Below are 230,686 nucleotides of genomic sequence, written 5' to 3'. Positions count from 1 at the left end.
GCCAAACCTGCAGCTATGCCGATATTGCCAGAGAAATAGCTAACCCAAAAGCCGTGCGGGCCGTCGGCGCCGCCAATGGTAAAAACCCGATAGCCATAGTGGTGCCCTGCCACCGGGTAATTGGTAGCAATGGCACCCTTACCGGCTATGCCGGTGGTCTGGATAATAAAGCCTGGCTGTTAGCACATGAACGAAAAGTTAAGCGACAAGATTGCGCAGAAAAGTGAATAGGCGCCGATAAAAAAGCCGGGCGAAGCCCGGCAAACCTGCAAGCAAAAGTGTTAAGACGCCGCGGCTATCTCAGCAACGCCTTGTCAGCCTGTTGTTAGAACTGGTAAGAGACACCAAAACGAAACTCGTTTTTAGTATCGCCGCTGTTCAGCGCCAAATTACCACGAATGGCCCAGTCCGGGCTTAAGAAATAAGCAATACCGCCAGCCAGGCTACCATGATCGTCATACACAGTGTGATAAGTTGCTTCGCTGTATAACTCAACCTGTGGGGTTAACGGATGACGAACACCCACACCGGCATAAGCGCCTGTTTCATCAGCATCGCCTGACCAGTTTTCAATACCACCTAACAGATAAGTCTGAGTTTTAGGTGAAAAATCCAGAGTGGTACCCATAATGTAATTTAAACCGGCTTTCAGCTGGTTCGCATCGAACGGACCATTTGATAAACGGGCATAGCTGGCGTCCGCTACCCAGTTGCGATTCAGACGGAAAGAACCTTCAATATAAGGGCCATCGCCCGCGGCATCAGTATAGCCGGCACCGACATAATCCCATACCGGGTTCGCCTTACAATTTGCGCTTAACGCCATTGTCACCAGAGCAGCTGCTACTAAAACTTTTTTCATGTTAATACTCCATTACGTTTTCAGGTCAAACTGTTAGTGTTGCATTGGGCAGTAGCCTACCTTTTCAGACTTAACAGTTGCTGAACTTCCACCAGTTTTTCGTAATCATTCAGCTTTTTCGAACGAATAGTCGCCAAAAATGGCATTTTATATTCTGATTAGTTGCGCTCTAATGGCAGCAGTATCGAAAAGCCATGCAATTCGGTGTCTGGCAGGAGCAAACCATGAGCAATCGCAGTTTACAGCAGATCATTCTCGCTATGTCGGTATCAGATGGTGCCGGTGTAAAAATTAAACGCAGTCTGGGGCTGAATGCCCAATTACGGTTTGACCCATTTTTAATGCTCGACTGCTTTGGCTCTGAACAGGCAGATGATTATATTAAAGGCTTTCCACCGCATCCGCATCGCGGCTTTGAAACCGTTACCTATATGCTGGATGGCCATATGCTGCATGAAGACCACCTGGGCAATAAAGGCCATTTAAAAAGTGGTGGCGTGCAGTGGATGACTGCTGGGCGCGGCATTATTCACTCAGAAATGCCCCAGCAGGAACAGGGGCTGATGCGTGGATTTCAGTTATGGCTTAACTTACCGGCAGCAGAGAAAATGAAAGCGGCCGCCTATGTTGATATCAGCCCAGAGCAGATACCACAGCGGGACGTCGCGCCTGGGGTCTGTGTTAAAGTGATCGCCGGTACTTTTGAATATGCCAACTCAATGGTTACCGGACCAATTAATGGCTTAAGCACTGAACCCGTATTCTACGATATCCGGATGAAAGCCGGCACTGAGCTGACAGTACCGTTGCCAGCAGCCCATCATGCGCTGCTTTATCCGTTTGCTGGCAGTGTTGCCGTGAAACATGCCGCCAGCCTGCAGCAATTAAAAGAGCATCATGCCGGCTTACTGAATCAGGGTGACAATGTGGTTCTGGTTGCCAGCACAGATGTCAGTTTAATTTTGCTGGCAGGAAAACCAATCGCCGAACCTGTCGTTCAGTACGGCCCTTTTGTTATGAACAGCAGTGCTGAAATTGAACAGGCAATTCGCGACTACCAGCAAGGCAAGCTTACTGCTGGCGGACCGGCGACAGAAATTAAGCTGCCTACCTCAGCGTAATCTTTGTCAGTCTCAGCATAATCTTTGCCGCTCTGAACTTTATTTACAGAGGATTTTCCGGCGCAGGGCCTTTATACTAGCATTTTTAGTACAGAGGCCCTGTTATGAAACTATTTGGTATTATCGGCGCAATGGAACCTGAAGTTGCGTTGCTCAAACAGCAGCTCAGTGCAAGCAGCACCGAACAAATTGGCAATTATCAGTTTGTTCGTGGTCAACTGGCCGGCAACGAAGTTGTTATTGTCCAGTCAGGTATTGGCAAAGTTGCCGCCGCAGTTGCCACGACCTTACTGATTGATCACTTTAAACCCGATTGCATTATTAATACCGGTTCCGCCGGAGGCTTTGATCCTGAACTGAACGTGGGCGATATCGCCATTGGTACTGAAGTTCGCCATCATGACGTTGACGTTACTGCTTTCGGCTACGAATATGGCCAGGTGCCGCAGATGCCTGCAGCTTTTACTGCCCATCCGGCTCTGGTCAGTGCCGCTGAAAAAACTATAGCCAGCCTCGGTTTTTGTAAAACCAAAGGCGGCCTGATTACCACCGGTGACAGTTTTATGTGTGACCCAGAGCGCATTGCACAAACCCGGGCCCGTTTTCCCACTATGCTGGCGGTTGAAATGGAAGGCGCTGCCATTGCCCAGGTGTGTCATATGCTCAGCACACCCTTTGTGGTGATCCGAAGTTTAAGTGATATTGCCGGTAAAGAGTCACCGGTGTCATTTGACGCCTATCTTGAAGTCGCTTCAAAAAACAGTTCGGCGATGGTGGTGGCCTTGCTAGGCCAGCTTAGCACTGTTAACTTATAATTATTCACTGACTTAACGTTGTGATGTCGACATAATGCAATGGCTTAACGCCCTCCCCCCCTTGCTGGTAATCGCCTTGCTGGCATTGCTGGCCAGCAGGTGGTTCACGCTACCCGGGACCAGGGTGCCTTTCACCGGCCTGGCAGTCATACTGCAGCGACTGGCGAAGAAAGTGCACCCTGATATTAACCGCAGTGCCTTTCAACAGCAGTTATCCGGCTCCCTGGCATTGCTGTTAATACTTGCACTAGGTATAGCGCTGACTTATGGTTTTTATCTGGTGTCAGAGTTGCCACTGGTGCTCGATGCACTGATTTTATATTTTTGCCTCGGTAACAGAGCTACTCTGAAAAACGCAGCCGCGGTTGCCGAAAGTATTAACCGGCAACAATTAACCCTGGCCAGAGACAGGGCTAAACCGCTGTTACTGCGTGACCGGCAAAATTTGTCGGCAATGGGTTTAAGCAAAGCCTGTATTGAAAGTGTATTGCAACATAACGCCGCTAACCTGATAGCAGTGATCTTCTGGTTCTTAATCGGCGGTGGTTTAATGACTCTGGCTTATACTCTGCTGCAAGTTGCCGCCCGCCAATGGAACAGTAAACTGCCTTACTACCGTCACTTTGGCCGCACTGCCGCACGCTGGTATCAGGTAGCGGTTGCCCCGGGGCTGATTATTTCGGCAATATTACTGGCGGTGCAAACGGGGCTTATCGCCGCCTGGCGCAATTATCGCAACGCCGGGTCACTTTTTCTGAATATGCCCAGCCGTCTGCTGCTTGCCACAGGTGCCAGTGCTCTTAAGTGCAAACTTGGTGGTCCGGCTTTTTATGCTGGCTCTAAAACAGCTCGCCAGCGATTGGGTAGCGGCACTGAACCCGGCGCCAATGATATTCTACGGTCAATATTACTGGTAAACGCCCAGCACACGGCACTAATTATGTTATTTTGCAGTGTGTTAGCCTGCTATGTTGCCAGCATTATTTTATTGGCCTGAGCTGTTTAAGTTATATACGCGGCACTGGGCACTGAACACTAGACAATACTGGTATAGTCAGTATATGGTCTGTCGCAGCAAGATGGCTGTAGCACTAATAACGATATAAAGCTGCCGGAGTGGGAAATTACGTGATATTCAGAGTTGATCTTTTGGCTGAGCAAAGCAGGTTCTTGTGCAGAACCATGCTGTTAGGCCTGTTGTTGATCGTATCTGCTTCAACTGTGGCGCAAAAACCACTGTTGCAACCGCTAACACCGGATCAGGGCTTGTCGCAGGGTACCGTCCGTGATTTGATGATCGACAGCAATGGTTTTTTATGGGTAGCTACTGAAGGTGGTCTCAATCGCTTTGATGCAAACAAAGTAACCCATATGCATGCCGCTGAGCACAATTCTAACGATGTTGCATTCAGCCAGATAATAGAAGATAGACAGGGCCGGATCTGGGCCGCAGCAGAAAGTATCGGTTTATATCTGTACGACAAAGACCGCGGTGTTTTTGATTTATTTATCACTATCCCAACTGACAATGAGCAACCACAATATCAGCATCTTATTGATGTTATTGATCAGGATAAAGATCACCTGCTGTATATTGTGGATGATAAAGTACACCGTCTAAATAAAAATACCGCCAACAGCACCCTGTTATACAGCTTAACTGAAGACAATATTGAGAATGGCTGGTTAAGAACGCTTTTTTTATATAACGATCAATTATTTATTGGCTCTTTTAATGGTCTTATCCAGTATGACTTGGCCACTGACAGCCACCATTATATACCCTATTTAGACAACAAAACGGCCACTGACGACCAGCAACAGGTAAAACACCTCAGTATCGCTGCCGGCCGCTTATATATAGGCACTGTTGAAGGTCTGTACAGTGTAAGTCTGAACGACCTGGAAGCTGCAAAACCAGGTAGCGAACTGGCAAACCAGCCTTTGCATGCCAGACACCACATTGCCGATTATAATATCTGGCAGATGCACTGGCTGGGCGATACCGCGCTGGTTGCCACTGAGCAGGGTCTATTTAAGTTCTCCAGCGATGACAATACCCTGCAATTTTTGCTGCGCTTCAGCGACAGTGATCTCGGCGTGTATGACAACAATATTGTGGAATTAGTGGCCGATAACTTTGGCGGCTATTGGTTAGCATCGCGGGATGATGGCGTTTTTTACTGGCATCCCCGTTCTCTGGCATTTGAACATATCAGTCGCCAAACCACCCTGGGTAAAAGCCTTAGCAACGATAAAATATATCAGCTGGCAGCGGATACGAATGACAATTTATGGATTGGTACCAGTAATGGTTTAAATAAAGTAAATGTTGCGACCGGTGTAACTCAGTCTTATTTTGTGTCTGATGATCTGAAAGCCACCTGGCATTCGGGTACTATTGTTCAGGTGATGTTAGATCCTAACGATGCCGGACTATTATGGTTTGTCTCGTCTGATGGCCTGAATTTGTTCGATATTGAAACGGGTAAAAAACTACCACTGCCGGTTGCAGATGAACAACAACGTTCCCTGCTTGGCAGCTCCAGCTATTATTACTACGCCACCAGGCAACCAGAAAACAGTCAGTTTTATTTTAGTCATGATGCCAAAGTTTACCGTTATACTCCTGCCACAGGATTAATAAAAGAACTTGAAGTATTTCAACAGCTTCCTATGCATTACTACGGAGGCATTGTCGGTGAGATGCCCGGCAATCCCGAGCAGCTGTTAGTCACCACATCTGATCAGCTATGGTTATATGATAGCCAGCTTAATACACTGACACAATTGTATCTGGCAAGTCCGTATCAACCCGAATTGCAGCGCTATGCTGATCAAATGGTGTCAGACGACTACGGGATTTTATGGCTGGGCATCAATAGTATTGGTTTGCTGGGTTTTGACAGAGATACCCTGGAACTAAAGCACCATTTCAGCACTGCCAACAAATTAATAGCTCAGCAGATTTATGCCCTGCAAAAGGATGATGCCGGCGATATCTGGTTTTCCTCGCATAGCGGACTGAGCAAGTTGCAACCGGACACCCTGCAGATAGAACACTTCAGTAAAGCCGATGGTTTAAGAGTGCATGAATATAATGGCACTGCGTCTGCCGTATTAGCCGATGGCCGGCTGGCTTTTGGTAGTATGCGCGGAATTACCCTGGTAGACCCGGCAAAACTGGCCAGCCTGGAACCGCGTCCTGAGGTAAATATTACTGATATCAGTGTACTTAGCGGTAACTTTCAAGCCCGCAGTGGTTTACTGAACAACAACGTTTTTCAGCTGGACCATGCAGACGTGGGTATCCAGCTGCAGTTCAGTGCAATGCATTTTAGGGACAACCATAAAATGCGCTATCGCTTTTGGCTGGAAGGGCGTAACACTTTGCATTACCCGGAACAACAAGCAAATAGCGTGGTATTTCCGACCCTTCGTAGCGGCAACTACCGCTTTAACGTGGTCGCCATTGCGCCTCATACCGGCCTTGAAAGTGAAGTCAGTTCAGTAGCCCTGAAAATTGCCCCGGCACCCTGGCGTTCCACCTGGGCCATGGTATTTTATGCGGTTATTGCCCTTGCTTTACTGTACCACTTTTACCGGCTGCGCCGGGAACAACAGCAGATAATCAGTGAAGCCCATCAGGAAGTAGCGATCAGCGAACAGCGCTTAAAGCAGGCATTGGCTTCAGTAGACAGCGGTGCCTTCGAGTGGCGGGCCGATAAAAACAGCTTATATGGCTCCAGAATGCAGTTGATGCTGGGCTACGGCGAGCTGATGAACAATATCACCTTGCAGCAGCACCTTTCGCTGATCCATCCGGAAGACAGAGAGAATTATCAGCAGCAATGGCAACGCTTTTTACAACAGCCTGACAGCAGTTTTGATATTACCTACCGCTTAAAACATAAAGGCGGCCATTGGCTGTGGTTCCGCGATCAGGGCCGGGCAACGGAACTGGGACAAAACCAGCAAGTTGAGCTGGTTACCGGTACTTATAGCAATATTACTGAAACCAGGGCCAATATGGAGAAGGCCAAACTATTTGGTGAAGCCTTCCAACAAACACGTGACTGGGTAGTCATTTTGGATAACAAACAGCGGGTTATTGCTGCCAATCAGTCATTTTCAACAGCGTTTGGCAGTGTGGAGCAATATCTGGATAATCCGCGCACCCACCATCTTGGGATCAGTCTGGTACGGCGGCGCTTTTACACTAAGTTACTACATGAATTAAAGGCCGGCGCGCACTGGCAGGGCGAAGAGCAGGTTATCACACCAGACGGCAGAGAACGCCCTACCCTGATTAATATCAGCGCCATTGGTGAGCAACAGCAGGTTGCTTTCTATGTTCTGGTATTTACTGACATTACCGCCCAGAAAATGGCGGAAGAAGAACTGCGCTATCTGGCCAATTATGATTCATTAACCGGCCTGCCAAACCGGGCACTACTGATGGACCGTATTCTGCATGCGATGGAGCAATCCCGGCGCGAGAAAAAATCACTGGCGCTGTGTTTTATTGATCTGGATAAATTTAAGCAGGTGAATGACTCGCTGGGCCATGATATTGGTGATTTGCTGTTAAAAGAGGTAGCCCGCCGGCTGGGCTTATCGTTGCGCGAACGTGATACGGTTGCCCGGTTGGGCGGCGATGAATTCGTGGTGTTACTGGAAGGATACCGGCGTGGCGAGAATGTCAGCATGGTAGCCCGTAAAATGTTGTCGGTAGTCAGTGAACCCATGCAACTGGGCCCTCACACCGTTGGTGTATCACCCAGTATTGGTATTGCACTGTACCCGGATGATGCACTTACCGCTCAGGAACTGCTGAAGCATGCCGACGTCGCGATGTATCACGCTAAAGAAGCCGGGCGCAATAATTTCCAGTTTTTCACCAATGAAATGAATGAAAAAGCCCATATGCAACTGGCCAGGGAAACCCGGCTGCGTAAAGCACATCAAAACAATGAATTCTTCAATGTCTATCAGCCAATTGTTGATAGCGCTAAACAGGAAATGGTGGGGGCTGAAGTCCTGATGCGCTGGCAAAGTACTGACGGTATTGTATCCCCGGTTGAATTTATTCCACTGGCTGAAGAATTACGGCTGATCGTCAGCATGACCCAGCAATTACTGGAGCGGGCGCTGGCTGATTTAAGCCAGTGGCGCCAAAATGGTATTGATATTTATCTGTCGGTAAATTTAGCGACCCAACATCTTGAGCAAACCAATCTGGCAAGCCATACCGCATCGCTATTAAACAAATATAATCTGCCCGCCAGTTGCTTGCGGTTTGAGGTAACCGAAAGTGCGCTGATGAACGATCAGCAAAGTGCAATTGAAACTATGCTGGCCCTCAGTGCCTTGGGCGTTCAACTGGCGCTGGATGATTTCGGCACCGGTTACTCGTCACTGAAATACTTAAAACAGTTACCCATTGATGCCATTAAAATTGATCGCAGCTTTGTCAGTGATATCGGCATCGATAAAAGCGATGAAACCATTATTGACGCTATGTTAAGCATGGCCAGCAGCCTTGGCATATACTGTATTGCCGAAGGTGTTGAAACCACGGAGCAGTTGGCCTTTTTCACTGATCGCCATTGCACCTTAATCCAGGGATATTTTTACTCTAAACCTCTGATTGCAGAACAGATACCGCTTTTCTGGCAGCAGGTAAAATCAACAGACATTAATTGCTAAGCGGCAGCCGGTGCTGCCATTGCGACAAAATTGGCAATACAAGTCGTTTTGCATCGCCGGCGCCTGTTATACTGCGCAGCCAACGTTATCCCTGCCAGGAACCCTATGCAACCTCACCTGCTAAAAGGCGCATTACTGCTATTGCTGGCGGAAGCCTGCTTTGCCGGTATTGGCGCTGTGGTGAAATACAGTAGTGACATGGCAAGCGAAGTACAAATTGTGTTCTTCCGCAACCTGTTTGCCTTACTGTTGATGCTGCCCTTTTTATACCGTCATGGCTTTGCCATGTTAAAAACTAAGCGTTGGCATTTGCATTTAAGCCGGGCCTTAACCGGTCTGATCTCAATGTACTGCTTCTTTTACGTGTTATCGCAGTTGCCTCTCGCCCAGGCCATGATGGTGATAATGTTATCACCGTTTATTGTACCCATTCTGGCCCGTTTCTGGCTGAATGAACGCCCCAGCCGGCTGACCCGTTTTGGTATTGCACTGGGTTTTATCGGTGTGATGCTGGCATTGCCCAGCCCTGATCCAAGCCTTAATCTGGTGTTGTTACTGGCATTGTTTTCGGCATTTTTAGTTGCGATAACCAAAACCACCATCAGAGCGATGGCCAGCACCGAATCAGCGGTTCGAATTGTATTTTATTTTTCGCTGCTTACCGCCTTACTCTCCGCGATACCGGTGCCATTTTACTGGCAACCGCTGGCTGGCGAAGTATGGCTGGCCTTTGCTGCAATGGGCATTCTGGCCGCTATTGGTCAGCTGGCCATGACCCGGGCTTTTGCTGTCGCCCCGGCCAGCGATATTGGGATGTGGACTTACAGCAGTGTGCTTTTTGCCGGCGCTTTTGGTTATTTCTTCTGGCAGGAGCCGGTAACCTTAAGCTGGCTGGCAGGGGTTATCGTTATTTTTTATGCCGGCTATGTTACTACGCGTCAACGGCTTTTTTAATTCCGCGGGGTTAGGTGGCAAAAAGCTTTTACCAACGACGCTGGCACTGTGGCGTTGAACAGGCTAAAATACGCTCCCTTTTTCAAACGCGACAACACAGGTAACGACCAACAATGGGCAAAAAGCTGCACATTAAAACCTGGGGCTGCCAGATGAATGAGTATGACTCGTCAAAAATGGCAGATCTGCTGGATGCAACACACGGCTATACTCTGACCGAGGAAGCGGAAGAGGCAGATGTGATTCTGCTGAATACCTGCTCGATCCGGGAAAAAGCGCAGGAGAAAGTGTTTCACCAACTTGGTCGCTGGCGTCCGCTAAAAGAAAAGAACCCGGATTTAATCATTGGCGTCGGTGGTTGTGTGGCTTCTCAGGAAGGCAAGGCCATTCGTGAACGGGCACCTTTTGTCGATATCGTATTCGGCCCGCAAACCTTGCACCGGTTACCGGAAATGATTAACTCAGTGCGCGGTTCACACTCGCCGGTAGTTGATGTGTCGTTTCCGGAAATTGAGAAGTTTGATCGTCTGCCTGAGCCCAAAGCCGAAGGCCCAACCGCTTTCGTATCTATTATGGAAGGCTGCTCTAAATACTGTACTTTCTGTGTTGTACCTTACACCCGGGGCGAGGAAGTCAGCCGGCCTCTGGACGATGTGCTGTTTGAAGTCGCGCAGCTGGCTGCACAGGGTGTGCGGGAAGTAAACCTGCTCGGTCAGAACGTCAACGGTTACCGGGGCGAAACCCATGATGGCAATATTTGCCATTTTTCTGAGTTGTTGCGCTTAGTGGCAGCAATAGATGGCATCGACCGTATCCGTTATACCACGTCGCACCCTATTGAATTCAGCGACGACATTATTGAAGTGTATCGTGACGTACCCGAACTGGTTGATCATCTGCATCTGCCGGTCCAGTCTGGCTCTGATCGTATTCTGAATCTGATGAAACGTGGCCACACTGCTCTTGAATACAAAGCGCAAATTCGCAAACTGAAAAAGATCCGGCCAAATTTAAGTATGTCATCAGATTTTATCATCGGTTTCCCGGGTGAGGATGATGCCGATTTTCAGGCAACGATGGACCTTATTCAGGCCATTGATTTTGATATGAGTTTCAGCTTTATTTACAGTGCCCGCCCAGGCACCCCGGCCGCCGATTTACCTGACGATGTCAGTGACGACACCAAAAAACAGCGGCTGTATATTCTGCAAGACAGAATTAACCAGCAAGCCCTGAAAATTGCCCGCAATATGCTGGGTACTGAACAACGCATTCTGGTTGAAGGCCCATCAAAAAAGAATATTATGGAACTGACCGGCCGCACCGAAAACAACCGGGTGGTCAATTTTGAAGGCTCACCAGAGATGATTGGCCAGTTTGTTGACGTTAAAATTACTGACGTGTTCAGTAACTCATTGCGCGGCGATTTAATTCGCACTGAAGCAGAAATGGGACTGCGCCGTGACGTGGCACCGGCCCAGATTTTAGCAAGACAACCCAAAGTTGATCCTCTGGGTGTCACTACCTTTACGCCCTGAGCTGGCCCGAACCGCGAGTACACTATTGAACACTGAAAACCTGAATGTAGCAGAGCTGGTACTGGAACCGGCCGACAATAACAGACTTAACCTGCTTTGCGGCCCCTATGATGATAATTTAAAGCACATTGAACGTCGCTTGCTGGTTGATATCAGCTATCGTGATAACTGCTTTAAAGTCGCCGGCCCTGACGTTAACGTGTCAGCGGCCAGTGATATTCTGCTTCAGTTATTTCAGCTTACCGCCGGTGGACGTCAGCACGCTGCGGCGATAAGCCCGGAGCAGGTGCATCTTACTATCAGTGAAAATTTTGATATTCAGTATCAGAGTGACAATGGCAACCGGACCGATTTCAGTCTTAAAACGAAAAAAGGCTTAATTAAAGCCCGTAACCCGAATCAGGCCAGTTACGTTGCCAATGTGCTTAACCATGATGTTTGTTTTGGTATTGGCCCGGCCGGTACCGGTAAAACTTATCTGGCTGTGGCCTGCGCCGTTGACGCGCTGGAAAGTGGCCAGGTTAAACGGATAGTGCTGACCCGCCCGGCAGTGGAAGCAGGCGAAAAACTGGGCTTTTTACCCGGTGATTTAGCCCAGAAAGTCGACCCTTACCTGCGGCCGTTATACGACGCCTTGTTTGAAATGCTCGGCTTTGAAAAAGTGGAAAAGTATCTGGAGCGTGGCGTTATTGAAATTGCGCCCCTGGCCTATATGCGCGGTCGGACGCTGAATGATGCCTTTATTATTCTCGATGAAAGCCAGAACACGACCACTGAGCAAATGAAAATGTTCTTAACCCGGATTGGTTTCAGCGCCAAAGCGGTTATTACCGGTGATATTACCCAGGTTGACCTGCCCCGGGGCCAGTATTCGGGGTTAAAGCATGCTATTGATGTGCTTAGCGATGTCAATGAAATCAGCTTTAATTTCTTTAACGCCAAAGATGTGGTCCGCCACCCGATAGTGCAGCGTATTGTCCAGGCATATGAAGCGCATGAAGCTGAGAAGTTGCAGGGCAAAACCGAATAATGAGCATAACGCTTGATTTACAGTTAGCGAGTTCAGAGCCCGGCATCCCAGGACAGGCCGATTTTCAGCGTTGGCTTAATGCGGCAATTTCACCATTTCAGGCCGAAGCAGAAGTCACGGTCCGGGTTGTCGACACTCCGGAAAGCCAGCAGCTTAATTTGCAGTACCGTGGTAAAGACAAACCGACCAATGTACTAAGTTTCCCCTTTCAGGCCCCACCCGGTATTAACTTACCCTTGCTGGGCGATTTAGTAATTTGTGCCGGGGTGGTACACACAGAAGCAGCCGGGCAACAGAAGTTGCCAAATGATCATTGGGCACATATGGTGGTACACGGTTGCTTGCATTTATTGGGTTTTGACCATATAAATGACGACGATGCTGAAGTAATGGAAGCTGAAGAAATTCAGATCCTTGCCAGTCTTGGCGTCAAAAACCCCTATTTATTGGATGATATTTAGGTTTCTTTTTACTAACGGAGCATAAGTTCACGAATGAGTGACGACAACCCCCACTCTAGCCGCGGTTCTGCCGGCAAAACCTGGTTAGAGCGTATCGCCAGTATTTTCAGTGCAGAACCACAGGACATCTCAGACCTGGAAGATATCATAAGCGAAGCGGCCAGCCGCGAACTTATCGACAGTGATACCAAAAGTATGCTTCAGGGCGTACTGGATGTATCTAAAATGCGGGCACGCGATATTATGGTGCCGCGCTCGCAAATGGCAACCATCGACATCGAACAGCCGGTCAGCGCGTTTTTACCTATTTTGCTGGAAAATAATCACAGCCGTTATCCGGTCGTCAATGAAGACAAAGACCATGTTGAAGGGATTTTGCTGGTAAAGGACTTACTGCAGTATGCGTTAGACCCCAACCAGACCGACTGGCATATCCGTGAATTTCTGCGCCCGGCGGTGATCATTCCTGAGAGTAAACGGGTTGATGCGCTATTAAAAGAATTTCGTCAGAAACGCTATCATATGGCCATTGTGGTTGACGAGTATGGTGGGGTTTCCGGCCTGGTAACCATTGAAGATATTCTGGAACAAATCGTCGGTGAAATTGAAGATGAGCACGATGATGAAGAAGACAACGATATTAAGAAAATGGCGTCGCGGGTTTTTCAGGTCAGCGCCCTGACCCCACTTGATGAGTTTAATGAGAGTTTTAATACCACTTTTGACGAAGAAGATGCCGATACCATTGGTGGCATAGTGCTGCATGCTTTTGGCCATATGCCAGAGCGCGGCGAAAGTATTCAGCTTGGTGATCTGACATTCAAAGTTAGTAAGGCAAACAGCCGTCGTTTGCTGCAATTGCAGGTAATTAAAGCCAAGGAAAGTGTCATGACAGAGGACGCCGGATCATAGCAACCGTTACTGCAAAAACAGCCTTTATGGCGCTGGCGCTGGCTGGTGCTGGCGCGTTAAATACGCTGGCATTTGCGCCCTATACCCTGTGGTGGTTGCCTTTTTTCAGCCTGGCGTTGCTGGTTCTGGTCATCAGTCATGTTAACCACTGGCGTCAGGCACTGCTGGCCGGCTTGTGTTATGGCGCAGGCTGGTTTGGTGTTGGCATCAGCTGGGTACATGTCAGCATTGATCAGTTTGGCGGGCTGCCGCTTGTTGCCAGTATTGGCCTGATGGCTTTGTTGGTTGCTTATCTTTCATTATTTCCGGCAATGGCTGCTGTGTTAAGTTACTGGCTAACCAAAAAAGCACGCCACAGCGGAATATTCAGCCTGCTTATTTTTGGCGCCAGCTGGACTGCTGCTGAATGGATACGCAGCTTTTTGCTAACGGGTTTTCCGTGGTTATCACTCGGATACAGCCAGACTTCTGCCGGCCTGGCCGCGTATGCGCCGCTTATCGGTGAAACCGGCATTACCTTTATGCTGGCAGTTATCGCGGCGGCGCTGGCCCGGCTATACCAACCCGTTCCTGTGGTAGTGAGAGTGCTGCCGGCTGTGTTGTCGGCATTAGTTATTTTAACCGCCCCACTGCTGGACAATATTAAAGGCTGGCAGTACAGCGACCACAGTGTCAGGCTGGTTATGGTGCAGGGCAATATTAAACAGGAGCTGCGCTGGCAGCCCGAGCAGGAATGGCCCACCATGCTCAAATACCTTGATTTAACCCGGCCACATTTCAGCAACGCCGACATTGTTATCTGGCCTGAGGCCGCAATTCCGCAACTGGAACCGTTGGCAGAAGCCTTCCTCGATAACCTGAATAAGGCCGCGTTTTATAACGATGCAGCGTTAATAACCGGTATTCTTGATTACCAGCGGCAAACTGAACAAGCCTGGAATAACTTAATTGTCCTTGGTAAAGATACCGCCACAGCCAGTGACGGCAACTATTTTTATGGCCATGCCAACCGGTTTAGCAAGCATCATTTACTGCCGATAGGCGAATTTGTGCCGTTTGAAAACTGGCTGCGGGCGCTGGCACCCATTTTTGACTTACCGATGAGCTCATTTAGTCGGGGTAGCTACGTTCAAGCCAATTTGCTGGCTAATGACTACCATCTGCTAAGCGCCATTTGCTTTGAAATTGCCTTTCCCAGGCAAATACGCGCTAATTTCACCGCCGACACCGATTTTATTCTGACCGTAAGTAATGATGCCTGGTTTGGCGACAGTATTGGCCCGCATCAGCATTTGCAAATAGCCAGAATGCGCGCTAAAGAATTTGGCAAACCTGTACTGCGCGCCACTAATAACGGCATAACCGCAACCATTAATCCAGATGGCTCTGTCCGTCAGCGTCTGCCTCAGTTTCAGGAAGCGGTGTTACTCGACAACGTGCCGCTGAGCTCTGGTAGTACAATGTATGCCCGGTTTGGCGATTGGCCCCTTGCTATCTGCTGCCTGCTGCTGCTTGCACTGGCTGCGTTAAGACGGCACAACTGAATTCTTTGCTTTACGCAGCGACTGCGGATCCTCTAAACTGATTACTTGTTGTTCAATTTCCGGCACAGAAGCAAAACGATGAAAGTTTTCCTCAGGTTAGCGATGTTCGCCTTGCTGTTCGGCAGTGCCATGTTTGGCAGTCGTGCTGAGTCTGACTTCACCATTATTTATGCTGCTGAGATGGCAGAAGCTAATCATCCGCAGGCCAATTATGCCCACCTTGCCAGTTTACTGACCAAGCACCGATCTGCCGGGCGTCCGGTTTTTTTTCTGTTTGGTGGCGGCAGTATTGGCCCCAGCCCACTGGGCTTTTTTGACCGCGGTGCCCACATTATCGACATACTGAATACCTTAGACCCGGATGCAATGGCCGTATCGCACCGTGATTTTGCCTATTTCTCTGAAGAATTGTCACAGCGGGCTTATGAAGCGGCCTTTCCACTGGTGCTAAGTAACCTGTACGACCCGATCACCGAAGGCAACCTTGACGGGCTGGTAGACAGTATCCTGGTGCAGCAGGGCGAGATTAAGCTGGGCGTTATTGCCGTTGTTGCGCCCTATGTGATTCAGCAATATTCGCTGGAGCGTTTACAGGTTACCCCAGCCGAGCAGGCTATTTCAGTACAGGCCACTAAACTTCGAGCAGAAGGTGCGAACCTGCTGGTTTTACTCCATACTACCGAGCTGGATTTTTTGCCAGAACTGCTGGCCAACGGCACAATAGAACTGGCATTTCGCAACAACTATGATGGCCAGCAATTACTGCCGGACCAGCCCAATATTATCTTGCAGCAACAGCTTAATCAGGCACTAGTTGTAACTGCAGAGCTGACCGATCAGCAACAGCTGGACAACCTGCAAACCCGCTACATCGCCCTGCAGACGCAACCCGCTGAGCCTCAGGTAGCCGAACAAATTCAAAACCACAGCCAGCGCCTGCAACTACTGTTAGAAGAGCCACTTGGCCGCAGTACCTTCAGTTTTACCACTTTGCGCGATGAAGTACGCAATCGTGAGAACGCTTTCGCCAATTTTGTGGCAGATACTCTGAAAAACTATACCGGAGCCGAGCTGGCGTTTGTTAACAGCGGTACTATCCGGGGCGTTAAGGATTATCCTGCAGGCACCATGCTGACCCGCGGCGATATTCTGGCAGAGTTGCCGTTTCGCAACACGCCCGTGTTACTGGAACTTAGCGGCCAGGATCTTATCAGCGTATTTGAACATGGTTTAACAGGTTTGGACAACCAGCGGGGGTTTTTCCTGCACAGCTCAGGCGTTACCCTTTATTTTGACAGTAGTGCACCGGCGGGCAAGCGGATAAAAAAATTACTGGTAAATGGCGAACCGGTTGTCGCCAGCCAAATATATAAAGTTGCTACGCTACAGTACCTGGCTGAAGGAGGTGACGGCTTCAACCTTCTTAGTAGACGAAGCAAACTAAGTTTTTTTAATCCGGATGACCGTAACATTGCCGACATTATTGCTGCTGCCATTAAAAAACAGCAAAACATTAAACTGGTGACAGATGGCAGATTGCAGGATATCAGTCAGCAGGGACAACCATGAACTTTTTCAGTAAACGCTACTACTCGAGTGCCCGGCTGTTATTTGCGTCTTTACTGTTAATTTTACTGCTATTTATTTTGCTCAGTTTACTGTTTTATCATCGCCTGCAGCAAGCCCAGCAAATTGTCAGCAATGTCGCTGAGCAAGCAGTGCCGGCAGTACTTGAAGCCAGCCAGGTGCATGACAAAGTAAAAGAGCTGAACCTGCAATCAGAATTATTGCGCGATGCCATCAGTCAGGCCGCCCGGGCCAGAGCATCGCAACAGATCAGCCAGATTATTGTCCAGATTAGCAGCCTTGATCATCAGCAGTATGTGCAACATCAGTACCAGCAACAACGTCTCAGGCTGATTGCTGACGAAGCCCGCAGCCTGGATATGCTGATAGCAGAGCGCCTGGTGTTGCAACAGCAAAGCCGACAATGGCTGGAGCGGCTCAGCCAGCTGCAACAGCAAAGTCAGCAATTTAATACCAGCAATACCAGTCAGCCGTGGTTACTGCACTATTCCGGCTTATTGCAGAATGTTACCGCGTTGTACAACATCGATCGACTGTATAACCTGCGCCAGAGTGGTGTTGAACTTGAAAAACTGCTGAGCACAAACAAGCAACTGCTAAACCAGCTATCGCAAGCTGAGCGGCAAGCTGCAGCAGCGCTTTTTGAGCAACTGCATGCAGCACTGTTATCCGAACAGGGTATTTTTTCGCTGCGCGAAGCGGAGCTCAGTAATATCGCCAGGGCAACCGGTAAAGCGAACTTTCTGCGCAGCCTGGTAACAGATTACGCCAGTGAAACTGAGCTTAATGCCTATCAGTCTGCGGCATCACTAATGCAGCTTAGCCAGCAATCATCAATAGCGTTGCAACGGCAAAACCAGTTTAGTTTTGGCCTGGCATTGGCAGCAATATTATTGTTACTGGCCATCATGTTTTATACCCAAAAACGGGTTATTAAACGATTAAAGCTGCTGAATAAAAAAGTCCTGGCTGGCAGCGGCTTCGAAGATGATGACATCTTGTTTGCCAGCAATGATGAAATTGCCGATATCGCCCGCTCTTTTACCGAGTACCGCAAAACGGTTGCCGCTCAGCAAACGGCACTGGAACGTCAGTCATTAACCGATGGTCTGACCGGCATTGCCAACCGTCGCCATTTTGACAGCCAGTTAAACAGCGCTGTCGCCATGGCCAAACGTATGCAACAGCCTTTGGCCGTGCTCCTGCTGGATGTTGATCATTTTAAAGCCTACAACGACAGCTATGGCCACCTTGCCGGCGATGATACCTTAAAAGCGATAGCCAAAACGCTGGCCGATACGTTGCAACGACAAATTGACCTGGTAGCCCGGTATGGCGGTGAAGAATTTGCCTGCATTTTACCCAATACCAGCCCGGAGCAGGCAAAGATTATGGCCGAGCAATTGCGACTCGATGTATTGGCGTTGATGTTACCGCACCATGCCAGCCCGACAGCTGGCTTTATCACCATCAGTCTGGGCATTTCCTGCCTGTTGCCAGGCCAGGATATCAGCGACAAAGTATTACTTAACCAGGCCGACAAAGCACTTTATCAGGCGAAAAGTCAGGGCAGAAACTGCTGTGTTATGGTGTAATTAGAGCCTTTGTCTGAAAATAAGCATCAGCGAATAATCTTCACGCCAATTTCCAGCTCAACCGGTTGCTGCAATTTCTGTTCAATCCGCTGCTTTACCCGGTCCATCGTTGCGTTATCTACCGCACTGCCAGATACCAGCGTTACACTTATTCGCAGCGGCGTTCCGGGCCGTACCGAGACATCGCGTAATTTTACTTCATCGAGCATAATGCCATCGAGCTGCTGCACTATCCGGTGCTCAGCTACCATATGACTGAAGCTGATTGCCAGTGGAATGCACAATATCGCAGCCAGAATAAGTGTTAATGCCAAACCGCGCTTAGCGCGATGAAACGGGCTGTAGCCCAGAAACATAAAGGTAACAACCGCCGCCAGCACAATGCCGACCAGGTTAGTTAAAAACAATAAAAACGCACCCCAGAATACCGCTAAATCCAGCCAGCCCAAGCCAATACCGGCTACAGCAAGCGGCGGTACCAGGGCCACCGCAATGGCTACTCCGGCTAAACTTTTTGCCACTTCTGCCCTGGCATGGGCGTAGGCCCCGGCAATACCGGAAATAACCGCAACCCCCAAATCCAGTAAGGTTGGGCTGATCCTCGCGGCAATTTCACTGTTAATCGTGGTCAGCGGAATAAACCAGGTAGCTACCATGGCACAACCCATTGCCAGGCCTGTGCCTACCGCAATGCTGCGGCTGCTAACCAGCATAAGGCCTGCATCCTGGCGCAGTGTGCCCAGCGCCATTGAGATAATCGGCCCCATTAATGGCGCCAGAATCATTGCGCCGATAATCACCGGGGTGGAATTGGCAAACAAGCCAAATACCGCTAATAACGTGGCAAGAACCATCAGTGTTAAGTAAGACGGCGATGCTTTTGCGCTCTCGCGCAGTGACATAAACAACTCTTTAAATTCGTCTGTTGCCGCATGATGGATCCACGGTAGCGGATAGGTTACCAGCTCGGTTTTGGCTTTACCCGCTGGCAGCGCCCTGGTTCGTACGGCCTCTTTACTCTCTGTTTCAGCCTCTTCCAGGCCCAGATAGCGGCCCGGCGCAAGTTGTATAACCCTCGGCTCCACTTGTAACTGTAACGTATTGCTTTTTTCAATCAGGCCATCATGGGTGTAGCTTATCTGTTTGGGGCTACTGATGCTGAGGCTGCGGCTTTTAATATGGCCGACAAAAGACGGGCTGTTGTGATTCCAGTAATCACGTAAAAATAAAGATGCGAATAGAAACCGTAGCATTTCAAAAACACTGCGCGGTGCCAGTACCAGTGCATGCAACATGCCGTCATTAACGCTGGAGTCGGCGACCAGCCGGCGGGACAGCACCGAACTGCGGCCATGTTCAACCACCACAATGCCAAGTGCCGCAGTATCGACTATTTTTTCTTTGTAAGTGGTAATTTTAAAAGCATTAAAGGTAACATCACCAATACCTTTAACCAGCCGGAAAAACCGTTTAATTCGATGGGTTAACGGTTCTGCCAGGGCTTCACCCGGGGTTAAGGTCAGTACGTCACCCACCACCACTGAGTTAAAAACCGGTACCGTATTACACAGCAGCAGGTCTGCCTCAATGGCACTGTTAAGCAGGGCATCGGACATGGCATCTTCCATTTTACCGGCAATACCAAAGCCATAGCGGGCATGTTTCATTTCAGGGTGCGGCAATAATGCCAGGGTATAAGGCTGGCTGCGAATTTGTAAAACCAGCTCGCGCAAATGCTCATCGCTTAAGTAACAGATCAGCCTGCTACCGGGGTTTAGCGTTAATGGCAGTTCCGGATCAAACACTTGCTCTTTGTAAGCAACGGCGCCTGCAGCCAGACGATCATTAAGTAAGGGCACCACCTGCTGCTGTACCCTGGTTGCATCCAAATCGGCGTACAGTAAAACAACAGGCTCAGCTGTCAGTACATTGCTATTCATCCAGACTTCCGTTAACCAGTTCCGCAATTTCTGCCAGACGTTGCATAGCACGGCCATTTACCGATTTTTTCGGATACTGGCCGCGCCGGTTCATTTCACCGGCATCTTCTCCGGTAAGCAGGCTAAGCGCTTCATCCACGGTTTTTACCACATAAATATGAAACTTTTGTTCTGCCACCGCCGCGATAACCTCAGCACGCAGTACCAGATTAAGCTGATTGCTGGCCGGAATAATCACACCCTGCTCGCCGGTCAGGCCACGCGACTGACACAAGCGGAAAAAACCTTCTATTTTTTCATTTACGCCGCCGATAGCCTGCACCTGGCCATGCTGGTTAATTGAGCCGGTAACAGCCAGGCTTTGCTTGATCGGGATATCGGTAATGGCTGAAATCAGGGCACACACCTCTGCCAGAGAAGCACTGTCGCCGTCAATATGACCATAAGACTGTTCCATGGCGATATTGGCACACAAGGTCAGCGGAAACTGGCGGGCATACTTTGCGCCCAGGTAACCGGTAAGCAGTAATACCCCTTTAGAGTGAATGGCTTTGCCGAGCTCCACTTCACGTTCAATATCTATAACGCCACTGGAGCCAGCAAACACAGTGGCACTAACCCGGGCCGGGGTACCAAAGGCGGTATCGCCAATTTCCAGCACCGTCAGGCCGTTTATTTTGCCGATCGCCAGGCCTTCGGTATCAATTAAAATCTGCCCTTCCTGAATATCTTCCAGAAAACCTTCGCTGATCCGGCCGGTGCGATGCTGCTTACCCTGCAATGCCTGCTGCACATGGCTTTCGTTTAAACAATCACTGTCATTCTGGGCCGCGTAGTAACACGCCTCGCGCACCAGTTCCAGTACATCAGCAAAACGGGCAGACAGCTTGCGCTGGTGTTCTGCCTGGCGAAAACTAAACTGCAATAACTGACGCAGGCCACACCGGGTTAACTGGTTAATATTCAGCTGCTGCATTTGCAGTTGAATTTGCCGTGACATATAACTCAGGGTTTGCTCGTTGTATGGCAGGTAATGTTCAAAATCGGCCAGCACCCGGAACAGTTCATTAAATTCTTCGTCTACTTCCTGCACCAGATAATACAAATCGCGCGAGCCCAGCAGCACCACTTTGACATTAAGCGGAATCGCCCGTGGGGTAATAATGGTTGAATTGGTTACTGCATGCTCGCTTAGGGTGTCAATGACCACTTCACCGCTTTTTAATGCCAGTTTCAGGGCATCCCATACCGAAGCCTGTGATAGCAGACGATCGGCATCCAGAATTAAATAGCCGCCGTTGGCTTTATGCAGCGCCCCGGGGCGGATCATCCGGTAGTTGGTATAAAGCGCGCCACTGGACGAGTTATACTCTACCCGGCCAAATAAGTTGCCGTAACTGGGGTTAGGCTCAAAAATAATGGGCGCGCCCGACATCGTTTCGTGATGCACCAGCACATTTGGCACAAATTCTTCGACAAAAATCTCACGGCTATCAATTTCTTCCTGCTTTTCGCTGTCTGACTCATCCGGTAATAGCTCCAGCACCGCTTTTACCAGGTGTGGCCGCATTTCTTTCAGATATTTCAGCACCCCAAGTTCAGTGCTGTAATCATGCTCCATTTCTTTGAGCATCGGCTTAATGGCCTGCTCTATCGTCTCTTTGCGCAGGGTCCGCAGGTTCTCTGACAATTCGCGTTTCCAGCGTGGCAACTCAAGCAAGGCATCGTTTAACACGGTTTCCAGCTCTGACACCAGCGAGTAAAAATACTGGCGTTGCTCGTCTGTCATTTTGCTGAATTCACTGTCGTCCAGCGGCTTACCGTCAATAATGGGCGAAAAGCTGACGGCGCCATTATCCTCATATAACACCACTTTTTTTTCCAGGGCGGTTTTTTCAACCCGCTCTATCGCCTGCTCATATTTGTCATCAAACTGGCGGGCAATGGCTTTTTTCTTGCGCTGATACCCCGGGTTATCAAACGCTGCCGGAAACGTATCCAGTAATTCATCGATTAACGCTTCCAGTTTTTTTACCAGCAAGCGGCCATCGCCGGGCAGCAAACGCAGGGTATTGGGCACCCGTTCGTCTTCAAAATTATTTAAATAGCACCATTCCATCGGTGTGGCCTTTTCGGCCGCAGCATGTTGCAGAATATCCTGCACCAGAGTAAAGCGGCCTAATGCCGGCTCGCCCATTACATACAGGTTGTAGCCCGGCATATCCATACCAATGGCGAAAGCCAGCGCCGATTTGGCCCGGTCCTGGCCTATAAAGCCAGGAACCAGCTCTGCGGTGGTCAGTGCCTGTTCAATCTGAGCGTCAGCTAATATCGGGCCAAGGTGCGCAGGTTCAAGTGCTGCTGGCAAACGGCTGTGGGTCATATTATCCCTTAATTAAAACAACAGTATTAAAGCAAGAGTTACGCAAGCGCTTATGCCGACATACTACCAAAAAGCCGGCAAGCTGTGCTGGCAATTTTGCTTTTTTAAAAAGCCGGTTAAAGATCCTGCCACCGGCGCCGATACAAGCTTAGCAACAGATATCAAACTAAGCCGGGGTTAATATGAACGAACGAAATTGTCTGCAGAAAATTCGCAATCTTGGTGTTCGTTTGCAGGAGCTGGAGTTGGTGCAACTGGAACCGGGCAAATCATACGCTGCTACCGCACTGAATTTCCTGTTCGCAGACCATGGTGCGAAGCGCCCGGCAGGTGCGCCGTTGGATCATACCTTACGGGCACTGGGCGAAGCGATAGTAGCGAATCGTAAGGTACGTTTCAGCACGCTGGACCCGGACAGTGTTATTGACTTTTTCTGTCGTTTTTACCGGGTACATTGAAATAAGCAAATTTTTGAAATACCTTTGCTATTGGGCAGGTCTTATAACTGACTCTGACAACCAAAAAGGTAACTCGCAATGAAAACACTGAATAAAACCCAACTTTCTTTTGCCCTTGGCGCGCTGGCTTTAGGCTCAGTCGCCTCTGGTGCAGCCCAGGCCGATACTAATCCCTTTGCCGCTGCTGAACTTAGCATGGCTTACCAGTTGGCTGCCACTGAAGGCAAATGTGGCGAAGGCAAATGCGGTGCTGATAAAGCGAAAGATAAAGCCAAAGACAAAGCCAAAGAAATGAAATGCGGTGAAGGCAAGTGCGGCGCCGACAAAGCCAAAGCCAAGGCAGAAGATAAAGCGAAAGAAATGAAGTGTGGTGAAGGCAAATGTGGTGCCGACAAAGCCGCCAAAATGAAAGACGATGCCAAAGCCAAAGCGGAAGAAAAAAGTAAAGAAATGAAATGTGGCGAAGGCAAGTGTGGAGCAGCTTAAGCTGTGACAAGCCAACGTCTGTTAACCGGCGCGGGCCTTGGCCTGCGCCGGGAAATGCTGTCTGAAGTACTGGCCGCTGATAACCAGGCAATTGATTTTTTTGAAGTTGCCCCGGAAAACTGGCTGCCTTACGGTGGCAAACTGGCCAGCCAGTTTAAGGCACTGACAGAACGTTATGCCTTTGCCTGTCATGGCTTGTCACTGTCCATTGGCAGCCCCGACCCGCTAGATATCGACTTCGTTAAACAATTAAAAGCATTTTTCAAAACTCACAACATAGCCTTGTACAGTGAACATTTAAGCTACTGCTCGGCTGGTGGCCATTTGTACGATTTAATGCCTATTCCGTTTACCGAAGAAGCGGTAAAGCATGTGGCCGCGCGGGTACGAACAGTGCAGGATATTCTGGAGCAACCGCTGGTGCTGGAAAATGTGTCGTATTACGCTGCACCCGGCCAGCAAATGACAGAGCTGGAGTTTATTTGTGAAGTGCTGAAGCAGGCAGACTGCCAGTTGCTGCTGGACGTTAACAATATTTATGTTAACTCAGTAAATCATGGTTATGACGCCGAAGCATTTTTGCAGGCACTGCCGACAGAGCGGGTTGCCTATTATCATGTCGCTGGCCATTATCAGCAGGCCGCCGATTTACTGATTGACACTCATGGTGCCGATATCCCCGATCCGGTTTGGCAGTTATTGCAACAGGCGTATCAGGAACATGGGGTGAAACCGACCTTATACGAGCGTGATTTTAATATTCCGGCACTAAGCAGCCTGCACCATGAGCTGGCAACGATCAGAACGTTGCAACAACAAGCGCTTAACAGCAGTGCCCGGCAGAAGTTTGCAGTATGAGCACTGTTAAGCAGCAACCAGCCATGGTCGATTTTAAACAACTGCAGCAGCAGTTCGCCGCTTATATTCGCGCCCCGCACACTACTGCGCCGCCTGCAGGGATAGAGCAGCGCCGGTTGCAGGTGTATAGCGAGCTGTTTTTTAATAATGTTAAAGGTTTTCTCGATACCGCCTTTCCGGTATTAAAAACTCTGTACAGTGAGCCGGACTGGACTGGGCTGGCCCGGCAGTTTTTCAGTAACTATGCCTGCCACAGCCCCTATTTTCTGCTTATCGCCGAACAATTTGTCAGCTTTTTGCAGGATTACCAGCCAACTGCTGCCGACCCACCATTTCTGGCCGAACTGGCCCATTATGAATGGGCCGAGTTGTATATTGCTACCGTAAGCAGTGAGCAGCAGTTACCGGCACTAGATCAGGCAGAACTTAACGGTGATGCGCTAGACAATACCCGCCTGCAATTGTCTGAGCTGGCCATGCTGTGTGCTTACCAGTGGCCGGTACAGCAAATATGTGTTGATTTTCAGCCTACCGAACCAGCGCAACCGGTGTTTTTTCTGCTTTATCGCAATAAGCAGGACGAAGTAAAGTTTGTCCAGCTTAGTCAGGCAACCTTATTACTGCTGAATCATTTAGCTGAGCAGCCCGGTCTGACCTTTGGCCAGCTGATCAGCGCTATCAGCCCGCAATTACCCGGTTTAACCGCGCAGCAACTGCAACAGGGCGCCCTGCCCTTAATCCGGGATTTAGCCGGCAAAGGTGCCATTTGCCGCTACTTAGTATAAAAATGCAAATTGGTAGCCAAACCCTGAAATAGTAAAACCGTTGCCGCGGTCCTATAAGATAAGATTTTATATTCACCTGACCGGGCAATATTATGTTTAAAAACCTGCATCGCTATTATCAGCGCGTTAAATGCAAGCTAACCGCTATCAGTGGCCTGGCGCCTTTATTACTGCGGCTTATTCTCTCGCCGGTGCTTATTCAGGCCGGCTGGAATAAACTGAATCATTTTAATGACACTGTGGCCTGGTTTGGTAACAGCGACTGGGGGCTGGGTTTACCTTTGCCCTGGCTGCTGGCCAGTCTGGCCATAGCCGCAGAACTACTTGGGGGCATTCTGCTGCTACTGGGCCTGCTAACCCGGTTGGTTAGTATTCCGTTGATGATAACCATGCTGGTTGCCATTTTCGCTGTGCACCTGCCCTATGGCTGGCCTGCCATAGCCGATACCAGCAGCTGGCTGGCCGACGGTACTATTTTACTGAATGAACGGGTAATGGATAGCAGCGACAAGATTGACGCTGCCCGCAGCCTGTTGCAGCAACACGGCAATTACGACTGGCTGACCGCCAGCGGCAAACTGGTCATTCTGAACAACGGCATTGAGTTTGCGGCAATGTACTTTGCCATGCTGTTAAGCCTGTTGTTCACAGGGGGCGGCCGGTACGTCAGTATCGATTACTGGCTAACGCGCAGCACTGAGCGCTCAGCACCAGAGGTGCTGCAATGAACTTAGTCTGTTGCCGGGTAAATGACTGCTTTACAGGGGCTGGCTATGTCAATTAGGCTGACAGCTCTTTCATCTGATGTTAAGTCTTCTGTTATGGCGCCATCAAGACATAGCCTGTTTAGTTTGCCGGCCTCGTTATTTAAGCGTAAAGCGCAAAGTAACAGCCAGCGGTATGAGCAATTAGTGCGGCTTTACCATGCAGATATATACCGCTATGCGTTTTGGTTATGCCGGGATCAGCATATTGCCGAAGACATTGTCCAGGATACGTTTTTACGGGCCTGGAAAGCGCTGGATTCGTTACTGGACGACAACGCCGCCAAAAGCTGGCTTATTACTATTTTACGCCGGGAAAATGCCCGCCGGTTTGAGCGCAAACAACTGGACTACAGCGATGTAGAGCAGGAATTGCTGACCGATGATATTAACCCGGGGCTGGAGCAGCAATATGACAATGCCCTGCTGCAGCAACAGCTGCTGTTACTGCCACCAGAATACAGCGAACCATTGCTGTTGCAGGCGCTGGCCGGTTTTAACAGTGAAGAAATTGGTCAGCTGCTGAGTTTAAATGTCAATACGGTAAACACCCGGTTATTCCGGGCCCGGCACTTACTGAAGCAGCGCCTGCTCTCGCAACAAAAAGCGCAACAAAATGTGCAGCAAAGTGCGCAACAGAATACGCAGCAAAAGGGGTAATAAAATGACTGAGTTAACCCTGAAACAAGCCCTGATAGCCGATCCACGGGCGCAAAGTGCTGAACTGGCCAGTGCCGTGGCAGCAGACCCTGAATTGCAACAGCTGCAACGCCAGCTATTGCTCGATCAGGCCAGGCTAAAGCAGGCTTTCGAGTTTACGGTACCGGCTTCGCTGGAAATTAACCTGCTGCGCCAGCAAATGCTGCAAAGTCAGCAAACCCAGAAAAGGCGCTTTAGCGCGGCCATTGCCCTGGCAGCGTCGGTAGCTTTTGTCGCCGGCCTTACCCTGAACTGGTTTAATTATGGCTTTCCAGAAATGACCTTAGGCCAGCATGCGCTGGCTCATGTTTATCATGAACAGCCTTACATGGCGCAAATGCAAACGCCGCAGCCACTAAGCCAGGTAAACGCCAAACTGGCCAGTTTTGGCGCGGAACTTACCGACTGGCAATACAATATTGTGTACGCTAACTTTTGCGACTTTCGCGGTACCCGCTCACTGCATCTGGTAATGCAAACCGAGCACGGCCTTGCCACGGTGTTTTTTATTCCGGATGAAAACAGCCTGAAATTTGAACATCATTTTTCAGACGAGCTTTATCGTGGCCGCGGTCTGGCGTTAAAAAATGCTGATTTAGTGGTGGTAAGCGAAAATGATGATGACTTACAGCAACTACCGGCTAAACTAAAGCAGCAAATTAAATTTATCTGACCGACGACATACAAACCGTCAGTCGCAGGGACGCAACATGACAGAAAAAAATCAGGCCGAATGGCTGTTAGTTCAGCAAAGCTACGATAAACAAGAGCAACAGGCGCTGTGGCTGAAAGTTGTTACCATTCTGGTGTGGTTGTGGCTGCTGAAAAACGCCGCCGCCATTGAACTGCAACTGGGCATTATCGGGCTATTCTGGCTGCATGAGGCCATGCTAAAAACCTTTCAGCAACGCGCCGCCGACCGTTTGCTACAACTGGAGCAGGCCATTTTACAGGCGCAGGATATTGGTTGTCAGTGGCACAGCCAATGGCAGTATCAGCGCCAGGGCCCGTTCCAGCTAATCCTGAGCTATGCCAAACAAGCACTAAAACCCACCGTCGCTGTCACCTATCTGGCATTAATCGCCGCCAGCCTGCTAAGGCTGTGGTTGTAGCAGCAAAGCTCGCGCTGATTACTATTTCTGGTTAGTACCAAATTGCGGACATTCCTTTCGGTATCTCACTTGGGATTTAAGTGGTGTATTTATATCCAGCTTGCTGCTAAAAACGCCCCGTGCTTGTTAGACGGGTTGACCCGTATTTGTAGCAATCATAAATATCAGTTGTACCTATAAGTTATTGTAAGTTTTAAAAAAACGATGTAGTGTTCTGTACATTAAATTTACAAAGACGGAAAAGTCCGTGTTTAAGTGCGGGTCGACCCGCCCAATAAGCGTTAGGCCGTAAGAGGATATTCTTTAACAATGAAGTTAGCCCAAGTTTTTGCAATTCCACTATTAGTACTTAGCTCTGTAGCTTGCTCTGACTCGCGTAAACCTACAGACGAGTTTTTTGCTGCAAATTTTTCTGTCTCATCATGTATTAGATATGCTGGAAACGAAAAAGGTATTGAATCTCTAATGAAGCAACAGGGTGTTGCGTTGCTGACTGATGATAAAGCGCTGCATTTCCTGGGAAGTAATACAGGGAAAGCATGGTCGTTTACTTCGCCAAATGGGCAATTTGCACTTACTTATTTAAATTCTGGTCTTTGTACCGTATTTGTCCGCCGTGTCAATACACACAAATATGTTGAAGAAGTAAGCAATAGTTTTTCACGCATTAGTAAGAAAACTGGCTGGTCTTTCACACCAAGTATTGTTCCCGATTTCGCAGGGGAAACTGAACTTGAGACATTTAGACTCGAAGCCAAAACTACAACCGGTCAAACTGTCGAAATCATAATCAGTGCTACTGAAAACACGGCCGGTAGTTATCAGGTCGCTCTGAGTACGCAGGTCATTTAAGCTGTGTGGCCTAACAAACGCAATCAAAACGGGCTTTCGCCCTCGACTCGCTACGCTCGCGTTTGTTGCGGGCGTTAGCTTTCATGGAGGATCTGTGTACAAATTTGGCATCGTAGTATTTATGATTGCTGCATCGGTGGTGCTTATCGGGGGTATATTTCAAAGACATGCAATTGCCTGCGATATGCTGCCGCTAATGAATTACCAGCGGCTCAATAGTGAGGTATTTCTTGCGGGTGACTTTGCTGAACCGCAAGCCCAAATCATAAGCGAACTTATTGATTCGGCGTCAGAACGAATTAGTCATGTTTATGATAAACCGATATCTAAACCGAGATTTGTCATTACTGCTGACATTCAAGGTGCTGCAAATTGGGGGGCAAATGAGACGGCCTCGATGCATCGAATGCCCTGGCGAGCTTGTATAATAATTGGCCCTAAAGGTCAGAACGTTGATGTGATCGCCCATGAGTGGCTCCATGCTGAAATCCAGCATCGAGTTGGTTTCTTTCGTTTCCTAAAGGAAATTCCTGTTTGGTTTGATGAAGGCGCCGCACTTACACTTGATTACAGAAATCCGTTTTTACCTGAAAATATTAACCTGCCTGCTGAAGATGTTACTTCGGTAAAAGACCTGAAAAGCGGCAAAAGTTTTTTTTCGAATAACATAAGGCAAAACTATCAGGCATCACGAATTGCCGTAGAACCTTTGATACGCCCGAAACAGTTTTTCAATGACCTTGAGAAGATTGCTTCTGGTGAGTCATTTGAAAATGTATTTTTAAAAGCTAACAAGTCAATACAGCCGACCGCTAACGCGTCGCCTGATTGAAGCGTTAGCAGGTGTTCGGGTTTTAACGGTTTCAGTCAGCAGTTTTATTCCGGCATTGCTCGAGTTTGGCTTTTCAAGCGGCACTGGCAAATAGTCAAAGCTCGCCCGTTTGTGGGTTTGTTGCAAACGGTGGTGGTGGTAGCGTTGTTCTTCTTGGCTTCGCTCAAGAGTTTTACAGGTTCCGGTTGGCTCGCTGTGTCGCAGCTGGCTGGTTAGTTTTTAAATTTGCAAATTGGTGTACTTGTTCAGCTTCGCCAGTGCGGCAGTGCCGCGCGGGTTGTCATTCAAGCTGCTAACAAGGCGCATCACTCGCGGCCTGTGGCCGCTGGGACGCCAACCGCTGCGCGGTCGTCGCCCGTGTGCTTAGCGTTAGCAGGTGTTCGGGGTTTTAACGGTTTTCGTCAGTAGTTTTGTTCGGGCTTTGCTCGCGTTTAGTTTATTTAGCGGCAGCGCCAAACGGTTAAGTCCGCCAGTTTGTGGGTTTGCTGCAAACAGTAGTGGCGGTAGCGTTGTTCTTCTTGGCTTCGCTCAGTAGTTTTACAGGTTCCGGTTGGCTCGCTGTATCGCACTTGGCCGGTTTAGTTTTTAATAACAGCAGCCTGCCGTTGTTCAGGTTTGCCAGTGCGGCAAGCCGCGCAAGTTTTGTGTAGGCTGCTAACAAACAAAGGCAGCCGACGCGTACCGCGCAGCTGCTTTGGGCGTTAAATGCCTGGCTTCGTCGCTTTTGGGTTTGGTGTTTGGCCGCAGTTTGGCAGTTTCAGGCAGAACACAGCCGCCAGTCAGTCAGCGGTTTTGGCAGGCATCTCGGTGTTCAGGTTGCAGGGCAATCCGGCGCGTTCATAGGAGTTTTCTACTCATGCAGTGTTCTGGTTCCTAGCGCCATGGACGAGGCTGGTGCAACGTATCAGGAGTGGCATTCAGCTTGGGTGCCACAATAAAGTGCCGGGTAACCGGCATCTAACAATTCGCATCAGTACGCGGCCGGTGGCCGCCGGACGCCCTTTACGTGGCTCCTTCGTCGCCACTCCAAGGTCGCCGCTGTGCTCCGCGTTAGGCATGCCCTTGAGTGGAGAATTCTTTGAAAGATAAATTACAGGTTTCAAACTATTGCGCATGTTTTATTGATTTGCTCGGACAAAAAAATGTGTTGTCTGGGCAAAGTCTTATGCCTCAGTTTATTACAGATAAAGAAAAAAGTGATTTCCTTAACGTCATTAGACAATCCGTTGGTGCCATCGAACGATTGCAAAAGCAAGCTCAAAGTTTTAGACAAGGAAAAAATAATACATTCTCAATAAGAGACCAATTAAACGAAAAAGAAAAAGAGCTATATGACGAGATGAAAAAAACTGTTGCAAAACAACAACGGTGGTCTGATGGCTTAGTTTATTACAGCTCACTTGATACTGAGTTTAATAAGTGTCCAATGAGTGCAGTTATGGAAATATTCATGCTAGCAGGTACTCTCTGCTTTTTGGGGCTTGCAAATGAACAACCTATCCGTGGAGCAATAGAAACAGCTTGGGGTGTTGAACTGCACGAAAATGAGTTATACGGGGCTGTTGTTGCCAATAGTTATGTCCTAGAAAGCCAAGTCGCACAATACCCAAGGATCGTTGTTGGTGAAAAAACCATTGACTATCTCAATGCCTATATAGAAACCCCCGTTGATACTAGTGATAAATTAGCCCTTTATAATCGTAACTGTGCTCAACTGTGTCTTAACATGACTGCCATAGATCAAGATGGTTTCCACGTGATTGATTATTTGGGTAATGAATTTACTCGAAGTGTCACTAATTCGGGCAGTAAAGGTTTGTTTAAATTGGCTTATAAGTTTATTTGCGAGCAGTATGAGTTACATAAAGAAAAAAGAAATACCAAATTGGCATTAAGATACACATGGCTTCGAGGTTATTTTCACCAAAATAAGGAAAGGCATACCTAACAAACGCCCAAAACATCGCGGCCTGCGGCCGCTGGACTCGCAACAAGTTGCTCGCCGTTTAGGCGAGCGTTAGCGTTAAAAATGCCCACCTTAGTGAAGGTTAGCATTCTCAAATTTTAGGAAGAACAGTGAAGAAATTAGTTTATGGATTACTGCTACTCATCATCGGAAGCCACTGGAATAGCTGGGCTGCCACTAGCCTGCCTGTATTGCAAGAGCAGATGATTGATAGTGCTGTACTTGGCGAAAAGCGTAACATGGTGATTTACCTGCCCGCTAGCTATCAAAATAGTCAGGACCGTTACCCAGTACTATACCTGACCGATGGCGATATTCAGGGGCCACATACCGCTGGCACAATAGATTATTTATCAAAATTCGAGCAGATGCCGCCGATGATTGTTGTCGGTATTGTTAACCCGCCTGAAACACGTGCCAGAGACCTGACTCTAACCCCTTCAGAGAAGCAAAACCCTAATCAACTGGAAAATGCAGATAGATTTCTAGCTTTTGTCGAGAAAGAAGTTATCCCTTTTGTGAAACAGAATTACCGTACTTTGGACTATCAAATGCTGTCAGGCACGTCACATGGTGGTCAGTTTGCTATTAATGCATTGGTGAAACGACCTGGCTTGTTTAATGATGTTATCGCCATCAGCCCATCTTTATATTGGAATAACCAGCAATTGTTGGCGTTGGCTGAGCAGGCTTTAAAAAGCGAACAGTTACAAGGGCGCTTGTATGTGTCGATAGCTAATGAAGAACCAACCATGACAGAGCCGTATCAACGGTTTGTTGATTTGCTAGCTCGTTATCCATCTAATAATTTGGCTGTCGCGTCCGAGACTTTTAGCAATGAAACTCACAATACAACTGTACTACAAGGGCAATATGCCGGGTTAAAGTATTTATTTTCCGAATGGCCTATTCCTGAAGGTGAGCCTAAAACTTTGGCTGATTTGCAGGCAAAATTCGACAGTCGCTCGAAGCTACTCAAAACAGACATCATGATCCCGCAAGATAAAGCCAACGGTTACGCTGGGTGGCTGCAATATTTAAACCGGCAAGATGATGCGTTGGCGTTACTGAAGTGGAGTCGGGCAAATTATCCTCAATCTTTGAATGCTCATACAGCCTTAATTAAAGCTTACTTACATTTCAAAATGCCAGAAGATGCCGAAGCTGCACTTAAAGATGCATTGAAAACATTAAGTGAGCTTAGCCCTGAACAAAAAGCACAGCTTGAGGCTTTGTTTGCTTAGTGTGTACTCTCGACTTCAGATGCGCTAACGAACGCCTTAAACATCGCGGCATGCAGCCTCTGGGCTGGCAACAAGTTGGGAGCCGTATAAACGGGTGTTAAGTTTTCAAGGAATTGATGATTTGGAATCTCCTTACACAGCATTAATGAGTGGTTTAGCTATATTTTCTGATTTCTTATTTCCAGTACTGATGGTTGTAGGTTTATTTCTGCTGTTATGGGAGTCTGTGCAGTATAAAAAAAGAATTCGGTACCTGGAGATCACGTTAGGTGCACTCTCTAAGCTTAATGGTATTCAGTTAAATGACCCTACTCTTGTTCCCCCTGAAGTGCGTAAGGCGCTGGATGAAGGTCATAGATTAAAAGCGATTAGGCTTTATCGAAAAATCACAGGTGCAAATTTAAAAGAAGCAAGCGAGGCCGTGGATGTATTGCTCAAGAAAAAATAACAATACGTCTATGGGCTCCCCCCTCTATTGCATATGTTCTTTAGAACCGCTTGTTGAAGTTACCGCGACATAAACACTTACAATCGGAAATAACACTAATTTAACCTAACGTGATAAAACTTCCCGCTATCACTAACTCGGGATTGTCATCATGGCTAAACATTCACCAACTAACACAGTCAAACCGCGTGCTGGCATGGCCTGGTTTTCTGGCGCTATTAAATCAATATTGCTGGCGGTAGCAGTTTCACCAGTTATTAGCCAGGCTATTGTTATTCGTCACGATGTGGCGGATGAAAAATATCATGCCACGGCAGATGATTTTCCACCACTGGCCACCCTGTATAACATTGGTGTACATGGCACTTTAGTGCATCCGGAGTGGGTGCTTACTGCCGCGCATGCGGTGTTTTGTATGAACCCGGGGCAGCAGATTAAAGTGGGCGATGAGGTTGTTACGGTGTCTGGCCGGTTTAGCCACCCCGACTATCGGTTGGGGGATAAGCATGACATAGCGCTGATCAAATTAGCCCGCCCGGTTATCAGCACCAAACCAGCTGAGCTATATGGCGAGAGTGACGAAACGAATAAAGTGGTGTGGTTTATTGGTGTGGGCGGTACTGGCACTGGTAAACAGGGGCAGACCATTAGCTACAAAGAAAACAACGGTAAATTAAGAAAAGCGCAGAATAAAATTATTAACGTGACGGACTCCGACATCGTTTTTAAATTTGAGCAGGGCGATAAAGGCGAAGCGTTAGAAGGGGTGTCTGGTAACGGCGATAGCGGTGGGCCGGCTTATATCAAACTGCAAGACAAATACCACTTGCTAGGTGTCAGTTCACGCACCGATTCCTGGTTCTATGATGTTGGCGAGTATGGCGTTACAGAGCTGTATACGCGGGTGTCGTCTTATCGAAATTGGCTACAGCAAGTAATTAGTGCCAAAGATGATGCCGCCAGAGTGGGCTTAAGCACCCAAGATCCATTTTTGCAGGATAATATGCCAGCAGACAATATGGATAAGCTGTGTGCCTCGTTAGCGGTACCGAATTACCAGGGTCAGTAATTATCAGGATCAGAACAAAGTTAATTTGTCAGACTGCTTTTCTCTCAAAGCAGTCTTTGAACCAATTTTATCAACCTGGCCCATAGCGCAATACCAATATAAGCCAACAACAGGGCCTGCGTTGATTAGCTAATTGGTCACCCGCTTTTTATGCTCTGACCGGGTGTTCACCCGGCTCAACTGCCGCCACAGATATAAGCCATACCAGGCGTTAAACCAGAAGCCGCAATACACTATGGCGGTGACATACAACTCGCGGGAAATATACAGCGGAATGGCGATGGTATTAACCAGCAACCAGAACCACCAGGTTTCCAGTTTGCGGTTCATCAGTAAAAACTGGGCAATCAGACTAAACATTAAAATTGACGAGTCAACATAGGGCGCATAGGCATTGGTCAGGTTGTGCAGCAAATAACCGTGCGCTGCGGTAACCAGCAAGGCAATACCGGTAAACAGCAATAAGTGGCCTATCCGGCTTTTGCTGACGTGCTTAACGCCGTGCTGGCGGCCCCACTGGTACCAGCCGATAAAATTGGTGGCAATAAAAAACAGCATCAGCATGCTTTCGGCATACAGCTGCACCTGATAAAACAACGCCGCAAATAAGCCACAACCAATAATACCCAGCCACCAGGTATGAATGCTGTTACGCGCAGCCAGAAACACCGCCAGCAAATAAAAGCCATTAGCGGCATATTCCAGCGCGGCTAAGGTAAATAAGGGGCTGATTAATTCAGATAATGCCATACCACTCCCTGGCGCGGATAGGGCTGCACCACCAAATGACAGTGCAGCTTGCTTCAGACAACCGGGTTACTTAGCTAACCCACCCAGACATAAATACTTGATATCCAGATAATCATCCAGGCCATATTTTGAACCTTCCCGGCCATAACCGGACTGTTTAACCCCGCCAAATGGCGCACTTGGGTTAGATACCATACCCTCGTTTACGCCGACCATACCATAGTGCAGAGCCTCGGCAACCCGCCAGCAGCGGCCAATATCCCGGCTATAAAAATAGGCTGCCAACCCTGATTCGGTGGCATTAGCCAGCGCTATCGCTTCAGCCTCATCATCGAAACTTTGCACCGCGGCTACCGGGCCAAATATTTCTTCTTGCGCCACTGCCATATTATTATTAACACCGGTTAGCAGCGTTGGTAAATAAAACAGGCTGTCTGCTGCCTGGCGTTTACCGCCACAATGTACCTTAGCGCCGCTTTCAGTTGCTTGCTTAAGCAACTCGTCAACTTTGTCGCAGGCATCGTTATTTATCAGCGGGCCAATGTCTACGTTTTCATCAGTGCCGTTACCCAGTTTCAATTTGCCAATAGCCTGCTGCAGTTTGTCGGTAAAGGCTTGCTGCACACTTTTTTGCACCAAAACCCGGTTAGTACAAACGCAGGTTTGGCCGGCATTGCGAAACTTTGATGCCATCAGGCCGTCAATGGCTGCATCTAAGTCAGCATCGTCAAATACAATAAAGGGGGCATTGCCGCCAAGCTCTAGCGATACCCGTTTAACTGTGCCGGCGCACTGTTTGGCCAGCTGTTTACCGACGTTGGTAGAGCCGGTAAAACTGAATTTGGCCACCCGCTTATCCTGGGTTAATACATTACCAATGGCTTTGGCATCGGTGCCGGTAACCACATTAAACACCCCGGCCGGAATACCGGCGCGCTGCGCTAACTCTGCCATTGCTAATGCCGACAGCGGCGTTAACTGCGCGGGTTTAACCACAAAGGTACAACCGGCTGCCAGGGCGGCTGCCGCTTTACGGGCAATCATGGCATTAGGAAAATTCCACGGTGTAACAGCGGCAACCACACCCACCGGCTGTTTAATAACAATGATCCGCTGATCACCTGATTTGGCAGGAATAGTGTCGCCATATACCCGCTTCGCTTCTTCAGCAAACCATTGCAGGTAAGAGGCACCATAGGCTATTTCGCCTTTGGCTTCAGCCAGCGGTTTGCCCTGCTCCAGCGTTAACAGTAAGCCTAAATCGTCCTGATGCTCTAACAGCAATTGCTGCCAGCGCTGCAGCAAATCTGCGCGCTCTGCCGCAGGCCGGGCAGCCCAGGCGGGGAAAGCATTATCAGCAGCCGCAAGCGCCTTTTCAGCATCAGCGGCACTGGCATCTGCAACCTGCGCAATAACATCGCCAGTTGCCGGATTAATAACATCAAAACAAGTGTCGGCGTTATGCCACTCGCCCTGCCAGTACGACGCATTTTTCAATAAACGCTGATCTTGAAGTTTAGTCATTGCATCTCCTCTTTTGCATTGCCCACTCAGCCAGCTAAAACGCTGGCTAAGTGAGCAGACTTTCAGGCTGTGCGGCTAAGCTTAGCAGCCCTGAGATAGCATGCAGATGTAAATCTCTTTAGCTGGCCATACCAAATTCAGCGAAACTGCCGGCATTTAACCATAAATGCACCGCAATACTGGCAATGTAGCCCAGGAAAATCACTGGCGTCCATTTCAGGTGGCCGGCAAAAGTATAATAACCTCGTGCCTGGCCCATTAGGGCCACACCAGCCGCCGAGCCAATAGAGAGCAAGCTACCGCCCACCCCGGCTGTCAGGGTGATCAATAACCAGTGACCATGTGACATCTCCGGCATCATGGTAAGCACTGCAAACATCACAGGAATATTATCAATTACCGCTGAAATAAGCCCCAGCGCAATATTGGCGTAGGTGGCATCCCATTGGGTGTACAGCACGTTCGACATTAGTTCCAGATAGCCCATAAAACCCAGGCCGCCGACACACATCACGACACCGTAAAAAAACAGTAAGGTATCCCACTCTGCCCGTGCTACCCGATTAAACACATCGAATGGCACAATCTGCCCCAATGATTTGATCCGCTCCTGATCGCCGGCCCGCTCAGCCATAGCGCGCTTGCGTGCCAGTGAACCGGGTAAAGTCACCCGCAAGAAAAACCCAAAAAACTGCAGATAACCTAAACCTGTCATCATGCCTAATACCGGTGGTAAGTGCAGTATAGAGTGAAAAGCAACGGCTGTAGCAATAGTTAACAGGAACAAACACAAAATCCTGATGGCACCGCGTTTTAATTCAACGTCCTCAAACACCGCCGAGGGTTTACGTTTTTCAACAAAGAAACTCATAATAATGGCGGGGATCAGGTAGTTAGCCACTGATGGTAAAAACAGGGCCAGAAACTCCATAAAGCGCAATACACCAGCTTGCCATACCATTAACGTGGTGATATCACCAAAGGGGCTGAAGGCACCACCCGCGTTGGCCGCGACCACAATATTAATGCAGCACAGGTTGATAAATTTCTTATCACCCTCAGCCACTTTCATCACAACAGCACACATTAACAAAGCAGTTGTCAGGTTGTCGGCAATAGGCGAGATGAAAAATGACAAAATACCAGTGATCCAAAACAACGACTGGTAGCTAAAGCCCTTTCGGATCATCCAGCTGCGTAACGCATCAAACACCCGCCGCTCTTCCAAGGCGTTGATATAGGTCATCGCGACTAACAAAAACAGCATCAGCTCAGCAAACTCGAGCAAAGTATGGCGGAACGCATCCTCGGTAACCGTTGGCATATCAGCCTGAATATAGCGCCAGCCAATCAGTGCCCAGATAATACCCGCCGCCACCAGTACCGGCTTTGATTTACGCAAATGAATTTTTTCTTCCAGCATTACCAATAGGTAGGCAATGATAAAAACAAATAAGGCGATATAACCCGTTGTCGAAGCAGTTAACACCAGAGGACCGCTGGCAGCAAATACAGCAGGTGAACACAGTAACGCGAGCAAACTACACAGAATGATGCTGAACTTAAACATGATTGGTTACTTCAGATTTAAACAACATTGATATTACGATAAAACAGACGACCCGGCAGGGAGCCGGGCTGCCTGTTTTATCAGCGAAGGATTAACAAAGAGCATTTCGCTTTGCTAATCATGGCAGTAGTAGTACTGCCCACAATAAACTGACGGATACGAGAGTGACCATAAGCCCCCATAACCATCAGATCGATATGATGCTCCTGCTGGTACTGATTTAACACTTCGTCCGGCTCGCCGCCAACAATAGCCACCCGGGTATCAAAACCGGCGTTGCGCAAAATAACGGCCGCAGTTTCCATTTGCTGCTGCGCAGCTTCAATATTGGCACCGGCCATTACCAGATGCACCGGTAAACCTTTGCCCAGCGGGCTGGCGGCCAGCATTTCAAGCCCTTTTAAAGCGGTTGCGCTGCCATCATAAGCCAACATTATCCGTTGCGGCTCTTTGTAACTTTGCTGGGTTAATAAAATAGGTTTATGTAAGCTGCGGATCACCCGCTCAACATGCAGCCCCAGATGGCCATGGGCATCAGCACTGCTAAAGCCCCGTTTGCCCAGCACCAGTAAGCGGGTTTCTTCTTCCAGTTCAACCAGGGTTTCAACCAGAGAGCCATGGCGCAACCGTTCATCAACGCCCGGTACGCCGGCTTGGCCGGCCCGGTTTTTGGCGGCATCCAGCATAACCCGGCCGCGCTCCATTGCCAGCTTACCGTGTTTTTCATCCAGCTCGGCTAACTGCTGCAGTAGCACTTCCTGTGACCCCAGGCCAATGCTGCCGCTTAAATCCGGGGTATGGGTATGCTGGGCTTTATCCAGCACATGAATAACGGCCATTGGCACCGATAAACGTTTTGCAGCCCAGACCGCATAATCACAAACCGCTTCGGCATAAGGCGAGGCGTCAATACACGCCATTACTTTTTTAGTCATTGTTGTTTCTCCTGTTGCCTTTAATCAATGGCCCATCAGCTTGGCTACCGCATCAGGCTGATTGTGAACAGCGAACTTATCAACCAGGGTGGCGCTGGCTTCATTTAAGCCAATCAGTTCTACGGCAGTGCCCTCACGGCGGAATTTCAGCACCACTTTATCCAGGGAACTCACTGCCGTAATATCCCAGAAGTGGGCCCGGCTTAAATCAATGCTGACTTTTTCTACCGCTTCTTTAAAATCAAAGCCAGCGATAAACTGCTCGGCAGAGGTAAAAAACACCTGACCGACAACCTGGTAATCACGCTGATGGCCATCGGAAGTGAGCTTTGAGCCAATATACAGAATCTGGCCCACCTTGTTGGCAAAAAACAGTGCGCTTAGTAACACGCCCACCAGTACACCGTATGCCAGGTTGTGGGTAGCGACCACCACGATGACCGTCATGATCATTACCACCGAAGAGCTTTTCGGGTTTTTGCGTAAATCTTTTACTGACGACCAGCTAAAGGTGCCGATAGATACCATAATCATAATGGCAACCAGCGCCGCCATTGGAATCAACCCCACCCACTTATCTAAAAACACTACCATTATCAGCAGTAAAATGCCGGCTAACAGCGTAGATAAGCGGGTGCGGCCACCGGATTTCACGTTAATAATTGACTGGCCAATCATCGCGCAGCCTGCCATACCGCCAATTAAACCTGAGCCTATATTCGCGACACCCTGGCCCACACATTCACGGTTTTTATCACTGCTGGTATCGGTTAAATCATCAACAATGGTCGCCGTCATCAGTGATTCCAGAATACCTACCACCGCCAGTGCCAGTGAATACGGGAAAATAATCTGCAGGGTTTCCAGCGTCAGAGGTACTTCCGGCCACAGGAATATCGGCAGACTATCCGGCAGTTCGCCGATATCGGCCACAGTGCGGATATCCAGGCCGAAATACAGCGACAGCGCAGTAAGTACGATGATACAAATTAATGGAGAGGGTATGGTTTTGGTCACATAGGGAAACAGATAAATAATCGCCAGCCCCAGCGCTGTCATACCGTATACCATGGTGGTACCGTAAGTGCCGCTGAGCTCGGGTAACTGTGCCATAAAAATCAGAATGGCCAGCGCATTAACAAAGCCGGTAACCACCGAGCGTGAGACAAAGCGCATTAAGTCGCCCAGCTTAAAAATACCGAACACAATCTGAATCACACCACAAAGCAAGGTGGCCGCCAGCAGGTATTCCAGACCATGGTTTTTTACCAGGGTGATCATCAGCAGCGCCATAGCACCGGTAGCAGCGGAGATCATCGCTGGCCGGGCCCCGGCAAAGGCAATAATTAAACAAATAGCAAAAGAGGCATATAAACCGACCTTAGGATCAACCCCGGCAATAATGGAGAAAGCAATCGCTTCCGGAATAAGGGCGAGCGCGACGACAATAGCAGACAGAACATCTCCTCTGATATTGGAGAACCAGTTCTGCTTGAGGGAATTAATCATTTACATGTCCAACAGGTTATTTGCTGAAATACAGCACAGCTGCTGCATTTCCTTTTTACTCAATGCTTTTTGGGCAGCATTTATTGCTAAACGCTTATTGCTCAATAATTGAACACTGTGAAAAAATAAGCGCGTATTATAGGGGTTTAAACGCGCTAAAACCAGTAAAAACAGCGACAAGATGGCTTGCAGAGTCATAACAGGTCAAAATCATTACTTTGTTATCACCGCCGCCTTTAACAGATTAGATCAGACAGGCAACCCTTCCCGGTAAAACTGAACCCCGCCACAATGGCTGCAGGCTAATAAGTCAGCTGGATGGGTGTAATCGATATGCTGATAACAGTTGCTGCACCGGTAACGGCCCATACCTACCATTTCGCCCTGATAGTAAACGCCCTGATGTTTAAAATCCTGAGTCAGCTCCTGCCACTCCAGCTGGGTTTTATCGGTGATATTGCTAAGCTCCTGCCACAACGCTTCAGGCCACAGCGATGGCGCAGTTTGTTCAGCAGGCGGGTTTTGCTCCGTGGTCTCGTCATACTCATGCCATTGCCGCTTTAATGTTTCAATAAACAGCCGGGTCTCGTATGCGCTAAGATCTTTACCGGCCTTAACATAAGCTTTTAAGGTATCGGAAAATTTAAGTAACGGGTTGTCCTGATTATCCGGATTTTGCTGCATGTCACGGTTAAATCCGGCCAGCCAGCGCTGATACTTTTTATAAAAATCACTCATATTGCCTCCTTGTTGGTTTTTCCAGTATAGACAACACGCTTGCTTATTGTTGTCAAAACCGTGCTGCGGTATGCTATAGCCACTTTTCCCGGCCATGCCGGCCCTGCCAGAACTTTATCGTGGATGATGTAAATGCAACAACAATATGACCCGCAGCAAATTGAAACCGCTTTGCAACAACAATGGGAAGCCGACAACGCCTTTAAGGTGACGGAAGATCCCAGCAAAGAAAAGTTTTATTGCCTGTCAATGTTCCCCTACCCAAGCGGACGTTTGCACATGGGTCATGTGCGTAACTATACCATTGGCGATGTGGTAAGCCGTTTTCAACGGATGCAGGGTAAAAATGTTATGCAGCCAATGGGCTGGGATGCGTTTGGTTTACCGGCAGAAAACGCGGCGATTAACCATAAAACCGCGCCAGCCAAATGGACTTACGAAAATATCGATTACATGAAAAACCAGCTGAAACGGCTGGGCTTTGGTTATGACTGGAGCCGCGAAGTCGCAACCTGCAAACCCGACTATTATCGCTGGGAGCAGTGGTTTTTTACCAAGCTGTATGAGAAAGGCCTGGTTTATAAAAAAATGGCAACCGTTAACTGGGACCCGGTTGATCAGTGTGTGCTGGCTAATGAACAGGTAATTGATGGCCGCGGCTGGCGCTCCGGTGCGGTGGTTGAGCAGCGTGAGCTGGCCCAGTGGTTTATTAAAATTACCGCCTATGCTGAGGAACTACTGGCTGATTTAGAGCAGCTGACAGAATGGCCTGAACAGGTACGAACCATGCAGAAAAACTGGATTGGCCGCTCTGAAGGCGTCAATATCCGGTTTGATATTGCCGGTAAAGACACTGAAGTTGAAGTGTACACCACCCGGCCGGATACGTTGTATGGTGTAACCTATCTGGCCGTGGCGGCGCAGCATCCGCTGGCCCGCGAAGCGGCGGCAACCAATCCCGAGCTGGCGGCGTTTATTGACGACTGCAAAGGTGGCAAGCTGGCTGAAGCCGAGCTGGCAACCATGGAGAAAAAAGGCTGTGCTACCGGCATTTTTGCGGTTCACCCGTTAACCGGTGAACAACTGCCGGTATGGGTAGCCAATTTTGTGCTGATGGATTACGGCTCTGGCGCTGTGATGGCTGTACCAGGCCACGACCAACGCGATTATGAATTTGCCAGCAAATATGGTTTGACCATTAAACAGGTTGTTGCCGCCAGCAGTGGCGACCCCGCTGATTTAAGCCAGGCGGCCTATACTGAAAAAGGCACCCTGATTAACTCGGCAGAATTTGATGGCCTGGAATTCAGCGAAGCCTTTAAAGCAATAGCTGCCAAGCTGGCCAGTATCGGTAAAGGCGAGGTGAAAGTGAATTACCGGCTGCGTGACTGGGGCGTATCACGTCAGCGCTACTGGGGTACCCCTATTCCGATGTTAAATCTGGCTGATGGCTCTGTGGTACCGGTGCCGGCAGATCAACTACCGGTGCGGTTACCGGAAGATGTCGTCATGGACGGTGTCACCTCACCGATTAAAGCAGATGCCAACTGGGCTAAAACCGAATACAACGGCGCGCCGGCATTTCATGAAACCGACACCTTTGATACCTTTATGGAGTCGAGCTGGTACTATGCCCGCTATTGCAGCCCGGATCATGACCAGGCGATGCTGGACCCGGCTAAAGCCAATTACTGGCTGCCGGTAGACCAGTATATTGGTGGTATTGAGCATGCCATTTTGCACCTGCTTTACGCCCGCTTCTTCCATAAATTGCTGCGTGATGTTGGCCTGGTACAGTGCGATGAACCTTTTAAACGCTTATTGTGTCAGGGCATGGTACTGGCTGAAACGTTCTATCGCGAAACTGAAAATGGCGGTAAACAATGGTTATCACCGCAGGATGTAACAGTAGAACGCGACGAAAAAGGCCGGATCATTCAGGCCGTACTGCAGACTGATGGCTTGCCGGTGCAATCTGCCGGTATGAGCAAGATGTCCAAGTCAAAAAACAATGGTATCGACCCGCAGCAGGTTATAAACCAGTACGGTGCCGATACAGTGCGTTTGTTTATGATGTTTACTGCCCCACCGGAGCAAACCCTGGAATGGTCAGACTCAGCCGTGGAAGGAGCACACCGTTTTATTAAACGGGTTTACACCCTGGTGCATGACGTGCAGGCTGCCGGCACGCCTGAGCCGTTGCAGCTGAGTGCTTTAAACAACGAGCAGAAAGCATTACGGCGCGAGCTGCATAAAACCATCTTTAAAGTCAGTGATGATATCGGCCGGCGCTATACCTTTAATACCGCTATTGCCGCCATTATGGAGCTGAGCAATAAACTGCAGCGGGCCAGCCTGGCCAGTGGGCAGGATAAGGCCGTTATGCATGAAGCCGTGCTGGCCATGTTACAGCTGCTAAACCCGATCACCCCGCATGTGGCACAGTATTTATGGCAGCAAATGGGCCAGAGTCAGGGTATTGAGCAAACGCCATGGCCGGTGGTTGACCAACAGGCGATGGTTGAAGACGAAAAACTGGTGGTGGTGCAAATAAATGGCAAAGTGCGGGCTAAGGTGACGGTAAGTGCCGACGCCACAGAGCAACAGGTGCTTGAAGAGGCTAAACAGGATGATAACGTCCAGCGCTATCTGGACGGCGTTACCGTTCGTAAAGTGATTTACGTGCCGGGTAAACTGCTGAACCTGGTGGTTGGCTAAGATGCTGAAAATGGCGATAGCAGCAGTGCTGACGCTGACGCTGAGCAGCTGCGGTTTTCATTTGCGGGGCAACCTGCCACTTAGCCAGTTCCCGGCTGTTTATGTGCAAAGCGAAGCACACTCTGAATTGGCTAAGCTGCTAAACGCGCGGTTACAACAGAACAGCGTTCGCTTACTCGGTAGCATGCAGACAGACGCTCCGACCATTCAACTGCTCAGTGACACACTGGAGCGCCGGACCCTGTCGTTGTTTCCCAGCGGTCAGGTTGCCGAGTACGAACTGATCTATAAAGTCAGTTACAATTTAATTATGCCAGGCGCTGAGCCGGCTTTTAATCAGTTTGAACTGTACCGTGATTATCAGGACGACCCGAATCAGGCTCTGGCAAAAGCGCGCGAGCTGGACTTATTGCTCAGTGAGTTGCGCCAGCAGGCCGCGAATCGGATCATCCGGCAGCTGGCCCGGTTAGGCTGATGCAAAAGCTGTACGCTAACCAGCTGGTTACCCAGCTTCAGCAAGGGTTAGCGGCATGCTATCTGGTTTTTGGTGACGAGCCGCTACAAAAGCTCGAAGCCATTGATGCCATACGCCAGGCAGCAAAAACCCAGGGCTTTGCCGAACGGCTGAGCTTTACCGTAGATAACCAGTTTGACTGGAGCCAGTTGCATAACGAACTGGGTGCCATGTCACTGTTTGCTGACAAACGGCTGATAGAGCTGGAACTGGGGCAGAAGCTGCCAGCCAATGCCAGTGAACAACTAAAACAGTTAGCTAATACGCTGTCACCCGACATCGTGCTGGTGTTGCATGGCCAGCGCAGTTTTGCTGAGGTCAGTAAGCTGGCGTGGTTTAAACAACTGCAACAGCATGCAATACAGGTAGCCATTTATCCGCTGGACGATCGTCAGGCCTACCAGTGGCTGCAACAACGCGCCCGCCAGCTGAACTTACAACTTACGGCCGATGCCTTTAACCTGTTGCAACACCACAGCGCCGGCAACCTGCTCGCTGCCCGGCAGGAACTGGAGAAACTGGCCCTGACCCATCCTGAACAACGGATCGATGCCGATATGCTGGCAGACTTTTTAGCTGATCACTCCAGCTTTACTGTATTTCAGCTAGGTGATGCCATTCTGGCAGGCGAAAGCCAGCAGGCATTACACCGGCTTCAGCGCTTATTAGAGCAGGATCTGGAGCCGGCAATAATCATCTGGCAACTGCAGCGGGATTTACAACAGTTGCAGCAGCTGCAACATGACCAGTTACAGGGTATTGCGCTTAGCCAGACCTATAAACAACTGGCTATCTGGCCCAAACGCCAGCCGCTGTATCAGCAGGCACTACAGCGTTTATCGTTAAGTTACCTGAATTATTTATTGCAGGAACTGGCCGCATTTGACCGGTTGTATAAAGCGGGCCAACTGGCCGATGTTACCACGGCGCTTGGCCATCTGGTTTGCTTATTTATCAAACCGGTACCTCGTGCCTTTAGTTTACAACAACATCATGACGACTAACCAAACGAAATCAGCTGCTGTTATTGGCATTTTAGGCGGTACTTTCGACCCTGTTCATCAGGGCCATCTGGCCTGTGGCCGCTATGTCATTGAGCATTGTGGCTTAGATCAATTGCAATTAATGCCCTGTCATTTGCCGCCTCATCGGGCAAGCCCCGGTGTCAGTGCCAGACAACGGGCAACTATGGTTGAACTGGCCATTGCTGATGAACCTGACATGCAATTACAACCACTGGAACTAAACCGCGACAGCCCCTCATACACTGCTGACAGCCTGGCAATGTTAAAGCAACAGATGCCCACCGCTACGCTGGCTTTTGTCATTGGTATGGACTCACTATGTTATTTTAAGCAATGGTACAACTGGCAACACATCCTGCAGCTGGGCCACCTGATTGTCTGTCAGCGCCCGGGCTACAGTAATCAGAATGGCGATGCGCCTGCACTGCTGGCAGAGTTTGGTGCTACAACAGCCGCATTGCGGCAATCTGATCATGGCTGTATTGTCGAGCTGGATAATCCTGAATTTGCCATCAGTGCCACAGCGATTCGGGCCGCACTTGCCCGTAAGCAGCAAAATATCCCTGAAGTTTCTTTGCAAGTACTGAACTATATTCAGCAACATCAACTCTACCAGAGCGAAGCGCTATAACAGTGGCAAAACTGTGTTAAAATAGCCGCTTTTAGTCAGCATTGAGGAAAATAGGTGCAAACGAACGAACTGGTTGCCTTTGTCACAGACAAAATTGATGATTTGAAAGGCCGGGATATCGTCACTTTAGATGTCCGGGGCAAATCAAGCGTAACTGAATTTATGGTGATCTGCTCAGGTACATCGACCCGTCATGCCAAATCTGTTGCCGGCTACCTGGCTGCAGCGTGCAAAAAAGCCGGTGTTCAGCCACTGGGTATTGAGGGCGAAAGCAGCGGTGAGTGGGTATTGCTCGATTTAGATTCTGTTGTTGTCCATGTGATGCTGGAAGAAACACGCGACTTTTATCAGCTGGAAAAACTCTGGAGTGCCTGAGCCGGTATGAAGCTAAGCCTGATCGCCGTTGGCACAAAGATGCCTGACTGGGTGCAAACCGGTTTTAACGAGTACGCCAGACGTTTTGGCCGCGATATGCCGTTGGAGCTGATAGAGATCCCGGCCGGCAAACGCGGCAAAAATGCCGACATAAAGCGGATCCTGGAGCTTGAAGGCGAAAAAATGCTGGCGGCTGTCAGCAAAGGCAGCCGGATTGTTACCCTGGAAGTGACCGGTGACAACTGGAGTAGCCCGCAACTGGCGCAGCGGCTGGAACAGTGGCAGCAGGATGGCCGTGATGTTGCACTATTAGTGGGTGGGCCGGAAGGCCTGTCACCGGCCTGCATTGCTGCCAGTGAAGCCAAGTGGTCATTGTCCGCGCTTACCCTGCCCCATCCTATGGTGCGGGTGGTCCTGGCAGAAGCACTCTACCGGGCCTGGAGTATCAGTACTAACCATCCTTATCACCGCGAGTAGTTATGCTTAAAAAACGCGTTGCTATGCAGGACATTGCCGCCGAAACCCGTCTGTTTAACAGCAGAGCGGCGATAGCGATGCTGATAGTTTGCTGCTTGTTCAGCGTGATTTTAGTTAATATGTATAACCTGCAGGTGCGCTCTTATCAGGATTATCAAATCCGCTCTGAAGGTAACCGGATAAAAGTATTACCGCTGGCACCTAACCGCGGTTTAATTAGCGATCGCAATGGTATTTTACTGGCAGAAAACCGGCCGGTGTTTTCCCTGGAACTGGTACCTGAACAAATTGATGATATCGACGCCACCCTCGCCCGCCTCGCGGCACTGATTGAAATATCTGAAGAGCAGCAACAGGATTTTCTGCAACAAGTCAGGCAGCAACGAAGGTTTAATTCTATTGCGCTAAAAGAGCGGTTAGACGAACAGGAAGTGGCCATTATTTCCGTTAACCTGCACCGTTTCCCTGGTGTAACAGTAGAAGCCAGACTTAGCCGTCATTATCCTTTCGGTGATTTATTTACCCATGCCCTGGGCTACATTGGTAAAATTAATACCAACGATCTGCAACGCCTTGAAGAGCAAGGTGTGCTGGCAAACTACGCTGCCAGCCGGGAAATAGGTAAGCTGGGGCTGGAACGGTACTACGAGGAACAACTGCACGGCACCATGGGCTTTCAGGAAGTAGAAGTGAATAACCGCGGCAGGATTATCCGGGTATTGCGCTCTGTACCTGCCCGCTCTGGCAAAAATATTCGCTTAAGCCTGGATGTTGGCCTGCAACTTACTGCTCAGCAAACACTTAACGAAAATCGCGGTGCTATTGTTGCGATGGATCCACGCGATGGTGCCGTGCTGGCATTTTACTCTAACCCCAGTTACGACCCGAATTTGTTTGTGCACGGCATAAGTAGCACCGCCTACAACGCACTGCTCCATTCACCCGACCGGCCGCTGATAAACCGCGCTACGCAAGGCATTTACCCGCCGGCGTCAACGATTAAGCCCCACCTGGCGCTATTAGCGCTGGAAACCGATACCGTGCAACCGGATACCAAAATTTGGGATCCGGGCTTCTTTACTCTGCCAAATAGTGATCACCGGTTTCGTGACTGGAAAAGGGGCGGCCATGGTTGGGTTGATGTATACAGCGCGGTGGCCCAAAGCTGCGATATTTACTTTTATGACCTTGGCATAAAACTGGGTATCGACCGGATTTCCGATTACATGCGCCAGTTTGGGTTTGGTGAGCGCACTGGTATCGACATTCATGAGGAAGCCAGCGCCAATATGCCGTCGCGCGGCTGGAAGCGGGCCCGCTTTAACCAACCCTGGTATCCGGGTGATACGGTGCCGCTAAGCATCGGCCAGAGCTTCTGGACAGCAACACCATTGCAACTGGCAGTATCTACCGCGGTCATTGTGAACAAGGGGATGATGCCTACACCGCATATGGCCGCGGAACTTCATTCAGCAGACAGCAATGAGTTAGTCGACCCGGGCCTGCGGCCTGGTGTGAATGTGATTGATGAACGAAACTGGGACATTATTGCCGATACCATGGTAAGAACGGTGGTCACAGGTACGGCCCGCAACGCATTTAGCAATACCACCTACACCTCAGGCGGTAAAACCGGTACCGCTCAGATTGTCGCCATTGCTCAGGATGCCAAATATGATGCCGATGCGCTGGACGAGCGGCTGCGTGACAACGCCATGTTTATTGGCTATGCGCCGGCAGTAAACCCTACCGTGGTGTTTGCGGTAGCGGTTGAGAATACCGGTGGTGGCAGCAGTGTCGGCGCACCTGTTGGCCGGCAGTTTTTGGATTACTACTTTTCTGCCGGAGTCAATAGCAATGAATAGCACTATGGTTGACCCGGCACAGCGCAGTGGCAAATTTGCCGCCTTTCATATTGACCTGCCATTGCTGCTTGGCCTGCTGGCATTGCTGACGTTTGGACTGGTAATTTTATACAGTGCTACCGGCCAGAGTGAAGCGATGATGAAAGCGCAGGTCATCCGGCTGGGTGTTGCGTTAGCCGTTATGGTTGGGGTCGCCCAACTTGACCCGCAAACCATCAGACGTTGGGCTATTGCCTTGTTTAGCGTTGGCCTGCTGATGCTGGTTGCCGTATTATTGTTTGGCTATGTTGGCAAAGGTGCCCAGCGCTGGCTTGATTTAGGCTTTATGAAGTTTCAACCTTCAGAAATTATGAAACTGGCTGTACCAATGGCGGTTGCCTGGTTTATTGCGTCTCATAATTTACCGCCGCGTTTATGGCATTTATTTATTGGCTTTATGATGTGTGCTATTCCAACTCTGCTGATTGCTAAGCAACCCGATTTGGGCACGTCGCTGTTAATTGCCATGTCAGGTGTGTTTGTATTGTTTATGGCTGGCATGAGTTGGCGGCTGATAAGTTTTATTGCCGTGCTGGTATCAGCGTTTGCCCCGGTAATGTGGTATTTTTTAATGCACGATTATCAGCGACAACGGGTGCTGACTTTTCTGAACCCGGAAACCGATCCGCTGGGTTCGGGTTATCATATTATTCAATCGAAAATTGCCATAGGTTCCGGCGGGGTTAACGGCAAAGGCTGGTTACAGGGCACCCAATCACAGCTGGAGTTTTTACCAGAGCGCCACACCGACTTTATTTTCTCGGTTTTAAGTGAAGAGTTTGGCCTGATTGGTGTCATTTTTCTGTTGGCTATTTATTTGTTTATCATTGGCCGTGGTTTAATTATTGCCAGTAAGGCGCAGGATAATTTCAGTAAACTGGTCGCAGCCAGTTTCACCCTGACTTTTTTTGTTTATGTGTTCGTCAATATCGGGATGGTTTCCGGGCTATTACCGGTAGTAGGCGTGCCGCTGCCTCTGGTCAGTTATGGCGGCACTTCGATGGTAACCCTGATGGCTGCATTTGGGGTGTTGATGTCGGTTAGTACTCATAAGCGGATGTTAGCAAATGTTTAGACTTTATTGTTTTACAACACTAGCAACCATGCTGTTGCTACTGACAGCTTGCAGTTCAGCACCAACACAGGTATCGCCCAATGCCGGCCGTTATCAGCAACAGCAGGACAGTAAACCGGCGCGGCTACCTACCTTACTGGAAATGACAGATCCGGCGCCGAAGGCTGAACCACTTAGCCGGGGCGGCAACCGGCCGTATCAGGTTTTTGGCCAGCACTATACGCCGATAGCGGATGCTACCGTATTTACCGAAACTGGCATTGCTTCCTGGTATGGCAGTAAATTTCACGGCCATCTGACCTCCAATGGCGAAACATACAATATGTTTGCCATGACCGCGGCCCACAAAACCCTGCCGCTGCCATCTTATGTTAAAGTAACCAACCTGGATAATGGTCAGAGTGCTATTGTCCGGGTAAATGACCGTGGGCCTTTTCACCGCGATCGGATAATTGATTTATCTTATTCTGCAGCCAGTAAAATAGGGATGTTGCAGCGGGGTACAGCCAGAGTTCAGTTAGAACTAATAAAATCTCCGGCCATGCTGGCGCAGGATTTAGTGAATACTAAACAACAATGTTATATTCAGATTTTTGCCAGTACCGATAACGATAAACTTAACCAGTTAAGTACTGAAGTTACTAAAAAACTTGCAGTACCCACCCAAATTCAGGCGGCAGATGGAATTTTCCGGCTGCTGGTGGGTCCGAGTAAAGACAAACGGCAAGCCCGTGACTGGTTGGCGAAATTAAAAGCTAACCAATACCCTGGCGCCTATTTTTTCGATAGCACCGTATGCAGTTAAACAAAGGATGCAGTTAAATAAAAAATGCAGTTAACAGTATGCAGTGACATTTTACTTTCACCATTTCAAATAATAAAAGAACGGGTCTCATGAATAGTTACAGACGCATCGTTACCTCCGGCCTTGTTGCCATCAGTAGTTTTTGTTTTGCCAGTTTCACCCAGGCTCAGGTTGTGATCCCTCAGGCTCCCACTGTTGCCGCTAAAGGCCACATCTTAATCGACTTTGATACCGGCAAGGTGTTGTCTGAAGAAAACGCCGATATGTCATTGTCGCCAGCCAGTCTGACCAAAATGATGACCAGCTATGTTATTGGTACTGAGTTGAAGAACGGCAATATTAGCCTGGATGATAAAGTTACCATCAGCGAAAAGGCCTGGGCAAAGAATTTCCCGGGCTCGTCCCTGATGTTTATCGAAGTGGGCACTCAGGTATCAGTGGCTGATTTAAACAAAGGCATTATCATTCAGTCCGGTAATGATGCCTGTGTGGCAATGGCCGAGCACATTGCCGGTAGCGAGAGCGCCTTTGTCGATTTAATGAATGCCCATGCCCAGCGCCTTGGTATGGACAATACCCGCTTTGGTAATAGCCATGGCTTGCCGGTAGCCGAGCAATATACTACCCCCAGGGATATGGCTAAGTTGTCAGTGGCCATGATCAGAGATGTGCCGGAAGAATATGCCATTTATGCCGAAAAAGAGTTCACCTACAATAATATCCGGCAGTACAATCGTAATTCACTGTTATGGGACCGCAGTCTGGATGTTGACGGTATTAAAACCGGCCACACCAGCGAAGCAGGCTATAGCCTGATCACCTCTGCCACCCGCGATGGCATGCGCCTGGTATCAGTGGTGATGGGGGCCGAGAGTGAGCGGGCCCGCGCCAACGAAAACAAAAAACTATTGAGCTATGGTTTCAGGTTTTTTGAAACCTTTTCACCCTACCAGAGCGGTGAAGAGTTTGCCGAGCAACGTGTCTGGCAGGGCGACAAAGAACAAATTAAACTGGGCCTGCTGCAAAGCACCCCAATCACCATTGCCCGCGGGCAGCGACGCAACCTGAAAGCAGAAGTCAGCTTGAATGAGGAACTGATCGCCCCCATAAACAAAGGCCAGGTTGTTGGTACCATCTACCTGAAACTGGAAGGTGAAGATATTGCAGAGTATCCGCTGGTTGCCCTGGAAGAAGTTGGCCGTGGTGGCTTTTTCAGCCGGATGATTGATTACGTAAAAATGCAGTTTAACTAAACCGCGTGCTGCCTGTCAGACAAGTCCCGGCACCTGCCGGGATTTTTTGTTACAATAACGGGCAGATATTCGGCACTAAACAGTAGCAGTAAAACAACAGCGACAATGAGAGTATAAGTATGGCGAACGAAGTAAAAGACACCAAATTTGATCAGTACCTGGAGTTTCCGTGCCAGTTTAACTTTAAAGTGCTGGGCCTGGCTGAACCTGAACTGGTTGATGAAGTGATGAGCGTTATTTGTCGCCATACCGACGCGACAGATTACAGCCCTAGCGTTAAACCAAGCGCCAAAGGCAACTATCATTCAGTATCGGTAAAAGTAACGGTAACCAGTAAGGATCATATTGAACTGCTGTATACAGAGCTTGGCAAAATTGAACGTGTTCGCTACGTACTTTAATTTGCTGAACTCGCATTAGCGGCACAAATCGCTATAATGCAGCCAGTTTTAGAGCGGAGAAAGCCGTGACTCTCAGCCAGCAACTTGTTATCCGTGATTTAGGCAGCCAGGACTATACCCAGGTATGGCAGGCTATGCAACGCTTTACTGATGAGCGGGATGAACACACAGCCGACGAGCTATGGTTGCTGGAACACCCTGCGGTGTTTACCCAGGGCCAGGCAGGTAAGGCAGAACACCTGCTATTACCGGGCGATATACCGGTGGTAAAAGTGGACCGTGGCGGTCAGGTAACGTATCACGGCCCCGGTCAGCTGGTGGTGTATGTGCTTCTGGATATTAAACGCCGCAAACTGGGTGTGCGCGAACTGGTTAGTTTACTGGAGCAGGCGTTAATTGACCTGCTTGCACAACATGGCACAACGGCTAATGCCAGACCCGATGCGCCAGGCGTTTATATCGACGGTAAGAAAGTTGCTTCGCTGGGTTTAAGGGTTCGCAAAGGCTGTACCTTCCATGGTCTGGCGTTAAATGTCGATATGGATCTGAGCCCTTTTAACCGGATAAACCCCTGTGGTTACGCCGGAATGCAGATGATCCAGAGCAAAGATTATGGTGGCCCCCTGACAATAGGCCAGGCGAAAACCGAGATAAGTAACATTTTTCAGCGGCTTCTGGCCGTATCAGAACTGAGTTTTAAAACAGGGTTAGAGTGGTAAAATGACGAAAACAGCGCGTATGGAACCCGGTGTTAAATTACGTGACGCTGACAAAATGGCATTAATTCCGGTTAAGGTACTACCAACCGAACCTGATGAAATGCTGCGTAAGCCGTCGTGGTTAAAAATTAAATTACCAAAAACTACCGAGCGGATCGATCAGATTAAAGGGGCTATGCGTAAACATGGCCTGCATTCGGTGTGCGAAGAAGCCGCCTGCCCTAACCTGCCGGAATGTTTTAATCACGGCACCGCAACCTTTATGATCCTTGGTGCTATTTGTACCCGGCGTTGTCCGTTTTGTGATGTTGCCCACGGCCGGCCATTGCCACCCAGCGCTGAAGAACCGGAAAAGCTGGCGTTAACCATTCGTGATATGAAATTGAAGTACGTTGTCATTACCTCAGTTGACCGCGACGACTTACGCGACGGCGGTGCCCAGCATTTTGCTGACTGTATTACTGCGATTCGCAAATACAGCCCGGAGATTAAAATTGAAGTGCTGGTACCGGATTTCCGGGGCCGGATGGATGTGGCACTGGAAATTCTGAGCAAAAGCCCACCGGATGTATTTAACCACAATCTGGAAACCGCACCGCGGCTTTATAAACTGGCGCGGCCGGGTGCCGATTACAAATGGTCACTGACTTTATTAAAACGTTTTAAAGAAGCGCATCCACAGGTGTCTACCAAATCCGGCTTAATGGTTGGCCTGGGTGAAACTACCGAAGAGCTGCTGCAGGTCTTGCAAGACTTACGCGATCATGATGTCGATATGCTGACCGTAGGCCAGTATTTGCAACCGAGCAAGCACCACCTGCCGGTAAAACGCTATATGCCGCCAGCCGAATTTGATGAAATAAAACACTTTGCCAATAGCATCGGCTTTAAACACGCCGCCTGCGGCCCCTTTGTGCGCTCGTCATATCATGCCGATCGCCAGGCGGCTGGTGAAGAAGTTAGCTGACTGCTGTATTTTAATATAAAAAAGGCTGCAATATTGCAGCCTTTTTACTTATAAAATCAGATACTTAATTTTTCGCTTTGAAACGGCGCATTAATAGCAATAAGCCACCTGCAAATAATGCTATACCAGCAGGCTCAGGAACTGCTGTTGCCGCAAGTTCAAAGTTATAGGTTATCGCAGGGCCACTGCCAATTTGCAGGGTAAGGTTATCACCAAATGCAAGGTAGTCTGTGGTTGCGCCACTGCCTGCCCCCATGCTTACCGCAGAGATATAGGCACCGTCAGAATACAAACTTTGCCAGTCAGTCAATGTCCGGTTGTATATCTCTGTTACCCCAACCCCAGACACCCACTGATAAAAATTATCAGTGAAGGCTGTCTGATACCAGGTATCTTTGCTGATATTGCCGTAAACGTCATTGTAAGCACCTTCCCAGATCAGTTCACTGCGCTGACTACCATCCCAAATATGCAAACGAAGCGCCGGAGTATAGTCCGGGTGATAATTGTTGCTACTGGCTGAAGAAATTGCCCACTCAAAACTGAAATCCAGCAGCTCATCCAGTAAGCCAATATTACTTAACGGGTCGAATGGATTACCCAGGCCAAAAAAGCGGGTTCTGTCGCCTTGCAACTGCACTGAGCCATTACCGCTGCGTGGCGCAGTATCAGTGATTGCGCTGTTGGCATCACCAGCCCACATGACATTGTCCGGGGTAACTTCCATTATTGTTGCTTGCGCTGAAAACGCAGCGCTGGCTATCAGAATTAATCCTACGGTTTTAGTCTGCTTTTTGATTGATTCTTTTATTTGCTTTAGCATGTTAAGTCCTTACTTTTTTATCATCACTAATGTGTTAGCAAAATAGGGACCAACTTTAATAAACATTAATATATGTTATTTACCAATAACTTAATAAGATGATGCTCTTTTAGGTTAGAGAATTTATTTCTATTGTAAAAATAACTGACAATTTTTCACTGCGGTGACATCGATGATTCGCTGCTATTTACCGTTAAAGCAGCTACACTAGCATCAACTATTGTATGGGGGTTCTATGGAACAGCGACGGTTTAGCCGGGTCAATTTTCAGGGTAAAGCTCATTTAGAAACCACCGACTACAGCTACCCTACTGATGTGCTTGATTTATCCTTAAAAGGTGCCTTAGTTAGCCTACCAGCAAGCTGGAGCCCTGCCACGCATGGACCACTGACATTACGGGTGCATTTAAGCGACTACCCGCTGGATTTCAGTATGCAGGTCAGCATTGCCCATCAGCATGATGATATGCTTGGACTGCACTGTGTCAAAATTGATCTGGAAAGTGCTGGCCACTTAAAACGGCTAATTGAGCTTAATCTGGGCGACAACCAGCTTTTAAGCCGGGAGTTGTCAGAATTGTCAGCCAACGAGTAGCTTAAACATTGTTAAAGGTATTGCAGCGCATTGACCGCATCATGATAACCATAATCTGCGGCAAGCTGCATCAGCGTTTGCCATTGCTGCCAGGCCTGCTGCTGTCGGGCCAGATAAGCAAAATAGTACTGCACTGGCATTATAGTTTCAGGCCTGGCCAAAGCACGAACCATTAGCTGTTGGTACAACTCAGGCATTGCTGTCTGGTATAGCTCCATCGGATTGACCCTGGCCACAACCCGGTACGCTTGCCGTCCCGCGGCCTGACAGGTTGTTACCGCATTAAGTTTCAGTTTACCTGTCGTGTTTGCTGGCAACCAGTGCCGGTGCCAGGCGGCTATTGTTTCTGCGCTGTTATCAAATATCAAATTAGCGACAAAAGTACCGGGGCGGCACAAAGTTTCAGCAGCCTGTTTGCTTAGCGGGTACTCATCAATAAAACCCAGCACATGCATAAACTCATGCTGCAGCAACGCCAGGCTGGCAGTATCGGGTAGTTGCACAATCCCGTTGTTGTAGCTGGCCAGCCCCTCGCCGGCAATAATTAACAACTGACTAAAGGCTCCGCCAAGTACTTCGTCGGTTAACGAGGCGTAATTGCAGTTTATCCGCAGTGCCGGCTGCTCTGAACAGTTCAGTTCAATGGCATTTACCGTAATCAGATTATTAAAACACACCGGCAGCTGACTCAGAAACGTATCGGCCGACCAGGCGGCCCGTAAATGCTGCCAGCGTACTATCCCTGCCTGCTGGCTGGCAACAGGTTGAATTGTCAGGTTACAGCCTGCAGCCGCCTGATAGCCGCTATTGGTAACAACTGAAGTTGCTGGTTGCCATAAACCCAGAGCAGCGCGTTGGCTGCTAGTGACAAGCGACGGCTCAATCTGGTTATTATCTGTGGCTTGTTGCAGCCACTTGGCCGTAGCTAACCGGCCATCCAGTCGCTGCTGCAGCTGCAGGGCATGATCGAGTGCTTCAGCATCGCCCAGCGTTGCTGCCTGGCGGAACCAGCGTAAGGCGTCAGACAGTTCATTATTTGCCAGGCGCTGCCGGGCGAGCTGCAACGCAGCGGTTGATTCTGTGTCAGCACGTTGCATAAGTTGTTGCTGACCTTCTTGCGAAGTTTGCGGCGTGCAGCCCAACAGCAATAATGCAAAAAAGCCAGCAAGCTGGCTTTTTACCGGCAAAACATCTTTAAGCCTAATGAAACTCATCCGTCTCTCCGGCTAATGTTTCACCTCTTAGCCTGGCGATCTCCAGCCTGGCATAGCGGTGTTCAACAAATTCATAGACATTTGTTGCCAGAACTTTTTTATAATAATTAATAGCCTTTTCAGGTCTTTGCTTGGCTTCATGCCACTTAGCCAGGTAAAAATAAACCTCACATAAACGCTCAGCTAACAGCCGCTGACTGCTTAAACCATCAAGTACAGAGTTAAGCAGTTGCTGTTCAGATATATCACCATGATAAAACCGTGGGATATTGGTGGCCCAGTCATCTGCATCCAGGGTGGCAAGATTGGCGGATAACCGGCTATTAGCGTCAGCTTCCGATATATCCGACTCTGCCAGATATAACCAGACTACCCGGTAAGGATCGGCTGGTCGCAATTCCAGAAACCTGACAAAATCCGGCACCGCTAAGTCAGCCCGGCCAGCATAATACAAGGCGATGCCGCGGTTAAGGTAGGCGTACTCGTAATCAGGGGCAAGTTCCAACGCAGAATCGAAAGCTTCATATGCCTGATCAAAACTGCCATTGAGCGTGTAGTGAATACCAACAAAATTGTAGGCATCGGCCATATCAGGTTTTAAGCGAAGTGCCCGCATAAAATCAAGCCGGGCCAGCGAACGTAAGCCTGCACTGTCGTACATCACTCCGCGATCGTAATATAAACGCGCTGACTGCTCTTCAGTCAACTCAGCACGTTGTAGAATTTCTGTTAAGCGGGCAATGGCCAGCTCAGTACGATAAGGTACCGCCAGCGGCTCTGGCGTTAGCCAGGCCGCAGACGATGACGGTTGGCTGGAAGCACAACCGTTTAAGGTCAGCAGCGCCAGTAACAGCGCTACTATACCTGTTTTAACGCTAACCATTTTAAGCGTCTTGCTCTGCATTAGCTGCAGTTTCGGCTGGCTTGGTATTCGCTTCTTTAATACTTAAGCGAACCCGGCCCTGCTTGTCCACTTCCAGTACCTTAACAGCCACTTTCTGACCTAACTGTAAGTGTTCAGACACATTGTTAACCCGCTCATCAGAAATTTGCGAAATATGCACTAAGCCGTCTTTACCTGGTAAAACATTTACAAAGGCACCGAAGTCCACAATTCGTACTACTTCGCCCTGATAGATGGCACCTACTTCGATATCAGCGGTAATAGCATTAATCTTATCAATAGCAATTTGCGCTGCTTTGGCGGTGGTTGCAGCAATTTTGATACTGCCATCATCTTCCAGCTCGATTGTGGTACCAGATTCTTCAGTGATCTGACGAATAACCGCACCACCTTTACCGATAACTTCGCGGATTTTCTCCGGGTTTATCTTCATGGTGTAAATGCGCGGTGCATATTCAGACATTTCTTCACGGTGGCCGCTGATAGCCTGATCCATTACGTTCAGAATGTGCAAACGGGCCGCTTTGGCCTGCTTTAACGCAATTTGCATAATTTCTTTGGTAATACCGTCAATTTTGATATCCATTTGCAGCGCAGTAATACCCTCAGTAGTACCAGCAACTTTAAAATCCATATCACCTAAGTGATCTTCATCACCCAGGATGTCTGACAATACAACAAAGTCATCACCTTCTTTTACCAGACCCATGGCAATACCAGCCACAGACGCCTTAATAGGCACGCCGGCATCCATCAGCGCTAATGACGAACCACAAACAGAAGCCATTGAGCTGGAACCGTTAGATTCGGTTATTTCAGATACGATCCGCACGGTGTATGGGAATTCTTCGAAATCCGGCATCACGGCTAAAACACCACGCTTCGCTAAGCGACCATGACCAATTTCACGGCGTTTAGGCGAGCCAACCATCCCGGTTTCACCTACAGAGTAGGGAGGGAAGTTATAGTGCAACATAAAGGTATCTGTTTTCTGACTTAATAAGTCATCGATATTCTGGGCATCACGGGCGGTACCTAAGGTACAGGTAACCAGCGCCTGGGTTTCACCACGGGTAAACAATGACGAACCATGGGTACGTGGCAGTACGCCAGTCATAACGCTCAAACCACGAATCATTTCCGGATCACGGCCATCAATCCGCGGCTCACCTTTGGTGATCCGGCTACGCACGACTTTACTTTCCAGGTCATGGAAAATATCACCGAATTCGTTTTTGTCCAGCTCTTCGCCCTCGGCCAACTCCTCTGTCAACTTAGCATGCAGAGCTGATTTAATTTCGGCAATTCGCTCATAGCGTTTCGCTTTTTCAGTGATCTGATACGCAGCACCGATATCAGCAGTAGCTAGTTCAGCAACCTTAGCAATCAAAGGCAAATTCTTTGCCGGCGCCTGCCAGTTCCAGGCTGGCTTAGCGCCTTCAGCTGCCAATTCATTGATCGCGTTAATAGCCGTTTGCATTTGCTCATGGCCATACATTACGGCACCCAGCATCACGTCTTCAGATAAAATGTTAGCTTCAGATTCCACCATCAGTACTGCATTGTGCGTACCTGCAACCACTAAATCCAGTTTCGAGCTTTTCAGCTCTTCTTCTGATGGGTTAAGTACATACTGGTTGTTGATATAACCAACCCGGGCAGCACCAATAGGGCCTGCAAATGGAATACCTGATAAAGCCAAGGCCGCTGACGTACCAATTAATGCAACGATGTCCGGCTGAATTTCCGGCTGTACTGATACCACAGTGGCAATAACCTGCACTTCGTTGTTGAACCCTTCCGGGAATAACGGACGGATAGGACGGTCTATCAGACGGCTGGTCAGGGTTTCACCCTCACTTGGCCGGCCTTCGCGTTTAAAGAAACCGCCCGGGATCCGGCCAGCTGCATACATTTTTTCCTGGTAGTTAACAGTTAACGGGAAGAAATCCTGACCAGGCTTAGGTTCTTTTTTACCAACAACCGTTACTAAAACTGAAGTATCTCCCAGGCTGGCCAGCACTGCGGCATCTGCCTGACGGGCAATAACGCCGGTTTCTAATGTTAGGGTATGTTGGCCAAACTGAAATGATTTTACGATGGGAGTCACGTGTGTATTTCCTTTATCTTAATCGCCGAATTGCGATGTTTTTCTCTGTGTTTTCTACCTGCACAGTATACTCTGTAACCTGTTACAAAAGATAGTTCAGTAAAAATCGTGTTGAAAATAAATCCCATAAAAAAAGAGGCCCGAAAGCCTCTTTTTTACAACGTTATCGCCAAGCGATTAACGACGTAAACCTAAACGACCAATCAGGGTAGTGTAACGGGCCTGATCTTTGCCTTTTAAGTAATCTAACAGCTTACGACGCTGGCTAACCATCCGTAACAAACCACGACGAGAGTGGAAGTCGTGTTTGTGCTCAGCAAAATGGCCTTGCAGGTGAGTGATTGACGCAGTTAACAGGGCAACCTGTACTTCTGGTGAACCGGTATCGCCTTCTTTAACAGCATAGTCAGCAACAATTTTTGCTTTATCAGCAGCGCTTAATGACATATTTAACTCCAATGTGAGTGAACTAAAATAAGGGAATCGCCGATCACTCATCCAGCAGACCCCAGAAAACCGGGCGTATGATAGCACTTTGCTATCTTTTTACAAGGCGTTTATCTCAGGCACGGCCTGCGGCAGGACACTGGTATTTAGCAAGCGGCGGGAACTTAACACCCCCTGCTCCACCTGACCAATACCAAAGAAAATATTTGCCGGCCCCAGCAACCTGACCGCCGCAATATCATCCGTTTCTACCTTGCAACTTTGGCCATGTTGTAACTGATGCTGTTGCTCAATGCCAAGCTTAATAGCCGGCATGCTGACAATCCCCGCATCCAGTGGCAGCAGCAACGCATCCAAAGCTGTAAAGTCGCCAGCGCTATGACATGGCTGCTCTAAGGCATCTAACTGAGCAGGCTTAACCATTTGCTCTGCAGTAAATGGCCCTACCTGGGTTCGGTGCAGTTTGCTGACATGGCCACCACAGCCAAGCAACTCACCGAGGTCATCAATTAAGGTGCGGATGTATGTCCCTTTTGAGCAATGGACAATAAAGTCGGCAACGTTGCCATCCCGTTTAAGCAGCTCAAACCGAAAAATACTGATTGGCCTGGCTTCGCGCTCAATAGTGATGCCCTGGCGGGCATATTTATAAAGTGGCTGGCCCTGATGTTTTAACGCTGAAAACATCGTCGGTACTTGCAGGATGTCTCCGCGTAAGGTTGTTAACGCCTGCTCTAACTCCGCGTCAGAAAAACGGACAGGCCGCTCACTGATAACCTCGCCTTCGGCGTCACTGGTGCTGGTTCGTATTCCAAAACAGGCTGTGACCAGATAGGTTTTATCTGTATCAAGTAGAAACTGACTGAACTTAGTTGCCTCACCAAAGCAAATTGGCAATAAACCGGAAGCCATTGGATCAAGCGCACCGGTATGACCAGCTTTTTGAGCCTGATACAACCAGCGTACCCGCTGCAAAATGCCATTACTGCTGACTTCAAGCGGTTTATCCAGTAACAGAATGCCATTAACTGCTCTGGCATTTTTGCGAGCCATTAGTCCTCAGCTCCGTCATTATCTGTCGGCTCGAGTCCGGCATCTTTACGTTTACGCTCATCTTCCTGACGCACTGAAGTTACCAGACTTGCCATCCGGATCCCTTCATTAAGTGACTGGTCAAACGCAAAACGAATATGCGGCACAATCCGGGTCTGAATACGCTTGCCTATTAAACTGCGTACAAAGCCTGACGCATCGTTCAGGATCTTAAGATTGTCTTCAACCTTGCTGTCGTCCATACCCAGAAAGGTAACAAACACTTTGGCATGTGACAGATCGCGTGATACTTCAACATCAGACACGGTGATCATGGAGTGCAGCCGTGGATCTTTAATTTCACGCTGCAAAATTACCGCCATTTCCTTTTTAATATGTTGCGACAACCGGTCAACGCGGGAGAATTCTTTTGCCATTATTGTCTAATCCAATTTTTGAGGCCAGGGAGAACACAACAGGGGCACTAATGGCCCCTGTATTATGTGTTTTGGCCAGCGGTACTTTATAAAGTACGTTCAACCTGAATGGTTTCAAATACTTCGATCTGATCGCCTTCACGAACATCATTGTAGTTCTTCACGCCGATACCACATTCGAAGCCATTTCTGACTTCGTTAACATCGTCTTTAAAGCGACGCAGTGATTCCAGTTCGCCCTCGAAAATAACCACATTGTCACGCAGAACCCGAATTGGCGCGTTACGCTTAATCACACCCTCAGTAACCATACAACCAGCTATAGCACCAAATTTCGGCGAGCGGAACACGTCACGCACCTGTGCCAGACCAATAATTTGCTGTTTAAACTCAGGTGCCAGCATACCAGTCATGGCCGCTCTTACTTCATCTAACAGCTCATAAATGATGCTGTAATAACGTAAATCCAGACCCTCATCTTCAATCATCTTACGGGCTGAGGCATCTGCACGTACGTTAAAGCCTATAATGATTGCTTGTGATGCAGCTGCCAGAGTAACGTCAGTTTCAGTAATACCACCAACACCACTACCGATGATTTTGATTTTCACTTCATCAGTAGACAGTTTAGCCAGTGATTCAGAAATTGCCTGAACTGAACCCTGAACATCACCTTTTAATACCAGGTTAAGTTCAGACACATCGCCTTCTTCCATATTGGCAAACATGTTTTCCAGCTTGGCTTTCTGCTGACGCGCCAGTTTAACATCACGGAATTTACCCTGACGGTATAACGCAACTTCACGTGCTTTACGCTCATCTTTTACCACGGTAACTTCGTCACCGGCTTGTGGCACACCTGATAAGCCCAGGATCTCTACCGGAATAGACGGCCCGGCAACTTTAATTTCACGGCCATTTTCGTCACGCATTGCCCGAACCCGGCCATACTCAAAGCCACAAAGAACGATATCACCCTGGTTCAGCGTACCTTCCTGAACCAGGATAGAGGCAACCGGACCACGTCCTTTATCAAGCCGCGATTCAATAACAGCACCACGTGCCAAACCATTCTTAACGGCTTTTAATTCCAGCAGTTCGGCCTGGTTCAGGATAGCTTCAAGCAGGTCATCAATACCCTGGCCTGATTTTGCCGATACCTGAACAAACTGGGTATCGCCGCCCCAGTCTTCAGAAATAACGTCAAACTGCGATAACTCATTACGCACCCGATCCGGATCCGCTTCTGGCTTATCAATTTTGTTTACCGCAACCACCAAAGGTACGCCAGCTGCTTTTGCATGCTGAATGGCTTCTTTGGTTTGTGGCATAACACCATCATCCGCAGCAACCACCAGAATAACGATATCGGTAGCTTTCGCACCACGTGCCCGCATTGAAGTAAAGGCGGCGTGGCCTGGGGTATCCAGGAACGTCACCATGCCGCGGTCAGTCTCAACATGGTAAGCACCAATGTGCTGGGTAATACCACCGGCTTCGCCAGCAGCAACCTTGGCTTTACGGATATAATCCAGTAATGAGGTTTTACCATGGTCGACGTGGCCCATAACGGTTACTACCGGCGCCCGCGGCTCCAGCTCACCTTCACCGGCACGATCAGACATTACCGCTTCTTCTAATTCATTTTCTTTAGTAAGGGTAAACTTGTGGCCCATTTCCTCACAGACAATGGCCGCAGTTTCCTGATCAATTACCTGATTAATGGTTGCCATCGCACCCATTTTCATCATGGTTTTAATAACTTCAGACGCTTTTACCGCCATTTTCGCTGCAAGTTCGGCAACGGTAATGGTTTCACCAATTTTAACTTCCCGCTCTACCGGTTGGGCTGGTTTATTAAAACCGTGCTGCATACTGGTTGGGGTTTTCTTCTTCTTGGTATGACGGTTAGCGCGATTAAACGCTTCCTTGTCATTACCATCATCTTTCTTTTTACCTTTGGCTGGTGGCGCTTTTTTGCCTACACCACGACGACCGGCGCGCTCTTCTTTGGCGTCCACCTCATCTTCAGCCTGCTTGGCAAATTCGTTACTGGTCAGGTGATAGTCGTCTTTTTCGGTTGACTTGGCTTTCTCCTCCTGAGCCCAGCGCTCACTATTCTCTTCTGCCAGTTTACGGGCTGCTTCAGCCTGCTTTTTCGCTTCTTCTTCCAGCTTGCGTAAAGCTTCAGCTTCCTGCTGCTGACGAATATGTTCCGCTTCACGCTTAGCTTCTTCTTTAGCCGCGCGGCGGGCCGCTTCTTCAGGATCATCTTTTAGCAGCTGCGCCTGTTTAGCTTCTTCACGTTTCTTTGCTTCAGCTGCTTTACGTTCGGCTTCTTCTTTCGCTTTTGCCGCAGCAATTTCACGCGCTTTCTGCTCAGCTTCCTGCTTAGCGCGGTTTGCTTCAGCGTTGGCTTTTTCTTCCGCTAAACGGGCTTCTTCCTGTGCTTTAAGCGTTGCCTCATCGACAACCGGTTTTTTGATGTAAGTTTTCTGTTTGCGCACTTCTACCTGAATTTCACGGTTACGGCCAGCGCCGCCAGCAACACTCAGGGTCGTTTTCTCTTTGCGCTTCAGCGTAAGTTTTGATGGTTCTGATGAATTACCGCCATGCTGCTTGCTTAAATGCAATAGCAAAGTTTTCTTTTCGTCTTCAGATACCTGCTGCCCTGCAGCTTTGGTAATACCTGCATCAGCAAATTGTTGTACTAACCGATCAACAGTTGTACCGACATCACTGGCCAGCTTCTCTATGGTGACTTCTGCCATTTGTGTTGTTACCTCCGTTGACTACTCAGTTACTTTCACTAAACCAAACAATATTTCGCGCCGCCATAATCAGCTCTGCGGCTTTTTGCTCAGTTACATCTGCTATATCTAATAAATCGTCGACACCTAACTCAGCCAGATCATCCAGGGTGGTCACACCTTTGCTGGCAATGACATAAGCGGTGTGAGTATCTAAACCGTCCAGCGCTAACAGCGCTTCAGTTGGTTTGGCGTCTTCAAGCGATTCCTCGCTGGCCAACGCACGGGTGGTTAGTACGGCTTTCGCCCGACTACGCAATTCTTCAACGATTTCTTCATCAAAACCATCAATAGACAATAATTCGCTGATTGGCACGTAAGCCACTTCTTCCAGAGTCGAGAAGCCTTCTTCTACCAACACGTCGGCAAAGTCTTCATCGATTTCCAGCGCATCCATAAAGGCCTGGCGAACTTTTTCAGTTTCTTCCTGATGCTTTTTCTTCATATCTGAAACTGACATCACATTCAGTTCCCAACCGGTTAACTGACTGGCTAAACGCACGTTCTGACCGTTACGGCCAATTGCCATTGCCAGGTTAGAATCTTCAACTGCGATATCCATAGAGTGAGCATCTTCATCAACGATAATGGAGGCAACCTCTGCCGGGGCCATGGCATTAATGACAAACTGAGCGTCATTATCGTCATACAGCACAATATCAACCCGCTCACCGGCCAGTTCGTTAGATACGCCCTGCACCCGTGAACCACGCATACCAACGCAGGCACCAACCGGGTCAATCCGGCGGTCATTGCTCTTTACTGCAATTTTAGCGCGTGACCCTGGGTCACGGGCAGCGCCACGAAGTTCAATCATCTCTTCGCCAATTTCCGGCACTTCTATCCGGAATAATTCCAGCAACATTTCTGGCCGGGCCCGGCTCAAAAACAACTGAGCACCTCGCGCCTCTGGTTTTACATCAAACAACAGGGTACGAATACGATCGCCTGGCCGGTATGTTTCGCGCGGCAACATTTCTTCCCGGGGTAACATGGCTTCAGCGTTGTTGCCTAAGTCAACAATAATACTATCGCGGTTGACCTTTTTAACGATACCGGTTACCAGTTCACCCACCTGGTCAATATAAGCTTCTACAACCTGAGAGCGCTCGGCTTCACGTACTTTCTGGACAATAACCTGTTTGGCCATCTGGGTAGTGATCCGGTCAAACTCGATAGAGTCAATTTGCTCTTCGTAAAAATCGCCAATTTGCACTTCAGGTGCATCGAATTGCGCAGCTGACAGGGTAATTTCGCGGGTAGGATGTTCCTGCACCGCATCATCCGCAACAACTTCCCAACGACGGAATGTCTCATAGGAACCGGTTTTGCGGTCAATATTCACCCGCACTTCAATATCGCCTTCATTTTTCTTTTTAGTGGCTGCAGCTAATGCAAACTCCAATGCCTGGAAAATCTTTTCCCGTGGTACTGACTTTTCATTCGATACTGCATCGACAACCAATAATATTTCTTTTGCCATTGTATCTGCCTCGTTCTGACGCGACCCGAATACCTTAAAAAACCGGTACTACGTTTGCTTTGTCTATATTATCCATCAGCAAACGATAGGGTTTGCCATCGACTTCCATAACCAACATGTCAGCGTCTATTGCCTGCAACATGCCTTTGAATTTTCTTCTGTTATCTTGTGCTATTGTCAGCTTAACTTCAATTTGCTGGCCGACTGCCTGTGCAAAATGGGCCTCGGTAAACAGCGGCCGGGCCAAACCCGGTGATGACACTTCTAAGGTATATTCGGTGGGAATAGGATCTTCTACGTCCATGATTGCGCTGACTTCACGGCTAACCAAAGCGCAATTTTCTACAGTAATACCGTCGCTATGATCGATATAAAGCCGTAACGTGGTATGCCTGCCAGCCCGCAGCAACTCAATACCCCATAAATCAAAACCGGCAGCTGTTACTGTCGGGCTCAACAACTCTGTAAGCTGTTGTTCTTGTTTAGTCAAAAAGACCTCCGAATACACCAATAAAAAATGGGCATAGCGCCCATTACTGCTTAAAACTGACACGCCAGATACGAAAACGCCCCGAACAAGCGGGGCGAAATAACATCCGAACAACACCCATATCGCCAATGAAATGTTGTTTTATTTGGTTGCGGGAGCCGGATTTGCGACCTTCGCCCTGTGATTATAAAGAGGAGCCCTAGGGCGCATTCTCAATATAACTGTTCAACCTAAAGTTGGTTGCGGGAGCCGGATTTGAACCGACGACCTTCGGGTTATGAGCCCGACGAGCTACCAGACTGCTCCATCCCGCGTCCGTCTAATGGCGCATATTATATAGCGCCTTGCTTGTTACCGCAAGCCTTGCAAAGTAAAGCCGCGAATATAGTTGGTGCCGAGAGCGGGACTTGAACCCGCACGTCCGAAGACACTACCCCCTCAAGATAGCGTGTCTACCAATTTCACCACCTCGGCAAAAAAGAGAGGTTAGCCTACCGGAATATCACTGTTATCGTCTTTTTTAACCGGTGCTTGTTCCACAGCCGGCACAGACAGATCCCATTCATCAACCGGTGCGCTTTGCTTTGCTGTATAGTTGCCTAATACAATACTTAATACAAAAAATAACGTTGCCAGGATGGTCGTCGTTTTTGTTAAGAAATTACCGGTACCAGAGGACCCAAACACCGTTGATGAAGCGCCAGCACCAAAGGCCGCACCCATGTCTGCACCTTTACCATGCTGAATCAATACCAGACCAATTAAGGCCATAGCCACCAACAAATATAGAACAATAATAATTTCGTACATGTTATTCCTTTGCACTCTGACAAATTTGCATAAATTCTGATGGTTTCAAGCTGGCCCCGCCAACTAAAGCACCATTAATGTCAGGCTGAGCGAACAACGCGCTGCAATTTGTCGCGTTTACACTGCCACCATATAAAATTCTTACCTTTGCTGCACCTGCGGCATCATACTGAGCAAGCTGCTGGCGAATAAACGCATGGGCTGCCTGCGCTTGTTCAGGTGTTGCCGATTCACCCGTACCTATCGCCCATACAGGCTCATAAGCCACTACCGATTTTGCCAGCAATTCGGGGTGCGAAGCATACACCGCCGCTAATTGTTTCGCAATAACCTGCTCGGTATTTTCTTGCTGACGCTCAGTTAATGTTTCACCAATACACAGCACTGGTGTTAAACCGCCATTTACTGCCTGCTGCAACTTCAGACAAATCAGTTGATCCGATTCGCCATGATATTGCCGCCTTTCAGAATGACCAACGAGCACATAGGTCGCACCGGTTTCAGTGATCAGAGTCACATCCAGTTCACCAGTATAAGCGCCTTGTTCATGCTCACTTACATTCTGAGCACCCAGCGCATAATGCTGGCTGGCAGGAAAAAGAGGTAACAGCGTAGCGGGTGGGCAAAGCAAAACATCAACTTCTGGGCTCAGGTTTGTTAACTGCTGCACGACAGCCTCTACCAGCGCCCTGGAGCCGTTCATTTTCCAGTTGGCAGCGATCAGTTTTTTTGCAGACATAACTTTATTTCCTGATTAAAAGCGCCGGAATACTAACTATGCCAGCGTCGGACAACAAGCTTTAACGACATAGTTCATGGCTGACTGCGGTTATAATGTACAACCGCAGTCGTTAGCGTTTAACTTGCAAGCTTAACTGCAGCCGCAATTTGCTCGGCGTAGTCCCGCACCAATACCTCATCTTCACCTTCCACCATAACCCGGATAAGCGGCTCGGTACCCGATTTGCGGATCAGCACCCGGCCTTTGCCGGCCAGTAGAGTTTCCACCTCGGCAATTTTCTGCTTAACGTGCTGCTTTTCAAGTGGCGCAGTGCCTTTTTCAAATTTCACGTTTACCAATATCTGCGGCAATTTATGCATACCATCACACAGTGCGGTCAAATCTTCACCTGTCACCAGCATAGCATTTAATACCTGTAACGACGCTATAATGCCATCGCCGGTGCAGGCATGATCAAGATTGAGGATATGGCCGGAATTCTCTCCGCCAATTCGCCAATTTTTTTCACGTAATAATTCCATCACGTATCGATCACCCACTGCGCTGCGGGCAAAAGGAATATCCAGTGCCTTCAGGGCAAGCTCCAGGCCGAGGTTGCTCATTAATGTACCAACTACACCGCCCTGCAGCATATTTTCACGTTGAGCATAGCGGGCAATAATATAGACAATTTCATCACCATCCAGTACCCGGCCCTGCTGGTCTACCATCATTACCCGGTCACCATCGCCATCATAAGCAATACCCAAATCTGCCTGGTGCTCCAGCACTGTTTGCTGCAGTAAATCGGTATGGGTTGCACCACATTTGTCGTTAATGTTGAAACCATCTGGTTTGCAGCCAATTGCCACAACCTCTGCCCCCAGCTCCTTAAAAACAGCTGGGGCAATATGGTAGGTTGCGCCATGAGCACAATCGATAACGATTTTCAGGCCCTTTAACGATAAATGATTTTTTAAATGGCTTTTGCAAAACTCAATATAGCGTCCGGCTGCATCGTCTATCCGCATGGCCCGACCCAGCTTTTCTGACGGCTCACAAACCATAGCTTGTTCCAGCTCATGCTCAATTGCCAGCTCAACATCATCAGGCAACTTAGTACCGTCAGCAGAGAAAAATTTAATACCGTTGTCATAATACGGGTTGTGAGAGGCGCTGATAACAATACCGGCTTCAGCCCTGAAAGTACGGGTTAAATAGGCGACAGCCGGCGTTGGCATTGGCCCCAGCAAACGCACATCTACACCAGCAGCAACCAGACCCGCCTCAAGTGCTGTTTCCAGTAAATAGCCGGAAATACGGGTATCTTTACCAATCAATACTTTTCGGGTACCTCTTGCAGATAACACCCGCCCTGCTGCCCAGCCCAGTTTCATGGCAAACTCCGGCGTTATCGGAAATTCACCTACCCGGCCCCGAACTCCATCAGTTCCAAAATATTTTCTGCTCATGCTTCTACTCCATGGCGCACTGCCGTAGCTACCTGCAATGCATGTACTGTTTCCTTTACATCGTGAACCCGAATAATGCGAGCTCCCTGTAGTGCGGCAATTGTGGCACAAGCAACACTACCTGCCAAACGCTGATTTAACGGGACATTAAGCAGCTGCCCAACCATCGACTTGCGGGACATACCAGCCAGAACCGGATATCCCAGTTGAACTAGCTGCTCCAGCGCCGCCAACAGCTGATAATTATGACTAAGCGTTTTACCAAAGCCAAAACCCGGGTCCAGAATAATCTGTGATTTGCCAATTCCGGCGAACTGACAATCCATTGTCCGTCGTTGCAGAAATTTTATTACTTCAGCAACGACATCATCATAGCGGGGTTGCTGCTGCATAGTACGGGGCTCGCCCTGCATATGCATAATGCAAACCGGCACATTTAATTCGGCCGCACAGGCCAGTGCACCTTCGCCCTGTAATGCCTGAACATCATTGATCATATCGGCACCGGCCTGAACCGCAGCTGACATTACACCAGCTTTGCTGGTATCTACAGATAACACACAGTCAAAGCGCTGCCGGATAGCAGCAATCACCGGTACAACCCTATCCAGCTCCTGCTGTAATGGTACTGCTGCGGCGCCCGGTCGGGTTGACTCACCGCCAATGTCCAGCACAGTTGCACCATCTGCCAGCATTTGTTCTGCCTGATACAGAGCTGCATCAACAGTATTGTGCTGGCCGCCATCAGAAAATGAATCTGGGGTTATATTTAAAATGCCCATTACCACCGGACGGGATAAATCCAACTGACGCTGACGGGGAAGTTTCAATAGCATAAGCTTAAACCTGCAGAAAGTTATATCCCAAAAAGAACAAACCCCGGCAAGCCGGGGTAGGAATTATAAACACTGGCGGCGATTAATGTAAGTTGCCTTCAGAGGGTTTATCTGTTGCAACTGGTCCGTCGCTTTCAACTTTCGCCTTGCCCGACGAATCATCATCGCTGCTGCCATTGTCACGCGGCTCCCAGTTTTCAGGCTGGCGAACTTCGCGTCGTGCCATCAGGTCATCTATTTGTTTAGCATCAATGGTTTCATATTTCATCAATGCGTCTTTCATCGCATGTAAAATATCCATGTTGTCTTCGATCAGCTTTTTAGCGCGATCATAGTTTCTGTCAATAAAAACCCGAATTTCAGCATCAATCGCCTTAACCGTATCTTCAGACATGTGCTTGTTTTTACTTACTGAGCGTCCCAGGAACACTTCACCTTCTTCCTCTGCATAAAGCAGTGGGCCAAGTGTTTCAGAAAAGCCCCACTGGGTAACCATTTTTCTGGCTAAGTCAGTAGCACGCTCAATATCGTTGGAAGCGCCGGTTGTTACCAACTCGAATCCGTAAATCACTTCCTCTGCTATACGGCCACCAAATAACGAGCTAATCATACTTTCCAGATGACGTTTGCTATGGCTTACCCTGTCCCGCTCTGGCAGGTACATAGTAACACCCAGTGCCCGGCCACGAGGAATAATACTGACTTTATAAACCGGGTCATGATCCGGTACCAAACGGCCAACGATAGCATGACCTGCTTCATGATAGGCCGTCGCTTCTTTCTCTTTTTCAGTCATCACCATTGACCGGCGCTCAGCGCCCATCATGATTTTATCTTTAGCTTTTTCAAATTCGTCCATCGATACCACCCGGCGACTACTACGGGCAGCAAATAGTGCAGCTTCGTTTACAAGATTGGCTAAATCGGCACCAGAGAAACCCGGGGTACCACGGGCAATTACTGAGGCATCGACCCCATCAGCCAATGGCACCTTGCGCATGTGAACTTTCAAAATTTGTTCGCGACCTTTCACATCCGGCAACCCAACCACTACCTGACGGTCAAAACGGCCTGGGCGCAGTAACGCCGGGTCAAGCACATCTGGCCGGTTAGTCGCAGCAATCACAATAATGCCTTCGTTGCCATCAAAACCGTCCATCTCTACCAGCATCTGGTTTAATGTTTGTTCACGCTCATCATGCCCACCGCCCAGACCAGCGCCACGCTGGCGACCAACTGCATCGATTTCGTCAATAAAGATAATACATGGCGCTGCTTTCTTGGCCTGCTCGAACATATCACGAACCCGTGAAGCACCGACACCAACAAACATTTCAACAAAATCTGAACCGGAAATAGTAAAGAATGGCACCTTAGCTTCGCCGGCAATGGCTTTAGCTAACAGGGTTTTACCGGTTCCCGGCGGCCCTACCATTAACACGCCTTTCGGGATCTTACCGCCAAGCTTCTGGAAGCGTGACGGATCACGTAAATAATCAACAAGCTCAGATACTTCTTCTTTCGCTTCATCACAACCTGCGACATCGGCAAAAGTCGTTTTAATCTGGTCTTCGCCCATCAGCCTGGCTTTGCTTTTACCAAACGACATGGCACCTTTGCCACCGCCACCCTGCATCTGGCGCATAAAGAAGATCCAGACACCTATTAACAACAGCATAGGGAACCAGGAGATGAAAATAGTTGCTAACCAGCTACTTTCTTCCGGCTTAGCACCAATAACCCGAACATCATTGTCTAATAAATCTTTCATTAAACCTGGATCATTGACCGGCAATACCGTTTCAAACCGCTCACCGCTGGTCCGCAAACCAGTAATTACACCGCTGCGCTCAATTTTCACTTCACGGATCTGGCCCTGATTTATATCTTTGATAAATTGGGTATAGCTGGTTTGTCTGTCTGCATTCTCACTTGGGCCGAAGCTGTTAAATACCGACATCAGTACCACTGCGATAACCAACCAGACAATCAGATTTTTTGCCATGTCGCTCAAGGTTATAACCTCATTTTTCGCTTAATAAAAAGTTACCGGCTACTGTACTAAACTTTGAAGCCGGTCGCCACGATATATGTCTCCCGAGACCTTGCACGGGATGAATCGGGCTTACGTATTTTTACGGTGGTGAACAAGGCTCTGATATCCTTTACAAAGGCTTCAAAACCGTCCCCCTGAAACACTTTGACCACAAAACTGCCATTTTGCTTCAAAACTTTTTGACACATATCCAATGCCAGCTCCACTAAATACATGGAGCGAGCCTGATCAGTCGTATCATTGCCACTCATATTAGGTGCCATATCGGATAATACCACATCTACGGTTTTACCGCCGATCCGGCTCAGTAAAGCGTCCAAAACTGCTTCTTCCCGAAAATCACCCTGCAAAAACGCAACACCTGCCAACGGATCCATCGGCAAAATATCGCACGCAATTACCGTACCAGATGTGCCAACCACGCCAACCACATACTGTGACCAGCTGCCTGGAGCCGACCCTAAATCGACTACTGTCATGCCGGGCTTCATCAGCTTGTCCTGCTGCTGAATTTCTTCTAACTTAAACGATGCCCGTGACCGCAAACCTAGTTTCTGTGCTTTTTGGACAAAGTGATCATCAAAATGCTCTTTTAACCAGCGGGTTGAACTGGCAGAGCGTTTTTTCTTGGTCATGGTACCACTCTTAAATAGTGTTATGCCTGAGATGGCGCTACAATAAGCAAAAATCAAGCTTGAATCTGGATATTCTACCTATATGAGTTTAACCAATAAACAAAAACAATTTTTAAAAGCCAAAGCCCATGAGCTGAAACCTGTTATTTTACTGGGTGGTAATGGCCTTACCGAAGGCGTGGTCGCTGAAATTGAAGTAGCGCTCAACTTTCATGAATTAATTAAAATAAAAGTCCCAACTGAAGATCGCGAGCAAAAAGTTCTTATTATGGATGCGATAATCCGGGAAACTAAAGCCGAAAAAGTACAGGTCATCGGCAAAACTCTGGTGTTGTACCGCCAAAGCGAAGCAAAAAAAATTCAGTTACCGCGCGGCTGATTTATCAGTTAAAAACCCGGCTGCCTGCAAAACCTCGCGGGCAGCAGCCTCACTTGTCGCTACCTGACTGACCAAATCAACAGGCCTTGCCGCAACTTCAGTGGCTTTAACAAACTGCCACATTACCACCGCATTGTCGGCATAAATGGTCTCGACATGGCGCAAATTATGTTCAAAACACCAACGGGTGTTGTCTTTAAGCAAACTGAAAACGCCAGCCGGGCTTAACTGCCAGTGTCGTATATCAAGCACCACGGCCCAGGGCTCAGCCACTATCGGTTTTACCAGGTGCCGGAACTCTTGCACATAGTCATTTGCAGTGCGTTCGTTCCAGACGCCATCGGCCCGCACCCACAACACCTTTTCTTCCAGATTCAGGCTGAATGCTTTTTTATTTTTCATTGGTAACTCCCATCGACTACCGGTTACTCTACGCTATATGCCAGAAATCAAAACTCTGACCTGTACTTAAATTGTAAAAATTTATTTATAGATTACGCCTGACTATCTGTACCTGGTGACGAGTTACCTTAGAACACGCAATAAGCCAATGAAGAAATCATGCAGTTAAGAGACTATCAGCAGCAAGCCGTCAACGCAGCTATTGCCCACTTTAAACAAACTAATCAATCAGCGGTGATGGTACTGCCTACTGGCGCAGGCAAGAGTCTGGTGTTGGCGGAGCTGGCTAGAATCGCCAAGGGCCGGGTATTAATTCTTACCCATGTTAAGGAGTTGGTTGCCCAAAACGCAGAAAAAGTTGAACTGCTTACCTCAGCCGGCAGCATTTTTGCGGCAGGCCTCAAGCAGAAAGACAATTCAGCAAAAACAGTAATCGCCAGCGTGCAATCGGCTGCGCGTAACCTTACTCAGTTCAGTGCCAGTTATTCCATGTTGATAATTGATGAATGTCACCGGGTAAGCCTTAGCGAAGGTAGTCAGTATCAGCTATTGTTCAATCACATACGCCAGCACAACCCAGGCTTAAAAATACTGGGCCTGACAGCCACGCCTTACCGGCTTGGCACTGGCTGGATTTATAAAAGTCATTACCATGGCAGGGTGGGCTCGACGGAGCATGCCACCTTTGACCGGTGTATCTTTGAGTTACCACTGCGACCATTAATCAGCAAAGGTTATTTAGCTAAACCGGTTTTACTCGACGGTTTAACAGCCCAATACGACTTTAGCAGTCTGCAGATGCAAAGTGGTATGGATTACAGCGAGCAGCAAATCGATTCGTTAATAGGTAAAATGGGCAGGGCAACCAAACTGATTGTCAGCCAGTTATGCCAGCTTGCTGACAGTAAGCAAGGTATCATTATTTTCGCTGCGACAGTGCGGCATGCCAACGAGATACTGGGCTTGCTTAACGCTCAGGGCCAGCATGCAGCGCTTATTACTGCTACCACCCCCAATACAGAGCGTGATCAGCTGCTTGTGGCGTTTAAAGCAAAGCAACTAAAATTTCTGGTTAATGTGGCGGTACTGACTACCGGATTTGATGCGCCGCATGTCGATCTTATCGCTATTTTACGGCCCACGGCTTCGGTTAGTTTATTTCAGCAAATGGTGGGCCGTGGTTTGCGCAGCGCACCAGATAAAAAACAGTGCCTGATTATTGATTACGCCGCCAATGGCTACGATTTGTTCTACCCGGAAGTGGGCAGCCCGCGGCCCGCCAGTAAAGCTGTGCCGGTACAGGTGCCCTGCCCGGATTGCCAGTTTGCCAATGTTTTCTGGGGGCTGGTTGATAACGATGGCGATATTATTGAACATTATGGCCGGCGCTGTCAGGGTTTACTGGAACATAGTGCCAATTCTGCGCCCAAACAATGCAGCTACCGGTTCAGAGCCCGGATCTGTCCGGACTGCGGCGGCGAAAACGATATTGCAGCCAGGGTTTGTCAGCACTGTCAGTCGCAGCTTATCGATCCGGACAAGCGCTTAAAAGAAGTGCTTAACAAACAGCATCACCATTTGTTTCGGTGTCAGCAGATGCAGCTTAGTGATCAGCAAGGGGTGCTGCAGGTGCAGTATCTGGATATCGACGGCAACCCGTTTTACCGCCACTTTAAAATGGATACCGACGCTCAGCGCCGGGCGCTATATGCGTTGTTTGTCCACCCCCACAGCCGCACGCCAGGGCTTAAACCGAAAAACTATCGAACTGCCAGCGAGCTGGTAGCCGATCAGGATAAATTCCGGATGCCGCAGCTTATTCTGCTAAAAAAACAAGCCAAAGGCTGGCAGCAGCTGGACAGCTTTTTTGATTACAGTGGTCGTTATCATAATCAGCTTAACTATAGCGACGAAGGCGAATAAGGCAGAATATAATTTGTTCTTTAAGCGGTTTTGGCCGACCAATGGATTATTATCATTTAAGGATTACAATCCATTGACGAAAAGACCGGCGTTGCAGTAATTTAGCTGGAACGCCTTGCGGGTGTAGTTCAATGGCAGAATGAAAGCTTCCCAAGCTTTAGACACGGGTTCGATTCCCGCCACCCGCTCCAAATTTCAAAACCGAAACTTTTCCATATTTTTTGTCACAGCAGGCCATGCTGCCGGTACTTAGTAATGTCTCTCACTTATTACTAAGGACTTATCATGAAAAAGCACAACAAGACTAAACCTGGTTTCTGGGCATACTTTGCTATCAGCCTCACCATTGTTGGCGGCGTGCTCGCTGCTAATGTTAAAGCAGAAACGGCTGACAGTTTTACCGTTGAAGTTATCGGCAAAGGTAAGCCGGTAATTATGATCCCCGGCTTAATGTCTGATGCCCGGGTGTGGCGCCCTACTGCCGAGGCACTGGCCAGCGATTATCAGCTGCATTTAATCAGTATTGCTGGCTTTGCCGGTACCCCGGCTATCAGCGGCGAGATACTGCCGCGGGTGCAGCGTGATTTGCTTAACTATATTGAGCAACAGCAGTTACAGCAACCGGCGCTGGTGGGCCATAGTTTGGGGGCATTTCTGGCCTTTAGTTTAGCCAGCAACGCACCAACTAAAGTTGGCACTATTGTCGCGGTAGATGGCCTGCCCTATCTGGCACCGGTGTTTAGCCGCGAAGCCAACACCACCGTCGCGCAGGTAACCCCACAGGCCGAGTATTTTAAAACCTTATACCAGGGCATGAACGCTGAGCAACTGGCCAGTATGGCAAACCAGGGCGTGCAAGTGCAGGCAAGTTCGGTTGCACATCAGCAGCAAGTGGTGGCGATGGCGGCAGCGTCAGACCCGGCCAGCGTCGGCCAGGCATTGTATGAACTACTTACCACCGATTTGCGCCCCAATGTGCATAACATTAAAAGCAATGTATTGTTACTGGGTGCCAGCGGCGCTCTTCAGGATGAAGCGCAGCGTGCAGCCGCCAAGGCACTTTATCAGCAACAAATTGCCACTATTGCTCATGCCAGACTTGAGTTTAATACTGAGTCACGGCATTTTATTATGCTGGACCAGCCAGACTGGCTAATCAGTCGTATCGCCCAGGTTTTAGAAAATTAAGCTGCAGGAGTAATTGGCATGAGTTTATCAATGATTGAACACCAACTTATTCCTGATATCACTGCCGCACAGCTGGGCGATACAGGTGCTTTTCAGCGGCTGGTTGCACGCTGCCAGCGCAGTGTCAGCAGTATTGCCCTGGCGATAGTTAAAGATTTAGACGCCAGTGAAGACATTGCCCAGCAAGTGTTTATTCACATCTGGCAGCAATTAAACACCTTACAAAACCCCAGCAGCTTTTTACCCTGGGTGCGGCAAATCACCCGCTATCGTGCTTTTAACTACCTGCGCGATAATAAAGTGAGTGTTACCCTGAGCGGCGATGACGCTGATCAGGCTCTGGCAGAGTTTGCCAGCGACATTGAATTAGACCAGGATTTAGCTAAAAACCAGCAAAGTCAGATCATGGCAGACTTTATCAGCCAGTTGCCGGCCGATAGCCGGGAAATTGTACTGCTGTTTTACCGCGAAGAGCAAAACAGCCAACAGGTTGCTGAGCTATTGGGCTTAAGCGAAACTAATGTCCGCAAAAAACTGCAGCGGGTACGAGAACTGTTAAAAGATCAGATCCTGGCTAAATACGGCAAACTGATTTTAAGCACGGCTCCCGGGCTGGGCCTTACCACGGCTATATGCAGTGCGCTGACGCTGGCCAGCCCGCCGGTAGCGGCGGCCTCAGCCAGCGCATTGGCTGCCAATAGCAGTGGCCTGGTTAAATTCAGCTGGCTGTTAGGCGGCGCAATGCTGGGTGCTCTGGGTGGGGTGTTAGGAGTAATTCTGGGCATGAAACAGCCGCTGAAACGGGCGGAAACGCTGCAAGAGCGGCAACAATTGCTGAAATACCGAAATATCAGCATTGGTTGGCTCTTTTTCAGTGGTATTTTACTGGCGATGGCCTATCAGTTTACCGCCGGGGCAATCGCGCCCGTACTGGCTTTCAGCCTGTTTATGGCCGGTTTGGGCTACCTGCAATATGGTGTCTGGCAGACAATTAAGCCCCGTTTACAACAAAAAATGCTGCAAGACCCACAAGCTAAAATTGCCTATAAACGCAACCTGTTCTGGTGCTGGTTTGGTATGGCCGGTGGCAGTATAGCTGGCTTTGGTGGCTTAATAGTTGGGCTGATAAGTAGTGGCCGCTGGTTCTGGGGATAAAAAACGCCAGGGCAAGCCTGGCGTTTTTATTCTGTTGACGCTCTGACCGTCAGATATATTTTACCGCGGTAATTTCAAACTCCACCACGCCTTTCGGGGTAGTGATATTAACCACATCATCTGTTGTCTTGCCAATTAAGCCGCGGGCAATTGGTGAGTTAACAGAAATTAAATTGTTTTTAATGTCTGCTTCATCATCACCTACAATGCGGTAAGTCATTTCTTCGTCAGTATCCAGATTTAAAATAGATACCGTTGCCCCAAAAATCACTTTGCCATTGTTTGGCATTTTGCTGATATCGATGATCTGGGCATTCGACAACTTACTTTCAATATCCTGAATACGGCCTTCACAGAAGCCTTGCTGCTCGCGGGCAGCATGGTACTCAGCGTTCTCTTTTAAATCGCCGTGGGCACGGGCTTCAGCAATAGCCTGAATAATTGCCGGCCGCTTTACCGATTTAAGCTCATGCAGTTCAACGCGCAATGCTTCTGCGCCCTGAATTGTCATCGGGATTTGACTCATCCGTTTACTCTCTTATGTAATTCCTGAATAGAATTGACGTTATTAAAGGCACTGGCGGCATTCGCTTTACAAGTCGCGAACGCAGCGTTAAGCGTTGTAGTATAGTTGGCTTTATGCTGCAGCGCACCACGACGTAATACTTTCGAATCTTCGATTGCCTGGCGCCCTTCAGTGGTATTTACAATGTAACTGTATTCGCCGTTTTTAATCCGGTCCAGAATATGTGGCCGGCCTTCATATACTTTGTTTACAGTACGACAAGGCACACCCGCAGCAGTCAGTGCTTTAGCGGTACCGCCGGTAGCATCCAGCTCAAAGCCGATTTCAACCATGCGCTTAGCTAACTCAACAACCCGCACTTTATCGCTGTCGCGTACCGAAAGCAAGGCGCGGCCACCAGTTGGGATCAGCGTGCCTGAACCTAATTCTCCTTTAGCAAAGGCTTCTTCAAAAGTATCACCAATGCCCATTACTTCGCCGGTTGAACGCATTTCAGGGCCAAGGATAGGGTCGACACCCGGGAACTTATTAAACGGAATAACCACTTCTTTAACCGAGAAATACGGTGGAATAATTTCTTTGGTTACACCCTGCGCAGCCAGCGACTGGCCCACCATACAACGGGCACCCACTTTCGCCACCGCCATACCGGTCGCCTTCGACACAAACGGGACGGTACGGGCAGCCCGTGGGTTAACTTCAATTAAATACACTTCGTTATCTTTAACCGCAAACTGAGTGTTCATTAAACCAACCACACCCAGCTCCAGCGCCAGTTTTTTCACCTGCTCGCGCATCACATCCTGAATCGCCGGGCTTAAGCTATGTGGCGGCAAGGTACAGGCCGAATCTCCTGAGTGGACACCAGCTTGTTCAATATGCTCCATAATGCCGCCGATAATCACTTCCTTGCCATCGCAAATCGCATCAATATCCACTTCGATGGCATCATCCAGGAAGTTATCCAGCAATACCGGCGAGTCATTTGACACGCTGACCGCTTCGGTCATATAGCGGCGTAAATCCTGATCATCATAGACAATTTCCATTGCCCGGCCGCCCAGCACGTAAGACGGACGCACTACCATCGGGAAACCAATTTCGTGGGCACGGCTTAATGCTTCTTCGACGCTGGTTACCGTTGCATTTTGCGGCTGCTTTAAGCCAAGTCGCTCTACCGCCTGCTGGAACCGTTCCCGGTCTTCAGCACGGTCGATCGCATCAGGAGAAGTACCAATAATTGGCACGCCATTCGCTTCCAGCGCCCGGGCTAACTTTAATGGCGTCTGGCCGCCGTACTGGACAATTACCCCTTTTGGTTGCTCGATCCGGACAATTTCCAGCACGTCTTCCAGCGTAATAGGTTCAAAGTACAAGCGGTCAGAGGTATCGTAATCGGTGGAAACGGTCTCCGGGTTACAGTTAACCATAATGGTTTCATAACCGTCTTCACGCAGCGCCAGCGCGGCATGAACACAACAATAGTCGAATTCAATACCCTGGCCAATCCGGTTTGGGCCACCGCCGATAATCATAATTTTATCGCGGTTAGTTGGTGCTGCTTCACACTCTTCATCATAGCTGCTGTACATGTAAGCTGTATCAGAAGCAAATTCTGCAGCACAGGTATCAACCCGTTTGTAAACCGGGTGCAGCTTATATCCGTGGCGTTTTTTACGCACTTCATTTTCACTGACACCCAGCACGGCAGCAATCCGGCTATCGGCAAAGCCTTTACGCTTTAACCGTCTTAAACGATGCTCGTCCAGTGCGGCGAAGCCATCTGTTGCCAGCGCTTGTTCTTCTTTAACTAAATCTTCAATTTGCACCAGGAACCAGCGGTCTATGTTAGTCAGTGCAAATATTTCATCCATGCTCATACCAAACCGGAAGGCATCAGCAATGTACCAGATGCGATGCGAACCAGGCTCACGAAGTTCACGGGTTAACTTTTCTTTCGCTTCAGGCTGGCCAATATCAATAATCGGATCCAGGCCCGATACGCCAATTTCCAGCCCCCGCAACGCTTTTTGCAATGATTCCTGCTGGTTACGGCCAATTGCCATCACTTCACCCACGGACTTCATCTGGGTAGTTAAGCGATCGTTGGCACCGGCAAATTTCTCAAAGTTAAAACGGGGAACCTTGGTCACCACATAATCGATGCTTGGCTCAAATGACGCAGGCGTTCTGCCGCCGGTAATGTCGTTAGCCAGTTCATCCAGGGTATAACCTACCGCTAATTTGGCGGCCACTTTGGCGATCGGAAAACCGGTGGCTTTTGACGCCAACGCCGACGAACGCGAAACCCGCGGGTTCATTTCAATAATCACCATCCGGCCGTCGACTGGATTAATACCAAACTGGACATTTGAACCGCCGGTTTCAACACCAATTTCCCTAAGCACTGCCAAAGAGGCATTACGCATGATCTGATATTCTTTGTCAGTCAGGGTTTGCGCCGGAGCTACCGTAATTGAATCGCCCGTATGGACCCCCATAGGGTCAAAGTTTTCAATGGCACAAACGATAATGCAGTTATCGTTTTTATCGCGCACCACTTCCATTTCGTATTCTTTCCAGCCAATTAACGACTCGTCAATCAGCAGCTCTTTGGTTGGTGATAAATCAAGACCACGGCTACAAACTTCTTCAAACTCTTCCCGGTTGTAAGCAATACCACCACCCGAGCCACCCATGGTAAACGATGGTCGGATAATACATGGAAAGCCGATATCCTCCAGTACCTGATACGCTTCTTCCATGGAATGAGCAAAACCCGCACGTGGACAAGCCAGGCCAATAGAGCGCATTGCTTTGTCAAAACGATTCCTGTCTTCAGCTTTATCGATAGCATCGGCAGTGGCACCGATCATTTCTACATTATATTTAGCCAGCACACCATGGCGTTCCAGGTCCAGCGCACAATTTAGCGCGGTCTGGCCGCCCATGGTTGGCAGCACCGCACAGGGCCGCTCTTTTTCAATAATTTTTTCGACAACCTGCCAGTGAATAGGCTCGATGTAGGTGGCATCAGCCATTTCCGGATCGGTCATAATGGTGGCCGGGTTAGAGTTAACCAGAATGACGCGGTACCCTTCTTCACGCAGCGCTTTACAGGCCTGGGCGCCTGAATAGTCAAATTCGCAAGCCTGACCAATTACGATCGGGCCGGCACCAATTATCAGAATACTTTTTATGTCGGTACGTTTTGGCATTGCAGCTTATTCTCCGTAATTCGTGTTTGCTCAGGCGTTATGCTGTTGCATCAGCGCAATAAAGTGGTCGAACAGCTCAGAGGCTTCGTGCGGACCCGGGCTGGCTTCAGGGTGGCCCTGAAAACTGAACGCCGGTTTGTCTGTACGATGAATGCCCTGCAGTGAACCATCAAACAGCGATTTATGGGTGGCCCGTAAATTGGCCGGCAAGGTGGCTTCATCCACCGCGAAACCATGATTCTGAGCGGTGATAAGCACTTTTTTAGTATCAATGTTTTGCACCGGATGGTTAGCACCATGGTGACCAAATTTCATTTTTGAGGTTTTAGCGCCACTGGCCAGCGCCAGTAACTGATGACCTAAACAAATGCCGAAAAGCGGGATATTGGTTTCTAACAACGTTTTGATTGCCGTAATAGCATAATCACACGGTGCCGGATCGCCAGGGCCATTTGACAGAAAAATACCGTCTGGCTTAAGTGCTAATACCTCAGCAGCCGTTGTTTTCGCCGGAACTACCGTAAGTTTGCAGCCACGGTCGGCCAGCATCCGCAAAATATTATGCTTAACGCCGTAATCGTAAGCTACCACATGAAATTTTTCAGGTGCAGCAGGCCGGTGACCTTCGCCAAGCGCCCAGCTACCTTCGGTCCACTGATAAGAAGATTTAACTGTTACTTCTTTTGCTAAATCCATACCCGCCAGACCAGCAAAGCTTTTGGCTTTTTGCAGTGCAGCAGCTTCATCCAGGTTGTCACCGGCCATAATGCAGCCATTTTGGGCGCCTTTTTCCCGCAGGATCCGGGTTAATTTACGGGTGTCGATATCGGCAATGCCAAGAATGTTATGTTTTGTGAGGTACTGACTAAGAGAGAGTTGATTACGGAAATTACTGGCTAACAGAGGAAGGTCGCGGATAATCAGGCCTTTAGCCCAAACCTGACCGGATTCCTCGTCTTCACTATTGGTGCCGGTGTTACCAATATGTGGATAAGTAAGTGTTACTATCTGCTCTGCATATGATGGATCAGTAAGTATTTCCTGATATCCAGTCATTGAGGTGTTAAACACCACCTCGCCTACAGAAACTCCTTCAGCGCCAATGGCTGTACCGTGAAATACGGTGCCGTCTTCCAGTACGAGCAGGGCGGACTTAGTCAAAATAACCTCCAAACAGCAAAAAACGGGCGAAAACTAACTGTGTTTTACAACCCGTTTTGACCCAAAATTCTAAACCCGATATTCGCCAGAGCGAGTGACCGGGCAAACCTGCTTATTTTAGGCGAAAAGCGTACTTTTGGCTATGGCTATTTTAGGTTTTTACAAAAATACCTGCTTTAACACGTTTTTAAGATTAGTTGGTCAAAAGCTTACGTTAAGTCTGCCAAACCTAGTACTTGCTGCATGGAATAAAGTCCGGGCTGTTTATTTTGCAACCACAAAGCAGCGCGCAACGCGCCTTGGGCGAAGGTGTTTCGGCTGGACGCTTTATGGCTGATTTCCAGTCTTTCCCCTAAATCTGCAAAAAGTGCAGTATGATCGCCAATAATGTCGCCGCCCCGCACCGTCGCGAAGCCAATACTTTGTTGCGGCCGTTCACCTGTTATTCCTTCCCGGCCATATACTGCAACATCTTGCAAATTACGGCCCAGCGTTTTGGCAATAGTGCTGCCAATGGCCATGGCGGTGCCTGACGGAGCGTCTTTTTTAAAGCGGTGATGCGCTTCGATAATTTCAATATCAGCACTCTGGCCCATTACCCTGGCGGCGGTTTGCACTAAATGCAGCAACAGGTTAACCCCAACACTCATATTAGGTGCCCAGACAATCGGAATATGCTCACTGGCCTGTTGCAACTGCTGATATTGCGTATCAGTCAGGCCGGTGACGCCAATTACCATCGCTTTTTTCGCGGCAACTGCCAGCTGCAGATGCGCCAGCATGGCCTCCGGCATGGTGAAATCAACCCAGATATCGGCATGGTTAATACTGTTTTCGCCGGTTTCAGTCAGTGCCAGCCCCAGCTTGCCACAACCGGCCAGCTCACCGGCATCAACGCCAACCAATGACGAGCCGGCACGTACCGAAGCCGCCGTTAAGTTCAACTGCTGCTCGTTGGCAACAGTGGTAAGAGCACGACCCATCCGGCCGTTAGCGCCGAAAATTCCGATTGCTGGCATAATTCACTCTGAAAATAATTAGTAATGGCGGCTATTAAAACAAAAGCGGCCGTTACTAGGAAGCAAAATAGCCATCTTAATGGCTATTTCTGAATTGTTACGAATAATGTTGCTCAGTCCGGGCCCTAACACCTGCCGGGCTCGCCACAGCAACTCGCTACCGCTTTCGCGTTCGCTCAGACACTCTGTGTCGCCCCATCAGGTATTAGCACCCTCCCCCGCGATTGAAGTTCCCTACACCGCTTTTTGCAAAATCTGCTGTGAAACGTCTAAATCAATATCACCATGCTCGCCGAGCTTTACCATGCCATTGGCTTCCAGTTTAGCAACCAGTTTATCCACCGCATCGGCGGCTATGCCATAATCGGCCAACCGGGTGGGCACGCCCATTTGCTCAAAAAACGCCCGGGTATGGGTAATCGTGTCATCAATTAACCGCTCTTCATCCTGATGACTCAGCTGCCATACCCGCTGGCCAAACTGCAGTAGCTTGTCGCGCTTTTGCACCCGCTGCTGTTGCATTAAGGCTGGCAGCACAATGGCCAGCGTCTGGGCGTGGTCTAAACCATACAGCGCGGTAATTTCATGGCCAATCATATGGGTTGCCCAGTCCTGCGGCACCCCCTGGCCAATCAGACCGTTCAGCGCCATAGTCGCGGCCCACATAATATTGGCCCGCACGTCATAGTCATCCGGGTTGCTCAGCGCTTTTGGTCCCTCTTCAATCAGGGTTTGCAGTAAACCTTCAGCAAAACGATCCTGCACCGGGGCATTAACCGGATAAGTTAAATACTGCTCTATCACATGAACAAAGGCATCGACCACACCATTGGCAACCTGGCGTGGCGGCAGACTAAAGGTTACTGTCGGGTCAAGAATGGCAAAGGTTGGGTAAACCAGCGGGCTGCTAAATGACAACTTTTGCTGGGTTTCATAACGGGTGACCACAGAATTGCCGTTGCTTTCAGTACCAGTGGCCGGCAGGGTAAGCACACAGCCAAGCGCTACCGCCTGTGCAACTTTACCTCTGTTAGCCAGTATGTCCCAGGCATCTCCCGGGTATACAGCCGCAGCGGCAACAAATTTGGCGCCATCAATCACGCTGCCACCGCCTACCGGCAGCAGAAAATCAATTTTCTGCTCACGGACTAAATCTGCCGCTTTCATCAGGGTTTCGAAACTGGGGTTAGGCTCAATGCCGCTGAATTCCTGCCAGTCAAAGCCATCAAGCGCAGCCACTACCTGATCATACACCCCGTTGTGTTTGATTGAACCACCACCGTACAACATCAACACTTTACTGCCGGCAGGAATAAGTTTCGCCAACTGATTTAGCTGATCTCTGCCAAAAACAATACGCGTCGGGTTCTGATAGGAAAAATTAAACATTTACACTCCGGATAAACTTCAGCTTGATTGCAGACGTGCTCTGGTTATATGGGCATACCCATTTTGCTTCAAGTTTTCCGGCACATTGTTCAGATAGTTCAACCAAAAAGCCAGCCAGCCTGCAAAAGTGGGCACACCGGCTACGCCTTGTCACCCCGCAAAGCGCGCACTTGCTGCTCCAGATCTGCAGCATTAACTGCTTGTGCAGACAACGGACTGGCCACTACTAACCGTACTTTCGACCACCAGCGGCCTTTTAGCTTAAATGCGCCTTTGCCATGGTGACTGAAAAAAGACCCCCATAATCCCTGCAATGCCATGGGTACTACCGGCACCGGGCTTTCGGCAATAATCCTCTCTATCCCGGGTCTGAAATTATCGATTTCACCGGTTTTGGTCAGGCGTCCCTCCGGAAAAATACATACCAGGTTGCCATCTGCTAATTCTCGGCGAATAGCAGCAAAAGCGGCCTCATATACCTGTTCATCTTTCTGTTTACTGCAAATAGGAATGGTACGGGCCGCCCGGAACAGCCAGTTGGCAACAGGCAAATCATAGATCGCTTTTTCCATCACAAAACGCACGGGGCGACGCACTGCACCGGCAATCAGCATGGCGTCTACATAGCTGACATGGTTAGCCACCAATACCGCAGCGCCTTCTTCAGGAATATTATCCAGCCCTTCACTGCGAACCCGGTACAGGGTGTGGCTAAGCAGATAAATAACAAAACGCAGTGCAAATTCAGGTACCTGGCTGTAAACATACAATGCTATGACTGCATTCATAACGGCCAGAATTAAAAAATATTCTGGTATTGATAAACCAATTACTGCTAAAAATACAATACCCGCAATGGCGCTCACCACCATAAACAGCGCATTGAAAATATTATTGGCGGCAATCACTCTGGCTCGCTGATCAGGTTCAGCCCGCTTTTGCAGCAGGGCATACAATGGCACAATAAACAGGCCTCCGGATACACCTATCAGAGTAAGATCAAACAGCACCCACCAGCCATAAGCCGATTGTAAAAATGCACCTAAACTCAACAGCTCGCTGCTGATAAATTGTGGCGCACTAAAATACAGGCTGCAACCAAATATTGTCAGACCAATTGACCCCAGCGGCACCATTCCCAGCTCTACCCGATTGCCAGACAACCTTTCACACAACATAGAGCCCATACCAACGCCTACTGAAAACGCAACCAATAGCGCGGTCACCACGGTGTTATCTCCACCCAGCACGGTTTTAGTAAAATTCGGAAACTGGGTTAAATAGCTGGCACCTAAAAACCAGAACCAGCTGATGGCCATGACTGACAAATACAATGTGCGATTGGCATAGCATATTTTTACCGTATGTAAGGTCTGCTTAACGGGAGCAAATTGAAAGCGCGCGGTGTTATCTACTTTGCCTACACTCGGTATCGCCCTGCTGGCAATATATCCCAAGCCGGCAAACAGTATCAGTAAACCACCAATCCATAGCGGTGCACCGGGCACACCAACTACTAATCCGCCCAGAATAGTGCCCAGCAAAATAGCGACAAAAGTCCCCATTTCTACCCAAGCGTTGCCTGCCAGTAACTCTTTATCATTAAGTAACTGAGGTAATATGGCGTATTTAGCTGGCCCGAAAAAGGCAGACTGAGCGCCCATCAGAAACAATAAGCCGAGCAAAAGCAAATACTGTTGCAGATAAAAAGCAACGGCAGCGAGCACCATTAACACAATTTCGGTCAGTTTCAACGCACGAATAAGCCGGGTCTTACAAACACTATCGGCCAGGGTCCCCGCCGTTGCTGAAAATAATAAAAATGGCAAAATAAATAGTCCTGCAGCAAGGTTCATGGTGACATCCGTACTCCACGGCAAGGCACCGGCGGCACTAAAGGCCAATAGCAGCATCAGTGAGTTTTTAAAAACATTGTCATTGAACGCTCCCAACCCCTGGGTCAGAAAGAAAGGCAGAAACCGGCGGCTTTTAATAATTTTACTGGCTGACATGACAGTACCTTTAATAACGTTACTCAGGCTTTAACACTGAAAACAGTAGGTTTTTTCACCAAAATACCCTAAGTTAGCTGTCAGAAGCCAGCAGTTGCTGCAAATATTGACAAGACGTCTGGCCATCTATATAGTTCGCAACCCATTTTTATTGAGGTTTCTTATGGTAAACCCACTAAGCCCACCGGGCGCCAGACGCTCATTATTGCCGTTGGGGCTTTTCATTCTGCTGTTTTTAGGCAGTGGTTTATATTTCCAGGCGCAAGACGTTGCCTACGCTTTTTATCAGATCCCAGGCCACGTTGCGATTATACCAGCGTTGATACTGGCCATCTGGCTGCACCGGGCACCGCTACAACAATCTATTGATGTGCTGATTAAAGGTGCCGGGAACCATAACATTATTACCATGTGCCTTATTTATTTGTTGGCAGGCGCTTTTGCCAGCGTAGCCACTGCCAGTGGCGGCGTAGATGCCGCGGTAAATGCCGGCCTGAGTATTGTCCCGAGCGCCTGGCTGTTACCGGGTTTATTTATTATTGCCGCCTTAATTTCCACTGCCATGGGCACCTCAATGGGTACCATTGGCGCGCTGGCACCTATCGCCGCCGGGCTGGCCACAAAAGCAAACCTGGACCCGGCACTGGTAGCAGGCGTTTTATTAAGTGGTGCCATGTTTGGCGATAACCTATCGATCATTTCAGACACCACCATAGCGTCGACCCGTACTCAGGGCGCCAGAATGGCAGATAAATTTAAAGAGAACATAAAAATTGCCTTACCAGCTGCAGTTCTTACGCTGCTGCTATACTCATTTCTCTCCAACGCCACTGCACCGGTCGCTGCCGCTGATTTCAGCTGGACTGGCGTGCTGCCTTACGCCGCTATTTTAGTACTGGCAGTGATGGGCTTAAACGTATTTTTAGTACTGCTACTGGGCATTATGCTGGCTGCAATACAAGGCAGCATTTTCGCCGACTATCAGCTCACTGGTTTAGGTAAAGATATTGCAGAGGGCTTTGCCAGTGTCCAGGAGATATTTCTGCTGGCCATGCTGGTAAGCGGTTTAAGTGAGTTTATAAAGCAGCAGGGAGGACTAACCTGGATCTCTGCCCAAATTCAGCGCCTGACCGGCACACTGAAGCTGGCGGGTAATAAAGCGCAGCAACTGGCGATAGCTGCGCTGGCCTTTAGCAGTAACCTTTGTATTGCCAACAATACTGTCGCTATAGTTCTTACCGGTGATGTGGCAAAGAACTTAGCACAACAACACCACATCTCGCCGCGGCGAAGTGCCAGTCTACTGGATATTTTTGCCTGTATCAGCCAGGGGCTGGTGCCTTATGGTGCACAGGCTTTATTGCTGGGTGCCAGCTTTGGCATCTCTCCCTGGCAGGTGGTAATGCACAGTTATTACTGCTTAATTTTACTACTGGTCGCCACTGCTATCATTCTGATCCGCAACAGTATTGCAAGCATACCTCATGGTGAGTCGGCTTAGCGCTCTGTTATTTGTTCTGCTGCGGGATTTGCTTGCCTCGCTGCTGCCAGGCAAGCTTACCTTTTACCCAAATATGTCGTAGCAGTGCCCGCCAATGCATTTTGTGCTGATACCCCCGCAAATACCACAGGGCACCAGCAAGCCTGGCAGATATGCCACCTCCCAGCTGCTTTATTACCAGGGCTCGTGCCAAGCTACGTTGATAAGGGCTGCTGGTAATTTGTGCCGCGATATCTGCAGGTAAACAACGTTTAAATAATGTTTGCACCAATAGCAGGGTGTTGATTGTTGGCTCCAGCGCTCCAAAGTGTTCTGCATCAATCAGTAACTGCGCCAGTAAATTCTGCTCAAGCAGCTGGCTATAAAGCAAATCTAAATCAATTAAATCCTTTACCAGCTTATGCTGCTCTTCCTGCCAGAAAAAATGGATGGCGGCATGAATATATAAATAGCTTAAACTTGGCACCTGAAAACATGAACCTTCTATAGGACGGGCACTTGCAAAAACCTGCTCAGTAGCCAGTTTTTTACGTCCCGCCAACGGAAACAATGCAAAATGAATATCCAGTGCAGTTCCGCGCTTAACGTGATAAAGGGGAGGATTCTCGTGCGACAGCTGCAAATAAAAGTATTTGTCATACGCTGACACCGCGGGTTCGAAAAAACCGGCAAAAAACAATTTGCTTTTGCAGTCATCCAATTGATACCGATCAATTAGCAAATCAATATCAGAATACAGCCGGCCCTCACTGACAGTCAGGCCCAGCGCCTGGTAAGCTGCACCTTTTAATAGCAAGCACGGATAGTTCGCCTGTTGCAAACAGGGTTCAAGTTCCATTAATTCATAAAATAAACTGGCCTGCTGCTTCTGATAGTATCGCCAACCCCAGGCAAAGTGTTTCTGGACGGTTGCAGGTAACCGGTCCCATAGTTGATGCCGCTCGCACAGGGCTTTTAACTGGGCGGTCATGCCCAGACTGCGGGCATCCTGCAGCAGTCGGGTCCAGCAGTCTGCACTGGCCGTTGCCTGAAACGCGAGCGGATCTCTGAAACACTGGATCAGTAAAGGCACTAACACAATTGCTGCTCCAGGATCTCAAGCACCAGCTCAGTGTCACGGTATTCCAGGCGGTAGCTGGCAGTATTTTCCACCAACTGACTAAGCAACCGGAAACCTTCGCCAGCAAATACGGCATAATTAAAACTATTTTGTGCCAGATAAAGCAGAGTATCCGCCTTAGGCATTGAAAACAGCGCGACCGGCTCTGCTGCGTCAGCCTGATATGCCGGAAAGAGGATCCAGGCTGGCTTTGCCTGAATATGCCGATGCTGCCAGCTTAAATCAGTGGGACGCAAATAAGCGACAGTACCTTTTTCAGTATCTGGGGTGCGATGAAATACTGCCACAGCTGGTTGATGCTGCTGAATAACGTCAATAGAAGCATTTTTTAAGCTTACCGGACGCACATAAGGTTGCAACTGGCCATTCGCCGGGTCAATCAGGCACATTTCGTCCGACAGTAAACGCCAGCCTCTTAGCATCAACAGCGCACATAATGTACTTTTGCCGCTACCCGGGGGGGCAGGCATAATTAAAGCCTTACCATCCTTTTCAAGTACTGCAGCATGAATAGCCAGATATTGCTGCTGGTAGGCAGACACACACCAGTTTAATCCCCACTCAAAAGTGGGGATGAGTTGATTAGCGTCAGCCATCCGGAAATGCTCAGTACCGGTTCGAAAATGATAAGGCCGGCTCTTGCCACTAAAATGGCGCTTATAATCAATATGAAAATCATAAATATGGTAGGCAATTGGCACCGGCTGCAAAACATCAGTGGGATAGAGCGCAGATAAATCATTAGATAACGTAGAGCTGTCGGTTTCAATACGAACGGTAAAAGGGGGGGTATGCAATGAAAAAAGCGACAATCTTACTCCTGCCCGGTACCGCGATCCGGCAAAGTCTTAAAAGTTGCAAAACTTACTGTATCAAAACTCACAGAGGTGCCATCTTCACTGAACAACGCCTGAACTACACGTTGTTCAGCAGATGCCTGCCTGACATTCGCCAGCCAGGCAGCATAATTGGAAACATTTGGCTTGGCGCCGTTTTCGTGCATTAAAACTCTTTCTGGCCGTCAATATACATTTGCAGTACTTCTGCCAGCTGATCTGTTTTGCCTGTCAGCACCGCATTGCTATAGGCTTGAACAAAGGCATCAGGCTCAGGATACTTACCCTGGCCACGATAAAACATAGAATGCAAAAATAACGCTGCTATGTCGCGTTCCAGCGATGTTGAGCCATGCCGCACAGCCTCTTCCAGGCTAATCCCGGCACCACCAGAGAAAATAGTGCTAAACATGGTTTTTTCGTTAATAACGGTACCGTTATAAATATAAGTTAACTCAGCAAGATGGTGATAGTTAGGAGACTGTGAATGAAAATACCCTTTACGCTCACTGCCATTACCATTACCTAAATGAAAATACTGCTTTGCGGCACCATGAGAGTCAAATGACGCAGTGCAGGTTTCAAACTGCTCTGCCTGAACTGATTGCATTTGCGACATGCTGGCACTGAGATTACAGTTTTGGGTACTATAACCCCAGGCACCCTTGCTTTTCAGGGCCATAAGCACGGGTAAAGAACCCATACCTGCGCGCACTAAAAACTTACGGCGGCTGCTTGCTGCTTTGATATCCTTATTGTCCATAGACTGTGTCACCCTTGTCCTGATGTTTCAGCTGACGCTATTTTCTAGCCTCACCCATGCAAATTTCAATCCAAACCTGTAATAACCTGAAATCAATACATTTACTACAGAAGCTATATCAGCATCACTTTATATTGTAAATTAAACTGACGGTCGCAATCGCGTATTAATTCTGCTATCGGCGGCAATTCGGCAACCGACCCGCTTTTTTCCGCTCGTTAAAAGTGGCCATCGCTTCCGGCATTCTGGCCCGCAACTCTGCTATCCGGTTCTCCGGGATCGGATGGCTGGATAAAAACTGCGGGGTATTGTTGTTACTGGCTGCCGCCATATTCTGCCACAAATTTACCGCCTGGCGCGGTTCAAAGCCTGCTTTGGCCATTAAATCCAGCCCTATAATATCGGCTTCTGACTCATGAGTCCGACTAAATGGCAAGGTTACGAACAATTGTGAGCTCACGCCCAACGCAGCCATAATTTCCTGCTGATACTTTACACCGTAAGCTTTGGTTCCCGCATCGCCCAGTGCCAAAGCAGACTGAATAAACTGATTGGTGGATAAACGCTCGTTACTATGGCTCGCCATAACATGGGCTATTTCATGGCCAATTACCGCAGCCAGTTGATCCTGATTTTCAGCGACTTTCAGTAACCCGGTATAAACCCCGATATTGCCACCTGGCAAGGCGAATGCGTTAACCTGTTCGCTGTCAAACACCACTACTTCCCAGGGTGTAGCCAGGTATTCTTCCGGCGTTACCCGTAACAAAGCACTGGCGATACATTGGACATAATCATTAGTTTTGACATCTTTGCTGATTGGCGTTTCCGCTTTCAACGTTTCAAAGGTTTGCTCACCCATCACACTTAGCTGTTTGTCATCAAACAGCATTATCTGATTGCGACCTGTTGGCGATTGGGCGCACGATATCAAAACGATAGCCGCGACTGCAGCCAGTGAAAACTTTTTCAACATATCAAAATCCTTATTAAGGCATGGACCGCAACTGTACCCATGTTGCTAATTGTATCGGCAGTTGAAAAAAAAACCACCCGAAGGTGGTTTTTAATAGCGTTAACCGGTTAAATCATCAAAGAATTTTTTGACGCCGTCAAAAAAGCCCTTTGATTTCGGCCTGTGCTTCGCCTCACTCTCGCCTGCCATGCTTTCGTCAAGCTGACGTAACAACTCTTTTTGCTTGTCACTCAGATTAACCGGCGTTTCAATAACTACCTTGCACACCAGGTCTCCCACGCCGCCGCCACGCACCGACTGCACGCCTTTGCCACGTAACCTGAACATCTTATCTGTCTGAGTTTCGGCCGGAATTTTCAGCTTAATTCTGCCATCCAGGGTAGGGACAGCAATTTCACCACCCAGCGCTGCGGTCGTAAAGCTCAGCGGCACATCACAGTACAGGTTGTTGCCATCGCGCTGAAAAATCGGATGCGCTCTGACATTTACCTGAACATACAAGTCACCTGCCGGTGCACCATGCATGCCTGCTTCGCCTTCGCCAGTTAAACGAATACGATCACCGGTATCAACACCAGCAGGAATTTTAACCGACAAGGTCTTGGTTTTTTCCACCCGGCCTTCACCATGACATTTGCTGCACGGCTCAGGAATAATTTTGCCCCGACCATTACAGGTTGGACAGGTTTGTTGCACCGCAAAGAAGCCCTGGCGCATCGTCACCTGGCCTGCGCCATGACAGGTTGGGCAACTTTTGGCTGAGGTACCTTTTTTGGCCCCTGAACCATCACAGCTGTCACAGTTAACGTAAGTAGGTACTTTAATATCGACCGACTTACCCTTAACCGCTTCTTCTAAATTAAGCTCAAGGTTGTAACGTAAGTCAGAGCCCCGTTGCGCCCGGGACTGGCCGCGACGTCCACCACCGCCAAAAATGTCGCCAAACACATCACCAAAAATATCGCCAAAATCACCGCCACCAGCGCCACCACCAAAGCCACCACCACCGCGGTTAGGATCTACCCCGGCATGGCCAAAACGATCGTAGGCTGCGCGTTTTTGCTCGTCTGATAAAACCTCATAGGCTTCCTGGACTTCCTTAAACTTCTCTTCCATGCCTTTATCACCCTGAGTGCGGTCAGGGTGAAATTTCATAGCGAGGCGTTTATAAGCCTTTTTGATGTCTTTATCATCGGCGCCTTTAGCGACACCCAATACTTCATAGTAGTCACGCTTTGACATAAATTCAGTGCTTACTTCTTAGTCAAAGGGCTGCAGCATGCTGCAGCCCGGGCCTGTATTATTTGTTGTCGTCTTTCACTTCTTCAAATTCAGCGTCAACAACATCGTCGTTACCAGCACTTTGCTGCTGGCCAGCATCGGTGCCGCCCTGCTGGCCTTTAGCCTGCGCCGCCTCCATCAGCTTCTGCGAAGCCTGAATCAGCGCCTGTGACTTAGCATCAATCTCTGCTTTGTCGCTGCCTTTTAGCGATGACTCCAACTCGCTGATGGCCGTTTCAATCGCGGCTTTGTCATCACTGGCTAAGCTGTCACCCACTTCTTCCAGCTGCTTGCGGGTCGCGTGCACCATGGCATCAGCCTGATTACGGGTTTGCACCAGCTCTTCAAACTTCTTGTCTTCTTCAGCATGTGCTTCAGCATCACGCACCATCGCGTTGATTTCATCTTCCGATAAGCCTGAAGACGACTTGATAGTGATCTTCTGCTCTTTACCAGTGTCTTTGTCTTTCGCCGACACATGTAAGATACCATCTGCGTCCAAATCGAAGGTTACTTCAATCTGTGGCTCGCCACGACGTGCCGGACGAATACCTTCTAAATTGAACTGGCCCAATGATTTGTTATCGGTAGCGCGCTTACGCTCACCCTGCAACACATGGATGGTAACTGCAGCCTGGTTATCATCAGCGGTTGAGAACACCTGCGACTTTTTAGTCGGAATAGTGGTGTTTTTCTCAATCAGCGCAGTCATTACGCTACCCATGGTTTCAATGCCCAGCGACAATGGTGTTACGTCCAGTAGCAATACGTCTTTAACATCACCAGATAATACCGCGCCCTGAATAGCGGCACCTACTGCTACCGCTTCATCCGGATTTACATCTTTACGCGGCTCTTTGCCAAAGAAAGCTGTTACCGCTTCCTGCACTTTAGGCATCCGGGTCTGACCACCTACCAAGATTATTTCGTTAATCTCGCTTACGCTTAAATCGGCGTCGGCTAAGGCTTTTTTCAGCGGCTCTAAGGTACGCTGCACTAAGTCTTCTACCAGCGATTCGAGTTTGGCACGGGTTACTTTAATGTTTAAGTGTTTCGGGCCTGAAGCATCTGCCGTGATGTAAGGCAGGTTTACTTCAGTTTGCGAGGCTGATGACAGCTCAATCTTGGCTTTTTCTGCCGCTTCTTTTACCCGCTGCATGGCCAGTGAGTCGTTACGCAAGTCCATGCCCTGCTCTTTCTTGAACTCTTCAACCAGGTAGTTAATAACCCGGTTATCGAAGTCTTCACCACCTAAGTGAGTGTCACCATTGGTTGATAACACTTCAAAGGTCTGCTCGCCGTCAACATCATCAATTTCAATAATAGAGATATCGAAAGTACCGCCACCTAAGTCATACACTGCAATCTTGGTGTCGCCTTTCTTTTTATCCATACCATAAGCCAGTGCCGCAGCCGTTGGCTCATTGATAATCCGCTTAACGTCTAAACCGGCAATCCGGCCGGCATCTTTAGTTGCCTGACGCTGCGCATCATTAAAATAAGCTGGTACCGTAATAACTGCAGCAGTAACTGCTTCACCTAAGAAATCCTCTGCGGTTTTCTTCATTTTCTTCAGCACTTCTGCTGAAATTTGCGGCGCAGCAAGTTTTTTGTCTTTAACTTCAACCCAGGCATCACCATTATCCGCTTTAACAATTTTAAACGGCATAATCTTGATGTCGCGCTGAACTTCTTCGTCTTCAAAACGACGACCAATTAAACGCTTAATTGCGTAAAGGGTATTTTTAGGATTAGTGACCGCCTGACGTTTTGCCGGCTGACCAACTAATACTTCACCATCTTCAGCATAAGCAATAATTGAAGGCGTGGTGCGGGTGCCTTCTGCGTTCTCTAAAACCCGAGGTTTGTCGCCGTCTAATACAGCAACACATGAATTGGTTGTACCCAAGTCAATACCGATTATTCTACCCATAACTGCTCTCCACTTATATTCTGAACAATTAAAAATTGCGTTGACTGATTAGTGGGGATTAGCCCTGATCGATTCAAGGTTATTCGCTAAAAATTTTTAGAATAAACGGTTGTTGTAAAGAATAGACCAGAATAATTAGCACACCTGGTTGCGGCCTGCATGTTTAGCTTTGTATAAGGCATCATCGGCACCGATGATTAATTGTTCGGCATTGTTGTATTTTTTATCGCAGGTTGATGCCACGCCAGCTGAAAACGTGCAGCTGAATTGTTCAATGGCGGTATTAAAGTGCAGCACTGCAAAACTGGCTAATATTTGCCTTGCTAATTCGCGGGCCTGAGCGGCATCACAATCGGGCAGAACCAGCATAAATTCCTCGCCACCATAGCGGCCGGCCCGATCGGTTTTACGAATGCGCTTTTTCAGTAAAGTTGCCAACGCAGTGATCACTACATCGCCAGTAGCGTGGCCATAGGTATCATTTACTTTTTTAAAATGATCAATGTCCAGCATAACAATACTAAGTGGCTTAGCGCTGCGCTGTGTTCTTTCAAATTCCAACTCGGCCAGATCTTTGATGGCACTGTGTTTAATTAAACCGGTCAGGTTATCTTTTTCTACCAGGGTCTTAATTTGAATGCTGCGCGCTAACCGTACTTTTACGGCCTGCGCCAGCTGGCTGTCGTTAATCGGCTTGGTAATAAAATCATCAGCACCATGCTCCATAGCCCGGTTCTGCACGTTTTTATTTTGTTCAGACGACAAAAACACAATGGGTAGCCGGCGCAGTGGCGGATACTGTCTGATAACACCTGCTAATTCTGCACCGGTGTAATGGGGCATGTACATGTCCATCAGAATTAAATCTGGCTGAAAATTAATGAGCTCTTCTACTATTTTTTGGGGGTGCTTATTAATGACAGTTTCAATGCCAATACGATTTAGCACCAGCGCATAGTGTTCTGCCAGCATAGCATCATCATCAACAATATAAACCCGGCCTTTGCTACCCGAAGAATGCTCCAGAAGTTCTGCAATCCGGCTGATCATATTTGGCACATCAAGTGGTGAAACAAAAAAATCATCGGCATGCTGTTGCGCGGCTTTAATCCGCAACTTAAATTCATCCTGCTCAGAAAAAACCATCAGCCGGCATTGCTGTTGTTGCAATGAATTCAGCAGAAAATTTTGTTTAAATAAATCACTACCATCAGCTTGTTGTATTTCACTGAACAACAAAGCTGGTGTCTCAGTTTGTAATCGTTTCAAGCAACTTTCAAAGTCGGTTAGCTGCACAACAGCATGGCCAAACGCCTTTAGTTGAGATACTAACTCGTCTGATAATTGCTGATTACTCAGCATCAGCCAAATGGGGCGCTGTTCATTACTTTTGTTAATTTGGGCTTCAGTAACCGGAGCAGAGAAATTTAACGCATGGGCAACGCTTTGCTTAAACTGATAAAGCTGCTGATTGAGCTCGGGCATCTTTAACTCACGAAGTTCAGCCGACAACGAACCAATATCAATAACCCGTTGTTCAATTTGCCGGGCCATTTTACCTAGTTCAGCATAGCCAAAGGTACCACAGGCGCCGGCCAACTTATGCGCCTCTGCTTTTAACTGGCCTAATTCATTCCCTTTAGTTAGATTTAATGCCAACGTCAGCATGGTCTCTGCCCGCTCCGGTAAGCTTTGTTCAAACTTTTGCCTTATCCGGCCAAAAGCCTCGCTGATATCAACCTGAGTTTTAGATGTTGGCATAAATTAATTCATAACTTTTTAATTTATAGTAACTCGCTTTGCCGGCAGTGCAAAGTAAAAGGTCGTACCTTTACCCGGCGTTGAATTAAACCCGATGCTGCCACCCATCTGCTGTACTAACTCTTTGCAAATAGCCAGGCCTAAACCGGTGCCGCCGCTTTGCCGCTGATTTGAACCATCGGCCTGAGCAAAGCGCTGAAAGATTTGACCATGAAATTCCGCAGGTATACCTGAACCATAATCGGTAATTTGAAACAGCACATCGTCATTCTGCCGCTTAACACTTACAGCAACCTTAGTGTCTGGCGGCGAAAATTTAATGGCGTTAGACAGTAGATTGGTCACCACTTGTTGTAACCGCAGTGAGTCGGCCTGCACCATTAATCTTTCTGCTAACGGTTGCAGTTCTATACAAACCTGCTGTTGGCTGGCAAATGGTTGCAAATTGTCTATTGCTTGCTGTAACTCAGCCTGCACAACCAGTGATTGAATATTAAACGGCATTTTACCAGCAGCGAGTTTCTCAACATCCAGCAAATCATTAATTAAGTGTGCCAGACGTTCACAATTGCTATCGGCGACATCCATTAATTTTTGCATAGTGGCTGGCAACTGCCCCAACTTACCAGAGTTAAGTAAGCCAAGTGCACCTTTAATGGCGGTTAACGGGGTTCTGAGCTCATGGCTGACAGTCGAAATAAAAGCATCTTTCATCTGCTGCAATTGCATCCGCTCAGTCACATCCTGCACCGAGCCAACCAGTATTTGGTCAGGATTTTCGTGCTGTGGCAACAACCTCGCCAGCTCATGAACCCAGCGAATACTGCCATCCGAACGAATAATCCGATGCACTACATCATGCAGGCCGCTTTCCAGAGAACGCTGCTCACTGGCCGCTACCAAAACCCTGTCTTCCGGGTGTAAAGTGCTTTTGAACAAGGCAACGCTGGGGGTGATATTTTCATCAAAACCAAAAATCTTATAAATTACCGGTGACCACCACAGCTCACCAGTAATTAACGATGCTTGCCAAAAACCAATTAATGCCGTTTCACTGGCCATTTCCAGCCGTTGCTGGCTAAGCTTGTATTCCTTATTGAGCCGCTCGAGCTCTAAATAATGCTGCTTGCTATTGGTAATATTTTCAATATAACCATGCCAAAGTGTGCTGCCATCTGGCATACGCTCAGGAGTAGCACAACCTGACAACCAGATTGTTTTTTTATTATCTAAACAAACCCGATACTGATGTTGCCACAGTGACAAGCTTGCGGCCGATTGAGCAATACTTTGTGTCAGACCTGCTAAGTCGACCGGGTGAATTTTATTAAAAATGATAGCAGCATCGTCTTTTACCTGCTCAGGCATAACACCATAAATTTCTTGAATATTGTCACTGGCATAAGGAAAACAAGCCCGACCATCAGGCCACTGCTGATACTGATATACCACACCCGGAATATTAGCCAGCAGATTTTTGAACTGATCGCGGCTGGCTTTTATGTCCAATTCGGCTTGCTTTTGCTCAGTAATATCGGCATGGGTGCCATACATCATCAACGGCTTATCATCTTTGGTCCAGCTGATAACTCGCCCGCGGTCATGCACCCATACCCAATGGCCGTCTTTATGTTTCATTCGGCATTTACAATCGTAAAAGGGTAACTGCCCGGCAAAGTGCAGTTCTAATAAACGACCCGATTCTGGTAAATCATCAGGATGGGCCAAGCCAAGCCAAGTGTTAATATCGACGGGTGCCAGCTCATCCAGGGTATAACCGACAATCTCTGCCCAGCGTTCGTTAAACACAGTTTCACCAGTTTGCACATTCCATTGCCAGGTACCAATACGGGTACCTTCTAACACGGAACGATACATCAGCTCACTGGCAGCCAATTGTTGATGAGCTTGTTGTTGCAGCCTGTCAACAATCTCCTGTTCAACAACGTTAGCAAACTGTCGCAACATTCGCCGCTCACGCTCGCTTAACCGACGAGGCTTAGGATCAATAATACACAAGGTACCAATGCGATGACCGTTAAAATGCAATGGTGCACCAGCATAAAAGCGAATTAACGGGCCATCGGTAACTAACGGGTTATCTGCAAACCTTTTGTCGTTACTCGCATCAGAAATTTCGAAAATATCATCGTCTAAAATGGCATGGCCACAAAAAGAAATATCCCGGCCAGTCTCACAAGCTGCTAGCCCCTGGCGAGACTTAAACCACTGCCGATTTTTATCTACCAGCGAAATAAGTACTATTTCTGTACCCAGGCATTGCTGCACCAGGCTGGTTATGCGATCAAATCTGGGTTCCGCTTCAGTATCTAACAGGGCAGAGTCAAAAAGCGCAGCTAGTCTTGGAGCCTCATTTTCTGGTATTTGTGGTTGTTGCATACGCCCTGCTTTTGTTGTTTAAGTACTTCGCTATATCCATTAACCGGCTGGCTCTGTTACAGTTTGGCTAAAAGTGAGCCAGAATGTTGAGCCTTGCCCCAGTTGAGAATTAAAACCAATTTCGCCACCCATTTTTAATGCTAATTCTTTGCTGATTGCCAGCCCAAGCCCGGTACCACCATGCTGGCGGTTACTGGCTGCATCACTTTGCGAAAAACGATCAAAAATTCGCGATTTAAAGTCATCTGGTATACCCAAACCCTGGTCAATTACTTCAATCTTAACCTGATCCCGCAGCTGAATTAGCCTCACTACAACCGTGGAACCCTCTGCAGAAAACTTAATAGCGTTAGAAAGCAGGTTATGTAAAATCTGAATAACGCGTGCTGCGTCAACAGCAGCATATAAAGGTGCTGACGCTAATTCGGCTGATAGTTTTACCTGATATTGGTCAGCATAGCTCTGAATTGCCTGCAGCGCCTCCTGAACTAATGGCAACATTGGTTGCGACAGCATGTTGAGCTGCACTTTACCGGCCAGCAACTTTTCCATGTCCAGTAAGTCATTAATCAAAATTGTTAATCGCTGGCTGTTTGCTTCCGCCACCTGCAAAAGCTTATCCACTTTGGGCGGCAGTTCCGCCAGCACCCCTGAGTTCACTATTCTCAATGAACCATAAATAGAGGTTAACGGCGTGCGCAATTCATGGCTGACAGTAGAAATAAATTCATTTTTTAGTTGCTCATTACGTTTTCGCTCTGAGATATCTTTGGCAATCCCCAGATAGCCACTAATCGTATTATTGCCATCAATGATAGGCGTTACGGTTAGTTGCACCAACACCTTCTGGCCATCTTTACGCACATAGTGCCATTCCCAGCTTTCACTGCCTTTTTGCTCCGCTACCACCACGAACGCCTTAAAACCCGAGACTGGCTGTTTTAGTTCGTGCGTTAACTGCAACGCTCTTTGCTGAACCTCGTCAGCCACATGCAATAGTGCCGGCGTTTCTTTGTTTACCAGCTCTTCGGCACGATAGCCCAGTAATTTTTCAGCGCCATAGCTAAAATAGGTAATGATACCATCAGGCGCGGTCGCAATTATCGAAAAGTCCGACGCCGCCGCTAATATCGCCTCTAGCTGGCTGTTGCTCTGCTGCAACTGTAAAGTGCGCTCGGCTACTTGTTGTGATAACTCAGATTCATTCGCCTTGCTCAGGGTAAACGCCTGCAGCAACTCATTGCTCATCAGGCTTAAGCTTCGTGCCAGGCTGTCATATTCTGCCACATTACTGGGAGGGATTTCTGTGCGGCTACCTGCAGCAATGTGTGTTTTCAGTTTTTCGCTGGCCAGCGCCAGACGATGCAACGGTACACTTATTGCCTTGCTTAGCCAGTTTGCAACAACAGTAACCAACAATAAAAAGCTAACTAATAAAATTAGTTGCCTGGCACTATCATGCTCGAGTCTGGCCATTACCTCAGTTGCACTTTGTTCAATAACAATAGCACCAATGCCAGTTAAGCCTGATGGATAGGCCACCAGGATAAAACGACTTTGTTGCCAGCGTTTTAGCAAAGGCGTTACCCCTTCAGGTTGCCAGTGAAAAAACCCAGAATCAGGCAAAATAGTATTGACCAGATCTACACTTGCTATTGTGCCGGCTTTACCAAGAGCATTGCCACTGTCGTCAAAAACCATCAACCCAGCACTTAACTCAGGTAACATTATGTCAAGTAATTCGGATATGCCGGCGTCGTTTGCGGATTGAGACTGAGCCTTGAGCTGAAGTTGCTTTTGCAACATACCGGCGAGTAGTTGCAGCCTTTGTTCAACACTATGCATATACTCTGCCTGCAGCTTGCGGGCATCTAACAATAACGGTACACAGCCGGCGAATAGCGTTAATGCGATTAAAATATGAAATAGCAGCTGACGTAAACTTATCAGCGGCAATGCCAGATAAGGACTTGCCCAGCGCTGCGACTGCAACAGCAAGATGACTAAACTGGCCAACAGCGTATTAAACATACCATTAGTCATTTGCTTTAGCGCAATAAGTAATGCTGCCTGTCCATTTGTATTGAGCCCAAAGGTATAAAATAACGTTACAGCTGGCACGCCAACCACCACCCAGAAAAGCAGGTCCTGCTGCACCAGATTAAGGCCTTTTTCACGGCGCCAGCGCCAGCACAACCAGATAATCTCAGCTGTAAAAACCAAAAAGGCGTAAGGGTGGTTCCAAATGAATAATGTTACTGCAGCGGCAGCCATACCAACCAGAACTGCTGCGGTGCGCCCCAATACTAACAGTGCCAGAACCGCAAAGGTTGAACCAAAGATAAACTCGACGCTAAAAAACAGGGGTAGCCTGGTGAAATTTAACCCCACAGCTGCTATCAGAAAAAGGCCCAACAACAGATACCAAAAGCGGGGTTTGGTGTTGATATGTTGCTTAATAGCAAAAAGCATTATGCTTACCCTCGAACCCAGGCGCTGAAACGTTATTGTTTTTGATAAAGTCGACGCAGCGTATCACCCAGCTGCATTGGTTCAAACGGTTTTTCAATAATGCCAACGGCGCCTGCATCTAAGTAACGCTGCTTCTCCGCCTGTTGTATTTTTGCTGTCATAAATACTACCGGAACTTTTGTCAGGCTGGGGATCTGACGCAATGCCAGCAGAGTTTGCAGGCCGTCCATTTGCGGCATCATCACGTCTAGCAAAATAAGTTGTGGTGCGAAATCCTCTGCCTGCGCCAGCGCACTCTGACCGCTATCACAGCTTAACAATTCGAACCCAGCAACATCCACCAGGGCAATTTCTGCCACAGCACGGATAGATTCGTCGTCCTCTACATGCATTATTCGCTCTAAGTCCATCCTGACTATTCCTCAAGTCTCTGATTAGGGAGTAATTATCTTTACATCTTATCTGTATCGCTGCAGCTATCCAATAAATAAACAATATGCTGATATTCAATTCCGCTGTGGCGCGATAAACCAATTTCACAGGTACGACTGGTTGACACCCCCCGTGAGCACTCACTTACCTGGGCAGCCAAACCAGATAATGCCGCGGCATTCAGTTCAGGCAATATAAAACCCTTATCACCGGCAAAGCCACAACAACTGATGCCCTCCGGCATAACCACCTTGCTGGCGCATGCAGCAAGCAATTGCTGCAATTTTGTCGCCTGCCCCAACTGGCTGGCACTGCAGGTAACGTGCAGCGCAACTGGCTCATGTAACGGGGTAACAGACAACTTTGGCAGCACCTTATCAAACAGAAAATCGACACTATCGATAATCGTCAGTCGCGGGTCCAGTTTGCCTTGCAAAGTTAAACTGCAGGGGCTGCTGTCGGAATAAACTGGGATCTGACCCCAATTACTTGTCTCCAGCAACCATTGATTGAGTTCATTTTGCTTAAGCTTTGCCGCCGCAAACTGGCCCTTAGACTGAAATGGCATACCGCAGCACTGATTGGCGATGCCATCTGGCACAATTAACTGATAACCGGCTTTGGCCAGTAAGTCAGTACTTACCTGCAACAAGCTGCGGTTATCCTGACTATTTGCTTGCGGCGCCATCACCCGGCTACTGCAACTGGCCAGATAAATCACCGGTTTCAGACTACTATCAACAGCGCTTACGCCAGCAGTATTTGCCGCCGGCATCGCGCTGTGCCAGCCCGGTGTTATCGCACTTAATCGGTGACCGAGCTGCAAGCCGGTGCGGGCAATAGCACTGAAACCGGCAAAATGGCTGGCAATAAACTTAGCCAAACCCTGCCAGCGAGCATTGTTGTCAGCGCGAAGGGCCCGGGTTAAATCGCCGGTATTAATGCCAACCGGGCAGGCGCTACTGCACATACCGCAGGCGGCGCAGGTATCATTGCCAGCATATTGATAACTTTTATTTAATGCCTTAAGCCGTTTTGGATCGTTGCCACTGTGCTGCAGGCGCGATATTTCGCGTTGGGTCACAATGCGCTGGCGCGGTGTCAGGGTTAAATTGCGCGACGGACACACCGGCTCGCAAAAGCCACATTCAATGCATTTATCTACCAGCGGGTTGGTCGCCGGCAGCGGTTTCAGGTTTTGCAAATGCAGCTGCGGGTTATGGCTTAGCACCACATCCGGGTTCAGAATATGCTGCGGGTCCAGCAGTTTTTTCAGTTGCCACATCAGCTGATAGGCATCTGCCCCCCATTCTAATTCGACAAAGGGCGCCATATTGCGGCCAGTACCATGCTCGGCTTTAAGCGAACCGCCAAACTCCACTGCCACTAACTGCGTGACGTCCTGCATAAAATTATCATAACGCGCTATCTCGGCCGGGTCGTCAAAACCCTGAGTAAACACAAAATGCAGGTTGCCTGCTAAGGCATGGCCAAAAATTATCGCTTCGTCATAGGCATATTTGGTAAATAATTGCTGCAGCCGGGCGACACCGTCGGCAAGTTGCGGCAGCGGAAATGTCACATCTTCAATAATCACCGTGGTGCCAGTTTGCCGCACTGCGCCCACAGCCGGAAAGGTGCCCTTGCGAATGGCCCAGAGCTGGTTGTATATGGCTGGATCGGTACTGAAATCGACCTGCTGCTCCAGCTCAAATTCCTGCACCACCGCCCTTAATTCTGCCAGTTGCCTTTGCAAAGCCTGGGCGGATCCTGCAGTGCTTTCAATTAGTAAAGCACAGGCGCCATCCGATACCTGTTTTATCCATCCCGGCATACCGGCTTTGTGCTCAACCGAGCGTAAACTGCGCCGGTCCAATAACTCTACAGCAGATACCGGCAGCTGCTTTAATACTGTTACCGCCTGACAACAGCTGGCTACAGACGGAAACACCAGTAAGCCGCTGGCCCGGTTCGGATAGTCCGGCACAGTGTTATACGTGACAGCGCTGATAAAACCCAGGCAGCCTTCAGAGCCAACCATTAAATGAGTCAGAATATCGATAGGGTCGGTAAATTCAGTTAAGGCATTAAGTGAGAAACCCGTAGTGTTTTTTAAACGGTATTTATGGCTGATTTTGGCGCAGAGTTCTTTGTCCTGCCGGGTTTGCTCGGCCAGCAGCGCCAGCTCTGCCAGCAAGCGGGCATGGCTTTGCTTAAATGCGGCAACACTGGCACTATCTTCGGTATCCAGCACAGTGCCATCGAATAACACCAGGCGCATTGCTGCCAGCGTATTAAAGCTGTTATGGGCAGTACCACAGCACATACCGCTGGCATTGTTAGCGACAATGCCGCCAATTTTACAGCTGTTGATCGACGCTGGATCCGGGCCAATTTTACGCTGAAATTTACTTAATACACAATTGGCCGCGGCGCCGATAACCCCGGGCTGCAAACGTATTTGCTCACCTAAGCCCCGCACCTCGCGCTGCTGCCAGTTCTCACCCAGTACCAGCAACACTGAATCGGTCACCGCCTGGCCGGATAAACTGGTACCCGCCGCCCGGAATGTAATCGCCACCTTGTGCTGATTGGCCAGCTTTAGCAGCGCCACCACCTCAGCCTCAGATTCTACCCGAAGTACTAATTTTGGTAATAAGCGATAAAAGCTGGCATCAGTGCCATACGCCAGCGTAGCGATAGGATCGTCAAAATAACGCTCAGCGGGGATCAGCTTTTTAGCAGCAAGGCTAAACGCAACAGGTAACGCCACAACAAAAATCCCCTGAAAACTTGCTTATGACTATTTAGTAACAGGTTTTGCCGGTTTTGGCTATGCCCTGAGCGCCAGGGCATAGCAAGTTTTTCCCCGGAACAGTTAAAACAAAAAATCCGTTGCTAAAAAGTTCGAGCTGCGGGCTTTGACCATTTGCTTAACAAAATCCACGTCGCTATCCTGATATTTGGCCGCGACCAGGCTAGGGGTAGAGAACTGACGCAGCGCATCTACCACCGACAAGGTACCTTCGGCCGAGTCTTTGCGGCCGTTAAATGGAAAGCTGTCAGGCCCACGCTGACACTGGCTGTTGATATTAATCCGCCCGACCTGATTGGCAAAAATATCGACCAGCTCGCCTACTTGTTGCGGGTCCTGACCAAAAATACTCAGCTGCTGACCAAAATTGGAGTTGACTACATAATCAATCACTTCGCTGATATCATCAAAAGGCACCACCGGCACCAGCGGCCCGAATTGCTCTTCGCTGTATAAGCGCATATCGCCGCTAACTGGGTAAAGCACGGCAGGCTGAAAGAACGATGCGACAGTTTGGCCACCGTCCGGGTTTTGCAGTTTGGCGCCTTTACTCAGTGCATCTTCAAGCAATTCAGTTAAAAAGCCGGTTTTACCGGGCTCTGGCAGCGGGGTAATAGTTACTCCGGCTTGCCAGGGCATGCCTGCGGTTAATGCCGATACGGCCTTGGTTAATTTGCTGACAAACTCATCAGCAATACTGCGCTGCACAAACAAAATTTTTAGAGCGGTGCAGCGCTGGCCATTAAACGACAAGCTGCCGGCGACACACTCTTGAATAGTGCGGCTCATGTCTGCATCCCCCAGCACGATGGCCGGGTTTTTCGCATCCAGCCCCAGCACAGCGCGCAAACGGTGGGGTTTGGGGTGCATCCGTTTTAAGTCGCTGGCGCCTTTGTTGGTACCGATAAAAGCAAATACATCAATTTTTCCGCTTGCCATCAGAGCGCCGACGGTTTCGCGGCCCCGGCCATAAATAATATTAATAACCCCAGCCGGGAAGCTTTGTAAAAAGGCCTGCAGTAACGGCTGAATAAGCAGCACACCATATTTGGCCGGTTTAAAAATCACGGTATTCCCCATAATCAACGCCGGAATTAAGGTAGTGAAGGTTTCATTCAGCGGATAATTAAACGGGCCCATACACAGCGCCACGCCAACCGGCACCCGGCGAATTTTGCCCAGGCTGCCCTGTTCAATAATAAAGTGGCTGGCATCGCGGTCTTGCTGCTTTAAGGCAGCAATGGTATCGCGAATATAATCGCAGGTGCGGTCAAATTCTTTGGCGGCATCGGCATAAGGTTTGCCAATTTCCCACATCAGCAGGCGCACCACTTCGTCGCGCTGCAACTGCATTAAACCCAGAAACTTTTCAACATGCTGGATCCGCTCCAGCACGGGCATGCTCGGCCAGGCACCACGGCCTAAGTTGTAGGCTTTAACCGCGGAATCCAGCGCAGCTAAGGCGGCCTGTTCGTCCAGTAATGGCGTGTGGCCCAATAATACCTGGGTCAGGCTGTCGCCATCGCGAATATGCACCGGGCTTAGCACCGGGCTAAGCTCCCCCTGCCAGCTTAACAGTTCACCGTTAATCAGGTATTCGCGCTGGGTGATCAGGGCGTTGTGGGCAAACTGCGCCGGTATGTCGGCCGCTTGCGGAAACAGTGTTGCTAAACTCATGCTTTGCTCCTTCTAACAATAATATTGCCTTGGTTGTTAGTCAGGGTCAGATGTACCGCTCGTCCGGCTTTTGCTGGATCTTTTTGTTTAATTTTGGTTGCAGACTTCACAGCTAAGGGAACGCAAAGACGTCGTGAATACTTCCCTGTAGACTCCTCTGCCGCTTCCCTGCGGCAGACGCTTTGCTATACCCTTAGCTGCTTCGCTTTGATAATTCGACGACACGCCAATCGTTCGAAGTGATGCCGGAAAAAGCTTTTTTACTTCACAAAACTGGATGGCCGGTGCTTGGCCCAAAAGCCATTAAAGTGCTCTTTGCTGACAATGGCCCCGGTATGCTCTACCACAAAGCCCGCCAGGCGGGCGGCAAACTTCACTGCCTGCTGCGGGGCAATCCCACCAAGGCGGGCGGCTAAATAACCGCCATTAAAAGAGTCCCCTGCTGCGGTGGTGTCCACCACTTTCTTCACCGGGTGGGCAATGGCGCTAAAGCATTCTTGTTCAAAGCGGCCGTTAATGCCGTTCTTGCCGTCTTTGACAATGATTTCCGCCACGCCCAGCTCGGTTAACTGCTCCACCACCTGATCGGTTCGCTCAGCCTCAAACAGCACTTTATGGTCATCCAGCCCCGGTAAGGCGATATCAGCTAAACGGTATGCCTGAACAAAGGCCGCTTTAGCGGTATCGGCATTGGGCCACAGCGCCGGCCGGTAATTTGGGTCAAATGCAATCTGGCTGCCATCCTGCCTTAGCTGCTCTATCAGGGTAAATAAGGTGGTGCGGTCAGCATCGGATAAAATGGCCAGGGTTATGCCCGAAAAGTAGAACATATCGCAACCCTTTAGCGCCTCGTAATTACTCTGTGCTGAATAACACTGCATAACCTGTTTTGCTGCCGAATTATCCCGCCAATAGACAAAACTGCGCTCACCAAAGGCATCGGTGTTGATCATATACAGGCCAGGACGGGCGGATTTGCTGCGAAGCATCAGTTTGGTATCAATTTTTTCGCGCTCCACTGCCCGCACCAGCTTGTCGCTAATCCGATCGGTACCCACGGAGGTGAAAAACTGCACGTCTACGGGTACTTCGCAGGTGCGCTTTAAATACACTGCAGTGTTAAACACATCGCCGGCGAAATTCTGGTGATAGACATTATCGACCAGCTGGTAAAGCTCGACCATACACTCGCCCATAATCACAATTCGTTTGCTCATTCATTCCTCCTCAGGCAGCCGCTTTCAGTTTAGTAGCAATAGCGGTAGCCTGGGCGGCCAGCTCACTAATTTGCTGCCAATGCCCGGCTTTAACCAAAGCAGCAGGAGTTAACCAGGTACCACCTGCTACAAATACATTGGGCAAAGCCAGAAAATCTGCCAGGTTATGCTGACCAATGCCACCAGTAGGACAAAAGCGTACTTGCTGAAAAATACTGCTCAGCGCCCTTAACATTTCTATGCCGCCTGATAAATGCGCCGGAAAAAACTTCACTTCAGTTAAGCCATATTCAAAGGCCATGGCAATTTCGGACGGGGTAGCCACCCCGGGAGCAAATGGCAGGCCGCAGTCAATCATCGCCTCCAGCAGTTTAGGGGTACTGGCCGGGCTGACCAGAAACTGAGCACCGGCCGCTTTGGCGGCTATCGCATCCGCAGCGGATAAAATAGTGCCTGCACCCACCAGTAAATCCGGCAGCGCGTTACGAACCGCGGCAATACCTGCCAATGCCTCTTTGGTACGCAACACCACTTCTACCGAGCCAATACCGCCGGCACTCAGGGCTTTGGCAATATCCACTGCCTGCGCCGGGGTATCGGCCTGAATAATAGGCAGTAATGCCGGGCCTTTTACTACGCCAGACAAAGGTAAAGGTAACGATGACATTAACGCGCTCCTGCAACTGCCGCAGGCGTGGCCTGACGGGTAACAATATGTTGATAGGCAGTAGCCACTGCCTGCTGAAATTCGGGGTTTAAGCTGAGCTCTGGCGGGAACACCGTATCCACTGCCAGAAATAACGGCACGTCAATCTGTGCTTTGCCGCTGCACTTTGCAGCAACGGCGAGCAATGGCTCGGCTAATGGGTCGACCAGCTTTTCATTATCGTTATAACGCTTAACAATAAAGCGGCACCAGGCAGCAATCGCATAAGCCAGTTTGGCGATAGGTTGGCCTTGGGCCAGATTGTCAGTAATAGCCGGCAATATTCGCATCGGCAGTTTTTGTGAGCCGTCCCAGGCGATTTGCGACAGCAAATGACGAATAGCCGGGTTACGAAAGCGTGCCAGAATATCCTGGCTATACTGCTTAACATCCAGCTCTGCCGGTGCTTTGAAAGATGGCATCAGCTCATCTGTTATCATCTGTTCGACAAGGCTTACCAGCTGCTGGTCCTGCATGGCGTCATACACGGTTTCATAGCTGAGCAAACTGCCAACATAGGCTAAGGTTGAGTGTGGCGCATTTAGCAAACGCAACTTGGCTTTTTCAAAGGCACTGACATCCTGGGCATAAATCACCCCGGCTTGCTGCCAGGCCGGACGGTCGGCAGGTAAAACATCTTCAATTACCCATTGTACAAAGGCTTCGCGCTTAATTGGCCAGTTATCCTGTACTCCCAACAGATCAGCGACCTGGGTTTTAATGGCATCGTCGGTGGCCGGCGTTATGCTGTCAACCATGGTGCAGGGGCAAATCAGCTGCTGGGCCAGCCAGTTGGCGACCGTGGCGTCTTTCTGCTCAGCATAAGCGATAATGGCCGCCCGCAGTTTATGGCCATTATCCGTCAGGTTGTCACAGCTAATCACGCAAAATGGCGCGATATTGGCCTGATAACGCACCGAAAGCGCACTGAATAGCATGCCTACAGCAGTAATCGGCTGCGCCGTGCCGTTTAAATCCTGCTGAATTTGCGGATGGCTTAGATCCAGTTTGCCGGCATTATTCAGGCAGTAGCCTTTTTCGGTAATAGTCAGCGTAACGTACTTAGTAGTGGCTGCCGTTAAGCGGGCCTGTACTTGCTGGTATTGCTCGCTGGCAATTAAGACTTCTGCGACAGAGCCAATCACCTGATAGCTTTGTTCAGCGTCGAGCACCGCCAGAGTGTACAGGCCATCTTGCGGGCTTAGCGCCTGGCTGACATCCGGAGATCGCATAGAAACGGCACTAATGGCCCAGTCGCCGCCAAATTGCAGCGCCTGCTCGGTATACCAGGCCTGATGACCACGGAAAAAGGCGCCGGGGCCAATATGAACGATACCAATTTGTGGTTGCTGTTCTGCCAGCCGGTAGCCGGGTATCGGCAGCTTGCCGTTCAGGCTGGCCAGGGTTTGATTGTTTAGTTGCTTCATAAGATGCCTGTGTCTGATTTTGCTGTTCAGGCTGCACTCAGTAACAGCACACAAAGACGCCGTAGACCCATCCTTGGGGGCTCCTCTGCCGCATCCTTGCGGCAGACGCTTTGCTTAGCTGTTACTGAGCTTCGCTTGCGATTTTAGCGAAATGCCCCGGTCTAATATCCTGTGAAACCTTATTTCAACTGATACGCTTTTTTCACTAAGCCATACGTCAATTCATAAGCCAGCTCATGGGCTTCGTTTTCCGTTAACCGGTGTTCTGCTACTAAACCGGCCAGAAAGCGACAATCGATGCGCCTGGCGACATCGTGCCGGGCCGGTATCGATAAAAAGGCCCGGGTATCGTCGTTAAAGCCAACAGTGTTATAAAAACCGGCGGTTTCGGTTACCTGATGCCTAAAACGTAACATGCCTTCGGGGCTATCGTGGAACCACCAGGCAGGGCCCAGTTTTAAGGCCGGGTAATGGCCAGCCAGCGGCGCCAACTCGCGGGCGTAAGTGGTTTCGTCCAGGGTAAATAAAATTATATTCAGGCTCGCTTCGTTGCCATATTTTTGCAGCAACGGCTTTAAGTTGCTGACAAACTCGGTCGGGCTTGGAATATCGGCACCTTTATCCGGGCCAAAGCGTTCAAAAATCACCTGATTATGGTTGCGATGGGCGCCCGGGTGAATTTGCATCGTCATACCATCCTGCAGGCTCATGCCAGCCATTTCGGTCAGCATCTGGCCGCGGAACAGCTCAGCATCAGCAGCGCTGGCTTTACCGCTTAAGCATTTGGCAAATAACGCCGCGGCATCGCTTTCGCTTAAATCAGCAGTTATCGCACTGGGATGACCATGATCGGTAGCGGTAGCACCATGCTCACGGAAAAACGCCCGCCGCTTCCGTAGTGCTGCCAGGTAGCCCGGCCAGCTTTGCGTATCTTCGCCTGTTAGTTCGCCCAGTTTTGCGACATTAGCCGTAAAATCAGCGCGGTCGGCATCCACTACGTCATCCGGCCGGAAGGTAGTTATCACTTTATGCTCATAACCACTGCCTGTTAATTTGGCATGGTGCTTTAAGTCATTTAATGCACCTTCGGTGGTGGCAATCAGTTCGATATTAAAGCGGTCCAGCAGGGCGCGGGGCTTAAACTCCGGCTTAGCCAGCTGCGCGTTGATACTATCGTAATAGTGATCAGCAGTTTGCTCGCACAGGCTGTCGGTTAAACCAAATACTTCAGAAAATACGCTATCAAGCCAGATCCGCGACGGCGTGCCTCGAAACAGGTAATAGTGTTTGGCAAAAAGTTGGAAAATTTTACGATAGTCGCTTTCAACCACTGCACCATCTTTACGGCGAATGCCTAATGCTTCCAGTTTAATGCCCTGACTGTAAAGCATGCGGAACACGTAGTGATCAGGCAGCAGCAACAGGGCGGTGGCATTGTCAAAATTAGCATCATCGGCAAACCAGCGCGGATCGGTATGACCATGCGGGCTGACAATCGGTAAGTCTTTAATATGCTTATAAAGGCGTCTTGCAATATCGCGCTGTACAGGATCTGACGGGAATAGCCTGTCGGGATGTAATACTAATGGCTGTACCTTTTTCTTTGCTGAATCTGTCATAATAAAATCCTGTTGTACTGTTATCAATGTCTTAGCGCTTTTGCCGATGCCTGAAAAAAATTACAGTGTCACGCCATTTTTCCAGATGGCGATTTCGCGATTGTCTGTCTGTTCATTGCGGGTCGATTTTCCTGACGCCACTTCCAGCAGGTAGCTGAAAAACTGCTGGCTAAACTCGGTAGCGTCCTGGCCTTTTTTCAATAAGCCACCGGCGTCATAATCAATCCATTGCGGTTTACGAGCGGCCAGCACCGAATTGGATGAAATTTTCACCGTTGGTGCCGGAAAGCCCAATGGTGTGCCGCGTCCGGTAGTAAATAGCAACAAGGTTGCGCCGGCTGCGGTTAGCGCCGTGGATGACACTGCATCATTGCCGGGCCCTTCCAGTAAGGTTAAGCCGCTATTGCTGGCCATTTCACCGTAGCGAATAACCTGCCGGACAATGGCAGATCCGCCCTTCTGAATTGCGCCCAGCGATTTTTCTTCCAGGGTGGTTAAACCGCCATCTTTATTGCCCGGGCTGGGGTTTTCATACACCGGCTGCTTGTTGTCGACAAAATACTGTTTAAAATCGTTTACCAGGGTAACAATGTCGCCAAACACCTTTTCATCGGCGGCGCGGGCCATAAACACCTGTTCAGCACCAAACATTTCCGGGGTCTCGGTAAGCACCACTTTACCATTGCCTGCAGCCACTAAATCGGCAATCCGGCCCACTAACGGGTTAGCGGTTAAGCCGCTTAAACCATCCGATCCGCCGCATTTCATGCCAACCACTAAGTCAGATACCTGACAGGCGCTACGTTTATCGTGGCGCATTTGGGCGACCAGTTCTGCCACAGCTTCCAGGCCCTGTTCTATTTCATCTTCCACCTGCTGGGCATTAAAAGAGCGGATGCGGCTGTGATCCACCCCAGGGCTGGCGGCCAGTAACTTACTTAACTGATTGTTCTCACAACCCAGCCCCATTACCAGCACGCCACCGGCATTCGGGTGCTGAATTAACCCCGCCAGCAAAGTGCGGGTATTGGCTAAATCATCACCCAGTTGCGAGCAACCAAACGGATGGGTAAAGGCATGAATACCGTCTATTTCGCTGCTATATAGTTTGCGCGCCTGCTCGGCCACCCGCATGGCGGCGCGGTTAACACAACCAACGGTGTTAATAATCCACAATTCGTTGCGGGTCCCCACTTTGTCATTAGCCCGGCGGTACCCCATAAATTCGGTCGGCAACCCGGCGGGGAAGCTTAACGTCGGCGCCTGACAGCCGTCGTACTTATAATCAACCTGGCCGCTTAATAAGGTCGCCAGATTATGCGAATGAATATGCTCGCCCACCGCGATATCAGCGGTGGCGGCACCAATAGCAAAGCCGTATTTAATGACCGGCTCGCCTTTGGCAATAGCACTAAGCGCTACTTTATGGCCGGCCGGTACATCCTGCTTTGCGCTGATATGCTGATATGGCGCAGCCAGAGTGGTGCCAGCGGCCAGCGGTTGCAATGCCACCAGCACATTGTCACGCGGGTGCACCTGCAGCAGGGTTAATTGCTCGCCCGGATCAGCCGGTGCGTTTAGCGTAACGCTACAACCTGGTTTTTGCTCTGTGTTCATAATTTAGCCTATCTCTGTTTTGTCTAGCGGTGGCAAATAGTTTATAAAAAATTGCGGTCTTCCAGCCTGTTCAGGTTGCCGCCCCACCAACCCGATTAAAAACTGTAGCGATCACAATTTTAGTTCCTGGCCATTTAACGTTAAATCGAGCTGATCCAACTGCGCTACATTCTCCAGAATGCCTAAACTGTCTGTTTGTTTAAAATGTACATTATGCAAACTAACCCCGGTAATCGGCGCCCGCTCAAAGCCACGCAGCACAAAGGCGCGCTGGGCTTTTTTAACCTGCAAGTTGCTGATGTGTAAGTTTTTCACCTGCGGCATAAATTGGCCGGCATCGCCTTCTTCATAAAAGAAATTAATGACAATAGCATCGCGCACCTCACCAATTTCAATATCGCGAATGTAGATGTTTTCAATTAAGCCACCGCGCACCGAATTGGTTTTAACCCGGATACCGCGCGCCAGATTAGGGCTGCTCATCCGGCAACGCCGGGCAAAAATATTGCGGGCACCACCGGAAATTTCGCTACCCAGCACCACGCCGCCGTGGCCGGCACGCATTACGCAATCCTGAATAACTACATTTTGCACCGGAGTTGCCAGCCGGCGACCGTCATTATTGCGGCCCGATTTCAGCGCAATACAGTCATCGCCGGTGTCAAACAGGCAGTTTTCAATCAGTACCCGGTTACAGGATTCAGGGTTACAGCCATCAGAATTGGGGCCGTAACTGATAAAGTTAACATTGCGGACAATCACATCTTCCGATAGCACCGGATTAATCAACCAAAAAGGCGAATTCCGGATAGTAACGCCGTCTATCAATACCCTTTTGCAGCCATACGGCTGGATAAAGGGCGGACGCAAAAAGTTTTCGGCGAACACCCGCTCGCTAACAGGGACACTACGCTCAGCCATCCCAAACAGTGGCGTGCGGGTTAACGCCTGATCGACACTGGCATCGTAATCCCAGCTGCGCCGCTCCCAATCACCTTTCCAGGGCCACCATGCACTGTTCGAGCCATTGCCTTCTAAAATCCCGTCTCCGGTAACCGCAATATTTTCCTGTTCAAAAGCATAAATCAGCGGTGATAAGCCCATCAGCTCAACACCTTCCCAGCGGGTCATCACATAGGGCATGTAGTGTGCTGCATCGGTATAAAACGACAATACCGCATTTTGTTGCAGGTGCAGGTTAACATCAGACAATAAATGCACTGCACCGGTTTCAAAGCGCCCCTGTGGCACCACTACCCGGCCACCGCCAGCAGCATTACAAGCTGCAATAGCCGCTTTAATTGCAGCGGTATTATCAAAACCGCTGGATGCTTTGGCACCGTAATCAGTAATTAAGAATTCACGCGCAGGAAACTGAGTGGGGCTGATACCGGCAATAATCGCATCAGCTTGCAGCCATTGTTGCTCGTCGTCAGTTGTTACTTCGCCATTGTTTTGATCAGCAGCAGATAACGCCATACCAGAGCATCCTTGAAGTGACATTATCGACAAGCCAGCGCCTGCCAGACCCAGGGTTTTCAAGTGTAGGCGCTTTCGCAAATTGATCATCTGATGCTCCTGTATACGGTGTTACTGTTATACCTACTGACGGCTATAAAACCAGGCTGTCTTAAATACCATTACACATATAATAACCAATTTGCCACCGGTGGCAAGCAAAACGCCAATTTTTTTGCCATCGGTAGCAAAATAATCAAAGCAGCTGATTCCGCTGGCTGCTTTCGGATAAGTTATTACTCTGTTGTTGAACTGGCGACCCGGGCTGTTGATTCGCGTACTACTAATGTGGGCGCCACTTTTGCCGCAACATTACTGGCAGCTTTATCGTTATTTTCAATCGACATAATCATTTTGCTGGTAGCCAGCAAGGCCATTTGCCGCACCGGCCGGCGAATCGTGGTTAGCGCCGGGATTACTCTGGATGCCAGCATGTTGTCATCGAAGCCGGCAACAGAGAGTTGCTCCGGTACTTTGATGCCCATGCTATGTGCCACTTTCAACACGCCTGCTGCCATCTGATCATTATTGGCAAAAATAGCAGTGGGTTTATTGTCGGCCTGCAACAAAAGGCGGGCACATTCAATGCCCGTTTCATAGGTGTTATTGCCTTCAATAATCCGCGCCGGGTCTATTTTGATGCCATAAGCAGATAAACCAAGCTGGAAGCCCTCCATCCGTTCGGTAGACGACTTGTAGCGCTGAGGCCCGCTGATAAACGCAATTTCTTCGTGGCCCAGCTGAGCAAAGTAACGCGCCATTTCAGCGGCAGCGGCACGGTCGTCTGACACCACAATATGCTTGGGTTCATCTAGAGCCACTGAGCTTAACCGCACATACGGGCTACCGGAATCTTTTAACGCCTGCGCCAGATTCTCCAGCTCTGACACTGGGGGCAATACAATTACCCCATCCAGTTTTGAGCGTTGCATAAAGCGCAGACAGTCCTGCACCAGTGACTCGCTGCGATAGCGACACGGGTGCACCACCAGCTCGTAGCCCAGGTTAGAGCACACCTCCAGCACGCCGCGCTGGACGTCGTCTAAATACAGTGCATCCGGGTTATCGTAAATCAGTCCGAGTAAATACGACCGGCTGGAGGCTAAGCCCCTCGCCTGGGCATTGGGCGAATACTTTAAATCGCTGATGACTTTTTCAACCCGGAGCCGGGTAGCATCGCCGACGCTGAGCGAACCATTAATAACCCTTGATACGGTGCGCTTTGACACCCCGGCTATCCGGGCAACGTCATTTATAGTGGCTTGTTTCTGCATACGTCTCATCTTAATGATTGCTGGCTTTACTGGCATGCAATTGCGGCCGGTAGGTGCTAAGAGCAATATCAATAGCGGTTTGTTTTAAGGCTGCAATAATAGCAGTGATTGGCTGTTTGCCAAACACTGCCAGCGGGCCGGTAACACCCACGGCTGCCACAACCTGCCCCTGCGCGTTTCGCACCGGTGCTGCCAGACAACGAACATCGTTATGATATTCCATCTCGTCAGCAGCATAACCGCGGGCCAGTATCCGTTGCAACTCACTATACAATTGCACCGGCTCAGTCTGACTGCGGCAGGTAAGATTTTTAAACAAGCAGGAGTCAGCCAGCTCACTCAGTTGGTCAATGTAGTGATGCGCCAGAAAAATTTTACCGGCTGCTGAGCAGTTAAAGGCTGCAACTGTTCCCGGTCTGGCAGCCGGGCGCAAAGCATTTGGGCTGTCAACGACCTCAACCAGCAGCGCCCCTTCTGCATGAGGCAGTGCTAAATGACAACTTAACCCCATTTTCAGGGCCAGCTGCTGTAAATATGGCTGGGCTTGCTGCGGCAGCCGTTGCGAACTCAGCACATTTAAACCAAGTTTAAATAGCTGAGCCCCCACCTGATACCTTTTACCTTGTTTTATCAGTACTCTTTCCTGACAAAGGGTTTGTAAAATCCGAAATGCGGTGGTTCGGGGTAACGCCAGTCCTTGCTCTAACTCGGTTAAACTTAAACCCTGCTCAGATTCGCTGACCAGGCTGATAATACGACAGGCATTGGCCAGATTGGGGATCACGTAGCTTACCATCGGTTCTCTCCCACTGTTAATCGTTGTTAAAAGCCAAACTGCGCCGGCAACCATTCACTGATCGCCGGAACATAGGTTACCAGCATCAGTACCACAAACATTGCAAAGTACAATGGCATCAAGGGTTTAATAATTGCCTCTATCCGGGTTTTGGCGATAGCACAACTAACAAATAAAACACTGCCAACCGGCGGCGACACTAAACCAATAGACAGATTAAGCACCATCATGATGCCAAAGTGCAGGGGGCTCATGCCCAGTTCAACCGCCACCGGCAAAAAGATTGGCGTAAAAATTAATACCGCCGGGGTCATATCCATAAAGGCGCCCACCAGCAGTAAAATCAGGTTGATCATCAGTAAAATCAGCAACGGGTTGTCACTGATGGTCAGCATTGCCGCGCTGATTGCCTGTGGAATTTGCTCATAAGATAAAATCCATGACATGGCAGATGAGGTAGCAATCAACGCCATAACAATGGCGGTAGTCTCTGCCGCCTTCATTAATACAGCAGGTAATTCGCTGGTTTTAACCTCGCGGTAAATGCCAACGGCTAAGATCAGCGAATACACCACAGCTATGGCACCAGCTTCAGTAGCGGTAAAAATGCCGCTGATAATGCCGCCAATAACCAGAAAAATCATAAATAAGCTGGGTATGGCAGCCGCTACCTTCTGCACCACCAGTTTAAGTGGCAAACGGGCACCTACCGGGTACCCCTTAATTCTGGCGTAGCCAGCACAGACAATCATTAACGCGATACCCAACAAAATACCTGGCAGGTAACCGGCAATAAACAGTGCTGCTATCGATACCCCGCCACTGGCGATAGCGTAAACAATTAATATATTGCTCGGTGGGATTAACATACCGGTGGTAGCAGCCGCAGCAGTAACTGCAGCACTATAGTTGACGTCATAGCCCTGTTTTTTCATTTCCGGCAGCATAAAGCTACCAATGGCCGAGGTGGCCGCCACTGCCGAGCCCGAGATAGCACCGAAAAACATACAGGACACCACATTAACCAGCGCTAAACCGCCGGGCAGCATGCCAATCAGCGCCATAGCACATTCAATTAACCGTTTGGCAATCCCGCCGCGGCCCATTATCAGCCCTGATAAGATAAAGAACGGGATGGCCAGCAAGGCAAAACTATTAATACCACCAGCCATGCGCTGTGCCATGGTAGTGACCGCCGGCATAAAGTCGACACTGAGTAAGATGGTGGCCAGCGTTGCCAGGCCAATACAAAATGAAATAGGCACATTTAGCAGCAGTAAACCAAAAAATACCAGTAACAAGACTAAAATGGCTAATTCCATTAGTGTACTCCCTCAACAACTGGTAAATTTTGGTTGGTCGCAAGTGCATAAAGCTGACAGCACCCATAAAACGCAATCAATACGCCTGAGATTGGAATAGCCAGGTAGATATAAGCCATTTTAATATCCAGTGCGGCTGACATCTGGTTCAGCTCGTAAGTTAACCGCACCAGATTACCACCACCAATCACCATTACTGCCACGGCAAATGCAGCAACGGCGGCCGTCAGCACTGCAGCTATCTTTCGTTGGCCAGCGGGGCTGAATTTCTGAGTCAGAATATCAAGCCCCAGGTGCACCCCGGTGCGATACGCAAAAGCAGCGCCGATCATGCCTATCCAAATCAGCAAAGTGCGGGCCAGCTCTTCAGTTATTGAGCTTGGCGCATTCAATACAAAACGTGACACTACCTGCCAGCACACCACCAGCACGATGGCTGCCATTAAGCATGCCAGAAACCATTTCAGCGCATTATCGATTAGCCGGATAAACTTAATCATTGCTTACCTCCGCCTCGTCAGCCAGCGCAGCAATTTGCTCAAGCACCGGGCCAATTTCTGTCTGTTGTAAACTTTGATGAAAAGGTTTTACCGCGTCGCGAAAGGGTTGTTTATCAGGGTAAATGACCTTAACTCCGGCTGCCTTTACCGCAGCAAGCGCCTGCTCTGACGCTTCAGCCCAGGCCGCACGCTGATAGGTAATAGAATCCTCTGCCGCCTGCTGCAGCCATTGCTGCTGCCGGGCAGTTAACCCCTGCCACACAGGCAAACTGACAATAAGCACGTCGGGCACCGAGGTATGCTCATCCATCGTATAATATTTACTGAGTTCATAGTGACGTGACAGATAAAAACTTGGCGGGTTGTTTTCAGCGCCATCCACCACGCCCTGCTGCAATGCGGTGTAGAGCTCACCCCAGTCTACCGGCGTGGCAGCGCCGCCCAGGGCCTCCACCATTCGCACTGCAGTCTGACTGGCCAGCACCCGGAATTTTTTGCCACGTAAATCAGCCGGACTGTTAATTTCGGTGTTGGTGGAGTAAAAGCTGCGACTGCCGGCATCGTAATAGCCTAAACCACGTAACCGGGCCGGCTCCAGATCCAGCAACAACTGCTGGCCGGTTTCACTTTCCAGCACGCGCCACAGGTGTGCATTGTTATCAAAAATATACGGCACGCTAAATACCCGCATCTGCGGCACAAAGCTTTCTACCGAGCTGGCTGATACTTTAGTCATGGCCAGGCTGCCAATCTGCAGCAATTCGATAAGTTCCCGCTCATTGCCCAGCTGGCCGCCACTGTATATTTCGACTTGCATGCTGCCATCAGAATAGTGCTGCAGGCGCTCGCCCATCAGCACCATCGCCTTATGCACCACATGTTCCTGATCCAGCGTGTGAGCCAGGCGCAACGTCAGGTGTTCCTGCTGCGGCTGACAGCCACTTAGCCAGATACTGGCCAGCAGCAACAGCCCCGCTGCACTCTGGCGATTTATTTTTATCATATCCCGTCCTGCCCTGTTGCCAAGCATGGCATGTCTTATTGCATGCCTTACTCAATTAAATATTGCTGCAGCAAGCCTGCAGCTTTTAAGCTTATTTCATTGCGCTGGCCGGGAATTTATCCATGTCGTGATAATCCAGGTTTTCACCGGCCATTCCCCAGATAAAGGCATAATTACTGGTGCCACAACCACTGTGAATAGACCAGGCCGGTGACACCACGGCCTGCTCATTCGCCACCCAGATATGCCGGGTTTGCTGGGGCTGGCCCATAAAATGACAAACCCGCTGATCGCTATCCAGATTAAAATAGAAATACGCCTCCATTCGCCGGTCATGCTGATGCGCCGGCATGGTATTCCAGACACTGCCCGGTTTTAGCACGGTTAACCCCATTTGCAGCTGGCAGGTTTCAACCACGTCATTAATCATTAACTGATGAATTGCCCGCTCGTTCGAGGTTTGCAATGAACCCATCTGCAGCACAGTGCATTTATCCATGGTCAGATGCTTGGTTGGAAAAGCCCGGTGGGCCGGCGCTGAATTTAAATAAAACTTCGCAGGTTTGCTGCCGTCGCCGGAACTGAAACTGACCTCACGCGCCCCCATCCCTACATACAGCGCCTCGGTATTTTTCAGCTGATAATCTGTGCCATCAACATTAACAGTACCAGTGCCCCCAACGTTGATAATTCCCAGCTCCCGCCGCTTTAAAAAGTACTCTGCTTTTAGCGGCTCTGGCGCTGCCAGCTTTACCGGGCCTGCCACCGGCACAGCACTGCCAACAATTACCCGCTCGTAATGGGTATAACACAACACCAGCTTGTCGGCCTGCATCAGGTTATCCACCAGAAAATGCTGCCGCAGCTCATCCGTATCATAATGTTTTACGTCGTCCGGATGCGTCGGGTAACGGCTTTCAAATAACGTTGTCATAATCACCTCTTAGAAATTTAAAATTCAGCGGGCCAGCCAGCCACCATCCACCGCCAGTAAATGTCCATTAACATAATCACTGGCACGGGAGGCCAGAAAAACTGCCGCACCGGCCAAATCTTCCGGCTCGCCCCAGCGGGCGGCAGGAATTCGCGCGGTAATCGCGGCATTACGCTCAGTATCGGCTTGCAGCGCAGCAGTGTTATCGGTCCGAAAATAGCCAGGGGCTATCGCATTTACCTGAATGTTATGCTGGGCCCATTCATTCGCCAGTGCTTTGGTTACACCGGCAATCGCGTGTTTACTGGCAGTATAGGCGGGTACCGTAATACCACCGCTGTAAGACAGCATCGACGCAATATTGATTATTTTCCCTTGCTTACGCGCGATCATGGCGGCGCCAATACGCTGGCTCAGTAGAAAGGCGGCATCTAAGTTGACCGCGATCACTTTATGCCACTCCTGCATGGGAAACTGGTGGGCCGGTGCCCGGAAAATCGTACCGCCACAATTAACCAGAATATCAATCTGACCGGTCGCCAATGCATCTGCCGCCAGCTTTTCCACTACCTTCTCATCGCTTAAATCAGCAGCCAGAGCGGTTGCTTTACCGCCCCCGGCAATGATTTTCTGCACAGTTTCCTGACACCCACCTACTGCTGAACTGGTACAAATAAGTTCTGCGCCTGCCGCCGCCAATGCCACGGCTATGGCCTGGCCCAAACCGCGACTTGCTCCGGTAACTAAGGCTCGTTGCCCTGTCAGGGAAAATAATGCTGTCATCAGTGCCTCCATTTTCTGAAATCGTTGGAATAAAGCGCCATTGTTTGCCAGTCAATAGCTGGTTGCATCTGCCATCAATTGTTCATATATGAAACAGTGCAAAAAATAAAAAAAAACAAACAAAAAACATTATAAACAACAACTTAATTAAATCTGGCGTGCTTTTGTTACAATTTAAGCTGATTTTATTTAAACCACTAATTGACAGATTTTAGTTGATGGTGTTAGCTTTTTGCCATCGGTGGCATAAAATTGCAAGCTTTTTTTGCCACCGGTAGACAAAGCGTTAATGCAGTATAGAACGAATAACGAATTAAACAAATCAACAGGCAGCAAACTGGTTTGCTCCTGAAATAAATCTAAAAATGCCGGGCATGACTCAGGCTAAGATAACAAGACAAATCAGGACGAGGTGAACACAAATGGCTTATCGCAACACGCAATTTCGCCCTACCAAACTGGTACGGGCACTGACACTGGCAGGTATGGCGACAATGCTGAGCGCATCCCCATCGGTGCTGGCCCAGCAAACCGACGAACAAGCTGCTGAACAGGCTCAGGAAGAACAGATTGAAGTCATTTCGGTAGTTGGCAGTTTCCGGGGCAGTCTGGCCAGCGCACTGAATCAGAAGCGCTTTGCCACGGGTGCTACCGATACCATTAAAGCTGAAGACATCGCTGATTTTCCTGATTTAAACTTAGCCGAGTCACTGCAACGACTGCCGGGTGTTGCAATTAGCAGGGTAGCCGGTGAAGGCCGGCAAATTTCAGTTCGTGGCCTGGGCCCTGACTTTACCCGGGTCCGGATAAACGGTATGGAAGCACAATCTACCAGTGGCGGTACTGACGCTGTCGGTGGGGCAAACCGCGGGCGTGGCTTTGACTTTAACACCTTTTCATCTGATTTATTCAGCGAGTTAACAGTACGCAAAACCGCTTCAGCTAATGTTGAAGAGGGGTCGTTAGGTGCCACCGTTGACTTGCGCACTGCGCGTCCGTTTGATTATGACGCACTGACCTTTGCCGCTAATGTGCAAGCTGGTTACAACGACTTGTCAGAAGAAGTTGATCCTAAAGCCTCTTTTTTATTCAGCAATATTAATGAAGACAGCACCTTTGGTTATCTGATTTCAGCAGCGTTTTCTGAGCGGAATATTATTGACGAAGGCGCCAGTACCGTACGCTGGGATAACAGCAATGATTTTGGCAGTTACCAGGGCAGTGCTGATGCCCCTCAGTTGCAGGAAATTAATGATGCATTCCGGCCCCGGTTGCCACGTTATGACTCATATACTCACAATGTCAAACGCACCGGTGTGGCTGCCGCTTTTGAATTCCGGCCGACCATGGAAACCCGTTTTAATCTCGACGTGTTGTATTCAAAAGACGACTCAACCCGCAATGAAGTGTTTACCCAGGGCATATTAAACAATAATGCTATTGGCGCGGCAATGAACGTGCTCGACTATGAAGTCGATAACACCAACACTGTCACATATGCATCGTTTGAAAATGCCGTGGTACGTAACGAAAACCGTTACGATGAATTATCCACCGACTTTCTGCAATTTACCTTATCGGGCCAGCATCAGCTGACCGATGATTTAAAAATTGACGGTATGATTGGCCGGGCAAAATCAGAGTTTGATAACCCGATCCAAACCACCGTAGTCATGGAAAAACGTGGAGTAGACTTCAGTTACGACTACCGTGGAGCAAAGCGTTCAGCTCCGGACTTGCTCTTTGGCGCCGAGGTTTATGACCCGACAGGCTGGGCCACCAACAGTGTGCGGTTACGGCCACTGGGTGCAGAAAATACCTTTGATAACGCGGCAGTTAATCTGGAATATGCTCTGAGCGACAGCCTGACCTTACGCGGTGGTTTGCATTATAAAACCTTTGAGTTTGAAACCCGCGAAGCAAGACGTAGCTCTGAAAATGCCGCCGGCATTGTAATGACCCCGGATCTTATTGCGAGCTACGACTCTGGCCTTGGCTCACAGGGCCCATGGCTTATCCCGGATCTGGCGGCAATTGATGCCCGTTACAACATTTACAGTAATACCGGCGAATTTGAAGTCAGCACTGATTTTCGCCGGGTAGATAATTACTCAGCTGAAGAAGACACCTTAGGTGCCTACCTGCAGCTGGCTTTTGATACTGAAATTGGCGATACCACCATCCGTGGCGATGTTGGCGGTCGCTATGTTCGCACCGATCAGTCTTCAACCGCCTGGGCAACTGTTGGTGGTACGCAGGAACTGGTTACTGCTGAGCACGATTACAACGAGTTTTTGCCATCACTTAACCTGGTATTTGAACCAATAGACGATGTCCTTATCCGCTTTGGTTATGCAGAAGTAATGGCCCGCGCCGGCCTGGCAAGTATCCGGCCCAATGTTTCAGTCTCCGTTTCTGGTGGTGCCCGCAGCATTAGTGGCGGTAACCCAACCCTTGAACCGACTAAGGCTAAAACCTACGATTTAGGTTTAGAGCTGTACTTTGACAATGAATCGCTGCTAGGTGTCGCCGTATTCCGTAAAGAAATCGACAGTTATGTGCAGGGCTTGCGTGAAACCAAACCTTTTACTGAAACCGGCTTACCTATTCAGGCAGCTATTGATGCCTGTAATGCCGGCCCGGGTTACGGTGCCGCAACCGGTTGTACTGAAAACGATCAATGGGAAACCAATACCCCGCTAAATGGCCCTGGTGGTGATTTATATGGCTTTGAAATTCAGTACCAGATGCCGTTTACCTTTTTACCGGAATTCTGGAACCGCTTTGGTTTTATCGGTAACTTTACCTACGTAAAAGCGCAGTTGGATTATGTAAATGCAGATGGCCAGATTCTGGCTACCCGTGACTTACAGGGCTTGTCGCAGAATACCCACAGTGCCACCTTGTACTATGAAGATGATAAATTCAGTGCCCGGGTGTCCATGGCCTATCGTGACAAGTACTTAACCAATGCACTGGGCCGCAACAATAATGATATGGAAGGCACCAATGCGACCCGCAATATTGATGCAGCTCTGGCCTATCAATTGACTGACAAATGGAAAGTCAGTTTTGAAGCCCTGAACCTGAGTGATGAAGTAGATGATCAATGGGTAGATTCAAGCGGTAACCGCTTAACCTATTACCATGGTACCGGTCGTCAATATTATCTGGGTGCCCAGTACAAGTTCTGACGCAAAGCAGCAGGCCCTCGTGGCCTGCTTTTTCTCCCGGCGACAAACTTCCCCCGGTGGTTTGTCGCTTAGTACCTTCGCGAGCCAGGGATGGCCCGATTTTTTTCAGACGGATCATCGTATTAGTTAAACAGGTGTTTTATTGTGAATAAATATCTTCGATATTCTCTGGCCACCGTTAGCCTGGCGATACTGGCAGGCTGCAACCCGGCAACACCACCCACGCAACAACAGATTGATGCCGATGCCGGCAGCAACACCAGTCGCAGTATTGCCTCCCTGAAAGTTGCCAACCCCTCAACTTTTGAGCGCACTGAAACCCTGTATTTACCCTTTGCCGACTTAGGTGTAACAGCCGCAGAGGCACAAACTCTGGTAGCAAAGGTTGCTGGTGAGATTATCCCCTCGCAGTTGATTGACCGCACCGGCGATGGCAAGAATGACACGTTATTTCTGCCGTTAGTATTAGCCGGTACCACGGCGCAAAGCCTGACTATTGAGCATAACCCAACGCTATTTGCTACCAGCCAATGGCCGGCGCAGACACAAGCTGAAATATCCCACAAAGTAGGCGGCCAGTGGCAAGATGCTAAATATATTGGCGGTACCTTTCAGAATGTAACTGAGCTGACACCGCCCGCCCAATATACGGATCACTCAGAATGGATCCGTTACGAAGGGCCGGGCATTGAGTCTGACAAGGTGGGTTACCGCATTTACCTCGATTGGCGAAATGGCTTTGATATTTTCGGTAAACAGACCGCAGAGTTGGTGCTGCAGAATGTTGGTCAGGACGGCTATCAGTCTTATCATGAATTGGCTGACTGGGGTATGGATATCTTAAAAGTAGGCAAGTCACTCGGCGCGGGTGGCTTCGGCTACTGGGACGACAAGCAAGTGCAACTGGTTTCTGAAGTTAGCGGCCATACTGCCAAAGTCATTGAAAATGGCCCGCTTTATTCAGCGTTGCAAATTCAGTATCAGAACTGGCAAATTGCTGGCAAAACCGTGAACCTGACGGCTGATTTAAGCATGACAGCAGGCTCCCGCCTGGTTAACACCCGTCTGACCCTGAGCGAGCCGTTAGATAACATGGCTATTGGTCTGGTTAAACTACCTGATACCAAAGTGCTGCAGGGCAACCTTGATATTACTGGTCATGCCTGGACATATCTCGCCACCTGGGGCAACCAAAGCTTATCGGCCCCAGACAGCAAGCTGGGTATGGCTGTATTGTTTAAACGTGGCCAATTACTTAATCAAACTGAAGATAACAACAGTCATGTTGCGGTAATGCGTCCGGCAGGTAATGAGTTGGAATATTACTTTCTGGCGGCCTGGGACGGCGAACCCGGTGGCATCGGCAGTGAAGCAGAATTTGTCCGCTATCTGCAGCAACAAGCTGAACAGCTGACCCTGACACCAAGACAAAGCCTGAAAACAGCTTTAGGACAGCAGCAAAAGTCCGGCCCGTTGACAGCAGAGGTCGCATTAAACTGGAGTGAGCGGTTAGCACAAAGTGAAATGACCCGGCAAACACCATTTTATGCCTACGGCGGCTGGGATTACGAACGCCAACGGCCAAGTAAATGGGAATATACTACCGGTTTGCAGCTGCAAGCCTATGACGACCTGCTGCAACTACGGCCCAACCCTGAATGGCAGCAGGTATTAACTGACGTTATCGGTTCTTTTATTACCGAAGACGGCGATATCCGCACCTATAACATCAGCAATTACAACATCGACAGCTTAAATACCGGCAATATGTTATTGCGCGAATATCAGCGCAATCAGCAGCCTCACTATAAAAAAGCACTGGAATTACTGCGCCGGCAGCTTGCAGAGCATCCGCGCACCAGTGAAGGGGCATTCTGGCATAAAAAAATCTACCCTCATCAACTCTGGCTCGATGGCGTTTATATGGGTATGCCGTTTCTGGCCAGTTACAGTAGTGCCTTTGAGGATGGCCATGCCTTTGCTGAAGTAGTAAAAGAATTTACCGTTAGTCGCGACAAGCTGCGTGATCCCGCAACTGGTTTGTATTATCACGCCTGGGATGAAGCCCGCGAGCAAAACTGGGCCGATAAAGAAACCGGTCTGGCCAGTCAGTTCTGGGGCCGCGGTTTAGGCTGGCTGGCAATGGCACTGGTGGATGTACTGGAGATTATTCCCGAGCAGCAAACTGCGCTACGCCAACCCCTGTTAGACATGACTGCCGAGCTGGCAGAGGCATTGGTAAAAGTGCAGGACGCTGACAGCGGCGTATGGTATCAGATCCTGGATAAACCCAACGCAGCGGGTAATTATTCAGAGTCGTCAGCCAGTAGCATGATCACTTACTTTTTTGCTAAAGGAGTCAATAATGGTTATCTAGACAGCCGGTACCGGGCAACAGCATTAAAAGCGTATCGGGGCCTGCTGGATGAGTTTATTCTGGTCCACCCTGATAACAGTATCAGTCTGGTTAATACTGTGCAGGTTGCCGGACTGGGCTTTGGCCGTGATGGCAGTTATCACTACTATATGAGCGAGCCGGTTTTTCGGAACGATGCCAAAGCAAACGGGCCTTTTATTATGGCCGGCGTGCAGATAGCTAAATTGCTCAGCAGTGAAAAGGAGTAGCCGATGAAAAGCCTGGTGTGCTTGTGTCTGAGCATCTTAGTGCTGCTGCCACTGCAGGCCAGTGAACTGAAACGGGTTAAACTGCACCTGGTCGGTGACTCGACCATGTCGGACAAACCCAACCTGGCCTATCCTGAGCGCGGCTGGGGTCAGCTTTTACCACAGTTTTTAACGCCGCAACTAACTATTGTTAACCATGCAGCGAATGGTCGCAGCACCCGCCGTTTTTTAAACGAAGGCCGCTGGCAATTGCTGTTAAGCGAGCTGGGTAAAGGTGATTATGTACTGATCCAGTTTGGGCATAACGACTCCAAACAGTCGGATCCAGCCCGGTATGCAGCAGCTGACGGCGACTATCAACGTTTCCTGCAGCAGTTTATTACCGACGTGCGCGCAAAGGGCGGCATACCAATGCTGGCCAGCCCCATCTGCCGGCGCAACTTTGCCGATGATGGTAGCTTAAAACGTGATTTAGCCACTTATGCCAACGCTGCAGCTAAAGTTGCCAGTGAGTCAGAGGTGAGTTTTTTTGATTTACAGCAGCAAAGCTGTGACTTCTGGCTGCAACTGGGTAAAGCCGCTGCACAGCCTTATTTTATTCAGGTGCCGCCGGATCTGTATGCCAAGTTCCCGGACGGTACCACTGACAACACCCATCTGAGCGTGCAGGGCGCCAGCAAAATAGCCCAGTTTTTTGTCCGGGATTTAAAAGCACAGCAACATCCCTTGGCCGCTTATGTTTATCGGGAGCTGTTATAATTAATAAAAAACCGGCTTTCGCCGGTTTTTTATTAATTCATTTATTCTGGTGCTTTTGACACACCGACCATCGCCGGACGCAATAAACGGCCATTGAGTTCATAGCCTTTTTGCATTACAAAAGTCACGGTATTAGGTGCGACATCAGCTGACGGTTGAATGGTCATTGCCTGATGCTGATCCGGGTTAAATGGCTGGCCTTGTGGGTCAATTTGCTGGACACCGTATTTGGCAACCGTATCCAGGAAGCTTTTCATCGTCAGCTCCACCCCTTCAACAATACCGGCAAAGGCTTCATCTTCACGGTTAATGAAACCAAGCGCCCGCTCCAGATTATCAACTACCGGCAATAAATCACCTGCAAACTTTTCCAGGGCAAATTTATGGGCTTTTTCAACATCCTGACTGGCACGACGACGGGCATTTTCAGCATCTGCTTTAATGCGCAACATTAAATCCTGCTGATCGGCCAGCTTAGCCTGAGCCTGGGCCAATTCAGCTTCCAGCTTAGAAATTATCGCTTGTTCACCAGATAATTCAACAGTGTCAGCCTGCTCATTAGCCGTGTTTTCCGGCTGTGGTGTATCCTGTTTCATCTCTTCAGCCTGCTCGTTCGGCTTTGCTTGCTCTGTCATGCTAACTACTCCAAATGAAAGTAGGTCTATTATGGGGATGGATTTTGTCGATTCAAGTTTAAATTTAAGCGATGAGCACAGGCTTCCACCAGTGGCACCAAGCTGGCGTAATTCATCCGTCTTGGTCCAAGCAACGCAATAAAGCGATGAGGGTGAGCCTGATAACGCTGACTAATCACACTGACCGGTGCCAGCTCGACAAAGCCGGACTCTTTTCCCAGAATAAGCTTTGGATGTTCGTCTGTCGTTACCTTCTGTAGCAAGTTAATCAGGCCTGTTGGTTGTTCCAACATCTGAAAAACCTGTTGCAACGCCTGGTTATGCTGGTACTCAGGGCTTAGCAGTAACTGATGCTGACCAAAAATCAGCGGTTGATGCTGCAAAAACTCATCCAGACTAAGTTGCCCCAGCACATTGTTTATCAAAAGCTGGCTGCAACCGGTTTCGTTCCTGGCAATACTGGCAAGCCGGGCAATACCATCCTGCCACTGGCCATTTGCCAGCGCTGCATTTAACAGACACAGCACTTTACCCAGTGTACTGCTGTCAATACTCTGGGCACAATCAAGCACCCGGTGCAGAATATCACCGTCTTCATCAATCACCACCAGTAACAAGCGGTCACTGGTAAGCCGCACCAGATCAATTTGTCTGACTTCACGGCCACTGGCTTTGGGCGCACTGATAATAGCAACACAACCCGTCAGATTGGTAAGTAGCTGGCCGGCTTGCTGACACAACAGCGACACCGGCAGGGTAGGCACCAGCCGACGCTGAATTTCGGCTTGCCAGCGGCCACTAAGCGGCTGCATGGTAAGCATTTTATCAATAAATAAGCGGATACCACTGGTAGTAGGTACCCGGCCGGCCGAGGTGTGAGGTGAGCGGATCAACCCCTGCTGCTCTAATTGCACCATGGTATTTCGTACGGTAGCTGAGCTGACATCCAGCGCCTGATTTTCGGCAATAAGCTTGCTGGATACCGGCATACCGTCCACCAGATATTGCTCTACTATCAGCTTTAAGATCAGCTCTGCCCTGCTTAGCGCAACCGCCATACTACTTAATACCTTTATCTGTGTTGCTTTTGGATCTGGGGGCTAAAATAGCAATATCAAGTTGATAATTCACTAAAAGAGTGCAGACGCTGGTCGCGGACCAACAGGGCCGCTATACTGGCAAAATGACAGCCAGGAACAAAAATATGAGTCATGCGTTTACGAAAATCGGCCTGATCGGCAAGCCTAATCATCAGGGAGCCAACCATACGCTGGTAAGCCTGTATCATTTCCTTTGTGCCAAGGGCCTGGAGGTTTTTGTCGAGGAACGGGTGGCGCAATCACTGGCACTGGCCGACGCTAAAGTACTTGATTTGGTTGATCTGGGTAAAACCTGTGATTTAGCTATTGTTGTGGGTGGCGATGGCAATATGCTGGGCGCCGCACGTGTGCTGGCCAGGTTTGATGTTGCAGTACTTGGCGTTAACCGTGGTAATTTAGGCTTTCTGACTGATTTAGCCCCGGAGTTTTTCGAACAACCGCTGTCTGATGTATTGGATGGTAACTTCGTTACTGAAAAGCGCAACTTACTGGAAATCTCCGTTCACCGGCATGGCAGCATTAAAAGCAGCAACAGCGCAGTAAATGAAGCAGTGTTACATGCTGACAAAGTCGCTCATATGATTGAGTTCGAAGCTTATATTAATAACGAATTTGTCTACAGTCAGCGCTCTGACGGACTTATCGTCAGCACCCCTACCGGTTCCACCGCCTATTCACTTTCCGGGGGTGGGCCTATTTTAACGCCGGATTTAGATGCAATGTGTCTGGTACCCATGTTCCCGCATACCCTGAGCAGCAGACCCTTGGTAGTATCGGGTAACAGCGAAATATGTTTGAAGGTCGCCGACAGTAATGACGCTCATCTGCAAATCAGCTGTGACAGCCATGTTATTCTGGCGGTAATGCCCGGAGATGAAATTTATATCCGCAAACACCCTACCCCACTGCGACTGGTCCATCCGCCGGGGTACAGCTACTATCATGTTCTGCGCAATAAACTGGGCTGGGGCGCAAAACTTTACTGACGAAACTCTGCTGTTCGCAAATCAGGCTTGCATAAATTTAAATTACTGTATAAATTTACACTGTAACTAAACACAGTATTGTTCGGTAATTAATCCTGACGGGAGTCAAGCATGTTAAGCCATCTTCATATCAGCAACTTTGCTATCGTGCGGGCACTGGAAATAGACTGGCAAGCCGGCATGTCCACCATCACCGGTGAAACCGGTGCCGGTAAATCTATTGCTATTGATGCGCTGTCACTGTGTTTAGGTGAACGGGCCGACGCCACGGTGGTGCGGCCCGGCGCTGATAAAGCCGATATTGTGGCAACGTTTGATATTGCAGCACTGCCCCAGGCTCAGCGCTGGCTGGAACAGCAAGACCTGGCAATGGGCAGCGAATGTATCGTCCGGCGGGTAGTCAATAACGAGGGTCGTTCCCGCGGCTATATTAACGGAGTGCAGGTGCCGGCTCAGCAACTTAAAGCGCTGGGCCAGTATTTACTGAGTATTCATGGTCAGCATGCCCATCAGCAACTGTTAAAGGCCGATTATCAACGCCAGTTACTTGATGCATTTGCCGACAATGCCCCACTTCGTTCTAAGCTGAAACAATGCTATCAGCAATGGCAAACTTTTAAACAGGAATACCAACAACTACAACACAGTCAGCAACAGCGTGATGCCCAGCGCCAATTACTGGAATACCAGGTGGCAGAGCTGGACCAGTTTGCGCCAGCAGATGACGAGTTTGCCCAGCTGGAAGCAGAGCAAAGCCGGCTGAGCCATGGCCAGACGCTGCTTAGCCAGAGCCAGCAATGTATTGAACAACTTTATGACAGTGATGAAGGCTCTATTTATCAGGCACTGTCAGTGGTAAACCAGCAACTGGAGCAGCTTTGTCAGCTCGACAACAGTTTAACTCCACTGCAGCAGATGTTAGCCGATGCGCTGATGCAAACCGAAGAAGCCAGCCGCGAGCTGCGCCGCTATGCTGATAAAGTAGAATTAGACCCGGAGCGGCTGCAGGAAATCGACGAGCGAATGGGCCAGTGGCTGACATTAAGCCGCAAACATCAGGTTACCTTTGAGCAACTGCCGGAATTTCACCAGCAGCTGGCACAGCAATTAGCAGAACTGACCGGTGATGACCAGCGGCTGGTACAGCTGGAAGCCGAGCTGACGGAAGCAGAGCAGCAGTATCAGCAACTTGCTACCGAGTTACATCAGCAACGCCAGCAGGCTGCCGGCAAGTTAAGCGCCCTTATTGCCGGAAGTATGCATGAGCTAAGCATGGCAAATTCGCGCTTTGAAATTAATGTCCAGGCGCAAAGTCTGGAGCAGGCCAGCAATCATGGCTGGGATCTTATCAGTTTTACGGTATCAACCAACCCGGGCCAGCCCTTGCAACCACTGGCTAAAGTGGCTTCAGGTGGTGAATTATCAAGAATAAGTTTAGCGGTGCAGGTGATTCTGGCAGATAAAATTACCACCCCTACCCTGATTTTCGATGAGGTGGATGTTGGCATCAGTGGCCCGGTGGCTGCCGGCGTCGGAAAACTGCTACGCCAGCTCGGCGAAACTACACAAATTATTTGTGTTACCCATTTACCGCAGGTCGCCAGCCAGGGGCATCAGCAGCTGTTTGTGGAAAAATACACTGACGGTCAGGCCACCGAAACCCGGATGCGTTGTTTAAGCGATGAACAACGTATCAGTGAAATAGCCCGCTTGTTGGCAGGTGAAAATATCAGTGCCAGTGCGCTGGCCAATGCCCGCGAACTTTTGTGTGCACCGGCAGTCTGAAAGAAGATTTTTCAGTGAGGCTGTCATAGGGTATGATAGCCGCAACCGGACTTAACAGACGAAGATGATGAATAAAGTAGTACAAATTTTAGCCTTATTGGGCCTACTGGCCAGCCTGAGTGCCTGCTCTAACGTGATATACCGGATTGACGTGCCTCAGGGTAATTATCTGGAGCAGAAAGACATTGATAAACTGCGGGTCGACATGACCAAAGAACAGGTAAAATTTGTACTGGGCAGTCCGGTTGCTGAAAATGCCTTTGACAACGACACCTGGCATTACTTTTATTCGTTAAAAGGTGGCCGCGGCAATAATTTTGAAAAACAACTGATTGTAGAATTCAAAGATAACAAATTGCTGGATATTTCCGGTGACTTTAAAAAATCAGAAGATTTTAATACCCCACTGGATATCTGATAAATCGCCATAACAATCTTTATACAAGAATCAGTTTACCCTAAAACGACCGTTGAAGCCCTGGACGGGCGGAAACGAGGCCCCATGGATGGGTTTACGACGTGTCGTTGTGGGTAAACTGGTTCGGCAGTCACTCCTACTAGTGTTCCTGCTTTCTACCACCGGTAACTTTGTCAGCCCGCCCCTCTTCTTTTGCTTTCTCGGCCCGGCGCCGGCGTAAGTCTTTAGGGTCGGCAATAAGCGGCCGGTAAATTTCGATTCTGTCGCCTTCTTTAACCAGTTCTTCCGGCTTTACCGGCCGGCTCCAGACACCAATTTTTTGCTGGCTTAAGTCTATATCGGGGTACTGCTGTAAAATACCCGACTGTTCAATAACCTGTAGCACAGTACTACCTGGCAATACTGATAATGTCAGTAAACTTTGCTGCTTCGGTAACGCATAGGCCACTTCTACTGTTAACTGTTCAGCCATTACCGTTTGCTCCATAAACCACTTTAGCCCGCTGGGTAAAAGCATTGACCATGGCTGCCGCCAGCTCAGAAAATACTTTACCAAAGGCAAATTGCACCAGTCTGCTGGAAAATTCAAACTCTAGCTGCAGTACCACTTTGCAGGAGTTTTCGCTAAGTGGCCTAAACTGCCAGCCGCCCTGCAGGCGCTTAAAAGGCCCGTCGACTAATTGCATATCAATGCGTTCATGCGGGTGCAAAATGTTGCGGGTGGTAAAAGATTGACCAATGCCCGCCTTGGAAACCTGTAACTTAGCCACCATCTCATTATGAGTCTGGCTTAAAATGTCTGCAGAAGTACAGCCAGGCAGAAATTGTGGGTAATCTGGTACGGCATTCACCAGGTCAAACATTTGTTGCGCACTGTAAAAAACCAAGGCACTGCGCTCAATTTGTGGCATACTCACTCCCCTTAAAACTCGCTGCTGATTGTAACAGAATAACGCGGGGCAACAAGGCCGGTAAGCGCGGCCTCATCGGGATCCAGAGCAGCGTACCCGGTCAGCGCGTTAGCAAAAATAGCGGATTATGAGCAAAAAAAAACCAACTAAAAACACCAACGGCACTATTGCGGTCAATAAAAAAGCCCGCCACGAATATTTCCTGGAAGACCGGTATGAAGCTGGCATAAGTTTGCAGGGCTGGGAAGTGAAGAGCATTCGCGAAGGCAAGGTAAACCTGTCTGACGCTTACGTTATTCTGAAAGACGGTGAAGCTTACTTATTTGGCGCGCAAATCCAGGCCTTAAAAAGCGCGTCCAGCCATGTTATTTGTGACCCGGACCGCAGCCGCAAACTGTTATTACATAAACGTGAGTTAAATAAGCTTATCGGCTTAAAGGAACGTGATGGTTATACCCTGATTGCCACAGCCATGTACTGGAAAGCCTGCTGGGTAAAGGTCGAGTTTCATCTGGCCAAGGGTAAAAAGCAGCACGATAAACGTGATGACATTAAAGACCGTGACTGGTCACGCGAAAAAGAACGGATGATGAAACACAGCAAGCGCTAATTTTACCCCCGGCCTTGAAACTTCCGGGGCCTGTCACCATCTAATGAGGGTGACAGTTAGAAAGTAAGACCGGCAATTGAATACCCTGCAACATATTGCTCCTTGTTATAAGCAGATAGCAGGCGTACAATAGCCAAACACTGAGAGTGTTAGTGTTACACCAAAGAATTCGGGGCTGATACTGGATTCGACGGGATTCACGAACTCCTAGGTGCATGCCGAGGTGCGGTAGGCCTCGTAAAAAAACCGCAAAAAACTAGTCGCAAACGACGAAAACTACGCAATCGCTGCTTAATAGGCAGTAGATAGCTCTTCCCCTCACGCATGTCTGTAAGCTGAGACTCTGGAAGATCACCCCTAACAGAATCGCGTCGCGTCTTCGCCTGGAGACAACACGTTAAAACCAATCAGGCTCGCCCGACGATAGCCTGCCATTCGGCGCTCATAGGGTTAACTAAATGAATGTGCTAAGCATGTAGTACCGAAGATGTAGGTTTTTCGGACGGGGGTTCAACTCCCCCCAGCTCCACCACACAAACCAAAAGGCCAGCGCAAGCTGGCCTTTTGGTTTTCTGCTTGCAAAAGCAATTACCTAGTTTACTAAATTGCCTTAGCTATTGAATCAATTATAATTTTCTGCCCGGTTTGCTGATTGTATTTTTAAAACGCTGTGTAATACTAAGCGTTCATACCCCCACCACAGGCCTTTCTTATGTTTAAACATCTGACCCTAAGCATCTTGTTTCTTGGTGTATTTGGCTGCTCGCCTGCAGACAAACCCGTGTCGCAAAGCAACACTAGTAGTCAGCAAGCAGTAAAAAGTAATGAAACCTATGCCGTGATATTTGGTGGCACCCAGGTGGGTGAGCTTAAAGTTGAACGACTCAATAATCAGCTGAATATTGACTATGGCTATAGCAACAATGGCCGGGGCTCAAGCAGCGTTGAAAGCCTGCGGCTATCTGATACCGGTTTGCCATTAGCATGGCAAATTGATGGCAAAACGGTGTTTGGCAATGCCGTTGCTGAGTCATTTCAGAGTGCTGACGGCAGCGCATCATGGCAGGATGCCGCTGGCGGAGGTACCGAAACGGTCTCGGATGAGTCAATGTATGTGGCACAAAACGCCAGCCCTTATGCTCTGTATATTTATGCCAGGGCGCTGCTTAATAGCGAAAACAATACGTTACCTGCGCTGCCTGGCGGCGAACTTCGGATAGCGCAAATTGATACCATTCCCCTGCAAAGTGCCAATGCCGATTCGCCGGTAGAGGCCAGTATCTATGCTATTTCCGGGATCAGTTTAGACCCAAGCTATATTGCGCTTGACAGCAAGCGGCAAATGCTCGGTTATTTGTCACCTCGCTTTACATTGCTTCGGAATGACCTGATAAGCGAAGATCAAAAATTACGGCAGCTTGCGGCAGAATTGAATGCTTCCCGCTTTGAAGCGATTGCAAGCCGGGCTACCAACATATTTGACAAGCCGGTACGGATTAACAATGTGCGGATTTTTGAACCACAGACATTATCACTTTCCGAGCCGAAATCTGTGCTGCTGGATCAGAATAAAATTGCTTCGATCGACGCCGTGGTGCAAACGCCTTCCGCCAATGAGGTCATCATAGAAGGCAACGGCGGCACCCTTATTCCGGGTTTATATGAGATGCATGCTCATATGAGTGACGATGATGCCCTGTTAAACGTGATGGCCGGGATTACCTCGGTACGCGATATGGGCAATGAAATGGATGTACTGGAGGCCCTGGAAGATAAAATCGAACGCAATATTTTAATTGGGCCCCGTATTAGCAAAAGTGCTTTTATTGAAGGTAAAAGCCCGTTTTCAGCTGCCACCGGTGAGTTGGCAGCAACTGAACAGGAAGCGGTGGATTTAGTAAAAATGTATGCGGAGCGTGGCGGCTATCATCAGATTAAAATTTACAGTTCGATCAAAGGTGACTGGGTGCCGGCCATGGTGGCTGAAGCCAGAAAACACGGTATGTGGGTGGCAGGCCACATTCCGGCGTTTTCGAAAGTTGATGAAATGATGCAAAGCGGCTATGACGAAGTAACTCATATTAACCAACTTATGCTGAGCTGGGTGCTGGACCGGGAAGAAGATACCCGGACCTTATTCCGGATCACTGGCATGAAACGCTTTGCTGAGTTGGACCTCAATAGCGAAGCGGTTAAAACCTCGCTGGATATTATGGTTGATAAAAATATTGCGATAGACCCAACTATAGTGATCCATGAATTCGGCCTTACCGGCCGCAACGGCGAAACCCGGATTGGTATGGTTGATTACATCGATAATATGCCTATTGGGGTGCAACGCTCGGCCAAACAGGCACTGTTAAACGTAGCTGACGACGAAGAAGATAACGCCTACCGGGCGGCTTTTGACAAAATTTTGGCGACATTGAGCCTGATGCACCAGCGGGGGATATTTATTGTTCCCGGTACAGATTTAGGTGGTGCGTTCGAGCTGCACCGCGAGTTAGAGCTGTTTTCAAAGATTGGCATGTCAAACGCAGAGGTTCTGCGCCGGGCCTCTTACGATATGGCAAACTATTTAGGGCACGGTGAGCAATTGGGCAGTATTGACGCTGGCAAACTGGCCGACTTTTTCCTGGTACCTGGTAATCCGCTGCAAGATTTACGCGCCATTAAAAAAGTAGCCATGGTAGTTAAAGATGGCCAGATTTATTTTCCATCTCAGGTGTATCCTGAATTTGGTATTAAACCCTTTACTGACGTGCCGCAGGTGCATATCGGCAACTGATCACAACTCAGATATAAGCAAAAGGCCAGCATATGCTGGCCTTTTGTATCTGAGCCCGTATACCGCTAATGCTCTGGCTTGCCCTGGCGCAAGGCCTTGGTTTTACTGCGCTGTTTTTTGCCTTCTAACCGCCGTTGCTGGCTGCCGTACGTAGGTTTGGTCGCTACCCGCTTTTTCTGGACTTTAGCAACCGATTGCACCAACTCAATAAACTGGGCCAATGCCAGTTCGCGGTTCATTTCCTGGCTGCGGCTCTGCTGGCATTTAATAATAACTTTACCGCTTTTGGTAATACGATGATCGCTGCGATTCAGTAACCGATGCTTATAGAACTCAGGCAGCGATGACGCAGCTATATCGAAAATAATTTGCACTGCGGTGGCGACTTTATTAACATGCTGACCACCAGCACCGGAGGCACGGATAAATTGCCATTCCAGTTCACTGTCTTCGATAGTCACACTTCCTGATATTGTAATTGCCACGCATTCCCCGCTATTTTTCGTGTAAAACGCCGTTTTATGAACTTGCGCTTAATTTATCAACGAAACAGTGATAAAAAAGTTTAAAAAATTAACAACTGTAAAATCAAGTCATTACTCAATTTTTATCTTTTATTGAAACAGAACAGCTGATTTCAGGTTTGACCCATCGTGCTCAGATCTGCATAGTAAATGCGCCTCAGCACAATGAAGTGCGCCCTTACTTTAGCATGGACGGTTATGTCTTATCAGGCCAGGCATAGAAAACATTAACCGTAAGTTTATCGATAGGTTTGGTAGTACTATCATCTTTAGGGCAAAACGATGACACTGTTGAATCCGACATTACGACAGCCGGAGCGAGACGATTTTGTGCCGGCATTATCTGCAACACAGCCAGACAACCAACTAAACCTATCTGATTTCAGTGATTTTTTTCAGGCTTCCCAGGCTATTAGCCACCAGCAAAAGAATAGTGTGTATCGGTTGCGGCATAAAGTATATTGTGAAGAACTTAATTTTGAACCGCCAAGGCCATCAGGGCTTGAACAGGACGAATTTGATCGCCGGGCCCTGCATTGCAGTCTGGCTGACGCCAGCTCGGGTGAAGTTGCCGGTACTGTCCGGTTAATTCATTGCGAACAGGAACCGGGCCCATTGCCTATTGAGCAATATTTTGCAGGTCGTTTTACTGCGCCGAATTTAATGCCAGCCTGTTTCCCCCGCCAGCAAGTTTGCGAAATTTCCCGGCTGGCTGTTGCCGCTAAGTTCCGGCGCAGAATTAAAGACGCGGCAGCCAAAGATTTACCGGCATTAAGCAGTTCATCCCGCCCTTTTAACCGCTATATTGCTATCGGTTTATACCTGATGGCGACCGCAATGTGTCTGGAGAAAGGCTATTATCATGGTTTCGTTACCATTGAGCCCAGCCTGGCCAGAATACTGCAACGGATTGGTATTAATTTTAACCAGATTGGCGAAGCGATTGACTTTAACGGTAAACGTGCCCCCTATTATCTTGATGCCAGGCAAGTTGTTACCAACCTGCAGCCAGAATATCGTGAGCTGATGCAGCGTCTGAGCAGCCAATTGTTAACTGAGCCACAAGAGGTTGCCTCAAGCCGGCAATTGCTCTCCAATACCGACTTAAAATGGGCCATAGCCTGATAAGTGCCGTATTAGCAATACTGTTAATATTCAGACCACTATTATGGATTCATTAAGTCAGATTTGTTTAGGTGCCGGCGTCGCGACCCTGGTTATGGGTCGCAAAGTTCCGGTTAAACAAGCCGTAGTATGGGGCGCGGTAGCCGGCACTTTACCCGATTTAGACGTATTATTTAGTTCTGGTGACGCCATTGCTAATATGGTCAGCCATCGGTCAAACTCTCATGCCCTGCTTTATCTGGCGTTATTCAGCCCGGTGCTCGCCTGGCTTATCAGCGCGGTTCACCGCCAATCTGCGCTCTTTCTCCGCTGGTGGCTGGCAATAGCATTGGTGCTGATTACCCACCCGCTACTGGATGTGATGACGATTTATGGTACCCGGCTGGGCTTACCCTTTACCGATACCCCGTTTGGCGTTGGCAGTATTTTCATCATTGATCCGTTATATACTCTACCGCTGTTAGGTGCTCTGGTTATAGCGCTGCTCAGGCCGCAGTGGTCTAGCAAGGCTGCAGCATATGGTTTAGGGTTATCATCAGTTTATCTGTTCTGGAGTGTTGCAGCCCAGCAATCGATAACCGCTACCGTACAGGCTGAATTGCCTGAGCCGGCAGCTGAAGCAGTATTGGTTACCCCTACGCCTTTTAACACCTTGTTATGGCGCGTACTGGTAATGACTGAGCACGGATATTATGAAGGTTTCTATAATATATTGGGCCAAAGTGCAGCTATTGAATATCAGTTTTTCCCGCAAGACAGCCTATTAAAAACCCGCTATGCCAACCATCCTGACGTTGCAAGAATTGCAGCATTCAGCCATGGCTTTTATAGCCTGCAGTCGCAGGACAATAAACTGGTATTAACTGATTTGCGAATGGGGCTGCGCCAGAACTATGCATTCAGCTTTCTGGTAACGCCGGATGCGTCATCACCGGCCACAGCGTTGCCAAGAGCCTATGATATGGGCACTACTGTACGCTGGATGCAGCAACAACTGGTTGCCGCTGATTAAACGGCAACCAGCTACTTTCAATTACCAGTGTCCGGACTACCAGTACTGTTCACCACTACAGCCTGATCGCCAGGCCATCGTTTAAAGCCCGCCGATAAGCGGTAAATGCCGGAATACAAGCCAGCATAGCACTGACCAGCAAGACGGCACCGGCCCAGTACAGAGTTTGCAAGCTGAACGGGTTGATATTGATAAACAGGCCATAGCTGCCTGCCAGGGTATCCTGTAATGCCCATAACGTAATAACCAGTGTTACTGCTGCAGCCAATAAGGCCAGAATAGTCAGTAGCAGCACCTCCAACTGGATTAGCACAAACAAGTACCATGGATGGGCACCAACAGCCCGCAGAATAGCCATTTCCCGCTGCCGCTCTTTCATCGAGGCCAGTAGCGTGGTCATCATGCCAACTAATCCTGCCACCAGTACCAATAACGTAATCAGCAGCAACAGGTTTTCCACCATACTAAGCATTTGCCACAATTCAGCCAGCGCTACGCCAGGTAAAATCGCTGACAGCGCTTCTCCCTTAAATTCATTAATTTGCCGCTGCACCACGAATGTGGCCATTCTGGACTCCAGCCCAACCATAAAGGCGGTGATCGCTTTGGGCGTCAGGTCTTGGGTCAACGCTTGTTCAGCACTGATGCTACGCCCCGGCATCGGCGCCCCCTGCTGCCAGTCAAGGTGAATAGCCTCAATCCCTTCCAGGCTTACATGCACCGTTTGGTCCAGCGGCGTGCCGGTTGGTGCGAGAATACCGGTAACAACAAATGGCTTATCTTTATGTTCACTGAAACTGACTGCACCAACACCATGCGCCAGGGTAATCTGATCCCCCAATTTATAACCCAGCTTAGCAGCGACCTCGGCCCCGAGCACAGTGTCATAAACTTCGTTGAACGGCTGCCCCTCTTTGAACTGTAAAGACTGGCCATTGGCATAGCGGTAATGTTTAAAGTAATCGAGGTTTGTGCCCAGCACCCGGTAGCCGCGATGTGAATCCCCCAACGACATTGGAATAGTCCAGCTTATTTGCGGATGCTTGCTTATCCGCTGGTATGTTGCCCAGCTGACGTTGGCCGTGGCATTGCCAATTCTGAATACTGAATACAGCAATAAGTTAAGCTGGCCTGAGCGGGCACCGACAATTAAATCAGTGCCAGAAATGGTACTGGTAAAACTTTGCCGTGCTTCTTTACGCAGATGATCAATACCGAACAACAGTACCAGGCTTATTGTCAGGGAAAATAACGTCATCAGTGCCGTGCCACGGCGGTTCCAAAGGCTTTGCCTGGCGAGCTTTAACAACATGGTTGTACTCCTTGTGCCAAATGCTGCATATCCAGCTGCTGATTAAAATAGCGCCGTAAACTGGCGTCATGACTGACGAAAATCACACTGGTCTGGCAGGCTTCAGCCTGTTCAAGCAATACCTGCATAAAACTATCACGGTTATCAGCATCGAGGGCGGAGGTGGGCTCATCGGCAATCAGTAAAGCAGGCCGGGTTAGCAAGGCACGGGCAATAGCAACCCGCTGCTGTTGGCCGACACTCAGTGCTGCGGCCTGTTGCGTGATGAGCTCAGGGCCCAGACCAAGACTTTGCAATAACGCTCTGGCCCGCTGTTCGCTGGCGGCTTTATTCAGGCCGGCAAAATGAGCACTTAACAGTACATTGTCCAGTACTGATAAGTAAGAAATAAGGTTAAGCTGCTGAAACACCACACCAATATTACGGGCTCGCAGTGTGTCGCGTTTTGCTGGCGATAAACCACTGAATGGTTCACCACCGAGTTTAATTTCGCCTTGTTTTGGCGTGATAATGCCGGCAAGCAAATTAAGCAGTGTTGTTTTGCCGCTGCCTGAGGCGCCTTTGATAAATAGATGCTGACCTTGCGGCAAGGTCAGTTCAGGTAAACTAAGTTGCCACGCTGCAGTCTGATAGTAGAACAGCACATTTTTGAGCTCAATGGCAGGAATTTTCGGCTTGTCGGTCACAGGTTGAATCCCGGTCATGTTATGATTGCCTCGTTAGTGAGCGTCTATTATGCAAAATTAAGAGGGTAAGCTCCAATGCTTAACAAGTTATCTGTTACGTTATCTATGGTATTGGTCGCAAGCTTTAGCATGTTGCTAAGTGCCAGCGAAGTTAAAACCATCGAATGGACTGATTTAATGCCAGAAGAAGATCTGGCCGCATTACAGGCAATGCCGGAAATACAACATGATTACAGTCAGCCCTCACCCTTTGACGATAATTATAATGGTGACGACCCGGCTGCCGGCCAGTGGCAGCAAATTTTACAGTCTGCCAAAGTAAAAGAAGAGTTTAATAACACTAAGGTTCGGATCCCGGGGTTTATTGTGCCACTGGAATTTGACGACCAGCAAAATGTCACCAGCTTTTTTCTGGTGCCTTATTTTGGCGCCTGTATTCATGTACCGCCACCACCACCAAATCAGATTATATTTGTCAGTGGTGCCAAAAACCTGAAAGCCGATATGATTTACTCGCCATTCTGGATTAGTGGCACCATCACCACCCAGCCAATGAGCCATGATCTGGCAAACGCGGCCTACAGCCTCAAGGCAGATTCAGTGGAAGAGTATACCTATTAGCCTTTAGTGCCATTTAGCTTTTAGTGCAAAGGTAAAGCCCTCGTTTAACCAAAGTTAACGAGGGCTTTTTAATTTTAGGCCGGGTAATTTTGAGGGTGATTAAAATGACACTGTATTATTAGCTAAGCGTAATTCGGTTGCTCCCTGCTGACCGTTTATTACCCACTGCACCGTTATTTTCTGCACGCTTGGCACCAGGTTGAATAAACTAACGCTCATTTCATTAAGGCGAGCCGGTTGCTGGCAAACCAGGCTGATATTGGCGTAAAAATCGCTGTGGGCGCTACTGACTTCAGCAGTTAAATCGGTATTGGCGTCTGCTTCCGCTATCTCACACCCTGCCTGTGGGTTAATTGCAAACCATTTACCACCACGCAGTACATCCAGCGCCGCGTTGATTTCCTGGCGTTGTTCACTGTTTTTTGGCGCATGTTCAAAGCCAACGATATTATATGCTGCTGATTGCAACGCTACCATTGCTTCATTGCCTTCCAGTATAACGGTTAACATGGCTTCGCCATGGACATGAGTGCCGGCATTTGTGAACGCTTCCTCATCGTGCTCGTGCTCATGCTCATGCTCATGCTCATGCTCATGCTCATGCTCATGCTCATGCTCATGCTGTTCAGAGTGTTTATGATTGTGCGGCTGCGCCAGCACAATTTGTGGTGTTATCAGCAGCGTGCTGATTACCAGCGCTTTTATCCAGCGGCCAGTCGCTGCCCCAGTACCTAAATCCGCCATCTGCAAAGTCCTTATGTTCTGAATATTGTCATTATCATACCCGCTTGTTAACCCAGCGCAATATGCCGTTGCAGCAAAAGGCCACAACAGGGTAAATCGTTGATCTGCGCCACAGAGCGACGCGTACCACTGACTATTGTTATCAAGAGTCAGGATGTATGGCCAAGCTTATCGTTATTCTGGGAGATCAGCTCAGTCCGGCTTTATCAGCACTTCGTGAAGCTGACAAAGACGACATTTTTCTGCTGGCAGAAGTGAAGCAGGAAGCCAGCTACGTAAAACATCATAAACATAAAATTATTCTGTTGTTTAGCGCAATGCGGCATTTTGCCGAAGTATTGCGTCAACAGGATAATAAGGTTATCTACCTGGATTATGAGCAAGGCTTCAGCTCACTGAGCTCAGCCGTGGAGCATTGCCTGCAGCAACACCCCAAACTAACCGGCATTATGATTACTGAGTGTGGTGAGTATCGTTTAAAGCAGGAATTGGATAGCTGGCATGAAACCTTTAAGGTGCCAGTGGACATCCTGGAAGATGACCGCTTTTTATGTAATGCAACCATGTTTGCAAAGTGGGCTGACGGCCGCAAGCAGCTGCGGATGGAGTATTTTTACCGGGAAATGCGCCGCTACACCGGTTTATTGCTCGACAGCAAAAAGCAACCATTGGGTGGCCAGTGGAATTTTGACAAAGCTAACCGCAAAACCCCGCCAGCTGACTTGAAAGCAGTCGCACCCATGCAATTCAAACCGGATGAGATCACCTCAGAGGTAATAAAACTGGTCGCTGAGCATTTTGCAGACAACCCCGGAACGGCGGACAACTTCTGCTATGCGGTAACGGGAAAGCAGGCGCGTCAGGCTTTTAATCATTTTGTCAGCGAACAACTGGGCAAATTCGGTGATTACCAGGATGCTATGCTGATGGACCAACCCTTTTTGTTTCACAGTATTTGCTCCATTTACTTAAATTGCGGCTTACTGGATGTTCGCTGGATGTGTCAGAAAGTCGAAGCCGCTTACAAACAGGAAAAAGTTGCCATTAATGCCGCCGAAGGCTTTATCCGCCAGTTAATTGGTTGGCGAGAGTACATCAGGGGCATCTACTGGCTGCTGATGCCAGACTATAAAACCCGCAATTTTCTTAACGCAGAGCGCCCCCTGCCTGGCTATTATTGGCACGGTAACACTAAGATGCGCTGCATGCAGCAAGCTATCAGCCATACCATGACCCATGCATACTCTCATCATATTCAGCGTCTGATGATAACTGGTAACTTTGCCCTACTGGCCGGCCTGGATGTAACAGAAGTGACTGACTGGTATCTGGCTGTTTATGCTGATGCATATGAATGGGTGGAACTGCCAAATACGCTTGGCATGGCTTTATATGCAGACGATGGAGTATTAGCTTCCAAACCATACGCCGCCAGTGGCGCATACATTAACCGGATGAGTAATTATTGTCAGCATTGTCATTACAAGGTTAAAGACTCTACGGGTGATGATGCCTGCCCGTTTAACGTGTTGTACTGGGATTTTCTGGCACGCAATGAGCAAAAGCTGGGCAGTAATGCCAGGATGCAACTGGCTTATAAAAACTGGCATAATAAAGCGCCCGCCCAGCAACAAGCCCTGCGTGATAAAGCAGAAGATTATCTGATTAAACTGGACAAGTTATGAGCCGCCTGATACTGCTGAACCAGGCCTTGCGGCTGCATGATAACCCCTTACTTTGGTACGGCTCTGATCCAGGAAAACCTGTAGATAACCTGCGGCAGGTAGCGGTCGTTTGCCTGGACAAGGCCGCCTTCTTTGCAAAGCAATATGGTATAGCCCGTGCCAGCTTACTGAGGCTGCAACAACACTTGCAACTTATAGCCGATACGAAGCAAGCCCTGGCCAGGCTAAATATAGGTTTGATTACCCTGTTTGGCGAGCCGCTTGCAGAAATCTCCAAATTAGCCAGGCGTCTTAACGCAAGCGAAATAATAGCGGCCACCCCAACCGGTTATCGTAAGCAGCAAATTATCGAGGCACTTAGCCGGCAATATCGGGTTGCTACTCTGGATATTAACAGCCTGTTGGGCAGTGAGCTGTTAGCCCCATCGCTGGAAACGTTGCCAGACAGCTTTAGTGCATTTCGAAAGCAACGGGAGCCACTGCTTCAGGTTGCCTCTGCTGTTGCTGAATATAAGCCACAACCAGAGCAGCATTGGCTGACACCCGGAGAGTCAGATAAATTAACTGAGAATTTCAGTCAGCTCGCTGCATTCAGCCAGCAAGTAGATCAGCCTGGCAGCAACGAGCAGCTGGCGCTAGAACGGTTGGATAACTACATCTGGCGGCAACAGGCTATCAGTCACTACAAAAGCAGTCGTAACGAATTAAACGGCAATTACTACGCCAGCAAATTTTCGGCACCGCTGGCTACAGGTTGTTTATCTGTGCGCTTCTGCTGGCAGCAAATTCTTAAGTATGAGCAACAGGTCGAGGCAAATGATTCAACCTACTGGCTGAAATTTGAATTGTTGTGGCGGGAGTTTTTTCGCTGGCAGTTCCGTAAATATGGCAATGCCTGGTTCAGCAGACAGGCCATTAAAGGGCCGCTCGATTTCAGTACGCCTGTTCTGTCTGGTCGCCAGAAGCAGCAATTTAATAATTGGTGTGCTGGTGTAACAGGGGTGCCATTTATTGATGCAAACATGCTTTTGCTAAACAAAACCGGTTTAATGAGCAACCGCGGGCGGCAGAATGTTGCCAGTTTTCTGATCCACGACCTTGGCATCGACTGGCGGCTGGGTGCTGCTTACTTTGAACAGCGTTTGCTCGATTACGACGTCGCAAGCAACTGGGGTAACTGGGCTTATATCGCCGGTAGTGGTAACAGTAGTGAACGACAGTTTAATGTCATTAAGCAAGCGCTCAGCTATGATAAAAACGGCGACTTTGTCCGGGCAATGCTACCTGAGCTGACAGCACAAGGCAGTTTAGTTCATCAGCCATCGCCGGATATTACCATACCCGACCACTGGCAAAGCTGGCTGGCAAAACTAACCAACAAACCGGCATAAACACATGACCAGCCTGGTTTGGTTTAAACGCGATTTACGCATAGATGATCACCAGCCCTTATGGCATGCGGCCAGACAAGGTGCAGTATTGCCTGTATATATTATTGAGCCCGATTACTGGCAGCAACCCGACGTATCGTTGCGCCACTGGCAGTATATAGCACAGGCACTGCAGCAGCTTAATCAGCAGCTCACGGCTTTAGGCCAGCCGTTACTGGTTGTAAAAGGTGCAGCCACTGCCGTTTTACGCCAGCTTTGCCAGCAATACGCTGTGCAACGCGTACTCAGCCACGAAGAAACCGGTAACCTTTGGACTTATCAGCGCGACCTTGCCGTAAGCCGACTTCTGAAAAGCCTACAGATACCCTGGCAGCAGTACCGTCAGTTTGCTGTTTTTCGCGCACTTAAAAACCGGGATCACTGGTTTGAAATGGCAGACAGCTGGCTAAGGTCACCAGCTTGCCCACCCCCCGGCTCGCTACCCTGGTTAACATCCGGCCCTGACAATTTAACCAAACTGGCGCCCCAGCGTCGTGATGACTTGCCAGCTGTCAGCATTCTGCAGCAACCATCAGACCCACAGCAGCTATTCAGCCGTTTTATCACAACGGGTAGTCGCCATTACCGGCAACATATTTCGCTCCCTGCCAAAGCTGTTAACAGCTGCTCCAGATTAAGCCCCATAATAAGTTATGGCCAATTGAGCTTACGCCAGTTGCAACAGCAAAGTTTGTTGGCAATTAAGCAGCAAAATGATGGCTGGCACCGGCAAGGGCTCCAGGCATTTTTCAGCCGCTTACGCTGGCATTGTCATTTTATGCAGAAGCTGGAAGACGAGCCGGCAATAGAGTTCTTTAATATGCACCCTGGCTTTGACGGTTTACGGGAAACAGAATTTAATCCGGAATTTTTCAACGCCTGGCGCACTGGTTATACCGGCTTTCCGTTGATTGATGCCGCGATGCGCTGCCTGCTGGCAACCGGCTGGCTGCACTTTCGTGGCAGGGCGATGCTGGTGGCTTTTGCAACCTATCATTTATGGCTGCACTGGCGCCCTGTTGCGCTGCATCTGGCGCAATGTTTTGTCGATTATGAACCGGGTATTCACTACCCTCAAATTCAGATGCAGGCTGGCACAACCGGCATTAATCCAAACCGGATGTACAATCCGTTGAAACAAAGCCAACTGAAAGACCCTGAAGGCCAGTTTATCCGCAAGTGGTTGCCAGAGCTGGCAAGGTTGCCAAACAGTTGGCTGCACAGCCCATGGCTGATGCCGCAAACTTTACAACAACAGTTTGGTTGTACCATCGGCCGTGATTATCCGGCGCCAATCATTGAACTTGAGCAAGCAAGACAGCAAGCCAGAGCAAAACTCAGCAATTGGTTGCAAAGTCAGCCGGCTTGTCGTTGGCAACAACAGAAAAACAAAGTAATAGCCCGTCATGCCAGCCGTAAGCGACCAGTAGCGAGAAAAGCGGTTAAAAGCAAAGACCAACTAAGTTTCGACTGGTAGCTTACAGCCTTGCTTTGCAAGAGCCTCTCACCAACCAGCTCGATCAACTGCAGAAGTTGCCAGCGGTTAAATCGCTTCTTCGTCTTCTTCGCCGGTACGAATTCGTATTACCCGTTCTACTTCAAACACAAAAATTTTGCCATCACCAATCCGGCCGGTCTGGGCAGTTTTCATAATCGCTTCGACACAACGCTCAACCAACTCGTCACCAACCACAATTTCAAGCTTCACCTTTGGCAGAAAATCCACCATATATTCTGCACCACGGTATAATTCGGTATGGCCTTTTTGTCTGCCAAAGCCTTTTACCTCTGTCACTGTCATCCCCGTTATATTGATATCGGCCAGTGCCTCGCGTACATCATCCAGTTTAAAAGGCTTAATAATGGCTTCAATTTTTTTCATCACGATTTCCAAAGCTCAGGTCCAGAAGATAGCGCCAGTATAATACAAGCGCTCGTCAGCATCAGCTTTTTAGCAGTAATTAGTTGATCCTATTATCGCCAGATACGTTAAGATATTGTGCACTTTCAACTAAGGGCTAAGCAACATGCAGGCAGAACAGATTATTGCCCAAATGCGGGTGTTACCAGAAATTGATACCGACGCTGAGATAAGCCGCCGGGTTAATTTTATTAAGAAACAATTACAAAGCGCAGGAATGACCAGCCTGGTACTTGGCATAAGCGGTGGCGTCGACTCCACTACCTGTGGCCGGCTGGCTCAATTGGCTATCAATGAACTAAACAAAGAGCACGGCGGTGGTTACCGGTTTATCGCTATGCGTCTGCCATACGGCACGCAGCGGGATGAAGAAGAGGCACAACTGGCTGTCCGGTTTATCAGCCCGACGAAAGCACTCACTGTTAATATTAAAGATGCCGCTGATGCTTTACATCAACACACCCTGGCGGCACTTGAAGGCCAGAGCAATATTGATGACGCAAAAGCCGATTTTGCCAAAGGTAATGTTAAGGCCCGCTGCCGGATGATGGCCCAGTACCATATTGCTGCACTTAATAACGGCCTGGTGCTTGGCACCGACCATTCAGCCGAAAATATTACCGGCTTTTATACTAAATGGGGTGATGGCGCCTGTGATTTAGCGCCATTATTTGGCTTAAGTAAACGCCAGGTTCGGGCCATAGCAGCCAAACTTGGTGCACCAGAGCAGTTAGTCGGCAAAACTCCAACCGCCGATTTAGAATGTCTGAGCCCGCAAAAAGCCGATGAAGCGGCGCTGGGTTTAACTTATGATCAAATTGATGACTTTTTGGAAGGTAAACAGGTGGCAACTGAAATTCGTGACCGGATCATCAGTATCTACCTGAAAACCCAACATAAACGGGACCCAATCCCCACGATCTACGATTAACATAGTGGCATTTTCAATGCAATTTATCGCCGGCCCCGGCTGGCGATAAAACATTTATAAAATAACTTTGCTACACTTTGCTTACCATGTACTTTGGCAAGGGTTGTATTGTGAAACAGGGAAAATCGCAAAACGGACTCTCTCTACTCGAATTAATGCTTGGCCTGGCGATTATGGCGGTTTTGCTACAAATTGCCCTGCCCGCTATGGCAGAGCTGATAAACAAACAGCGAGCCAGCAGTTATATGCAACAGTTTAGTCGTCACCTGGGCTATGCCAGGATCCAGGCGGCAAATAGTCAGCAACCGGTACGGTTGTGTCCGCTTGCTGGCAGCGAATGCCAGAGCGACTGGCAAACGTATCCGCTGGTGATGAGCTTAATTAATCCACATAACGATACCGAATTTATGTTGCGGCAGATCCCGGCTGTTTTTGCTCAGCACCAGTTAAAATATAACCGCAGTCAATTACAGTTTCGCCGGGACGGCAGCTTAAATGCGCTGGAGAACGGCACTTTTTATTACTGCCCGCAAGCAACGTTTAACTGGCACTATTCGCTGGTGTTAAATCAGGCTGGGCGCAACCGGCTCTCCTTTCATCAGACACCTTGTCCGGCTTAATGCCAGCAAAATAGCGAAGCAGGTAAACTACTATTACGCTGACCTGTGTGGTCAAGTGTAAAAACCAGGCAATCCCGATCAGCTGTTTGCGGCCCTTGTGCCGATGCACTCAGCTCAAAGCTGTTACTATCGCTGAGGGTAACCTGTAATTTGTAGCGTCCGCTACTGATGCTGCCATCTGCGGCAACACCTAACAGCAGCAAATTGTCGGTATAGCTGCCGTGATCTGCCAGTTGCCGTTCCTGAATATTAGCCGCGCTGAGCAATAACCTGCTGGCTTCGGCGCGATGTGTTTTTAATACATATTGCTGATAAGCTGGATAGGCGATAGCACTGAGTATGCCAACAATCGCCACAGCAACCATTAACTCAATCAGGGTAAAACCCTGGCAGATAATTTTCGGGTGCGTCAAAGGTTGCTGCGATATTGATTGAAAAAGCTTTCTTATCATTAGTGGGCCCCTGTCTCCTTACGGTAAGTAGCCAGTTTCAACCAGCGTGGAAACTGATCCAGCTGCAATAGCTCAGTACAATCTGCACATGAGGGCGAAATCATCTTCAGGTCGGTAAGTACTACCTGTTGTTCATCGGTGTTATCTAACACCAGCGCAGCAGAACCATCGGCTTGCTGTTGTAATGTCAGCTGTCCTTCACCGTTTAAAAGCCGAAAACGCCTTTGGTTATAAACCAGACCAGCACTGTGCAAATGCATCGCCATCAGACTGTGTTCAGCACTCTGATCTGCACACTCCTCCGCATTAAAGTCACTGGTGGCTACGGCGCTGTATATTACGCCGGCAACAACTTTTGGTGGCTGAGTAACCTGCCCGGCTAACCGTACCAGCCATCCGGCGTTGTCAACTATATCCAGCCATTGCTCATGGCTTATACCGCTTGCAAGCTCAGTCGCAGTGATAACGGTGCGATCAAGCAACGCATCAAAATTTACCAGCTCTGGCTCAGCTGAAAAGCCAGGTATGCGCATGGCAACCAGTGCATCTTCACCGGTAACAATGTGTCGCGCGATCAGCAATAGTAGACGGTAGCGGCCATTAAAGCCCGCCGGACGCAATGGTAATGGTAAACTGACATCAGTTACCCCAACACTGGCAATATAACGCCAGTCAGTATGCGACAAATCTGCCAACAGCAAAGTAGTGCCAAAGCCGGTGGCGGCAATATTGGTTAACCAGACACGTCCTCTTAAATCTGTGCTGATAAGCTGGTCAATAAAGCCATCGTAGTCACTATCTAAAGGTTCAGGACTGATAAAAAAAGGTGCTGCTAAACCTGTACTTTCAGCCAGTGGCCAGGCCGTCAGTGACGCCAGCGCTAATGCACTGTCAGGTGGAAACAAGGCCAGCCTGCCGGCCCCGTCAAGCTCGTCATGGTGCAGAAATCGTTGTAAAGGACCAGAACTACCGCTTCCTTTGAACTCCAGTGCACGCGGCGCAGCCGGCTGCCGCCAGCAATCAGGTGTAGCGGCCAGCACACTGAAACAAAATACAACCACTGCCAACAGGCTGAGTAATAAGATAGCTACCAGCGGGCCAAGCCTGACCAATGGGTGACACTGTGCTGCCATTCTACTGGCTGCTGGTTCAGATGATTGCTTTAGTTTGCTACTCAACATCCAGCACCTCTCCGTCAACAATTTGCTGGCGCAGTAACATCGTACGATAACTGGTGGCAAACCTGCTGTCGTCAGACAACAGACTGGTTGTCATGCTTAGCAAGTCACAATCGATTATTGACTCTGACCAGACGGCATAACTGGCCGGACAGCGGCTCATTATTGTTAACTCGGCTTCACTACTACCCAGGGTTGCATCACTTACAGAACTAAGATGCAGCTCCAGGGCGCGTTGCTCAAATAACAGCTGTCGCTGTGCAGCCTGTGCCGATTTGATACTCATCTGGCTGATAAATAAATTGGCGCTGACAATTAACAACATGACCAGCAGAAAAATTAAAGCGCTTATCAGCGCCATACCGCTCTGTCGCATACAACCTCCCTGTTTCAGGTAGTCTCTATATGAATGAAGTTACTGCCTTTTTATGTGTCGCGATGGCCTGTGGCCACTGCCCGCTGTTGCATTAAAAATGGTTAAAAGGTGGCATTATTAAAATAAACACTGCCGGCAAGCAATAAACGCCGGTAATGATCATCAGGAGCGTCAAACCGGCTCGCCCCCATCTGATATGTTTGCCTGTTGATATAGCTGGGATCCGGCAGCGTGCTGCGCAGCAAAATATAGAACCGGATACTGACGATATGGCCAAGTTGCTGTTGCCAGTGTTCATTACTCATCAGCTGAGTGGGCAACATATAATTTAAACGGCCGTCAAGATTGGCATCTATGCCGAATTCGAAATGCAGGCGTTCCACGCCATCAATCATTGAGTCGGTTGCTATTCTTGCCATACCACTGGCGGAGCGCACCAGGCGTTTGCGCATTAACACCGGCACAGTCAAATCATCAAGCCGTTGCGGCTGAATGTAAAAGACTAAATGCTGATATGGGTAAAACACATCATCCGCTGTAAGACCCGAACTATCCTGATGAACAAAGCGGCTTTGTTGCCAGTGCGGCCTAATGTAAAATCGATTTGGTCGCAATTCGTCGCGGCTGACTGCCAGACCAATCGCCCGCTTTAACTGTAATATCTCACTCTCTGGTGCCAATCCAGTAAGACAATTGAGCTGCCGGCCACTTACTGCAACCTTGGCATACAGGCTGGCAAACACTTCACCGGCAACCGGAAAACTGCCACTATCCAGGCCGTCTTCACGGCAATCTGGTCCCGGCGGCGCAAACCCAACCTGGGCCCCGGCAATATCATTAAGACTTACCCCGCCCCAGAATCCGGTGTTCTGAAGTTCGTTGTGCAACAGGTTCAGTGCCAGCTGACCATTCTGTTGCAGCTGGGCTAGTTGCTGACTTTGTCGCGATGACGCACTAAGGCTGGCAAAAATCTGCACAGTAAAACCAAGCAACAGCAGTCCAAGTAGCATGGCAATTAACATCTCAACTAATGAAAAACCGCGGCTTTGCATCTCTATGGGATCCTTGCTGTTAACGCCAGAGCTGAGCGTCCTGGTCCGGGTTCACAGCTTATGCTTGTTGTGCTTTCTGCGTTTGCACGTTGTTGCCAGCTGGCCCGCAGTTGCAGGCTGTTATCAGCAAACTGTAAACAAAACTGAGGGTCAAACAGCGGTGCGGTAGCGCCGGTTGTCATGCTTTGCTGCCACAATTGTTGCCAGCGCCCCAGCTGATAATCACGCAGTTCTGCTGAACTACAAATAGCTGTTGCAGAGCACACGGGCACTTCTGCAGGGCTGGCGGGTGTAAGTTCAAGGGTAAAAGCAGGGTGGTTGTTGTTAAGACTGGCAGCAAGATCCTGCACCAGCACAGCACTCAACGCTACAGCGTTGGTTCGCTGAGTGGCATCGATAACGTATTGCAAAGCAAGGGTTTGCCCGGCAAGTACACCAAGCAAACCCAGCTTTAAAATAAGTAAGGTGATAAGAACTTCAAGCAGACTGAAGCCTTGTTGTAACTGCATATCCATATGCCATAGCTAATTTATTTAACTATAAAGTTACAACAATATTTCAAAAGATCAAATTTTAAGCGTTAAATATTTACCAGCACTCAGCAACTGTTGCTGCATCACTGGCGCCATCAACCAGCTTTGTTCCTGCCTGATTCATTCCCAGTACTGTACAGCCGGTATCATTAACTTGAGGACCTATGGCCGTTGCAGTCACGGTGTATGTCCGCTGCGCCTGTTCACTGGTGTAAGTGTAACGGGTGGCTGACTCCGTCATACATTGCAGATTTGGCAAGGCAAAGTCTGCTGAGTTGTAGCGCATATTCTGGGTATAGTTACGCTCCATAAACTGCGACAACTCTAATAGACAACTGGTTGCCGCAGCCCGGTGGCTACGTAAAATATGGTTCTGATACGAAGGGTAGGCAACGGCGGCAAGAATGCCGACAATTGCCACCACTATCATTATCTCGATCAGGGTCATACCTTTTTGTTTAGCTGTTAAAATAGTCATTAATTAATCAACTCCCGCCATGATAAACGTCCACGACGTATCCGCAAATTTGCCGGCTCTCGATTCAATCCTACATTAGAGTCACCGAAAATTAATGTCGAAGAATCGCCCTCAGTAAATAGCACCGGCTCTCCTGGCATACCATCGAATTTCACGCCACTGGCTGCGTCACCATTAACTAATCCATCTGAGTCTAAAAATTTATCATCCCGTGATAAATCAAAGAAATGATAATTCAAACGGGTACCTTTGAACGGATCCACTGCCATTATCCAGCCGTCTCCCTGCGGATTACATAAATCAGTATCCGGGATAATTGAATTCATTACTAGATTTCCGCCGATAACTTGTGGTTTTGAGGTTATCCGCTCACGGGTATCAACTAAGTCCATTACCCAGCCACGCTTACCGTCCATATCATTACCTGGAACATAAGGCAGACTGCGGCCACTACGTGTTTCACCCGTGTCAGGATTAACATAATCAACATTTGTCATGGTCCGGGATACCAGCTGGCTACGGTTTGATATTTCTGCCCCATCCTTCAGTCCATACCAGCTTTGCTGATCGGCATTAACACTATCGCCGGTTTCAATAAATTTACCGGTACCAAAAAACACCCATAACTCTGCTGTTTCAGGGTGGCTCTCCAGGGTAACACCACCAGTAATAGGTTGGCGCTTACCAGTGTTATCCTTGGCGACGAACAATGGTGAGCCGCCGTAAGCAACATTCCAAGAGCTGGCAGAGGAAGAACTTAAATCAAACTTCCAGACGTTACCATTAATATCACCGGCAAATATCCAGTCAATATTACCATCTTTGTTCTGATCCCAACCTTCAACCTGGCCAAGACCATAGGAGTCGGTCGCCGATGTCTGCAGTTTAATAACTGGCATATCAGCACCTTTTTCGACATCTACCACCAATAGTCCGGATTTTCCGGCCGTATTGTTGTAACCATAGCCAGTAACAACAGACCAACGACCATTATTCAACCGGGTAATTACCGGCTTATGTGGCATCAAACCCAACTCCGGGATCTGAATATCCCATAACACAGTCACCGCGGTCGGATCAGTGATATCCAGTGCAAACATCCAGTCACCTCCACGGCCCAGAGTACTGACTAACACTGTGCGCCAACTACCGTTAAAAAACACATCAGCCACAGTGGGCGAACCGTCAGTATAAAACCTATGCTCATAATCCTGACTGGCAAAATCAGCTAGTCTGGCAGCCGGCTTAAGCATTGCCTGTGGCACATAGGCAAAGGTTTCGATACCTGCGGTATCCGACGAAGCGTCTGCATTAAACGCATGTAGCATGCCATCGTTGGCACCAACAAGTACCCGCGGGGCTCTGGATTTGGTCGATGTCAGATAAGTCTGATAGCTTGATGCTTCACCCCAGCCAGTGTAACGTTGATAATTGCGATTCTGTGCTGCACCGACATAAACCGGTGACGAGTGCGCAATATCGCCTAGCAATGACGTACGTTCGCGGAAAATACCTGTTGGATTTGAGCCTGACTTCTCTTTGGCTCTGCTACCACGCAGATAGTTAACGGTATCTTCATTATTCAGTGCGGATTTTTCTGTAGTAGATAGATTACCCCAATTGAAGGCAAAACTGCTGGGATTAGCGCCTGCTCCGCGACTGGTTAAAATATTACGTCCACTCCACTCAGGAAAGTTTGCTGTCCACTGCACGTTCGTTGTTTCAACATCACGGCTAACCAGATCACCACTCCAGCTGGAGGTATTAAATGAAGCCTGGAACACGCTATTATCTTCTTGCAAAGACGTTGTGGTGGCAGCCAGATTAGACGCAGACGCCACCCTGTTGACAATATTTCGTAATGTATTGGTCAGCTCTTTATTAAATGTTTCTGGATCCCTCGCACTGAAGAAACCGCCACGGCTATTTACCCCAGCATGCAGCAGATCATCTATTTTCCTCGGGTTACTATCCGGTTTTGGCCAGCGGCTATCGTTTATAGGCCATTTTTTAGCATCTTCAACATTGGTTATTGTGCCATCAACACCCAAACCTACGCCATAGGTTACCATATGTTGCCAGTCTGCCGGGTCAAGGGTACCACTGGGTACATTATTTGCTAAATCCAGCCGTAAGTCAGTTTTCCAGTAATAGTGCGCTATATCAGCCAGAGTATCACTGTGACCATCACCATCAGAGTCACTGAAACCACGGCTTTGATTGGTATAAAAACCGTCCGTCATTAATACAGTAAAATTCTGCCGACATGATACCAGCCCACTGCTGGTGTTTTCCGGCTCAGCCCGGTAAGGCTCGTTAGTTTTGTAATAATCACCTGCGGCTTGTAACGTCGATTTCAACGGCGTCCCTGATGTTGTATCAGGTCTGCCATACAACCAATTATAAAATTGACTCTTAGCTGTTCCTTCAAATGCTCTTACGCCCCGTTCGACTTCCGGGTTACGGTTTAACCGGCCATAACCAACCCTTATCCTCTCTGGTAAGGTTTGGAACGCTGTGCCGATACCGGCTTTAGATAACATTAAACGGCTACGGTAATAAGAATACCAGTTAGCAAAGTTTTGCTTTATTGCCTCACTTTGATCTGCAACCAGGTATCTGCGGTAACAGCTGTTATTATTCGGATCTGAGCAAAGCGTTGTATCAAATAAGTAATAATCTGCGGCGCCGGCATTACCACAATAAGCATCACTGCCGCCATCCTGATAATGCCAGGTTGCTCTGAAACTTGTTGACAAATTAACAACCGACGAACCACTGTCATAGCCATTAAATCTGGCTGCAGTAAATGATGCATTCGGATAAACAGTACCATTTGCCCGGAGTGGCGGATTATAGGTTATGTCCGGATCAAAATAGGCTTTGTTGATATCAGGTGATCTGCCACGCGCTCTGTTAGTGACATTAGTACTATTATTACAAAGACCACTGATACTATCTGGCATATACGACCAGGCCATAGAGCCAGAATCATCCAGCATAAACAAAATATTGGGCGGTACATCACTGCCCGTTTGTAATGGCACCTGAGGAATTGCAAGTGTCGTTGCCGCATGGGCAGTCGACACCCCAAACAATACGCCAAAGCTTAACAGCAGTAAGCTATGTCCCGGCACTATGTTAAATCTGCTCATTTTAAAAATCCTCATAACCCTACAAACGCCAAATGGTTTGCATTAACACTTCCGGCGTACCGGGCGTAACAATGTTTCTGGCCGTTACACGGAACGTAGGCGACAAACAATCGGTAGTGATGGTTGTGTTATTCGCACAATCAGGTCTTAGCGGTGAAGGCCACTCTCCAAGATATTCGATAAAATACTGAGCTGAATTGGCCATGTCAGCATTAATAACTGGTGCAGCACGCCATTCTGTTAACGGGTCCCGCCAACGATCATTATTCGTTAATACCGGCACGTCATAAAACCAGCCATTGGCCGCAATTTGCGCTCTTGGATCTGGCATTTGGGCCGCAATCCAGTTTTCAGCAGAGCGTAATGCCGCTTCCACTTGCTGCACCGCAAGTTGCCGCTCATATAAATTTGCGGTCATTCTTTCCTGCATTACCGAACGTTGCATACTGGCAACGGATACCAGCGTTATAACCAGTAATAACAGCAAAGCAACGACCAGCACAGCACCACTTTGACGATAATAGGTTTTCATTTTATTACCTCATAACCTGTTGCGCACAGCGGCAAAAAATTCAATAGTCCGCATTTCCAGCGGCAAATCAGCGTTTGTAAACGCATCAGGGTCCATTACCAAAGAAACCTGAACCCCGGTTACATTGCCCATATCAACAGCTGCTGAAAATGGGACTGGTCCAAATGGCTGGTTGCCATCCTGGTATGCCAGGTTCAGGCTGGTTACACCAAATAAGACTTCTTCACGCACCAGGTTTCCGCCAATGACTATTTCACGATATAACGAATTAATGTCTGGATTATCGGTGCTCGGTGCAACTAACCATAGCGCAGACTCAAAACGCATTAACATAGCACCACCAAGAAATACCCGCGGCCGGGCGTCCGCGCATACGAACGGCGCCTGAAAACCTAAATCGCCGGAGCAATTTAACGGTGCCCCAGCGGCGTGGCTGACAACATTTGGCGCGGTGGCAGCGACCTGAAAGATTGCCGCCAGGGTGTCATCACATAACATGGCAATGTCACCAATCTGCAGAGGAGAGGCTTCATTAAGGTTCAACAGTGGCGGCACGTGGCTGCTCACTGACGCTGTATCACCGGCACCGTACATTAACCGTATTGATTCGCTTACTCCATTGGTTGCAGCGCCGAATCCTTGCAGGCCTCCCTGCCATTGCGACCACAGCGGCGCGCCGCCAATAACACTGACAAACCGGGTTGAATTGTTGCAACCAGCGAAACCGGCGCTGCGGATATCCTGTGACATTAACTGAAAAGCCAGCCGGGCACTGCTTTGCAACGAAGCCAGCTCGTTATTAACCCGGTTTGTAGTCTGATTGGACAAGAAAACGCCGATAACGCCGCCTAGCAATACCAATCCCAGAACTAACGCAATCATTAGTTCTACTAATGTAAAGCCCCGGCTCGCCTTACATTGCCTCATGGCCTTACCTCCATTACTACCACTGAACTGTCATTCAGTCGTTGATCAGACCAGTCGATAGTAACGGTGTAAACACCATCAGCCCACTCAACCAGGGCGCATTCAGATGTCACCTGCTTTACATCTTCCTGCCAGTCTTTGGTTACCGGTATTCCGCCCACTCCGTCACAGGTACTCATTTCAAAAGCGTTAGTTCTTGCCACCGGGCCAGTGGTGCGCATTACCTCAAACAATGTTTCCGATAATATCACCGCCATTGCCCGCTCATGTGCAGTATTGGTACTTCGCAGGCTGACTGACTGCAAGCCCACTACACCTAAAATTCCAATCGCCAACACTAAAACAGCAATTAGTACTTCAAGTAAACTTGTACCTTGCTGCTTGCTATATCCACAAAATTTATTCATTTTAATATTCCTACGGAGCTGCACAGTCAGCGTTTTGCTCGCTGATAACCGCTAATTGACCGCCTGAACGGATTCTCAGGTTACGACTATTGGGGTTGATCGAAGATGTCGGATGACAAACACGTAAAGTCGCCTGCAGCGGCAAGCGATTACCCGTTCTGAGTAGTCCCTGAGGGGTAATTCTAATCTGATCATCAGCGTCTGACAGCGACTCACTTGCCAGAATAACCAGCTGAGGTGATTCCAGAGTACCTGCTCTCATTACACTACCGGCTTCAATTCCCGAGGGGTTAGCAGCAAGTCCCACTATCCAGCCTTGCCAGCCGGCAGCCGGCGCCGCACTGCAACTGCTACCATTAGCTGAATGACAAAAGGTGACTGTTGCATTGCTCTTAACGGCTTCTGTTTTGGCATACTCAATGCCCGCCAATAACAGGTTTGCCTGGGCGTTTAACCTGTTGCCATTTACCAGATTGGCAAAACTAGGCACTGCCACTGTCAGCACAATAGTCAAAACGGCTACTGTTACCATCAATTCAATCACGGTAAAACCACGAAGCCGGTGGGCCTGAGGCTGCGGGCCTTGGCTGATATCTGCTACCACTAATGCCATGACGTTTCCTATTCTTTTAATTAAATCAAAACAATTTTTTGCTAGCGTTACCCTAGCAAAAGCACTTGTTAATTCCCATAATGAGGTGGATTAAAGGTTTATTCAGCCGATAAACGGCAATTCGACAGCAAGCCTGCAAATTAACCCAGGTTTAGATTTAGCGCTTGCTTTACCTGACTAAGCGCTCTGCGACTGACTTCCAGCCGGGTATCGAGGCCTGTTAATTCGACATAATGTTTACCATCTGGCGCCGCACGTAATGCGCTGAAGTAATGCTTGTTTATCAAGGTACTGCGGTGAATACGAACTAATTGCCCGGGATAGCGTTGCTGTAACTGGTTTAGCGATTGCTCCAGCAATGCCTCGCCTTCGCCAAACACCATCCGCACGTATTTGCTGTCTGCGCTGAAATACAATACTTTGCTTAAATTAATCTGACGGGTAGCAGAGCCAAGCTGATAACTGATAACGTCATCGTTTGCCGGCAACTTTTCAAGATGGGCCCGGGTGCGATTACCAAGCCGGGCCAATGCAGAATGCAGTCGTTCAGCAGAAACCGGTTTTAATACATAATCAGCGGGGCACACCTGATAAGCGTCCAGCGCATGTTGCGGATGAGCGGTTACAAAAATAATGGCCGGAGGCAGGGCTTGGCTGGCAAGCGTTGCAGCCAGTTGCAAACCATCACCACCAGGCATGGCAATGTCTAGCAGCAGCACATCGGGCTGCAATTGCTGGCATAGCTGCAGTGCTTGCTGACTGTTTTGTGCTTCACCAATACAACTAAACCCTTTTTCAGCACCGAGTAAACGCCGCAAGCGAGCACGGGCCAGAGGTTCGTCGTCAACAATCAGTACTTTCATCCGTTATTGCCAGCCAAGTTTTTGGGTAGCACCAGTTTAACCCGAAACTTACCATCAACAATACTGCGGTTTAAACTGGCACTGTCACCAAAATACAACTGTAACCGTTGTCGTATATTCACCAGCGCAACGCCATTGCTGCGGCTTTTATCCAGGGCTGGCGCAAACGGATTACTGATAAGAATGGTCACCGACTGGCTGCTGTTAATAAGCTCTATATCAATACTGCCGCCGTACTGACAGCTTTCAATACCATGGCGTACTGCATTTTCCAGTAGTGGCTGAATGGTTAGTGCCGGCACCTGCAATTTAGGCATACTGGCGGGCAACTGCCAGTTTTGTTTCATCCGCTCTCCCAGACGCCATTGTTCTAACGACAGATACTGCCGGGCCAGTGTTAACTCATCGGCCAGGCTTATCTGCTCGCCGGCATGCATGGCAGCTCGGAATAAATCGGCCAGATTTAACAGTGCCTGCTCGGCTGCCTGACTATCGTGCTGGGTTAACTCTGCTGCGGTATTTAAACTGTTAAACAAAAAATGCGGTTGGATCCTTGCCTGCAGCGCACCCAGCTCGGCCCGGCTTTGAGCTGCCAGTTGCTGGTTGCGTTCTGCGTGCATCAGACCAAGTTGAATAGCCATCAGGCCAACCACCAGCGCAATCATCAGGTTGGCCAGAACAAAATGCAAAAAACTCTGGGATAACAGTACGCCCGCATCGTGCAGCCACAGCCAGGCAAGGCAACTGATTACAAAGGTAGTGAAAAAAAGTAGCAACAGGCAACTTGCTGCAATGGTAAGAGGTCGTTGCCGGCTTAACGCCGGCCGAAGTTTGCAATAACTATAACCCGAAAGCAGTGCGATCCAGTGGACAAACAAACTGATTAAACCCAAGCGTTGCCAGGGGCTTTCCATCGTGCCGGGGGCAAATGCCAGTAATATCGCCACTGCCTGGGCTAATACCAGTACCCTTAACACCATTCGGCCATGACACAGATCAGGCAGTGGATATACCGGATAAGGTGTTGCAGTTGCTGCCCTATTCACCTTAACTCCTTAGCTGCCAGACCTGATGCTTTTTTATCGCAGTTCCGCCGGAATGGCAAACACAACATTTTCCGGCCGGCCCGGATTTTCATTAACTGTCTTGCCACCCCACAGTTGCAACTGCGCGACAACTTGCTGAACCAGCACCTCGGGTGCCGAGGCGCCAGCTGTCACACCAACGGCATTGACATTTTCCAGCCAGCTTTGCTGAATATCGTTGGCCGTATCAATTAAAAACGCCTTACAACCCATTTTCTCAGCCAGCTCCCGTAACCGATTAGAATTACTACTGTTTTTAGCACCAACCACCAGTAACAAATCGGCTTTTGCCGCTAAATCACGCACTGCATCCTGTCTGTTCTGAGTGGCATAACAAATATCATCTTTACGCGGCCCGTCAATGTCGGGAAAACGCTGACGTAATGCAGCAATAACATCAGCTGTGTCATCAACCGATAACGTCGTCTGACTGGAGTAGCATAGCTGCGCCGGGTTTTTAACCTGCAATCGGGCGACATCTTCGACTGACTCAACCAGATAGATACCACCTTCAGGGTTATCGTACTGGCCCATAGTACCTTCAACTTCCGGATGACCGGCATGGCCAATTAGGATACATTCAATGCCTTTGCGGCTGGCCCGGGTTACTTCCATATGCACTTTAGTAACCAGCGGACAGGTGGCGTCAAACACTTTCAAACCGCGTTGCTTAGCGTTCTCCCGCACCGCTTGCGATACCCCATGTGCACTGAAAATAACAATATTGCCATCGGGCACTTCATTAAGTTCATCAACAAAAACCGCACCGCTGCGCCGCAGGCCATCTACCACAAACTTATTGTGAACAACTTCATGCCGCACATAAATAGGGTGCTCGTATAACTCCAGTGCCCGTTCCACGATACTGATGGCCCGGTCTACGCCGGCACAAAAACCGCGGGGGTTAGCTAGCAAAATATCCATTGGTTCAGCTCACTTTTACTATTTCGACATTAAAAGTCAGGGTTTGCCCGGCCAATGGGTGGTTAAAATCGACCGTGACAGAATCGCCCACAACATCGCGTACCAAACCTGGCAACTCTGAGCCATCAGGCATGGTAAAACCAATAATACTGCCTACTTTTGCTGGCGCATCGCTGGAAAATTTACTGCGATCAACATAGTAAATATTATCTGGGTTTGGCATGCCATAGGCATCCTGCGGATCCAGGGTAAAGGTTTTTTTACTGCCTTCAGTCATCCCCATTAAATGGGCTTCGAAAGCAGGTGAAATACTGTTATCGCCCATTTGCAGCCTGGCTGGTTTATTATGCACCCGGGTACTCTCTGCTGCGCTACCGTCTGTCAGGGTAATATCAAAATGAAAAAGCACAGTACTGTTTGCGCCAATCTGAGCTTGTGTCATGTTTTAACCTCGGCTGAACTGCTGAAACTGTCCCAAATTAACAAGACTGCACCAATAAAAATAACCGAGTCTGCCAGATTAAATACCGGGTAACTCCAGCTTTTATAAAACACATGCAGCATGTCAATAACATAACCATATACCAAACGGTCAATCAGGTTGCCAATTGCTCCCGCCAGCACAAACGCCAGCGCCAGGCTTAGCTTAAGCTGTGCCCTGCCTACCCGGCTGAGCCAGATTGCAATAACACAACTTATTACCACAGCAATGCCGGTAAAAAACCAGCGTTGCCAGCCGCCGGCATTACTTAAAAAAGAGAAGGCTGCACCTCTGTTATAGACATGTGCCAGCTCAAACACCGGTAATAACGGGATGCTGCCCTGATAAGGAATTGCATGCAGCACCCATTGCTTTGATGCCTGATCCAGGACAATAAACAGTAAAATTAACCACCACCAGCGCCAGCCGGTTTCTTTAAATAACTGCATCAGGCAAATTTCCTTTGCTCACCGCTGCCCGCGACATTACTAACACAGCGTAAACAAATGCCCGGATGCGCCGCATCGGCGCCAACATCATGCCGATGGTGCCAGCAGCGCTCGCATTTTGCCGCAGCTGAAGCTGTTACCAGCACTTTTAAGCCGGCCAGTTCGGTGGCAACCGCCTCAGCAGGAGCCTTATCGCTGGTGACTTTTGCGGTGGAGGTAATTAACGCAAAGCGTAATTCATCTCCCAGCTTGCCGAGGGCCGCAGCCAGCTCCGGGCTGGCAAACAAGGTCACCTCAGCCTGAAGTGAGGCACCAATTTTGTCGTCGCGCCGTGCCGCTTCCAGCACTTTGTTTACTTCGTCACGTACCTGCAGCACCTGCTGCCAGTAGCTGTCGTCAAACTGCCCCGCCGGCACACTGGCTAAGGTGGCATACCACACCTCTGTAAACACATACTTACTGCGCTCACCAGGTAAGGCTTGCCAGATTTCCTGAGCCGTAAAGCTCATGATCGGCGCCATCCAGCGAACCATGGCTTCAGCAATATGATACAAAGCTGTCTGGCACGATTTACGGGCGACACTGTTCTGATGCGCGGTGTACTGGCGGTCTTTAATCACATCCAGATAAAAACTGCCCAGCTCAACCGTACAGAAATTCATCAGCTTCTGACTTACCTGATGAAACTGGTAATTGTCATACGCATCGACAATTTCCTGCTGCAATTTGGCAGCCCGGCTGACCATCCATAAATCCAGTTCCACCATCTCTTTGAACGGCACTAAGTCAGTTGCCGGATCAAAGCCGTTCAGATTCGCCAGCAAAAAGCGGGCAGTGTTACGAATGCGCCGGTATTTATCAGCCGCCCGGTTCAGAATCTCGTCAGATACTGTCATCTCAGAGGTATAGTCGGCGGTAGCCACCCATAACCGCAGAATATCTGCGCCCAGTTTATTCATTACGTCCTGCGGTGACACCACATTGCCTAACGATTTGGACATCTTGCGGCCTTCGCCGTCAACAGTAAAACCGTGAGTTAGTACCTGACGGTAAGGGGCATGCGTTTTGCTGGCAACACCGGTCATCAGTGACGACATAAACCAGCCGCGGTGCTGATCGGAGCCCTCAAGATATAAATCTGCCTGTTTGGCATGATTAAATTCAGGCCGTTGGTCAACCACGAAAGCATGGGTAACACCCGAGTCAAACCAGACATCAAGGGTATCGCTTACTTTGACATACTGCTCTGCATCGGCACCAAGCAAATCAGTGGCGTCCATATCAAACCAGGCCTGAATGCCACCCTGCTCTACCTTTTTTGCGACCTGCTCCAGCAGTGTCCGGGTTTGCGGATGCAGTGCTCCGGTATCTTTATCAACAAACAGCGCAATAGGAACGCCCCAGGTACGCTGGCGAGAGATACACCAGTCGGGACGGCCGGCAACCATTTTTTCAATCCGTTGCTGGCCCCAGTCCGGGATCCAGCGGGTATTGCTGATTTCAGCCAGTGATTGCTGGCGCAACCCCTGTTTATCCATACTAATAAACCACTGCGGCGTGGCCCGGAAAATAATTGGCGTTTTATGGCGCCAGCAATGCGGATAGCTGTGTTTGTAAGCTTTGTGCACCAGTAAAGCACCGGCGGCTTTTAATGCCTCAACCACACTGTCATTCGCTTTAAATACGTGTTGGCCGGCAAACAATGGTGTATCAGGCAAATAAACACCGTTGGCGCCAACCGGATTAGCGACTTCCAGACCATATTGTTTACCCACGACAAAGTCTTCCTGACCATGGCCCGGAGCCGTATGCACACAGCCGGTGCCTGATTCGGTTGTGACATGTTCACCCAAAATCACCGGTACACTGAAGTCATATAACGGATGACGTATTTGTACCAGTTCCAGTGCTTCGCCTTTGCAAAAACCCAATGCATGGTAGTGTTCAACATTGGCGCGGGCCATCACCTCGTTCACCAGATCGGTGGCAATAATTAACCGCTCCGGGCCATTAGGGCCCTGCTCCACCTGCACCAGGCTGTAATCCAGTTTTGCATTAACCGCTACCGCGCGGTTGGCCGGAATAGTCCAGGGCGTCGTTGTCCAGATAACCACTGATACGGGGCCCTGACCACGGTGTTGCTCAGGATGATCGAACTTATCCACCACCTGCTCATCTGCAACTGCAAACCGGACATCGATTGCCGGTGACACCTTGTCCTGGTACTCCACTTCCGCTTCAGCCAGCGCCGAACCACAGTCGGTACACCAATGCACTGGTTTGAATCCTTGCTGCAGATGGCCGTTGTCAATAATCTTTCCCAGCACCCGTATAATGTTAGCCTCAGAGCTGAAATCCATCGTCCGGTATGGGTTATCCCAGTCGCCCAGCACGCCTAAGCGGATAAAATCGGTTTTCTGCGCTTCAATCTGACTTTGTGCGTAATCACGACAATGCTGGCGAAACTCTGCTACTGTTAATTTGGTACCAGGCTTGCCGTATTTCTTTTCAACTACCAGCTCAATTGGTAAACCATGACAGTCCCAGCCCGGCACATAAGGAGCATCGAAGTCTGACAGCGTTTTTGCTTTAACAATAATGTCTTTCAGGATTTTATTAACAGCATGGCCAATGTGGATGTTGCCATTGGCGTAAGGAGGGCCGTCGTGCAAAATAAAGCTTTTCTTGCCTTTTTTGGCCGCACGGATCTGCTGATACAGACCATCCGCTGTCCATTGCGCCAGCATTTGCGGCTCGCGCTGGGCCAGATTGCCGCGCATTGCAAAGGCCGTTTCAGGCAAGTTAAGGGTATGCTTATAATCGCTCATCCGTTTTTATTCCGTTTTAAAAGTTAGCTTATGCTGCCGGCAGTTGGTGCCAGGCGACTAAAATACGTTTTGGCAGCATGCATATCTGCCGTTATTTGCTGTTGCAACTCGCCCAGATCAGCAAAGCGCTGTTCGCTTCGTAGTTTATGGCGCAAGGTTACCGCTATCTGTGTACCATACAAATCAGCTTTAAAATCAAACAGGTGCGCTTCCAGCTGTTCACGCTGGCCCTGCACTGTCGGGCGGTTACCAATATTTGCCACGCCCTGAAAGCAACCATATTGGGTTTCGGCAGTAATGGCGTAGACCCCGTGCACCGGCAACTTACGCCGGTATAACCAAACATTTGCCGTTGGAAAGCCCAAATCCCGCCCAAGCTTGCGGCCATGTCGCACCCGGCCTGTTAAACTGAAAGGCCGGCCAAGCATGGCTTCTGCTGCTGTCAAATCATCATGTTGCAGTGCCTGACGGATCAAGGTGCTGCTAACCCGTTGCTGTCCTAACATTAAGCTGGACGTGCTGGTCAAACCAAACTGATAACGCTCAGCAGCCAGTGCCAGCATGGCAAAATCGCCAGCACGGTTATTACCAAATTTAAAATCATCACCCACAATCAGTTGCTGAGCACCCAATTGTTTTAGCAACAGCTGCTCGATAAATAGCTCAGGCCGCATCGCAGCAAATTTTGGGTTAAAAGCAACGCAAAGTAAGCGGTCAATTCCCAGCCTGGCCAATTCATTATATTTTTCCCGAAAGCGACTTAACCGGGCTGGCGCCGCATGGCCTGCAAATAACTCTAATGGCTGCGGCTCAAACACCATGACACAAGAAGGTAAATTTAGGCGGGCAGCAATAGCCTGTACCTTATCCAGCACAGCCTGATGCCCCAGATGAACACCGTCAAAATTACCTATAGTCAACACACAGCCGTGATGCCTGGGTTGAATGTTGTGTAAGCCGCGAATTAACTCCATGCCTGCCTTAAGGTTGCTGCTACTGCTTTTAAACGCGGCATTATAACCACTAACTTAATTGCTTTCAGCAATAGTTTGCACTCGAAAGTGGGATAACCGCACCCCCAGTAACCATAGCATGACAAAATAGTTGACAATACCCAGCCCACATAAAAGCAACAGCCGGGTAACCTGCGCCCAGAAATCAAAGTTCAGCCAGGCTGTAAAAGGCGGACTAAGCCAGAACAAACTACCAGCCATTACAAGGCTGGCCAGAATTATTTTCGCCAGGAAAAACCAGGTATTCTTCCTGAAATGAAAAACGCCGGCCAATGCCAGACCGCGGTACAATAAAAACGCGTTTAAACTGGCCGACATTGCCGTAGCCAACGCCAAACCGACATAACTTAGCCAGGGCGCCAGCATCAGGTTAAACGCCATATTGGCAACCATGGCAATAATACCGATGCGTACCGGAGTTTTAATGTCCTGCCGGGCATAAAAACCAGGCGCCAGCACTTTTATCAGCATAAAGCTCAGTAGTCCCGTGGCATAAGCCATCAGGCTGTATGATACCATCAGCACGTCGTGCTGGCTGAACTCCCCGCGCATAAACAGCAGCATAATTATGGGCTGCGCCAGCACCATCAGCGCGGCCATCGCCGGCACGCCAAACATGGCAATAAAGCGGATTGCCCAATCCAGGGTATGGCGAAAGCTGGCGCTATTTGCCGTAGCGTGATGACGTGACAAATTAGGTAAAATAACAGTGGCAATGGCAATGCCAAACAATCCCAGCGGAAATTCAATTAACCGGTCAGAGTAATATAACCAGCTAACCGCGCCGGTCAGCAGGAAAGAGGCGATAACGGTATCCAGCAGCAAATTAATCTGACTTACCGATACCCCAAACAGCGCTGGCAGCATCAGGGTACGGATTTTTTTTACATCAGGGTCGCTCCAGCCCCATTTGGGCATAACCAGCAAACCGGCTTTTGCCAGAAATGGTAGTTGGAACAACAACTGTACCAAGCCTCCGGCGAACACCCCCCAGGCCAGCGCCATAGCTGGTTCATCAAGCTGAGGCGCCAGATACACTGCAGATCCAATAATCGCAATATTTAAAAACACCGGGGTAAACGCCGCCACAGCAAACTTATTATAAGTATTTAACACCGCACCGCTTAGTGCTACCAGGCTGATAAACCAAAGATAAGGAAAAGTAATTTTCAGCATCAGGCTGGCCAGCTCATATTTCTGGGCATCGGGGCCGTCATTTAACCACTCGATAAACCAGCCCATACCAAATAGCAACGCAATAACGGGCGAGGCAATCACGCCAAATAAGGTCACCAGGGTCACAATTACCCCAAGGGTACCGGAAACTTTAGCAATCAACGCTCTTACTGCATCATCACCATGCTGAGCTTTTACCTCGCTTAATACCGGGACAAAGGCTTGGGAAAAAGCGCCCTCAGCAAACAGGCGCCGTAAAAAGTTTGGGATCCGGTTAGCAAAAAAGAACACATCTGCCGCCGCTCCTGCGCCGACAAAATTTGCTACCACCACATCACGAATTAAGCCTAACACCCTTGAAATCAGTGTCATAGCACTGACAATTAAGCCAGATTTTAATAGTTTTCCTGACACCCGCTGCTCCTTTATTTGCGCCACAGCTATTTTGGCCCCTTATCGCTATCGATTACCAGTAGCTAAAACAATTTAATTCCGGCACTTTCATCGGAAAGCATTTGACAACGGGCCATTAAATAGGCATATTATGCGGCCTTTAAAGAGTCCGGTTTTAGTTTTTAGGAGTGTTACCTTGGCTAACATTAAGTCTGCTAAGAAGCGCGCAATTCAATCAGAAAAACGTCGTCAGCAAAACGCCAGTCAACGTTCTATGATGCGTACTTTCATCAAGAAAACCTACGCAGCGGTATTAACTGCTGACGTAACCGCTTCAACTGAAGCGTTCAACAACATGGTACCTGTAATTGATCGTATGGCGGCTAAAGGCCTTATCCATAAGAACAAAGCAGCACGTCATAAAGCCCGTTTAAATGCGCATGTTAAGGCATTAAAAGCTGCTTAATGAACAGTGACCCACAAAAAAGCCAGCGTAAGCTGGCTTTTTTGTGGGTGTTTAACATGTATCAGCTGCAATACAATTTGTGCATCAAAGCAATAAGTTGCTCAACTTCGTCACTGCTTAAGCGATAATATACGGTTTGCGCTACCTTACGGGTTTTAACCAGTTTATGGCGACGAAGTAATGCCAGATGCTGCGACAACGCCGACTGACTTAAGTCAAGCTTGTCATTAATATCCCCTACAGACATTTCACCTTCCAGCAAATGGCATAAAATTATTAAACGTCGTTCATTCGACACCGCTTTTAACAGTTTTACTGCTTGTGCTGAATTTTCCAGCATGTCATTTAAGTTCATTTTCATTTCTCTGGCTTTCTGAATTTGGCTGATTATTACCGATTAAACCAGAATGCGACAAGATAATCATTCTTATTTAACAAGATTAAACATTAAACGAACATTAAGTAAGCAAAAATCAGTATTCACCATTAATGCTGAAGTGACTGTACTAAATTACATATTCGTTTTGCCGAAAACGGCTTAACCACAAAGGCTTTAGCACCACCGGCAATCGCATCCTTTAGATTTTCGACACTGGAATAAGCAGACACCATAAACACCTTAGTTTGCTCATCCAATTGCTTGAAACGCTTTAATAGTACTTTACCGTTGATGTCTGGCAGCTGAATATCAAGAAAAACTAACTGAGGATGATAATGTGCAAACAATTGGTCAGCAGTGGCACCATCAGCTGCTTCGTATATCGTGGTAATGCCAAGTTGGGCCAGAATTTGCCGCAGATAGTCCCGAACAGAGCTGGTGTCGTCAACCAGTAGCGCTGATGTGTAAGTATGTTGAGCTTGCATCCGTGAAGCCTTGTCCTGAGCAAAATGCATTTCACCGCCCACTGCTAGGGCTGATATAAAAAGCATGCTAAAGTCCCGATAATGTAACAACACTAAGGCAGAATGAAAAGATGAAATTGTGGTTAACAACAATGATAGCGGCGACAACCATCGCCATCGGCCAGCCGGCTCAGGCCAGTAAACCAGAGTTAAATAATGATCTGGCCTACAAACTTGTAGAATCTCTTACCGTAGAAGTAGGTCCCCGACTGGCAGGCAGCGAGGCAGATGCCCGCGCCGTTGCGTGGGCAGAACAAAAGTTCAGGCAGCTCGGTTTTGATAAAGTATGGACTGAACCTTTTACCATGCAGTACTGGGAGCGGGGCAATGCCAGCCTGCGCGTTGAAGCACCATTTAATCAGGCCCTGGTGTTAACTGCGCTGGGTGGTTCGGTTGGCACACCTTTTGACGGCATTACCAGTCAGGTTGTTATGTTTGATAACCTGCAACAACTGCAACAAGCCAACCCGGCAGAAGTTAAAGACAAAATCGTATTTATCAACCAAACCCTACGTAAAGATATTCGCGGCAGCTTTTATGGTCAGGTAGTTGGAGCCCGGGCCCAGGGCGCGGTTGAAGCAGCCAAACTTGGTGCCAAAGCCATTATCATCCGCTCTGTAGGTACCAGCAACAACCGTTTTGCCCATACTGGCATTATGCGGTATTCAGAAGATGTGCCACGGATCCCGGCAGCAGCGATTTCAGTACCCGATGCAATGCAGCTCAGCAAAATGCTGGCAATTCATCCTGAAACCAACTTAAGCCTGCATATGAAAAATAACCTGCCGGGCGAAGTGACCAGTCACAACGTTATTGCCGAAATAACCGGTAGCAAGCGCCCGGATGAGATAGTGTTGATCGGCGCCCATATCGATTCATGGGATGAGGGTACCGGCGCACTGGATGACGGTGCCGGTGTGGGTCTGGTAATGGCAACCGCAGCCCTGCTTAAACAGCAAAAGCCAGAACGTACAATCCGGGTGGTACTATTTGGGAATGAAGAAGGGGGCCTTATCGGTGCCCGGGCCTACGCTGCACACCATGCGGCTGAGCTGAAGAACCATGTGTTTGCATCAGAATCAGATTTCGGTGCAGGCCGGATCTGGCGTTTTGATACCGGTTTTGGTGAGCAGGCCCTGGCATTTGCTGCTGAGCTTCAGCAGGATCTAAAACATCTTGGCATTGAAGCAGGAAGCAACACTGCGTCAGGCGGCCCTGATGTATCGGTATTAAAAGCACAGGGTGTGCCGGTTGCCAGCTTACAACAGGATGGTACGGACTATTTTGACTTTCACCATACTCCAAATGACACACTGGATAAAATTGATCCGGCAGCGTTGCAGCAAAACCTGAAGGCCTGGCTAATCATGACCAGTAAAATTGCTAACAGTAATGTCGATTTGAGAAAATGATAATAATGTAACTAGTTAAGCAGTGCCGGTCGATGCCGGCGCTGCATATTGCGGGTTAACCACAATTGCACCCCGACGATCAGCAAAATAACAGCTGATGGGTAATAGAACTGATTAAATGGCAAAATAAATATAGTGAGTGCTGTTACCAGGCAGACAAAAGGCAATAATTCATAACCCCAGAAAGGTACAGGGCCGTTTTTTCGCTCAGCAAAAACGTCATCCTCCCTGCGGTGTTCAGAGCGCACTATCCATACCAGAGCACCAGCTAGAAATAATAACGCCCCTGAAAATACACCAAGCACCGACGGTACTAAGATCATACTGGCAGTTCCGGCGAGCATGTAACTGTATGGTAAAGGTTCATATAACTTAGTTGGTAGCACGACATCACCCTCTAATATCAACCAAACAACACTATTAATTATAGAAGCTCGCAGACTCTTTGCTGTTTTTTTAACCCAAAATACCTGAGCTTTAATTATCAGATTAGCTTTTCTGAGAGAAAAGCCAGCATCAGTTGTTGATAATCAAGCGCTTAGCTTGATATGTTTAAACAAGCCAGCAGCAATCTATTATTAAAAGTAATGCTTAAACAGTAAAAATACTCAGTTGATGAAATGTTAGCCACTGAGCATAATGCGCGCCATTCTAGTAGCGGCATGGCGGTTCAGCGTGGAAAATCTGGTATACGACATTATCAGCTGGGTTGGTTTAACTATCTGTATTGGTGCTTTTTTTATTAAAGATGTGCTCTGGCTCAGATTAGCTACATTAATAGGTTGCAGCCTGCTGTTTGTCTATTACAGCCATATTGCTATCCCGCAGGGGGTCATTTCTAACCTGCTGGTGCTGCTGATAAACGCTTATTATTTAGTTAGATTTGCCAGTGCCCGCAGAAAAGCAATCAGCGACGGTAAAATATCTTCCCCGGCAAGCTCTGTTTTAACAACAGAGAATTAAGCGATAGCGGCCAGATGCTGCCCGGGCTTTTTTCATACCGGGTGGCACGCTATACTTAGCGGCTCTATGCACACTTTGGCGCAGTTGGAGCCGGCATAATGCAAGATAATGACCTTGACCTGTTTTTGCAGGAAATGACTGATGTTACACCGCTATCGCAAGATGAAGTGCGGCAGCAGACTGAATTCAGCCCAACCTTAGCCCAACAAGCCCGGCGCAAAGCGGCTGAGCAGGAGATGGAATACGATCCGAACTATCTGAGCATGGAGTATGTTGATTTAGTTAAACCGGATGATCCGTTTGCTTACTGCAAAGACGGAGTGCAACAGGGCGTATACCGAAATTTAAGGCTGGGAAAATATCAACTGGACGCTACCCTTAACTTGTTGGGTAAGTCGCTGACTGAAGCCAGAAGCCAGTTGTCACACTTTATCGATGACTGTCATCATCGCGGTATCCGCACGCTACTTATCCATCACGGCATGGGCCGCAACAGCAAGCCCCATCCGGCAATTTTGCGCAGCTATGTGTTTAAATGGCTGCCACAGTTACCCGCCGTTCTCGCCGCACATACCGCCCAACGACAGCATGGTGGTTACAGTGCGACCTATGTATTACTCCAGAAAAATGCTGAGCAAAAACGGCAGAATCGGGAGCGTCATACTAAGTCCTGAAGTGTCAGGGTAAACCTGAAGCATCAAGGGGTTAGCGTTTTTCACCAGTATATACTGGTTACAACACTAACCCCTTGATTTTTGGTCATTCCACTTGACCGAATTTTTTCCTGCAGCCGTAAGTTTAATTAACCTTTCAGATTAACCACCAGGCCGCTTCGGCTTTGGTCAGAAACGCCGACAGTGCCATCAGACACACAACAACGGCGATTGCAGTAAAGCCAAAACCACGACTGGACGCTTTACTCATAAAACATACCTCAATGACGCATTTTATTCTTTTTATTAAGATTTAAGTCTAAGTTACCTTAAACCGCTGCTGAGTGTAGTTAACTTGTAACATATTTACAATAACTGTGTTTTTATCCAGTTAATAGCCCCGTATGGTATCTACCGGGTTCAGCAGGCCGCTGCCTCGCAGGGCACGCTGGTAGTTTTCGACAATCTGCGCGACCACAGTACTGACATTGGTGACGGCAGAAACATGCGGGGTAATAAGTACAGCCGGATGCTGCCAGAACGGGCTGTCCTTGGGCAGTGGTTCCTGACAAAAAACATCGAGGCAGGCAGCCGCAAGCGGCCCGTCCTGAAGCGCAGTCAGCAACGCCGAGTCGTCGACAATAGCGCCCCGGGCAACATTTATAAAAATGGCACCGGGTTTTAGCGCCTGAAAAAACGCCTGATTTAACCGCTGCTCTGTTGCCGGCGTTAATGGTAACAGACAAATAATAACATCTGCCGCTGCCACCGCATGCTGTAACTGCTCTTCTCCGGCAAAACACCTTATATTTGCGAGGCTTTTGCCACTTCGCGCCCACCCGGCAACCTGATAGCCTGCTTTGTCAAAATGATTTGCAACCGCCCCACCCAGCTCACCCAGTCCCAGCACCGTAATACTGGTTAGCTTTCTGGGGCTTTTCGGGCGCCATAGCGATTGCTGTTGCTGACGGGTAAAAACATCCAGCTGTAACCGATAGTAACTGACTATGCCGTCAAGGTACCCGACCATTGCCTCTGTTAACGCAGGGTCAACAATTCTGCTTACGGGCAAGTCGGGTAAGGTGGGATCAGTCAGTATTGAATCGACACCGGCCCCAAAACACTGAATAGCTTTTAAATTAATTAAACCACTAAGACAACCATGCGGTTGTTTCCAGACGACCGCAAACTCAACGTCAGCAGGGTCATCCAGTTCAGGCCATATTTCAATCCGGGTGTCCGGCAACGCTTGCTGCAGCCGTTGTTGTAAGTCATCCAGTTTACGGTCTGGAATGATCAATGCAATGCTCATAGCTAATTCCGATTATGTCTCCGCTGGCATGTTATTCCAGAGTCTAACGCAAAACCTGCGCAGCTGGCGAATCCGGAAATATTCAGTAAATTGCCATAAAACTGTCGCCTTGCCGTCATATATCAGGTTTAGCCTGCAGCTACAGGCCAATTAGCCGGCAATATGCGGGAGCTGTTATGTTTAATGTCGAGCAGGTTATTCAGCAACAAATGCCCGGGATCAGCAGTAAACCCTGGTTGTATAAACCCGTTAAAGGCGCGTTAAGTTACTTACTGCATGAACAGGAGTTTGTTGCCTTCAGCCAGCAATATCCTCACCTGCAGGGGCTGGATTTTGTCGAGCAGGTACTGAATTATTTTAACTTCAGTTACAGTGCCCGCGATAACGAAATTGCCCGGATCCCAGCCAGTGGCAAAGTGGTTATTATTGCCAATCATCCTATTGGCTCACTGGACGGCCTGGCGCTGATTAAACTGATCAGCGAAATCAGGCCAGATGTAAAGATTATTGCAAATCAGTTATTAATGTCCGTAACAGCCCTGCACTGCCTGCTGCTACCGGTTAATAACATGGAAGGGGGCACAGAGCGAAACCGGCTGAGCGAAATCAGAAGACATTTACAACAGGACGGTGCCCTGGTGTTGTTTCCGGCCGGAGAGGTATCACGGCTTAAACCTAATGGTGTTAGGGATGGCAAGTGGCATAATGGCTTTCTGCGCTTTGCTACTGGCGCTAAAGCGCCTATTTTGCCGATCTACATTGACGGCAGAAACTCTGCATTGTTTTATGGCGCATCGATGCTTTATAAACCACTGGCAACCATGCTGCTGGTGCAGGAGATGTTTAAACAACAACGTAAAAACATCACAATGCGGATAGGCGAGCAGATCCCGTTCGACAGTTATGGCCAGTTGCCGCTGTCTACAAAAGAGCAGCTGAAATTATTTAAAAAGCACTTGTACCGGCTGGCAAAAGACAAGGCGCCACTACTTCGCACCCAAAGTACCATTGCCCATCCCGAGCTTCGCAGTGAATTAAAAGCAGATCTGACTCAATGTCAGCAGCTGGGCACCACCAGCGACGGCAAACTTATTTATTTGTACCACCACAAACAGAGCTCAGCACTGATGCGCGAAATTGGCCGGTTACGTGAACTGGCCTTTCGGGCCGTGGGCGAAGGTACCGGCAATAAACGTGATATCGATAAGTACGACAGTTATTATCATCATTTAATACTATGGGACCCGGCTGAGCTGGAAATGGTCGGTGCGTACCGGCTTGCGCCCAGTGGCGATATTATTCGCAGTAGCGGCGTGTCAGGTTTGTATACTGCCAGCTTGTTTCGGTACAACCAGACGATGCAACCCTATTTAGAGCAGGGTCTGGAATTAGGCCGCAGTTTTATTCAGCCGCGTTACTGGGGTAAACGCAGCCTTGATTATTTGTGGTATGGCATTGGCGCCTACTTACAACATAACCCGCAAATTCGCTATTTATTTGGCGCAGTAAGCATATCCGCCAGTTACCCGCAAACTGCCCGGGATTTACTGGTGTATTTTTATTCGCTGTATTTTGGCGCGGATCAGGTATTGCTGCAGGCAAACCAGCCTTATCTGCTATCTGATGAACAACGACACCATCTGCAGTCACAATTCAGCGGCACCGACTATACGGCCGACTTTACCCAGCTAAAACACCTGCTGGCTAATATGGGCCTTAGTGTTCCCACTTTATATAAGCAATACAGCGAACTGTGTCAGCCTGGCGGCGCGAGCTTCCTGGCATTCAGCACCGACCCGGCCTTTGCCGATTGTGTTGACGGCCTGGTGTTAGTTGATTTACAACAGTTAAAGCCGGCTAAACAAGCCCGTTATCTCACTCAGGCGGCAAGCAAACGCAACGTAAAGGCTGTGTAAAGATTAACCGAAGTTCAGTTAGTATTAAGTCTCAGCGGCCTATAACACCTATACTTTGTGTAAAATGTCGTCAATGTTGTTGGCGACAATACCGCCCACTGTGGAGGAAACCACTATGTATAGCACCAGTTTACGCTTAAAAGCCCTGTTACTGAGTGTGTTGCTGATCTTTAGCGTTAACGCAAAAGCCAGCGAGAGCATGTCTCAGGCAGAACTGGACCAGATTTTGGCACCGGTGGCCCTGTACCCGGATACCGTGCTGACTCATGTGCTGATCGCCTCAACCTATCCGTTGGAAGTTGTCCAGGCTGCCCGCTGGTCTGAACGCAACCCTGATCTGAGCGGTGACGCAGCCGTACAGGCCGTTGCCAGCGAGGACTGGGAACCAAGTGTCAAAGCATTGGTCGCCTTCCCTGATTTACTGAAACGGCTAAGTGATGATTTAAGCTGGACCCAGCAACTCGGTGAAATGTTTTTAACCGACGAAGCCGCCGTACTTGCCAGTATTCAGCAATTGCGGGAGCGGGCCTATCAACAAGGTTCGCTGGATAAAATGAAGCATTTAACCGTGCAGCGTGAGCGTGAAGTGATTATTATTGAACCACGCCGTCCGGAAGTTATATACGTACCGTACTATGATACCCGGGTAGTATACGGCAACTGGTGGTGGTCGGCTTACCCACCGGTATACTGGCATGCGCCGCGTGGTTTTTACGCCAGCAGTCATTTTTACTGGGGGCCGAGCTTCAGTGTGCGGCCATCATTTTACTTCAGTATTTTCGACTGGCACCATCGCCATATTGTAGTAAATCATCACTACTATCATAAACCGCCGCGTTACTATCCGCGTCGGAATAAGCACTATACCGACGCACGTCGCTGGCAGCATGACAGCTACCACAGACGCGGCGTGCACTACCGGCATGAAGTGTTGAACCGCGAGCATAATTTTGGTTATGCGCGTCAGTTGACCAAAGAGTACCGGGCCGAAACGGGAAAACGTCGCGAGCAGCAACATCGTAACCAGTTTAATGCCAATCAGCAAAGTCGCGAGCACAATGTAATGCAGCGTCGTACTGCGGAGCAGGTCAACTTACGTCAGGCACCTGCAATTACAACCAGCCGCCAGCTGAACAGTCAACAACGGGCGGAACGGGTAGAGCGAATTGAACAAATGGAGCGCACCCAGCGGCCACAGTTCAATAACCGTGAACAACAAACTAACCGGCAGCAACCGGCCAGAACTACAGTAAGCCGGCCGATGGAAACCAGCGGGTCAAAAACGGCTGAACGGCAGCAACTGGCGCGCCAGCAACAAGTAGGACAGGAACAACGGATCACACCAGTGCAGCCGCAACGTCAGGTACAACCGCAACGTCAGGTGCAACCACAACGTCAGGTGCAACCACAACGTCAGGTGCAACCGCAACGTCAGGTACAGCCGCAACGTCAGGTGCAACCGCAACGGCCAGCAGTCAGTACCAGCCGCGAGGTTCGCAGTAACCGTGATGCCCGTAGCATCCAGTAACTTGCCACGATAAATAAGCAATACTAAAAAACCAGGACAACAATGCCCTGGTTTTTTTGCGACTAAAGTTGGGGCTGGTACTGATCGCAGCGCTGCTTTACAGTAGTAGCCAAGGTCTCTTTCGGGATAACGCGTTGATGGCTTCTGCACCGCTAAACTGGCAACAACTGCTCAAATCAGGTAACCGGATATTTATCGGTTCACACGCTGCCGTCCCCACCGCGTTAATTGACGACTTAATTAATCATGCCAGCAGCCTGCACGACATTGAAATTGTCCAGCTGGTTACCCTGGCTGACAATAAATGGGCCGAGCCGCAATATCAGCATTTATTTAAAGTGAATACCTTTTTTATCGGTGGTGAAAAAATCCGTCAGGCTGTTGCTGAAGGCCGGGCTGACTACACCCCTTGTTTTATGACCGACATTCCGGCTTTGTTTACCGACGGCGTACTGCCACTGGACGCTGCATTAATTATGGTAAGCCCGGCAGATGAACACGGCTATCATTCCCTTGGTGTCTCTGTCGATGTGGTTGCCGCTGCTGCTAAAGCGGCTAAAAAAGTCATAGCGCAGGTAAACCCGCAAATGCCGATTACCTATGGCCAGTCGTTTATTCACCGTGATGATATCGACACCTTATATTATGCCGATCAGCCACTGCCTGAGGCACAGATGCCAGAGCTGGATGCCCGTACTGAAAGGATTGGTCAGTATGTTTCACTATTGGTTGAAGACGGTGCCACTATCCAATTGGGCGTTGGTCGCATATGCGCGGCAGTTACCCGTTACTTAAGTAACCATAAAGATTTAGGCCTGCACAGTGAAATGATCACCGACGGTGTGCTCGATCTAATCAGAAAGGGGGTGATAAATAATCGTCGTAAAACCTTTCATCCTGGCAAAAGTGTGGTCAGTTTTTGTATTGGCAGCAAAACGCTGTATCAGTTTGTTGACCAGAACCCACATATTGGCTTTTACCCAAGCGAATACGTTAATTCACCGGCTAATATTGCCCGCAACGATAAAATGGTCGCGATTAACAGCGCTATTGAAGTTGATCTGACAGGCCAGGTGGTATCTGACTCTATTGGCCATCAATTTTACAGTGGTATTGGCGGTCAGGTTGACTTCAGTCGTGGTGCCTCGATGAGTAATGGCGGTAAACCGGTTATCGCCCTGCCCTCTACCGCCAAAAATGGTTCGATATCCCGGATAGTGCCGCACATCCGGCAAGGTGCAGGGGTGGTTACCAGCCGGGGCCATGTTCATTATGTGGTGACCGAATTTGGTGTGGCCTCACTGCGTGGCAAAAGTGTCCGCGAGCGGGCGCTGGAACTTATCAGAGTAGCCCACCCGAAGTTTCGCAGCCAGTTGCTCTCAGAAGTTCGAAAGTTTTACTGGGTGCCGCATTATCAGCTGCAAACCCCGGTAGAAGTCGCCGAGCTTGGCGCTGTCGGCTTTAAAGAGTTACAGATAGACGGCGAAAGCTTTGATTTACGGCCGCTAAATCCATCTGACGAGCGCCGCTTGCAGGAGTTTTTCTACTCTCATACCAAAGAAACATTACAAATGCGGTATAACACGGTACCTACTCAGATGAGCCGGGAGAAATCCTGCACCCTGGTTAGTGTTGATCAAACGAAGGATTTAGCGCTGTGTATTGTTAAACAAAAAGGCTCTGTCGTCGAAATCCAGGCAGTTGGCCGCTACTACCTGATTGCTGGTGACAACAGTTGTGAAGTGGCCTTCGTCACCAGAGAAAAACATCAGGGTAAAGGCATGGCAAAAAGGCTGCTGCAGGAAATGATCGACATTGCCGGCAGCCGTAAACTCAGCAAAATGGTGGCCTATGTCCGGGCTGAAAATAAACCGATGCTCAGTGTCTTTACCAAAGCCGGCTTTAAACGCAAAAGTTATGACGACCCGGGCGAAGTATTTCTGGAACGTGATCTTGCTGGTACAGCAGTAAAAGGAGCCGGTTAATGGCCATTACCCTATTCAGCCATGCTATATGTCGCCAGCATAATGCCGGCGATGACCACCCGGAGTGTCCGGCCCGCTTAGATGCCATTAACGATCAGTTAATCCGCTCCGGCCTCGATTATATTCTGCAACAAAAAGATGCCACTGCTGCCAGTAAAGCTGATTTATGCCGGGCCCATAGCACGCTGTATGTTAGCGAGTTATATGCCAAAGCACCCACTGAGGGCCATATCTGGCTGGATCCGGATACCCAAATGATGAACAAAACCCTGCAGGCGGCCTTGTATGCTGCCGGCAGTGGCCTTAATGCCGTAGACGAAGTTATGCAAGGCAATGATAAACAAGCTTTTTGCGCTATTCGGCCGCCAGGACATCATGCTACCCATGACCAGGCAATGGGCTTCTGCTTTTTTAATAATATTGCTGTTGCCGCTGAATATGCGCTGGACAAGTATCAGCTTGAACGAATTGCGATTGTCGACTTTGACGTACATCATGGCAACGGCACAGAAGATATTTTTAAACAGGACGCCAGAATATTGTTCTGCTCTTCGTTTGAATACCCACTGTACCCGAATACCGGCGCTGACACCGTGTCAGATCATATTATTAATCTGCCGTTGCCGGGCGGCTGCAAAGCAAGCCAGTGGCGCGCTGCTGTCAGTAGCGAGTGGCTACCGGCACTGGATGCATTTGCCCCACAACTTATTCTGGTATCCGCCGGCTTTGACGGCCATGCGGAAGATGAGATGGCGCATTTTATGCTGCGCGAAGATGACTATAATTGGCTGGCAACAGAACTAAAAACCATCGCAAACAAACATTGTCAGGGCCGGGTTGTAGCTATGTTAGAGGGCGGCTATGCTCTCAGTGCGCTGGGCCGCAGTGTGGTGGCTTTTTTAAAAGGCTTGATGTAAGCAAACCAGGCGCTTAGCTACCGTTTTATTGATGCAGAACAAAGTAAATCACTGCCAGGGGAGCCTGCTTATTTTTTTATTGATCCAGGCCAATATCCTGTTTTAGCCAGGGCGCACAATACCCACAGAACTAACCTGTGGAGCATAAAATGAAAACCGCTTTAATCGCTATTCCCCTGATCTCTTTACTAGCCGCCGCCCCGGCCTCTGCTGATTTTGCCGTTAATATCGGTGCCATTAATGTTGCGCCGGATGACAGCAGTTCAAGCTTAAACGTAATTGAACAAGTCGCTGGCCTGCCAAATGGCTCAACTGCGCTGGCAGTAGACAGCAACACCCAGCTTGGCCTGACGTTTGATTACCGGCTTAAACCAAACTGGGCCGTCCAGTTAATTGCCGCGACCCCGTTCAGCCATGACATTATGGTGAAAGGCTCGGCTATTAATGGCCTGAAAGTAGGTAAAACTAAGCACCTGCCGCCTACTTTACTGGCGCAGTATCATTTTATGCCAGAGCATCAAATATTTGATCCCTTTGTCGGAGTCGGCCTGAACTATACAATTTTCTTTGATGAGCAGATCGACAACCAGTTAAAAGACACGCTGCAAACGCTGGGTGTTACCAGCGCTGATGACAGTGTTACCTTAGAAGCCAAAAACTCGTTTGGCTTGGCACTGCAAGCCGGAGTGAATATTAAACTCAGCGAGTCCCTGGGTATACACATGATGGTGAGCAAAATGGATATCGACACCACTGGCCGGGTGCAGGTAAATGGTTCAACAGTGCAAAGCGTAAATATTAATATCGACCCGTATGTAGCCATGATTGGCTTGCGCTGGAGCTTATAATCCGTCTGGTTGCTTTTCTAACAGTCAACTTTAAGCAATTAAAAACCCTGCAACTGCAGGGTTTTTGATTACGTGTTACAGCGGTTTTAACCGAGCCAGACCCGGGCGTTACGGAACATCCGCATCCATGGGCTGTCTTCCTGCCACTCATCAGGATGCCATGAGTTGGCAACAGTGCGGAATACCCGCTCCGGGTGCGGCATCATAATACTGACCCTGCCATCGGTGGTAGTCAGTGCAGTAATACCCGCTGGCGATCCATTCGGGTTAGCCGGATATTGTTCAGTAACCTTGCCAAAGTTATCAACAAAGCGCATCGCTACGGTACCGCTGTGGTTAGCTTTCGCCAGCGCTTCACTGCTGACAAATTCGGCATGGCCTTCACCGTGTGATACCGCAATCGGCATCCGCGAGCCGGCCATGCCGCTGAAGAACAGCGACGGGCTTTGCTGAATTTCCACCAGGCTGAAACGTGCTTCGAACCGCTCCGACTTATTGCGGACAAAGTGTGGCCACAATTCAGCACCCGGGATCAGGGTTTTTAAATTCGACATCATCTGACAACCATTACAGACCCCTAACGAAAAGGTCGTTGGCCGCTCAAAAAATGCTGCAAACTGCGCCCGGGCTATGTCGTTAAACAACACTGATTTTGCCCAGCCTTCGCCGGCCCCCAGTACGTCACCATAAGAGAAACCACCACAGGCCGCTAAACCGTTAAAGTCGCTGAGTTTTACCCGGCCGGCAAGGATATCGCTCATGTGCACGTCAACTGCGCTAAAACCGGCACGGTTAAAGGCTGCGGCCATTTCCAGATGAGAGTTAACCCCCTGCTCGCGTAAAATAGCCACTTTCGGCGCGACGCCTTTAACAATATAAGGCGCTGCAACATCGTCATTCTGATCAAAACTGAGTTTTACATTAAGGCCCGGATCAGTGTCATCAGCTTTGGCGGTAAATTCCTGCAAGGCTCCGGCCGGGTTATCACGCAGTGCCTGCATTTGATAAGTGGTTTCGGCCCAGATGCAGCGTAAATGGGTGCGGCTGTCACTGAATACCTCTTTACCGGCACGGCTGAACATCAGCTTATCACTGGCACTTACCGTGCCCAGAATATGGCTGCATTCTGCCAGATTATGCTCAGCCAGAACTTGCTGCACATAAGCCAGCTCACTGTCTTGCACCTGAATAACGGCACCCGGCTCTTCGCTGAACAGCACGGCTAAATCGTCGTCTCCCAGGCTGGTAATATCGGCATTGAAACCTGCTTTACCGGCAAAGGCCATTTCGGCCAGGGTGACAAATAGGCCACCATCAGACCGGTCGTGGTATGCCAGTAGTTTCTGCTCACGCAGCAGTTGCTGTATGGCAGCGAAGAAGTTCAGTAATAAATCCGGGCTGTCTAAATCAGCCGGGGTATCACCCAACTGCTTGTATACCTGAGTTAAACAGGACGCACCGAGCCGGTTGGCACCCTGACCTAGATCAATCAGCAGCAGGCTGCTGGCGCCTTTGTCAGTGCGAAGCTGCGGGGTGACCGTTTTGCGGATATCTTCTACCCGGCCAAAGGCAGTGATCACCAGTGACATTGGTGAAGTCACCGCCTGCTCGCTGCCATTTTGCTGCCATTTGGTTTTCATCGACATCGAGTCTTTACCGACCGGGATGGTAACTTCAAGTGCCGGACATAACTCTTCGCCAATTGCTTTAACAGCAGCATATAAACCGGCATCTTCGCCCGGGTGACCGGCAGCAGACATCCAGTTAGCTGACAATTTAATCCGTTTTAAATCACCGATATCACTACAGGCAATATTGGTAATAGCTTCAGCCACTGCCAGCCTGGCTGAAGCGGCAAAGTCCAGCAACGCTACTGGTGTGCGCTCGCCCATCGCCATCGCTTCACCATGGTAGGTATCATAGCTGGCCGCAGTAATACCGCAGTTAGCTACCGGCACCTGCCAGGGGCCCACCATCTGATCGCGGGCCACCAGACCAGTTACCGTGCGATCGCCAATAGTTACCAGAAAGGTTTTCTCGGCAATAGCCGGCAGGCGCAACAAGCGCCCGGCGGCATCGGCAATGGTAATACCGGCGCGATCCAGCGGCTTGCCTGCAGCTTTTGCACTTTGCACATCACGGTGCATTTTCGGTGCCTTGCCCAGCAATACGCTCAGCGGTAAATCAATCGGGGTATTACCAAAATGTTTGTCAGTTAAAGTCAGGTGCTGTTCACTGGTAGCTTCACCAACCACAGCATACGGCGCCCGCTCGCGCTGACAAATCTGCTCAAATACCGCCATTTTTCCCGGCGGAATAGCCATCACATAGCGCTCTTGCGACTCGTTGCACCAGATTTGCAGTGGCGACATGCCCGGTTCATCATTTGGCACATTGCGTAGCTCAAACTTACCACCAACACCGCCATCGTTTACCAGCTCAGGGAAGGCATTGGATAAACCACCGGCGCCAACATCGTGAATAAAACAAATCGGGTTGTCGTCGCCCAGCTGCCAGCAGCGGTCAATCACTTCCTGACAGCGCCGTTCAATTTCCGGGTTCTCCCGCTGCACTGAGGCGAAATCCAGATCTTCTGCTGACTGACCAGACGCCATTGATGAGGCGGCACCACCACCCAGACCAATGTTCATGGCCGGGCCACCTAATACCACCAGTTTGGCACCAGGCGGTAACTCGCCTTTTTGCACGTGATCAGTTCGAATATTGCCAAGACCACCGGCGATCATAATGGGTTTATGGTAGCCGCGGATTTCCTCACCATTGTGGCTGCTGACTTTCTCTTCATAGGTCCGGAAATAGCCGTTAATGGCTGGGCGGCCAAATTCATTGTTAAATGCCGCGCCGCCCAACGGGCCTTCCAGCATAATATCCAATGCACTGACTATTCGCTCTGGCTTGCCAAAGTCAGTTTCCCATGGTTGTTCAAAACCAGGAATACGCAAATTCGACACCGAAAAACCGACCAGCCCGGCTTTAGGTTTGGAACCCACACCAGTTGCACCTTCATCACGAATTTCGCCACCAGAGCCGGTAGCGGCACCCGGATAAGGCGAAATAGCAGTAGGATGGTTATGGGTTTCCACCTTCATCAGAATATGAATATCTTCGTGGTGATAGTTGTATTCACCCGTGGCCGGTACCGGGAAAAAGCGGCCGGCGGCTGAGCCGGTCATTACTGCAGCATTATCTTTATAAGCGGATAATACGTAGTCTGGTGTCTGTTCATAGGTATTTTTTATCATTTTGAACAGCGATTTAGGCTGTGCTACGCCGTCGATAGTCCAGTCGGCGTTAAAAATCTTGTGCCGGCAATGCTCAGAGTTCGCCTGGGCAAACATATACAGTTCAATATCGTTCGGATTACGACCCAGCTGCTGAAAATTCGCAACCAGATAGTCAATCTCATCATCGGCCAGCGCCAGTCCCATTGAAATATTGGCATCAGACAGCGCCTGACGGCCACCGTTAATAATATCAACCGAACTTAACCCGGCTGGTGCAGCATGCTGAAATAATGCCGCGGCCTGACTAAGCTCAGTAAACACCACTTCCATCATCCGGTCATGCAGCAGGCCACTAACCAGCGTAACTTCGTCAGCCGTTAAATTACGACTGCTTTCAATATAATAAGCAATACCGCGCTCTAACCGTTTGATTTTTGCCAGGCCACAATTATGGGCAATATCGCTGGCTTTAGATGACCAGGGTGAAATAGTACCGGGCCGCGGAGTGACCAGTAACAGCTGACCAACCGGCTCATGGCTGGCAATCGCCGGGCCATAGGTTAGCAATTTATCCAGGGTACTTTGCTCGTCGCTGCTAAGTGCAGCGCTGGTATCAGCAAAGTGCATATACTCGGCATAAATTGTGCTAACCGGCAAGGTGCGTTCAGCACACTGCTCCAGTAACTTGGCAATTCGGAATTCGGACAGTGCAGGTGCACCACGCAGGATCAACATAGGCTAGGTTTCCGTTGGTTGAGCGTCGATGGAAGCTGATTTAAGCGCGCTATTATAAAGAAAATTGACGCTAAGTGGTATGTGAAAAAACTGACTGCTCTGCTTAAGTTTGATATAACTGTCGCCAGGGTAGTAAATTTCAGGTTATGCATGCAATTAAGAGTGCTTTTATGGCTGGTTTTTTGCCTGCTTAGCGCATGTACGCCGCTGGTGGAGCAAAGTTCGCAGCTTGACACAATATATCAGCGCAACAGTCTGCGGGTAGGCTTGTTACATGGCCCAACCAGTTACTATATCGGCGTTGACGGCCCGGCAGGTTTTGAATACGAACTGGCTCAAACTCTGGCACAACGGTTAGACGTTGAGCTGGAGTTGTTTCCCAGCTACCACCTTGATGAGTTGCTGCAAAAACTGGATACCGGCCAGGTCGACTTTATTGCCGGCGGCTTAACGTTAACGCCAGAGCGGCTAAGTCGTTACCGGGCAGCACCGGCTTATCGCTGGATCAGTGAATTGTTGGTATTTCGCCAGGGTGATGACTGGCCCCGATCACTCGACGACATAACTGAACCAATTGTCGTGATCCAGGATAGCAGTCACGCCCAGACGCTCGACCGATTAAGCAACGATTATCCCCACCTGAGCTGGCTTGAACAAAAAGATCTTGATGCCGACGACGTGCTGCAACTGGTTGTTGACGGCAGGATCCCCTACACCGTTACCGATTCAAATCAACTGGCGATTAACCGCCGTTTTTATCCTAATTTAAGCATTGGCTTTACCGTTAGCGAAAATCAGCCTGTGGCCTGGTTGTTGGCAAGCAACAATGACGATTCGTTGTTAAGCGTGTTGATAGAGTTCTTTGGCAACATTTATCAGAGCGGTGAGTTAATCACTCTGGAAGACCGCTATTTTGGCCATGTCAGTCAGTTCGATTACGTTGACACCCTGCAATATATTGATGCGATTAGCCAGACACTGCCCACTTATCAGAACCTGTTTATGCAGTACGCCGGTGAACTGGACTGGCGCTTACTGGCGGCGCTGTCATATCAGGAATCACACTGGGATCCTAAAGCGCGCAGCCCCACCGGGGTGCGGGGTCTGATGATGCTGACGTTACCCACTGCCCAGCAGATGGGCGTCAGCAGCCGGCTGGATCCCGAGCAAAGTATCAGAGGTGGTAGCCGTTATTTACACCGTTTAGTCAGCCGGATCCCTGAGCGGATTGCTATGCCTGACCGGCTGTGGTTTGCATTGGCGTCTTATAATGTTGGCTGGGGTCATGTTGAAGATGCCCGGATCCTTACCCAACAACAGGGCGCCGATCCGGATAAATGGCTTGAAGTAAAACAGCGCCTGCCGTTACTACGACAAAAGGCCGTTTATCAGCATACCCGTTATGGCTATGCCCGCGGTGATGAAGCCGTAACCTATGTTGAAAATATCCGTCGTTATTACGATACCCTGGTCTGGACCGATGAAAAACAACAAGCAGAGCAAAGGCTGGAGCAGCAGCGTCTGCGCCTGACCGAACAATTGCCAGCAACAACGGACAGTACCGGCCCCGATATACAGCTGCAACACAATATTGATCGCTGATTATAAGCGGTTTCAACTGCCCGCCCCTTGTTGTCAACTCAGCCTGGCCCTATAGTATGCGCATTAGGGCATTGCATTGGCAATGCCAGACAAGTTTCAGGTAACTTATGCTCAAACGAAAAAAACCGGCGTTAAAACGTCGTAAACTTAGCAGTTTTGCCATCAGCTCGAGCCGGCGCCGGGTAAAACGCAATACCGAATTACTGAAGTTACATCGCAGGCGGCGTAACTATCAGACCATTATGCAGGATCATCCGGGGTTGGCGGATCACTCAGGCCAGGAACAACTGTAGCAGCAGTTTGTCTGGCGGCCTTTTTTTCCTGCCGTCGCCGTTGAAAAAAAGCTGACAACCCGGCAGCGCATTGATCAGCCAGCACGCCGCCGGTGACTTCAAGCTGATGATTTAACTGCGGATGCTGTACCAGATTCATTATCGAGCCTGCCGACCCGGTTTTATAATCGCTGGCGCCAAATACCAGCCGCGCCAGCCGGCTGTGAACCAGCATACCTGCACACATACTACAGGGCTCTAACGTTACATATAACGTACAGTCTGTTAAACGGTAGTTCTGTAACAACTGGCCAGCCTGGCGCACCGCCTGCATTTCGGCATGTGCTGAAGGGTCGTTTAAGCTAATCATCTGATTATAGCCTTCAGCAATCAGCACACCATCTTTAACAATTACCGCGCCAACCGGCACTTCGCCCGCTTCTTCGGCTTTAGCTGCCAGTTGCAATGCTTGTTGCATCCAATATTGATCGGTCATAAACCCTTACAATTTATTCGATTACCTATGGTAAGTTTACCACTACTATCTGGTGATATTGACTAACCTTTTAGCTTTTATCCATTAGCTTAATTAGCCAAAATTACCTATGTTACTAATTTATATCGACAATAAAAACTGGCATTCGCATTGCTTTTAACCAGCTATTATTAAAAAAGGGAGAATATCATGGGACCATTTGAAATTGCCGCTCTAGCCATTGTTGGTGGTTTTGTTTATGCAGGCTATGAAGTCTATATGAAAACCAAAGACAATGCCGGTAAAGGTGAGCTGGAAGCACTGCAAGCAGAATTACAGCGACTGAAAGAACGGGTAAGTACCTTAGAAAGTATCGTTACAGACAAGTCATATCAGCTAAAAGATCAAATCAATAAGCTATAACAGCAATATTTTTAATACTAAAAGCTGCTGAGTTCCCGGCAGCTTTTTTATTGCCTCAGCTATTTGTAGTTTCGCCATTATTTAGTGAAAACCACTATCGCAGCTTCAAACTGCTAGAACACCCCAACACAATTTAAATATAAGCAATTGTTTTATATATAAATAAAAACATGGCATAGCTCTTGATACTTTTTTGCTATAAAGTCAAAAAGGAAATAAGCTGATGAACAAAACTATTATTATTATTTTTGCTGTCGCCCTGGGAATTTATTGTCTGCCAACCATTCTGGCTATTGTAGGCTCGGTAATAGGCATTCTGCTCGGATTGGTTGCAGCGGTATTAGCTATCGGCATTACTGCCGTTGTCACACTGGCACCGTTATTAATATTTATCTGGCTGGTATGGTGGCTGGTACGGGATAATCGTAAACAGCGCCAGTATTAATAACTGCTTACCCAACTAAAAAAACCTGTCTGGAAAATACCAGACAGGTTTTTTTACTGACTCGGGCAGTTACTTATTAAGTTTGCGCAGGCGTAAAATATCGCGAACGATCTCGTAACCAGGAATAAGGCTGGTGATCAGTAAGCCGCGTTTTATTGCTTCTTGCACGGCTTCCGGACTGAAGTATCCGCTCCAGTTAGCAGTATCAAGCTGCAACACAGGCCCCATAGTTGCCAGTAACACCAGGATAATCACAAAAGCAAGATTCACAATCAGGTTAAGCGATAGCATTGGCCGACTCCAGAGCCGGCGCTGCAACTGCCACAAACTGCTCAGCACGCCCAGCAAAATAAATGGACTGAACCACATCAGCAACTGCAGTGACTTTAAAGTGAATACTGAACTTACCGGCTCGCCTCCGGCAAACCATTGCTGCCCCAGCGGAAACCAGATTATCAGCAACAAAAAGATGTAAGTGGCTAAATCGGTAAAAACGTCACTTAAGCTGATATGCTGCCAGGCTGCGCCGACAGGCGGCAGGTCTGCCGGTTGCCACTGGTCAGCACTTTGACACTGGCCAGACCGGGTGTTCGCCGGCATCAGGGCAAACCCCAGGGTAATAGCGGTAAAACCAAATATCGCATCTTCAATAAAGCCTGAGACGATGCCAAGCACAAACGAGATTGGTCCGAAATCGCTGCCGGTTAACCAGTGGCTGGTCATAAATACTACCTGCAGTAGAAACAATACACCCAACACCATATACATCGTATATTTGTACAGCGGCATCAGGTGTGCCGGAATAAGCGGCTGGACCGGACAGAACTGACGGGCTACCTGTTGTGGCGGGCCCATATTCTTGAGAACATCAGCCACTTGCTGCTCTGAAAGCGCCGCACCTTGCTGATCGGCCAGCGCATCAAGCTGGTCCATTACGTTGGCCTGCAGTTCCCGGCCAATTTCCTGCCGTTTTTGCTCGGGTAATTCGCGTTGTACTGCAGCAATATAGCGTTTAACTAATTCCATTAGCCTTGCTCCTCTGTTTGCTTTGCTGACGCCGGTTTTTGTGGCTGTAACAGCGGCCCCAGCGCGTTATTTAGGGTGGTCCATTCGCCGGTAAGCTGCGTCAGCAGTTCAGCGCCCAGCTCAGATATCTGGTAGTAGCGCCGTTCCCGTCCTTCTCCCTGCTGCCATTCACTGTCCAGTAAGCCCTGCTCGGCCAGCCGCCGTACCAGCGGGTACAAGGTACCCTCGTCGATATCAATACCGGACTCCTGCAAGTGCCGGCGCAGCGAGTAGCCATAGTGGCGTTCGCGCAAGGCTGCCAGCACGGCCAGCACCAGTACCCCACGACGCAGTTCCAGCCGCATTTTGTCTAATTGAGCCGTTGTCATATACAGTCCCTTAACAAGGTGTGATATATACTGTGTCACGCATACTGTGTAACACACAGTAAATATACTAGGTGTCACACAGTATAAAAGCAAGTGGCCAATGGTGAGTTTTGCTAAAAAATAGCTGATTTTTAATTGCCGCCTGGCCAAGACAAATCTAACAATATGTTTTGATTGAAAAATAATGATGGCGCGATTTCTGCCTGCTAAAGATATCTTTTTAAAAAGGGCGTTAATAATGAGTGTGTTCAGACTAATATTTAATATTTTGTGGTTTGTGCTGGGTGGTTTTGTCATGGGCTTGCTATGGTGGCTGGTGGGTTTGCTGTGCTTTATCAGTATTATTGGTATTCCGTTTGGCCGCAGCTGTTTTGTGATTGGCGAAATGGCGTTCTGGCCCTTTGGTCAGGATGCAGTAAACCGGCGCTACATTAACCGCTATGATGACATTGGTACCGGTACTCTGGGCACCCTTGGCAATATTATCTGGTTTTTACTGTTTGGGATCTGGCTGGCACTGGGCCATTTAGGCCATGCTGTAGTTTGTTTTATCAGCATCATCGGTATTCCGTTTGGCATTCAGCATTTAAAACTGGCGATGCTAAGCCTGGCACCTATTGGTAAAACAGTTGTAGCCCGCCGCGCTATCTGAATAACAGAAATAACAATATATTACTAAGCAAAAGTTGGCGGCAGTAAAAGTTAGCGGCGCTGGCTACCCGCCAGCACGCTTGCCAGCCAGGTGGGCGCGACCAGAATATGGAAACCCAGCAGGCTGATAGCTAAAGTAACCCCACTGCTTACAATAAATTTTGTCCACAGTGCCAGCGGCAAATCAATCAGGATGAACTGTACAAAAAACAGCAGCGGCAAATGCACGATATACAGCCAGAAGCTAACATTTGACAGATACGCCAGAGCACGGCTATTCCAGTTCAGATAGCGTCTGGCATACAGCAAGGCGCAAAGCGTCCATAGCACCGCACTGCAACTTTCCAGCGAAGTGATAGCCAGTTTCAGCCAGCTTTGTGGTTGGCTCTGTGGCATCAGAGTGGCCGGCAATAACGCGTAATACACTGCATAGCTAACAGCACCCAGTAGCAAATAGTAATGCCGGAGCGGATCAAAACCAGCTAACAAAGCAGGCATGCTGAAACAGGCATAGCCCAGGCTAAAAAACACGCCATAAAACCACAACGCCCACAAGGCAGGGAAAATCCACTCCGGCGCCGGAAATGGCACCGTCACACTGTACAAAGCGGGCACACAGGCCAGTATTAACAACAGCACCAATGTATTTGGCTTCAGTTCAGTAATCCAGCTGAGCATCTGGCGGTTTAGCAAAATGCGGCCGCTCCAGGTTAGCAGATACAAAAACAGCAAATGGTATAAAAACCACAGATGCATAGTGCTCAGCGGCATAGCCGGCGGCTCAGCCTGATTTAGCATCGACTGGATAAAAGCTAAAAACGGCGGCTGATGCTTAACATGGGCCATGCCAAACTGTATCACCGCGCCAACAGTCAGCGTTAGCAGTGGTAAAAATAACAGCAAAGGTAAGCCTATACGCCGTAGCCGGTTTTTCCAGAACATGCTGTCACCATATTTATGCAGTAGCATGGCAGCGAAAAAGCCGGCCAGCAGAAAAAACACTGGCATCCGGAACAAATGGCTGGCCCAGGCAAATACGTCAAACAGCGGATGGTTCAGCACATCGGCACTGGGCCAAAATGGTTGAGCCATAGGGCTGTAAGCCAGAGCAGCATGGAAAAACACACCGGCCAGCATCGCCAGCGCGCGCAGATTATCCAAATAAAACAGGCGTGCAGATCCCATAACTTGCGACCCTATACCTTGTGACATAGTACTGGTTTCTTTTAGCAGCCATTACCAGACTGGCTTTATTGAAAACCGGAGTTATAAAAAGCTGGTTTTACGCTTTTGTAAGTAGGCTGTCAGTAGCAAAACGCTTAGCGTCAAAACAATACCTGCCAGCAACAAACCAAGGGTGGTGCTATTCCAACTGGCGGTTGGCGCTTCCAAAGTTTTATGCACAGCTGGCATGCGGATAATCCAGAAAATAAAGCCATTCAGTAACAGGTTGGTGATGATCATCACCGTCACCGTGTAACCCTCTGAATATGTCAAAAGTGCGGTGGCAAGATAACAGCAGTACGACAACAATATAAACACGCTAACCAGCACCACCAGCGGGATCACGCCATTGGTTACCGGCGTGCTGACAATCACCAGCAGCATACCCAACACCAGCAGCAACCAGGGTACCAGATACAGCGCCAGATTCGAGCCAAGCTTGGCCAGCGCATAGTCCTGGGAGGTAACCGGCAAACTCATCATAAAAGCCAGGGTTTGATCTTTCTTTTCATTTACCACCAGTTCAATAGCCGAACGGGCTCCAATGACAATCATCAGCGTTATCATCAGGATGGCGCCGCTATTGAACATCAGCGGTGTGGCCATGCCCATCATACCGATGACCACCACGCCTCCAAGCATATAAGCCGCCAGCGATTTTTTCACCAGTTGCCAGTCTTTTACCATCAAGCGTTTAATCATCAAGGTGTTATCCAGCGCATTAAGCATCTTACCTGCTCCTATCTGTTACGTTTGACGTTGGCGACAAAAATTTCCTCAAGCGACATCCGATGCTGCTCGATCACTTTAAAGCCAGAGTGCTGCAGCGCGACGGCAAAATTACCGCTGCTCTGATCGGTGATAACTTCTGCCAACTGGCCGCTGCGACGAATACTTACTGCACCGGGCACACTGTCCTGCGCCTGCGGCATTAGCTGACAGCGATAACGCGACCAGCTTTGCACAAAGCTTTCTTTGTCCTGCAGTGCCAGTAACTTTCCTTTGTCTAAAAAAGCAATTTGGTCCGACAGTTTTTCGATGTCATGGGTGTTGTGCGATGAGAACAACACACTGCGCTCGTCATCACGTAATATATCGGCCAGCTCGGTAAGCACTTCGTCACGGGCAACCGGATCCAGCCCGGTGGTGGGCTCATCCAGTACCAGTAATTTCGGCCGTCTGGCCAGAACCAGTAACAGACAGGCTTTCACTCGTTGGCCATGCGACAAGCCTTTCATCTTCTGATCGGCAATCAGCTCAAAACGCTGCAATAAGTCTTTGGCATAGCCGTGATCAAAATTCGGGAAAATGCTGTGAATAAAATCCATATGCCACTGCAATGTCTGATTTTTGTACAAACGCATATCATCCGAGGCAAAACCAATATCGTATTTGGCCTGAACCTGCTGAGCTGGCAGTTGATAGCCAAGCACGTCAACCTGACCGGCATCAGCTTTTACCAGCCCCATTAAAATACGGATAGTGGTAGATTTTCCGGCGCCATTTACCCCAACCAGCCCCAGCACCTGGCCTTTTGCCAGGGAAAGATTCAGGTTTTCCATCGCAAAATGCGGGTAGCGGATACTGATATTGCGCATGTCAAATGCATATTGCTGCATCGCTTTATCCTCGTTGTCGCAGCGGGTTACCCCTGCGAATCCAATTTTTGTTGTAACTGTGTCAACAGCTGTTGGTCTGTCAGTTGCATTTGTCTGGCTAGCTCCACCAACTGCTCCAGCTGCTGCATCAGTTGCTGCTGCTTGAGCTGCTGTAAATCCGGATGTGCCGATACAAAAGAGCCGCGACCGGGCTGGGTCACAATTACCCCCGAAAGCTCCAGCTCAGCGTATGCGCGTTTAACTGTGATCACACTTACCTGGGTTTTTGCCGCCAGTTCACGAATAGACGGCAACGGCATATTGGCCGGCCAATCACCCAACAGTACCTTGCTGGTGATTTGCTCGACAATTTGTTCATACATTGGCTTTTTGTCTGTTGCCGACAGAAATAAGCCATCAGTCATAAAAGTTCCCGCATCCATACCAGCCGTGTATATTCTACATGCACAGTATATACACAGATATACACAGTGCAAGTTAAATTTTCGATTTATGTTTGCGCACAAACATGGCGATAGCCGGACTGACATTACAGTGTTAATTTAATATCCGGCACAGGAATAAGTTAAAGGAAGTGACACCATGGCAGCAGATAACTACCAGCGGATTTGGCAAACGGTGTTGTTAATTCCTGCCGGCAAGGTGGCCAGCTATGGTCAGATTGCAGATTTAGCGGGTTTACCCGGCAAAGCACGTTTAGTGGGAAAAGCGTTAGGTTATGCGCCCCAAGCACTGGCCGTGCCCTGGTACAGGGTACTACGTAGTGACCGCAGCCTGGCATTTGTACCGGGCTCTGCCACTGCACTGGAGCAACGACAGCTACTGGCAGCTGAAGGCGTGATCCTGCAAAACAACCGGGTTGCCAAAACGGATTTATGGCAACCTGATCTGGCCGAGTTATTGTTTAAGTTGCAATACTAGTTGTCACTTTGCGCCTTAACGGCCATAACGGCCATAACGCCAGCAACAGAATACCAATAGACATACTGCCACCGGAAGAACCGGTCGCTGTTGGCGGCGGTGGCGGCGGGCTGGCCACAACCGTTAACGTAATGCTGGCAGTTGCGGCTGCACCTCTGGCATCAGTAGAAGTTACACTTAGCACTAACTGACTGCTACTGGCTGGGGCAATAAAATTTACTGTACTGTTATCCGCGTTTTGTAACGTTACACCAGGGCCACTTTGCTGCTGCCACTGATAGCTGATCGAATCGCCTTCCGCATCCGTTGCCACTGCGGTGAGGCTGACACTCTGGCCGGCGTTAACCTGGCGGTTTTCACCAACACTGACCACAGGTGCGCTGTTAGCATCATTATCGAGAATTGTCAGGGTAAGTTCGGCAATATCGCCGGTTACACTGCCGGCAACGCCTGTCAGCTTTAACACCGCAGTCTCATCTTCTTCCAACAGTTCATCATCTATAATTTGCAACTCAATCTGCCGCTCGCTGCTATCGCCATCGTCCCAACTAAGCTCGCCACTGGCTGCGACAATATCCTCACCAATGCCAGCCGTGCCACTTTCCAGTTGGTAAGTTACGCTGATAGCACCATCACTGCCACCTAAACGGCGCACCACCACGGCAACGGTGGTATCGGCTTCCACTACCGATAATGCAGACTCAACCAGGCTTACTACGCCAGCACGCGGTGGGTCTTCGCCAAAACGCAATCGCAGATAAGACGGGCTGCTCAAACTAGCGCCATTTGCCGGATCAAACAGCCGCACAAATAACTCACGCTCTGCGTTCAGGCCACGGTCCAGCGTAGCGATACTAAGAGTTTTATCACTGGTATCGTTAGCGGCCCAGTTTAACCTGCCGCTACTGACCTGATAATCCAGCTCCGGTTCAGCCCGGGCAGCCAGGATTTCATATGCCACGTTAATAGCCGCAGTACCGCCCGATCGCTGCACCGATATTTGTGCCACGTCGCCGGGGTTTACCCGCAGTTCGGGTTCACTGAATGACACGGTTCCTGCCAGCGGACTAACGGTATTGTCCCGAAACAGATAAAAACCACTGTTGATATCGCTGCCCAGAATAAGGCCCGACGGTAAGTACGGATATACACCCCATAAACCGTTAAATGCCGCACTGTCAGACGCCGGAAAGGTATCAAAAAAACCAGCCTGCTGCGGTGCGGTTGGATCGGTAATGTCGAGAATGGTTAAACCGCGCTGGTAGTTCGACATATAGTAACGATTACCGCGAACAAAGCCGTTGTGATCAATGGCTTTGGTAGGCCCGGTATAGGTTGCGGCCGGTACTGGTGCTGTTAAATCGGTTAAATCAAAAACACGTACTGTAGAATTTAAACCATGATTGGTTTCATCCAGCTCATCATGCACCAGCAAATATTGCTGATCTTCAGTCCACCAACCTGAATGAACATAACTGGCCAGACTATACGTGAAGTCGGCCAAAGCCAGATTGCTGGCACCGGTGATATCCCATAATTTGATATTCTGCTCATTGAAGTCAAACAACACCTGGCATGCCGGCCGGTCACACTGACTGCTGGCCCGCGGATCAGTCACCAGCATCGACGAAACATCATGACTGTAATCACTGCGGCTGGCACCGGTTTGCAGCCAGTTTGGATTGAGCTGCAATGGGTTAGCCAGGCTGTAACTGGATACCGCACCACCCTGCTGTGGCTGTCCGGCAATATGCAGGGCCGGTTGCTGACCGGTTAGGGCAGTGTTGGTAGTGTAATCGACATTACTGATGTATAGATTGTGGGCCGAACTGGCCGCACTATCTGCTGCGGCCAACCGTATACTGAATGGTAAATTGTTTAAATCTATTATCTGAATGTTATTGTTGGCTTCAGACGACACGTAAGCGTAGGCCTGCCAGCGGCCAAGATCATCATCAAAAAATTGCAATACCTTAATATCGCGCCAGGTCGTATTACTGCCTGGTATAGTACCAACCTCTACCGGACTACCTGGATCGGCCAGGTTGATTACCGCGGTTCCATTGTTCAGGCCCATTAACGCATACTCAATACCACTGTTAAGATCAGTATGCCCCCAGATATCGCTTGCTGAGCTGGGCCCGGAGCTAAGATCAGCGAGCGCCAGATGGGCGATTAAATCAATACTGTCACAATTGTAGACGCCAGCCTTTCCTGTAACACAATTTGCGCCCGGCTGGCTTTGCTGCAGGGCACTATGAGCAGCAAGCTGCTGCACGTCGATGCCAAAGCGGCCCGGGCCATCGTTAATAATCTGGAAGCCGCGCTGGTGCAGCCGGTTAACAAATTCTGCCGGCACCCCGGTTAACACTGTTTTGTTAAGCTGCGGCGCCTGCTGCAGAAAGTGATCAAAACGGTTGAATCCGCCAAGCACTGGTACAATTTCACTCAACAACAAAACGGCATCGTCGGCATTGGCAAGCTGATACTGGCCCGCTGCAACCAATACTTTATCGCCTTTGCCCGCCTGGGCTAAAGCGTAGCCTATCGTCCGGCAAGGCCGCAACACATCTGCACAACGACCACTATCACGTCCGGTTTGCGCAACAAAGCGAGCTTTGTCATGTTCAGCATGAGCCAGCACCCCGGTGCTGAACGTGCTGCCATATATAACGGCAGCGACTGTCAGCCCGACAGCACCCTTAATTTGCCAACATTTACCAAAATTCATTTTTGCTGCTCGTTATATAACGTCTGTCTTTAATTGTAGCCACAATCAGCCGCCAGTCTGTTCGATTTTCAGCTAAGTTTAGAGTATTGTTTACCGCAGTTTTACTAAATACAATCAAATTATGAACGTCGTGCCTGCCCTTATTGCCACCATAGGTTTGTTATCAGCTGTCAGCTTATTGAGTAGTTGTCAGCCCGAAGGGAAAAGCCCACGTACTAATCTATTACCGGTTAAGCTTAGCTGGCAACAGCAAGCCATCAGTTGTCACCACTCTTTTGAACTTGAGAACCAGCAGTGGCAAATCCGTAACCTTAAGTTTTATTTAAGTGATTTCAGCCTGGATCAGCATCCGTTGTCACTGGTTGCATCAACATGGCAGCAATCTCAACTGGTGCTCCTTGGTACCAACTGTCAGGGCAACAGTAACTGGCAAGTGCATTTTCAGCAGCCTCTGATATCAGGCCAGTTAAGTTTTACCCTTGGCCTGCCGTTTGCGATAAACCATCAAAACCCACTTACAGCAACTACACCGCTTAACCACGGTGATATGTTCTGGAGCTGGCAACTGGGCTATAAGTTCTTGCGTCTGGACATGCAGAGTCAGCTGCAAGGCTGGGCGTTTCATCTCGGGTCAACCGGCTGTCAGTCTGCCAGTGTATTACGTCCGCCATTAACTCCCTGCAACGCTGCCAACACCTACAGAATTACACTGCGTTATCAGCCAGGTCAGCACCTGCACCTGGATTTAGCTCAGCTTTTAAACCAGCTTGTACCCACTGTCGACAACAGCTGCATGTCTGATAATCTGCTGGCCAGCTGTCAGCTTTTATTTAATAACCTGGCGCAGCGACAAATATGGCAGATGGTCAGCACAAATGATTAATTATAAGCCGTTGCTTAAAGTGAGTTTCAGAATACTCTTTCTGACGTTGCTTTCAATTATAATTCTGTCGTCGATGTTAAAGCTTAACCGTCTGAGCAATGCCGACACTCCTGTAGCTGGCTGGCAATGGTTAATCCCTGCAGGCATGCCCGAGCCACTAGTGCCTTCCGAAAACCCAATGACGGCCGCCAAAGTGAAATTAGGCCGCTACCTGTTCTACGATACGCAACTGTCAGCAAACGGCAGCCAAAGTTGCGCCAGCTGTCATCAGCAGCAGAATGCTTTTGCTGAAGCCAGAGCGCACTCTTTCGGCAGCACAGGGCAGCAGCACCGGCGCAATGCTTTGGCGCTGGTCAATATTGCCTATAACAACACCCTTACCTGGGCACACGATGGCCTGACAAATATTGAACAACAACTGCTGATACCCCTGTTCAGTGATAACCCGGTAGAACTTGGTATTAGCGGCCATGAGACAGAGGTGTTACAGCGCCTCAAACGTAAGCCTTATCCTGAATTATTTCAGCAGGCGTTTGGCAGCACTGAGCCTGATCTGCAAAAAAGTGTGCTGGCTTTGGCCAGCTTCGTGCGAAGCCTGTTGTCTTTTCAGTCAGATTTTGATCGCTATGCTTACCAGAATGATGACGCGGCGCTGACCCCAGAGCAAATTGACGGTATGAATTTATTTTTTTCTGAGCGACTGGAATGCCATCACTGCCATGGCGGCTTTAATTTTACCCAGGCAACCAGTCATAGCCGGCAACCACTGGATTTAAGACCATTTCACAATACGGGGCTGTATTATGTGCAGACAGGCGACAACCATGCTAACGGATATCCGCAACGGGACAGGGGCCTGGCAGAAATAACCATGAACCCGGCAGACGATGGCCGTTTCAGAGCACCTACTCTGCGTAATATTACGCTGACTGCCCCCTATATGCACGATGGCAGCCTGGCTACGCTGGAGCAGGTCATTGATTTCTATGCCAGCGGTGGGCGGCTAATCAATAGCGGCCCTGATGCTGGAGATGGCAGACAACATCCTCTAAAAAGCCAGTTTGTCAAAGGCTTTGAACTGACTGACAGTGAACGTGCTGCCCTATTGGCATTTTTAAACAGTCTGACCGACCCGCAATTTATTACCAACCCGGATCACAGCAACCCATGGCGCACACCACAATAAGTTACACCAGCGATTTAATAAGGTCATTTACTTACCCACCGACACAAAAAAACCGGCCTTTTCAGACCGGTTCTTTATTTCTGGGGTTTTGATCATGCACCTGGCATGCCATCAGCTTAGTAGTTTTTCTTCGCTACAGTCAGCTGGTTATCAACCCGCTTCACGTCGTTAGTTTTTTTGGCGATAGCTTCAGCTAAATCTTTTTCTGCATCAGAATCGACTTCGCCTTTTAGCACCACTACGCCGTTTTCAACGTCCACGTCAATCGCGGTACCACTGGTTTCCGATTCAAACAGCAACCGGGTTTTCACCACCGTAGCCACTTTAGCATCAGTTAAACCGCCTACGTCTTCGTCGTGGTCTTTTTTATTCCGCATTTTGCTGTCTTTGACAACGGTCAACTTATTGTCAACTGACGTTACGCCTTCCAGATTTTCAATTAATTCAGCGGCAAGAGCTTTATCCACTTCCCGGTCTACTTTACCGGTCAGGGTAACTTTACCATTTTTTACATCAGTATTGATATCAAACGAATTCAGGTTACCGTTCAGCAGTAACGTCGTTTCAGCTTTACCATCTATCCAGGCATCCTTGGCGCCATCTTTCCAGTCATTGGCAGTTGCTGTTACTGAAGTACCAGCCAATGCAACAGTCATCATTACAGCTAAAGTAGTACGTTTCATAAAATCACTCCTTTGTTGTGAGACACTATACTTATTGCCAGTTTGATGCCAACTTTCCAGAACTTTATAAGTTATTGTTTTAATAATGAATGTGATAATGACATTCATTTATTGTTAATTTTTTAATTGTATTTTTAACTTGTACACCGGTAAATATTTCATATTTTACTGTTTAGCAGTAACGGGCAGAGTTGGTCAGTAACAATTTGCAGACCCGCTGTCAGATTAGCCAGCGCTTTCGCGTTGTCCGCCGCAGTCAGAAGCCGGTTTAACCGCTTAAAAGTATCAAGCTGCCAGCGAAGTTGTTGTGGTAATTCAGCTAACCAGGTTTGCTTTTCGTCGGCAGGCTCGGCAGCGTAACAGCGATACCATTGGCAAATTGCATTGATGTCCTGATCGCTGGTAACTTTAATATTATCCGCAGCGGCAAATAATTCAGCCTGCTGATGCAGCAGTTCTAATTCAATAAAATAACGACGAATATTAATATCGTTTACAAAAGGCGCCGTTCGCTGATAAAACAACCTGGCCTGTTCACTTACTGCCACTACCAGACTTAATACAGACTGATCACCCTTGGTATGCTTAACTGTTCTTGGGTCGTATGCCAGCACAATTTTGCCTCCTTATACATCTACTCCCATTAGTTCATATTCAATTCATATACCAAGTTTAAGTTCATGATTTTTAATAATAATTAAAATTTACGTTTTACTTTTTATGATCTTCCAGTAAATTTTACTAATGGCCATTGTTAATTTTACATTGCTGGACTAGAGTAGTTCACCACTACAGGAGTGATGCTATGAGCAAGCCCAGGCTTTTTATTCATCTGCATGACCAGCAACTGGCTGAAAAAATATTGCAGTCACCGGTAGTCAGGCAATTTATTATTGTTAAAAGCAGCAGTAGTTCAGCCTGGTCAGATCAACTAGAGCAACAGGATTGTGATTTGGCGCTCATTGAATCTGACGACAGTGACAACGATGAGTATCAGCAGTTGCTGGCAAGTAAAGTGTTAACCACAATTGACTTTATTTTTATCAGTAGTGGCACGCCAAATGAGCGGCTGGATACGTTAATGCGCCGGGGCGCGGGATACCATTTCAGGGAACCTCTGGATTTTGGCTCGGTTATCGATACCCTGCAGGATTTCTATCAACAACTGAGCACTGATCGAAAACAGGTTAAAGCCACCTGCAGTGAACTGGACCAGTTTGGAATGTTGGTTGGGTCGTCTAAACCTATGTTGAAGCTTTACCGGACTATTCGTAGAGTAGCCATTACTGAAGCTAACGTGTTGATAGTTGGCGAAAGTGGTGCAGGTAAGGAACTGGTTGCTAATACCCTGCATCTGGCCAGTTTACGAGCCGACAAACCCTTTGTGGCAATTAACTGTGGTGCGCTTAGCCCGGAGTTAATTGACAGTGAGTTATTTGGCCATATTAAAGGCGCTTTTACCGGCGCGCACCGGGATCATCAGGGAGTGTTTGCCCAGGCTGAAGGTGGCACTCTGTTTCTGGATGAAATTACTGAAATGCCAATTGAGCAGCAGGTAAAGTTACTGCGGGTACTGGAAAATGGTGAATACCGGCCGGTAGGCAGTGATAAAACCGCCACCGCAAATGTCAGAATAGCCGCCGCAACAAACCGCGACCCGATGCAGGCGATTGCCGAGGATATGTTGCGGGAAGATCTCTATTTCCGGCTGGCACAATTTCCAGTAGCCGTGCCCCCCCTGCGCGACAGAGATGAAGACATTCTGGGCCTTGCCCAGCATTTTCTGGCATACAGAAATGTGCAGGAGCAGCAAAGTAAACAATTTTCAGCACCAGCGCAAAGCCTGATAGCCAACCATTGCTGGCCTGGTAACGTGCGGGAATTAAAACATGCTGTCGAAAGGGCTTATATTCTGGCCGACAGCCTGATAGAGCCAGAACACTTATTGTTGGATGAACTCCATATTGATAGCACCGATAACCCGGTAGCAGACACCATCCCGGCCGGGGTGCGCCTGGATGAGTTAGAAAAAGCGGCAATACTGCGCACGTTAGCCAAAAATGGCGGCAATAAAACCGATACCGCGCAGCAATTGGGTGTTAGCGTAAAAACCTTGTACAACAAGTTGGAAAAGTATCAGTTAGAAGGCTGAGAACTTTATAAAAAAAGCCACTGCATAGTAAGCAGTGGCTTTGTTATTGCCTGGCGTTGGCTTTAATTACATCTTTGGTGTTCGGCCTCTTAAAGCACCGGCAAGTAACGAGATAACCAGCAGCACAATAAAAATAAAGAAAATAATTTTAGCAATACCTGCTGCAGCTCCGGCAATCCCACCAAAACCCAGTACGCCGGCAATCAACGCGATAACTAAAAAGGTTAATGCCCATCCTAACATTTTTGCTCCTTAGTGCATGATTCGCACTTTTCCTGAAAAATCCACTTAAGCTAATGCGAATGGCATGCCAACAACCAGTAAAACATAAGCTGTTGATATTTATAACCTTTTAAAAAGCGTCTTAGTAAAGGTTGAATTATAAAGCTGGTGATCAGAAATAATTACTTACTGTCAGGTAACTTTTTCCTGACAATTAATTATTGTTATCTGCACTGCTTTCAGCACTGAGTAAAATTTGCCAATAAGGTAATAATTCGAAATGTGAGGCAATAATCTTCAGACACACTAATAACGGAATCGCGATTAGCACCCCTACTGCCCCCCACAGCCAGCCCCAGATAAACATCCAGATCACCACCAACAGTGGATTCATATTAAACCGCTTGCCGAGTGCCATAGGTGTAACCAGCTGCGACTCTATAACATTCAAAACCAGAAATGCGGCCGGTACCAGTAACACCTGGCCCGGGCTTTGAAATTCGATAAACCCCACCGCTGTTAGTAACAGCGTCAGAACAAAAGGCCCAAGATAGGGTGCAAAATTTAAAATCGTTGCCAGCACACCCCATAATAACGGGTCAGCGACGCCTATTATGCTAAGTACAATAAAGGTAGCCACTCCCAGCATGGTATTAATGACAGTAATGACCAACACATAGCGGCTGATGTCCTGTTCAATCGTCTGGTACATTTTAACCAGATTCTTCTTTTCATGCAGGGTTGACGCAGCACGTACTATATTGCGCAGCAAGGTGCCCCCGAACAGTAAAAATAAATAGGTAAGAATGATCACTGTCGCCAACTGAACCAGCATTATTGCAGTGGTTTGTGCCAGCATTGACAGCAGCGGCAGAAAGCTGGTGCCCAGAGCAGAGTTCAGCGGGTTTTCTTCTTCCTTTGCAGCTGCTGATGTTGAGGACTCGGGTAACATCGATGCCTTTAGGGAGTCTAGCGATTCAGCCACACCATCAACCTGCAGTGCCAGTTTACTGCTGAGCAAAGGCAGGCGTTCCAACCAGGTTGCGGCTGGAGTGTACAAAAGGCTGACACCGTAACCTACACCGAAAATAATCACGGTGAGGATCAGTAATGATGATAAAGGCTTAGGACATTTTAATCTGACCAGAAACCGGACAGCCGGACTGGCAAACAGTGCTATCAGTGCCGCTACAATAATTGGCAGAAGCAAACTGCGCGCAAAATATAAGGTATAGAGCACTGCCAGCAATGTCAGAATTTTCAGGGACAACTCGGCATTTAAGCGACTTAATCTTGCCGATTGCCTTGCAGGAATTTGCCCGGTGCTCAACGAGCTGACTCCTGATCAATTCTCATTGCTGTTTTCGTCACTAATTTCGTCACTAAAGTAACCGCCGCAGCCACTGCACTGCACCAATACCACGCATGGTCTTCACCATGGCATTTCGGCGAAACTGCATCAGCATTCCGGCACTGAAACTAAGCGTAAGGCCGGGGGCTGACCCTAGAAATTGCTTGGTACGCTGTCCGGCAAGCCATAAATATGCATGACGTAACTTCTGACGTTTCTGAAAACGGGCCGCACACTGCTGTAATTTTCGCTTGTCTTTTTTAATCAACAGATCTATTAACATTATTGCCTCCGGCCGGTCCAGTTGAGAACCGCAGGATTTCCTGAAGCTGAGCCAACGTGTTACTAAAGCCTACCTGCTTTAACGCATATCGCATATTTCGCAAGCACCAGAACAGCATTACAATTTGTAATCCAAACAATAATGCCGCCGTAAGCGGTACTGATGCTGTAGCCTGATACAATAAGTAACCGGCAAATGCCAGTACCGATCCCCAGAACATAATCACCCCAGCGCCAAGCGCTACCAATAAGCCAGCAGCCAGCATTAAGCTGCGGCGAGATAAGGCCATTTCAGCGCGGGCAGTTTGTTTAGTAAGCTGGGCTTGTTCTTTATATTCGCCGGCAGTAAGACTCAGTAACGCTGCTATCTCGGTTAACTGAGCCATCACCTTTTCAGGCAATGGCTCATTTACTGAGTGTTTCGGCTCAGGTTCACGCTCTTCAGCCATACTTAGCTGCCACGACGAAGCAGCGCGCTTACCAGCATACCTGCAGCAAATGCAATACCTGCTGCTGCCAGTGGGTTTTCCTGCGCAAACTGTTTACTGCGCTCGTAAGAGCCCTGCATTTGCATTTTCAGTTGCTCCTGCTTCTCATCGATCGTGGCTTTCGAACTGGCAGCAGTTTTACGTAGAGAATCTTCTGCTGATGCTGCTTTTTCAGCCATAGCATCAACTGCATGATGGGCAGCTTGAGAAGCTTTTTCCGTGACAGGCGAATTAATTGCAGCATTGCTGGTTGAATTGCCTGCATTAGCAGTGCGAGCTTGAGTTGTAGCCATTGTAAACCTCCTGCTTATTGAACAAAAACACGCTTGCACTTAGTAACACTAGCTAAGCACACTGTGTATTGGTAAAAGTATCTTAATAACTGCAATGCTTATGCCAGAACAGGGAAATAAAAATAGATCAATACAATCAAAAACTTAAGAAATACCAATCTGACAGAAGCGATAAAGACTGTGTCAGTATAGTGTAGAAGTTACCTGACGACAGTAAACATTACAGGTAATACTGAAATAAAAAGCCAGACCGGAGTCTGGCTTTTTATTTATTGAAAATAATTACTTATCGTGTTGCAGCCGCATATGTGGGAACAAAATCACATCGCGAATTGAGGCTGCATCGGCCAGTAACATTACCAGGCGGTCAATACCTATGCCCTGACCGGCTGTGGGCGGTAGGCCGTGCTCCAGCGCAGTAACAAAGTCTTCATCGTAAAACATTGCTTCGTCGTCGCCGGCATCTTTCTGCGCGACCTGCTCCCGGAAACGCTCAGCCTGATCTTCAGCATCGTTTAATTCGCTAAAGCCATTGCCCAGTTCACGGCCGCCAATAAAGAATTCAAACCGGTCGGTGATCTCCGGATTATCATCATTACGCCTGGCCAGTGGCGATACCTCGGCCGGGTATTCGGTAATAAAAGTAGGATGGCGCAGCTTGGTTTCGACAAGTTCGTCAAACACTTCCATCAAAATACGGCCATGGCCATAATTGGCTTTTACTTCAATACCAAGACTTTTTGCCAGTTCAGCTACCGCTTCCCGCGTCGCCAGTTGTTCTTTGGTCACGGTCGGATTGTAGTGCAATATAGAGTCAGTCACTGACATCCGCGCGAACGGCTTGCCAAAGTCGAACACTTCGCCCTGATAAGGCACTTCCGTGCTGCCCAGCACATGCTCTGCCAAACCACGGAATAACTTTTCGGTTAAGTCCATTAAGTCGTTGTAGTCAGCATAGGCCCAGTAAAATTCCAGCATGGTAAATTCAGGGTTATGACGGGTCGAAACACCTTCATTGCGGAAGTTACGGTTAAGCTCAAACACTTTTTCAAAGCCACCTACCACCAGTCGCTTTAAGTACAGCTCGGGTGCAATCCGCAAAAACATTTGCATATCAAGCGCATTATGATGCGTTTCAAAAGGCCGGGCTGATGCACCACCCGGTATTGCCTGCAGCATTGGCGTTTCAACTTCTAAAAAGCCTTCGTCGTTAAAAAACCGGCGAATATAAGCCACGGTTTTGCTGCGGACAAGAAAAGTATGTCGAGATTGCTCGTTAGAGATAAGATCCAGATAACGCTGCCGGTAGCGCGCTTCGTTATCGGTTAAACCATGGAACTTGTCCGGCAGCGGCCGCAGCGCTTTAGTCAGCAACCGGATATCGCTAAGCCAAACGGTTAATTCGCCGGTCTGAGTTTTAAATAAATGACCAGTTGCGCCAATAATGTCGCCCAAATCCCACTTTTTAAACTGTTCGTTGTACACGCCTTCCGGCAGGCTGTCGCGGGCCACATACAACTGAATTTTGCCACCCATATCAGCGATAGTGGTAAAACTGGCTTTACCCATTATGCGCCGGGTCATAATACGACCACCCAGGCTAACGGTAATTTTCTGCGCCTCCAGCTCTTCCTTACTCAGCTGATCATATTTGGCAATCAGCTCAGAGGAAATGCTGTCGCGCCGAAAATCATTCGGAAACATAAAGCCGTCTTCACGTAGTGCCGTTAATTTATGTTTTCGCTCAGCAATCAGTTTGTTAACGTCCTGAATTTCGTCATTTGGGTTATGCTGTTCAGCCATTTTTGATTCCTGAGTCATGTGAGTATTAGCGTTATAGTACTTATAAACCGGCTTTTAAGCTGGCTTCAATAAACTTGTCGAGGTTACCATCCAGCACTGCCTGGGTATTACGGGTTTCAATACCGGTACGTAAATCTTTAATCCGCGAGTCATCCAGTACATAAGAGCGGATCTGACTGCCCCAGCCGATATCCGACTTGGTATCTTCCAGCGCTTGCTTCTCGGCATTTTGTTTCTGCAATTCAAACTCGTACAGCTTGGCCCGCAATTGTTTATAGGCATTTTCACGGTTTTTGTGCTGGGAGCGATCATTCTGACATTGCACCACAATATTGGTGGGCAAGTGGGTGATCCGAACTGCAGAGTCAGTCCGGTTAACGTGCTGACCACCGGCACCCGACGCCCGGTACGTATCAATCCGTAAATCGGCCGGATTAATTTCAATTTCAATATCATCATCAATTTCCGGCGCAACAAACACCGAAGCAAACGAGGTGTGGCGGCGGTTACCGGAATCGAAAGGACTTTTGCGGACTAAACGGTGCACACCGGTCTCAGTACGCAACCAACCATAAGCGTAATCGCCACTGAATTTGATAGTACAACCCTTAATACCAGCGACATCACCATCTGTTACTTCATACAATTCCGGTTTGAAACCTTTGTCTTCGCCCCAACGCAGATACATCCGCATCAGCATGCTGGCCCAGTCCTGTGCTTCGGTACCACCAGAGCCTGCCTGAATATCCAGATAGCAGTCATTCTGATCATTTTTACCAGAGAACATCCGACGAAACTCCAGTAACGCCAGCTGTTTTTCCAGCTCAGCTAATTCTGTCTTGGCCTCTTCAAAGGTTTCATCGTCTTCAGCCTCAACGGCCAGTTCAACCAGACCGGCAACATCTTCCAGGCCCTGATCCAACTTGTCGATAGTGCCTACTACCTGCTCGAGTGCTGAGCGCTCTTTACCCAGCGCCTGGGCTTTTTCCGGGTTATTCCAGACAGCAGAGTCTTCCAGTTCACGGGTAACTTCTTCTAAACGCTCTTTTTTGCCATCATAGTCAAAGATACCCCCGAAGCACATTGGTGCGTTCAGTCAGATCTTTAATGCTGTTGTTTACCGGATTTACTTCAAACATGGGTTATCTCAGGCCTTGAAACGGTCGAAAAAATTGTTGCGGATTATAGCAAAGATATGGCTGGCAGTGCAGCCATCTGTTGATGTTTTTCTAGGTTGGTCTGGAGATCGCCGCAGACTGCTGACAAATAACCTTAGTTTCGCGCCAGCATATGCCTGACAATAAGCTGTAAGCTGTATTTATCGCGGTACTCATTGATATCCAGCTGATAAGCCAGATGCACTTTTTTAACGTTTACGTCAGGCCAGGTTTTTGTATCGGCATTAAACCAAATTGCATCAACTAACAAGCCATTCGGCCCTTGTAACATCAATTTCAGGTGACGCTCGGCCAGCATTTTCTGGTTTACTAAAACAAACTCGCCATCAAATACCGGTTCCGGAAATGCCTGGCCCCAGGGGCCGGCATTTTGCAGCAACTGCGCAAAGCCAATATCAAAACAGTCTGCTGCCAACTCACCATCACTGTAAACCACGGCTGTCAGTTGCTCGGCAGTTAAGTGTCTTTTAGCGGTTAAACTCAGCGCCAACTGAAAGGTTTCCAGTCGATCAGCAGCAATCGTTAAACCTGCCGCCATGGCATGGCCACCAAACTTTTTAATCAGCCCGGGGTACTGGCTGGCAATTTCCTCGAGTAAATCACGGATGTGTAAACCCGGAATGGAGCGGGCCGAGCCTTTCAGCTCACCGTTATCACCTTCGGCAAATATAATTGTTGGCCGGTGAAACTGCTCTTTTATTCTGCCGGCCAGAATCCCTATTACTCCCTGATGCCAGTCACTGCGATACAAGCACAAACATTCTGGCAGATTACTGCCATCAAACGACAGTTTGCTTAAAAAAGCCTGAGCTTCCAGTTGCATACTTTGTTCTATTGCCCGGCGCTCAACATTCAGGGCATCCAGCTCAGCCGCATACTGGCGGGCAAGCCCCAGGTCGGGAGCCAACAAACAGCTAATGCCCAGCGCCATATCGTCCAAGCGCCCGGCAGCATTAAGCCTGGGGGCCAGAGAAAAGCCAAAATCACTGGCCGTTAGCTTTTCAGCCCGCCGGTTAGCCACATCTATTAATGCCTGAATACCCGGCCGGCATTTGCCACTGCGAATGCGCATTAACCCCTGGTGCACCAGAATCCGGTTGTTGCTGTCTAATGCCACCACGTCTGCGACAGTGCCAAGGGCGACTAAATCAAGCAGTTCAGCAATGTTAGGTTCAGGCAGGCCTTTGTCATTGAAGTAGCTTTGCTGGCGTAACGTGGCACGCAATGCCATTAGCAGATAAAACGCCACGCCAACACCGGCCAGTGCTTTACTTTGGAAAGTGCAGCCAGGTTGATTAGGATTAACGATAGCATCAGCATTGGGCAAGACATTGCCTGCTAAGTGGTGATCGGTAACCAACACTTTAACGCCGGCCTTTTTGGCTAACGCGACGCCATCCACTGCCGAAATGCCGTTATCAACGGTGATAATAAGTTCAGCCCCCTGCGCCACCACTATCTCAGCCAGCTCAGGTGTTAAGCCATAACCGTACTCAAACCGGTTCGGCACCATATATTCCAGATATTTAAAACCAAACGCTTTTAAACCGGCCATTAACACGGCAGTGCTGGTAGCACCATCGGCATCAAAGTCGCCAACAATGACGATATGCTGCTGTTGTTGCAAGGCATCAACCAACAGCTGTACCGCCTGGTCAATGCCTTTTAATGAGCTAAAGGGAAGCAAGCCGGCTGCCCCACGCTCCAGCTCCGACTGATTACTGATACCACGGTTCTGATATAGCCGGCGCAGCACCGGATGCAGGTTCTCTGCTATAACCTCACCGGTTAGGGGTTCCCGCCGGCTGATTTGTTTTAACTGCACGCCTGATACCTGCTAAATATTTTAAACGGCGACTTTACGAAAAGGCGATAAAGGTTGTGATAAGCAGACTGCAATCTTCTTACCTCAACGCTGTCAGTTTGCCTCAAATTGTTTTAATAAACCGGCAACCGGTTGGTAGCCCGGAATAATCCGGCCGGTGTCAAGAATAAGAGCCGGTGTGCCGTTTATGCCGAACGACTGGCCTAATTCATAATGTTTTTTAACCGGGTTGTCACACATTGCCGGTGGATTGCGTTTGTTGTCTTTTGCCAGGTCCATCGCCTTTTGCTGATTACGTGAACACCACAAGTGTTGCATATCCAGTGCAGTTTTACTGTTTAAACCGCCCCGGGGGAATGCCAGATAACGAATGGTAATACCGGCATCGTTATACTGCTTCATTTCACTGTGCAACTTTTGGCAATAACCACAGGTTGGGTCGGTGAAGGCATACACTACGTGTTTCTCATCTTTTGCTTTGTATTCAATATAGCTGTCAGCTAAAGCGGGCAATTGCTCTGAAACGTAGCTGCGCATTTGCACATCGTTTACCAGCTCAGCTTTTTGCAAATCAAAAATATTACCTTCAATAAAAAAGCGGCCGTCGCTGCTGGTAAAAAACAGGCCGCGCTGAGTAAAAACCTGTAATAAGCCAGGCATCGGGCTATTGGCTACCGCATTAACCTGTAAGCCCAGTGGCGCCAGACTCTGAGAGACTTCAGCAAGATCCGGAGCCTCGCTTGCCTGCTGTGCAGCAACGTTAGCGCTTAAGCCAAGGCTAAAACCCAAAATGCCCAGTGTAAGAGCGCCTGATAACCAGTTTTTCATAAGCTTTCCTAATTTAGCGTGGCTGATACCTGCTAGCCACGCGGATGATGTTGTTGATGCAGCCGCTGCAGTCGTGCCTGGGCCACATGGGTATAAATTTGTGTTGTTGATAAATCACTGTGCCCCAGCAGCATTTGTACTACCCGTAAATCGGCACCATGGTTCAGTAAATGAGTGGCAAATGCATGACGCAGAGTATGTGGCGACAATGCTGCCTGAATACCCGCTACTTTCGCATAAAACTTAATCCGGTGCCAGAAGGTTTGGCGGGTCATCTGGCCGCCGCGACTGCTGGCAAACACTAAATTACTGTCACCTTTAACAATATCGGGCCGGGCTTGCTGCAAATAACGGCTCAGCCAGTCCTGGGCTTCCTCGCCCATGGGTACCAGCCGCTCTTTATTGCCCTTACCCAGCACACGCAGCACTCCCTGATTAACACTTACCTGTTGCAGGGTCAGGCTAATCAGCTCACTAACCCTTAAGCCACAGGCATAAAGCAGTTCCAGCATCGCTTTATCGCGAAACTGAATAAGCTCATTGCAATCAGGTGCCTGTAACAGCGCTTCCACATCCTGCTCTGACAAGGTTTTCGGCAAACTACGGCCAATTTTCGGGTTAACCAGTTCGGTTACCGGATTTACCCTACAGCGTCCGGCTTTATGGTAATGGCGGTAAAACCGCCGCAAACTGCTTAACATACGGGAGCTGCTGCGCGGGCTCAGTTGCTGCTGATAACGGATAGCCAGAAACTGATTAATCAGCTGGCTGTCGGCATTTAATAATTGCCGCTGTTGGCCTGCCAGAAAACGTCCAAACTGAGTTAAGTCACTGCCATAAGCACTTAATGTGTGCTGGCTGACATCTTTTTCCAGCCATAGCTGGTCCAGAAACTGCTGGATCAGGGCCTGCTCGGCCGGTTCAAGCACTTGGGTATGTTCCGGGTTCATTGTCCATGGCCTGGCGGCGGTATCGCTGAAATTTGTGGCTATCTTAGCCGATTGCCGCGTCAGGGCATAGTCTGGCTTGGGCAGCACCATCAGCTTCTGCTACAATGCGCCGCAGAACCAGTTGGCGGAACTCAGATGAAAATAGGCTTATTTTACGGCTCAACCACCTGCTACACCGAAATGGTGGCAGAGAAAATTCAGGCATTAATTGGCGCAGATGTTGTTGACTTACACAATATTAAAACAGTGCCGCTGGCCAGAATGGCCGACTATCAACTGTTGATCCTGGGGTTATCAACCTGGGATTTCGGTGAAATTCAGGAAGACTGGGAAGCACACTGGGACGAGATCAGCCAGGTTGACCTAAGCGGCAGAACAATTGCCATTTATGGCATGGGCGACCAAATAGGTTATGCCGAATGGTTTATTGATGCCGTTGGCATGTTGCACGAGGCTATTGCCGGGCAACAGCCCAACCGTATCGGTTTCTGGCCTGCCAGTGGCTACGACTTTATTGCCTCTAAAGCACTGACTGCGGATGGAGAGCTGTTTTATGGTCTGGCGCTGGATGATGAAAACCAGTATGAGCAAACTGACGAGCGCCTGAACGCCTGGGTCAGTCAAATCCTGACTGAGATCGCAGAACAGCTTTAAGCAACGTATCGCCAGAAAACATCAGAAATTAAGGTAAAAATCGCGCAGTAAATGCCGGTACTGCTCACTGTACCCCCCGGTATCGCAATAAATAACCAATTGCTGCAGAACGGGCTGGCACGGCTGACGTTGCCACTGCATTAAACGCCTAATCGGTGCTTTATCCGCCCTGCTGTACACCTGACAAACAGCACTGGCAAACCAGCCGTGCAGGCCAGCTTTATTGCTAAAGTGTTCTGCCGCTGCCTCTGGCAGGATCAACGCAAAACTACCCGCTGGTGTTAATAGTTCTGCCGCTTTTGCCAGCAATGATGGTAAGGGCAAACTTGCAGTATGCCTGGCCTGATTACGCTTTGGATCAGCGCCCTTAAGTGCATTGTCAAAAAAAGGCGGGTTAGAAACGATTAAAGCGTAACGTTCAGCAGGCTGATAGGTTAGAATATCGCCTTTTAGCAGTTGCAAGCGATGGGCAAAGGGGCTTTGCCGGAAATTAAGTTCAGCTTGTGACGCAGCGGCGGTGTCCAGTTCAATGGCGGTTATTTTCGCCTTTTGCGCGCGCTGCGCCAGCATCAGGCTGATTAAACCACTGCCGCTGCCGATATCTAAAAATGAGTTTCCAGCAGCGGTTGCAGCAGTAGTTGTGCCGCAAACCATGGCTGGTAAGCTGGCCCAGGCTCCCAGCAATAAGCCATCAGTCCCGACTTTCATTGCGCACTGATCATGGGCCACGAAAAATTGTTTACACTTAAAACCAGCTGACATTTTCACCTCTGCCCCAGTTTACTGGCTGCCAGACCGGTTTGTCACCTGAATACTGTCGACCCTGAGGAACACCTTTTATGAGCTTTGCCGATTTTCAATTCGACGACTCTATCAACCAGGCACTGGAGCAGGCTGGCTTTACCGAGCCGACCTTAATCCAGCAACTGGCTATCCCGCCGGCGCTGGATGGCCGTGATGTACTGGCTAGTGCGCCTACCGGTACTGGCAAAACCCTGGCCTTTGTCTTGCCGGCAATTCAGTATTTACTGGATTTCCCGCGGCGCGACCCGGGCTTTTGCCGGGTACTGGTAATGACCCCAACCCGTGAGCTGGCGTTTCAGGTGTATGAAGAATTTAAGCAACTGGCACAATACACCAAGCTTAATGTTGGCGTGATTACCGGCGGTATTAACTACGGCAGCCACAAAGATACGCTGGAAAAAAATAATGATATTCTGGTGGCAACGCCTGGCCGGTTAACCGAATATCTGGACGAAGAAAGTTTCCAGGCTGACGAAGTCGAAGTGCTCATTCTGGATGAAGCCGATAGGATGCTCGACATGGGCTTTATTGGTGAAATGAACCGGATAGTGCTGGAAGCAAGGCGCCGGCGTCAGACGTTTTTATTTTCTGCTACGCTGGAAGGCTTGTCATTAGAGCGTTTTGCCGAGCGGGCATTAAAAGAGCCAGAGCAAATTGAAGCTGTGCCGTCACGCAAGGAAAAAGCCAAAATTCTGCAGTGGCTGCACCTGGCTGATGACAACGTGCATAAACTGGCCTTGTTAACCCATATCCTGAAGCAGGAAGAGGTAACCAAAGCCATTGTTTTTGTAAAAACCCGCGAGCGGCTGGCCAGCTTAACCGGTCAGCTGGAAAGCGCTGGCATTAAATGCTGCTGGTTACAAGGTGAAATGCCGCAGGACAAAAGGTTGCAGGCAGTACAGCGTTTCAGTAAAGGCCAGGTGCCGGTGCTGATTGCCACAGATATTGCAGCCCGCGGCCTGGACATAGACGACATTAGCCACGTTATTAATTACGATATGCCGCGCAGTGCTGATACTTATGTTCACCGGATAGGCCGCACCGGCCGCGCCGGCAAAAAAGGCACTGCAATTTCGCTGATTGAAGCCCACGACATGGCAATGGTGGCCAAAGTGGAGCGCTATACCGAGCAGAAACTTAAGAGGCGGGTAATTGACAGCCTGCGACCGAAACATAAAGAAGCGAAAATAAGTACGAAAAAGAAAAAGCCCGGCAAGCTGGCAGCAAAGAAGCTGGCTAAAAAAAAGCCTAAAAAATAACCTCAGTCTCCGCCCTCAATTTATCCTCTGTTTGCAGCATACCAGCGTTTTTTGCGCCGGTTTGCTGCATTTTTAACAAAAGCATGCTATCAATAGCGATAAAACAGGAATAATTTATTACTAAGGGGCATCAACCTATGAATAAACGCCAATTTCTGCAGTCCGGCGCACTGGCGCTAAGTGTAATACCGTTGGGATTACTGCCACTTAGCAGCTGCGCGGCGACAGGTAGCAAAACCCAGGCAGCCGGTTTGTCCCGCGATATTATTCTGCCACAGCAACTTAATCCGGGCGATACAGTAGCATTAGTCAGCCCGTCGAAAGCTACTGACGAGCGACTGGATATTCAGATTGCCAGCGAAGTGATGCAGGCACTGGGCTTTAAGGTAAAGCTGGGACAACACCTCGACGGCCGACGCGGCCATCTGGCCGGCACTGATGCAGAGCGGGCCGACGACATAAATGCCATGTTTGCTGATCCACAGGTAAAAGCGATTATTTGTCTGCGCGGCGGCTCAGGTGCCGCCCGGTTATTGCCACTGCTCGACTACCCGCTGATTAAACGCAACCCCAAAGTATTGCTGGGTTATTCTGATATTACTGCGTTGCACAATGCCATTAATGCCCAAACCGGGCTGGTGACCTTTCATGGCCCAAATGGTACAGGCAGCTGGAACAGCTTTAATGCAGAGCAGTTTCAGCGGGTGTTTTTTCAGCGTGAACAAATGCTTTACCAAAATGAGCTGAATGCCAAAGATGAACTGGTACCCCGGCAGAACAGAATAGAAACTATTACCGGCGGCAAAGTGCAGGGCCAGTTGATTGGCGGTAACTTAACAGTGTTAACAGCATTGGCAGGCTCACCATATTTACCTGATTTTACTGGTAAAATATTATTCTTAGAAGATGTTGAAGAAGCGCCGTACCGGGTAGACCGAATGCTCAGCACCTTAAAACTGATGGGCGCACTGGATAAAATTGCCGGCTTTATTTTTGGTGAGTGCACAGCCTGCCGGCCAGGTGGCGGCTTTGGCTGGTTAACGATGGATCAGATTTTTGATGATCATATTAAACCGCTGAATATTCCGGCTTACCGCGGGGCAATGATTGGTCATATCAGCAAACAGTTTATTGTGCCGCACGGCGCCACAGTAGAAATGGATGCTGACGCCGGCACGTTCAGGATGTTACAAGGTGTGTTTCAGAGCTAAGCCTTTCTGAGGGAGAGTGCGGATTACTCTAAGACTACCGTTGAAGCCCTGGACGGGCGGAAACTAGCCTACAGGGATGTATTTACGGTGTGTCGTCGTGAGTAATGGGTACGCTCCCGGGTTCCAGCGACTAAGCTGGAAATCCCGCTGTGCTCGCCACAGCAACTCGCAAGCCATCCCTGGCTTGCTCAGACACTCTGTGGCTGTGCATCGGGACACCAGCTCAGTACGCTAAATTTATCCGTGAAGCGATTTACCGTTCCCAGTACGCTTCTTCCAAACTATCTTCGCGCTCGGGCAGGCCTTTTGATAAGCGCGGTGCATTCTGCACCAGAATTTCATAACTTACCCTGTTGGCATACTTACATATCTGAGCAAAGCTGGAGTACGCCAGATACGGCATTTCATGTTTACCTGATAGTGGCTGCACCTGTTTATGGAAGTGATTAGCCGCCATATCGTGCAAAATGGCCGACAAAGCACCATCACCGGCACCATTGGTATTTTTAATCCGCTCCGGGCCACCCAGATAGGGGTCGATATGCGAATACACTTTTAACGGTTGCTCGCAGTATTTTCGCAACATGGGGCGGCTGAATTCATACTGGTTAAAATCGGCCAGGGTGGCTGACTTAATAGGATTGCTACTTTCCCGCTTTACACTGTCATCGGTATGGCCGCACAAATACAAGCCCTCTGGCCCGGCAGTGATCAGCACCATATCAGTGTGATCCAGAATAGCTTCCGCCGCTTTTAACGGGTCGCTGAAACCGGTAAGCGCTTCGGCTTCCAGTTCATTCATTGCCAGCACATTAACGTAATTTTTAATGGTAGTAATGATTTGTTCGCGGTTCTCTTCAACCAGATGACGGGTACCCAGGCTCATCACCACAGGCACATCATGCGCTTTGGCATCTTCCAGCGCCTTGTGCATGGCTCGCTGGATGGGCTGACCAACGGCCCGCAAAGGATAAGCACTAACCACAAAAGCTGAGGCGGCCGCAATAATATCGGTTGGAATATAGTCCGGTTCCAGCTGATCCATATCGCTTGGGTCAATAACAAAAGTTCGCTCACCATCTGGGGTAATCATGGTAATACCCCTGCCAATATCGCCCGCTACGCCCTGCAAATGGTTCATATCCACTTTAGAACTGGTATGGCAGACATAGTGGTAAGCCGGCGAGCCAAGCGCAATGTTGGCTGACATTACGCCAAGCAGTACCGACTTATCGTCTGCTAAAACTGAATAATTATGAATGGTATTACCTATGGTGCCACCGGCAAAGTGATCAGATATTGCTTGTTTAGCCACCAGTTCCTGATAAATTGCATTCGCTTTGGCATGCTCAACCAGGTTTGATAATCCTTTCTGAATATCGTAGCGGGCCAGAAAATCGTCAGTAACGCTGGCCACCACATCAACGATAGTCTGGTCCAGGCCGACGATATAAGTATCCAGTTCAGGCCGCACTTCAAAGCTGGGCAGTTGTGGCTTAGGCTGAGACACAGGAAAGTAATGCTTAATTTTACGCAGGCCGGGAAATTTCATGCTAAGGGCTCAACAACAAACAGGCCGTTATTTTAGCAAAAATGTTGGCAAAGCCTAAGCGCCTTATTAACGCTTTACTGAATTATTCTGGTTGCTGGCGCAAAAACACGGGTTTATCAGCCGTTGAATCGTCTTTACTGTAGTGATAGCCAGCCAGATTAAAGCCGGTAATAGCTTTGGGATCAGTAATTTGTTGCTGAATAACATAGCGAGCCATTAAGCCACGGGCCTTTTTCGCAAAAAAGCTGATAATTTTATACTGGCCGTTTTTAAAGTCTTTAAACACCGGGGTTATCACTTTAGCTTGCAAACCTTTGGGTTTAACCGCTTTAAAATATTCCTGCGACGCCAGATTAAGCAACACCTCTGATTTCAACTCAGCAAGTTGCACATTCAGATTGTCAGTAATCTGCTGCTGCCAGAAGGCATAGAGGTCTTTGCCAGCAGGATTACTTAACTTAGTGCCCATTTCCAGCCGGTACGGCAGCATTAAATCCAGCGGCCGCAGCACACCATATAAACCACTTAAAATCCGTAGATGCTGCTGAGCGTACTGCAGCTGCTTTGTGCTGAGGCTGGCTGCATCAAGCCCCTGATACACATCGCCATTAAACATAAACAACGCCGCTTTGGCTTCATCAGCAGTGTATTCGGGGTGCCACTCACTGAAGCGGGCGGCATTTAAACCAGCCAGTTTGTCACTGATATGCATCAGTGAGCCAAGCTCTGCCGGGCTGAGTTTTTTGCAAATGTCCGCCAGTTCATTGGCCTGCGGTAGCAACGCAGGCATAGTAGTAGTCAGTTTGAGTGAAACGGGACTGGTATCAAGATCTTTTGCCGGGGATACAACCATCAACATAAACATTACCTGTATTACGAATTCATTAAAGTGTAACTTTTCTGGCGTTATTCCAGATACAACTCTGGCAGGTGTTCAGTCAGGCCTGCCAACCTGCTGCGATCTTTAGCAGATAATGCCTGACTGTTAAGCAGCTGCAACACGCCGCTGGCCAACGGTTTTAGTGCCTTATGACCAGGCAAAATGCCCAATACCTGAACCAGGCTAAGCGCGGTGGCACTGTGACCAGGGCATAACAGAAAGGCACTACGCAGCGCCTGTAATGCGGCTTTCGGCTTGTTCTCCTGCAGCTGCTGGCTACCTTGCTGTTGCCATACTCTTAATTGCTTGCTACTGCTGGCAAGCATGCTGGAAAAATGTTTTACAATAAGGCTGGCCATGCCTTCACCGCTTTTACTTAATGTGTTGGCCGCAGCAGTAGCTTGCTGCAGCCATTGACTGGCGGCCTGACTATCGTTACTGGCAAAATAGTACCAGGCCAGATCCAGCATACTGCTGATTGGCAGTTCGAACTCAATGGCTTGCACCTCAGCAATTAACGCTTCGCTTTTAGCGCCTTCACCTTGCAACAAATAACCATGGGCCAGCAAAATTTTTTGCCGGGCAGCACTGTCAACTGTCAGTAGTTTTAGCGGCACGCTGTTCAGGGTATCAAAAAACTGTTTAAGCTGCAGGTTGAAGCCCGCCAGATCAGCAGCTTGCGCCGCCTTTAATTGGTTACGGCCTAACGCGAGATAAGGTTCAATATGATCAAATGCAGAAAACCGGTATTGCTGCAGCAATTTCTGCCAGTAAGCCGTTGCGGCGGCATCGTCGGCCAGCAATTGTAATAAATTACCGTAATATTGCTGATATAGGTTGTCAGTAGCATTGTAGCGTAACAACTCAAGCACCCAGTCTCTGGCTTGAGCCAACTCACCCTGTGCCAACGCCAGTTGCACCAGATGCGCCAACGCCTCAGGTTTAATATCTTCATGCTTTAGCAGCGCTTGCAGCGCAGCGTCTGCCTCTGCAAAGCGGGCAAGCTGCAATAACGCAATAGCCTGCCCCAGTCGGGCCCAGCTGAAATCACGTTGCTCACAGACATATTGGTACAAGGCCAGGGCTGAGCGGCCATCGCCGGCAGCCAGCATAACTTCAGCTTTTAACCTTAATGTTTGCAACGTAAGGGCCGGGTACTGTTTTACTACCTCATCGGCCTGAGCTAAAGCTGCAGGGTAATCTGCTGCTGCGGCCGCCTGGAAAATTTTTCTAAGGGCAATACCCGTTTGAAACGCTTTGGCCAGTTTCTTTTCCAGTTCGACATAACTGAAAGGTTTAAGTAAATAGCAATCAGGTTGGCCTGCCAGCACGCCATGAACCGGCTGGCGCACGGGCTCGGCCGACATTATTGCAAAGCAGGCACCATTTTTCAGCCAACCCTGTAATTTTAATTCAGTAAAAAACTGGCTACCATCTTTGCCATCACCCAGCTGAAAATCCGCTAGAATAAAATCAAACTGTTGCTTTTGCGCCTGCACCAATCCGGCACTGGCATCAGCAACAGCGGTAATTTGTTCGAAACCTATTTGTTGTAGCATGCCTTTAACCGATGCACGCACAGGTTCACAGTCTTCAACCAACAACAATTTTTTACTTTTATAAAACCGGCTTTGTAAGATCATTTGCATCCTGTGCTAAGGTGATCATTAAACTGCGACGCTGGGCATAAATGGTGCGGAATAGTGCCATGGCAATATAGTAATTTAGTGATATCGGTGCAACGCTTTTTCAGAAAACTGATATATACCCACTAATTTTGTTGTAATATTCCTACATTTATTGCCTGAATTCGTTAAAAACCCTAGAATGCTTCAAAAAAACGGTAATTAAACAATATGAGTGATTTATTAAGTCAACTTAAAGCCGTCACCACCGTAGTGGTAGACAGTGGTGATTTGGGCGCAATTGAACAGTTCCGGCCAGTAGATGCCACCACCAACCCCTCTTTATTACTCAATGCCAGCCAGCTTGATTTTGCCAGGCCCATGCTGAAAAGTGCGATTAATTATGCCAAAACTCATGGCAGTGGCAGTACTGCTGTGCTGGAACTGGCCTGCGATAAGTTTGCCGTTGATGTTGGCACCGCCATCAGTAAGCTGGTACCGGGCCGGGTTTCCACCGAAGTGGATGCCCGCTTATCCTTTGATACTGAAGCAACCGTTGCTAAAGCCCTGCAACTGGTCGCACTATACCAGCAAAATGGTGTCAGCACTGATCGGATCCTGATTAAAATTGCCTCGACCTGGGAGGGTATTCAGGCCGCTCGTCAGTTAGAGCAGCAGGGCATTCAGTGTAACCTAACCCTGCTGTTTCATATGGCCCAGGCCCGGGCCTGTGCTGAAGCGGGTGCTTATCTTATTTCGCCATTTGTTGGCCGGATCCTCGATTGGTATAAAGCGAATACTAAGCAGGAATACCATGCCGAAAACGATCCTGGCGTGTTGTCGGTGCGGGATATTTACCACTTTTACAAAGAGCACGGCTATCCGACAGTAGTAATGGGTGCCAGCTTCCGTAATACCGGTGAAGTGCTGGCGCTGGCCGGTTGTGACCGGCTGACGATCAGCCCGGCACTGCTGGACGAATTGAGTAAGCAGAACGGTACACTGGATGTAAAACTGGTTGATGGCGGCGCTAAAACAGCAAAACCACCTGCGTTAACTGAGAGTGAGTTCCGCTGGCAGCTGAATGAAGATGCCATGTCGACGGAAAAGCTGGCAGAAGGGATCCGGAAATTTGCAATTGACCAACGCAAGCTGGAGCAGGTTATTGCCGGCCAGCTGTAACTGCAGGCGTCACTGAATACACAGGGAATAGCACAGGAGTACCTTATGTCGGGCAGCATTAATGATCGATTGAGCCAATTGAGCGCTTTGGCCGAACAAAGTAGTAATATGCGTGACGCCTTTGATAATGACGCCAAACGAGCCCAGCGCTATAGCGTCAAGGCTTGTGACATTACTCTGGACTATGCAAAAAATCTGATTGATGAAACCAGTTGGCAGGCGCTGCAACAACTAGCCGCAGACAGTAAAATCAGTACGCTGCGCCAGCAAATGCTGCAAGGTGCGGCAATTAACAATACCGAGCAGCGGGCCGTTTGGCATACCCGGTTGCGACAACAGGATGTCAGCGGTCTGGTGCTGGACGGTGAAGATATTGGCCAGCAAATCAGTGACTGTCGGGCCAGAATGGCGGCATTGGTCGATACGCTGCATCAGCAACAGTATCTTGGTTATCAGGGCAGTGCCATTACCGATCTGATTTGGGTAGGTATCGGTGGTTCATTGCTTGGGCCACAAATGGCAGTAGAGGCGTTAACACCTTATCATTGCAGTCCGGTAAAACTGCATTTTGCCGGCAATATTGACGGGGCGGTTGTCAGCGATATTGTCAGCGGCCTCAACCCGGCCACGACCCTGGTGGTGGTTGCCTCTAAATCATTTGGTACCGAAGAAACCAAACAAAACGCGCTGGCCATCCGCCAATGGTTCACTGACCATGGCGCCGATAAATCTGCGATTGCTCACCACTTCTGGGCCACGTCTTCCAATATTGCTGCTGCCGCCGAATTTGGTATTGAGCAGAAAAATATATTACCGATGTGGGACTGGGTTGGCGGCCGTTATTCACTCTGGTCAGCAATTGGCTTACCCGTCGCGCTGATGATAGGCAACCAGAACTTCCAGCAGCTGCTGGCAGGCGCTGAAGCGATGGATCAGCATTTTTTCAATGCGCCTTTTGCCGAAAATATGCCGGTGATTATGGCGTTACTCGGTATCTGGTATATCAATGGCCACCATTGCCAGGCTCAGGCGTTGCTACCTTACAGTCACTATCTGCGCTTACTGCCATCTTATGTGCAGCAACTGGACATGGAGAGCAATGGTAAAAGCGTTGACCGCGACGGCCATGCCCTGCCCTATGCCAGCGCACCGGTGATCTGGGGTGATGCCGGCACCAATGGCCAGCATGCATATCATCAGCTGTTACACCAGAGCGCCCTGGCGGTGCCAGCCGATTTTATCTTGCCATTAAAAGTGAAACATCCGCTGCAAGACCAGCATAGCAGACTGGCCGCGCATTGTTTCGCCCAGACTCAGGCCTTAATGCAGGGAAAAACATTGCAGGAGGCCACAGCAGAATGTCTGGCGTCGGGCATGAGTGAGCAACAGGCAAAAGCCCTGGCACCACATAAAGTTTCGCCGGGCAATAAGCCCAGCAATACTCTGCTGCTGCCTGAGTTGTCCCCCTACTATTTAGGCGCGTTAATTGCCCTGTATGAGCACAAGGTATTCTGTCAGGGCGCTATCTGGCAACTGAACAGTTTTGATCAGTGGGGCGTGGAGCTTGGTAAGCAGTTATCCGGCCCTATTTATCAGACGCTTACCGGTAACGATAGCCACACATTTGACAGCTCGACCACCGCCTTAATTAAGACGTTTCTGGCAGCTCAGCACTAACCAGAGCACTGTTCCAAAACAACAAAACACCGCTTTAGTTCAGGCAAGGCGGTGTTTTTTATTCCGCCTGCTGCTTGGTTAAGCCGGCAAAATTCGACTAACCTGTTAGTTAAAGTTATATCCCTCTGCCCGTATGTTGATGTAACCGGCAACGTTGCTAGCGACCCCAACCAGACAGGAGGACATACTATTAACGCCGCACATTCTAATCCTCAGCAGCAAGATACTAACCACAATTCCGCATCGGCAAAGCCAGTCAGGCAGAAGCCTGTGGTACTGATCACCGGTTCGGGTGGCAATATTGGTACCGCCCTCGCTGACAGTCTGCGACCGGATTATCAGGTGGTCGGTCTGGACAGGGATGAAGCTGAAAATACCCTTGTCGCTGACCTGACTTCTGCAGACTCCCTGGCGCTGGCATTTCATCGTTTTCGTGAACAATATGGCGAACACATCGCGGCAGTCATTCATCTGGCAGCCTATTTTGATTTTACCGGTGAAAAATCACCGCTGTATGACGAAATAAATGTAAAAGGCACTAAGAATCTGCTGGTAGCACTAGCTGATTTTAAAGTAGAACGGCTTATTTACTCCGGGACTATGTTGGTACACCAGCCAGTTCAGCCTGGCGAGCTGGTCAGTGAAACCACACCAATAGCCCCCAAATGGGCTTATCCCGAATCAAAAGCTGAAACCGAAACCACCATTCGCCAGCATAGCAACGGCATTCCCTGCACATTTTTGCATCTGGCCGGTCTGTATAACCAGCATACCGCCGTGCCAACGCTTAGCCATCAGATCGCCCGCATTTATGAACGGGATCTTAAATCTCATTTATATGCAGGTAACCTGGAAGCCGGCCAGTCGTTTATTCATCAGGATGATATGAACGAGTTATTCCGATGTTGTGTAGCGAAGCGGAAAGACTTGCCGGATGACTGCACAATTATTGCGGGAGAACCCGATGCGTTAAGCTACAGTGAACTACAGGATCAGCTTGGAAAATTAATTCATGGCGAGCAAAGCTGGCAAACTATCAGTTTGCCACAACCTGTGGCAAAAATGGGCGCCTGGCTGCAACTGAAAGCCGAACCTGTGGTACCCGATGCGATCGATCACGGCGAACAGCCGTTTATCCGGCCATTTTTAATTGAACTGGCATCTGATCATTATGCGCTGGATATCAGCCACGCCCGCCAGCTTCTGGACTGGCAACCACGCCACTCTATCAGCGAGATGCTGCCGAAAATGGTTAATCAGCTTAAAAAAGATCCGGTAGCCTGGTATCAGGATAATGGTATTCGGCCGCCTGACTGGCTGAAAGAAGCTGAAGAACTTACCTCCAATCCTGAAACCCTGCGCAAACGGCATGAAAGCTGGTACCGTCAGGAGTACAGCCGCAACCTGTGGGGGCCGATGTTTAACTTTGGCCTGGGGGCTTGGTTAATCGGTTCTATACCACGGCTGAATTACCAGTCAGATGCTCAGATATATAGCGACCTTATCTCAGGTGTACTGCTGATGCTACTGGCAGCATTGTCTTTGTCATGGCGATTACCTGCTGCCCGCTGGGCCAGTGCCGCTGTTGGCTGCTGGGTGTTAACTGCTCCACTGTGGTTCTGGACACCAGAGCCCGCAGTCTATTTAAACAGTACGGTTATTGGCACGCTGGTGATTGCGTTCTCGGTGTTATTACGCCCTGCGCCCGGAGTATCGCCGGTGGCGGTGATGACCGGGCCGGATATTCCGCCCGGCTGGTCGTATTCGCCATCCACCTGGTATCAGCGGTTACCCATTATTATTCTGGCATTTATCGGCTTTTTTATCTCTGCCTATATGGCGGCCTATCAGTTGGGGCACATCGACACTATATGGGACCCATTCTTTGGCGGGGCAATTGCCGGCGATGGTAAAAACGGTACTGCGGAAATCATTACGTCATCAGTGTCAGAAGCCTGGCCAATACCGGATGCCGGTGCCGGCGCACTGGTTTATCTGTTTGAAATTCTGGTGGGGGTGGCGGGTTCGCGCAGCCGCTGGCGTACCATGCCCTGGCTGGTGATTTTGTTTGGTTTTCTGATTGTGCCAATGGGGGTGGTATCTATTACCTTTATTATTATCCAGCCTATTATTCTGGGTACCTGGTGTACCCTTTGCCTGATAGCGGCCAGTGTTATGCTGTTGCAAATTCCGTTTTCACTGGATGAACTGATTGCCACCTGTCAGTTTTTAAAACGCCGTCGTCAGCAAGGACAATCGGTATTAAGAATATTTTTTGTTGGTGATACCGATGACGACGATGGCAGACGGGATCGGGATGATTTTGCTGATACCCCGACGAAAATTATCCGTGATGTGTTCGGCGGTGGCGTACGCTGGCGTTGTCCGGGCTTGCTTATTTGTATTGCTGTGGGTGTATTACTGATGTTCAGCCGGCTATTGCTGGGTGTAGACGGTGCTATGGCAAATGCTCATCACTTACTGGGGGCGCTTGTTGTCACCATTTCAGTGATTGCCCTGGCAGAAAGTGGCCGTGCCCTGCGATTTACTAACCTGTTTCTGGCGCTGGCACTGATGATTTGTGCTTTTGTTATTCCGGGCAACACCAGCACGATGATTGCCAGTTTAGCTGCTACCGCACTGATTATGGCAGCCAGTATTCCCAGAGGCCCGGTACAAAGCCGCTATGGCCGCTGGTCGCGGCTTATTGTCTGAGAGCCGCTTCAGACTATTACCGGGCCTGCGAGCATCTGACACATCAGCTGATATAGCGCAAGGGCCGGGGGCATAATTGAGCCGACTTTATTTAAGCTACGCCATTGATCCCCTATGCCAAGTCCCTTAGACTTCTGAACATCTATTAGCAGGCTGGCAGGTTGCCGGAGGTAATGCATTGCAATCTTTACCCAAACTTAATTTGCAATCTAAAGTCAGTGCAGAGGAATGGCAGCTGCGGCTCGATTTAGCGGCCTGTTACCGCCTGGCAGAGCATCATCGCTGGGGCGATTTAATTTATACCCACTTATCAGCCCGGCTGCCCGGCACCGATCATTATTTAGTCAATGCCTTTGGCCTGACCTTTGATGAAGTTACTGCCTCTAACCTGGTAAAGGTCGATTTACAGGGTAATATTCTGGATGATACGCCGTTTAAAATTAATCCGGCCGGTTTTACCATTCACAGCGCAATTCATGAAGTTCGGCCCGATGCCCATTGTGTTATTCACCTGCATACCAAAGAAACTATCGCGGTAGCGACCCAGCAACAGGGGTTACTGGCGCTAAGCCAGTATTCGTTATTTTCGCTGGGTTCGCTGGCGTATCATCAGTATGAAGGCCTGGCGGTTAACCAGGATGAAAGAGCCCGGCTCCAAGCCGATTTAGGCCAGCATAACCATATGCTGCTGGTAAACCATGGCGGTTTAACTGTAGGGCCAACCGTTGGCGATGCCTTTATGCGCTTTTACGATTTACAACGCGCCTGTGAAATTCAGCTGGCGCTGCAGGCCAGTGGTCAGCCAGTTATCCCGATACCACAGCCGATAGTCGACAATATCAGTAAGCAAGCCAAGGTGGTTCATAGTGGCAGCACCGGCGGGCAGTTGGCCTGGCCGGCGATGCTGCGTAAAGCGTACCGGCTTGATCCCGGTTTTGCTCAGTAACCGTTTGCGATTTAACAGGAGTCAGCATGAAAGTTACCCGCGTTGAAGTATTCGATATTTATTGTCCGGATCGTCCGGCCTGGACCCCGGTTTTTGTGCGCATACATACCGATGAGGGTATCAGCGGTGTCGGTGAAGCCGGTCTGGCTTACGATTTAGGCCACAGCGCCGCTGCGGCGATGATCAAAGAAATGGCTGAAGCCTTTTTAATTGGCCACGACCCGTTTCAGACTGAAAAGCTCTGGTCACGGATGCTGCGCGAAAGCTTCTGGGGCCTGGGTGGCGGTCCGGTTATATACTCGGCCATGAGCGCGATTGACACCGCCCTGTGGGATATAAAGGGTAAAGCCCTCGGTTTACCGGTTTATCAGCTGCTGGGCGGTAAAGTTAACGATAAATTACGTACTTATGCCTCACAGCTGCAATTTGACTGGGGCCCGGAATTTAAAGCGCTGGTGCACCCCGAGCAATATGCGGAAGCGGCGCTAAAGGCCATTGCCGAGGGCTATGATGCGGTAAAAGTTGACCCTATTCAGTATGATAAAAACGGCAACACTTACTACGATCGCACCAATATTATCTCGCGCACTGAAATGAAACTGTACCGGGCCCGGATGCAGGCTATTCGTGATGCGGTAGGTGATGAAGTGGACATTATTTTTGAATGCCACAGCCTGCCAGGTGCCACCTCGGCCATTCAGATTGGTGAGATAGCAAAAGAATTTGACTGCATGTACTTTGAAGAGCCGGTAAATTACCTGAACCATTCTTTGCATGCCAAAGTCGCCGATAAAGTAGCGGTGCCGATTGCCGGCGGTGAGCGGCTGTATAACCGCTGGGGCGTGCGGCCCTACCTGGAAGATCAGAGTATCGACGTGCTGCAGCCGGATATTGGCCTGTGTGGCGGTTTTACCGAAACCAAAAAAGTCTGTGACTACGCCGATATTTTTGATGTGCGGATTCAGGCCCATGTTTGTGGCGGCCCGGTGGCCACCGCTGCATCGCTGCACTTAGAAACAGCAATACCTAACTTTTTAATTCACGAGCACCATACTTATGCCATTAAAAAGTGGAACCGCGAGCTGTGTATTCAGGATCCGCAACCGGTAAATGGCTTTTTTCAGGTATCAGAAGCGCCTGGTATTGGTATTGAGCTTAACGATGAAATCGTAATGCGCTCACAACGGGTTGAGATTAAATAGCTTTAGTTAATCAGTGTTAACGCCATAAAATGCTCTGGCTGTGCCGGCACTTAATTGCTGCCAGCCAGCTCCCCCGGGGTCACGCTTTGTTGTTTTTGGTTAGGTTAACTTATCCCAACTCATCAAGAACCGAAGAGTAGGCCAACCAAAAACTTATGGTTTAGTCCTTGCGTAACACTTGGGCACAAACTATATTCATAATTGTTAATTTTGAATATAGCTGAGGTGCCACTTGGCAACTACAAGTCTAAGTTTAGGCGAGCATTGGGAAGTGTTCATTAAGAATGAAGTGTCCAGCGGCCGTTATGGCTCTGCCAGTGAAGTGGTTCGCGATGCTCTGCGAGCTATGGAAGAACGTAAGAGCAAACTTGAAGCGTTACGAGCGCATTTATCCGAAGGTGCAACACAAGCCAACAATGGTGCTTTTGTCGAAAGCTTCTCTATGGATTCGCTTATAGATGAACTGGATGCTGGAACTTAGTGCCGCAAATAACAGGTAATAACTACCGGGTTCCCCTTCGTGCCAGGGAGGACTTGAAAAATATTGGACGCTACACTGAAGCAACGTGGAGCAAAACACAGCGTAATCACTATTTAAAAGAGATCGAAAAGCGCTTTAAATGGCTTGCTGAAAATCCCCGGCTTGGCAAACATCGCACTGACATCCATGAAGGTTATTACAGCTTCCCTCAAGGGCAGCACGTGATATTTTACCTGATAGGAAACAGCGTTATCGATGTTATTGCTGTGCCTCATAAAAATATGGACATTATTAGCTACTTTCCCGATATTACTGGCTCATAGTTCCCAATTTTCTTGCCATGATGACGCCTCGTAGCAACGGCAGTTTGCGATAGGGTCACCAATATGGTCATGTAAGTAAATATATTGCTTAGTGGTGCCTTCAGCTAATAGCTGGCCTTGTGGGCTGTAAATAAAGCGTGTGATATTACTGCCGACTTTTTTATACGCCCGCTGGCCCAGCGCATTATATTGATAGTCGGTAGTGCCGGCTTTTACCATCCGGTTTTCGCTGTTGTACACATAGCTAAAGTTACTGCCGTTAAATTGCTTTTCGTTGGTAACATTGCCGTTGTTATCATACATAAACACTCGCGTCTGGCTGCCCCGGGTAACCTGATTAAGCCGGTTAGAGCTGGTGTTTTTGCTGTAACTTTCGGAAAAAGGGGGCGGAGATAATTAAAGGCGGGTCAGATTAATCCTATGCATTTCAGTGCCTTGCAAATGTATAGCGATTATTAGCTCCGCCCCCTTTTTCTGTGCGATTATTAGCTATCTCTATTGATCTTCCTGACCCTATTGATCTTCAAGACACACTCATAACCGCGATACCAGAGTGCTACTACTTATATTCACACTCTTGAAGTAAAGAATTCCATCGACCACCATTATCGAGGCACTTATCAATAGTTGTGTAGTCTGACAACACGATAAAAATTACTAAAAATGCAATTACAATCAAAGAAGTAGACAAAAATAGCTTACCTTTCATTGAATTCCGATACTCTTTATTTGAAAGCACAAGAACTCCGACAGTCATTAGACACAAAACAACAATAAACAAAAACATAATGACCTCATTCAGTAATGATTAGGTAATCCATTTGGGCGAAATGGTGTGCAAATCATCGCGCATTCCCCATGCGAGGCGTTCGCACCATGTTTTCGGCCGTAGTTATTTGCTTCACGATCAGCATCACAATCCATTTCTGAATCACCTTTGTAATACTGATCTGACAACTCTCTTATCTCACTAAGAAGATAAGATTCGAATCGGTCACCAACGCCCCTGCTTGATGCTTGGCAGTTAGCTTTGCAATGAAAATATTTATCCGCTCCGATGGTATTGGCTTCGCGCATGTGTCGATAATTTCGATAGAAGTCACAATCTGCGCCAATTGCATTTGGGATAAATTCAATGATTTCTTTCCCAGGATATAGACCATAGAAATCTGTATAAACTAGAGGATTACCCCCAACATACCCATAAGTATTTAACCCACCGGCTAAACCTATAGGGTCGCTCTGCAAATACCGGCCTAAGTGGTCGCATCGCTAAAAGCAACGCGACCATATAATTTCTAACTTTGTTTATAGGCCTGCCAAGAGGGTTTCCATAACGTTGACTTTACTTAACTTCGTATATAGAAATAAGTATGTATTTGCCAGAAAATGACAAATATAAAAAGCACAATCAAATTAGCTTTGCACAATACGGCAAACAACTTAAGTTGTTTAAACTGCTTTTCATACTGAGGTTCATATACCCGAGATTTAAGCATTTTGTTAACATCTTCTTTGCTGCAACTAAGGTCTTTTTCCACGCGCTGGCTTAATTTGAGGTAAATATAGAGCGTGGTTAAACAACTCATTGAAAGAATAACAAATAATGAAACCATTACGTATGCAGTTGTATTCATTTTTTATCTTCCCTTGCTGAGTTTGTAAGAGACGCCCAGGCACACGACTGTCGCTGTAGCAAATGAACTGAAGACACTACTACTTCTCGCTAGATCTGCAATTTCTGTGCGGATTACGGCATCAGTCTTTTCTAAAGTTGTAATAGCGCCGTTAACATCATCGGAAGAGCATGTGCCTTTGGTCGCAGCTTTCTGAATTTCACCAGCTAATCTTGCACGTGTGTCAGTCAATGCTTCCAGCCTGTCTTTCCTTTCAATTACATCTAAATATGATCTAACAGTACTGCCGCCAGCATATCCAGTGCAGAAAAAAAACGCACCTAATGTTCTACTCAATCCATTAGTATCGACAAAACTTATAGGATTCCCCCCAACATACCCATAGGTATTAAGCCCACCCGCTAATCCTATCGGATCACTCTGCAAATACCGGCCTAAAGTCGCATCATAATCCCTGAAGTAGTTATACCAGCTTAGCTTTTCGGCATCCCGCTCTTTATAAAAAGCAGGCCGGGATGTAGTGGCACACTAAATTTGGCCACCTGATTAGAGGTGTTATCATACACCTCATAGATGATTAGGTGACACTATGA

The 230,686-nt window shown here is 48.9% G+C and carries 206 protein-coding genes, 3 tRNA genes, 1 other RNA gene and 4 pseudogenes (1 of these 214 cut by a window edge); 92 read left to right on the top strand and 122 right to left on the bottom strand.

The annotated features are described in order from the left end of the window. Positions 1-227, top strand: partial view of a methylated-DNA--[protein]-cysteine S-methyltransferase gene (locus KQY15_RS10825; RefSeq protein ID WP_217669211.1) — the 3' end only. It extends 250 nt beyond the left edge of the window; only the last 227 of its 477 coding nucleotides appear in the window; its start codon lies beyond the left edge, outside the window; the stop codon is at positions 225-227. Between the two features lie 98 nt (positions 228-325). Here the strand turns inward: KQY15_RS10825 and KQY15_RS10820 are convergent, their stop codons facing one another. Then, complete coding sequence (locus tag KQY15_RS10820; RefSeq protein WP_217669210.1) at positions 326-862, bottom strand: putative outer membrane beta-barrel protein; 537 nt, start codon at positions 860-862, stop codon at positions 326-328. A 224-nt stretch (positions 863-1,086) separates the two neighbouring features. On the opposite strand from KQY15_RS10820, the gene KQY15_RS10815 reads away from it, so the two are divergent. From KQY15_RS10815 to KQY15_RS10760, 12 genes are all read left to right on the top strand, one after another. Next, a complete protein-coding gene (locus KQY15_RS10815; RefSeq protein WP_217669209.1) occupies positions 1,087-1,983 on the top strand; it encodes a pirin family protein in 897 nt (298 codons plus the stop codon). Positions 1,984-2,087: 104 nt separating this feature from the next. Further along, positions 2,088-2,798, top strand: a complete 711-nt coding sequence (mtnN, locus tag KQY15_RS10810; RefSeq protein WP_217669208.1) for a 5'-methylthioadenosine/S-adenosylhomocysteine nucleosidase — start codon at positions 2,088-2,090, stop codon at positions 2,796-2,798. Between the two features lie 34 nt (positions 2,799-2,832). Continuing rightward, a complete protein-coding gene (locus tag KQY15_RS10805; RefSeq protein WP_217669207.1) occupies positions 2,833-3,795 on the top strand; it encodes a cobalamin biosynthesis protein CobD/CbiB in 963 nt (320 codons plus the stop codon). A 185-nt stretch (positions 3,796-3,980) separates the two neighbouring features. Beyond that, positions 3,981-8,507, top strand: coding sequence for an EAL domain-containing protein (locus KQY15_RS10800; RefSeq protein ID WP_217669206.1), 4,527 nt, complete (start codon positions 3,981-3,983; stop codon positions 8,505-8,507). Positions 8,508-8,612: 105 nt separating this feature from the next. Next, positions 8,613-9,461: a DMT family transporter gene (locus tag KQY15_RS10795; RefSeq protein ID WP_217669205.1), complete on the top strand. Its 849-nt coding sequence runs from the start codon at positions 8,613-8,615 to the stop codon at positions 9,459-9,461. 113 nt (positions 9,462-9,574) lie between these two features. Continuing rightward, positions 9,575-10,999, top strand: a complete 1,425-nt coding sequence (gene miaB, locus KQY15_RS10790) for a tRNA (N6-isopentenyl adenosine(37)-C2)-methylthiotransferase MiaB (protein ID WP_217669204.1) — start codon at positions 9,575-9,577, stop codon at positions 10,997-10,999. 25 nt (positions 11,000-11,024) lie between these two features. Then, positions 11,025-12,029, top strand: coding sequence for a PhoH family protein (locus KQY15_RS10785; protein WP_217669203.1), 1,005 nt, complete (start codon positions 11,025-11,027; stop codon positions 12,027-12,029). After that, on the top strand, positions 12,029-12,490 hold the full coding sequence (gene ybeY, locus KQY15_RS10780; RefSeq protein ID WP_217669202.1) for an rRNA maturation RNase YbeY: 462 nt from the start codon (positions 12,029-12,031) through the stop codon (positions 12,488-12,490). The genes KQY15_RS10785 and ybeY overlap by 1 nt, the downstream gene beginning before the upstream one ends. Positions 12,491-12,523: 33 nt before the next feature. Continuing rightward, positions 12,524-13,402: a CorC family transporter gene (locus KQY15_RS10775; RefSeq protein ID WP_217669201.1), complete on the top strand. Its 879-nt coding sequence runs from the start codon at positions 12,524-12,526 to the stop codon at positions 13,400-13,402. Between the two features lie 26 nt (positions 13,403-13,428). Next, positions 13,429-14,946, top strand: a complete 1,518-nt coding sequence (gene lnt / locus KQY15_RS10770) for an apolipoprotein N-acyltransferase (RefSeq protein WP_254795639.1) — start codon at positions 13,429-13,431, stop codon at positions 14,944-14,946. A gap of 78 nt (positions 14,947-15,024) precedes the next feature. Continuing rightward, positions 15,025-16,515, top strand: a complete 1,491-nt coding sequence (locus KQY15_RS10765) for a bifunctional metallophosphatase/5'-nucleotidase (RefSeq protein ID WP_217669200.1) — start codon at positions 15,025-15,027, stop codon at positions 16,513-16,515. Next, the gene (locus KQY15_RS10760) at positions 16,512-18,128 is read left to right on the top strand and encodes a GGDEF domain-containing protein (protein ID WP_217669199.1); all 1,617 of its coding nucleotides are present in this window, start codon (positions 16,512-16,514) and stop codon (positions 18,126-18,128) included. Before KQY15_RS10765 ends, KQY15_RS10760 begins: the two co-directional genes overlap by 4 nt. Positions 18,129-18,154: 26 nt before the next feature. Here KQY15_RS10760 and KQY15_RS10755 read toward each other — a convergent pair whose 3' ends face one another. After that, positions 18,155-20,068 carry a TIGR00341 family protein gene (locus tag KQY15_RS10755; protein WP_217669198.1) on the bottom strand — a complete coding sequence of 638 codons (1,914 nt, stop codon included), beginning with the start codon at positions 20,066-20,068 and terminating at the stop codon, positions 18,155-18,157. After that, on the bottom strand, positions 20,061-22,451 hold the full coding sequence (locus tag KQY15_RS10750; RefSeq protein WP_217669197.1) for a Lon protease family protein: 2,391 nt from the start codon (positions 22,449-22,451) through the stop codon (positions 20,061-20,063). Before KQY15_RS10750 ends, KQY15_RS10755 begins: the two co-directional genes overlap by 8 nt. Positions 22,452-22,633: 182 nt before the next feature. Here KQY15_RS10750 and KQY15_RS10745 point away from each other — a divergent pair, with 182 nt between their 5' ends. The 14 genes from KQY15_RS10745 to KQY15_RS10680 all read left to right on the top strand — a co-directional run bounded on the left by KQY15_RS10745 (position 22,634) and on the right by KQY15_RS10680 (position 34,024). Continuing rightward, on the top strand, positions 22,634-22,909 hold the full coding sequence (locus KQY15_RS10745; protein WP_217669196.1) for a hypothetical protein: 276 nt from the start codon (positions 22,634-22,636) through the stop codon (positions 22,907-22,909). A gap of 78 nt (positions 22,910-22,987) precedes the next feature. Beyond that, positions 22,988-23,395 carry an HvfA family oxazolone/thioamide-modified RiPP metallophore gene (locus tag KQY15_RS10740; RefSeq protein ID WP_217669195.1) on the top strand — a complete coding sequence of 136 codons (408 nt, stop codon included), beginning with the start codon at positions 22,988-22,990 and terminating at the stop codon, positions 23,393-23,395. A gap of 54 nt (positions 23,396-23,449) precedes the next feature. Beyond that, positions 23,450-24,253, top strand: a complete 804-nt coding sequence (locus KQY15_RS10735) for an HvfB family MNIO-type RiPP peptide maturase (protein ID WP_254795661.1) — start codon at positions 23,450-23,452, stop codon at positions 24,251-24,253. Continuing rightward, a complete protein-coding gene (locus KQY15_RS10730) occupies positions 24,250-25,038 on the top strand; it encodes an HvfC family RiPP maturation protein (RefSeq protein WP_217669193.1) in 789 nt (262 codons plus the stop codon). Before KQY15_RS10735 ends, KQY15_RS10730 begins: the two co-directional genes overlap by 4 nt. Positions 25,039-25,130: 92 nt before the next feature. Beyond that, positions 25,131-25,766 (top strand): HvfX family Cu-binding RiPP maturation protein, encoded by a 636-nt coding sequence (locus KQY15_RS10725; RefSeq protein WP_217669192.1) that lies wholly within the window; start codon positions 25,131-25,133, stop codon positions 25,764-25,766. Between the two features lie 45 nt (positions 25,767-25,811). Continuing rightward, positions 25,812-26,462 carry a sigma-70 family RNA polymerase sigma factor gene (locus KQY15_RS10720; RefSeq protein ID WP_217669191.1) on the top strand — a complete coding sequence of 217 codons (651 nt, stop codon included), beginning with the start codon at positions 25,812-25,814 and terminating at the stop codon, positions 26,460-26,462. A gap of 4 nt (positions 26,463-26,466) precedes the next feature. Then, the gene (locus KQY15_RS10715; protein WP_217669190.1) at positions 26,467-27,174 is read left to right on the top strand and encodes a DUF3379 family protein; all 708 of its coding nucleotides are present in this window, start codon (positions 26,467-26,469) and stop codon (positions 27,172-27,174) included. 37 nt (positions 27,175-27,211) lie between these two features. After that, complete coding sequence (locus KQY15_RS10710) at positions 27,212-27,613, top strand: hypothetical protein (RefSeq protein ID WP_217669189.1); 402 nt, start codon at positions 27,212-27,214, stop codon at positions 27,611-27,613. A gap of 309 nt (positions 27,614-27,922) precedes the next feature. After that, positions 27,923-28,465: an NMCC_0638 family (lipo)protein gene (locus KQY15_RS10705; RefSeq protein WP_217669188.1), complete on the top strand. Its 543-nt coding sequence runs from the start codon at positions 27,923-27,925 to the stop codon at positions 28,463-28,465. A 94-nt stretch (positions 28,466-28,559) separates the two neighbouring features. Further along, positions 28,560-29,297 carry a hypothetical protein gene (locus KQY15_RS10700; RefSeq protein ID WP_217669187.1) on the top strand — a complete coding sequence of 246 codons (738 nt, stop codon included), beginning with the start codon at positions 28,560-28,562 and terminating at the stop codon, positions 29,295-29,297. 1,078 nt (positions 29,298-30,375) lie between these two features. Further along, a complete protein-coding gene (locus KQY15_RS10695) occupies positions 30,376-31,245 on the top strand; it encodes a hypothetical protein (protein ID WP_217669186.1) in 870 nt (289 codons plus the stop codon). Between the two features lie 128 nt (positions 31,246-31,373). Continuing rightward, positions 31,374-32,507 (top strand): alpha/beta hydrolase, encoded by a 1,134-nt coding sequence (locus tag KQY15_RS10690; protein WP_217669185.1) that lies wholly within the window; start codon positions 31,374-31,376, stop codon positions 32,505-32,507. A gap of 121 nt (positions 32,508-32,628) precedes the next feature. Then, a complete protein-coding gene (locus tag KQY15_RS10685; RefSeq protein WP_217669184.1) occupies positions 32,629-32,955 on the top strand; it encodes a hypothetical protein in 327 nt (108 codons plus the stop codon). 151 nt (positions 32,956-33,106) lie between these two features. After that, on the top strand, positions 33,107-34,024 hold the full coding sequence (locus KQY15_RS10680; RefSeq protein ID WP_254795638.1) for a S1 family peptidase: 918 nt from the start codon (positions 33,107-33,109) through the stop codon (positions 34,022-34,024). A 129-nt stretch (positions 34,025-34,153) separates the two neighbouring features. Here KQY15_RS10680 and pnuC read toward each other — a convergent pair whose 3' ends face one another. The 6 genes from pnuC to KQY15_RS10650 form a co-directional block, all read right to left on the bottom strand. Beyond that, complete coding sequence (gene pnuC, locus KQY15_RS10675) at positions 34,154-34,774, bottom strand: nicotinamide riboside transporter PnuC (protein ID WP_217669183.1); 621 nt, start codon at positions 34,772-34,774, stop codon at positions 34,154-34,156. A 66-nt stretch (positions 34,775-34,840) separates the two neighbouring features. After that, positions 34,841-36,298: an NAD-dependent succinate-semialdehyde dehydrogenase gene (locus tag KQY15_RS10670; RefSeq protein ID WP_217669182.1), complete on the bottom strand. Its 1,458-nt coding sequence runs from the start codon at positions 36,296-36,298 to the stop codon at positions 34,841-34,843. A gap of 118 nt (positions 36,299-36,416) precedes the next feature. After that, the gene (gene nhaD, locus KQY15_RS10665) at positions 36,417-37,868 is read right to left on the bottom strand and encodes a sodium:proton antiporter NhaD (RefSeq protein WP_217669181.1); all 1,452 of its coding nucleotides are present in this window, start codon (positions 37,866-37,868) and stop codon (positions 36,417-36,419) included. A gap of 80 nt (positions 37,869-37,948) precedes the next feature. Further along, positions 37,949-38,803 carry a universal stress protein gene (locus KQY15_RS10660; RefSeq protein ID WP_217669180.1) on the bottom strand — a complete coding sequence of 285 codons (855 nt, stop codon included), beginning with the start codon at positions 38,801-38,803 and terminating at the stop codon, positions 37,949-37,951. Between the two features lie 24 nt (positions 38,804-38,827). Continuing rightward, positions 38,828-40,312: a SulP family inorganic anion transporter gene (locus KQY15_RS10655; RefSeq protein ID WP_217669179.1), complete on the bottom strand. Its 1,485-nt coding sequence runs from the start codon at positions 40,310-40,312 to the stop codon at positions 38,828-38,830. A 249-nt stretch (positions 40,313-40,561) separates the two neighbouring features. Continuing rightward, positions 40,562-41,050 (bottom strand): zinc ribbon-containing protein, encoded by a 489-nt coding sequence (locus KQY15_RS10650; protein WP_217669178.1) that lies wholly within the window; start codon positions 41,048-41,050, stop codon positions 40,562-40,564. Positions 41,051-41,182: 132 nt separating this feature from the next. Between KQY15_RS10650 and leuS the strand changes: the two genes are divergently transcribed. From leuS to lipA, 13 genes are all read left to right on the top strand, one after another. After that, positions 41,183-43,768: a leucine--tRNA ligase gene (gene leuS, locus KQY15_RS10645; protein WP_217669177.1), complete on the top strand. Its 2,586-nt coding sequence runs from the start codon at positions 41,183-41,185 to the stop codon at positions 43,766-43,768. A 10-nt stretch (positions 43,769-43,778) separates the two neighbouring features. Beyond that, positions 43,779-44,243, top strand: coding sequence for an LPS-assembly lipoprotein LptE (locus tag KQY15_RS10640; protein WP_254795637.1), 465 nt, complete (start codon positions 43,779-43,781; stop codon positions 44,241-44,243). Beyond that, positions 44,243-45,286 carry a DNA polymerase III subunit delta gene (holA, locus tag KQY15_RS10635; protein ID WP_217669175.1) on the top strand — a complete coding sequence of 348 codons (1,044 nt, stop codon included), beginning with the start codon at positions 44,243-44,245 and terminating at the stop codon, positions 45,284-45,286. Before KQY15_RS10640 ends, holA begins: the two co-directional genes overlap by 1 nt. Then, entirely contained in the window at positions 45,276-45,938 is a 663-nt protein-coding gene (nadD, locus tag KQY15_RS10630) for a nicotinate-nucleotide adenylyltransferase (RefSeq protein ID WP_217669174.1), read from the top strand. Before holA ends, nadD begins: the two co-directional genes overlap by 11 nt. Before the next feature lie 54 nt (positions 45,939-45,992). After that, positions 45,993-46,313: a ribosome silencing factor gene (gene rsfS / locus KQY15_RS10625; protein ID WP_217669173.1), complete on the top strand. Its 321-nt coding sequence runs from the start codon at positions 45,993-45,995 to the stop codon at positions 46,311-46,313. Between the two features lie 6 nt (positions 46,314-46,319). After that, positions 46,320-46,790 (top strand): 23S rRNA (pseudouridine(1915)-N(3))-methyltransferase RlmH, encoded by a 471-nt coding sequence (rlmH, locus tag KQY15_RS10620; protein ID WP_217669172.1) that lies wholly within the window; start codon positions 46,320-46,322, stop codon positions 46,788-46,790. 2 nt (positions 46,791-46,792) lie between these two features. Next, complete coding sequence (mrdA, locus tag KQY15_RS10615; RefSeq protein ID WP_217669171.1) at positions 46,793-48,655, top strand: penicillin-binding protein 2; 1,863 nt, start codon at positions 46,793-46,795, stop codon at positions 48,653-48,655. Then, entirely contained in the window at positions 48,648-49,769 is a 1,122-nt protein-coding gene (gene rodA, locus KQY15_RS10610; RefSeq protein WP_217669170.1) for a rod shape-determining protein RodA, read from the top strand. Before mrdA ends, rodA begins: the two co-directional genes overlap by 8 nt. Continuing rightward, on the top strand, positions 49,762-50,574 hold the full coding sequence (locus tag KQY15_RS10605; protein ID WP_217669169.1) for a septal ring lytic transglycosylase RlpA family protein: 813 nt from the start codon (positions 49,762-49,764) through the stop codon (positions 50,572-50,574). Before rodA ends, KQY15_RS10605 begins: the two co-directional genes overlap by 8 nt. Positions 50,575-50,663: 89 nt before the next feature. Further along, positions 50,664-51,827 carry a serine hydrolase gene (locus KQY15_RS10600; RefSeq protein ID WP_217669168.1) on the top strand — a complete coding sequence of 388 codons (1,164 nt, stop codon included), beginning with the start codon at positions 50,664-50,666 and terminating at the stop codon, positions 51,825-51,827. Between the two features lie 119 nt (positions 51,828-51,946). Beyond that, the gene (ybeD, locus tag KQY15_RS10595; protein WP_217669167.1) at positions 51,947-52,228 is read left to right on the top strand and encodes a DUF493 family protein YbeD; all 282 of its coding nucleotides are present in this window, start codon (positions 51,947-51,949) and stop codon (positions 52,226-52,228) included. 134 nt (positions 52,229-52,362) lie between these two features. Then, positions 52,363-52,947, top strand: a complete 585-nt coding sequence (lipB, locus tag KQY15_RS10590) for a lipoyl(octanoyl) transferase LipB (protein WP_254795657.1) — start codon at positions 52,363-52,365, stop codon at positions 52,945-52,947. Position 52,948: 1 nt separating this feature from the next. Beyond that, positions 52,949-53,914 (top strand): lipoyl synthase, encoded by a 966-nt coding sequence (lipA, locus tag KQY15_RS10585; RefSeq protein ID WP_217669165.1) that lies wholly within the window; start codon positions 52,949-52,951, stop codon positions 53,912-53,914. A gap of 64 nt (positions 53,915-53,978) precedes the next feature. Here lipA and KQY15_RS10580 read toward each other — a convergent pair whose 3' ends face one another. Then, positions 53,979-54,737 carry a hypothetical protein gene (locus KQY15_RS10580; RefSeq protein WP_217669164.1) on the bottom strand — a complete coding sequence of 253 codons (759 nt, stop codon included), beginning with the start codon at positions 54,735-54,737 and terminating at the stop codon, positions 53,979-53,981. A 235-nt stretch (positions 54,738-54,972) separates the two neighbouring features. Between KQY15_RS10580 and KQY15_RS10575 the strand changes: the two genes are divergently transcribed. Further along, on the top strand, positions 54,973-55,332 hold the full coding sequence (locus KQY15_RS10575) for a PilZ domain-containing protein (protein WP_217669163.1): 360 nt from the start codon (positions 54,973-54,975) through the stop codon (positions 55,330-55,332). Positions 55,333-55,343: 11 nt separating this feature from the next. On the opposite strand, the gene KQY15_RS10570 is transcribed toward KQY15_RS10575, so the two are convergent. The 17 genes from KQY15_RS10570 to rlmE form a co-directional block, all read right to left on the bottom strand. Next, on the bottom strand, positions 55,344-56,546 hold the full coding sequence (locus KQY15_RS10570; protein ID WP_217669162.1) for a hypothetical protein: 1,203 nt from the start codon (positions 56,544-56,546) through the stop codon (positions 55,344-55,346). After that, entirely contained in the window at positions 56,533-57,429 is an 897-nt protein-coding gene (nlpI, locus tag KQY15_RS10565; RefSeq protein WP_217669161.1) for a lipoprotein NlpI, read from the bottom strand. Before nlpI ends, KQY15_RS10570 begins: the two co-directional genes overlap by 14 nt. A gap of 1 nt (position 57,430) precedes the next feature. Continuing rightward, positions 57,431-59,560: a polyribonucleotide nucleotidyltransferase gene (pnp, locus tag KQY15_RS10560; protein ID WP_217669160.1), complete on the bottom strand. Its 2,130-nt coding sequence runs from the start codon at positions 59,558-59,560 to the stop codon at positions 57,431-57,433. Between the two features lie 177 nt (positions 59,561-59,737). Further along, positions 59,738-60,007, bottom strand: coding sequence for a 30S ribosomal protein S15 (rpsO, locus tag KQY15_RS10555; protein ID WP_217669159.1), 270 nt, complete (start codon positions 60,005-60,007; stop codon positions 59,738-59,740). Between the two features lie 99 nt (positions 60,008-60,106). Continuing rightward, positions 60,107-61,060, bottom strand: coding sequence for a tRNA pseudouridine(55) synthase TruB (gene truB / locus KQY15_RS10550; RefSeq protein WP_217669158.1), 954 nt, complete (start codon positions 61,058-61,060; stop codon positions 60,107-60,109). Next, on the bottom strand, positions 61,060-61,476 hold the full coding sequence (gene rbfA / locus KQY15_RS10545) for a 30S ribosome-binding factor RbfA (protein ID WP_217669157.1): 417 nt from the start codon (positions 61,474-61,476) through the stop codon (positions 61,060-61,062). Before rbfA ends, truB begins: the two co-directional genes overlap by 1 nt. Before the next feature lie 86 nt (positions 61,477-61,562). Further along, complete coding sequence (infB, locus tag KQY15_RS10540) at positions 61,563-64,247, bottom strand: translation initiation factor IF-2 (protein WP_217669156.1); 2,685 nt, start codon at positions 64,245-64,247, stop codon at positions 61,563-61,565. 25 nt (positions 64,248-64,272) lie between these two features. Beyond that, the gene (gene nusA / locus KQY15_RS10535; RefSeq protein ID WP_217669155.1) at positions 64,273-65,769 is read right to left on the bottom strand and encodes a transcription termination factor NusA; all 1,497 of its coding nucleotides are present in this window, start codon (positions 65,767-65,769) and stop codon (positions 64,273-64,275) included. A gap of 34 nt (positions 65,770-65,803) precedes the next feature. Beyond that, positions 65,804-66,259: a ribosome maturation factor RimP gene (gene rimP / locus KQY15_RS10530; protein ID WP_217669154.1), complete on the bottom strand. Its 456-nt coding sequence runs from the start codon at positions 66,257-66,259 to the stop codon at positions 65,804-65,806. A 237-nt stretch (positions 66,260-66,496) separates the two neighbouring features. Beyond that, positions 66,497-66,573, bottom strand: a tRNA-Met gene (locus tag KQY15_RS10525). A 75-nt stretch (positions 66,574-66,648) separates the two neighbouring features. Beyond that, positions 66,649-66,733, bottom strand: a tRNA-Leu gene (locus tag KQY15_RS10520). A gap of 12 nt (positions 66,734-66,745) precedes the next feature. Then, positions 66,746-67,069: a preprotein translocase subunit SecG gene (gene secG / locus KQY15_RS10515; RefSeq protein ID WP_217669153.1), complete on the bottom strand. Its 324-nt coding sequence runs from the start codon at positions 67,067-67,069 to the stop codon at positions 66,746-66,748. Between the two features lies 1 nt (position 67,070). Next, on the bottom strand, positions 67,071-67,808 hold the full coding sequence (gene tpiA / locus KQY15_RS10510; protein WP_217669152.1) for a triose-phosphate isomerase: 738 nt from the start codon (positions 67,806-67,808) through the stop codon (positions 67,071-67,073). 119 nt (positions 67,809-67,927) lie between these two features. Continuing rightward, positions 67,928-69,262, bottom strand: a complete 1,335-nt coding sequence (gene glmM, locus KQY15_RS10505) for a phosphoglucosamine mutase (RefSeq protein ID WP_217669151.1) — start codon at positions 69,260-69,262, stop codon at positions 67,928-67,930. Further along, positions 69,259-70,098, bottom strand: a complete 840-nt coding sequence (gene folP / locus KQY15_RS10500) for a dihydropteroate synthase (protein ID WP_217669150.1) — start codon at positions 70,096-70,098, stop codon at positions 69,259-69,261. Before folP ends, glmM begins: the two co-directional genes overlap by 4 nt. 82 nt (positions 70,099-70,180) lie before the next feature. Continuing rightward, the gene (ftsH, locus tag KQY15_RS10495) at positions 70,181-72,103 is read right to left on the bottom strand and encodes an ATP-dependent zinc metalloprotease FtsH (protein WP_254795636.1); all 1,923 of its coding nucleotides are present in this window, start codon (positions 72,101-72,103) and stop codon (positions 70,181-70,183) included. Between the two features lie 56 nt (positions 72,104-72,159). Further along, a complete protein-coding gene (gene rlmE / locus KQY15_RS10490) occupies positions 72,160-72,789 on the bottom strand; it encodes a 23S rRNA (uridine(2552)-2'-O)-methyltransferase RlmE (protein WP_217669149.1) in 630 nt (209 codons plus the stop codon). Positions 72,790-72,871: 82 nt separating this feature from the next. Between rlmE and yhbY the strand changes: the two genes are divergently transcribed. Next, on the top strand, positions 72,872-73,168 hold the full coding sequence (gene yhbY / locus KQY15_RS10485; RefSeq protein ID WP_217669148.1) for a ribosome assembly RNA-binding protein YhbY: 297 nt from the start codon (positions 72,872-72,874) through the stop codon (positions 73,166-73,168). Here the strand turns inward: yhbY and KQY15_RS10480 are convergent. Next, positions 73,154-73,570, bottom strand: coding sequence for a hypothetical protein (locus KQY15_RS10480; RefSeq protein WP_217669147.1), 417 nt, complete (start codon positions 73,568-73,570; stop codon positions 73,154-73,156). The genes yhbY and KQY15_RS10480 overlap by 15 nt on opposite strands. 159 nt (positions 73,571-73,729) lie before the next feature. Between KQY15_RS10480 and radD the strand changes: the two genes are divergently transcribed. The 4 genes from radD (at position 73,730) to KQY15_RS10460 (ending at position 77,836) form a co-directional block, all read left to right on the top strand. Next, complete coding sequence (radD, locus tag KQY15_RS10475; RefSeq protein WP_217669146.1) at positions 73,730-75,493, top strand: DNA repair helicase RadD; 1,764 nt, start codon at positions 73,730-73,732, stop codon at positions 75,491-75,493. A gap of 117 nt (positions 75,494-75,610) precedes the next feature. Then, a tRNA-Gly gene (locus tag KQY15_RS10470) sits at positions 75,611-75,684 on the top strand. Between the two features lie 94 nt (positions 75,685-75,778). Beyond that, positions 75,779-76,681 carry an alpha/beta fold hydrolase gene (locus KQY15_RS10465; protein WP_217669145.1) on the top strand — a complete coding sequence of 301 codons (903 nt, stop codon included), beginning with the start codon at positions 75,779-75,781 and terminating at the stop codon, positions 76,679-76,681. Between the two features lie 18 nt (positions 76,682-76,699). Further along, positions 76,700-77,836 (top strand): RNA polymerase sigma factor, encoded by a 1,137-nt coding sequence (locus KQY15_RS10460; RefSeq protein WP_217669144.1) that lies wholly within the window; start codon positions 76,700-76,702, stop codon positions 77,834-77,836. Between the two features lie 49 nt (positions 77,837-77,885). On the opposite strand, the gene greA is transcribed toward KQY15_RS10460, so the two are convergent. The 6 genes from greA to KQY15_RS10430 all read right to left on the bottom strand — a co-directional run bounded on the left by greA (position 77,886) and on the right by KQY15_RS10430 (position 87,161). Next, positions 77,886-78,362 carry a transcription elongation factor GreA gene (gene greA, locus KQY15_RS10455; protein ID WP_217669143.1) on the bottom strand — a complete coding sequence of 159 codons (477 nt, stop codon included), beginning with the start codon at positions 78,360-78,362 and terminating at the stop codon, positions 77,886-77,888. Further along, positions 78,359-81,580 carry a carbamoyl-phosphate synthase large subunit gene (carB, locus tag KQY15_RS10450; RefSeq protein WP_217669142.1) on the bottom strand — a complete coding sequence of 1,074 codons (3,222 nt, stop codon included), beginning with the start codon at positions 81,578-81,580 and terminating at the stop codon, positions 78,359-78,361. The genes greA and carB overlap by 4 nt, the downstream gene beginning before the upstream one ends. Positions 81,581-81,610: 30 nt before the next feature. Next, the gene (carA, locus tag KQY15_RS10445; protein WP_217669141.1) at positions 81,611-82,741 is read right to left on the bottom strand and encodes a glutamine-hydrolyzing carbamoyl-phosphate synthase small subunit; all 1,131 of its coding nucleotides are present in this window, start codon (positions 82,739-82,741) and stop codon (positions 81,611-81,613) included. Between the two features lie 209 nt (positions 82,742-82,950). Further along, the gene (dapB, locus tag KQY15_RS10440) at positions 82,951-83,760 is read right to left on the bottom strand and encodes a 4-hydroxy-tetrahydrodipicolinate reductase (RefSeq protein ID WP_217669140.1); all 810 of its coding nucleotides are present in this window, start codon (positions 83,758-83,760) and stop codon (positions 82,951-82,953) included. Positions 83,761-83,994: 234 nt separating this feature from the next. Next, positions 83,995-85,149 carry an iron-containing alcohol dehydrogenase gene (locus KQY15_RS10435; protein ID WP_217669139.1) on the bottom strand — a complete coding sequence of 385 codons (1,155 nt, stop codon included), beginning with the start codon at positions 85,147-85,149 and terminating at the stop codon, positions 83,995-83,997. 140 nt (positions 85,150-85,289) lie between these two features. Beyond that, positions 85,290-87,161 (bottom strand): MFS transporter, encoded by a 1,872-nt coding sequence (locus tag KQY15_RS10430; RefSeq protein WP_217669138.1) that lies wholly within the window; start codon positions 87,159-87,161, stop codon positions 85,290-85,292. Between the two features lie 163 nt (positions 87,162-87,324). On the opposite strand from KQY15_RS10430, the gene KQY15_RS10425 reads away from it, so the two are divergent. Continuing rightward, positions 87,325-88,662, top strand: a complete 1,338-nt coding sequence (locus KQY15_RS10425) for a Na+/H+ antiporter NhaC family protein (RefSeq protein ID WP_217669137.1) — start codon at positions 87,325-87,327, stop codon at positions 88,660-88,662. Positions 88,663-88,669: 7 nt separating this feature from the next. Here KQY15_RS10425 and KQY15_RS10420 read toward each other — a convergent pair whose 3' ends face one another. The 27 genes and pseudogenes from KQY15_RS10420 to kduD all read right to left on the bottom strand — a co-directional run bounded on the left by KQY15_RS10420 (position 88,670) and on the right by kduD (position 121,844). Further along, the gene (locus KQY15_RS10420; protein WP_217669136.1) at positions 88,670-89,740 is read right to left on the bottom strand and encodes a nucleotidyltransferase family protein; all 1,071 of its coding nucleotides are present in this window, start codon (positions 89,738-89,740) and stop codon (positions 88,670-88,672) included. After that, the gene (locus KQY15_RS10415; protein WP_217669135.1) at positions 89,734-90,594 is read right to left on the bottom strand and encodes an HprK-related kinase A; all 861 of its coding nucleotides are present in this window, start codon (positions 90,592-90,594) and stop codon (positions 89,734-89,736) included. The genes KQY15_RS10420 and KQY15_RS10415 overlap by 7 nt, the downstream gene beginning before the upstream one ends. Before the next feature lie 2 nt (positions 90,595-90,596). Further along, positions 90,597-90,785, bottom strand: coding sequence for a hypothetical protein (locus tag KQY15_RS10410; RefSeq protein WP_217669134.1), 189 nt, complete (start codon positions 90,783-90,785; stop codon positions 90,597-90,599). Further along, positions 90,785-91,381 carry a hypothetical protein gene (locus KQY15_RS10405; protein ID WP_217669133.1) on the bottom strand — a complete coding sequence of 199 codons (597 nt, stop codon included), beginning with the start codon at positions 91,379-91,381 and terminating at the stop codon, positions 90,785-90,787. The genes KQY15_RS10410 and KQY15_RS10405 overlap by 1 nt, the downstream gene beginning before the upstream one ends. Before the next feature lie 175 nt (positions 91,382-91,556). Next, positions 91,557-92,357 carry a M48 family metallopeptidase gene (locus KQY15_RS10400; RefSeq protein ID WP_217669132.1) on the bottom strand — a complete coding sequence of 267 codons (801 nt, stop codon included), beginning with the start codon at positions 92,355-92,357 and terminating at the stop codon, positions 91,557-91,559. A gap of 99 nt (positions 92,358-92,456) precedes the next feature. Beyond that, complete coding sequence (gene dnaJ, locus KQY15_RS10395; RefSeq protein ID WP_217669131.1) at positions 92,457-93,599, bottom strand: molecular chaperone DnaJ; 1,143 nt, start codon at positions 93,597-93,599, stop codon at positions 92,457-92,459. A 58-nt stretch (positions 93,600-93,657) separates the two neighbouring features. Further along, the gene (dnaK, locus tag KQY15_RS10390; protein ID WP_217669130.1) at positions 93,658-95,571 is read right to left on the bottom strand and encodes a molecular chaperone DnaK; all 1,914 of its coding nucleotides are present in this window, start codon (positions 95,569-95,571) and stop codon (positions 93,658-93,660) included. A gap of 135 nt (positions 95,572-95,706) precedes the next feature. Further along, the gene (locus KQY15_RS10385) at positions 95,707-97,332 is read right to left on the bottom strand and encodes a diguanylate cyclase (protein WP_217669129.1); all 1,626 of its coding nucleotides are present in this window, start codon (positions 97,330-97,332) and stop codon (positions 95,707-95,709) included. A gap of 18 nt (positions 97,333-97,350) precedes the next feature. Continuing rightward, positions 97,351-99,210 (bottom strand): PAS domain-containing sensor histidine kinase, encoded by a 1,860-nt coding sequence (locus KQY15_RS10380; RefSeq protein ID WP_372449318.1) that lies wholly within the window; start codon positions 99,208-99,210, stop codon positions 97,351-97,353. A gap of 27 nt (positions 99,211-99,237) precedes the next feature. After that, positions 99,238-99,732 (bottom strand): annotated as a pseudogene (locus tag KQY15_RS19290) (GAF domain-containing protein); the annotation flags it as partial. 39 nt (positions 99,733-99,771) lie between these two features. After that, positions 99,772-102,204 (bottom strand): sensor histidine kinase, encoded by a 2,433-nt coding sequence (locus KQY15_RS10375; RefSeq protein ID WP_217669127.1) that lies wholly within the window; start codon positions 102,202-102,204, stop codon positions 99,772-99,774. Positions 102,205-102,236: 32 nt separating this feature from the next. Next, positions 102,237-102,614, bottom strand: coding sequence for a response regulator (locus KQY15_RS10370; protein WP_217669126.1), 378 nt, complete (start codon positions 102,612-102,614; stop codon positions 102,237-102,239). 41 nt (positions 102,615-102,655) lie between these two features. Next, the gene (locus tag KQY15_RS10365; protein ID WP_217669125.1) at positions 102,656-105,409 is read right to left on the bottom strand and encodes an FAD-binding and (Fe-S)-binding domain-containing protein; all 2,754 of its coding nucleotides are present in this window, start codon (positions 105,407-105,409) and stop codon (positions 102,656-102,658) included. A 105-nt stretch (positions 105,410-105,514) separates the two neighbouring features. Next, positions 105,515-107,128, bottom strand: coding sequence for an NADP-dependent glyceraldehyde-3-phosphate dehydrogenase (locus tag KQY15_RS10360; protein ID WP_217669124.1), 1,614 nt, complete (start codon positions 107,126-107,128; stop codon positions 105,515-105,517). Between the two features lie 260 nt (positions 107,129-107,388). Beyond that, positions 107,389-108,345 carry a sugar kinase gene (locus KQY15_RS10355; protein WP_217669123.1) on the bottom strand — a complete coding sequence of 319 codons (957 nt, stop codon included), beginning with the start codon at positions 108,343-108,345 and terminating at the stop codon, positions 107,389-107,391. Between the two features lie 10 nt (positions 108,346-108,355). Then, positions 108,356-109,012, bottom strand: coding sequence for a bifunctional 4-hydroxy-2-oxoglutarate aldolase/2-dehydro-3-deoxy-phosphogluconate aldolase (gene eda / locus KQY15_RS10350; RefSeq protein ID WP_217669122.1), 657 nt, complete (start codon positions 109,010-109,012; stop codon positions 108,356-108,358). Then, positions 109,012-110,478: a mannitol dehydrogenase family protein gene (locus tag KQY15_RS10345; protein WP_217669121.1), complete on the bottom strand. Its 1,467-nt coding sequence runs from the start codon at positions 110,476-110,478 to the stop codon at positions 109,012-109,014. Before KQY15_RS10345 ends, eda begins: the two co-directional genes overlap by 1 nt. 179 nt (positions 110,479-110,657) lie before the next feature. Then, the gene (uxaC, locus tag KQY15_RS10340; protein ID WP_217669120.1) at positions 110,658-112,097 is read right to left on the bottom strand and encodes a glucuronate isomerase; all 1,440 of its coding nucleotides are present in this window, start codon (positions 112,095-112,097) and stop codon (positions 110,658-110,660) included. A gap of 60 nt (positions 112,098-112,157) precedes the next feature. Continuing rightward, positions 112,158-113,714, bottom strand: coding sequence for a UxaA family hydrolase (locus KQY15_RS10335; RefSeq protein ID WP_217669119.1), 1,557 nt, complete (start codon positions 113,712-113,714; stop codon positions 112,158-112,160). A 111-nt stretch (positions 113,715-113,825) separates the two neighbouring features. Continuing rightward, positions 113,826-115,283 (bottom strand): glycoside hydrolase family 28 protein, encoded by a 1,458-nt coding sequence (locus KQY15_RS10330; RefSeq protein WP_254795635.1) that lies wholly within the window; start codon positions 115,281-115,283, stop codon positions 113,826-113,828. A 185-nt stretch (positions 115,284-115,468) separates the two neighbouring features. After that, positions 115,469-116,515, bottom strand: a complete 1,047-nt coding sequence (locus KQY15_RS10325) for a LacI family DNA-binding transcriptional regulator (protein ID WP_254795634.1) — start codon at positions 116,513-116,515, stop codon at positions 115,469-115,471. A gap of 1 nt (position 116,516) precedes the next feature. Then, positions 116,517-117,302 (bottom strand): IclR family transcriptional regulator, encoded by a 786-nt coding sequence (locus KQY15_RS10320; RefSeq protein WP_217669118.1) that lies wholly within the window; start codon positions 117,300-117,302, stop codon positions 116,517-116,519. 26 nt (positions 117,303-117,328) lie between these two features. Then, the gene (locus KQY15_RS10315; protein ID WP_217669117.1) at positions 117,329-118,624 is read right to left on the bottom strand and encodes a TRAP transporter large permease; all 1,296 of its coding nucleotides are present in this window, start codon (positions 118,622-118,624) and stop codon (positions 117,329-117,331) included. Then, entirely contained in the window at positions 118,624-119,124 is a 501-nt protein-coding gene (locus KQY15_RS10310; protein WP_217669116.1) for a TRAP transporter small permease, read from the bottom strand. Before KQY15_RS10310 ends, KQY15_RS10315 begins: the two co-directional genes overlap by 1 nt. Beyond that, on the bottom strand, positions 119,117-120,127 hold the full coding sequence (locus KQY15_RS10305; RefSeq protein WP_217669115.1) for a TRAP transporter substrate-binding protein: 1,011 nt from the start codon (positions 120,125-120,127) through the stop codon (positions 119,117-119,119). The genes KQY15_RS10310 and KQY15_RS10305 overlap by 8 nt, the downstream gene beginning before the upstream one ends. Positions 120,128-120,218: 91 nt before the next feature. Then, entirely contained in the window at positions 120,219-121,061 is an 843-nt protein-coding gene (gene kduI, locus KQY15_RS10300) for a 5-dehydro-4-deoxy-D-glucuronate isomerase (RefSeq protein WP_217669114.1), read from the bottom strand. 24 nt (positions 121,062-121,085) lie between these two features. Beyond that, a complete protein-coding gene (gene kduD, locus KQY15_RS10295; RefSeq protein WP_254795633.1) occupies positions 121,086-121,844 on the bottom strand; it encodes a 2-dehydro-3-deoxy-D-gluconate 5-dehydrogenase KduD in 759 nt (252 codons plus the stop codon). A gap of 422 nt (positions 121,845-122,266) precedes the next feature. On the opposite strand from kduD, the gene KQY15_RS10290 reads away from it, so the two are divergent. The 3 genes from KQY15_RS10290 (at position 122,267) to KQY15_RS10280 (ending at position 128,422) form a co-directional block, all read left to right on the top strand. Then, positions 122,267-125,038: a TonB-dependent receptor gene (locus tag KQY15_RS10290; protein WP_217669113.1), complete on the top strand. Its 2,772-nt coding sequence runs from the start codon at positions 122,267-122,269 to the stop codon at positions 125,036-125,038. 144 nt (positions 125,039-125,182) lie between these two features. Continuing rightward, entirely contained in the window at positions 125,183-127,663 is a 2,481-nt protein-coding gene (locus tag KQY15_RS10285) for a glycoside hydrolase family 88 protein (RefSeq protein ID WP_217669112.1), read from the top strand. A gap of 3 nt (positions 127,664-127,666) precedes the next feature. Beyond that, a complete protein-coding gene (locus KQY15_RS10280; RefSeq protein ID WP_217669111.1) occupies positions 127,667-128,422 on the top strand; it encodes a rhamnogalacturonan acetylesterase in 756 nt (251 codons plus the stop codon). Between the two features lie 41 nt (positions 128,423-128,463). On the opposite strand, the gene grpE is transcribed toward KQY15_RS10280, so the two are convergent. Together grpE and hrcA are read right to left on the bottom strand one after the other, a co-directional pair. Further along, positions 128,464-129,057: a nucleotide exchange factor GrpE gene (gene grpE / locus KQY15_RS10275; RefSeq protein WP_217669110.1), complete on the bottom strand. Its 594-nt coding sequence runs from the start codon at positions 129,055-129,057 to the stop codon at positions 128,464-128,466. A 29-nt stretch (positions 129,058-129,086) separates the two neighbouring features. Further along, complete coding sequence (hrcA, locus tag KQY15_RS10270; protein WP_217669109.1) at positions 129,087-130,115, bottom strand: heat-inducible transcriptional repressor HrcA; 1,029 nt, start codon at positions 130,113-130,115, stop codon at positions 129,087-129,089. Positions 130,116-130,261: 146 nt separating this feature from the next. Between hrcA and nadK the strand changes: the two genes are divergently transcribed. From nadK to KQY15_RS10255, 3 genes are all read left to right on the top strand, one after another. Then, a complete protein-coding gene (nadK, locus tag KQY15_RS10265) occupies positions 130,262-131,143 on the top strand; it encodes an NAD(+) kinase (protein WP_217669108.1) in 882 nt (293 codons plus the stop codon). 111 nt (positions 131,144-131,254) lie between these two features. Further along, complete coding sequence (recN, locus tag KQY15_RS10260) at positions 131,255-132,928, top strand: DNA repair protein RecN (RefSeq protein WP_217669107.1); 1,674 nt, start codon at positions 131,255-131,257, stop codon at positions 132,926-132,928. A 67-nt stretch (positions 132,929-132,995) separates the two neighbouring features. Beyond that, positions 132,996-133,346, top strand: a complete 351-nt coding sequence (locus tag KQY15_RS10255) for an outer membrane protein assembly factor BamE (protein WP_217669106.1) — start codon at positions 132,996-132,998, stop codon at positions 133,344-133,346. A gap of 139 nt (positions 133,347-133,485) precedes the next feature. On the opposite strand, the gene KQY15_RS10250 is transcribed toward KQY15_RS10255, so the two are convergent. Continuing rightward, a complete protein-coding gene (locus KQY15_RS10250; RefSeq protein WP_217669105.1) occupies positions 133,486-133,818 on the bottom strand; it encodes an RnfH family protein in 333 nt (110 codons plus the stop codon). Further along, a complete protein-coding gene (locus tag KQY15_RS10245) occupies positions 133,811-134,257 on the bottom strand; it encodes a type II toxin-antitoxin system RatA family toxin (protein ID WP_217669104.1) in 447 nt (148 codons plus the stop codon). Before KQY15_RS10245 ends, KQY15_RS10250 begins: the two co-directional genes overlap by 8 nt. A 127-nt stretch (positions 134,258-134,384) precedes the next feature. Here KQY15_RS10245 and smpB point away from each other — a divergent pair, with 127 nt between their 5' ends. The 3 genes from smpB to KQY15_RS10230 all read left to right on the top strand — a co-directional run bounded on the left by smpB (position 134,385) and on the right by KQY15_RS10230 (position 137,655). Further along, positions 134,385-134,867: an SsrA-binding protein SmpB gene (gene smpB / locus KQY15_RS10240; RefSeq protein ID WP_217669103.1), complete on the top strand. Its 483-nt coding sequence runs from the start codon at positions 134,385-134,387 to the stop codon at positions 134,865-134,867. 171 nt (positions 134,868-135,038) lie between these two features. Further along, positions 135,039-135,399, top strand: a transfer-messenger RNA (tmRNA) gene (ssrA, locus tag KQY15_RS10235). 180 nt (positions 135,400-135,579) lie between these two features. Beyond that, entirely contained in the window at positions 135,580-137,655 is a 2,076-nt protein-coding gene (locus KQY15_RS10230; RefSeq protein ID WP_217669102.1) for an amidohydrolase family protein, read from the top strand. Positions 137,656-137,720: 65 nt separating this feature from the next. On the opposite strand, the gene arfB is transcribed toward KQY15_RS10230, so the two are convergent. Beyond that, positions 137,721-138,140 (bottom strand): alternative ribosome rescue aminoacyl-tRNA hydrolase ArfB, encoded by a 420-nt coding sequence (gene arfB, locus KQY15_RS10225; RefSeq protein WP_217669101.1) that lies wholly within the window; start codon positions 138,138-138,140, stop codon positions 137,721-137,723. Positions 138,141-138,461: 321 nt separating this feature from the next. Between arfB and KQY15_RS10220 the strand changes: the two genes are divergently transcribed. Together KQY15_RS10220 and KQY15_RS10215 are read left to right on the top strand one after the other, a co-directional pair. Further along, positions 138,462-139,304, top strand: a complete 843-nt coding sequence (locus KQY15_RS10220) for a PEP-CTERM/exosortase system-associated acyltransferase (RefSeq protein WP_217669100.1) — start codon at positions 138,462-138,464, stop codon at positions 139,302-139,304. A 43-nt stretch (positions 139,305-139,347) separates the two neighbouring features. Further along, the gene (locus tag KQY15_RS10215) at positions 139,348-140,316 is read left to right on the top strand and encodes a metal-dependent hydrolase (RefSeq protein ID WP_217669099.1); all 969 of its coding nucleotides are present in this window, start codon (positions 139,348-139,350) and stop codon (positions 140,314-140,316) included. A gap of 55 nt (positions 140,317-140,371) precedes the next feature. Here the strand turns inward: KQY15_RS10215 and KQY15_RS10210 are convergent, their stop codons facing one another. After that, the gene (locus tag KQY15_RS10210) at positions 140,372-141,628 is read right to left on the bottom strand and encodes an ABC transporter permease (protein WP_217669098.1); all 1,257 of its coding nucleotides are present in this window, start codon (positions 141,626-141,628) and stop codon (positions 140,372-140,374) included. Next, positions 141,619-142,332: an ABC transporter ATP-binding protein gene (locus KQY15_RS10205; protein ID WP_217669097.1), complete on the bottom strand. Its 714-nt coding sequence runs from the start codon at positions 142,330-142,332 to the stop codon at positions 141,619-141,621. Before KQY15_RS10205 ends, KQY15_RS10210 begins: the two co-directional genes overlap by 10 nt. A 57-nt stretch (positions 142,333-142,389) precedes the next feature. Between KQY15_RS10205 and KQY15_RS10200 the strand changes: the two genes are divergently transcribed. Continuing rightward, positions 142,390-142,935, top strand: coding sequence for a DUF3299 domain-containing protein (locus KQY15_RS10200; RefSeq protein WP_217669096.1), 546 nt, complete (start codon positions 142,390-142,392; stop codon positions 142,933-142,935). A 99-nt stretch (positions 142,936-143,034) separates the two neighbouring features. Here KQY15_RS10200 and KQY15_RS10195 read toward each other — a convergent pair whose 3' ends face one another. Then, complete coding sequence (locus tag KQY15_RS10195) at positions 143,035-143,679, bottom strand: ZrgA family zinc uptake protein (protein WP_217669095.1); 645 nt, start codon at positions 143,677-143,679, stop codon at positions 143,035-143,037. A 158-nt stretch (positions 143,680-143,837) separates the two neighbouring features. On the opposite strand from KQY15_RS10195, the gene KQY15_RS10190 reads away from it, so the two are divergent. The 3 genes from KQY15_RS10190 to KQY15_RS10180 are packed head-to-tail and all read left to right on the top strand — an operon-like array spanning position 143,838 to position 148,271. Beyond that, a complete protein-coding gene (locus KQY15_RS10190) occupies positions 143,838-145,364 on the top strand; it encodes a cryptochrome/photolyase family protein (RefSeq protein ID WP_217669094.1) in 1,527 nt (508 codons plus the stop codon). Next, complete coding sequence (locus tag KQY15_RS10185; protein WP_217669093.1) at positions 145,361-146,755, top strand: DASH family cryptochrome; 1,395 nt, start codon at positions 145,361-145,363, stop codon at positions 146,753-146,755. The genes KQY15_RS10190 and KQY15_RS10185 overlap by 4 nt, the downstream gene beginning before the upstream one ends. Before the next feature lie 4 nt (positions 146,756-146,759). Beyond that, complete coding sequence (locus tag KQY15_RS10180; RefSeq protein ID WP_217669092.1) at positions 146,760-148,271, top strand: cryptochrome/deoxyribodipyrimidine photo-lyase family protein; 1,512 nt, start codon at positions 146,760-146,762, stop codon at positions 148,269-148,271. A 66-nt stretch (positions 148,272-148,337) separates the two neighbouring features. On the opposite strand, the gene glnB is transcribed toward KQY15_RS10180, so the two are convergent. Further along, positions 148,338-148,676: a nitrogen regulatory protein P-II gene (gene glnB, locus KQY15_RS10175; protein ID WP_213996766.1), complete on the bottom strand. Its 339-nt coding sequence runs from the start codon at positions 148,674-148,676 to the stop codon at positions 148,338-148,340. A 145-nt stretch (positions 148,677-148,821) separates the two neighbouring features. Here glnB and nadE point away from each other — a divergent pair, with 145 nt between their 5' ends. Together nadE and KQY15_RS10165 are read left to right on the top strand one after the other, a co-directional pair. Beyond that, positions 148,822-149,646, top strand: a complete 825-nt coding sequence (gene nadE / locus KQY15_RS10170; RefSeq protein ID WP_217669091.1) for an NAD(+) synthase — start codon at positions 148,822-148,824, stop codon at positions 149,644-149,646. A 110-nt stretch (positions 149,647-149,756) separates the two neighbouring features. Beyond that, the gene (locus KQY15_RS10165) at positions 149,757-150,266 is read left to right on the top strand and encodes a GspH/FimT family pseudopilin (RefSeq protein ID WP_308160239.1); all 510 of its coding nucleotides are present in this window, start codon (positions 149,757-149,759) and stop codon (positions 150,264-150,266) included. Here KQY15_RS10165 and KQY15_RS10160 read toward each other — a convergent pair. The 19 genes from KQY15_RS10160 to murJ all read right to left on the bottom strand — a co-directional run bounded on the left by KQY15_RS10160 (position 150,263) and on the right by murJ (position 169,202). Further along, positions 150,263-150,718: a type IV pilin protein gene (locus tag KQY15_RS10160; RefSeq protein ID WP_217669089.1), complete on the bottom strand. Its 456-nt coding sequence runs from the start codon at positions 150,716-150,718 to the stop codon at positions 150,263-150,265. The two genes, KQY15_RS10165 and KQY15_RS10160, sit on opposite strands and share 4 nt — an antisense overlap. After that, positions 150,718-151,851 (bottom strand): hypothetical protein, encoded by a 1,134-nt coding sequence (locus KQY15_RS10155; RefSeq protein ID WP_217669088.1) that lies wholly within the window; start codon positions 151,849-151,851, stop codon positions 150,718-150,720. Before KQY15_RS10155 ends, KQY15_RS10160 begins: the two co-directional genes overlap by 1 nt. 37 nt (positions 151,852-151,888) lie before the next feature. Beyond that, positions 151,889-152,272, bottom strand: coding sequence for a hypothetical protein (locus KQY15_RS10150; protein ID WP_217669087.1), 384 nt, complete (start codon positions 152,270-152,272; stop codon positions 151,889-151,891). Positions 152,273-152,373: 101 nt separating this feature from the next. Next, on the bottom strand, positions 152,374-153,324 hold the full coding sequence (locus KQY15_RS10145; RefSeq protein ID WP_217669086.1) for a PilW family protein: 951 nt from the start codon (positions 153,322-153,324) through the stop codon (positions 152,374-152,376). A 2-nt stretch (positions 153,325-153,326) separates the two neighbouring features. Continuing rightward, positions 153,327-153,833 carry a prepilin-type N-terminal cleavage/methylation domain-containing protein gene (locus KQY15_RS10140; RefSeq protein ID WP_217669085.1) on the bottom strand — a complete coding sequence of 169 codons (507 nt, stop codon included), beginning with the start codon at positions 153,831-153,833 and terminating at the stop codon, positions 153,327-153,329. 79 nt (positions 153,834-153,912) lie between these two features. Further along, positions 153,913-154,335: a type IV pilin protein gene (locus KQY15_RS10135; RefSeq protein ID WP_217669084.1), complete on the bottom strand. Its 423-nt coding sequence runs from the start codon at positions 154,333-154,335 to the stop codon at positions 153,913-153,915. Beyond that, positions 154,335-157,490: a pilus assembly protein gene (locus KQY15_RS10130; RefSeq protein WP_217669083.1), complete on the bottom strand. Its 3,156-nt coding sequence runs from the start codon at positions 157,488-157,490 to the stop codon at positions 154,335-154,337. The genes KQY15_RS10135 and KQY15_RS10130 overlap by 1 nt, the downstream gene beginning before the upstream one ends. 19 nt (positions 157,491-157,509) lie before the next feature. Beyond that, positions 157,510-158,022, bottom strand: a complete 513-nt coding sequence (locus tag KQY15_RS10125; protein WP_217669082.1) for a pilus assembly PilX family protein — start codon at positions 158,020-158,022, stop codon at positions 157,510-157,512. A 9-nt stretch (positions 158,023-158,031) separates the two neighbouring features. Next, the gene (locus KQY15_RS10120; RefSeq protein WP_217669081.1) at positions 158,032-158,949 is read right to left on the bottom strand and encodes a PilW family protein; all 918 of its coding nucleotides are present in this window, start codon (positions 158,947-158,949) and stop codon (positions 158,032-158,034) included. Then, on the bottom strand, positions 158,946-159,356 hold the full coding sequence (gene pilV, locus KQY15_RS10115) for a type IV pilus modification protein PilV (RefSeq protein WP_217669080.1): 411 nt from the start codon (positions 159,354-159,356) through the stop codon (positions 158,946-158,948). The genes KQY15_RS10120 and pilV overlap by 4 nt, the downstream gene beginning before the upstream one ends. Positions 159,357-159,366: 10 nt before the next feature. Next, positions 159,367-159,969 carry a GspH/FimT family pseudopilin gene (locus KQY15_RS10110; RefSeq protein WP_217669079.1) on the bottom strand — a complete coding sequence of 201 codons (603 nt, stop codon included), beginning with the start codon at positions 159,967-159,969 and terminating at the stop codon, positions 159,367-159,369. A 140-nt stretch (positions 159,970-160,109) separates the two neighbouring features. Beyond that, on the bottom strand, positions 160,110-160,832 hold the full coding sequence (locus KQY15_RS10105; protein ID WP_217669078.1) for a LytR/AlgR family response regulator transcription factor: 723 nt from the start codon (positions 160,830-160,832) through the stop codon (positions 160,110-160,112). After that, entirely contained in the window at positions 160,829-161,878 is a 1,050-nt protein-coding gene (locus KQY15_RS10100) for a sensor histidine kinase (protein ID WP_217669077.1), read from the bottom strand. Before KQY15_RS10100 ends, KQY15_RS10105 begins: the two co-directional genes overlap by 4 nt. 33 nt (positions 161,879-161,911) lie before the next feature. After that, positions 161,912-162,841: a 4-hydroxy-3-methylbut-2-enyl diphosphate reductase gene (gene ispH, locus KQY15_RS10095; protein ID WP_217669076.1), complete on the bottom strand. Its 930-nt coding sequence runs from the start codon at positions 162,839-162,841 to the stop codon at positions 161,912-161,914. Positions 162,842-162,845: 4 nt separating this feature from the next. Continuing rightward, positions 162,846-163,283 (bottom strand): FKBP-type peptidyl-prolyl cis-trans isomerase, encoded by a 438-nt coding sequence (fkpB, locus tag KQY15_RS10090; RefSeq protein WP_217669075.1) that lies wholly within the window; start codon positions 163,281-163,283, stop codon positions 162,846-162,848. Then, entirely contained in the window at positions 163,280-163,771 is a 492-nt protein-coding gene (gene lspA, locus KQY15_RS10085; RefSeq protein ID WP_217669074.1) for a signal peptidase II, read from the bottom strand. The genes fkpB and lspA overlap by 4 nt, the downstream gene beginning before the upstream one ends. Beyond that, on the bottom strand, positions 163,771-166,599 hold the full coding sequence (gene ileS / locus KQY15_RS10080) for an isoleucine--tRNA ligase (RefSeq protein WP_217669073.1): 2,829 nt from the start codon (positions 166,597-166,599) through the stop codon (positions 163,771-163,773). The genes lspA and ileS overlap by 1 nt, the downstream gene beginning before the upstream one ends. Before the next feature lie 23 nt (positions 166,600-166,622). Next, complete coding sequence (gene ribF / locus KQY15_RS10075) at positions 166,623-167,573, bottom strand: bifunctional riboflavin kinase/FAD synthetase (RefSeq protein WP_217669072.1); 951 nt, start codon at positions 167,571-167,573, stop codon at positions 166,623-166,625. 54 nt (positions 167,574-167,627) lie between these two features. Continuing rightward, the gene (gene murJ / locus KQY15_RS10070; protein WP_217669071.1) at positions 167,628-169,202 is read right to left on the bottom strand and encodes a murein biosynthesis integral membrane protein MurJ; all 1,575 of its coding nucleotides are present in this window, start codon (positions 169,200-169,202) and stop codon (positions 167,628-167,630) included. A 175-nt stretch (positions 169,203-169,377) separates the two neighbouring features. Here murJ and rpsT point away from each other — a divergent pair, with 175 nt between their 5' ends. Further along, positions 169,378-169,647, top strand: coding sequence for a 30S ribosomal protein S20 (gene rpsT / locus KQY15_RS10065; RefSeq protein ID WP_097111893.1), 270 nt, complete (start codon positions 169,378-169,380; stop codon positions 169,645-169,647). Positions 169,648-169,708: 61 nt separating this feature from the next. Here rpsT and KQY15_RS10060 read toward each other — a convergent pair whose 3' ends face one another. Together KQY15_RS10060 and KQY15_RS10055 are read right to left on the bottom strand one after the other, a co-directional pair. Continuing rightward, positions 169,709-170,008, bottom strand: coding sequence for an ArsR/SmtB family transcription factor (locus tag KQY15_RS10060; protein ID WP_217669070.1), 300 nt, complete (start codon positions 170,006-170,008; stop codon positions 169,709-169,711). A gap of 125 nt (positions 170,009-170,133) precedes the next feature. Further along, complete coding sequence (locus KQY15_RS10055; protein WP_217669069.1) at positions 170,134-170,511, bottom strand: response regulator transcription factor; 378 nt, start codon at positions 170,509-170,511, stop codon at positions 170,134-170,136. 110 nt (positions 170,512-170,621) lie between these two features. Here KQY15_RS10055 and KQY15_RS10050 point away from each other — a divergent pair, with 110 nt between their 5' ends. Then, positions 170,622-171,962, top strand: a complete 1,341-nt coding sequence (locus tag KQY15_RS10050; RefSeq protein ID WP_217669068.1) for a M20/M25/M40 family metallo-hydrolase — start codon at positions 170,622-170,624, stop codon at positions 171,960-171,962. 11 nt (positions 171,963-171,973) lie between these two features. On the opposite strand, the gene KQY15_RS10045 is transcribed toward KQY15_RS10050, so the two are convergent. After that, positions 171,974-172,285, bottom strand: coding sequence for a hypothetical protein (locus tag KQY15_RS10045; protein ID WP_217669067.1), 312 nt, complete (start codon positions 172,283-172,285; stop codon positions 171,974-171,976). A 316-nt stretch (positions 172,286-172,601) separates the two neighbouring features. Here KQY15_RS10045 and KQY15_RS10040 point away from each other — a divergent pair, with 316 nt between their 5' ends. Beyond that, a complete protein-coding gene (locus KQY15_RS10040) occupies positions 172,602-172,925 on the top strand; it encodes a hypothetical protein (RefSeq protein WP_254795632.1) in 324 nt (107 codons plus the stop codon). A 98-nt stretch (positions 172,926-173,023) separates the two neighbouring features. After that, positions 173,024-173,599 (top strand): DNA endonuclease SmrA, encoded by a 576-nt coding sequence (smrA, locus tag KQY15_RS10035; protein WP_217669066.1) that lies wholly within the window; start codon positions 173,024-173,026, stop codon positions 173,597-173,599. A 370-nt stretch (positions 173,600-173,969) separates the two neighbouring features. On the opposite strand, the gene KQY15_RS10030 is transcribed toward smrA, so the two are convergent. Beyond that, complete coding sequence (locus tag KQY15_RS10030; protein WP_217669065.1) at positions 173,970-174,890, bottom strand: 2-hydroxyacid dehydrogenase; 921 nt, start codon at positions 174,888-174,890, stop codon at positions 173,970-173,972. A gap of 176 nt (positions 174,891-175,066) precedes the next feature. On the opposite strand from KQY15_RS10030, the gene olsF reads away from it, so the two are divergent. From olsF to KQY15_RS10005, 5 genes are all read left to right on the top strand, one after another. After that, entirely contained in the window at positions 175,067-176,806 is a 1,740-nt protein-coding gene (olsF, locus tag KQY15_RS10025; protein ID WP_217669064.1) for a bifunctional ornithine lipid synthase OlsF, read from the top strand. A 115-nt stretch (positions 176,807-176,921) separates the two neighbouring features. Then, on the top strand, positions 176,922-178,334 hold the full coding sequence (locus KQY15_RS10020) for a DUF3300 domain-containing protein (protein ID WP_217669063.1): 1,413 nt from the start codon (positions 176,922-176,924) through the stop codon (positions 178,332-178,334). Positions 178,335-178,471: 137 nt separating this feature from the next. Beyond that, entirely contained in the window at positions 178,472-180,319 is a 1,848-nt protein-coding gene (locus tag KQY15_RS10015) for a bifunctional acetyl-CoA hydrolase/transferase family protein/GNAT family N-acetyltransferase (protein WP_217669062.1), read from the top strand. Next, positions 180,319-181,236, top strand: a complete 918-nt coding sequence (locus tag KQY15_RS10010) for a histone deacetylase family protein (protein ID WP_217669061.1) — start codon at positions 180,319-180,321, stop codon at positions 181,234-181,236. Before KQY15_RS10015 ends, KQY15_RS10010 begins: the two co-directional genes overlap by 1 nt. 149 nt (positions 181,237-181,385) lie before the next feature. After that, entirely contained in the window at positions 181,386-182,084 is a 699-nt protein-coding gene (locus KQY15_RS10005; RefSeq protein ID WP_217669060.1) for an OmpW/AlkL family protein, read from the top strand. Positions 182,085-182,170: 86 nt separating this feature from the next. On the opposite strand, the gene purL is transcribed toward KQY15_RS10005, so the two are convergent. Beyond that, positions 182,171-186,064, bottom strand: a complete 3,894-nt coding sequence (gene purL, locus KQY15_RS10000) for a phosphoribosylformylglycinamidine synthase (protein WP_217669059.1) — start codon at positions 186,062-186,064, stop codon at positions 182,171-182,173. A gap of 150 nt (positions 186,065-186,214) precedes the next feature. On the opposite strand from purL, the gene mltF reads away from it, so the two are divergent. Both mltF and KQY15_RS09990 read left to right on the top strand, forming a co-directional pair. Then, positions 186,215-187,666, top strand: a complete 1,452-nt coding sequence (gene mltF, locus KQY15_RS09995; protein WP_217669058.1) for a membrane-bound lytic murein transglycosylase MltF — start codon at positions 186,215-186,217, stop codon at positions 187,664-187,666. A gap of 107 nt (positions 187,667-187,773) precedes the next feature. Continuing rightward, entirely contained in the window at positions 187,774-187,959 is a 186-nt protein-coding gene (locus KQY15_RS09990; RefSeq protein WP_217669057.1) for a hypothetical protein, read from the top strand. Here the strand turns inward: KQY15_RS09990 and tadA are convergent. Continuing rightward, positions 187,907-188,434 (bottom strand): tRNA adenosine(34) deaminase TadA, encoded by a 528-nt coding sequence (tadA, locus tag KQY15_RS09985; protein ID WP_217669056.1) that lies wholly within the window; start codon positions 188,432-188,434, stop codon positions 187,907-187,909. The two genes, KQY15_RS09990 and tadA, sit on opposite strands and share 53 nt — an antisense overlap. A 189-nt stretch (positions 188,435-188,623) precedes the next feature. Here tadA and KQY15_RS09980 point away from each other — a divergent pair, with 189 nt between their 5' ends. Both KQY15_RS09980 and KQY15_RS09975 read left to right on the top strand, forming a co-directional pair. After that, positions 188,624-188,836, top strand: coding sequence for a hypothetical protein (locus tag KQY15_RS09980; protein WP_217669055.1), 213 nt, complete (start codon positions 188,624-188,626; stop codon positions 188,834-188,836). Positions 188,837-189,059: 223 nt separating this feature from the next. After that, positions 189,060-189,281, top strand: a complete 222-nt coding sequence (locus KQY15_RS09975) for a hypothetical protein (protein ID WP_217669054.1) — start codon at positions 189,060-189,062, stop codon at positions 189,279-189,281. A gap of 69 nt (positions 189,282-189,350) precedes the next feature. Here the strand turns inward: KQY15_RS09975 and KQY15_RS09970 are convergent, their stop codons facing one another. Next, complete coding sequence (locus KQY15_RS09970) at positions 189,351-190,307, bottom strand: HAAS signaling domain-containing protein (RefSeq protein ID WP_217669053.1); 957 nt, start codon at positions 190,305-190,307, stop codon at positions 189,351-189,353. Then, positions 190,307-190,675: a PadR family transcriptional regulator gene (locus KQY15_RS09965; RefSeq protein WP_217669052.1), complete on the bottom strand. Its 369-nt coding sequence runs from the start codon at positions 190,673-190,675 to the stop codon at positions 190,307-190,309. The genes KQY15_RS09970 and KQY15_RS09965 overlap by 1 nt, the downstream gene beginning before the upstream one ends. A 238-nt stretch (positions 190,676-190,913) precedes the next feature. Here KQY15_RS09965 and KQY15_RS09960 point away from each other — a divergent pair, with 238 nt between their 5' ends. Next, positions 190,914-191,327, top strand: a complete 414-nt coding sequence (locus tag KQY15_RS09960) for a YccF domain-containing protein (protein ID WP_217669051.1) — start codon at positions 190,914-190,916, stop codon at positions 191,325-191,327. A 50-nt stretch (positions 191,328-191,377) separates the two neighbouring features. Here the strand turns inward: KQY15_RS09960 and KQY15_RS09955 are convergent, their stop codons facing one another. From KQY15_RS09955 to KQY15_RS09940, 4 genes are all read right to left on the bottom strand, one after another. Continuing rightward, a complete protein-coding gene (locus tag KQY15_RS09955; protein WP_217669050.1) occupies positions 191,378-192,511 on the bottom strand; it encodes an acyltransferase family protein in 1,134 nt (377 codons plus the stop codon). An 81-nt stretch (positions 192,512-192,592) separates the two neighbouring features. Next, positions 192,593-193,279 (bottom strand): ABC-2 transporter permease, encoded by a 687-nt coding sequence (locus tag KQY15_RS09950; protein WP_217669049.1) that lies wholly within the window; start codon positions 193,277-193,279, stop codon positions 192,593-192,595. Between the two features lie 11 nt (positions 193,280-193,290). After that, on the bottom strand, positions 193,291-194,169 hold the full coding sequence (locus KQY15_RS09945) for an ABC transporter ATP-binding protein (protein ID WP_217669048.1): 879 nt from the start codon (positions 194,167-194,169) through the stop codon (positions 193,291-193,293). A gap of 26 nt (positions 194,170-194,195) precedes the next feature. After that, complete coding sequence (locus tag KQY15_RS09940; RefSeq protein WP_217669047.1) at positions 194,196-194,573, bottom strand: GntR family transcriptional regulator; 378 nt, start codon at positions 194,571-194,573, stop codon at positions 194,196-194,198. 178 nt (positions 194,574-194,751) lie between these two features. Between KQY15_RS09940 and KQY15_RS09935 the strand changes: the two genes are divergently transcribed. Further along, positions 194,752-195,090: an MGMT family protein gene (locus tag KQY15_RS09935; RefSeq protein ID WP_217669046.1), complete on the top strand. Its 339-nt coding sequence runs from the start codon at positions 194,752-194,754 to the stop codon at positions 195,088-195,090. Here KQY15_RS09935 and KQY15_RS09930 read toward each other — a convergent pair. Beyond that, entirely contained in the window at positions 195,074-197,821 is a 2,748-nt protein-coding gene (locus KQY15_RS09930; protein ID WP_217669045.1) for a choice-of-anchor B family protein, read from the bottom strand. The two genes, KQY15_RS09935 and KQY15_RS09930, sit on opposite strands and share 17 nt — an antisense overlap. 121 nt (positions 197,822-197,942) lie before the next feature. Between KQY15_RS09930 and KQY15_RS09925 the strand changes: the two genes are divergently transcribed. Next, complete coding sequence (locus tag KQY15_RS09925) at positions 197,943-198,704, top strand: MbnP family copper-binding protein (protein WP_217669044.1); 762 nt, start codon at positions 197,943-197,945, stop codon at positions 198,702-198,704. Beyond that, a complete protein-coding gene (locus KQY15_RS09920; RefSeq protein ID WP_254795631.1) occupies positions 198,697-199,890 on the top strand; it encodes an MbnH family di-heme enzyme in 1,194 nt (397 codons plus the stop codon). The genes KQY15_RS09925 and KQY15_RS09920 overlap by 8 nt, the downstream gene beginning before the upstream one ends. 116 nt (positions 199,891-200,006) lie before the next feature. Here the strand turns inward: KQY15_RS09920 and KQY15_RS09915 are convergent, their stop codons facing one another. Then, positions 200,007-200,573: a BON domain-containing protein gene (locus KQY15_RS09915; protein WP_217669043.1), complete on the bottom strand. Its 567-nt coding sequence runs from the start codon at positions 200,571-200,573 to the stop codon at positions 200,007-200,009. A gap of 158 nt (positions 200,574-200,731) precedes the next feature. Continuing rightward, positions 200,732-201,187 carry a hypothetical protein gene (locus KQY15_RS09910; RefSeq protein ID WP_217669042.1) on the bottom strand — a complete coding sequence of 152 codons (456 nt, stop codon included), beginning with the start codon at positions 201,185-201,187 and terminating at the stop codon, positions 200,732-200,734. A 191-nt stretch (positions 201,188-201,378) separates the two neighbouring features. Here KQY15_RS09910 and KQY15_RS09905 point away from each other — a divergent pair, with 191 nt between their 5' ends. Next, positions 201,379-202,725: a sigma-54 interaction domain-containing protein gene (locus tag KQY15_RS09905; RefSeq protein ID WP_217669041.1), complete on the top strand. Its 1,347-nt coding sequence runs from the start codon at positions 201,379-201,381 to the stop codon at positions 202,723-202,725. Positions 202,726-202,791: 66 nt separating this feature from the next. Here KQY15_RS09905 and KQY15_RS09900 read toward each other — a convergent pair whose 3' ends face one another. The 10 genes from KQY15_RS09900 to xerD form a co-directional block, all read right to left on the bottom strand. Then, positions 202,792-202,968 (bottom strand): DUF1328 family protein, encoded by a 177-nt coding sequence (locus KQY15_RS09900; RefSeq protein ID WP_213996625.1) that lies wholly within the window; start codon positions 202,966-202,968, stop codon positions 202,792-202,794. A gap of 193 nt (positions 202,969-203,161) precedes the next feature. Then, the gene (locus KQY15_RS09895; RefSeq protein ID WP_217669040.1) at positions 203,162-204,277 is read right to left on the bottom strand and encodes an AI-2E family transporter; all 1,116 of its coding nucleotides are present in this window, start codon (positions 204,275-204,277) and stop codon (positions 203,162-203,164) included. Between the two features lie 52 nt (positions 204,278-204,329). Continuing rightward, positions 204,330-204,581: a hypothetical protein gene (locus KQY15_RS09890; RefSeq protein WP_217669039.1), complete on the bottom strand. Its 252-nt coding sequence runs from the start codon at positions 204,579-204,581 to the stop codon at positions 204,330-204,332. Next, positions 204,559-205,029, bottom strand: a complete 471-nt coding sequence (locus KQY15_RS09885; protein ID WP_217669038.1) for a hypothetical protein — start codon at positions 205,027-205,029, stop codon at positions 204,559-204,561. The genes KQY15_RS09890 and KQY15_RS09885 overlap by 23 nt, the downstream gene beginning before the upstream one ends. A 2-nt stretch (positions 205,030-205,031) precedes the next feature. Then, a complete protein-coding gene (locus KQY15_RS09880) occupies positions 205,032-205,361 on the bottom strand; it encodes a DUF883 domain-containing protein (protein ID WP_217669037.1) in 330 nt (109 codons plus the stop codon). A 282-nt stretch (positions 205,362-205,643) separates the two neighbouring features. Continuing rightward, positions 205,644-207,164, bottom strand: coding sequence for a lysine--tRNA ligase (gene lysS / locus KQY15_RS09875; RefSeq protein ID WP_217669036.1), 1,521 nt, complete (start codon positions 207,162-207,164; stop codon positions 205,644-205,646). A 40-nt stretch (positions 207,165-207,204) separates the two neighbouring features. Further along, positions 207,205-208,303 (bottom strand): peptide chain release factor 2 gene (gene prfB, locus KQY15_RS09870; protein WP_217669035.1). Its coding sequence is split into 2 segments (ribosomal slippage): positions 207,205-208,227 and positions 208,229-208,303, totalling 1,098 coding nucleotides; the frame shifts between segments, so codons are not numbered across the junction. A 133-nt stretch (positions 208,304-208,436) separates the two neighbouring features. Further along, the gene (gene recJ / locus KQY15_RS09865; protein WP_217669034.1) at positions 208,437-210,167 is read right to left on the bottom strand and encodes a single-stranded-DNA-specific exonuclease RecJ; all 1,731 of its coding nucleotides are present in this window, start codon (positions 210,165-210,167) and stop codon (positions 208,437-208,439) included. A 93-nt stretch (positions 210,168-210,260) separates the two neighbouring features. Further along, the gene (dsbC, locus tag KQY15_RS09860; protein ID WP_217669033.1) at positions 210,261-210,995 is read right to left on the bottom strand and encodes a bifunctional protein-disulfide isomerase/oxidoreductase DsbC; all 735 of its coding nucleotides are present in this window, start codon (positions 210,993-210,995) and stop codon (positions 210,261-210,263) included. Positions 210,996-211,027: 32 nt separating this feature from the next. Then, on the bottom strand, positions 211,028-211,945 hold the full coding sequence (gene xerD / locus KQY15_RS09855; protein WP_217669293.1) for a site-specific tyrosine recombinase XerD: 918 nt from the start codon (positions 211,943-211,945) through the stop codon (positions 211,028-211,030). A gap of 135 nt (positions 211,946-212,080) precedes the next feature. Between xerD and fldB the strand changes: the two genes are divergently transcribed. Continuing rightward, positions 212,081-212,599, top strand: a complete 519-nt coding sequence (gene fldB / locus KQY15_RS09850) for a flavodoxin FldB (protein ID WP_217669032.1) — start codon at positions 212,081-212,083, stop codon at positions 212,597-212,599. Between the two features lie 21 nt (positions 212,600-212,620). Here the strand turns inward: fldB and KQY15_RS09845 are convergent, their stop codons facing one another. Beyond that, entirely contained in the window at positions 212,621-213,307 is a 687-nt protein-coding gene (locus KQY15_RS09845; protein WP_254795630.1) for a tRNA1(Val) (adenine(37)-N6)-methyltransferase, read from the bottom strand. 131 nt (positions 213,308-213,438) lie between these two features. Here KQY15_RS09845 and srmB point away from each other — a divergent pair, with 131 nt between their 5' ends. Together srmB and KQY15_RS09835 are read left to right on the top strand one after the other, a co-directional pair. Beyond that, positions 213,439-214,662 (top strand): ATP-dependent RNA helicase SrmB, encoded by a 1,224-nt coding sequence (srmB, locus tag KQY15_RS09840; RefSeq protein WP_217669031.1) that lies wholly within the window; start codon positions 213,439-213,441, stop codon positions 214,660-214,662. Positions 214,663-214,799: 137 nt separating this feature from the next. Then, complete coding sequence (locus KQY15_RS09835) at positions 214,800-215,873, top strand: S66 peptidase family protein (RefSeq protein ID WP_217669030.1); 1,074 nt, start codon at positions 214,800-214,802, stop codon at positions 215,871-215,873. Between the two features lie 253 nt (positions 215,874-216,126). On the opposite strand, the gene KQY15_RS09830 is transcribed toward KQY15_RS09835, so the two are convergent. The 3 genes from KQY15_RS09830 to KQY15_RS09820 form a co-directional block, all read right to left on the bottom strand. Continuing rightward, on the bottom strand, positions 216,127-217,425 hold the full coding sequence (locus KQY15_RS09830) for an inosine/guanosine kinase (RefSeq protein WP_217669029.1): 1,299 nt from the start codon (positions 217,423-217,425) through the stop codon (positions 216,127-216,129). A gap of 82 nt (positions 217,426-217,507) precedes the next feature. Continuing rightward, the gene (gene yaaA / locus KQY15_RS09825) at positions 217,508-218,284 is read right to left on the bottom strand and encodes a peroxide stress protein YaaA (RefSeq protein WP_217669028.1); all 777 of its coding nucleotides are present in this window, start codon (positions 218,282-218,284) and stop codon (positions 217,508-217,510) included. 47 nt (positions 218,285-218,331) lie between these two features. Next, positions 218,332-219,948 carry a response regulator gene (locus tag KQY15_RS09820; protein ID WP_217669027.1) on the bottom strand — a complete coding sequence of 539 codons (1,617 nt, stop codon included), beginning with the start codon at positions 219,946-219,948 and terminating at the stop codon, positions 218,332-218,334. 213 nt (positions 219,949-220,161) lie between these two features. Between KQY15_RS09820 and tal the strand changes: the two genes are divergently transcribed. The 7 genes from tal (at position 220,162) to KQY15_RS09785 (ending at position 228,456) form a co-directional block, all read left to right on the top strand. Then, complete coding sequence (gene tal, locus KQY15_RS09815; protein ID WP_217669026.1) at positions 220,162-221,112, top strand: transaldolase; 951 nt, start codon at positions 220,162-220,164, stop codon at positions 221,110-221,112. A gap of 45 nt (positions 221,113-221,157) precedes the next feature. After that, positions 221,158-222,789, top strand: a complete 1,632-nt coding sequence (gene pgi / locus KQY15_RS09810) for a glucose-6-phosphate isomerase (protein ID WP_217669025.1) — start codon at positions 221,158-221,160, stop codon at positions 222,787-222,789. Positions 222,790-223,059: 270 nt separating this feature from the next. Then, a complete protein-coding gene (locus KQY15_RS09805) occupies positions 223,060-225,504 on the top strand; it encodes a vitamin K epoxide reductase family protein (protein WP_308160238.1) in 2,445 nt (814 codons plus the stop codon). 178 nt (positions 225,505-225,682) lie between these two features. Continuing rightward, positions 225,683-226,450: a class II aldolase/adducin family protein gene (locus tag KQY15_RS09800; RefSeq protein WP_217669024.1), complete on the top strand. Its 768-nt coding sequence runs from the start codon at positions 225,683-225,685 to the stop codon at positions 226,448-226,450. 26 nt (positions 226,451-226,476) lie between these two features. After that, a complete protein-coding gene (locus tag KQY15_RS09795) occupies positions 226,477-227,652 on the top strand; it encodes a mandelate racemase/muconate lactonizing enzyme family protein (protein ID WP_217669023.1) in 1,176 nt (391 codons plus the stop codon). 232 nt (positions 227,653-227,884) lie between these two features. Further along, positions 227,885-228,133 (top strand): type II toxin-antitoxin system ParD family antitoxin, encoded by a 249-nt coding sequence (locus tag KQY15_RS09790; protein WP_217669022.1) that lies wholly within the window; start codon positions 227,885-227,887, stop codon positions 228,131-228,133. After that, positions 228,133-228,456, top strand: a complete 324-nt coding sequence (locus tag KQY15_RS09785) for a type II toxin-antitoxin system RelE/ParE family toxin (protein ID WP_308160237.1) — start codon at positions 228,133-228,135, stop codon at positions 228,454-228,456. Before KQY15_RS09790 ends, KQY15_RS09785 begins: the two co-directional genes overlap by 1 nt. Here the strand turns inward: KQY15_RS09785 and KQY15_RS09780 are convergent. From KQY15_RS09780 to KQY15_RS19030, 4 genes and pseudogenes are all read right to left on the bottom strand, one after another. Further along, a pseudogene (locus tag KQY15_RS09780) lies at positions 228,451-228,795 on the bottom strand (hypothetical protein); the annotation flags it as partial. The gene KQY15_RS09785 and the pseudogene KQY15_RS09780 sit on opposite strands and share 6 nt — an antisense overlap. A 459-nt stretch (positions 228,796-229,254) precedes the next feature. Next, a complete protein-coding gene (locus KQY15_RS19035; RefSeq protein ID WP_308160240.1) occupies positions 229,255-229,584 on the bottom strand; it encodes a hypothetical protein in 330 nt (109 codons plus the stop codon). 39 nt (positions 229,585-229,623) lie between these two features. Beyond that, positions 229,624-229,707: pseudogene (locus KQY15_RS19240) on the bottom strand (RHS repeat-associated core domain-containing protein); the annotation flags it as partial. 389 nt (positions 229,708-230,096) lie between these two features. Further along, positions 230,097-230,579 (bottom strand): annotated as a pseudogene (locus KQY15_RS19030) (RHS repeat-associated core domain-containing protein); the annotation flags it as partial. Between the last annotated feature and the right edge of the window lie 107 nt (positions 230,580-230,686).

Source organism: Arsukibacterium indicum, from assembly GCF_019100565.1.
In the GTDB taxonomy this organism is placed as follows: domain Bacteria; phylum Pseudomonadota; class Gammaproteobacteria; order Enterobacterales; family Alteromonadaceae; genus Alishewanella; species Alishewanella indicum.
Note: the sequence above shows the minus strand (reverse complement) of the source record. Positions and strands in the feature narration are given on the sequence as shown.

Coding starts and splice junctions, on each gene's coding strand:
- dsbC (WP_217669033.1), bottom strand. CDS start 210,995: ATGAAAAACTGGTTATCAGGCGCTCTTACACTGGGCATTTTGGGTTTT.
- mrdA (WP_217669171.1), top strand. CDS start 46,793: ATGCTTAAAAAACGCGTTGCTATGCAGGACATTGCCGCCGAAACCCGT.
- secG (WP_217669153.1), bottom strand. CDS start 67,069: ATGTACGAAATTATTATTGTTCTATATTTGTTGGTGGCTATGGCCTTA.
- KQY15_RS10720 (WP_217669191.1), top strand. CDS start 25,812: ATGTCAATTAGGCTGACAGCTCTTTCATCTGATGTTAAGTCTTCTGTT.
- rlmE (WP_217669149.1), bottom strand. CDS start 72,789: ATGACCAAGAAAAAACGCTCTGCCAGTTCAACCCGCTGGTTAAAAGAG.
- KQY15_RS10435 (WP_217669139.1), bottom strand. CDS start 85,149: ATGTTTAATTTTTCCTATCAGAACCCGACGCGTATTGTTTTTGGCAGA.
- ftsH (WP_254795636.1), bottom strand. CDS start 72,103: ATGGCAAAAAATCTGATTGTCTGGTTGGTTATCGCAGTGGTACTGATG.
- folP (WP_217669150.1), bottom strand. CDS start 70,098: ATGCTATTGAAACTTCCCCGTCAGCGTCAGTTGGATTTATCCCGTCCG.
- miaB (WP_217669204.1), top strand. CDS start 9,575: ATGGGCAAAAAGCTGCACATTAAAACCTGGGGCTGCCAGATGAATGAG.
- lnt (WP_254795639.1), top strand. CDS start 13,429: ATGGCGCTGGCGCTGGCTGGTGCTGGCGCGTTAAATACGCTGGCATTT.
- KQY15_RS10370 (WP_217669126.1), bottom strand. CDS start 102,614: ATGGACTTAGAGCGAATAATGCATGTAGAGGACGACGAATCTATCCGT.
- KQY15_RS10220 (WP_217669100.1), top strand. CDS start 138,462: ATGACACTGTTGAATCCGACATTACGACAGCCGGAGCGAGACGATTTT.
- KQY15_RS10010 (WP_217669061.1), top strand. CDS start 180,319: ATGGCCATTACCCTATTCAGCCATGCTATATGTCGCCAGCATAATGCC.
- KQY15_RS10640 (WP_254795637.1), top strand. CDS start 43,779: ATGGCGATAGCAGCAGTGCTGACGCTGACGCTGAGCAGCTGCGGTTTT.
- tal (WP_217669026.1), top strand. CDS start 220,162: ATGAGTGATTTATTAAGTCAACTTAAAGCCGTCACCACCGTAGTGGTA.
- KQY15_RS09885 (WP_217669038.1), bottom strand. CDS start 205,029: ATGGCTGAAGAGCGTGAACCTGAGCCGAAACACTCAGTAAATGAGCCA.
- KQY15_RS10280 (WP_217669111.1), top strand. CDS start 127,667: ATGAAAAGCCTGGTGTGCTTGTGTCTGAGCATCTTAGTGCTGCTGCCA.
- KQY15_RS10140 (WP_217669085.1), bottom strand. CDS start 153,833: ATGCAGTTACAACAAGGCTTCAGTCTGCTTGAAGTTCTTATCACCTTA.
- dapB (WP_217669140.1), bottom strand. CDS start 83,760: ATGCCAGCAATCGGAATTTTCGGCGCTAACGGCCGGATGGGTCGTGCT.
- KQY15_RS10150 (WP_217669087.1), bottom strand. CDS start 152,272: ATGCGACAGAGCGGTATGGCGCTGATAAGCGCTTTAATTTTTCTGCTG.
- KQY15_RS10315 (WP_217669117.1), bottom strand. CDS start 118,624: ATGGAATTAGCCATTTTAGTCTTGTTACTGGTATTTTTTGGTTTACTG.
- rlmH (WP_217669172.1), top strand. CDS start 46,320: ATGAAGCTAAGCCTGATCGCCGTTGGCACAAAGATGCCTGACTGGGTG.
- carB (WP_217669142.1), bottom strand. CDS start 81,580: ATGCCAAAACGTACCGACATAAAAAGTATTCTGATAATTGGTGCCGGC.
- KQY15_RS10130 (WP_217669083.1), bottom strand. CDS start 157,490: ATGAGCAGATTTAACATAGTGCCGGGACATAGCTTACTGCTGTTAAGC.
- KQY15_RS10425 (WP_217669137.1), top strand. CDS start 87,325: ATGGTAAACCCACTAAGCCCACCGGGCGCCAGACGCTCATTATTGCCG.
- KQY15_RS10380 (WP_372449318.1), bottom strand. CDS start 99,210: ATGTATCGTTCCGTGTTAGAAGGTACCCGTATTGGTACCTGGCAATGG.
- nadD (WP_217669174.1), top strand. CDS start 45,276: ATGACGACTAACCAAACGAAATCAGCTGCTGTTATTGGCATTTTAGGC.
- KQY15_RS10650 (WP_217669178.1), bottom strand. CDS start 41,050: ATGAGTGATTTTTATAAAAAGTATCAGCGCTGGCTGGCCGGATTTAAC.
- KQY15_RS10570 (WP_217669162.1), bottom strand. CDS start 56,546: ATGAGTTTCATTAGGCTTAAAGATGTTTTGCCGGTAAAAAGCCAGCTT.
- KQY15_RS09820 (WP_217669027.1), bottom strand. CDS start 219,948: ATGATCTTACAAAGCCGGTTTTATAAAAGTAAAAAATTGTTGTTGGTT.
- KQY15_RS10730 (WP_217669193.1), top strand. CDS start 24,250: ATGAGCACTGTTAAGCAGCAACCAGCCATGGTCGATTTTAAACAACTG.
- KQY15_RS10050 (WP_217669068.1), top strand. CDS start 170,622: ATGAAATTGTGGTTAACAACAATGATAGCGGCGACAACCATCGCCATC.
- fkpB (WP_217669075.1), bottom strand. CDS start 163,283: ATGACACAAGCTCAGATTGGCGCAAACAGTACTGTGCTTTTTCATTTT.
- KQY15_RS10180 (WP_217669092.1), top strand. CDS start 146,760: ATGACCAGCCTGGTTTGGTTTAAACGCGATTTACGCATAGATGATCAC.
- KQY15_RS10735 (WP_254795661.1), top strand. CDS start 23,450: ATGCTGTCTGAAGTACTGGCCGCTGATAACCAGGCAATTGATTTTTTT.
- KQY15_RS10345 (WP_217669121.1), bottom strand. CDS start 110,478: ATGAAGCAACTAAACAATCAAACCCTGGCCAGCCTGAACGGCAAGCTG.
- KQY15_RS10480 (WP_217669147.1), bottom strand. CDS start 73,570: ATGAAAAATAAAAAAGCATTCAGCCTGAATCTGGAAGAAAAGGTGTTG.
- purL (WP_217669059.1), bottom strand. CDS start 186,064: ATGTTGATCCTGCGTGGTGCACCTGCACTGTCCGAATTCCGAATTGCC.
- mltF (WP_217669058.1), top strand. CDS start 186,215: ATGCAATTAAGAGTGCTTTTATGGCTGGTTTTTTGCCTGCTTAGCGCA.
- KQY15_RS10155 (WP_217669088.1), bottom strand. CDS start 151,851: ATGGCAGCACAGTGTCACCCATTGGTCAGGCTTGGCCCGCTGGTAGCT.
- KQY15_RS09900 (WP_213996625.1), bottom strand. CDS start 202,968: ATGTTAGGATGGGCATTAACCTTTTTAGTTATCGCGTTGATTGCCGGC.
- KQY15_RS09835 (WP_217669030.1), top strand. CDS start 214,800: ATGAATAAACGCCAATTTCTGCAGTCCGGCGCACTGGCGCTAAGTGTA.
- KQY15_RS10005 (WP_217669060.1), top strand. CDS start 181,386: ATGAAAACCGCTTTAATCGCTATTCCCCTGATCTCTTTACTAGCCGCC.
- KQY15_RS10255 (WP_217669106.1), top strand. CDS start 132,996: ATGAATAAAGTAGTACAAATTTTAGCCTTATTGGGCCTACTGGCCAGC.
- KQY15_RS10230 (WP_217669102.1), top strand. CDS start 135,580: ATGTTTAAACATCTGACCCTAAGCATCTTGTTTCTTGGTGTATTTGGC.
- dnaJ (WP_217669131.1), bottom strand. CDS start 93,599: ATGTCAAAGCGTGACTACTATGAAGTATTGGGTGTCGCTAAAGGCGCC.
- KQY15_RS09925 (WP_217669044.1), top strand. CDS start 197,943: ATGAACGTCGTGCCTGCCCTTATTGCCACCATAGGTTTGTTATCAGCT.
- KQY15_RS10190 (WP_217669094.1), top strand. CDS start 143,838: ATGGCCAAGCTTATCGTTATTCTGGGAGATCAGCTCAGTCCGGCTTTA.
- rpsO (WP_217669159.1), bottom strand. CDS start 60,007: ATGTCATTAAGCGCTGCTGATAAAGCAAAAATTGTTGCTGACTATGCT.
- KQY15_RS09905 (WP_217669041.1), top strand. CDS start 201,379: ATGAGCAAGCCCAGGCTTTTTATTCATCTGCATGACCAGCAACTGGCT.
- KQY15_RS09945 (WP_217669048.1), bottom strand. CDS start 194,169: ATGCAGCAATATGCATTTGACATGCGCAATATCAGTATCCGCTACCCG.
- KQY15_RS10400 (WP_217669132.1), bottom strand. CDS start 92,357: ATGTTGAAAAAGTTTTCACTGGCTGCAGTCGCGGCTATCGTTTTGATA.
- nlpI (WP_217669161.1), bottom strand. CDS start 57,429: ATGGTTAGCGTTAAAACAGGTATAGTAGCGCTGTTACTGGCGCTGCTG.
- KQY15_RS10210 (WP_217669098.1), bottom strand. CDS start 141,628: ATGTTGTTAAAGCTCGCCAGGCAAAGCCTTTGGAACCGCCGTGGCACG.
- KQY15_RS10715 (WP_217669190.1), top strand. CDS start 26,467: ATGACTGAGTTAACCCTGAAACAAGCCCTGATAGCCGATCCACGGGCG.
- KQY15_RS10805 (WP_217669207.1), top strand. CDS start 2,833: ATGCAATGGCTTAACGCCCTCCCCCCCTTGCTGGTAATCGCCTTGCTG.
- KQY15_RS09890 (WP_217669039.1), bottom strand. CDS start 204,581: ATGTTAATAGATCTGTTGATTAAAAAAGACAAGCGAAAATTACAGCAG.
- KQY15_RS10040 (WP_254795632.1), top strand. CDS start 172,602: ATGCGCGCCATTCTAGTAGCGGCATGGCGGTTCAGCGTGGAAAATCTG.
- kduI (WP_217669114.1), bottom strand. CDS start 121,061: ATGACAACGTTATTTGAAAGCCGTTACCCGACGCATCCGGACGACGTA.
- KQY15_RS09795 (WP_217669023.1), top strand. CDS start 226,477: ATGAAAGTTACCCGCGTTGAAGTATTCGATATTTATTGTCCGGATCGT.
- recN (WP_217669107.1), top strand. CDS start 131,255: ATGTTAAGCCATCTTCATATCAGCAACTTTGCTATCGTGCGGGCACTG.
- KQY15_RS10605 (WP_217669169.1), top strand. CDS start 49,762: ATGTTTAGACTTTATTGTTTTACAACACTAGCAACCATGCTGTTGCTA.
- KQY15_RS10020 (WP_217669063.1), top strand. CDS start 176,922: ATGTATAGCACCAGTTTACGCTTAAAAGCCCTGTTACTGAGTGTGTTG.
- lspA (WP_217669074.1), bottom strand. CDS start 163,771: ATGCAGTTATTTAAAGAAACCGGCTGGCGCTGGTGGTGGTTAATTTTA.
- radD (WP_217669146.1), top strand. CDS start 73,730: ATGCAGTTAAGAGACTATCAGCAGCAAGCCGTCAACGCAGCTATTGCC.
- KQY15_RS10655 (WP_217669179.1), bottom strand. CDS start 40,312: ATGATTAATTCCCTCAAGCAGAACTGGTTCTCCAATATCAGAGGAGAT.
- ispH (WP_217669076.1), bottom strand. CDS start 162,841: ATGGATATTTTGCTAGCTAACCCCCGCGGTTTTTGTGCCGGCGTAGAC.
- KQY15_RS10325 (WP_254795634.1), bottom strand. CDS start 116,515: ATGAGACGTATGCAGAAACAAGCCACTATAAATGACGTTGCCCGGATA.
- KQY15_RS09915 (WP_217669043.1), bottom strand. CDS start 200,573: ATGAAACGTACTACTTTAGCTGTAATGATGACTGTTGCATTGGCTGGT.
- rodA (WP_217669170.1), top strand. CDS start 48,648: ATGAATAGCACTATGGTTGACCCGGCACAGCGCAGTGGCAAATTTGCC.
- pnuC (WP_217669183.1), bottom strand. CDS start 34,774: ATGGCATTATCTGAATTAATCAGCCCCTTATTTACCTTAGCCGCGCTG.
- greA (WP_217669143.1), bottom strand. CDS start 78,362: ATGAGTCAAATCCCGATGACAATTCAGGGCGCAGAAGCATTGCGCGTT.
- KQY15_RS10750 (WP_217669197.1), bottom strand. CDS start 22,451: ATGACCCACAGCCGTTTGCCAGCAGCACTTGAACCTGCGCACCTTGGC.
- KQY15_RS09845 (WP_254795630.1), bottom strand. CDS start 213,307: ATGAAAGTCGGGACTGATGGCTTATTGCTGGGAGCCTGGGCCAGCTTA.
- smrA (WP_217669066.1), top strand. CDS start 173,024: ATGCAAGATAATGACCTTGACCTGTTTTTGCAGGAAATGACTGATGTT.
- hrcA (WP_217669109.1), bottom strand. CDS start 130,115: ATGGCGGTTGCGCTAAGCAGGGCAGAGCTGATCTTAAAGCTGATAGTA.
- dnaK (WP_217669130.1), bottom strand. CDS start 95,571: ATGGGTAGAATAATCGGTATTGACTTGGGTACAACCAATTCATGTGTT.
- xerD (WP_217669293.1), bottom strand. CDS start 211,945: ATGAACCCGGAACATACCCAAGTGCTTGAACCGGCCGAGCAGGCCCTG.
- KQY15_RS10125 (WP_217669082.1), bottom strand. CDS start 158,022: ATGAAAACCTATTATCGTCAAAGTGGTGCTGTGCTGGTCGTTGCTTTG.
- KQY15_RS09990 (WP_217669057.1), top strand. CDS start 187,774: ATGCTCAAACGAAAAAAACCGGCGTTAAAACGTCGTAAACTTAGCAGT.
- KQY15_RS10680 (WP_254795638.1), top strand. CDS start 33,107: ATGGCTAAACATTCACCAACTAACACAGTCAAACCGCGTGCTGGCATG.
- KQY15_RS10205 (WP_217669097.1), bottom strand. CDS start 142,332: ATGACCGGGATTCAACCTGTGACCGACAAGCCGAAAATTCCTGCCATT.
- KQY15_RS10705 (WP_217669188.1), top strand. CDS start 27,923: ATGAAGTTAGCCCAAGTTTTTGCAATTCCACTATTAGTACTTAGCTCT.
- KQY15_RS10580 (WP_217669164.1), bottom strand. CDS start 54,737: ATGCTAAAGCAAATAAAAGAATCAATCAAAAAGCAGACTAAAACCGTA.
- KQY15_RS09950 (WP_217669049.1), bottom strand. CDS start 193,279: ATGCTTAATGCGCTGGATAACACCTTGATGATTAAACGCTTGATGGTA.
- KQY15_RS09960 (WP_217669051.1), top strand. CDS start 190,914: ATGAGTGTGTTCAGACTAATATTTAATATTTTGTGGTTTGTGCTGGGT.
- KQY15_RS10160 (WP_217669089.1), bottom strand. CDS start 150,718: ATGATAAGAAAGCTTTTTCAATCAATATCGCAGCAACCTTTGACGCAC.
- lysS (WP_217669036.1), bottom strand. CDS start 207,164: ATGGCTGAACAGCATAACCCAAATGACGAAATTCAGGACGTTAACAAA.
- smpB (WP_217669103.1), top strand. CDS start 134,385: ATGAGCAAAAAAAAACCAACTAAAAACACCAACGGCACTATTGCGGTC.
- glnB (WP_213996766.1), bottom strand. CDS start 148,676: ATGAAAAAAATTGAAGCCATTATTAAGCCTTTTAAACTGGATGATGTA.
- KQY15_RS10405 (WP_217669133.1), bottom strand. CDS start 91,381: ATGGACAATAAGGATATCAAAGCAGCAAGCAGCCGCCGTAAGTTTTTA.
- KQY15_RS10135 (WP_217669084.1), bottom strand. CDS start 154,335: ATGACTATTTTAACAGCTAAACAAAAAGGTATGACCCTGATCGAGATA.
- KQY15_RS10250 (WP_217669105.1), bottom strand. CDS start 133,818: ATGGCTGAACAGTTAACAGTAGAAGTGGCCTATGCGTTACCGAAGCAG.
- KQY15_RS10110 (WP_217669079.1), bottom strand. CDS start 159,969: ATGGCATTAGTGGTAGCAGATATCAGCCAAGGCCCGCAGCCTCAGGCC.
- KQY15_RS10815 (WP_217669209.1), top strand. CDS start 1,087: ATGAGCAATCGCAGTTTACAGCAGATCATTCTCGCTATGTCGGTATCA.
- pilV (WP_217669080.1), bottom strand. CDS start 159,356: ATGAATAAATTTTGTGGATATAGCAAGCAGCAAGGTACAAGTTTACTT.
- KQY15_RS10045 (WP_217669067.1), bottom strand. CDS start 172,285: ATGATCTTAGTACCGTCGGTGCTTGGTGTATTTTCAGGGGCGTTATTA.
- KQY15_RS10060 (WP_217669070.1), bottom strand. CDS start 170,008: ATGAAAATGAACTTAAATGACATGCTGGAAAATTCAGCACAAGCAGTA.
- KQY15_RS10740 (WP_217669195.1), top strand. CDS start 22,988: ATGAAAACACTGAATAAAACCCAACTTTCTTTTGCCCTTGGCGCGCTG.
- rbfA (WP_217669157.1), bottom strand. CDS start 61,476: ATGGCAAAAGAATTCTCCCGCGTTGACCGGTTGTCGCAACATATTAAA.
- KQY15_RS10410 (WP_217669134.1), bottom strand. CDS start 90,785: ATGCACGAAAACGGCGCCAAGCCAAATGTTTCCAATTATGCTGCCTGG.
- KQY15_RS09920 (WP_254795631.1), top strand. CDS start 198,697: ATGATTAATTATAAGCCGTTGCTTAAAGTGAGTTTCAGAATACTCTTT.
- KQY15_RS10015 (WP_217669062.1), top strand. CDS start 178,472: ATGGCTTCTGCACCGCTAAACTGGCAACAACTGCTCAAATCAGGTAAC.
- KQY15_RS10330 (WP_254795635.1), bottom strand. CDS start 115,283: ATGATCAATTTGCGAAAGCGCCTACACTTGAAAACCCTGGGTCTGGCA.
- KQY15_RS10795 (WP_217669205.1), top strand. CDS start 8,613: ATGCAACCTCACCTGCTAAAAGGCGCATTACTGCTATTGCTGGCGGAA.
- KQY15_RS10105 (WP_217669078.1), bottom strand. CDS start 160,832: ATGAAAGTACTGATTGTTGACGACGAACCTCTGGCCCGTGCTCGCTTG.
- tadA (WP_217669056.1), bottom strand. CDS start 188,434: ATGACCGATCAATATTGGATGCAACAAGCATTGCAACTGGCAGCTAAA.
- KQY15_RS10800 (WP_217669206.1), top strand. CDS start 3,981: ATGCTGTTAGGCCTGTTGTTGATCGTATCTGCTTCAACTGTGGCGCAA.
- KQY15_RS10765 (WP_217669200.1), top strand. CDS start 15,025: ATGAAAGTTTTCCTCAGGTTAGCGATGTTCGCCTTGCTGTTCGGCAGT.
- tpiA (WP_217669152.1), bottom strand. CDS start 67,808: ATGTCTGCAAAAAAACTGATCGCTGCCAACTGGAAAATGAACGGCTCC.
- KQY15_RS10670 (WP_217669182.1), bottom strand. CDS start 36,298: ATGACTAAACTTCAAGATCAGCGTTTATTGAAAAATGCGTCGTACTGG.
- KQY15_RS09880 (WP_217669037.1), bottom strand. CDS start 205,361: ATGGCTACAACTCAAGCTCGCACTGCTAATGCAGGCAATTCAACCAGC.
- KQY15_RS09980 (WP_217669055.1), top strand. CDS start 188,624: ATGGGACCATTTGAAATTGCCGCTCTAGCCATTGTTGGTGGTTTTGTT.
- leuS (WP_217669177.1), top strand. CDS start 41,183: ATGCAACAACAATATGACCCGCAGCAAATTGAAACCGCTTTGCAACAA.
- fldB (WP_217669032.1), top strand. CDS start 212,081: ATGAAAATAGGCTTATTTTACGGCTCAACCACCTGCTACACCGAAATG.
- ybeD (WP_217669167.1), top strand. CDS start 51,947: ATGGCGAACGAAGTAAAAGACACCAAATTTGATCAGTACCTGGAGTTT.
- KQY15_RS10310 (WP_217669116.1), bottom strand. CDS start 119,124: ATGATTAAGTTTATCCGGCTAATCGATAATGCGCTGAAATGGTTTCTG.
- ybeY (WP_217669202.1), top strand. CDS start 12,029: ATGAGCATAACGCTTGATTTACAGTTAGCGAGTTCAGAGCCCGGCATC.
- holA (WP_217669175.1), top strand. CDS start 44,243: ATGCAAAAGCTGTACGCTAACCAGCTGGTTACCCAGCTTCAGCAAGGG.
- KQY15_RS10120 (WP_217669081.1), bottom strand. CDS start 158,949: ATGAGGCAATGTAAGGCGAGCCGGGGCTTTACATTAGTAGAACTAATG.
- KQY15_RS10200 (WP_217669096.1), top strand. CDS start 142,390: ATGCTTAACAAGTTATCTGTTACGTTATCTATGGTATTGGTCGCAAGC.
- uxaC (WP_217669120.1), bottom strand. CDS start 112,097: ATGACAGATTCAGCAAAGAAAAAGGTACAGCCATTAGTATTACATCCC.
- KQY15_RS09930 (WP_217669045.1), bottom strand. CDS start 197,821: ATGAATTTTGGTAAATGTTGGCAAATTAAGGGTGCTGTCGGGCTGACA.
- KQY15_RS09970 (WP_217669053.1), bottom strand. CDS start 190,307: ATGGAATTAGTTAAACGCTATATTGCTGCAGTACAACGCGAATTACCC.
- KQY15_RS09955 (WP_217669050.1), bottom strand. CDS start 192,511: ATGGGATCTGCACGCCTGTTTTATTTGGATAATCTGCGCGCGCTGGCG.
- KQY15_RS10245 (WP_217669104.1), bottom strand. CDS start 134,257: ATGCCACAAATTGAGCGCAGTGCCTTGGTTTTTTACAGTGCGCAACAA.
- yaaA (WP_217669028.1), bottom strand. CDS start 218,284: ATGTTGATGGTTGTATCCCCGGCAAAAGATCTTGATACCAGTCCCGTT.
- KQY15_RS10320 (WP_217669118.1), bottom strand. CDS start 117,302: ATGGTAAGCTACGTGATCCCCAATCTGGCCAATGCCTGTCGTATTATC.
- nhaD (WP_217669181.1), bottom strand. CDS start 37,868: ATGTTTAAGTTCAGCATCATTCTGTGTAGTTTGCTCGCGTTACTGTGT.
- KQY15_RS10355 (WP_217669123.1), bottom strand. CDS start 108,345: ATGAGCAAACGAATTGTGATTATGGGCGAGTGTATGGTCGAGCTTTAC.
- KQY15_RS10305 (WP_217669115.1), bottom strand. CDS start 120,127: ATGATAAAAATAAATCGCCAGAGTGCAGCGGGGCTGTTGCTGCTGGCC.
- KQY15_RS10755 (WP_217669198.1), bottom strand. CDS start 20,068: ATGAATAGCAATGTACTGACAGCTGAGCCTGTTGTTTTACTGTACGCC.
- KQY15_RS09975 (WP_217669054.1), top strand. CDS start 189,060: ATGAACAAAACTATTATTATTATTTTTGCTGTCGCCCTGGGAATTTAT.
- eda (WP_217669122.1), bottom strand. CDS start 109,012: ATGTCATCGTTACCTTTACCTTTGTCTGGCGTAGTAAAAGGCCCGGCA.
- KQY15_RS10195 (WP_217669095.1), bottom strand. CDS start 143,679: ATGGCGGATTTAGGTACTGGGGCAGCGACTGGCCGCTGGATAAAAGCG.
- KQY15_RS10660 (WP_217669180.1), bottom strand. CDS start 38,803: ATGACTAAAAAAGTAATGGCGTGTATTGACGCCTCGCCTTATGCCGAA.
- pgi (WP_217669025.1), top strand. CDS start 221,158: ATGTCGGGCAGCATTAATGATCGATTGAGCCAATTGAGCGCTTTGGCC.
- kduD (WP_254795633.1), bottom strand. CDS start 121,844: ATGACAGCATTATTTTCCCTGACAGGGCAACGAGCCTTAGTTACCGGA.
- glmM (WP_217669151.1), bottom strand. CDS start 69,262: ATGAGCAGAAAATATTTTGGAACTGATGGAGTTCGGGGCCGGGTAGGT.
- lipB (WP_254795657.1), top strand. CDS start 52,363: ATGCAACGCTTTACTGATGAGCGGGATGAACACACAGCCGACGAGCTA.
- KQY15_RS09965 (WP_217669052.1), bottom strand. CDS start 190,675: ATGACAACGGCTCAATTAGACAAAATGCGGCTGGAACTGCGTCGTGGG.
- KQY15_RS10290 (WP_217669113.1), top strand. CDS start 122,267: ATGGCTTATCGCAACACGCAATTTCGCCCTACCAAACTGGTACGGGCA.
- KQY15_RS10820 (WP_217669210.1), bottom strand. CDS start 862: ATGAAAAAAGTTTTAGTAGCAGCTGCTCTGGTGACAATGGCGTTAAGC.
- KQY15_RS10335 (WP_217669119.1), bottom strand. CDS start 113,714: ATGAACACAGAGCAAAAACCAGGTTGTAGCGTTACGCTAAACGCACCG.
- KQY15_RS10430 (WP_217669138.1), bottom strand. CDS start 87,161: ATGTCAGCCAGTAAAATTATTAAAAGCCGCCGGTTTCTGCCTTTCTTT.
- mtnN (WP_217669208.1), top strand. CDS start 2,088: ATGAAACTATTTGGTATTATCGGCGCAATGGAACCTGAAGTTGCGTTG.
- KQY15_RS10725 (WP_217669192.1), top strand. CDS start 25,131: ATGTTTAAAAACCTGCATCGCTATTATCAGCGCGTTAAATGCAAGCTA.
- KQY15_RS10575 (WP_217669163.1), top strand. CDS start 54,973: ATGGAACAGCGACGGTTTAGCCGGGTCAATTTTCAGGGTAAAGCTCAT.
- KQY15_RS10710 (WP_217669189.1), top strand. CDS start 27,212: ATGACAGAAAAAAATCAGGCCGAATGGCTGTTAGTTCAGCAAAGCTAC.
- nadK (WP_217669108.1), top strand. CDS start 130,262: ATGAGTCATGCGTTTACGAAAATCGGCCTGATCGGCAAGCCTAATCAT.
- KQY15_RS10600 (WP_217669168.1), top strand. CDS start 50,664: ATGAATAGTTACAGACGCATCGTTACCTCCGGCCTTGTTGCCATCAGT.
- grpE (WP_217669110.1), bottom strand. CDS start 129,057: ATGACAGAGCAAGCAAAGCCGAACGAGCAGGCTGAAGAGATGAAACAG.
- KQY15_RS10375 (WP_217669127.1), bottom strand. CDS start 102,204: ATGCTTTTTGCTATTAAGCAACATATCAACACCAAACCCCGCTTTTGG.
- KQY15_RS10385 (WP_217669129.1), bottom strand. CDS start 97,332: ATGCCAACATCTAAAACTCAGGTTGATATCAGCGAGGCTTTTGGCCGG.
- KQY15_RS10360 (WP_217669124.1), bottom strand. CDS start 107,128: ATGAGTTTAGCAACACTGTTTCCGCAAGCGGCCGACATACCGGCGCAG.
- srmB (WP_217669031.1), top strand. CDS start 213,439: ATGAGCTTTGCCGATTTTCAATTCGACGACTCTATCAACCAGGCACTG.
- KQY15_RS09940 (WP_217669047.1), bottom strand. CDS start 194,573: ATGACTGATGGCTTATTTCTGTCGGCAACAGACAAAAAGCCAATGTAT.
- KQY15_RS09935 (WP_217669046.1), top strand. CDS start 194,752: ATGGCAGCAGATAACTACCAGCGGATTTGGCAAACGGTGTTGTTAATT.
- KQY15_RS10460 (WP_217669144.1), top strand. CDS start 76,700: ATGAGTTTATCAATGATTGAACACCAACTTATTCCTGATATCACTGCC.
- KQY15_RS10775 (WP_217669201.1), top strand. CDS start 12,524: ATGAGTGACGACAACCCCCACTCTAGCCGCGGTTCTGCCGGCAAAACC.
- nusA (WP_217669155.1), bottom strand. CDS start 65,769: ATGGCAAAAGAAATATTATTGGTTGTCGATGCAGTATCGAATGAAAAG.
- nadE (WP_217669091.1), top strand. CDS start 148,822: ATGCAGGCAGAACAGATTATTGCCCAAATGCGGGTGTTACCAGAAATT.
- lipA (WP_217669165.1), top strand. CDS start 52,949: ATGACGAAAACAGCGCGTATGGAACCCGGTGTTAAATTACGTGACGCT.
- KQY15_RS10055 (WP_217669069.1), bottom strand. CDS start 170,511: ATGCAAGCTCAACATACTTACACATCAGCGCTACTGGTTGACGACACC.
- KQY15_RS10465 (WP_217669145.1), top strand. CDS start 75,779: ATGAAAAAGCACAACAAGACTAAACCTGGTTTCTGGGCATACTTTGCT.
- olsF (WP_217669064.1), top strand. CDS start 175,067: ATGTTTAATGTCGAGCAGGTTATTCAGCAACAAATGCCCGGGATCAGC.
- KQY15_RS10215 (WP_217669099.1), top strand. CDS start 139,348: ATGGATTCATTAAGTCAGATTTGTTTAGGTGCCGGCGTCGCGACCCTG.
- KQY15_RS10760 (WP_217669199.1), top strand. CDS start 16,512: ATGAACTTTTTCAGTAAACGCTACTACTCGAGTGCCCGGCTGTTATTT.
- ribF (WP_217669072.1), bottom strand. CDS start 167,573: ATGGAGTTAATTCGCGGCTTACACAACATTCAACCCAGGCATCACGGC.
- KQY15_RS09830 (WP_217669029.1), bottom strand. CDS start 217,425: ATGAAATTTCCCGGCCTGCGTAAAATTAAGCATTACTTTCCTGTGTCT.
- KQY15_RS10185 (WP_217669093.1), top strand. CDS start 145,361: ATGAGCCGCCTGATACTGCTGAACCAGGCCTTGCGGCTGCATGATAAC.
- ileS (WP_217669073.1), bottom strand. CDS start 166,599: ATGAGCGATTATAAGCATACCCTTAACTTGCCTGAAACGGCCTTTGCA.
- infB (WP_217669156.1), bottom strand. CDS start 64,247: ATGGCAGAAGTCACCATAGAGAAGCTGGCCAGTGATGTCGGTACAACT.
- KQY15_RS10745 (WP_217669196.1), top strand. CDS start 22,634: ATGAACGAACGAAATTGTCTGCAGAAAATTCGCAATCTTGGTGTTCGT.
- truB (WP_217669158.1), bottom strand. CDS start 61,060: ATGGCTCGCAAAAATGCCAGAGCAGTTAATGGCATTCTGTTACTGGAT.
- yhbY (WP_217669148.1), top strand. CDS start 72,872: ATGAGTTTAACCAATAAACAAAAACAATTTTTAAAAGCCAAAGCCCAT.
- KQY15_RS10030 (WP_217669065.1), bottom strand. CDS start 174,890: ATGAGCATTGCATTGATCATTCCAGACCGTAAACTGGATGACTTACAA.
- KQY15_RS10145 (WP_217669086.1), bottom strand. CDS start 153,324: ATGCAAAGCCGCGGTTTTTCATTAGTTGAGATGTTAATTGCCATGCTA.